The organism is Dryocola baronae, assembly GCF_051297175.1.
Lineage (GTDB): Bacteria > Pseudomonadota > Gammaproteobacteria > Enterobacterales > Enterobacteriaceae > Dryocola.
The window spans coordinates 4,396,464-4,624,207 of record NZ_JBINNY010000001.1; the positions used below are offsets into that span (position 1 = coordinate 4,396,464).

Here is a 227,744-nt window from a genome sequence, read left to right on the forward strand (position 1 = left end):
GCCAGCTCCTCAAGCGTAGCGCCGCGGGTCAAATAGCCGCCCCGCTCGTACAGCGAAGCCGGGAACGGAAAAGGCTTCGACCAGCCGAGGCCATAGCGCCGCCGGGCGCGGGCGTCGCCTATCAGCCAGGCGTAGGGCGCGTCCCCTGCGGGCGTGGCGTCCAGCAGCCCTTTGATAAAATCGTGGTAGGAATCGGCCTCGTTCACGAAGCGGTTGCCGTCGGCCCGCACCGCCAGAAACCCCGGCTTGGCGCGCTCGACGAGGTGCGGAAACGCAAGCCGGTTGCCCGCAGGCCCGGTCACCATCGACACCGGTGACCACGCCATCGGGTTGGCAAGATCTGCCGTAACCCGCCCGCCCGCGCTTTCCCCCAGCCGTATCCCCTCGCCCTGGTTCGCCGGCGGCGCGGCGGAAAAATGCCCGTAGCCGGATTTTGCGTGCGGCACCAGCGCGTCCAGCCGCTGCCTGTCATGCGGGAAACCGCCGCTCGCCAGGATCACCCCCCTGCGGGCGACGATGTCCTCCACGCCCAGATCGGTTTTGATCCGCGCCCCGCGGATCGTCCCGCCGTCCTCAAGCAGCCCGATGACCGGCGCGCTAAAGCGGATCTCCACGTTTAGATCGAGCGCCGATCGCAGCAGGCGGGCGATCAGCGCGTTGCCGTTTACCAGGTGCTGGCCGCGCCCGTAGCGCAGGCGATGATAGAAATGGCGCGAAAGGCGGCGCGTGGCGTAAAACGCCGAACGCGGGGAGCGCGTCGCGTTGAAGAAATGCCCCATGTCCGCGCCGCCCGCAATGCCCATTCCCGCCAGGCTTATCACCTCCAGCGGCGGGCGCAGCCTGGCAAGCCACGGCCCCAGCCGCCGCCCGTCATAGGGCTTTGCGGTAACCGAACGCCCGCCGGTTCTGCTCCCCGGCCCGTCGTGGAAATCGGGCATCCTGCTGCCCGAAAGAAACTCCACGGCGGTGTTCCTGCGGAAGAAATCCACCATTTCCGGGCCAAAGCGTAACAGGGCGCGCAGCCGGGCATCGGCGGGCTGTCCGGCCATTTCGTGTTGCAGATAGGCGAGCGGATCGGCCTCAGGCTCGACGATCCCCTCTTCGACCGCCAGCGGATTATGCGGCACCCACAGCCAGCCGCCGGACCAGGCGCTGGTGCCGCCCAGCACCGCCTCCTTCTCAACCAGCAGGACGCGAGCCCCGTGCCAGGCCGCGCTCACCGCCGCCGCCAGCCCGCCCGCGCCGCTGCCCATCACCAGCACGTCGTAATCGCGATGCTCACCCATCTTCGCGCCCCTACTGCAACGGTGAAAAATCGGTAGGACGCAGCAGCACGGACTCGAGGCGTTCCACCGCCGCCAGCTCGCGGTTTTTGCGCGAGAAGGTCAGCCAGCGCTCGTCCTGCGCCATACGCCCACGGCGCGCCAGGCGGTCGTCGAGGCTTTCATAGGCCCAGATATGAACCACCTGATTCACCACGCCGATTTCGGTAAAGAAGAAGCCGATCAGCTTGCCGAGATGCTCGGTCTGCACCGCGTAAGCATCGCTTTTGTACAGCGCCAGCCAGTCGGCCATTTTCAGCGGGTTGATGGTGTAGGTGCGTTTTTCGTAAATCATGATGAATCTCCTGTCAGTGGTTTTGGGATTTGAGGTGCGCCATGTGCGTGGCGGCAAGGTAGCCAAAGGTCAGCGCCGGGCCGAGGGTGATGCCGGGGCCGGGATAGGTGCCCGCCATCAGCGAGTTCATATCGTTGCCGACGGCATACAGCCCCGGAATGGCGGTGCCCTGCTCGTCCTGTACGTTGGCGTGTCGGTCGGTGACCAGCCCGCGAGAGGAGCCGAGATCGCCGGTGAAAAGTTTGATCGCGTAGAAAGGCGCTTTGCCCAGCGGCGCGTTGCAGGCGTTGGGAAGGTGTGCGGCGTCGCCCATCGCGCGGTTGTAGCTGTTGCCGCCTTTGCCAAACTCGCCGTCCACGCCTTCACGCGCATCGCGGTTGTAGCGCTGCACGGTTTCTTCGAGCGTCGCCGCATCCAGGCCGAGCCGCTGCGCAAGTTTGGCAAGCGTCGGCGCTTCAATCAGATACCCCGCCTTCACCAGCCCGCCGTTATTGACCGGGCTGGGCCGCGCAAGGCCAAGGCCGTAGCTGCTCATCGCTTTTGCATCGCAAAGCAGGTAGCACGGCGCGTTGTCCGGGCTTTGCTGCATGGCGCTGGCAAAGTGGTGATAGGAGTTGGATTCGTTTACAAAGCGCTTTGCACGCTGGTTGACGGCGATGACGCCGGGCTTGGCGCGGTCGGTCACCAGGTGCGGAAAGCGCTCCTCGCGCCCGTCGGCGTGGCGCAGCACGGAAACCGGTGCCCAGAAGAAATTCGAAGGCAAACCCGCCCCCTGCCGGGCGCTAAACGGCGCGGCGAGCCGGAACGCGCTGCCGTCGTTGGTCGCAGGCGACAGGGTGTAATGCTCGCGGGTCTGCGGGCGGAAGCGGGCCGCCATTTCGCCCGCCGCAAAACCGCCTGCGGCAAACACCACGCCCGAGCGGGCGCGCCAGGTTTGCTCCTGCCCTGCAATCACCGCCTTTACGCCCGCCGCGCGGCCATCTTCGCGAATCAGCGAGGTTACCGTGGCGCCGAGCCTGAGCTGCATCCCCTTGTCAAAGCACAGCTTCGCCATGCGCGCCACCAGCGCGTTGCCCATCACCAGCCGCGTGCCGCGCGGGTATTTCATACGGTCGCGCCCGTAGCGCAGCAGCTGGCGACAGCAGTGGCGGAATGAGGCAAACGAACGGCGCACGTCGAGGAAATGCTGGATATCGACGCGGTTGACCATCATGCCGCCGAACAGCAGCATGCCCTCCGGCGGCGAGCGTAGCGTACGGAAATTCTCTCCCAGCAGGCGTCCGTCGTATTCAACCACCTCAAGCGCGCGCCCGACGTCAACGCCGCCGGGTTCGTCCGGATAATAATCCGGCGACAGCGGCCGCAGGCTATAGCGCACCGCGCCCTGCTGCTCAAGAAACTGCATAGCCTCGCGCCCGCGATCGACAAACGCATCCACCAGATCGGCGCGGTAGTTTTCCAGGCCGACGATCGCCTTCAGATAGGTTTTGATGGCCTCGGGCGAGCCGCTTTTGCCCAGCGCGCGGGCCTGATCCGTATCGTTGATCCACACCGCGCCGCCGGAAATCGCCGAGGTGCCGCCATAAAATTCCGCCTTTTCAAGCATCAGCACGGAAAGCCCACGACACAGGGCGGTTGCCGCCGCCGCAAAGCCCGCCGCGCCGCTGCCGATCACAATCACATCAACGCTCTGCTCGCTCATGACGCCGCTCCCGCAGGCTGTAGCTCAGGCATTGCGCCGATGAACATTCCCATCTCGAACAGCTGGGCGTAGGCCATTTCCGGGCCGGTCTGAACGGCGCAGCCAAGCCTGTGGGCAAGCGTCAGGAACGGGGTGATCTCCGGCGCGGTCACCACGTCGGCGGCGAGAGCGGCGGGATTAAGCGAAGCGATCAGATCCTCGCAGAGAGGCAGAAGATCGAAACCGTTCATGCCCGCAGGCGTGGCGTTCACCACCAGATCGCGATCGTTTAGCGTTGCGGGGAGCGTGTCGAGATGAACCTCCGGGAAGTGGGTCGCCAGGCGATTGTGCAGCAGCTGCACCGACTGCGGCTCTCTGTCGTGCAGGGCAAGACGCGAAATTCCGGCCTCGCACAGCCCCCAGGCGATGGCGCTGCCCACGCCACCGCAGCCCACCACCAGCGCGGATCTCCCGGCGGCGTCAAAACCGTGCCTGCGCGCCGCGCGGATAAACCCGACGCCGTCCAGCATATCGCCGCTGAGCGTGCCGTCCGCCTCGCGGCGCACCACGTTTACCGCGTTGAGATGGCGGGCGCGGGGCGTCAGGGCGTCGAGCAATTCGGCCGCGCGCTGCTTGTGCGGCACCGTCACCACCACGCCGCTCAGGTTGTTCCAGCCGCGCAGGCTTTGCATAAACGCGCCGAGCCGTTCAGCGACGATATCCACCGGAATCATCACCCGGTTCATCTCATGCTCCGCGAAGTAGCGGTTGAAGTTCTCCGGCGACTTCACCTGGGCTATCGGCGTGCCGATTATCGCCACCACCTGCGTTGAACCCTTGACCATCCTGCACCCCTTATCGCAATAAGTTGTTAACGAAATGTTCGTGCAAAAGTATTTCAACGCCAGCGCCGCGCGACAACGCAGAATTTGAGCGATTCGCTTGTTAATCGCACGGACGCTGCGATAATCGCGCTATTCGGCCAATTTTGTTGCAGGAATGTGAAGGATGAAGGAAACGAGGGTGCATCAGCGCGACCTGATCGCCGGTTTGCAAAAAGGCCTGGCGCTTATCCAGCTGTTTTCTAAAGAAAATCCAAAACTGACGGTGCCGATGGTCGCCAAAATGAATGCCATGACGCAAAGCGCGGCGCGGCGCTTTCTGCTCACCCTGTGGCATGAAAACTACGTCGAAACGGACGGGCGCTATTACTGGCTGACCGCGCGCGTGCTGCGGCTGGGGCAGGCCTACGTCGACTCCGCGCAGTTCCCGCGCATGGTGCGCCCGATCGTGGAATACGTGGCGAGCCGCAGCCACGAACACGCCTCGGTCGGCGTGGCGGACGGCGAGGATCTGATATATATCGCCCGCAGCAAACACACGCCGCTAAACTCCACGTCGGTAAGGCTTGGCGAGCGCGTGCCGATCCACTGCACGGCGGGCGGCAGGCTGTGGCTCGCTTCATTAACGCCGCAGGAAGCCGAGGCATTCTTAAAAAAAGCGACTATTGAACCGCGCACGCCCTACACCGTGACGGATATCCCGCAATTGCTGGCAATCGTTGATAAAATTCGCGCCCAGGGCTACGCCACGGTGACCCAGGAGTTTGAGGTCGGCATGAACGTGCTGGCGGTGCCGCTGTCAGACCGACAGGGACAGTTCTGGGGCGCGCTCAGCCTGACCACCCACCAGTCCCGCGCCACGTTAGAAGAGCTTTGCCGCGATAATCTTGATTTAATGTACGAAGCCCAGGCCATGCTACGTACCTGATAACCCTAAGGAGCCCGCGTGGAAACCCACGAAATCTATCTGCCGGAACGTTTCGATGAGGCGAGCCTGAAAGAAAAGATCTTTTTTAGCGCCATTACCCTGTTCGCCGAATTTGGCCTCAACGGCGCGCGCATGGAGCAAATCGCCGAGAAGGCGGGCACCACCAAGCGCATGGTGGTGTATCACTTTAAGAGCAAAGAGCTGCTTTACGTGCAGGTGCTGGAATACGTCTACACGCAGATACGCGGCTCGGAACGCCAGCTAAATCTTGCCGACCGGCCGCCGGTTGAGGCGATGGTACAGCTCGTCGAATGGACGTTTGATTTCCACGCCACGCACCCGGACTTCATCCGTATTATCTGCATGGAAAACATGCAGCGCGGGCGCTTCGTAAAAGAATCCACCTACCTGCGCGAGATAAACCGCAGCGCGCTGGAGCTGCTCGAAGACATTCTGACGCGCGGCCAAGAAAAACAGCTGTTTAACCGCACGGTCAACGCTAAAGACGTCCACCGCCTGATCAGCAGCTTCAGCTTCTACCACGTCGCCAACAGCTATACCTTTTCCAACCTGTTCGAAGAGGGCGGCGACCCGGCGGAGCACACCGACCACTACCGCGAAATGGCGGTAAAAGTGGTGCTGCGCTATATCGGGCCTTAGTCCGGCGAGATACAGGCGTTAGGCGAGATACAGGCGCTGCTGCTTCCAGTATTCAATGCCGCCCAGAATGCCGTCCGCCCTGAGCCATGCCCTGGCAATCAGAATCTGCAAATGCGGTTCGTTCAGGGCGCTGACGATCTGCGCGCTTTCGGTGAGCAGCCGCACGATATAGGTGACGACATAATCCCCCGAATCCAGATGCCCCCTGTGCCGCTGCCGCTCTTTAAAAACGCTGTGGCTGCCTTTTGGCCAGCGCCGCCGCAGCGCGGTCAGTAAAATATCGACGTAGTTAAGGTTCGCAAGCACCAGGTCTGCGATGCGATCTTCTTCCCGCGCGGTGCTGCGTTCGATGAGATAAAAACCGGGAATAGCCGGGCCATGCGGAGTGTAGAAGCTCGGCGGGCTGTTTTCGTGGAACAGCAGATTCCACACCTCGCCAAATGAAAATACCTCATCATCACAAAAAAGGGCCGCCCGGCGGATGCCCTGTAGCGTCAGCCTCCCCTGCAGATAGAGCGGCAGACTGTCGCCCTCCAGCCGCATGAAAAACTTGAAAAATAATCCGCTGACGCCTTCACCCACACGACGCAGCGGTTTGCTGCGCCAGGCCCGCCATCGCTGCCAGCGTTCCGCGATGTCTAAAACACAGGAAAAAGCGTCGATTTGCTCATCCGGCGAGGGCCTGCGATGCCCCTTCAGGAACTGGGCCAGGTAGACCAAAAGCGCTCTGGCAGGCTTTCCCCTGGCACGGATCAGGCCGGTGCGGTTCACCTTTCTGGCCTCTTCGCGCGGCGTTTTGAGATAGCTCTGTACCCACAGCGCCCCGGCGATAAACCCGCGCGAGTAGTAAATCTCGGCTTCAAAAGGTGCCAGTAAATCGTCGTTCTCCAGCTCGCGCTTCAGGCAGCGCAACTGCTCCTCTGCGAGCTGCCCAAGACCGATGGAAGCGGCGAGCCGCGTGCCGGTGAGGTACTTTTCTTTCTCCGTTGGAACGTAATAATCCGCGATGGCGGTACGCCACCAGTCGGCGCTCTCCACCACGTTGGGCGATGCTTTGCGGGTAATGCCGAGCAGGGCCGTAAGCAGGATTGAGGTTGGCCCGTACTCGACCTTCATGCCGCCAAACGCGCCCTGCCAGTAAACTCGCGGCTCGCGGGTATCCCTGTCTTTCAACTGCCAAATCTCTTCCAGCACTTTTTCCCGATGGTCGATCCATACCAGCCGGGTATCGCGCTTGCCGTTCCAGCGCTCGCGTATCCAGTGGTTGATATCAAAATGGTCGGTGCCGCTATAGCCCGCGACGACCATTAAATCTGCCTGCTGCGTGACGCGCTCAAGCAGCGTTTTGAACACCTCCGGCAGCCCGTGCTCCAAATCGGCAAGCGTTGCCCCAAGCCCCACACAGCCGTGCTCAATCGTGCCGTGAACCTTGATGATGCCCCAGTCTTCGCCGTATTCGCGATGCAGGATATCGAAAGCTTTGGTTTCGGGGTCGATAACATGTACCGGGATTTGATGGTTACCGGCCTGCTCGATGCAGTTGTCAAAATTGGTGGTGATGCACCAGCCGCGCTGCTCTATCAGGTAATCGGCAATCAGCCGGTGGTTGGCGTTCGGCTGCCGCCCGGAAAAAATGCGCAGCACTTCACGCGCGGCGCCGCTGCGCTCTACGCCTTCGATAGCGGACGGCTCGAAGGCTTTATCCAGGACGTGCTCAAGGCGCGGCAGACTGCGGCCCATCCACGGCTCGCATTTGCCAAAAACGCTTTTGATTTCGGAGGCCGCGCGGTCGTCCAGCAGGTGATCGAGCAGCGCCTCGGTCAGCGCATAGCCGCCGGGCAGCCGCGTGGGTGCTTCTATGGAAATCCCTGCACCAACCATCAGCACAACTTTCCCAGGGCAGGGCCGTTCGGGCGTAAAGCCCTTCCAGCCAAACCACCAGTCGTCCATTTCCATCGCTTCCCCCCTCCGGGCTATCGTTGAATGATTATTAATGCCTTAATAACATTGGCAATTCAAACCACTAAAAATCGCACAATAATTTAACTTGCAATTAAATCGTGCACTACCTATATTCAAAGCATGAAGACGACACCGAAAACACCCAACGCGCTGCTGCTGGATAACCAGCTTTGCTTTGCGCTCTATTCCGCCAACCTGGCGGTGAACAAGCTCTACCGGCAGCTGCTGGCCCCGCTTGGGCTGACCTATCCGCAGTATCTGGTGATGCTGGTGTTGTGGGAAAAAGACGACGTGACGGTGTCGGAAATCGGCGAGCGCCTGTTTCTGGATTCGGCAACCCTGACGCCGCTGCTCAAGCGCCTTGAAGCCGCGGGCCTGCTGCTGCGCAGCCGCTCCCGCCAGGACGAGCGCCAGGTCGCCGTCACGCTGACCGACGAAGGTAAAGCGCTTCAGGCAAAAGCCACGGCCATCCCGGATTCGGTGCTTTGCGCCTCGGCGTGCAGCGTCGATACGCTGCTGGAATTAAAGAACCAGCTCGAAACGCTGCGTCAGAACCTCGGCCAATAATCACGCGCCATGCGTATTCGTACGGATGGCGTAACGGCAACAAATATATAGCACGCGATTTTATCGCATACACAATAAGTAAGATAAGGAACCTGCCATGTCTTTAGAAAAAGTTGTTTATACCGCAAAAGCCAAAGCAACCGGCGGCCGTGATGGCCGTGCAACCTCTTCCGACGGCGTGCTTGACGTGAAGCTGGGTGTGCCAAAAGAGATGGGCGGCGCGGGCGGTGAAGCCACCAACCCGGAACAGCTGTTCGCGGCGGGCTACTCCGCCTGCTTCCTCGGCGCGATGAAATTTGTCTCCGCCCGCGACAAAATCACTATGCCAAAAGACGCGTTTATCGAAGGCGAAGTGGGTATCGGCCCGTTGCCAACCGGCTTTGGTATCGAAGCGAAGCTGAACATCAACCTGCCGGGCATGGACGCGGCCGAAGCGAAAAAGCTGGTCGACGCGGCCCATATCGTTTGCCCGTATTCCAACGCCACGCGCGGCAACATTGATGTGACGCTGAATATCATCAATTAATCATTTTTGCCTGCACGAAAGAGGGGGAATCATTCCCCCTCTTTATCGATCGTTTTAAACGATCGATTCCCGCTTATTGATCTATACAAACAATTATCTTTTGTAGGGTTATCCCCGCTAAACTCCCGCTAAATCATCCGGTTAACGATCTCCCTTTTTAACGGTATCTCTTCATCCGTGGCGTTGCTACGCCCGTAGAAAAGTCCCGGAATCGGCACCGGCTTCTCTCCCGCAAGCAAAAGAAATTAACTATGCACAACGCCCCGCTGGCTTTGCCCTTTCTGTTGGTTATTGCGATTTATATTCGTGCAGGCCTGCGCGTGTCGCGGCCCCACAAGGTGCTGCACCAGACGCTGGTGCTGAGCGCGCTTTTGCTGACGCTCGGCCAGATTACCGGCCCGCTAATGCGTAACCTGCTGGCGCTGCCTTTACTTACGCTGGTGGCGCTGAACGTTACGCTGTCGCAGTTTGCCTGGCGGGAGTACCGCTCCATGTTTAGCTACGGCTTTGCGCTAAGCATTCTCGACACCACTCGCCGGGAGGCGCTGGGCATGCTGGGCGTTTTCCGGCGCTACGTGACGCGCTTCGCCGCGCTGCTTGCCGTCATGCTGCTGGCGGTTAACGTCACGCCGGTGCAGCAAGCGCCCTGGCCGATGTGGATGCTGCTGCTTTGCCTGGCGGCGCTGGGGATACAGGCGGCGGTTCACCACCTGCGTAAAAACAGCATCAGCAGCCCGTGGCAGCGCATTATTTCTGACCTGCCGGTGCACAACCTCAACCCGTTTTTGCAGGCTCTGCGGGACAAGCGCACGATTGCGGCGGTATCGCGCACCGTCCCTGATTACGCGTTAACGCTTACCGAAACCGGAATCGAAAATTACGTCGTGGTGATTGGCGAATCCGCCCGAGCGGGCAATATGAGCGTGTACGGCTATCCGCGCCCCACAACGCCGGAGCTTGAGGCGCGGCGGGACAGCCTGCTGCTCTTCACCCAGGCGATAAGCGCAACGCCGGTCACCGCCACGGCGATTCCGCTCGCGCTTACCGCCGCCACGCTCGCCAAACCTGACGTTCGCCGCTACGCGGATAACCTGGTCAACCTCGCCAACGGGGCGGGTTTCGAGACGCACTGGTACAGCCGTCAGGGCATGTACGGCGATTACAGCAACGCCATCACCGGCATCGCCATGAACGCCCACAGCCACCGCTGGCTGGACGACGGCTACGACGACGCGCTGCTGCCGCTGCTGGAGCAGGCGCTGCACCGGCCCGGAAAGAAACTCATCGTGCTGCATCTTTACGGCTGCCACGAACCGACGCATACACGCTACCCCGACGAACGGGCCTTTTTCCCCACCGACCGCGGCGATCCGGATGCCTGCTACGACAACGCCCTGCGCTTTACCGACAGCCTGACGGCCCGCGTGCTCACCCTGCTGGAAGCTTCCCGCGCCTCGCTGTTCTACTTTTCCGACCACGCCGTGGAGCGCGATCTCACCCGCCGCGTGGTCTATCAGCACGGCGGCGTTAAGCCCTCGCAGCAGGCGTTTCACGTGCCGATGTACCTGTGGTTTAGCCCTTTAGTCGATGAAGATGCCCGCCTGGCGGGACGTTACGACGCGCCCTGGAGCACCGTCGATAACTACGCGCTGATGTCGGCCTGGCTTGGCATCGCGCAAAACAACCGTCAGGCCGAGCCGCTGCGCGCCTATCTTGCGCGGCATGAAACGCGGCAGGTGCCGGTCGAAGTCATGGATACCACGGGGCGGGTCTACGCGTGGCACGAGCTGAAGGAGGCAAGGTGAAAATCGCGCTGGTGGTAATCGGTATCGTTGTTTTGTGGCTGTTGATAGGCCTTTTCTGGAACCGCCTGCACCCGGACGAAGAGGCCGAATCCGAAGAGTGCCCGTACGATTAAGAACACTCTTAATCCCGGCCTACCCGCCCGGCGCGTTATACTCCAGGCTGACTTCTCCTGCTAAGCAGGCTATCAAAAAGAGTATAACGAGATGAAAGCAAGCAATCGGATGGTATGCGCCCTCGCGTTAGCGACAACGGTTTTCGCTGGACAGGCAGCGGCGGCAAGCTGGCAGGATCAGCTGTCCAGCGCGGCAAACGAGCTGAGCAAAAGCAACACCGCGTCCACCAGCGGCACGCAGAGCGGCGGCCTTTCCCTCTCTTCGCTGACCGGCCTGCTTAACGGCGGCAACCAGGCGCTGAGTTCCAACAGCATGACCAACGCCGCGGGCGTGATGGAATACTGCGCGAAGAACAAGCTGGCCTCCGCCACCAGCACCGAAAACATCAAAAGCCAGCTGATGAACAAGCTCGGCCTACAGGACACCACTAAACCGGCCGACACCCCGGACTACAATCAGGGCCTGCTGGGCCTGCTCAACACCGGCAAAGGCCAGCAGCTGGATCTGAACACCATCGGCAGCTCGCCGCTGGCGGAAAAAGTGAAAACTAAAGCCTGTGATTTAGTGCTCAAGCAGGCGGCGAATTACATTTCCTGATTTGCCGTGGGATGTCGCGTGGCGCTGCGCTTACGCGACCTACGGCCAGGTAAGATGAAATGTAGGTTGGGTAAGCGCAGCGCCACCCAACATCAGGCTGCCCTACGGGCAGCCTTTTTATTTTTGCAGCGCGCAGCCGTAATCAAGGATCTCCCCGGCGCTGCCGAGATTGAGGTCCGCCACCTTGAGACGGTTAGCCAGCAGCACAAACTCGCCGTTCTCGGTGAGGGTCACCGCCAGGCCGTACTTCGCGATATCGTCGCCGTGCTGCTGCACGTAGTTATTCAGCAGGGTAAACGGGCTTTGCTTCTCGAAGGTTGCGGCGGGGATTTTCATCGCCAGATAGTCGTGGCCCTTAAGCGTAACGCCCAGCGGCTGCCAGCTGTCGCCGATAAGCCCGTCGCGCTGGCTAAGCGTTTGATAAACATCGGGGCGCAGGCAGGCAAGATGGATATGCAGCTGGTTCTGGGAACGCCCGTACCAGGAGTTGACCGCAAGGCCCAGATAGCGGTCATTAAGCGGCTTTTCCGCCATCTTCTTTAAGCGGTCGCGCTCGAGCCAGGCGTCATAAAGATAGTTCGGCGCGTCCGGCTTTTGAATCGCCGGGCTTTCGATGCCGGTGATTTCCTCGGTGGGCATCACCAGCGTGTGCAGCGGCCCTTTCGCATCTTTAAACACCACGAAATGCTTTTCCAGATTGACCTCTAAACAGGGCGCGGGATCGTGGCGCTGCTGCTGGTTCGGCACGCACTGTTCGCTGACAATCTTCCACAACGCGTCGCTGTTGGCGTGGATCTTCAGCAGCCAGGCGGCGGCGGCCACGATGATAACAACCAGCAGAATAGCAATGAGGCGGAGGGGTTTCTTCATGAAGGCTAACGTCCTTTGTTATCGATATTTTTATTCAGTGTAACTTTTTTTGCTGCAACGCTTTAGCAATCAGCTGAAAACAGGCTTCGATCTGCGGGGGAAACGCCTGCTGGCCGCTGCGCATCAGCGCGACGGTGCGGCTGAGCGACGGCTGCTGGAGATGAATCACCGTCAGCTCCTTGTCCTGCAAATGCGTGGTGTACAGCTCCGGCAAAATGGCGATGGCGAGGCGCGAGCGCGCGAGGCCATAGAGCGTTTCAATAAAATCGACCTGATAGCGCGCCGTGAGGTTCAGGCGCTGGCTTTCCGCCATTGCGGCCACCAGGCGGCTGATATTGCCTTTGGAAAACACGGCGATATCGCGGCGGGACAGGTGCCGCCACGGAACGTGGCTTGAGGCGCTCAGGGGGTCGTCGCGGTGCATGACCGCCACAAAGGGATCTTCCTGTAGCGGGTAGATCTCAAGCGTGGCGGGCACCGAGCTGTCCAGCGCGCCGATGCCAAAATCCAGCTGGCCGTTCTCAAGCTGGGCGATCAGCGAATCGTTGGTGCGATCGTGGAACTCGACGCGCAGGCGCGGAAAGCGCTCTGCCAGCAGGCGGGGAATATCCGCAAACAGCAGGCTGCCGACGGAAGGCACAAGGCCGATACGCAGCGTGCCCTCGCCGCCGTCCTGTACGATGCGCTGCATGTCATCAAACGAGCGCTGGGCGACGTACAGCACGCGCTCCGCGTGGGGCAAAATCGCCGCGCCCAGCTCGGTGAGCGTTACCGCCGAGGCGGTGCGGTTAACCAGCTTCCCCCCAAGCACCGACTCAATCTGGCGCAGCGCGCTGCTCAGCGCCGGCTGGCTAATCGCAAGGCGGTTTGCGGTATCGGTAAAATGGCGCAGCCGGGCCAGCGTCACAAAATACTGAATCTGTTTTAACGAGAGGGCGGGCAGTCGCTGCCAGGGTTCAGCCATGATGGTGTCAGGGTTCGCAAGGTAAACGTTTGCTATAGGATAAACGTTTCTTATGGGCCGATAAATTAAATCATCTGGGCAAATGTATGCCGCCTGCCTAGAGTAGCTTTCCCGTGTTCCTGCCGGACGGTAAAACCATGAACTCAACTGTATCCGCGAACCTGCGCCGCCGGGCGGTAAAGGCCGCGCTGGGCGAAGCGCCCTTTGACCTGCTGCTGACCCAAGCGAACCTGATTGATATGGCGACCGGCGAAATTCGCCTGGTCGACGTCGGCGTCGTCGGCTCGCTCATCGCCAGCGTCCACCCCTGCGGCATCCGCGCTGATGCCGCAGAAACGCACGATCTGGCGGGCGCGTATCTCAGCCCAGGGCTGATGGACACCCACGTTCACGTCGAAAGCTCCCACCTGCCCCCGGCCCGCTATGCGGAAATCGTCGTCGCCCAGGGCACCACCACGATTTTTTGGGACCCGCACGAGCTGGCGAACGTGCTGGGCGTGGCGGGCGTGCGCTATGCCGTGGAGGCAAGCCGTAATCTGCCGCTGCGCGTGATCTGCGCCGCGCCGTCGAGCGTGCCTTCCACGCCGGGGCTGGAAATGTCCGGTGCCGACTTTGCCGGTAAAGAGATGGAAACCATGCTCGCCTGGCCCGAGGTGGCGGGCGTCGCGGAAGTCATGGACATGCACGGCGTGCTGAACGGCAGCGAGCGCATGCTGGAGATCCTCAACGCCGGGCTGAACAGCGGCAAACTGATCGAAGGCCATGCGCGAGGCCTGAGCGGCGCGCAGCTGCAGGCGTATCTTGCCGCTGGCGTCACCTCGGATCACGAACTGACCTCCGGCGCCGATGCGCTGGAAAAACTCCGCGCCGGGCTGACGGTGGAAATCCGTGGCTCGCACCCGTACCTGCTGCCGGAAATCGTCGCGGCGCTTAACGGCCTGCCGCATCTCTCTTCCCAGGTCACGGTCTGCACCGACGACGTGCCGCCGGACATTCTGCTCGAAAAAGGCGGCATTATTGCCCTGCTGAACCTGCTGATTGAACACGGCATGAAGGCCACCGACGCGCTGCGCCTGGCGACGCTTAACGCCGCCATCCGCCTGCAGCGCGGCGATCTGGGGCTGGTCGCCGCCGGGCGCACGGCGGATCTGGTGGTCTTCGACTCGCTTGAGGTACTCCAGGCGAAAGCCGTTTACGTGGCGGGTAAACGCGTCGCGCTTAACGGCAAACTGCTTGAGCCGGTCGGCGCGCCGGATGTCCTGCCGCCGCGCGATACCGTTCGCCTTAAGCCGCTGTCGGCCAGCGACTTTGTGCTGAATGTGCCGGTCAGCCACGGCACCGCGACGCTGCGCCACATCAAGGGCGCGCGCTTCACGCAGTGGAACGAAACCACCGTCGACGTGCGCGACGGCAGGGTGCAGCTCCCGGACGGCTTTAGCCTGATTTGGGTGCAGCATCGCCACGGACGCCACGAGGCCACGCCGCAGCTCGCGCTGCTGGAAGGCTGGGGCGAACTGCGCGGCGCGATTGCCACCACCTACTCCCACGACTCCCACAATCTGGTGGTGCTGGGCCGCGATCCCGCCGACATGGCGCTGGCGGCGAACGCGCTGATTGCCAGCGGCGGCGGCATGGCGCTCAGCCAGCGCGGCGAGATCCTGGCCCACGTCGCGATGCCGATTGCGGGCATGCTTTCCGATTTACCCGCCGGGGAGCTTGCGCGGCAGTTCCGCGAGCTTCGCGAGCTGAGCAACAACGTCGCCGACTGGGAGCCGCCGTACCGCGTGTTCAAAGCGATTGAGGGCACCTGCCTCGCCTGCAACGCCGGGCCGCACCTCACCGACCTCGGCCTGACGGACGGCACCACGCGCCAGATTATCGACCCGCTCGTCGCCTGCCGGGAAACCCCGGCGGCGTAACCCAACACACAACGATGAGATAGCAAAGGAGAGCCACACAATGGCCGAAAACTCAGTTAGTCAGGCGGCGTCGGGCAGCTGGCTGGAGCGCCGCTTCCAGCTTCAGGCGCGGCAAAGCAGGGTAAAAACCGAATGTCTGGCGGGGATCACCGGCTTTCTTGCCGCCGCCTACCTGCTGGTGGTCATCCCCGGCCTGCTCGCCGTGGGCGGGATGGATAAAGGCGCGGCGACCACCGGCACGATTCTGGTGTTCGTCGCGGGCACCCTGCTGATGGCGTTTTACGGCAACCTGCCGTTTATCGTCGGCCCCGGCATCGGCGGCTCGGTGCTGGTGGGCGTGACGCTTGCGGGCAGCGAAGGCATCGGCTGGCAGATTGGCCTCGGCATCGCCTGCTGGTCGGGCATTCTCTTTTTCGCCCTGACGAGGCTTGGCCTGCGCGAGGTCGTCACCCGCTCGGTTCCGCAGTCGATCAAGCTTGGGCTAACGGCCTCCATCGGGCTGTTCGTTGCCGTGCTCGGCTTTCGCAACGCGGGCCTGGTGCTGGCGAACGCCAAAACGAACGCGCTGATGATGGGGGATTTCACCGCGCCCGGCGCGCTGGTGGCGCTGTGCGGGCTGTTCCTTGCCATCGCCCTTCAGGCGCGGCGCATTCCCGGCGCCATTCTGTGGGCGATTTTGTTCGCCACGCTGGTCGGCATTCCGTTTGGCGTCACCCATCTGCCCCACGGCTTTATCGCCATGCCGCACTCCCTTGCGCCGGTGTTCGGCCACGTGGATATGATTGGCGCGCTGAATATCGCCTTCCTGCCGTACCTGTTTGTGTTTTTCGCCTCGGAGTTTTTCTCCACCATGGGCACGACGCTTGCGGTAGGCGGCGAAGCGGGCCTGCTGGATGAACACGGCAATATGCCGCACATCAACCGTCCGTTTATGGTGGATTCCATCGCCGCAGCACTCGGGCCTTGGGTGGGCATTCCGGCGGCGACGGCGCTGATCGAATCTTCCGCCGCGGCGGAGGCCGGTGGCAAAACCGGGCTGACCGCGCTGGCGGCGGCAGTCATGTTCCTGCTGATGCTGCTGTTCACGCCGGTGGCGCTGATGATCCCAAAAGAGGCCACCGCCCCCGCGCTGATCCTTATCGGCCTGAATATGTTCAGCGGGCTGCGCAAGGTGGATTTAGGCAACTTCACCGACGGCCTGCCGGTATTGATGATGGTGATGATTACGCTGATTGCCAACAGCTTCGGCACCGGCATCGCGGGCGGCCTGCTGTTCTATATCATCATTAAGGTGATTGCCGGGAAGTGGCGCGAGATCCCGGTTGGGCTATATCTGCTGGCGATCCCGCTGGTATATTACTTTGCGACGCTTGTGCGGCATTGAGTAGCAGGACGCCCTCTCTTCCACGAGAGGGAGAGTCTGATGCCCGTGTATGAGTATGGAAAGAGAGGAAAAAAAACATGTATAAAATTCTCGTGACGGCGGGCATTTTTCTTTTAACGGGCTGTGTCGTCGCTGATATGGATTCAACTAACTATGCCTATTTCCCCTATGTGCAAACATTCCAGAAACCGGCAACCCTCGGACATACTGATGTTGAACAGCGTAGACAGGATCTTTACGCCTGCGGTGTAGACAGGAAATACCCGCTTGGCTCAAATGACGAGACCTGGCGAAGAAATACTGTCGTCAAGGGAGAGTCTGACACTCAGTTCGATGCGCGTGTATCAGGTGTTGAAAGCTGTATGAAGGATAAAGGATACGTCGTGCTCGATTGGGCTCAATGCGGCCCTCTTAAAAAACCGACTGGCCGGTGTAATTAAACTATTCAGGCATAAAGTCCCCCTTTCTATCGGTGGCTCCCTCCGCCCACATGTCATTAGGGATGCTGGATGGCGCTGACGCTTATCCAACTTACATAATGCTGGAGCGCCATTAAGGAACATAATGCCCTCACCCCGGCCCTCTCCCCCAGGAGAGGGAGAAAACCGAACGATCCCCTCTCTTGGGGGAGAGAGGGGGAAAAGCTACCGTAAAAATGCCTCCGTCAGCTTCACCCAATAGGTCGCACCGGTGGAAATGCACGCATCGTTAAACTGGTAGAGCGGGTGATGCACCGAATAGTCGTCTTTGCCCGTCGCGGTGCCCAGCCACAGGTAGCAGCCCGGCACTTCTTCGAGCATGAACGAGAAGTCTTCGCTGCCCATCATGCTTTTTACCTGCTGCGGGTCGGCTACCCTGTCCGCGCCGAACGCGTCGCGGGCGACCTGGAGCGCAAATTCCGTCTGCGCCGCATCGTTGATCGTCACCGGATAGCCGAAATCCACGTCTATCGTCGCCTTCACGCCGAAGCTTTCCGCCTGCGCGTGGACCAGCGTCTGCACGCGCTGCTTCACCGCTTCGCGCACCTCCGCCTTAAAGGTTCGCATGTTCAGCTTCAGCACCGCGCTGTGCGGGATGATGTTGTGGATGCTGCCGCTTTGCAGGCTGCCCACCGTTACCACCGCCGAATCCTGCGGATCGACGTTGCGCGACACGATAGTTTGCAGCGCCATGACGATCGCCGCCCCGGCGACGGTGGGATCGATACAGTGCTCCGGCATCGATCCGTGGCCGCCCTTGCCTTCAAGGGTGATGGTCATGCTGTCCGACGAGGCCATCAGCGCGCCGGGCTTGGTGACGATCTGCCCGGCGGGGATCAACGGGAAGTTATGCAGGCCGAACACGGCGTCGCACGGGAAAAGCGTAAACAGGCCATCGTCGATCATGCGTTTCGCCCCGCCGATCTTCTCCTCGGACGGCTGGAAGATCAGGTGCAGCGTGCCGCTAAACGGGCGATGCAGGGCCAGATAGCGCGCCGCCGACAGCAGAATAGCGCAGTGCCCGTCGTGGCCGCAGGCGTGCATTTTGCCATCGACCTTGCTCGCCCACGGCAGGCCGGTCTGCTCCTGCATCGGCAGCGCGTCCATATCGGCGCGAATGCCCAGACGTTTGCCGCCGCTGCCCACCTTCAGCGTGCCGACCACGCCGGTTCCGCCGAGGCCGCGATGCACCTCGTAGCCCCACTGCGTCAGCAGCTCGGCGATGCGGTCGCTGGTGCGGAACTCTTCAAATCCCAGCTCGGGATGCTGGTGGAAGTCGCGGCGGATGGCGATCATCTCTTCTTCGTGGTCGAGGATCTCTTTAATCAGCATAGGGTTTCCTTTTCGTGTTCTTAGTCTTCAGAGGAGGCGTTGGCGCGCTCGCGCCAGGCGATCAGCGCGGCCAGCGATACTGCCGAACAAAACATCAGATACCAGGCCGGGGCCATCGGCTGGTTGGTCACCTTCAGCAGCCAGGTGACGTTAAACTGGGCAAAGCCGCCGAACAGCGTAACGCCCACCGCATAAACCAGAGCCATACCGGAGGCGCGAACCGCTTTCGGGAAGGCTTCGAGGATCAGCAGGAAGAAGGCGACCGCGCTGACGTTCGCCAGAACCTGATCGACGGCAATCAGCGCAATCGTCACGCCCAGCGGCACGCCGTAAAGAATAGTGGCGAAGATCGGCCAGATCAGCACGAAGGATCCGATCGCGCAGGCGAGCAGGATCGGCCTGCGCTTTGGCAGGCGGTCGGCCAGCCTGCCGCCGAAAAACGGGATCAGCAGCGTGAGCAGGGCGGCGGTCAGGCTCACCCAGTAGGAGGTGCTGGCGGGCATGTGCAGCGTGTTGACCATATAGGCAGGCATGTAATAGATGATGATGTAAAAGGTGGTGGTGCTTTTCATCACCAGCAGGATGCCGAGCAGCAGCGCGCGGCGATGCTCGCGCCAGAGCGTCAGCGCGGGGCTGGCGCAGGCGGTGGCGGGCGTCGCGCTGTGGGTTTCCGGCAGCTGGCGGCGAATGTAGAGGCCAATCGGCATAATCGCCAGGCCGAGGATAAACGGCACGCGCCAGCCCCAGGCATACAGCTCCTGTTCGGTAAGGAAGTGGCTCAGCCCCGCGCCCATCGCCGCCCCCAGCAGCGCCGCCCCGCCCTGGCTCGTCATCTGCCAGCTCACGCGCACGCCGCGCCGTGAAGTGCCTCCGGCCTCCATCAGCCAGGTGGTGGCCGCACCGACCTCCCCACCGGCGGAAAAGCCCTGCAGCAGGCGGCCCGCAATCAGCACTATCGGGGCGAGGATGCCCGCCTGGGCGTAGGTGGGCGCGAAGGCCACCATCATTACGCCTAGCGACATGAGGCTCAGGATCAGCGTCATCGCCGCCTTGCGCCCGTGGCGGTCGGCGTAGTTGCCCAACACCAGGCTGCCCAGCGGGCGCATCACAAAGCCGACGCCGAAGGTCGCCACCGCCAGCAGCAGCGAGGTGTAGTCGTTGCTGGCCGGGAAGAACAGGTGGCCGATGATCACCGAAAAGAAGCTGTATACGGCAAAATCGTAGATTTCGAGGCCGTTGCCGAGGGTAACGGCAATCAGGGATTTAACGCTGGTACGATCCGCTTCAGGTACAGCAAGAGGAAGCGAGGCCGTGAGTTCGGCTTGCGCCGGGGCATAGCTGGCAGTCGGTTTCATGCTCACTTCCTTTTATGTTACACAGATGTGAATATTGAGCGATATATTCACTATTTGCATAAAAAAAGAACATCGCAATCATAAAAATTCGTTATGCCTTTGGTTATCAAATTTGTATTGTAAGAGAGCAAAATTTGCACCACGACGGTGACTCACGCGGCGAGCCAAAATGAAAATCAAATTAAATCAATTAGATATTTTGTTAGAGGTTGCCGCTCAGGGCAGCATCGGTAAAGCCGCGAAGGCGCTAAACCTGACCCAGCCGGCCATTTCGAAAACCATTCAGGAGATGGAGGCGGAAATCGGCATGCCGATTCTGCAACGCTCGTCACGCGGCGTGACCTTAAACGAGTATGGCCAGGTGCTGCTGCGCCACGCGCGCGATATCGACCGCTCGCTGCACCAGGCGCGTGACGAAATCGACCACCTGCTCGGCAAGGCCATGCGCCAGCTGCGCGTCGGCTTTACCGCCGCCGCCTCGTATGGGCCATTCACACAGACAATGATTCAGTACCAGGCGCGCTTCCCCGGCGTGAAGCTGGTTGCGATGGAAGGCCGCCCGCAGCAAATGCGCGACGCCCTCGAAAACCAGCGGCTGGATTTGGCGGTGATTACCGCCGCCAGCGGCACCAGCCTGTCGGGGATGTATTACGAGGTGCTGTATGCGCTCAGCAACACGGTCATTGCCGGGGAGCGGCACCCGATCACGCACACCACAACGCTGAAAAACCTGATGAGCTACCCGTGGCTCGACTGGGATGAACCGGGCGAGCATTCGATTCTGACGCAGGTTTTTCGCCGCTATAACCTGCCGCTGCCGGAAAATATCGTCCACTGTTCGTCGCCGTGGATCATGGCGCGCATGATGGAACAGGCGGATATGGTCAGCCTGTGGACCTCGGTGCGCCTGCGTTTTCCGGGCTATAACGTCAACCTGCGCCCGCTCGCGCTGCGCGAAGTGCTGCCCGCCACCAGCATTGGCATTTTGTGCCCTAATATTGGCCGCCTCTCCACCGCCGGGCACGCCTTTATGGAAATGCTAAGGATAAATTCACGCGACTGGCTACAGGATAGCGATGCCCTGGAAATGGTGGTGCGAGGTTAATAATTTTAATAAAAATAAGACCGCAAATAACAATTTCGATCTATTTTTGAGCAGCCAGGAAAGCACCTGGCGATAAGTCATCCGCGACGAGTTATGAATTAAGTCGGCAGATATTCATTAGCCGAAGGATTTTTACTATGCTCTTTTTACGGTTTATTTTACAAAGAGGGTTTTATGCTTACTGTTGCCATCAGGGAAAGAAACAGCCATTTCGCTCACGGGTTAAAAATTATTGTTGAGCGGATATGCAATCGCCGCCATGAGGCCTTCCATTTTTTAGCACCAGAGCATCACGACGTCGCTGATATGGTATTTATTTGTCTTGAAGATAACTGGGTAAGCGCCGACTGTTATAAAATCCCTCAAACCACAAAAGCCCAGCGCGTTATTCTTATCTGCCGCAGGCATGAACACGAAAAGCTGATGTTTCGCCCCTGCCTGTATATGCTGCCGGTCATTTATCGGGAGGATGAAGTCGAAGAGGTCACCCGTAAAATCGCCCATTGGTCCGAGCCAGCCCGACGCGGCAAGAACACCCGCGCCGTGCCAACAAGTGTCTGTAAGTATTGTACAACCCGCCATTTTTCGGTCACCGAACGCGAGCTGTTAAAACACATCGCCTGCGGCCATACGCTTTCCGACGCCGCCCACCTGATGAACATTGACGAAGACATGGCACGCGAGCACCGGCAGGCGATCATGAAAAAACTCAGCATCAATAATCAGCACGGCTTAATAAGATTTATAAGAGTTAATCTGCTTTTTTTACTTGAATAACTTCGCTACCACCGCCATTCCCGAACGACACCGCCATTTCTTATTTAAGAAGTTACGCCTTTTATATAATATCAACTATTAAGAAATTTCTTTAGCCAGCTTAAGCCGCGCCCAATATCCAGTTTCAGCCTTCGCTGCCAGAATAACCTGACACCGACATAATCAGAAACTGTGTTCCATTCAGTTTCTGATTAATCTCTCGCTATCATTACGCCGCCTGTCCTACGACATTCACCGTTAGCGAAAAAATGATGAAGACTTTTCATGTAACCGCTCCACTCTTTGACATACTGGCAATGGACAGGCAGCAATTTTTTATCCGCAAAGAGATACCTGACCGGTCAACCAGTGAGTGAGCATTTGCATTTAGCCGCGCGAAAAAAAAGGCCTCGGCGAATCAAGCACGATGGCCCCGTCTATCCGTGTGGCCTGGCGATTCCGACGATTTTTGACCGTCTGGAGGTTTTGCAACAGCAGATCCGCGCGGTCCGCCCGCAAAAGCCGGTGGAGATGCTGCTGGTCACCAACGACAGGTATCTTTCGCTGGCGCTCACCCAGTACCTTTTTAAGCGCACAAGAACGCTCATCTGCTCGACGCTGGAAGAGGTCGAGAGCTACTTTGAGCAGACGCCGCTTCCGCACGTGGTGATCGATCTTGATTGCATCGCCATCCCGATTATTCACGTGCTGGATACGATACGCGCATGGCACCGGGTGCGCCCCGACATAGCCTTTACCCTGCTTACCGCAAGCCGCAGCCCGGAGGCCTCATGCTTTATCGTCGCCGCGGCGACCTGCCGGGTCCTCGAACGGCGTCTTGAAATCGGGATTCTGTCATTTTTATTGATGCAACCACCTTGTTCCCCGTCACCGGCTCAGGCTAACTATACGCGGCAAAATGACGCCCTTTCCGCGCGGGAGTGGAACATTCTTATGGAGGTGGCAAAGGGCCATACGCTGAAGTCCATCGCCCAGTCATTAAAGAAGCCGTATCACTACGTGGTTTATACCCTAGGGCGGCTGTCGGCGAGGATTGGACTAAGCAGCAGGAAGGCGTTGATACATTTGTTACATGAATTATCTGTCACCTCCTCCGAGCGTAATAGCTAAGGCCGCTGACCGAGTTTCAGATGAAAGTTAGGAAATTACTTATTTTCAATATTAAAAATTTGTTAAATTAGATCATCACATTAACAGTTATAATAATTCCTGGATTGCGTTAAGCGCTTATCCTGCAACGCTTAAGCATGAAATTCGGCCGTTTTTCCCGCCCATAACCGTTAACAAACACCCTACAATCCAGAGTAAAAACTATTTTTAAATATTAAAATAAACTTTTAGACCAAATGTTTTCGTTAGTCTGGGAATATCCGCTATATCAAAAAACGCTTCTCGCGAGATTCAGAACTTAATAGGGCTTAAGCCGCCCTCTGATAACACCAGACTTTCTCTCATATAATATGAATGTATAATCACCCCAACTTATTAACCATTACTGACAGACATTTTTAACAATATTTAACGTACGAATTTTCATGACCCCTATAACTTTTTAGAATTAAAATCCCCACATGGAATCAGTAAATTTAATGGAGAAAACTACACGCCAATTGAAGAAGTCTACCGAATAACATTTCATAACTTTCGCTGCCATTGACTTTAGGTCAACGCGATGTTTTCCTCAAACAATCCGAGGCAAAAAAAATGAAACCTGCATCCGTAATTATTATGGACGAGCACCCTATTGTCCGCATGTCGATAGAAGTGCTGCTACAGAAAAATAAAGATATTAATGTCGTGCTAAAAACCGATGATGGCCGCCAGGTCATTGACTATATGCGCACTCATCCGGTCGATCTGGTGATCCTGGACATTGAGCTACCCGGCGTAGATGGCTTTACTTTGCTCAAAAGAATCAAAAGCATACAGGAAGACACTAAGATCCTGTTTCTCTCGTCAAAGTCGGAAAGATTTTACGCTGGCCGGGCCATTCAGGCCGGGGCGAACGGGTTTGTCAGTAAAAGAAAAGAGCAGGAAGACATCTACAACGCGGTGGAAATGCTGCTTTCGGGATACTCGTTTTTCCCGTCAGACACCCTGCATTTTATCAGCCAGCCTAACTCACGCAAAGGCGCAGTCGATGATATGCCGCTTTCGAACCGTGAGGTGACGGTATTACGCTATCTGGCGAACGGTTTATCAAATAAAGAAATTGCCGAACAGCTGCTGTTAAGCAACAAAACGATAAGCGCACATAAAGCAAATATATTCTCCAAGCTGCGCGTTTCATCTATCGTCGAGCTAATCGATTATGCTCGCGTCAAAGAATTATTATAAGAGCGCTCTCGGCGAGCCAAAATGAAAAAAACCGGTTGCTTTCACACCGGTTTTTTTTCATATGTTCAGAATCTTCTGATCTGGTCAGTAATAATTAATCATAAAGGTCGCATCCGCGTCGGCTTTACCGGGCTGCGGGTTATCCGCGATGGCGATGTAGTTGGCGTAGAAGCTCAGCGTCGCGTCGCCGTTGGCGTCCACCGCGACGTCCTGGCTCGCCTGGTCCAGCGGCAGCTGGGTTTTGTCTTTATCCCGCAGCTGAACCGCCACGTTGGTCGCGCTGCTGGCGTCGTTGAGCGCCAGCAGCGCCGGATTCCCCGCCACGTTCTTGCCCGAAAAGGTAATCGACGCCGATCCCGGCGGGCAGCCGTTCAGCTTCACCGTGAACGGGATGCTTTGCGTGGTGCTGCCGGCGGTGCGCAGCTGTTTGGTCGGCCAAGTGCCAAGCTGGACGGTTTTGTTGTCCTGCCCGGTTTCGACGTAGCAGGCGTAATCCACCACGGTGCCGTGCAGCTCAATGTTGATTTCCCCAAGCGGGGAGTCAGCGCTCGCCGGGCCTGCGGCCAGCGCCGCGAGCAGCGCGATGTGCCGAATTTTAGTCATAGTCCACCCGCAAATAGCCCCGCGCTAAGAACGGCCCTTCCGCCGGTTTTTTACCGGTGACGCTGACCGGCCAGGCGCGCACGCCGACCCGCGCCTGGGAAGCGTCGTCGAGCCGGAAGTTGATTTTGCTGGCAAGGTTATTCGGCGTCAGCGGCGCGCCGCTGCTGTCCGAAACGATAAAGCCGATGTCGCTGTTGTCGGAAACCATCATGTTGCCGGAGATTTTTTCCGCCTCCAGGCGCAGGGACAGATAGGCCTGCGCGTCGACGTTGGTGCATTTAATGCCAACGGTTTTGGTTAACGGCGACACGCCCGTTGGACGGTTGCCCGCCCCCGCCTGGCTGAACATTGCCGCACCGATGATCCCAAAATCAAACTCCACGATTTGGCCCGCGTTGATCTCGCAGGTTTGCGGCACCTCTACCTTGCCGCTGTAGCTGATGGTGTAGACCGGCGTGGTCAGCGGGTCGGTATTGCGCGTGGTGACGTAGACCGAGAACATCGTCTGTTTCGGGATCGGCACCATGTTAATGAAGCGGCGGGTGACCTTCAGGCGGAAGATGAGGTTGGAATCCCTGACGCCAAACGGCTTCTGCTTGGAAACGTTCGGGTGGCTGCCCATCTGGATGAAGTCGCGCGGCGGGTAAAACGCGCCCGCGTAGCTGTCGGTGATCTTCATGCCGCCGTTCAGATAATCATTTATTTTGAGGTATTTATAGCCGTCTATCGTTTCCTGAACGGGCAAGGTGGTGACGTAGCTGCGCATCGTAGTGTTGCCGCTGGTGCCCGCAGGACAGATCGCGTTGACGCCAACCCACTGCGACTTTTCCGCGAGCGTGACGATTTGCCCGACCTGGTTGTTGGAGCTGTTAAAGGTGTTCGACAGATCGTAGGAGATCTCCGTCGGCACGCCGGTTGAGTTGTAGCAAACCGTGGCAAACGCCGGGGTTGCGCAGGCCAGCAGCACGGCACCGGCCAGAGAGTTTTTCGCTTTCATCATGAGCTTCCTGAGTCGTGCCTTCGCTATGAGCAGGTGGCGGTCGCGACGACCACGGCCTGCTTCAGGCTTTCGTTTGGCAGCGTGTACGGGGCAAAACACTGGGAGCCTTTGCCGTCGCCCCACTGGATGAGCAGCTTGCCGTTGAGCGGCAGGCCGCTCAGGTAAATCTGCCCTTCGTCGCCAACCATGCTTGTCGCGCCGCTGGTTTCTTCACGCACCACCGCGCCAAACGGCACCGCGCGGTCGCCACGTTTGACGGTGATAATCGCCCGCACGCCGATGCGCGCGTTAAACGAGGCCCGCACCAGCGCGCCCTGCGTTGGCACCACGCTGCTGACGTTGTTTTCGATGTCGGTGTGGTTGTCCATGGTGTTGGTGTCCAGCGCGATGCGGTTGTAGCGGTAGACCGTGGCGTAAGGCATGACGGCGTAGCCGCGCCAGTCGGTTTTCACCCCGGTCTGGTTTTCAACGCTGACGCCGGACGCGCCCGGCGCTTTGATCAGCACGTTGGTGTCGCCCAGCGGCTGGCTGAAGGTTACGCCGTCGGCATGGCCCACGACGCCTCCGGAGGCCTGCCAGTTAAATTCATGCTGGTCGCGATCGTAGTTGTAGCCGAGGCCCAGCGTGCCGTAGGTCGCCTGCCAGTTGGCGCTCGCGCTGCCGCTGTAGCCGTTGGTGCTGGTGTGCCCCTGGGTGACGCTGTAGTTGAGGTTGCGCCCTTCGAGCAGCGTGCCGCCCACGCCGGTTTGGACGGTGTTTTTGCCGTCGGAGTTGCGGCTGGCGGCAAAGGTGGCGTAGGCGCGGTCGATGGCCCTGTCGCGCGAGTAGCCGTGGCCCAGCAGCGTGCTGAACGGCACGGAAAGGTTGAAGGCGACGATGCGATCGTTGTCCGCAAGCCCGACCGATTTGCTCCACGAGGCGGAAACCGAATAGCTGATGCCGCGCCAGCCGCTGGCGTAGCCCGCCTGATACCAGGTGTTGTCCTGGTCCGTTCCCCAGTAGGTTTGCTGGCTGCCGGAAACGTACAGCGAGCCGTAGTCGCCGAGCGACTGGGAGATGTTGACCTGGAAGCGCCCACGCTTGCTGTAGCGCAGGTTGTGGTAGCTCTGCGCCACCGGCACCTTGACGTGGCTGTCGTCCTCTTCCATTTCGTACTGGTAGCCTTCCATATTTTTGTAGGCCACCTCGTCGAGCGTGTAGAAACCGCGCGTGGAATAGCGGTAGCCGAGCAGCTGGAAGTTGGTGCCGTAGCCGCTCAGGGATTTGGCGTACAGGAAGCGCAGCGACTGACCGGTGTGCGAGCTGTCGTCGGCAAGCTTGCTGGAGGCGTGAGTGACATCCATGGAAACCGCGCCCCACTCGCCGAGGTTTTTACCCAGCCCAAGCGCCGCCGAGGTGTAGCGTTCCGCAAGCTGGGTGCCGCCGTAGGCGGTGTAGCCGTTTGGCAAACCGGCAATCAGCGTGCCCTGGGTAAAGAAGGGTTTCTCCTGCTGGCTGTTGCCGCTGCGGAAATCACCGGCCACGAGATCGTACTTAAACCGTCCTTCACGCTGTAGCAGCGGTACGGTGGAATACGGCACGGTGTACTGCTGCTGGCTGCCGTCTTTTTCTTCAAGCGTTACCTCAAGGTCACCGCTCGACGAGGTCGGGTTCAGGTCGCTAATCGCGAACGCGCCGGGCGAGACATAGCTCTGATAAATAACAAAGCCGTTCTGGCGAATGGTGATTTTGGCGTTGGTGCGGGCGATACCGCGCACCGTCGGCGCGTAGCCCTGCAGGCTGTCGGGGTACATGCTGTCCGAGGAGTAAAGGCGCGCGCCCCGGAAGCCCAGGCTGTCGAACACGTCGGAGCCGGTGTTGCTGTCGCCCATGACCAGCTCGCCCTTGAGCGGGACGATCGTGCGCTGCACGTAGGTGCTGATGTTTTTCCAGCTGTTGCTGCTGTAGCCGCTGCCGCTGGTGTAGCTCCACGCGCCGTTGTTGCGCAGCCGCCACGGGCCGTAATTCAGGCCGCTTTGCAGGCTGAGATAGTAGCTGTCGTCGTTGGAGCTGCGGTTACCGGTGAAGGAGTAGTTCAGCAGCGCCGCCGGGATGCCTTCGTCCCACTGGTCCGGCGGAATGTAGCCGCGCGCGCTGTTGAGCAGCGACGCCTGCGGCAGGCTGATGTCCAGACGCAGCCTGGCGAAATCAAAGGCCGTTTCCGAGCCAGGGATCGCCTCGGCCATCGGCACGCATTCACCGGCTTTATATTTCACCAGGTCAGGATAGGCGAGCATGTTCAGCCCGAGCCGCTTGAGCCACTCCACGTCTAAACAGGGCGTCAGGCCGCCGGAGCGGGCGCCTTCACCCGGCTCGCTTTTTGCCGCTTCGACAAACGGCAGATCTTCGGTGGCAATGAACTCATCGTTACGCCAGATATCCACGCGATATTCGCCCGGCGGCTGATGGCTGCCTTTTTCAAAACGCGACAGGTCCGCCACGGAGGCGGCATCCTCGGATAAAAAGGCGGGGTTGAAGTAGCTTTCCGCAGCACTTACCCCCGGCCAAAGCGCCGCCATCACCGTCGCCGCCAGAGGGGCGGCGTTGCGCGTAGGCTGCGTAAACGACTTTTTCATCATTTCCCTGCTTTCCTGATTGCGGCCTGCGGCATTACTTCATGACGCCAGCTTGCACCGGCGTGACCGCACCATAGTCATTTACGGTCTGGAAGGAGATTCGCCCGGATGCGCCCGCCGGTACGGCTACCTTCGCCTCGCTCTTCGGTGCGACCATGGTGTTCGGCAGCTTTTCGTTGCCGACGCTGAGATTGACCGTCGAGATGTAGTACGGCGACGGGTTATGCAGAATCAGATGGCCGCCGCTGCGTTCAAAGCGCAGCTGTTTCACCGCCTCTTCCGGCTGCATCTGGAGGTTTTTCGGACGCACGAACAGCTTGATGCGCGACAGAATGGCTATTTGCAGCACGTTGCTGCTATCAACAAGATTTTTGTCCACCGACGGAATGGCTTTGACGTTCATCCAGAAAATGGATTCGCGATCCGCAGGCAGCGGCTGGCCGACGTAAATAATGCGCAGCGTGTTTTCGCTTTTCGGCTCGCTGACGAACAGCGGCGGCGTGACGATAAAACTTTTGTCTTTTTGGCCGAGGTTGTTTTCCACCCACGAGTTCACCAGATAGCGCTCTTTCGTATCGCTATTGGTAATGGAAAGAGAGGTCTGCTTTGCGTCGGCGGGGTAAATCACGCGCGTTGCGCCAAGGCCGATGCCCCCTGCCGCCTGGGCGGAAAAAGCGGTAAATAGCAGGCATAGCACGGCGGTCACACCTGATTTAAAAAGAGTTTTCATCACGACAGTTACCATCAAAAGTGCGTTGTGAATAATTGCGGCTCAGGGATAAACCAGCGTGAACCAGACGTCTGTTTTCAGGTGTCCGGGGCTGAGGTCTTCAGTCACCGAACGGTAGCGGGCGGTAAAGCTCAGCGTCATTTCCTCGGTTTTTATCGGCGCGAAATAGCCCGGCAGGCTATTGGGAATGATGAGCTGTTGCTGGCTGTCAAAGAGGGCAAGCCCTACGCCGCTGCTGGCGTCATTGCCGTTTACGCTGGTCGCCGCGAGAAACACCTGCGGGTCTTCTACCGGGGTCGCGCCCTGAAAGGCGATACCCACATGTTCTGAAACTTCGCGAAGGCATCCGACAAGCCGGATAGCAAAAGGAATGCTGACGGGCGCATAGCTGCCCACGCCGCTAAACAGCGAACTGCGGTATTGGCCCATCTGCACGGTCATATCCTGACTTTCGCGCGCCACCGCGCACGCGCCGTTAACCAGCGTTCCCTGCATATGGACTTTGCCGCCGTCGATCACGACGACCTGCTTCGCCAGTACCGGACTTCCCGCAATCAGTATCAGGAGGAACAGGATTTTCCTTTTCATGCTCGCCTTCTCAGGATTAACGTGGAATCTGCCTCTTCCCTGAGGCATCGGTCGTCCTTGCGTCAGTCGATTACTCGTACTTCATGACGAAAGTAGCGTCAGCGTTTGCCTGACCCGCAGTTGCGGTAGCAGCCGTTGCTTTATAACGCGCGGTGAACGGCAGGGTGTTGGTGCCGTCGGTCAGGTTCTGCGCGGTAGAGAAGGTCGCGCCGTCTGGGGTCAGCACTTTAGACGCGCGGTCGAGGATTTCGATACCCACGCCTTTTGCAGTGGTGCTGTTACCGCCGGAGTTGACCGCCAGCAGAGTTGGGTCAGTCGCGTCAGCCTGGCCTGCGAAGGCAACGGCTGCGGTAGATGCAACGGTGCTGTCACAGTCGTTCAGAACGATAGTGAAAGGGATCTGCGCGGAGGTATCGCCCACTTTAGTGAAGGCAGCAGTACGGTACTGGCCCAGTTTTACGATCTGATCGGAAGACTTGGTGCTTACCGCACAGGCCGCGTTTACCAGGTCACCCTGGAAGTGCACGGTGCCGCCGTTAACGGTCACTGGAGTTGGGTCTTCCGCGTGAGCCGCGCCGCTCATCAGTACGATACCGGCAACCAGAGAAGAGGCAATTTTGCTGAATTTCATGAGTATTCCTTCAAGTATTAAACGCACATCCGGATAATGCTTCCTTCATTATTCCGTTTGAATCATCATCGGCCCGAAACAGACCCGTTGAATACTCCCCATTCCCTGCGGAGCTATTGAATGCATTTCCCAGTATTTATTAATTACGCCTCAGGGACGCACCCACCGGCCGATAAGGCAGACCAGCGCGCCGGTGTTTCCACGTAAAAAGGGTAATTAATTAAATATTAAAAGCGCCATGCGGCGACGGGAGATAAATTAAGCAAAATTTAGGTTAAGAGATAGACGCAAAATCTTTATATTTCCTAGGCGAAGGCTTATAGAAACCTAAGAAATCGCACAGCAGCGGACGGCCGCCAGGATATAAAAAACGGCTAACTCGTTATTTTTAAGGAAATAAAGCAGAATCCTGCAATCTAGGACGTTTGTTTGTTTTTTGTTAAACAATAACGATATTTGTTAATGTAGGAATAAACTCCCCTCTCCAGAAATCCGCGCGTTCGCTCAAGATTTTTCAAGGAAAAGGCTCCCAGAAAAGCGGTTAACGGTTCCTAAAATTCGCTAACAAATTTGGTCAATTTTTTGTACCTGCCACCTTCCCAAATCAATTTTCAGCTATTTGATTGACGATACAATAATGACGTAACGCAATCTTTCGGCCTTATTTAACACAAATAAAACATTTCCCAGCAAATAGTTAACATCAAACTTCCGCGAACTGACCATTTTTTGACTTTTCGTGCTGTCACTTTTTAGGCAATTACCAGCAGTTTTCTAGGAAAATTCCTGGAAGCAGGGGGTAAAAATCTTAACACTTCATCATTAACGTTCGCTCATCAAGGAATTGCCGAGCTTTTAACGGCGCTTTTTTGCTCATCTTCGCCCACACGGGCGGTCTGGCTGTCCTTAAGATTTTTCCATGAAATAGTGATTTGTTAATAATCAAAACAAAAGTTGTCACATTAGCCTGAGCTGAATAATATGGCCCCACAGCTTACAAGCAATAAAACACTTAAGGGTGTTCTGATAATATGGAACGCAGAATAACTGAAAAGCCGTTCTGCCTGAGTTGCCATTTTCATTGTGAGATAGATGACGAACCATCAATAAAAATGCGTAACTGCATGGAAAAACAATATTGCGTATGGCCTGCCGGAAATGAATATTTGAAAGCAGGAGTGATTAATTCACTTATTAATACACACTATAATTTTCTGAGCAGTGGGTTTATTTTTATTGATTTCTCACGCTACCACATCAAGCTTTTTCTCACGGATGCGTGGATCAGGCATCTGACCCGCTCAGGCCTGCGCCTGATCGTGATAGCGGACAAAACAATGGAGGCGTTGGCAGCATACTGGCATAACCATAGCCCCCAGATTGCAACGGTTATCTATGCCAATGACAGTCGGCAAATAATTGCTAAAAAGATAGAAAGTACGTTTTCAGGACGCCGTATTGATGATATTCGGCGGCGCAGGTTAACGCCTATCGAACTTAGCGTACTTAATTTATTACTTTCCGAAACCTCGATTACGGAAATCGCCGCGCGGTTAGATATTAGCGCCAAGCGCGCCTACAGCATCAAAGGCAGCATGCAGAAAAAAATGGGAGGCAGGTTAAATAGCATCATTTCAGGTTGAACGTAAATTTGATTTTTAATACGCAAAACTCCTGTAAAGGAAAACATCATTCTTTATTTTAAGGACATAACAATGAAAAAGTTAGTATTAGCTGGTTGTGCAGTAGCGGCGCTCGTTTCTTCCAACGCCATGGCCGACGTTACGGCTTCCGCAACCGCAAGCTGGGATGCAAACGCGACCAAAGACACCACCAGCGCGCTGGTTGTTACTCCGCTGAAATCGCTGAGCTTCCAGTACGCGGAAGGCATCGAAGCCTTCAACACGCAGAACGGCGCATTCGACATTACTATTCAGGGCCAGTCTGGCGCGACGGACTTCGCGCTGACCTCACAGGTGGTCAGCAATACGCTGTCCCGCAGCACTGACGCCTCAACCCTGGGCGTAGGCGTGGCGTGGAACGGTACCGCGCTGTCCAAAACGACCCCGACCACCATGATCGACACGGCGAACAGCGTTTCCGCAGGCCTCGACGCGCTGGCGGTTGCCACCGCCTACGCCGGCGCTGACCGCGTGAGCACCCAGGGTAACTTCACCTTCTCCGTGGATTCGGCTACCACCGACGGCACCACCGCCGCCGAGTTTAAAGATCTGACCGACGGCTACTGGAGCGGCGACGTGAAGGTTCAGTTCACCGCGGTGTGGACCGTTTAATTCCCCCCAAGATTTTGCAAAGCAATCTAAAGGAGGTCTTTGACCTCCTTAGATTGCTGACAAAGAAGGAAAAAGCGTGGTTTTTCCTTCTTTGTGGTTATCAGCCGAAAATCAATGAATTGATTTTCCTTGTTATTTGTTCGGTGACAAAGGTTCATATCGTGCGGGTATGAGGTTTGTCATCAGTCTCAGGAGGTCTTTGACCTCCTTTTAAGGACGCCCGATGAAATTACGCAGCCGCTTCTTTTTAATCAGCCTCATCGCCCCGTTTTATGCCCAGGCCATTAACGTCGGGGAAGTGACGTCGATGATGCCGCCGGACGCCTCGAGCCTCGCAAAGGAGATAGCCAACCCCACCGATACCGCGCGCTACGTCAGCGTGAACGTGGAGCGCATTTCTTCCCCCATGGCGGGCGGCGTAGTGATTCCGATGGAGAGCAAAGGCGAGCTGCTTTCTACCCCCGCGAGCCTGATTATGCCCGGCATGGCGCGCGAGAACTTCCGCTTCTTTTACAAAGGCCCGCAGGACGACAAAGAGCGCTATTACCGCCTCTCCTGGACGGACGAGCCGGTGACGGAATATGACGCAAGCCGGAGCGAGAAGCTGGGCCAGGCCACCACGTCCGCGGAAATCGGCACCATTCTGGTGGTCGCCCCGCGTAAAGAACGTTTTGATTTTAAGCGCCAGGGCGACACGGTAACCAATACCGGCAACGCCTCTTTCAGGGTGATTTCCTACGGTCCCTGCCGCGATAAAAGTAAAGATTTAGGTCAAGGCTGCCGCGAGCGTTATTACGTGATGCCCGGCGTCAGCGCCAAAATTAAATATACCGACCTCACGAATAAGAAAACCCGTATCGGCATCTGGCACGGCGCAGAATATATAAATGTGAATTAGAGAATAACTTATGGATAAGTTGGAATACGTTAAGGGAACATTTTTCGTCGGATTACTGTTAACCGCTCAACATGCATTTCCAGCCAGTCCGAACGCGCCCGTGCGGGTTAATAACTATGTCGTGCCTGCGGTATTTGCCAGCGCCCTGAGTCAGGGAATGACCGTGCCGGTATTTATACGCTACCAGGGCGACAGCAGCACCGACCGCAGCCGCCAGAAAATTGCCGACGCCGTGCTTTCCATCGCCGACGGCGAGTTTCAAATTAACCAGATATCCCTGAGCGACCTGCCCGAGCGCACCGAGCTGTCGCCGCAGATGAAAACGCTGCTTGCCTCGCTGAAAGAGCGGCGCTTTGGCGACGGCACCACGTTATTCCTTAATAAAGACGCCACGCTGTCTCTCGATACGCGCTCGTTTTACCTCGAGCTTGCCGTAAACCGGGAGGCGATGGCGGCGGCGATCCTGCCGCGCAGTTCGATGCTCGGCGACTCGTCGGCGGCGAACGTTTCCAACGTGCTCAACTACACCGTCGGCAGCTATTACAACCAGTACAACAATATGAACAGCGCCAGCAGCTTTATCACGCTGGATAACACGACGGCGCTGCGCGAGCACCACGTCAATCTCAACGGCTCGCTGTACGGCCTCGGCACCGGCGATCAAAACGGCGAGCTGTATCGCGCGATGTACGAACGTGATTTCCAGGGCCACCGCCTGGCGATGGGCATGGTGGATACCTGGAACCTACAGTCGATAGCCAGCATGAGCGCGCTGAACTCCAGCCGCATTTACGGCATGAGCTACGGCAACAAAAGCAGCACGCAAATCGAAGACAACACGCTTTCGCTGGTGCCGGTGACGGTATTTTTACCCGCCGCGGGCGAAGTACACGTTTCCCGCGACGGCAAGCTGCTCAGCATTCAAAACTTCTCGATGGGCAGCTACGAGGTGGATACCTCGCGCCTGCCGTTCGGGGTGTACAACGTTGACGTGCAGGTCATCGTCAACGGCCGGGTCGTTAGCTCGCGCAGCGCGCAAATCAATAAAACCTTCGCCCGGAAGTCGAGCGTCACCGGCAGCCTTTCCTGGCAGATGTTCGGCGGCATGTTGGAGTACAACAGGATGGACTATCGCCGCCATGAAAACGTCAGCTACGGGAAAACCAACACCTGGATTTCCGGCGTTGCGGCGGCCATCAGCCAGCCGTGGCTGTCGGGAGTTAACCTCAAATCGACGCTTTACGGCTTTGATAACAACGGGGTGAACGAAACCGAAGCCAACGTCGCCTTTAACGATACGCTGAGCGTTAACCAGCAGGTGCTGCTGGCGACCGACAGCAGCTGGCAAAGCATCAGCACGCTGAATCTTAACGTGCCGGGCGGCTATGGCTCGCTGTGGGGATCGCGCGAGTTCAGTTCGATCGGCAACCGCCTACCGATGCAAAAAGGGGATTTTTTCTCGCTGGGCGTGACCGCCAACCTCAATAAAATCACGCCGTGGCTCGGCACGCTTTCGGTAAGCAGAACGAATAATAAATACACCGGCAACACCTATACCAACGCCGACTACAGCCAGTCGCTGTTTGCAAACCGCTATGCGACGGTATCGCTGCGCACCGGCGTGCAGCGTTACGACTACGATAACCGCAACGGCCTGAGCGATAAGTACGTGAACCTGGATATTTCGCTGCCGCTCTCGACGTGGTTTAGCGCGGGCGTTTCCAGCGAAAGCGGCAATATGCTGGCTAACGCCACGCTGCGCAAAGGCTTCGACGATAGCGCGATTACCCAGGTGGGCGCGTCGGTGTCTAAACGCATTAAGAGCGGTGACGACAATAACCGCAGCCGGTCTGACGACTACGCGGCGAACGGCTATGTCGCCTACGACACGAAATATAACGCGGGCACCGTCGCCGTAACCCGTTCCTCCGACCACAGCTCCAACTTCAGCCTTAGCTCGCAGGGCAGCGTCGCCTGGACAAAGGACAACGTGGCGCTTGGCAAGGGCACGCAGCGATCCGGCGTGATGGTCAACACCAACTTCAGCGAGAAAGGGAAAATGATCGCCCAGATCAACGGGCGCAACTACCCGCTGACCGGCAAGAGCAACTACATCAGCCTGCCGCCCTACGCGCGCTACAAGGTGGAGCTGATGAACGACAAAAACGCCGAGGACAGCGTGGATATCGTCAGCGGGCGGAGCAGCAGCGTGGTGCTTTATCCCGGCAACGTCAGCGTGATTAACCCCGAGGTGAAGCAGCTCGTCACGGTGTTTGGCCGCCTGAAAACGCCGGCCGGCGGGATTTATGCCAACACGGCGATTCATAACCATATCGGCAAAACCAAAACCGACGAACGCGGCGAGTTCGCCATGGACGTCGATAAACGCTATCCGACGATCGCGCTGATCGACAGCCGGGGCGGCGTTTGCGAGGCGGATCTCGATCTGCACGACGCGCGCGGCGCGGTGTGGGTCGGCGATATTCAGTGCGAAGTGCAGGAACAGCTGGCCTCGCGTGCAGGAGAGGGAAATAATCATGTCTATTAACTGGAAGGCGCTGGCCTTCGGCGCGGTATGCCTGTTTGGCGCGGGTCACGCGCTCGCCGTGACGGCAACCAACAGCGGCTCGGGCAGCAATACCTATTTGTTTATCGATAACGGCGTCGATAACGAATACTTTATTACCCCCGGCTCGCTCGACCCACGCTTTTCCGGCGCGAATATCTGGACGCGCTATTCCACCAGCCAGCGCAGCCTGGCCTATATGGGTTTTGTCGGATGGGCGTACGCGAACCGCTATTTCGATATGTGGCTCACCGATTCCCCCATCAGCAGCCCGTTTGTCGGCATTCGCTGCATGACCAACGGCAGCACCTGCCCTTCGACCGGCTATATCGCGGCGGACATCACCGACGGCGAAGGCTTCTACCACGCGCGCTCCGGCAGCAGCGTGTATAACGGCAGCTACGGCTTCGCCTCGTTCGGCCCCGCCGCCTTCGAATACTTCCGCAACCAGTCCGTCGGGGCCAGCGATGCCTTTACGCTGAACATTTGCTACACCACCACCGACTACGACTACGCCTCCGGCGCGCGCTGCAAAGACCTGCCGAGCGGCGCAAACTGGCGCTACTACACCATGACGCTCACCAAGGTCGGCCATCTAAATTTACGCAGCACCGGCTCGCTGTCCGAAATCTGGATTGCCAGCGACGGCACGCCGAGCGTCAATAGCGGCAACGATCTGTGCCAGGTCGGCGTCGCCAACAATACCTCCGGCATGATCTGCAAGATGGTGTCCTATTCGCTTCAGCAGACCCAGCGCGTCACGGCCTCGCTGAATTTCAAAATGGTGGTGGACACGGCGGCGCTGGGCTTTACGCCTGCCGCAGCGGAAGTCATGTACAGCGGCGACGCCGCAAGCTGGACGCGCTACAGTTCGAGCACCACCTACACCAACGTCTTCACCCCCGGCGGCGAGTACGTTTACGTCTTCCTCTCCAACGCGTTCTTCAAAAAGGTGCTGACCTCCGGCAAAGATTTGACCAACAAAGACTCGCTGTTCACCTTCAACTTCGACAACGCGGTGACGCCCGAGTCCGGCTTCTATCAGTTCACCGCCTCCAGCCAGCTGAACATCATTCCTAAGGAATACGGCATCAGCATCGTTTCCACCGACGGCAGCTCGCGCCCGAGCAGCTCGGGCAAAATCGGCGACGAAAACCCGATTGAGTTTGAATACCGGGTGACGACGTCCGCCTCGCGCCAGGCCGACAGCATTACCGCCCAGGTCGTCGGCGACAGCACGACGCTTGCCGGGGTTCCGTACTGCCTGTTCACCTCCACCGACGGCGCGCTGAGCGTGCCTATTCCGGCGTACCTTTCGTATACCTCGCAGGCCGGGGCCGTGGTTAAAAAGCGCAATAGCTGCGGCGAAAGCCCGATAGAGATGACGGACGCCAACTGGGTGCAGACGGCGTGGAACGCGGCGGTGGACGACGGCTTTTTCTTTACCACCAACCTGAAGCTGCAGTTCCCGATGAACGATTCCCGCTCGCAGTTCACCACCAGCGGCGTGGACTGGATTGGCAACGTGAGCGCCAGCGGCGAGGTGAAGGTCACCGCGACCTGGATTGGCGTGGACAGATAAAGGAGCGACCGATGACGAAGAAAACGAGCTTTTGCTATGCGATGCTTTGCCTGCTGTCGAGCGTTCAGCCCGCGTCGGCCGCCTATTTTGATTCGCTGATTTATGACATGACGGCGGACCGGACGTTTATTTCTCGCCCGATGGTTAACGACACGGACCGCACCAACCTTTATACCCTGACCGCCTATAAAATCGACAGGCCGGGAAAAGGCGGCGAGAACCGCATCAGCGGCGGCGAAATGGAAGTGGTGTATACGCCGCTGAAATTTACCGTGCAGCCCGGCGGTAAAGAATATTTCAAACTGTTTTACCGCGGGCCGCAGGATAATATCGAGCGTTACTATCGCGTGATATTTAAAGAATCGCCGATACGGCTTTTCCCGTTCAAAAATCAGCAGCAGAATACGGATATTATTCCGGTTGTCGCCATGAGCACGCTGCTGGTTGTTCGCCCGCGAAAAACCAACCTGGCGTTTGAAGTCGATGAAAAGACCGGCGTGATACGCAATACGGGAAATACCTTTTTTCGCGTAATTATCCAGCAGGGCTGCAACGGTAATGACGAAAGCTCGCAACAATTTTATATGCTGCCCGGCGAGACCTGGCGCAATGCCAGCGCGCGTGCGAACAATAAAAAATTTATTGTCGCGCTGGGCCGTTATTACCCGGTAGGCAACGGCTGTTTTCCGGCAGCTTAGCCGGTAATTAATTCAGGCTCATTGGATAATTCAATGAGTGCTACAGACACAGCTTAAGCATGGGCAGCGTCATCATGCCGCCAAATTTCCTACGCAGCGACGCCGCGTGTTGGTAAACGTTTTTCACGCGGCTATCCAGCCTTTCGGCTATCTGCGTAAACGAATAGCCGCGCAGGCGCATGTTGAGCACGGTCATCTCGCGTGCGGTAACCGCGGGCATTTTTTTGGCATCGCACGCGCCGCCGTAGAGGATCTTTTTGGCCTTTTTTCTGAACCCCGCCCGCCCCTCATGCGGGATAAGAATGGCGCGGATCGCCTTCGAACGCCCGAACCAGTAATTCGCCAGCGGCAGCATATCCCTGTCGGCAATAAGCACCAGGCTCATTTCGGTTTTCACCAGAAATTTCAGCCATTCATCGTTGATAAAATAGAGAATATTGTTGAGTGAAAAATCGATAAAGACGACGCCTTCGGCGAGATAGCAGCGGTATTCTTTAAAAATGAGTTCGTTGATTGCCAGTTTGAAATAGTGATTTTTATCCGGCCAGACGGCGAGCCTGCTGTCATTACAAAAACGAATATTGATACGTTCGCTATAGTCAACCCGGCAACCCATTCCGCATCCCATGCAATTTAGCCTCCGATTAAAATTCGTGGCAGTCATTAATCCTCCCTGCTATTACTACATTTAAAACAAGATATTTAATAGCATGATACCCGTAAATATATCCTCGTGAAAACGCTGCACATAACTTTATGTTTATTTACTTTGCATAAGGCTGAGTGCTTATATTTACAGCAAAATGGTCATCACAAAGTTAAATTGATTTCGATCAATTAAAATTAGCGTTACGCGACTGATTAATATTGTTAACGTTCCGCCGCTAAGATTTATAATAAGCAGCGAAACTAATGCAGCTGAAATATTACCGAAATATTCGACAAATAAAAAATTAACCCTGTCCGGCGATAACGCATCCTATCCGCCATAAAGTTGCCAAAACGTTAAATTCGTCACACTGGCGGTGGTACACTGTGCGGCTTCTCGCAAAACGTATCAGGTAATAAAATGAGTGAACATATTGATGTACAAATCCAGCCGGGGGCCGTCACCCGCCCCAACTGGTCGGCGGTTTTTGCCGTGGCGTTTTGCGTCGCCTGCCTGATAACCGTTGAGTTTTTACCGGTGAGCCTGCTGACGCCGATGGCGCAGGAGCTGGGAATTTCCGAAGGGGTGGCGGGCCAGTCGGTGACCGTCACGGCGTTTGTCGCGATGTTCGCCAGCCTGTTTGTCACCACCGTTATCCGCTCGGCGGACAGGCGCTACGTGGTGTTCCTGTTTGCCATCCTGCTCACCCTTTCCTGCCTGCTGGTTTCCTTCGCGGAAAATTTCACGCTGCTGCTGCTGGGCCGCGCCTGCCTGGGCCTTGCGCTGGGCGGCTTCTGGGCGATGTCCGCGTCATTAACCATGCGACTGGTGCCTGCCAGAACGGTGCCAAAGGCGCTGTCGGTGATCTTTGGCGCGGTTTCGATTGCGCTGGTGATCGCCGCCCCGCTGGGCAGCTTCCTGGGGGGAATTATCGGCTGGCGCAACGTATTCAACGGCGCGGCGCTGATGGGCGTGGTGTGCATTATCTGGGTGTGGAAAGCGCTGCCGTCGCTGCCGGGGGAAACGACCCAGCATAAGCAAAACATGTTCGGGCTGCTGAAACGCCCCGGCGTGCTGGCCGGTATGGCGGCGATTTTTATGGCCTTCGCCGGGCAGTTCGCCTTCTTCACCTATATTCGCCCGGTTTATATGACCATGGCAGGCTTTGACGTGGATGGCCTGACGCTGGTCCTGCTGAGCTTCGGTATCGCAAGCTTTGTGGGCACGTCGCTTTCCGCCGTGTTCCTCAAGCGTTCGCTCAAACTCGCGCTAACCGTCGCCCCGCTGGTGCTGGCGCTGAGCGCGCTGGTTCTTGTGCTATGGGGATCGGATAAGATCGTGGCTTCGGCCATCGCCATTGTCTGGGGCTTCGCGTTCGCGCTGGTGCCGGTCGGCTGGTCAACGTGGATCACCCGCTCGCTTGCCGATCAGGCGGAAAAAGCGGGCTCTATTCAGGTCGCTGTGATTCAGCTCGCCAATACCTGCGGCGCGGCGGTAGGCGGTTACGCGCTGGATAATCTGGGGCTGCTCTCGCCGCTGGTGCTGTCCGGCAGCCTGATGCTGCTGACGGCGGCGCTGGTGGCGTTGAAGGTGCGGGTAAAGTAGGCCATGTCGGATGGCGCAGGCTTATCCGACCTACAAGTTAGAGTGTTTTTTGTAGGTTGGATAAGCGAAAGCGCCATCCAACACAAAAACCAGGACGGCGTTATTCGTGGGCTAGATAAGCCCCCCCTCCCTCAGGCCAAATACCTCTGAATCTCAACCAGAGAAATATAGAGGTTACGCCCAAAGTCAAATCAATTTATACAACGGAAAATCTTCAAATTTTTTTCAGCATGATTATTAAAAATCAATAGGTTAATCCTGATTGTTTCACTTCCAATGGTGGCAGTAATATGGTCCGTATACAGTAAAAACACTAAAGGATTTCCCCCTCAATATGGATGATAAACAGCCTAACGCGCGCTCTATATCCGCTGCACAAGAGCAGTCGATTAAAATTCTCGACTACTGGCACAAGATAGAATTTTTCGAATCTACCGATATCAGAGAGCTGGAGGACAATGCGCCAAGCGTGCTCAGACTCGAAGCTGAAGACCTTCTCGACCCCCTTAGCCTCCCCTGGATTACACCTGCGCGAATAAGTAGCGTTGTTAACGATTTCAGCCCAAAGAAGAAATACCGTTATACGGTTTATTTCGGCATCTTCGATCGCAGCGAAATATTTCAGCAGGCTGAGAAAATCTATCCTCACGCTGGCGAACATTCCGCAGAGCAAAATCAGGATCAGGGGCGGACATGTTCGATAAGGGTAAAACTAAATCCGCAGGGAGTAATCGACCCTACAAGCTTCGAGTTTTCCACGGTAACCTGGGCTTTGGGCAAGCTACAGGAAAATAAATTAGATGGAATTTCCATGGATGCCTACGAGGAGGCCACGGAACGTCTTAAGACCCGCTTTTACGAAATTATCGCTGCCGCAGAAAAGCTAAAGCAACAGCATCAGCTGCCTCTCTTTTTGACCACCTTCGAGATTATTGAATTTCTGAAATGCATGGAACGCTGGACCATTTTCAGCCCACAGACCCCAGTACCAGCCTTGTATGTCAGCGTGGCCGAAGATAAATCGGAGGATAAAAAACCCGACGCAACCTTTGATGCCGAGCGAATTTCGCTACAGCCTCTGGAAGCATTGCCCTCTATGCTAAACCAGCGACAAAAAATCACCGTCGGCGAGGGACAGAAAATAAGTCCGCAGGATGCGGAGGATGAGATAGCCATTCTGAACAGCTTCTATATTCGTGATATAGAGCGCGTGATGAAGGATATTAAAGATTCGGGCCTCAGCGAGCGCTCGGCTTTAGGCCGCTATTTGAGCGGAGACTGTGATAAAAAAGAAGACCTGCTGACCGCCGCTGGAAAACCACAGATCCTGGAAATGCTGCGCCTCGATAAATTACCGGCGGGCCGCTGGCCTTCTGATAAAGCACACAGCATGAGCCTGATGCAGCAGTTTGCTATCAATACGCTTGAAGAAACCCTGGCTCCCCGCGGGCTTTATTCTGTTAACGGCCCACCGGGTACGGGCAAAACCACCATGCTCAGGGATGTGATTGCCAATAATATCGTCAAACGCGCGCAGGTGCTGGCAACGCTATCTGAAGCAAGAGAAGCCTTTAGCGGCGAGTTAACCCTGCGGGGGAAAACTATTCACCGCCTTATCCCTTCCTTAACCGGCTACGAAATGGTGGTGGTTTCAAGCAATAACGCCGCGGTGGAAAATATTTCCCAGGAGTTGCCGCAGACCAAAAGCCTGGGAGCGGACTGGCAGGATATCGCCTACCTGAAACCAGTCGCTGAGAAACTGGCGGCAAAACACGCCAAACCACCACAGCACAACAGAGAAAAAGAGATTAAGTCCGTCATTACCCCATTGGCCCCTGAAGAGGCATGCTGGGGCCTCATCGCCAGCGCTTTAGGCAAGTACAAAAATCGCAGTCAGTTTGGGCAACGCATTTTTTATCATTCCATCACGCAATGTCTGGCTCCCCGGCCTGCAGACGGCTACAGGACTCTGGTTCCCGCCATTAATGAGCTGTCGGCGCTCTCTTTTGAAGACGCAAAGAGCGCTTTTATTACGGCCCGCGAAAATCTTGAGCGAATTCTTGAGGAGCTGGAAAAACTGCAAAATCTGGCGGATCGGGAAAAAGAGTGCAGGCTTCAGGAGAATAAGGCCCAGAATAAAAATCGTCGAAGTTTAAAGCTCACTGCCCGCATGGCGAAATGGCAGGAGAGAAAACCCCAATGGTGGTCGTTAAATATCCGGCAAAAATGCCGCCATCAGGCTATTTCTGACGGTTTTTCTCGGCGCGTTAATAGCGCAGAAGCCGAGTACCAGGTTGAGCACAATGCCTGGCAGGAGCTTCAGCATAAATTACTTCAGGTACGTCAGGAGTGCGCTGCCGTTGCGAAAAAATATCCGCAGGCCACCTTCCCTGCGGCCGCCGTCGATCTTGAAGAGCCAGCACTTCAACGTCACGCCTTTGGCCAGTGTCCGGAGCTGAACCAGGCCCGCAGCCAGCTCACCGTAAAAGCGCTGGAGCTTCATCAGGCCTGGCTGGCAAACGCTCATAAAGAGCTGAAACTCTACGACACCCTTTCAGCCATACCTGCGGCGGTAAATGGAAAGATAGCGGATAAAGAGGTGGCAAAGGCGGCGTGGCAACTGCTGTTTATGATTGTGCCCGTCGTCTCATCCACCTTTGCTTCTGTCGCGGTACAGTTCAAAAACTTCGCTAAAGAAGAGTTCGGCTGGCTATTCATTGATGAAGCAGGCCAGGCAAATCCCCAGCAGGCCGTCGGTGCCCTGTGGCGCGCAAAAAGAGCCGTCGCGGTTGGCGATCCTTTACAAATCGAACCGGTGTTTACCATTCCGCCCAATTTTGTTGAAACTATTGCGCAGGCAGAACTAGGCGCAGTATGGAAGGCGTGGTCGCCAGGCGCGCAGTCCGTACAAACTCTGGCCGACAGAGTGAACCCCTACGGCACCCGACAAATCGCCAAAGGCATCTGGCTGGGCAGCCCCCTTCGCGTTCACAGGCGCTGCGACGATCCTATGTTCACCCTTGCCAACGCCATTGCCTACAACAACAAAATGCTGCACGGTCGTGACAATATCAGCGACCAGGATGACTTTGTGTGGGGGGCGAGCTGCTGGTTTGATATACAAGGGGAGCGGGAAGGTAAACATTTTATTCCCGCACAGGCACGCCACGTTCTGCAAATGATCGAAGCCTATTACGAGCAGCATCAAAAATTGCCGGATGCCTACATTATTACCCCCTTCAAAGAGATAAAAAAATCGCTGAAATCCTTTTTGAAAAATCGCATGAAGAACGTATCCGGCCACGATAAATGGCTTAAGGAACGCATTGGAACCGTGCATACATTTCAGGGGAAAGAAGAGAAAAACGTTATTTTTGTGCTTGGCCTGTGCGCCGAAAGCCCGGGCGCGGCCGGTTGGGCGTCTGAAAAACCAAACCTGCTGAATGTTGCGGTTACCCGCGCGCAAAAACGGATTTATATCATCGGTAGCGCAGATATCTGGGGAGGCTGTCCCTATTTTGAGACTGCTTTCACCCTTCTGCCGCAGCGTATGGCCTGTGAATATGCATCGCGACAATACAGTCTTGTGAACGCGTAAAAGTACGGGAACCCATAGCCTAAAATGAGGGTAGCGTCGGATGGCGCAGGCTTATCCGACCTACAAACTTGCTGGCGCCATCCAACTGCTTTTCCTCAAATCATCCCCGATAAAAAGGCTTATCCCCAAGAATCGTTGCGCGGTGCATAACGCGCCGGGCCGGGAGGTAATCGGCGTTGGCGTAGTGCTGCGTCACGCGGTTGTCCCAGATGGCGATGTCGTTTTCCTGCCAGCGCCAGCGTACCTGGAATTCCGGTTTGGTGACGTGCGCGAACAGGAAGGCCAGCAGCGTATCGCTCTCTTTTTGCGATAGGTCGACAATGCGCGTGGTGAAACCTTCGTTGACGAACAGCGCCTGTCTGCCGCTGACCGGATGGGTGCGCACCACCGGGTGGTTGAGCGGCGGGTTGTTGGCGACCGCTTCATGCCAGCGCTGATGCTCGGCCTCGCTGCGGGTATGTTTGTATTCCGGGAACGACTTCCTGAAATCGTGCTCCGCTTCAAGGCCCGAAAGCAGACGTTTGAACGGCTCGGAGAGCGCTTCATAGGCCGCTATGCCGCTGGTCCACAACGTATCGCCCCCGGTTGCCGGAAGCTGTTTTGCTGCCAGAATGGCCCCGGCGGGCGGCGTGTCGATAAAGGTCACGTCGGTGTGCCAGTTGTCGTTATCCGGCGGGTTATCGTTGTGGGTATCCAACACGATGATTTCCTCGACGCCTTCCGCGTGCGGGTAAACCGGGTGGATATGCAGATCGCCAAAACGTAAAGCCAGCCCGCGCTGCTGCGCCGGGGTTACCGGCTGGTCGCGGAAGAACAGCACCTGGTGGCGAATCAGCGCGTGGTATAGCTGTTCGAACTGGTTGTCGCTCAGCCCGCGCGTTAAATCCACCCCGCTCACCAGCCCGCCGATGTACGGCCCCAGCGGTACAATATTCACTTTTTCACTCATTGCCCTTCTCCATGCCATGGGGTTAACCGGCGCTGCAAGGCGCGTAAACCCAGCTCTAAACAGAATGCGATAACGGCAATCACGCCGATGCCGGCGAGCACCACGTCGGTTGCCAGGAATTCACCGGCGGACTGCACCATAAAGCCCAGGCCGCGCGTGGCGGCGATAAGCTCCGCCGCGACGAGCGTTGACCAACCCACGCCAAGCCCGATGCGGAAACCGGTCAGGATTTCCGGCAGCGCGCCGGGCAGAATTACATGCCACACGACCTGAGCGCGGGATGCCCCAAGCGCGCGGGCCGCACGAATACGAACCTGCTGGGCGCTGCGCACGCCGGCCATCGTCGACATCGCCACCGGGGCGAAAATCGCGAGGTAAATCAGCAGGATTTTGGAGGTTTCACCGATGCCGAACCAGATCACCATCAGCGGCAGATAGGCCAGCGGCGGCACCGGGCGATAGAGTTCAATAAGCGGGTCGAGAATGCCGCGCACCGTCGGGCTTAGGCCCATGGCGATGCCGACCGGGATGCCGATCAGCACGGCGGCGGCAAGCGCGGTGAGAATGCGCAGCAGGCTGGCGGCGAGATGCTGCCACAGCGTCGCGTCCATAAAGCCTTCCGGCCCGGCGATGGTTATCAGCTTGCTCAGCACCTGCCCCGGCGGCGGCAGAAACAGCGGGCTAATCCACTGCTCGGCGGCAACCCACCACCACAGCAGCACGATCGTGGTGATGGTGGCGAGGCTTAGGGTTATCTGGCGCGAGAACGGCCAGCGCAGGGCCAGGCGGACACGGCGGGCTTTATCCTGAATCACGATGCTCATAAAAAGCCCTCACGTTGTTCGAACACGCGCTCGAGCACGTACTCGCGTTTGGCGATAAATTCGGGGTCGGATTTGATGCTGCGGCAGGGTTCGCCTGCGGCAAAGCGTCTGCCGAAGTCGAGCGGCAGGCGTTCCAGCACGCGGCCCGGCCCCGGCGAGAGCAGCACAAGTTCGGTGGCGAGGAACACCGCTTCTTCGATGTCGTGGGTGATAAGCAGCACCTGGCGGCGGCTTTCGTGCCACAGCTTCAGCAGCAGGGTTTGCATCTGCTCACGGGTGAAGGCGTCCAGCGCGCCGAAGGGTTCGTCTAACAGCAGCAGCTGCGGCTTCGTCGCCAGCGCCCGGGCAATGCCGACACGCTGCCGCTGCCCGCCGGAGAGCTGCCAGATGGCGCGTTTCGCCTTATCTTCCAGGCCGACTTTGCGCAGCATATCGAGCGCGATTTCTTCACGCTGCGGTTTGGGCTGACCAGCAAGCTGCAGGCCAAAGGCGACGTTATCCAGCACGGTTCGCCACGGCAGCAGCCCTTCATTTTGAAAGACCACGCCGCGCTCCGCGCCCGGCCCGGTCACCTGCTTGCCCGCCAGGGTAATCGAACCGGTATCATAAGGAACAAAGCCCGCTATCAGGTTCAGCAGCGTCGTTTTCCCGCAGCCGGACGGGCCGAGCACCACCATCAGCTCGCCTTCGTCCACCGTCAGGCTGATGTCGCTGAGGACCGTTTTGCCGCCGTAGTCGGCGCTCAGATGCGTCACCTGTAACATGGCTAACTCCTTACTGCGCCTGGGTTTTCACGAAGCGGTCGGTGACGAACTGGCTGTAGTCCGCGGCCACCGCCGGGACTTTGCCCTGCGCCTTGAGGAACTGCGCGGTGTCGACAATCGCTTTGTTGACCGGGCCGCTAAGCTGCTCGGTTTGCTGGCTGGCGGTGAGGTAGGTGTTGCCCTTCACCAGCCCCGGCACGTCGCCTTCCGGCACGCCGCTCAGGCGGGAGAGTTTGCTGAGGTTTTCAGGCTGCTTGAGCCATTCGTCGGGATTATCGATGTAGCCTTTCTGCGCGGCGAGCGCGCTTTTGGCGAAGGCGGCCACAACGTCAGGATGCTGCTGGGCAAAGTCTTTACGCACGACCCACACGTCAAGCGTTGGCGCGCCCCACTTGCCCACCTGCGCGGAATCGGTCAGCACGGTGCCGTCCTTTTCCAGCTCGTTTACCGCAGGCGCCCAGACATAGGCACCGTCAATGTCGCCGCGCTGCCAGGCCGCGATAATCGCCGGGGGCTGAAGGTTAAGGATTTGCACCTGGCCGGGCTTGATGCCCCAGTGTTTGAGCGCCGCCAGCAGGCTGTAATGGGTGGTCGAGATAAACGGAACGGCAATGCGCTTGCCAATCAGATCTTTAGGATCGGTAATGCCCTTTTTCACCACCAGCGCCTCGGAGTTGCCGAGCTGGGAGGCGAGCAGGAATACCTCAATCGGCACGTTTTGGCTTGCGGCAACGGCAAGCGGGCTGGAGCCGATATTACCGATCTGCACGTCGCCAGAAGCCAGCGCCCGCACCACGGATGCGCCGCTGTCGAACTTGCGCCATTCCACCTTCGCGCCGCTGTCTTTGGCAAAGGTGTTGTCGGCCTGCGCGACCTTGGCAGGCTCTGCGGATGTTTGATACGCCACGGTAACGTCCACCGCAAAGGCCGGTGCGGCGATGAGGGCAAGCGTTGCCAGCCAGAGGGAATGTCGTTTTGCTACCATGATGTCTGCTCCTGTTTCGATGATGGGAGCAGTATTTCCGGATGGCGGGATGACATAAAAGAATTAAAAATTATCGCTAATGCTTTTATGTCCTTAGATGAGATTTAGCTTTGGATAGTTGCAGGGTGGGATTGGGAAAATAACGCTTAACGTAGGTTTGATAAGCGCCAGCGCCATCAAACATTTCGGCGGGCGGCGACTCGCGCTCACCCGCTCTACAAGGCCGTTCTTCAGCTCAAATCAACATTCTTACTGCCGAAGAACCAGGTCACCACAAATCCCGCCAGATACGAGATTAGTATGCCCGCCACGTAAACCGCCATGCCGGCAAAAATCCCCTGGTGTGAGGTCATCAGCGGGATAGATACCAGGCCTGACGGGCCGAACACGGTGTTCAGGCCGACCGGCAGGCCGAGCCATGCGACGAGGCCAATAAAGAAGCCGCCCACGCCGCCGCCGATGCAGGCGGTGATAAACGGCTTCAGGCGCGGCAGCGTGACGCCATAAATCAGCGGCTCGCCAATGCCCAGCAGGCCGGGGAAGATCGCGCCTTTAATCTGGTTGCGCAGCGTCGAGCCTTTTGGCGAACGCGCGTACAGCGCCAGCGCCGCGCCCACCTGCCCCGCTCCGGCCATCGCAAGTATTGGGAACAGGGAGTTGAAGCCCTGGGCGTCCATCAGCGCGAAGTAGACCGGCACGAAGCCCTGATGGATGCCGAACACGACGGCAATCAGGAACAGCCCGGCGAGAATAGCGGTGCCGAACGGGTTGCCGTTGAGGTGCAAGAACAGCCAGGACATGCCTTTAAACAGCTCGCCGCCGAGGGGCATAATTGCCACGAAGGTCACCGCGCCGGTGATTAATAGCGTCACGGTCGAGGTGAGGATCATATCCAGATTATCCGGCACGATTTTGCGCACCTGACGTTCGATCCACGCGCCGAAAATACAGGCCAATAGCACGCCGATGATGTTGCCGCGCGGGTCGATGGACAGCCCGAAGAAGGTATCCATGCCCGCGTAATAGCCCACCGTCCCTTCCGGCACGTAGCGCAGAATAAACAGCGAGGCGATGATGGCCCCGTTAACGCCGGTGCCGCCAAACGCCTTCTGCGTGTTAAAGCCGATCAGTATGCTCAGGAAGGTGAACAGGCCAATGCTGAACACCTTCATATACGCGATGAGCTGCGTCAGCCATGCGGCGGGCGCAACCCCTTCCACGATAAGCGTTTGTTGCAGCAGCGTGGCTATCCCAAGCATCAGGCCCGCGGCGATAAAGCCCGGGATCAGCGGCGTAAAGATAGTGGCGAATTTGGTGAGAAAATTATGCACCGCGCTGTTCTGCTTCGCCTTCATCTGCTGCTTGTTCTGGTGGGCGAGCTTGCCGAGATCGGCATTTTCATCAGCCTGCGGCGCGGTGCGTTCACCGGCCCCCAGCATGGCGTTCATCAGCTCGCTGGCCGTTTGCGCCTTGCCTGGGCCAAGAATGATTTGCAGCTGATCGTCGCCGTTGACGACCCCCATCACGCCGGGGATCTTTTTTAGCTCCTCGTGATCCACGCGCTGGCGGTCTTTGAGCGTCAGGCGCAGGCGCGTCATGCAGTTGCCGCACACGAGGACATTTTCGCTCCCGCCGGTAAGGTGCAAAATCTGTTCGATGGTCGAGCCGGTGATTTTCGCCATGGTTAACTCGTTATCTCCTGGAGCGCCCTGCGGATAAAGCCCTGATGTTTGGCGAGCAGCGCGCTCGCCCGCTCGGCGGTTAGGCCGCTTAGCATCATCAGGATGGCGGTTTTGCAGTGACGGTTGCAGCCGTCAAGCGCCAGGGTGGCCTCTTCCGGCGAGCAGTCCGTTGCCTCTACCACGATGTTCACCTGTCGCTGAAGCAGCTTGGCGTTGGTCGCCTCCACGTCAACCATCAGGTTGCCGTAGACCTTGCCGCTGCGGATCATCGCACCGGTGGTGATCATATTCAGCACCAGCTTCTGCGCCGTGCCCGCCTTCATACGCGAGGAGCCGGTCACCACCTCCGCGCCGACGACCGGTTCGATGGCGATATCCGCCGCCTGGCTCATTTCGCTGTTCGGGTTGCAGGAGATGGCGGCCACGGTTGCGCCAACGCCTTTTGCATAGGCCATCGCGCCCAGCACGTACGGCGTACGCCCGCTGGCGGCGATGCCCACCAGCACGTCGCGGGAATTGAAATTAAGGTTACGCAGATCCTGCTCGCCCATTTCGCGGTTGTCTTCAGCGTTTTCAACCGCCTGCAGGATGGCAGGATGGCCGCCGGCAATTAGCCCGACCACCTGCTCACGCGGCGTGCCGTAGGTTGGCGGGCATTCACTCGCATCTAAAATGCCCAGACGCCCCGACGTGCCCGCGCCGCAGTAAATCAACCTGCCGCCGCAGGCGAATGCTTCCACAACCCGATCGACAACCTGCGCGATTTGCGGCAACGTGGCCTCCACCGCTACCGGCACCTTTTTATCTTCACGGTTGATCGTCGCGAGCATGTCAAGCGTAGGCAGGGTATCGATTTCCGCGCTGGCCGGGTTGCGGCTTTCGGTCGTCAGCTTGCTTAAATTAATCTTCATCAGTTTGTCCATCTGGTTGCCCGATCGGCATGGTAAGGAATTATTTATTCAATGGCTGTGATAATTATCACGAGAGAAGATTTTATACCAGAGGGCCGATGGGACAAGGGATGTAAAAGCATCGAGATTGTGGCTGATGTTTTGCGGCAGGCTCTACTGATGTCATAGCGCAGCGCTAAGCCTGCAAAAAGTGGAATAAATTATTACTACTGTTTGACGGTAAAGGGGTGAGGGCTTTATAGGGTAGCCTATGCCACCCCTTTCAAAGAGAACTTCAACGAAGGGAACTACACAACCGGGCATCAACCGAAGCACTTTCGTGGAAGTAGCTGGCCATCTGTTTTACCAGGGTGGAAAAGAACTGATTATTCAACGCGGTTTTATTATAAATCATATAAACAGGAAGCGGCGCTATAGTGTAATCCAGACTTAAGGTTTTAATATTAAAAGAATCCTTAAATTTTTCATAAAAACGCTGAGGGACGATTGCCAGCGAATCTGATGCTTCCACCATCGCGACTATTGTTAATAACGAAGGGCTGGAGAAATGATATTGTTTTTCACGTTGCAGATAAGCGTCCACGTTGAGTTTTTCAATAAGAACATTAGTGCTTTCAGTGTCAAGGAACACGTGTTTTTCTTGAGCCGATTGCTTAGGACTTAGAAAAGTATCTAATCTAGGATGATCCTTGCGACAAATAACTACCGGCTGCTCGGTGTAGATTTCCTGGCTCACACGGGAGTGACTTAGATGAGGATGCGCATCAAAAACAATATCTGTTTTCCGGAAAAGTAATGCTTCTTCGACTTCTGTTATTGAATTGTTATTACTAACATGAACAATTTCACAATCAGGCGCAATGCCGTCCAGTATATTTCGCATGACGTTAATCGTGAACATGGATGTATAAGGAGAAGCATTAACGATAAGACGTGTAGGTACTGATGAAAAGTAAACGTTTTGCAGCTTCGCCATCAGGTTATCGTAAGCTTCATAAATGCTTTCATGAATGCCCATCGCAACGCTGGTAGGCGCTAGATTCTTCCCATCACGAATAAATAGCGGGTCGTTATAGTAGTCCCGCAGGCGGCCTAACGCCTGGCTTACAGCGGAAGGAGTAATGCCCAACACATCGGCGGCTTTCGCGCCGCTTCGATGAATAAAGACGGCCTCAAACGTTGTTAACAGATTGAGATCAAAGCTCTTTATAGTTTTGAATCTGTCAACAAGCGCATTTTCTTTCATTGTAGAAAGCCTCTTGAGTTCGGATGAAATACCGAGCCCTGCATTCTCTTTTTTAATCATCAATAAGGCCTCTACGTTTGTTAACATCTACCGGATTAAAAATCCCCATAACCCATTGAAAAACAAAATAACAGCTCCGTTATCCTAAAGTTAATTATTAACAAGAGGGGTGAGGAAACAGACTATAGAATAATTGTCACTCAAATTTAACATCTGATATGCCAGTTCGAGTAAAATGTTATGAAAATTAGATAAAGTATCTCTAAAAACTGATAAAAAAACCCACTACCTATATGCTGCCATGATGAATACAGCGAATCCAATTAGATTTCAAATAAGTCCAGAAATATAACTATTATACATTAAGTTGATCTCTTTGTTACATTCTGTTAATGCAATCCTAAGAAAAACCTCAAACCTATTAGTCCACGTAATGCTTGAAATGATATTGCCCTTTTTTCATAAATATTACATCCATATTAAGTTAATTAAACTATGAATTAAGAAGATGGCATGGAGTATTACATCGAAGCTATGAATAATAGGTCCACGAGAGAAAACCTTAAGGATTCTCTTAAACCCCCTGATTCTCACTGATTGAGAATTATTGTTTCAAATAAAGGAATAACCATGAAAATGACTTCGTTCTTCAAAATGAGTGTACTGGCTGCCGGTATGGTTGCTGCAATGGGCGCAAATGCTGCTGACGGTAAACTGCAAGTTACTGGTACCGTCATTCAGGGTGCTTGTGCAGTTGATGCAAGCAGCACCACTGATGTTTCCTTCGACGAAATTCAAGGCACTACTTTTAACGCAGTAGGTGCGGTTTCTCAGAAAAAAGACATTACTTTGAATCTGACCGGTTGCCCAACTGCACAAACAGGTGTCATGTTTACTGCTGGCGGTGCTGTTCATGCTGACAATGACCAGCTGCTGGCAATTTCTTCCCCTTCAGTAACAGGCTTGGGTATCGCAATCTATAACAAGGGCGGCGAAATCATCCCAATGCGTTCTACTTCTGCTCCAGCAGCAATCGATCCAGACAGCGGTACTGCAACTATCAACCTGGAAGCGGCAGCAATGTCTACCGCTGCTGCGGTTACCGGTGGTGATTTCACCGCAACCTCTAGCTTCGTGCTGACATATAATTAATAACACCCCATTCTTGACGTGGTGAAAATTATTTCATCAGGTACATTAAATCTGGTTATAAAGGATTAAACCAATTATGAACATGAAAAAATTAAGTGCTGCTGTAGTTATTATGCTGGGTCTGGGTGTTTCTGCGGCGCAGGCAGACGATGGCTCTCTGAATTTCTCTGGTAAAGTTGTTAACGGTACTTGCTCTGTAGATGCTGGCTCAAGCGCTATCCCGGTTGCTTTTAACAGCATCCCAGCCGCTACTCTGGATGCCCTGGCTCAAGGCGAAACCACTACCTCACTGCAAAAACCTTTCTCTATTAAACTGACCGGTTGCACAGCAGGCGTTGTTGCTAACGTTATGTTTGACGGCCCAAATACCTCTGGCCGTGTACCTAATGCCTTTGCGACCCCAGCTAACTACGTTGGTGTGATCATCTCTGATGCTGGCACTGGTGCTGCTGTTACTCCTAAAACAGCTGTAGCGACGTCTAAAGCTATCGTTGCGGGCGACAACTCCCTCGACTATCTGCTGAGCCTGACTAAGACTGCAACTAAAAACCAAGATACCGGTGCTAACGGTGCTGGTGCAACTGTGACAGATATGGGTACCGAAATTAACTTCACTATGAGCTATCAGTAATTTTATAGCTAAGTAAAGTTTCGACATAAACATGGAACTGGCCGGATTAACTCCAGTCAGTTCCATTTTTTTATCTCTTTATTATCAAATTGAGGCGAAAAGTGTTTTCTTTAAAAAGCGTCATATCAAGTCTTTTAATTGTTATGGTTTCTAGCCCCTGTTTTGCTGGCCTTTCAGTAGGCGCAACAAGGGTGGTTTACGATGGAAGTATGAAAGAAGCCATGCTTTCCGTTAATAATACTGAAGATTCCAATGTTTATCTTATCCGTTCCTGGGTAAGTTCTGACAATAAAAATGACAAGCCACCCTTTATCGTTACGCCGCCGCTATTCCGTATTGAGCCTGGCCAGAATAATGATGTGCGCATTACGCAAACTTCGTCAAATCTGCCACAAGACAGAGAAACGGCCTATTGGTTGAATACGCTGGCTATTCCGCCAAAAACTGATACAAAAAACGCTCTGCAATTTTCGATTAATACGCGTATAAAGCTGTTCTACCGCCCAACAGCACTTAGTAATAAAGAAGCTGTAGCTAAAGCCTATCAGCAACTTACATTCTCGCGCGCATCTGGTGCTTTGACAGTAAATAACCCTACGCCTTATTACGTTAGTCTAACCAAAGTGACAATTAACGGAAAAGAACTGAAAGAAGGTTTAATGGTTGCACCAAAATCTTCTTCAAAAATTGAAAATGCACCCGCGGGTAACTCAATAACCTGGCAGGCTATTAATGATTTCGGTGGTCTGACAGAGAAGGCGAAGGCATCAATTTGAGGCAAAATGAGTTGCCAATATAATTTCTTATAAAAATGGAATGTAATTTTATTATGGAAAATAATAATATTAAAAATTATCAGATACAAAGTAACATAAGAAAAAAAGGTCTACATACGAAGAGTCATGCGGCCAGCAATAATGTTACTAGCTACTCTTTCTTATTGAAACCCTTATCATTTTTCATATTATTATCTCTGCCAAGTTTTGCACTTAACGCTGAAACTTTCAACGCTGATATGTTAAAAGCAGTGGGTGATGGTGCCGATCTGCAAAACGTTAATCTCGATTATTTTGCCGAAAAAGGCGGGCAGATGCCCGGTAACTATAAAGTGGATATCTACCTCAATAACCAACAGGTAGATACCCGCAGCATAGAGTTTGTTAGCCTTCCAGACGCACCGGGTAAACTTTATGGCGAGCTTACGCCTGCCGAATTAGCCGAGTATGGCGTTAAACTGGATGTCTTCCCGGAACTTAACGCAGCGGCAGCGGAAGCGAAGCTAACTAAACCGCTCAAGGCTTATGTTCCTGACGCGACGGAAAATCTCGATTTAAACCGCCGGCGCTACGATATTACCGTTCCACAGATCGGCGTTAACCTGCGTCCGCGTAATTCTGTTGACCCTAAGCGCTGGGATCACGGCATCCCTGCTTTTTTGCTCAACTATAGTTATTCAGGTTCTACCACCGACCATGACAATAGCGGCCAGTCGCAAAGTAACTACGTGAACCTGCGCAGCGGGGCGAACCTGGGTGCATGGCGTTTGCGTAATTACTCGACCTATAACCAGCAACATACCGATGGCGCGAACGGTGGAAGTGGCTCAAGTACAAGCAAATATCAGTCCATTAACACCTATTTACAGCGCGACGTGCGTTTCCTGCAGGGCGGGCAGCTGACCCTCGGCGAATACTCCACGCCATCAGACGTGTTTGACAGCATACAGTTTTCCGGGGCGCAGCTTGCTTCGGATAACCTGATGCTGCCGGATTCAATGAACCAGTTTGCGCCGACGGTGCGAGGCATTGCCAAGACCAATGCCCAAGTCAGCATCAAGCAAAACGGCTACGTCATTTATCAGACCAACGTCGCGCCAGGTCCCTTCGCCATAACTGACCTTTACCCTTCCGGTAACGGTGGTGAAATGGAAGTGACGGTGACGGAGTCTGACGGTACAAAATCATCTTTCCGTATTGCAAGTAGCTCGGTGCCCATCCTGCAACGAGAGGGACGCTATAAATATAATCTGGCACTGGGTGAATACCGCAGCGGCAACGACGACACAGAAACGCCGAAATTTATTCAGTTCTCAAATATTTACGGTCTTACTTCCCGCACCACAGTGTACGGCGGCGTCCAGTACGCGGATAACTACCGTTCCGGTGCGGTGGGTGTAGGTGTCGACCTCGGTTCCGTTGGTGCGGTGTCTTTTGATGCCACACAGGCAACCAGCGAATTTGACGGACCCATGGGCACGAAAAAGGGCCAGTCCTACCGCGCAATGTACGCCAAAAACTTTGACCAAACGGATACCAACCTGCAGATCGCAGGCTACCGTTATTCAACAAAAGGCTACTACGGCTTCCGCGACGTGCAGGATTACCAAAAAGAGACTGACAGCGATTTCGACAATTACAACCGCTCGCACAACCAGCGCAGTAAATTACAGCTTTCTATCAACCAAAGCCTGGGAAATTACGGCTCCATCTACTTCTCCGGCAGCCAGCAGGATTACTGGGGCGGCGACGGTAAAGAGAAATTGTTACAGCTGGGCTATAACACCAATCTTTACGGCATCACCTATGGCCTGAACTACAACTATTCGAAAAACCCAGGTATGACCGAAGCGGATCAAATTTTCGCCTTCAACATGTCTGTACCGCTGGATAAATTCATGGGGCCTGCGGGCACATGGGCCACTTACAGCATGAGCACCAAGCGCCACGGCTCTACCACCCAGCAGGCAGGAATCAGCGGTACGCTTTTGGAACAAAGAAACCTCAGCTATTCCGCGCAACAAGGCTATGAGGGCCAGGGCCATGGTGCTTCCGGCAACGCAAGCATGGACTATAAAGGCGGTTCAGGTGAAAGCAGCTTGGGTTATAGCTACGATCAGGATAGCCATCAGTGGAGCTATGGTTTACAAGGCGGCATATTGATCCATTCTGATGGCGTCACTCTTTCGCAGCCGTTGACTGACACCATTGCGCTAGTTAAAGCCCCGGGAGCTGGCGGCGTTAACTTACAAAACAACACCGGCGTTAACACTGACTGGCGCGGCTACGCGGTGGTGCCTTCCGTGCAGCCTTACCGTAAAAACACCGTCGGTCTGGATACCCAGAGCTTTGGGAACGATATCGATATGGACATTAACAGCCAAACTGTTATTCCAACCCGCGGTGCCGTGGTGCGCGCAGACTTCAAAACGCGCGTCGGCCAGCGCGCCCTTGTACAGCTGATGTTTATGGGTAAACCGGTACCGTTCGGCGCAACGGCAAGCCTGATTGACGACGAAAGTACCGTTACCGGCATTGTCAGTGACAACGGAGAAGTGTACCTGACCGGCCTGCCAGACAGCGGAACCATCAAGGTGAAATGGGGCGACAGCAGTTCTGAACAGTGCCAGGGCAGTTACTCCCTGATCCACAGCAATGCGAACGACGCTTCAGCGCTGATCAAACAAATTACGGCGCAGTGTCGGTAACGGCGGCGCGGAGACTACTGGCAATGAACAAATTAAAAATAAGTCTGTTATTGAGCATGGTAGGCGCGAGCTTGTTTTCAAGCCAGGCGCTGGCAGGCTGTAGTGTGGTAAAGGATTTAATAAATCAGTCCGTGCATTTTGGTGCAACCGTAGTGCAGCGTGATTTAACAGTTAATGGCGGTATTGCAAATAAAACCGTTCCAGCGGGGAATATCATTATAGCTGAAGGCTGTGATGACATAATACGCCAACGCGTTGCCGTTAACGTGGCAAGTTACCCGATGATGAGCGGCGGTATTTTTGCAACCGGTGTACAGGGCGTAGGGATGCGTATCAGGATCAATGACGTAGACTTAACGACTGCAACATCTTTCACTGAATATAGCGCTACAACCGGCGCTAATCTCACGCGATATAACCCTAAAATAGAAGTGACCCTGTTTAAAACCGGCACGATTGTTCCCGGCCCAATGAACCTCGGCAATTTTCTGACCGTTGCTAAATATAGCGGGACACAATTTGTCGATGCACTAAGTTACAATATTGCTTCAGGCGTGATCACCCAGTCATCCTGTGAACTTACCGGTGCCAGCGCTATTCCAGTCAATATGGGTGAGGTAAAGGGAAATGATTTTAACGGTAAAGGTTCCACGCTGAAGCCAGTAGAAATTAAGATTCCATTACAGTGTGATGCTGGCACGAGGGTCAATATCAACCTGGACGCAACCTCTTCGCAAGGTAACGGCATTATTGATTTAGCCAAAGGCGGCGCGGAAGGTGTCGGCATCCAGCTAAAAGTGAATGATACCCCAGCACTTTTCAATCGCAGGATATTTATAGCGGAAGCCACCGAGCAAGGGGCATTTAATATTCCACTAACGGCCGCTTATATACAAACCGATGACATCATTAGAAGTGGTAATGTGAGTGCCATTGCAAACTTCACTATAACCTACGAATAGAAATTTATTTTAGGTAAAAGGCCGGGATGGTTTAAACGTCCCGGTCTTTTTTATATCTGACTTATTCTCATGTTGGAAAGCTTAAAAGCCAGTGCTTGTGCAGGTTTTTAGAATCGCTATGCTTGCACGGTATCCAAAATGGGAGTGTGTGATGAAAATCCTCAAAAGCGGCATTCGTGACGTAAAAGCAGGCGAAAACGTAACGGTAGTCGAACCGGTAAATCTCTACGAGTGTACCCTGCACGACGGCGTATTTGTCGGTCCGTTTGTCGAAATCCAGCGCAACTGCATCATAGGCACAGGCACGCGCATTCAGTCACATTCCTTTCTCTGCGAAAAAATAACCATCGGCAAAAACTGCTTTATCGGCCACGGCGTAACCTTCGCCAACGATCTGTTTCACAGCGGCAAACCCGATGCAAACCCCGAGAACTGGATAAGCATCACGCTGGGCGACAACGTGGTCATCGGCAGCGGCAGCGCCATCCTGACGAAGTTTATCTGTAGCGGCACGGTGATAGGCGCCGGCAGCGTGGTGACGAAAGACATCGTAAAGCCGGGAATTTATGCAGGGAACCCGGCTCGCTGGCTGCGGGCGGTGGATTAGCCCTTCATTCGAGAAGTCTTCGCTTTAATCTGCCCTAAAAGCTGGGTCTTATCTTCTGCTGATAACTTAGTCCAGCAGAGCGTCAGTTCGGCCAGCTCGTCATCCACCATGTAGAAATAAGCCAGCGGCACTTCCAGCGCGGAAGCCAGCTGCTGGGCGATCTCTATATTGGCCTGGTGAACGCCCTTCTCGTAGCGATTAATTCGAGTGCTTGCCACGAACTCATCTATCCCGGCAAGAATGCCAAGGTTCTTTTGAGAAAGCCCTTTGGCAAGACGTGCAGCCTTGAGACGCTGGCAAAAAATATCTGGGTAATTTATAGAAGTATTCATCGCTACGATACTCGTAGCTTTAGAGCGTAGCAGATACTACGAGTTACGTAGTGTCGTAACAGACAGGCTTTAACTGGGGAGATTAGCGAATAATCTTTAAAAGCTCTTCTCTGATGTGTGATGACGATCGCCTAAAAGCTAATATCAGCTCGGCTAAATCATCTTCTTCTGCATAAAAGTAAGCGGTAGGAATATTTAATACAAACGCCAAACGATGCGCAGTTTTAATATCAACTTCATGAATTCCAAGCTCATAACGATTGATGCGAGTACTAGCAACAAATTCATCAATACCCGCTAAAATACCCAGACTCCTTTGCGATAACCCACATGCCTGGCGAGCAGCCTTAAGCCTTTTGCAGAAAATTTCACGGTAATTTGGTGTAGTTCGCATAACTACGATATTCGTAGTTATCTTCTTTTCACGATACTACGAATAACGTAGCATTGATTTTGTAGCAGTTTCATTTACAGGTAATCGTCAGGAGGGAATCATGACAAAGGGCTGGCACAAAGCGGACATCATCGCAGGATTACATAAGAGGGATACATCTCTGGCAGCGTTATTGCGAGAAGCTGTGCTGAGTTCTTCAACGCTCGCTAACGCACTTACACGCCCCTGGCCCAAAGGGGAGTTTCTGATCGCTGATGCGCTTGGGGTGCATCCGAGCGATATTTGGCCCGAGCGGTATTTTGGGGCTGATGGGGGGTTGGTGGATCGAAGCCGTTTGATGCGAAATCGTACTAAACGGGAAGTGGGTTAAAAGCGGTACGGCGATATTGGCATTAGGTTTAAAAAAGCTGCCTGTGGCAGCTTTGAATATGTTGATGGCCGGACTCATACAAAAATCAGACACCGCCAGCAGGCAAGAAGCCATAGCAGTAAAATACCACTATGGCGGCCGAGACAAGGACTAAGCAGGTATGAATGTTTTCTTGAGAGGAACCAAAAGCTTGGTCTCAATATCAACTTGCTCGTAGTTTTCGATAAGGGCTCTCACCAGATCATCCAATGTCCAAAGTGTCAAAGGTATCGTCGAGCGATCGGCCTCATAGCGAGCATCCTTACTAAAGCCTCCGGTACTTACATAGAGTCCGCGATCGTCTTTATGGCGGCCACCAATAAAGCTGCGTATCTGTTGGCTTCCCATCTGCTCTCTACGATGTTTCACCTCAACAATAATACGTGGATTTTCAAAACCGAATCCATCAGGTGAAGCAATGATGTCCTTACCCCGGTCGGCCCCCGCAGGTGAAACCTGCGTTTTATACCCCATGCTGCGTAGGACTCCGGCAACAAGATTTTGCATCTCATCCCAATCGAGAGAATTGATTCGATCTTTAATGCCCTCAAACGCCAACATTTCCATATCACGAAGCGGATCAGAAATAACTTCATCCTCATCCAGTGTAATGGAAACCTGAGGAACAGCATCGGCTGTAGGTTTCTTATCCTGTAGTAGCTCTTCTAATGCATATTCCGGAAGCTGGAAAACCGTAAGCGTGGAACCTAATGTATTTTTTGTTGCGGTAGACAACCTGTCACGGTCAATCTCTTCCCCGTTCCATTTGACCTGCCGGGCAATCCCCATTCCGTCTTCAATCCATTCTGGATGATACTGGAAGTCGGATATTACCTTTCCTAACAGGTAAGTACGGTTGGCAGGAGAATATGTGATGACCCAATCGCCCTTTTGAATCTCATTCACAAAACGCCATACTTGGGATGCACCAGAACGAGCAGTACCTAATTTGGTTAGCGGATCGGCTTCTCGATATAAGGCGAGTAGCTGAGCTCGGGATAGGCCCGGTTTAACCAAAGGTGCAAGCAAAGACCAACCAATACCTACAATTTGTTTATCGCGAAAATCCTCATAGAGCTTGCCGCCATCGCCGCGAATCATCCACATTTTATTGCCCATACCTGTCCCTTCAAGAATAAAATAAATTAAGGCGGATCATATGCTTGTTAGCTAAAGGCGTCAAAAATCTACACAATTATCCGCTGACATTTCCTGATAATTGGAGGTGGACCTCCTAAAGGTTCTTATGACACTGGCCGCGAACCTGAGTATCCATCAAGGTCATAATGCCGGATATCATTACCAGGTTATGCCAGATACTGCCATCTATATTGCGGGGGATAGCAGGCAAAGCTTTCTCCACCTTTTCTGTCAGCCAGCTATCGTGGCGATGTATAGCTTTCTTCACCCAATATCGCGTCGCCATGCTACCGATTACCGATGTTTATTGGGATACCGCATCAAGCTACTGGATGGGTTGCTCAACCTGTAAAATGCGCAATCACGACCACGGACTATATGTTGATTAATGTTAGAAAGGATAAGCTCGTTGTGTTCCGTTAGCACATCAGGTTCTGTTTGCATCTTGAAGTCTCCCCGCTGGCAAGGAGCTCTTATCAAACGTACAATCAAAAACCTAAAATAGCCCTTTACGAAAAAAATTGCTTTTAACAGGACTTATAGTGAATAAACAGCAACTTGCGGCAAAAATCTGGGAATCAGCCAACCAGATGCGTTCTAAAATTGAAGCCAATGAATACAAAGATTACATACTCGGCTTTATCTTCTACAAGTACCTAAGCGACCAGCTAGTGCAGTTTGTCACCAGACAGGGTATGACGCCCGAAGACATCAAAGCCCTCAATGAAGAAGACGCCGACACCGTTAAATTCGTGCAAGACAGCCTGGGCTACTTTATAGCCTACGATAATCTGTTTTCTACATGGATTGATCCAACATCCGAATTTGATGAGTCTAACGTGCGTGATGCGCTCTCCGCCTTTAGCCGTTTGATTTCGCCAACTTACAAAAAACTGTTCGATGGCATTTTTACCACCTTAGAAACAGGTTTGAGCAAACTGGGTGAAAGCGCAGGCAAACGCACTAAAGCCATTAGCGACTTACTGCACCTGATCAAAAGCATCCCGATGAATAGCAATCAAGGGTATGACGTACTGGGCTACATTTACGAATACCTGATTGAAAAATTTGCCGCGAACGCAGGTAAAAAAGCCGGTGAGTTTTACACGCCTCATGAAGTTTCGGTACTCATGTCGAACATCATCGCCCATGAGTTAAAACACAAAGATACCATCAAAATTTACGACCCTACTTCCGGCTCTGGTTCGTTGCTGATCAATATCGGTGAGGCGGTCGAGAAATACGCTAAAAATAAAGACAGCATCACCTATTTCGCCCAAGAGTTAAAAGCCAACACCTACAACCTAACCCGTATGAACCTCATCATGCGTGGTATCAAAGCCAGCAACATTAAAACCCGTAATGGCGATACCTTAGAAGACGATTGGCCGTATTTTGATGAAAGCGATCCACAAGGCTCTTACTACGCCTTGCATGTCGATGCTGTAGTTTCCAACCCGCCTTATTCACAAAACTGGGACCCCAGCTTTAAAGACAGCGATCCACGCTATTCACGTTTTGGCCTTGCACCTAAAACCAAAGCCGATTTTGCTTTTTTGCTGCACGATCTCTACCACCTAAAACCCGATGGCATTATGGCTATTGTGCTGCCCCATGGTGTCTTATTCCGTGGCGGTGAAGAAGGTGAAATTCGCAAGCAACTCATTGAGCAGAATCACATTGATATTGTTATCGGTTTACCGGCCAATATCTTTTTTGGCACCGGCATTCCCACGGTGATTTTAGTACTCAAGCAAAAACGCCAAAACACCGATGTATTGGTGGTCGATGCCTCCAAACACTTTATGAAAGAAGGCAAAAATAACAAACTGCAAGCCAGCGACATCAAGCGCATTACTGATGCGGTGATTAACCGCGAAAGTATCGACAAGTTCTCGCAACTGGTGAGCAAACAAACCCTGCGCGACAACGCTTACAACCTCAACATACCGCGCTATGTGGATTCCTCTGCACCAGCACCAAGCTGGGATTTACACGCCACCATGCTCGGCGGCATTCCCAACAGCGAAATTGCCGAGCTACACAATTTTTGGCAATCCTTCCCGCAATTGCACGGTGCCCTGTTTAAGCCAAAATCAGCCGCTTACAGTGAACTGGCCATTGCCAAAAAAGACGTTAACGCCTGCATTAGCACGCACCCGCAAGTGTTAGCGTTTATCAGTGCCTACAACCAAGCCTTCAATGGCTTTGATGACCAGCTACACGCCCAGCTAATACAAAACTGGAAAAGCGTACAGCGTAACCAACAAGAGGCGGCATTAAGTGCCGAGCTATTTGCTCGTTTAGCTCCGATTGCCTTAATCGACAAATATCAGGCTTTCCAATTTCTGAACAACCAATGGCAAACCATCAGCGCCGATTTAGAGATGATGCAAACCGAAGGCTTTGCCGCCACCAAACAAGTTGACCCTAATATTGTCATCAAGAAGAAAGACGGCAAAGACACCGAAGTACAAGACGGCTGGAAAGGTCACATACTGCCCTTTGATTTAGTGCAACAAACTTATTTGAGTCATGACTTAAAAGCTTTGGCAGATAAAGAAACACGCCTGGCAGAAATCGCTAGCGCGCTGGAAGAAATTTTAGAATCTCTGACCGAAGAAGAAAAAGAACAAGATACGGTAAAAGAGAGTAAAGACGGCTTTGCCAATGCCGAGTTAAGCAAAGCCGCCAAGGCCTTCATGAAAGAACAAAAAGACAGCAAAGTTAAATTCGCAGAAGAAAGCTATGAAGCCAAAGTCATTCGCGCAAGCAAATTAATCGATGAAGAAAAAGCCCTGAAAAAAACGGTTAAAGAGGCCGCCACTGCCCTGCACTTAAAAACCAAAACAACCATAGAAACCTTAATCGATGAGCAAGTGAACAACCTGCTGCACCTTAAATGGATTGCGCCATTAAGCACCGAACTGGCTGCTATGCCAAACGCCGTGATTAGCCAATTGACTAGCCAGGTGCAAGCCCTTGCTGATAAATACGCCGTCACTTACTCACAGGTGGCCAATGAGATAAAAACCACCGAGCAAGCACTGGCGGAAATGATGGGCGAGCTCACGGGTAATGAGTTTGATCTGCAAGGCTTGGCTGAACTCACCAACTTATTGAAGGGTGAATAAGATGAGTGTGGATAACAAGATGCCGGAGATTCGGTTTAAGGGGTTTAGTGAGGCGTGGGAGAAATACCCACTGGTCACATTTATAAGCACACTGGATGCTGGTGTAAGCGTAAACTCTGGTGATAGACCTGCTAACGAAAACGAGTTTGGTATTCTCAAAACAAGTTGTGTAACCAATGGATTTTTTGAACCGAACGAAAATAAGGTTGTATTTAAGACGGAAGAAATAAGTCGTTTAAAAGAACCAGTATTAGAAAATACAATCATCATTAGCAGAATGAATACTCCTGCATTAGTAGGAGCCAATGCATATATCAGCAAAAGCTACGCTAACTATTTCTTACCTGACAGACTTTGGGCTGCAAAACCATCGTCTATAGGTGACTTGAAATTCCTAGCCTACATATTGGGTTCAGATAAAGGACGACGAGCTCTATCGGATTTGGCCACAGGAACCTCAGGTTCAATGAAAAACATCTCAAAGCCAGCAGTCCTTGAATTAGAGTTTCGGACGCCGGCGAAAGAAAAAGAACAAATCCAAATCGGCAACTACTTCCAAAAACTAGATGTCCTGATCAACCAACACCAACAAAAGCATGACAAACTCAGCAGCATTAAAAAAGCCATGCTGGAAAAAATGTTTCCCAAAAAGGGCGAAGCCATCCCAGAAATTCGCTTTAAAGGGTTTAATGGGGAGTGGGTGGAACGCAGTTGGAGCGATACGGTTGATATTTCAACAAACATGGTAGATCCGAGAAACTGCCAGTATGGTGAGTTATTTCATGTCGGCCCAGGAAATATCGAATCTTTCACGGGAAGATTTTACAATAATGTATTGAAAGTAAAAGATAGCAATTTAATAAGCGGAAAATTCCATTTTAATAAGGGTGATATAATTTATGGAAAAATCAACCCCCAACTAGCAAAGTATGTTATCGCACCTTTTGAAGGGCTTGCTAGTGCAGATGCATATGTATTGAATACCAAAAATGGAGTAGTTCAAAACTATTTATTTGCAATTCTTCATACCGAAGACTTTTACAAATATACGGTTTCAGTTTCGTCGCGCACGGGCATGCCAAAGATAAATAGGGATGAACTGAATATTTATAGTTATATGGCGCCTTCTGAGTCAGAACAAACCCAAATCGGCAACTACTTCCAAAAGCTCGACGCATTGATCAATCAACACCAACAACAAGTCACCAAACTCAATAACATTAAGCAGGCCTGCTTAAGCAAAATGTTTGTCTAACAGGGAGCGCCATCATGATTACCTTTAAAACCGAAGCGCAATTTGAGCAGGCCTTTATTGAAGTACTGACCCATAAAGGCTGGGAAACAGAGATACTCAAAAACAAAACTGAAGCCGATTTGCTGCAAAATTGGGCAAACATTTTGTTTGAAAATAATCGCCAACGGGATCGCTTAAATGATGTGCCGTTAACCAATACGGAAATGCAGCAAATTATTGAGCAAATCAAAGAGCTTAAAACCCCGCTCAAGCTCAACGGCTTAATTAACGGTAAAACCGTGGCAATTAAGCGCGATAACCCAGCCGATACCTTGCATATGGGCAAAGAGGTCAGCTTAAAAATATACGATCGTCAGGAAATCGCCGCCGGCCAGAGCCGTTACCAAATTGTGCAACAGCCAAAATTTGAACGCGGAAGCCCTTTACGTAACGACCGACGCGGCGATGTGCTGTTACTGATCAACGGGATGCCGGTGATCCATGTAGAGTTGAAGCGCAGTGCTATTCCGGTTAGCCAGGCAGTAAACCAAATTGAAAAATACAGCAAAGAGGGTGTATTTAGCGGCTTGCTTTCGCTTATCCAGGTCTATGTGGCAATGGAACCAAATGAGACAAAATACTTTGCCAACCCCGGGCTAGACGGCAAGTTTAACCCGGACTATCAGTTTAACTGGGCCGATTTTAATAACGAGCCCATGAACCACTGGAAAGACATCGCCTCTACCTTGCTGTCTATCCCCATGGCACACCAGTTGATTGGCTTTTATACCGTTGCCGACGATACCGACGGCGTGCTGAAAGTCATGCGCAGCTATCAGTATTACGCCGCCAATGCGATATCTGACAAAGTCGCCAAAACCAACTGGCAACAACTGGGTAGCGCGGCCAATAACCCCGATCGCCTCGGGGGATATGTGTGGCATACCACGGGTTCGGGTAAAACCATGACCAGCTTTAAATCGGCACAGTTGATTGCGCAATCGAAAGACGCCGATAAAGTGATTTTTTTAATGGATAGGATTGAGCTGGGCACCCAGTCACTCGCGGAATACCGCAATTTTGCTGGTGATGGTGAAGACGTTCAAGCCACCGAAAATACGCACGTACTCATTACCAAACTAAAAAGCACCGCCCCCGCCGATACGTTAATTGTTAGCTCTATTCAAAAAATGAGTAATATTTTTGAAGCGGTAGACGATGAAGGTACGGCCACAAACTCTGCGGATATTGAAAAAATTCGCGCTAAGCGTTTGGTGTTTATTGTCGATGAGGCGCATCGCTCTACCTTTGGCGACATGCTGATTATTATTAAGCGTACCTTTCCGCGCGCCCTGTTTTTTGGCTTTACCGGTACACCAATTCAAGAAGAAAACGAAAAAAACGGCAATACCACCAGTACCGTATTTGGCAACGAGCTACACCGCTATAGCATTGCCGATGGCATACGCGATGGCAACGTACTTGGTTTTGACCCTTACAAAGTGCCCACCTTTAGAGACAGTGATCTAAGACAAGCGGTCGCGTTAGAGCAAGCCAAAGCCAACTCGGTGATGGAGGCCATGGATAACCCGGCCAAAAAGAAAAAGTTTAACCACTTTATGAAAGATGTACCTATGGCTGGCTATAAAGACGCCACAGGCAAGTACCACAAAGGCATTGAGGACTATGTGCCTAAAAGCCAATATTTAACTGATACCCACCAAGAAAAAGTCGTGAGTGACATCTTGGATAAATGGGATGTGCTCAGCCAAGGCAATAAATTTCACGCTATTTTGGCGACTAACAGCATTGCCGAAGCCATTGACTATTACCGCCGTTTAAAAGCCGCTAAACCTGAACTTAAAGTATCGACTTTGTTTGACCCAAATATTGATAACGACGGCAGTGGCGACCGTGGCCCCACCTTTAAAGGCGATGGCCTGGAAGAGATTATGGCCGACTATAACGCGCGTTATGGCCAGGATTTTGATTTTGCCCGCCATGCAGCCTTTAAAAAAGATTTAGCGGCACGCCTTGCCCATAAAAAGCCCTACGAGCGCATTCACACAGAGCCTTCAAAGCAATTAGATTTATTGATCGTGGTGGATCAAATGCTCACTGGCTTTGACTCTAAATGGCTTAATACCTTGTATTTAGACAAAGTGATTAAATACCAAAATATTATTCAAGCGTTCTCGCGCACCAATCGCTTGTTTGGCCCCGACAAACCCCACGGCATCATCCGTTATTATCGCTATCCACACACCATGGAGCAGCACATTAACGATGCGGTAAAACTCTATTCCGGCGATAGACCTATCGGCTTATTTGTTGATAGGTTAGAAAGCAATCTTAAAGCCATGAATGAATTAGTAGTGGAAATTACCGAGCTGTTTACCAGTACGGGTGTTGAGAACTTTGAAAAACTGCCAGACGATATAGAAGCCTGTGCTCAATTCGCCAAATTATTTAACACCTTTAGCCAGCACCTGGAAGCGGCTAAAGTACAAGGTTTGCATTGGGAACAGTCAGTCTATTCCTTTACTGAAAATGATATAGAACATGAGGTAACGCTGGACATAGACGAACAAACTTACCTGAGCCTGGTCCTGCGCTATAAAGAGTTAATAGCCAAAGGTGATAGCGATGGCGCAGGTGGCGGCGATGTGCCTTTTGATATCAGTGGTTATTTAACTGAAATAGATACTGGCAAAATTGATGCAGACTATATGAACAGCCGCTTTGATAAATATTTAAAAGAGCTGAACCAACATCAAGACTCGACGAGCATCGAAACCACATTAAATGAGCTGCATAAGTCATTTGCATCACTCACCCAAAGTGAGCAAAAGTACGCCAAGCTTTTCTTGCACGACTTGCAACGTGGCGATGCGCAGTTAGTTGAAGGCCATACTTTTAGAGACTACATCAACACCTACAAAGATAACGCTGAAAATGCGCAATTAAACGCGGTGGTTGATGCTCTTGCTTTAGATAAAGGGCTACTCATCGCATTAATGGCTGATAGTGTTAATGATAAGAATCTCAACGAGTTTGGTCGCTTCGACGCATTAAAAGATTCGGTAGATAAGGCAAAAGCCAAGATCTATTTTGAAAAACAAGACGGTGTAATCATACCTCCATTTAAATTGAATATACGCATAGATCAGTTTTTAAAGCAGTTTATCTTTGCACAAACGAATGATTTCCTAAGTGACAAAGATGTTGTTGGTGTCGTGATGTAAAGAAGACCCAACCCTGTACATTATTCTAAGTAACCTTAATCGAATTTATATAGGTGATCGCTCAAGCGGTCACCTAACACCATAATAAAATGCCTCATTGCCGCATAGTACATATTTTCAAAGCATCCTTAATCGTCAAGTAAATCCCTTACCGCATCAAGTAAATTTCTAATTATCAGTCTTTCTTTAAACGATTAACAAAATCTACCATGTCCGAGTGGTTTACCACGCGACCGTAATCCACATCTGCAAGACCAGCCAGGATGCTCTGGTGACACCGTTCTCTTTCAGCCATAAAATTGATCAACGACTCCTTAATAATCCAGCTCTTAGAACGATCCAATTCAATAGCGAGATTTTCTACGGCTATGGCTAGCTCAACTGGTATCTGTGCGCTGATAGTTTGCTTTTTAGTAAGCGGACCCATAGGGGCTACCTCGTTTAATAACATTTAATAATTTCTATTAAATTTAGCATAGCTATGCTTACAAAAACATCAGCCTCTTTTCACTGGCAACGCCATCGGATACTGCTTCCCCACAAGTTCCAGACAGTGCCAACTCCCATTCTGAAAATAGCGAATGGTGTATAGACGTCATCAAAAGTTGAGAGGGAAATCGCAAGAGGCCTCATATGGCGCGGATTTCAGGCACAAAAAAAGCCACCCGTAGGTAGCTTGATTTGCATATCGTTGGTGCCGAAGGCCGGACTCGAACCGGCACGTATTTCTACGGTTGATTTTGAATCAACTGCGTCTACCGATTTCGCCACTTCGGCACGAAGGGTATGCGGAAAACGTTGTGGATTATACCTGTCGCTCGCTACCTTGCAAGCTCCGCTCTGCGTAACTTGCGCTAACTGCTGAAAAATACAGCGCCTCACTCAATGTCCCTCTGACGCTGCTGCTCCGTTCTCTTACCGCGCCGCTTCACAAATTCACGAAATCTATTCCTGCGCCGTTTACATCACCTTTCATTTGTTATGTGATCCCGTTACGGGTTTTAGTAATTACCCCCCCTTCTGCTTTGCCAAATCTTAACCAGGAATCGTGTATGCGTTTTTACCAGGCCGACCCCACGCTTGAAAGCTACTGGCGCGGCGTCATCCTTTTTGGAAGCAACTTCGCAACTTACAAGTTTGCTCTGGCGCATGCGCTATACGACGTGGAGCGCCATAACGCGCTTATCCTGCTTGAGGATCTGGCGGTGCCGTTCAGCAGGCACATCTGCGAACACCTGAAGCAGGCACCCAAGCAAATCCTCAACGTGAAAAATCCCGGCAGGTTTCTTACCGCCTGCATGCAGTTCAATAACGGCGAGATATCCCCGGAGCAGCTCCGACAGATGACGGTGCGCTACGGGTTCTCGGTGGTGCTGGATAAGTTTCACAACGTGAAAGGCGGCGAAATCGAGAAGCGCTTTTACGTTAAGCAAGGCGGGGCGAGTAAAGCTATTTTTCTGACGGATGAGTTCTATCGGCTCGCTGAATCTGCTCAGTTTGATAACCTGGTTCACGAAACGGACGCGCGCTGGCGCCTGGTGGAAAAGGCGTGGGAGATGGCGCTGCCGCCGAAACTGCTGGACGTACATTACGACGAGAATCAGCAGGTGCTTTTTACGCAGCTTAAGAACGACAGAATCACGCTGACAAGCTGCCGCAACAGCCTGAATGGCTATCAGAAGGGCTACTGTTTTTACTGCAACGCGCCGATTAGCCTGCATTCCGGAGATGCGCAGCTTGCGGAAGTGGATCATTTTATCCCGCTGATGGCGCAAAAAGCCCTGCCGGGGATAAACCTGAACGGCGTCTGGAACCTGGTGCTGGCGTGCCGGGAGTGCAATCGCGGGCCGAACGGGAAGCACGCGCAGATCCCAAGCCTGGATCTGCTGGAGCGGCTTAACACGCGCAATGAGTATTTTATTAACAGTAAACTGCCGCTGCACGAGGCGATTAAAAACCAGACAGGCGGGCATGAGATCCTGCGTAGGCGCTTTTTAAACGCGCAGTGGAACGTCGCCGCCATCGGTACGCGCGTGCCCTGGAAACCTTCCACAAATGGGGAACTGATACTCTGATGTCGATTAATTACTATCAAACCTACGCCCGGACATTTTTCGATGGCACGGTCAATGTCGATATGACGACCCTTTACGAATCTTTCACCCGACACCTTGCGCCAGGCGCGCGGGTTTTGGACGTAGGCTGCGGTTCCGGGCGTGATGCAAAGGCATTTTCCGAGATGGGTTACCGGGTTGAAGCGTTCGATGCTTCCTCCGAAATGGTCGCGCTGGCGCGGCAGCATACCGGGCTTCCGGTACAGCAAATGACATTCGCGGACGTGAACGTCGAACAGCATTACGACGGCATCTGGTGCTGCGCCTCCCTGCTTCACGTGTCCGCGTCCGAGCTTCCCAAAGTGATGCAGAAACTCGCTCGTGCGCTTAAGTCCGGCGGCATCTGGTATGTGTCGTTTAAATACGGCGAAGGCGAGCGCGAAAAGGATGGCCGCAGGTTTACCGATATGAATGAGGCAGGTTTGCAGGCTTTGCTTGAGGCGACTCCAGGGATAGCATCAGTCTCGCTTTGGACGACGCAGGATAAGCGGCCAGGGCGCGATGAGGTGTGGTTGAATGCGGTGTTGAGAAAGGGATAGGTACGCCCTCCCCCCAATCCTCTCCCCCAGGAAAGGGAGTAGATCGAGGTTCCCACTGCAGTGCCCCCCCTCCATACCGCACATCCTGCAATCCCCCCTGACTCCCGTCATGCTCTACACTTCCTTGCTGAACCAACGCTAAGGAAATCACATGTCTAAGATAAAAAGTTACGCCGCCTCTAAGGCCGGTGCAGAACTTGAGCTTTACGAATTCGACGCGGGTGAACTGCTGCCAGAGGACGTTGAAATCAAGGTGGAATACTGCGGGATCTGCCACTCCGACCTGTCGATGATCGATAACGAATGGGGCGTGTCACAGTACCCGTTAGTGCCGGGCCACGAGGTGGTTGGGCGCGTGCATGCGCTCGGCAGCGCGGCGCAGGATAAAGGGCTGAAGGTTGGCCAGCGCGTGGGCATCGGCTGGACGGCGCGCAGCTGCGGGCACTGCGATGCGTGCATCAGCGGCAACCAGGTGAACTGTCAGGAAGGCAGCGTGGCGACGATCGCCAACCGCGGCGGCTTTGCCGATAAAATTCGTGCGGACTGGCAGTGGGTCATTCCACTACCGGACGCGATTGATATCGAAACCGCAGGCCCGCTGCTGTGCGGCGGTATCACGGTGTTTAAACCGCTGCTGATCCACAACGTGACGGCCACCAGCCGCGTGGGCGTTATCGGTATCGGCGGCCTTGGGCATATCGCCATCAAGCTGCTGCACGCCATGGGCTGCGAGGTGACGGCGTTCAGCTCCAATCCGGCAAAAGAGCAGGAGATCCTGAAAATGGGCGCGGATAAGGTGGTGAACAGCCGCGATCCGCAGGCGCTGACGGCGCTCGCCGGGCAGTTCGATCTCATCATTAATACCGTAAACGTCGATTTGGACTGGCTGCCGTACTTCGAAGCGTTGGCCTACGGCGGCAAGTTCCACACCGTCGGCGCGGTGATGAAGCCGTTCGCCGTTCCGGCTTTTAAGCTGATTTCAGGCGACCGCAGCGTTACCGGTTCCGCGACCGGCTCCCCGCACGAGCTGCGCACGCTGATGAAGCTGGCGGGCCGCGCGAAGGTTGCACCGCAGACCGAGCTGTTCCCGATGTCGAAAATCAACGAAGCTATCCAGCACGTGCGCGACGGCAAGGCCCGTTACCGCGTGGTGTTGAAGGCGGATTTTTGATGTTAAAAAGGCTCCTGTGAAGGAGCCTTAGATGTGAGTCGCGGATGGGATTGTCGGGTGGGATGTCGGATGGCGGCGTTGCCTTATCCGACCTACAACCCAGCTTTAACCAGTGCAGCAAACACCTCGGCAACGGCAACCGCGCCGGGGTCTTTTACCCCTTCCAGGCTATTGCTGTTGACGTAGGACGAGCGTCCCGCATTGGCTTTTTGCATTTTCGCCGTGGCCTCCGCACCTTCTGCTGCGGCTTTCGCTGCGGCCTTCAGGTCTTTATCACGCAGGGCTTCTAGCGCCGGCTGTAGGGCGTCGATGAGCGTTCTGTCGCCCAAATCCGCGCCGCCGTAGCGTTTCATCTGCTCCAGGCCAAACAGCAGAGACTCGGCCAGCGGCTGTTGCTCACCGATCTTCTGCCCTGCGGCGGTGAAGAAGATGGACATCAGCACGCCGCTTGAGCCGCCCATCACCGTTGCCAGGCGGTCGCCCACCAGCTCCAGCAGCGCGGCGGCATCGTTGAGCGGCAGCTTGCCGCCGTCGTTCAGCTCCGCAATATCCCGCGCGCCTTCGGCAAAGGTCGAACCGGTATCGCCATCGCCCACTTTGGCATCCAGCGCATTCAGGTGGTTTTCCTGCTCGATAAGCGTTTTCGCCACGCTTGCCACCACCGCCTTAACGGCAGCGTTATCGGACGGCGTGATTTCCACGTCGCGGCGCAGGACGCTGTGTTTTTGCGTCGGCATCACGTGGTGCTTCACCATCGGCAGCCAGCCTGCGGTTTCCACGTCGGCCTTCAACGCCTTCGTGAAGGTGTCGTTGAGGGCGATAACCGACAGCGAGAAGCCCTTCATGTCCAGCGCGCTCACCAGCGGCGCGGGGCCAATCAGGTATTCAAGCTGATCTTTAAGATCGGAGTGCGCCAGCTCTTTGGTCAGCAGCGCCATCTCAAGGGAGGACACGCCGCCCAGGTTGTTGATCAGCACCGCCAGCTTCGCCTCGTTGCCGGTTTTTTTACGCAGGTGTTCAACCAGCGTGGCGATAATCTCTTTGCTGTTCTGCGTGTCTACCGTGCTGGCACCCGGCTCACCGTGAATGCCCAGCCCCAGCTCGACGTGGCCGCCTTTGATGCGCCCTTCTTCATCGTCGTCTTCGCTGCCCGGCAGGTTGCAGGTCTGCATCGCCACGCCCATGCTCGCGATATTCTCGCAGGCCTGCTGCGCAAGGGCTTTAACGTCGCTCAGGGATTTGCCCTGCTCCGCGGCGAAGCCCGCAATTTTATGCACCAGAGCGGTACCGGCAATGCCGCGCGGCTGCTTATTGTCCGGCAGCGAGATGTCGTCGCCGACGATCACCATCTCGACCTTCAGGCCGTGCTTTTTGGCTTTCTCCGCCGCCAGGCCAAAGTTCAGTCGGTCGCCGGTGTAATTTTTGACTATCAGCAGGCAGCCGCGGTCGCCGGTGACCGCAACGATGGCGTTCAGCACGGCGTCCACGCTCGGCGAGGCGAACAGGTCACCGCACACGGCGGCGGTAAGCATGCCTTTACCCACAAAGCCCACGTGGGCCGGTTCGTGGCCGGAGCCGCCGCCGGAGATTATCGCGACTTTACTTTTGTCCCAGTCGTTGCGGACGACAACGCGGATGGCGGGGTCTATCTCGAGGCGCGTCAGGTTGCGGTAGCGGGAACTGATAATAACGCCTTCGATGGCGTCGTTGACCAGCTGTTTGCGGTCGTTAAAGAAGAATCTGGACATAGTTTCCTGATTTTTTGTAAGACGTATGAAAAGCATAGTCCCTCGTGCGAGAGATGCCGCAACCTTGGGAATATGCTGATGACGTTCTCTATGCGATTGCTATGCTTATGGAAATGTCGCCACAGGGAAACCATCATGACCGCGCCGCTGCTTATTGCCAGAACTATCGATAAAGAACTGCATTTACTGCCCAATATGGCTAACCGCCACGGGCTGATCACCGGCGCGACGGGCACGGGCAAGACCGTCACGCTGCAAAAGCTGGCGGAATCCTTCAGCGAAATCGGCGTTCCGGTGTTTATGGCGGACGTAAAAGGCGATTTAACCGGCGTGGCGGAAGAAGGCGCGGAGTCAGAAAGGCTGTCAGCAAGGCTTGCGAAAATCGGCGTCACGGACTGGTCGCCGCACGGCAATCCGGTGGTACTGTGGGATATCTTCGGCGAAAAGGGCCACCCGGTGCGGGCCACGGTGTCAGACCTTGGGCCGCTGCTGCTCGCCCGCCTGCTAAATCTAAACGATATCCAGTCCGGCGTACTGCAAATCATCTTCCGCATTGCTGATGACCAGGGCCTGCTGCTGTTGGATTTCAAAGACCTGCGCGCCGCCACGCAGTACATCGGCGACAACGCGAAGTCGTTCCAGAATCAGTACGGCAATATCAGCAGCGCGTCGGTGGGCGCTATCCAGCGCGGGCTGCTGCAGCTTGAGCAACAGGGCGCGGAGTACTTCTTCGGCGAGCCGATGCTCGACATCAAAGACTGGATGCGCACCGATGCGAACGGCAAAGGCGTCATTAATATCCTCTCGGCCGAAAAGCTCTACCAGATGCCGAAGCTGTACGCCGCAAGCCTGCTGTGGATGCTCTCCGAGGTGTACGAACAGCTCCCGGAAGCGGGCGATCTCGAAAAGCCCAAGCTCGTGTTCTTCTTTGACGAAGCGCACCTGCTGTTTAGCGATGCTCCGCAGGTGCTGCTGGATAAAATCGAACAGGTGATTCGGCTTATCCGCTCGAAAGGCGTCGGCGTTTATTTTGTCTCGCAGAACCCGTCGGATATCCCGGATACCGTGCTGGGGCAGCTCGGCAACCGCGTTCAGCACGCGCTTCGCGCCTTCACGCCGAAGGATCAAAAGGCGGTGAAAGCCGCAGCGCAGACCATGCGCGCCAACCCGGCGTTCGATACCGAAAAAGCGATTCAGGAGCTGGGCACCGGCGAGGCGCTGGTGTCCTTCCTCGACGAAAAAGGCAGTCCGACGGTGGTGGAACGCGCCATGGTGATTGCGCCCTGCTCGCGCATGGGGCCGGTCACGGAGGACGAGCGCAACGGCCTGCTGAACCACTCGCCGCTGTACGGCAAATACGATGAGGCGGTAGACCGCGAATCCGCCTATGAAAAGCTGCAAAAAGGCGTGCAGGCGGCGGGCGAGCAGCAGGACGCGCCGCCGGCAAAAGGCGGATCGGTCGCCGTGGACGACGGCATTCTTGGCGGGCTAAAGGACATTCTGTTCGGCACCACCGGGCCGCGCGGCGGCAAGAAGGACGGCGTGGTGCAAACCATGGCGAAGAGCGCGGCGCGGCAGGTGACTAACCAGATCGTTCGCGGCGTGCTGGGCAGTATTCTGGGCGGGCGTAAACGCTGAGAGATCCTCTCCCGTTAAGGGAGAGGAAAGAGCAAGACGTGGGGGTTCGCTATCAGAAGTAATATTTAAACCGTAAGCGGCCGCCGTAGCGGGCATCGTTGTTGCTGCCGCCGTTGTTCTTCGCGTCGGCATTCACCCACGAGGCGTAGGCACCGAGGTAAATATTGAAGTTCGGCATGCCCATCACGTTCGGGAACTGGTAGGACGAATGAACGGTGTGGATATCGTAGGTGCCCGGGTCGGTTATCCAGCAGTCGTTATCGCAGGTTCTGAACGCCGAGGCGTCGAAACGATCGATGTCGTTGTGCGCGTAGATATAGCCCAGCTCGAAGCGGCGCCACAGGGCGTTGATCCCGGCGGTGAAGTCGGTTTCGTCGGTGGCGTCCAGATAAGCGGTGTTCAGGTTAGCCACGATGCCGTCATCCGGATCGTTTTTCTGGCCGTTCCAGGTCATGGTCAGGCCGTAGCCCGTACGGTCAGACTGATCGACCCACTGCCCGTTTGCATCACGGAAGCCGTAGGCGTTGTTCACGACGTTGGTTTCCATCGCCGCCGCAACCGAGAAGGCGTCCTGCGACCAGGCGATCACCGGGCGCAGATAGGCGACGTTTTTGTCGTTTTTCAGCTCGCGCCCGTGGTAGGACTTATCAACAAACAGCGAACTGCCGTCTTCCAGCAGGGTATTAAGTTCGAAGTACCAGCTGTCGATATTCTTGCTCATCAGGAAGCTGCCGCCCGCGTCACTGCGCCCGCGCCCTTCTTTCATCATGTAGATGTAGCCGTAGCCGTCGTCGTAGAGGTCGTTTGCGGTGTTGCCGGAATACTCGACGAAGGTGTCCTGGTTGAGCGGGAACATGTCATAGGCTTCGAAGCGGCCAACTTTGATTTTCCAGTCATTTTCGTGACCAAAGAAGAATACCGCGTCATCAAGATTCATTGAGCCGGTCAGGTCTGCGAGGGGCTGCGCGGAGAAACCGGCAAAATTGCCGTTATCCATACGGCGATAGCCGTCAAAGCCTAACAGCAGACGGCCGTTAATATCCCAGCGCTCATTATTACCCGACGCCCAATCGTTATTGGCGCTATTACGTAATGAGGTTAAACCTGCGCTGCGGCTTGCGGCGTCCATATTAAATTCGACGTCGCCATATATTTTAAGATCGCCATAGCCGTTGAGCGTTAATTGTGGAGCGTTATTACTGGAAGGGTTATTTAATGGCTGTTCGCTTTTAACGATTACCGGCGCGGTTTGTGCAGGCATGGGCGCAGGGGTCGCCTTAAGCTGTTTGATTTCTGCTTCAGCGCTGGCGGCACGCTGTTCGGCCATCTGCAGACGCTGCTCTAGCTGGTTAAGCCGTTGCTCGAGCGCGCTTTCGCTGGTTTTTGCCATCGCTCCGGACGAGATTAAAGCCCCAATCAATAAGGCTAGTGAATTTATTTTTAAACTCATTTCATATCCTTATAAAGTTTATTATTTTCCATTAGGCACCAAGAAATATTTTCTTTGCGCTAAGGGGGCAAAGAAATAGATATTTCTAATTAACGGTATAGTTCTTCAGGTTAAATATACGAGGAGCAACATAACAACTTTGTATTCCATTGACAAAACGAAGTGATGATAATCCTTGCTGCGTCACAATCATCTATATTAACGCTCGAAAAATAGCTTTATCTATTTCTCGCAAAAATATTGAACCGGGAATATATATCGTTAACTTCTTTTATTTGTGTAAATACAGCGCTGAAAACGAAAAATCATAATAAATTTCGCCCATAGCCTTTTCTAAAGCCGGGCGGCGAAAAAGCAGTTCTTTGAATCCCGTCACAATCGCTCGATCTCGTTTTCCCATTCGGCGTTTATGTAGCTAAATTGTTAACTCATCCGACCACATAACTATTATAAATTTCTGGAAGAGACTATGAGCTATCCGTCGCTGTTCGCCCCGCTCGATCTGGGCTTCACCACCTTAAAAAACCGCGTGCTGATGGGTTCGATGCACACCGGGCTTGAAGAACACCCAAACGGCGCCGAGCGGCTGGCGGCGTTTTATGCCGAACGCGCGCGTCACGGCGTGGCGCTGATCGTCACCGGCGGCGTGGCTCCCTCGCCTTCGGGCGTCGGCGTGGAAAGCGGCGCGGTGTTGAACGATGCCAGCCAGCTTGCGCACCATCAGGTGGTGACCGATGCCGTGCATCGCGAAGGCGGCAAGATCGCCCTGCAAATTCTGCATACCGGGCGCTACAGCTACCAGCCCAACCCGGTTGCCCCGTCGGCCATTCAGGCACCGATCAACCGCTTCAAGCCCCACGCCTTAACGCACGGCGAGATCCTTGCGCTGATTGATGACTTCGCCAGCTGCGCAAGCCTCGCGCGGCAGGCCGGGTACGACGGCGTGGAGATCATGGGCTCGGAAGGCTATCTGATTAACCAGTTTTTAGCCGCGCGCACCAACCAGCGCGACGACGAATGGGGCGGCGACTACCCGCGTCGCATGCGCTTTGCCGTTGAGGTGGTACGCGCCGTGCGCGAGAAGGTCGGGCCGGACTTCATCATTATTTATCGCCTTTCGATGCTCGATCTGGTGGACGGCGGCGGCACGTTTGACGAAGCCGTGCAGCTGGCAAAAGCCATCGAAGGGGCTGGCGCAACGCTGATTAACACCGGCATCGGCTGGCACGAAGCGCGGATCCCGACCATCGCCACGCCCGTTCCGCGCGGTGCGTTCAGCTGGGTAACACGCAAGCTTAAAGGCCTGGTGTCGATCCCGCTGGTGACGACCAACCGCATCAACGATCCGCGAACCGCCGAGGAGATCCTGGCAAACGGCGACGCGGACATGGTGTCGATGGCGCGCCCGTTCCTCGCGGACGCGGAGCTGGTATCCAAGGCGCAGCAGGGCCGCGAAGACGAGATCAACACCTGCATCGGCTGCAACCAGGCGTGCCTGGACCAGATTTTCCTCGGCAAGGTGACGTCCTGCCTGGTGAACCCGCGCGCCTGTCACGAAACCAAAATGCCGATTGTCCCGGCTAAAACGACCAAAAACCTGGCGGTGGTTGGCGCGGGCCCGGCCGGTCTTGCGTTCGCGGTGAACGCCGCCGGGCGCGGGCATAAGGTCACCCTCTTCGACGCGGCGGCGGAAATCGGCGGGCAGTTTAATATCGCCAAGCAGATCCCCGGCAAGGAAGAGTTTTACGAAACGCTGCGCTATTACCGCCGCATGCTGGCGCTGACGGGCGTGGACGTTCGGCTAAATCAGCACGTAAATGCTCCAATGCTGCAGGCGTTCGACGAGGTGATCCTCGCCTGCGGCATTGAACCACGCATGCCGCTCATCGACGGGATTACGCATCCTAAGGTGCTGAGCTATATCGACGTGCTGCGCGACAAGGCTCCGGTTGGCGAGCGCGTGGCGATTATCGGCGCGGGCGGCATCGGCTTCGACGCGGCGATGTACCTCAGCCAGCAGGGCCAGTCCACCAGCCAGAATATCGCCGAGTTCTGCGTGGAATGGGGCATCGATACCAGCCTGCAACACGCGGGTGGGCTGCGCCCGGAAGGCGTTCACCTGACCAAAAGCCCGCGACAGATTGTTATGCTACAGCGTAAAACCAGCAAACCCGGCGAAGGCCTCGGCAAAACAACGGGCTGGATCCACCGCACTACGCTTCTGGCGCGCGGCGTGAAGATGCTGGCGGGCGTGGGCTACGAACGTATTGATGACGAAGGGCTGCACATTACGATTAGCGGCGAACCGCAGCTGCTGGCGGTGGATAACGTGATTATCTGCGCCGGGCAGGATCCTCGTCGCGAACTGGTCGAGCCGCTACGCGAGCTGGGTAAAACGTTGCATTTGATTGGCGGGGCGGACGTGGCGATGGAGCTGGATGCCCGGCGCGCGATTGCGCAGGGCACCCGTTTAGCGCTGGAGATTTAGCGGCGACGGCCTAGCTTCACGGCCTTGAGCACCACGAATTTGGTGTTCGAGGCGACCGTGTCGCAGTTGCCGAAGATTTTCTTCAGCTTGCGGAAGTAGTCCAGGTGGCGGTTTGCCACGATATACAGCGCGCCGTTGTTCACGAGGCAGCGGCGGGCATGGTGGAACATTTCCCACGCAACCTGGTCGGTCAGCGCGTGCTGCTGGTGGAACGGCGGGTTGCACAGAATAGTGTTGTAGCGGTACGGCTCCACGCCCGACAGCGCGTTGTTGATCATAAACTCGCAGCGGTCGAGGTTTTCCGGCATGTTGGTTTCAACGTTCAGGCGGCTTGAGGCCACCGCCATCGGCGATTCGTCCACAAACACCACCTGCGCTTCCGGGTTCTGGTCGAGCAGGTGCAGACCGACTACGCCGTTGCCGCAGCCCAGGTCCACAATTTCCCCTTCCAGACCCGTCGGCAGATTCTCGATAAAAAAGCGTGCGCCGATATCCAGACCGGTGCGGGAGAAGACGTTCGCGTGGTTGTGAATCGTCCACGGCGTGCCGTCCAGCTTCCAGCTCAGGGTTTCCGGGGCGTCTTTCAGATCCGGGTTGGTGAAGGTGCCATTAATCAGGCGCGCCTTTTTCCATGCCAGCGTGGTGGTGGTCGGGCCGAGGATCTTCTCGAACAGCTCAAGCGTGGAGTTATGAATATCGCGGGCTTTTGCGCCAGCGAGAATACGCGTTTCAGGCGTCACAACCTTGCGCAGGGCGCGCAGCTGCTGTTCGAGCAGTGCCAACGTTTTTGGAATTTTGATAAGCACGGTGCCCGGCGCCTGCGGATAAGGCGCGGTGCTGTCCAGGAACGTCACGTTAGATTCAATGATGTCGTTGTTGTTCAGGTTCTGGCGCGTCGCCAGTTCGCTGAGGTACGAATCGCTGATGCTGTATGGCTTGTGCTCGGCCAACACGGTGGCCAGCGTGCCAAAGGTGTCGTTAAAAATCAGGACCGGGCCGCTGATTTCGGTGTCGTCCAGCTGTTGCAGCAGATACTCATCCGCCGCTTCCCACGCCTGAAGCGGGTTGACGTCGTCCGTTTCCGGGAAACGTTTTAGTGTCAGTGAACGGAAACCGTTGTCTAATTGGCTCATCGGCCCTCCTGGATGGTAAAATTTCGGCGTTATCCCCGAATGGGGGCGAGAGTATACCCTTTTTTCCCTCAACCTGAGACAAGCATGAGCGAACTGATTTATTTAAGCGGCTATCCCGAGCATTTGCTTTCGCAGGTTCGCACGCTGATCGCCGAGCAGCGGCTTGGCGAAGTGCTGGAAAAGCGTTACCCGGACAGCCACAACGTCGCCACGGACAAGGCGCTTTACGCTTATACCCAGGATCTGAAAAGCCAATATCTGCGCAACGCGCCGCCGATCAATAAGGTCGCTTACGACAGCAAAATTCACGTTCTGAATAACGCGCTGGGCCTGCACACGGCGATTTCACGCGTGCAGGGCGGCAAGCTGAAGGCAAAAGCGGAGATCCGCGTGGCGACGGTGTTTAAATCCGCGCCCGAAGCCTTTCTGAGAATGATCGTGGTGCACGAGTTAGCGCACCTGAAAGAGAAAGATCACAACAAGGCGTTTTACTCGCTGTGCTGCCATATGGAGCCGCAGTATCATCAGTTTGAGTTTGATACGCGCCTGTGGCTCACGCAGCTGGCGTTAAAAGGTTCTGCTTAACGAATCGGTGGATGGCGCTAACGCTTATCCACCCTACGCGTCCTGCACGGGTGGGAGCTGAACGCGCCCGCCATTAACGATAAACCTCTTACCTGGACCCATTTATGATTCGATTTGCCGTGGTTGGAACTAACTGGATCACCCGACAGTTCGTCGATGCCGCCCACGAAAGTGGTCACTATAAGCTTACCGCCGTTTACTCCCGCACCCTCGAACAGGCGCAGGCTTTTGCCAACGATTATCCCGTTGAGCACCTGTTTACCGACCTCGACGCCATGGCGCAGAGCGATGCGATTGACGCAGTGTATATCGCAAGCCCGAACGCCCTGCACGCGCCGCAAAGTATCCTCTTCTTAAACCACAAGAAGCACGTGATCTGCGAGAAGCCGCTGGCCTCGAACATTCGCGAGGTCGAAGCCGCCATTGCCTGCGCGCGTGATAATCAGGTCGTGCTGTTCGAAGCGTTCAAAACCGCGAGCCTGCCGAACTTTATCGCCCTGCAGCAGGCGCTGCCAAAAATCGGCAAAGTCCGCAAGGCGCTGCTCAACTACTGCCAGTATTCCTCCCGCTATCAGCGCTACCTGGACGGCGAAAACCCGAACACCTTTAACCCGGCCTGGTCGAACGGCTCGATCATGGATATCGGTTTCTACACGCTGGCCACGGCCGTCGCGCTCTGGGGCGAGCCGCATTCCGTACACGCCACCGCGACGCTGCTGGAAAGCGGCGTCGATGCCCACGGTTCGGTGCAGATGAACTACGGCGAGTTCGACGTGAACCTGCTGCACTCCAAGGTGAGCGATTCGGTGATTCCGAGCGAAATTCAGGGTGAAGCGGGCTCGCTGGTCATCGAGAAGATTTCCGAGTGCCAGCGCATCACCTTCGTGCCGCGCGGCGGTAAGCCGCAGGATCTGTCACTGCCGCAGCACATCAATACTATGCTGTATGAAGCCGAAACCTTTGCTCGCCTGGTGGCAGACAACGAAGTGAATCATGCAGGGCTTGTCACGTCGCGTATTACCTCAACGCTTGCCACGGAAATACGTGCGCAGACGGGGGTGAAATTCCCGGCGGACGATGTGCCCGCGACCCTCACGGCGTAAAGCTGTGTAAAAGGCAGGTTACGAGATATTGACCGAAATGATATGTCGTAATATTTTGTTACCTGCAAAGGGGAGTAACTTCATTGCCGGTTAATCGTCATTACGGTGCGCAAGCACCCGGTTGCCGGGCAATGCGAATGGTTTTTTTCACTAAAATCCATTCCGCGTTGTAAGTGAGACCTTGCCGGAAGGCGAGATCCCTGTTGCAAGCGAAAGCGGCTGGCGTCTTCCGACGTTGGCCGTTTTTGTTTTTGAAGGAATCTCTTATGAATAGTGTTGGCACGCCGTTACTGTGGGGCGGCTTCGCCGTCGTCGTTGTCATCATGCTGGCAATCGACCTCCTGCTTCAGGGCCGTAAAGGCTCGCATACCATGTCGATGAAGCAGGCCGCCGCCTGGTCTCTGGTGTGGGTTACGCTTTCCCTGCTGTTTAACGCCGCCTTCTGGTGGTATCTCACCGGTACCTCCGGGCGCGAAGTGGCGGACACCCAGGCACTCGCCTTCCTCACCGGTTATCTGATTGAAAAAGCCCTGGCGGTGGATAACGTCTTCGTCTGGCTGATGCTGTTTAGCTATTTCTCGGTGCCTGCCGCCCTCCAGCGCCGCGTGCTGGTTTACGGCGTGCTGGGCGCGATTATCTTGCGTACGGTGATGATTTTCGCGGGCAGTTGGCTGATTACCCAGTTCGAATGGCTGCTGTACGTCTTCGGCGCGTTCCTGCTGTTCACCGGTATCAAGATGGCGCTGGCGAAAGAGGATGAAGGCGGTATCGGCGACAAGCCGCTGGTGCGCTGGCTGCGCGGCCATCTGCGCATGACGGATAAAATCGAAGGCGAGCATTTCTTCGTGCGCAAAAACGGCCTGCTGTTTGCCACGCCGCTGCTGCTGGTGCTGATTCTGGTGGAGCTGAGCGACGTGATTTTCGCGGTCGACAGCATTCCGGCTATCTTCGCGGTGACCACCGACCCGTTCATCGTGCTGACGTCTAACCTGTTCGCCATCCTCGGCCTGCGCGCCATGTACTTCCTGCTGGCCGGCGTGGCGGAACGCTTCTCGATGCTGAAGTACGGCCTGTCGGTGATCCTGGTGTTTATCGGCGTGAAGATGCTGATTGTTGATTTCTACCATATCCCGATTGCGATTTCGCTGGGCGTGGTGGGCGGTATTCTGGCGCTAACGCTGGTGATTAACGCCGTGGTGAACGCGCGTAACGATCGCAGGAAATTAGCGAAGTAATTGTGTCGGGTGGAGAAACGTAAGCGCCATCCGCCGAAAATGTCGGGTGGCGGCATTCGCCTTACCCGACCTACACGATCAACACAACCGTAGGGCGGATAAGCGGTAGCGCCATCCGCCGGAAATGTCGGGTGGCGGAATTCGTCTTACCCGACCTACACGATCAACACAACCGTAGGGCGGATAAGCGGTAGCGCCATCCGCCGAAAATGTCGGGTGGCGGCATTCGCCTTACCCGACCTACACGATCAACACAACCGCAGGGCGGATAAGCGGTAGCGCCATCCGCCGGAAATGTCGGGTGCCGGCATTCGCCTTACCCGACCTACACGATCAACACAACCGTAGGGCGGATAAGCGGTAGCGCCATCCGCCGGAAATGTCGGGTGGCGGCATTCGCCTTACCCGACCTACACGATCAACACAACCGCAGGGCGGATAAGCGCTAGCGCCATCCGCCGGAAATGTCGGGTGGCGGAATTCGTCTTACCCGACCTACACGATCAACACAACCGTAGGGCGGATAAGCGGTAGCGCCATCCGCCGAGAAAACAACGTCCTTCACTGCATCTGTCGACAATGTCACAACATTGTTAATGATCAGTTATAAAACCTGGATGTGAACGTAATATTTGGTTTTTAACGCTTCCTGGCCCCTGGCTTTTCCTTATACTCCACCGTGCAAACACATTTTCTTACATCCACACGGCAAAACGCCTCAGAGCGCAGATGTGGATTTGGACGACGGACATTACAGGAAGGTAACGCATGGCAAAACAATCCCCAGGACTTTTCGCAAAGCTCGCCCACGGCAGCCTGGTTAAACAAATTCTTATCGGCCTGGTGCTGGGCATCGCCCTCGCGCTGGTCTCAAAACCCGCCGCAATCGCCGCGGGCCTGTTGGGCACGCTATTCGTTGGCGCGCTGAAGGCCGTGGCACCGGTGCTGGTGCTGACGCTGGTCATGGCGTCGATCACCAACCACCAGCACGGGGCAAAAACCAATATCCGCCCGATTCTGGTGCTTTACGTCTTCGGCACCTTCGCCGCGGCGCTCACCGCCGTGGTGATAAGCTTCCTGTTCCCTTCAACGCTGCATCTCGCCACCGGCGCGACGGATATCACCCCGCCATCGGGCATCGTCGAGGTGATGCAGGGTCTGCTGATGAGCATTATCGCCAACCCAATCCACGCGCTGCTGAACGCCAACTACATCGGGATTCTGGTGTGGGCCGTCGGCCTCGGCTTTGCGCTGCGTCACGGCAGCGAAACCACCAAGAGCCTGATTAACGATCTGTCCACCGCCGTAACCTTTATCGTGAAGGTAGTGATTCGCTTTGCGCCGATCGGTATCTTTGGCCTGGTGGCCTCAACGCTTGCCACTACCGGCTTCTCCACGCTGTGGAGCTACGCGCAGCTGCTGCTGGTGCTGCTGGGCTGCATGTTCGGCGTGGCGCTGGTTATTAACCCGCTGCTGGTGTTTATCACCACGCGCCGTAACCCGTATCCGCTGGTGTTCGCCTGCCTGCGTGAAAGCGGCGTCACCGCGTTCTTCACCCGCAGCTCGGCGGCCAACATTCCGGTGAACATGGCGATGTGCGAGAAGATGAATCTCGACCGCGATACCTATTCCGTGTCCATTCCGCTGGGCGCGACCATTAACATGGCCGGTGCGGCGATTACCATTACGGTGCTGACGCTGGCGGCGGTGCATACGCTGGGCGTGCCGGTCGATATGCTGACGGCGGTGCTGCTGAGCGTGGTCGCGGCGCTGTGCGCCTGTGGGGCTTCCGGCGTGGCGGGCGGCTCGCTGCTGCTGATCCCGCTGGCCTGCGGCCTGTTTGGCATCCCGAACGAGATTGCCATGCAGGTGGTGGCGGTCGGCTTTATCATCGGCGTGCTGCAGGATTCCTGCGAGACGGCGCTCAACTCCTCTACCGACGTGCTGTTTACCGCAGCGGTTTGTCAGGCGGAGGACGCGCGTCTTGCCGACGACCAGCCTCTACGCTCGCGCGGTTAATCCTCCCCTTCTCCCCGCCGCTCCGGTGGGGAGATTTATTCCTGGCTTTGCACCTGCTTCTCCGCGCTAAACGGGTCAATCCCGCGTCGCTGCATGCGCCAGAAGCGAATGATATTCAGGCCGTTCATCACCAGGAAACTCCCTTCTATTAGCGTCCCGCCAATCGACCCCAACCAGAAGTTGTGCGTTACCCAGCAGGCCGTCGAACACCACATCACGCAGCGCGTCGTAAGCCCGGAGCAGCGAAACAGCGCCCAGGTGCTGGCGACGGTGCCCAGTATCGGCAGCAGTTCGATGAGATGATTGAATTTGGCAAGCCCGAAGCCAAGGGTCAGAGCGATAAACAGCGCCATCACCCACAGGCTGCGGGTGCGTAGGGAAATGACGGTGCGGATAGCGTTAAGCTCGGCGCTCATGCCCGCCGGGCTTGCGCCCATCAGAAAAAAGTGGATGCCGATGATGGCGCTGTAGGCCGCCAGCTGGAGCTTGAAGCGCCGCTCGTCGCGGTTGATGAAGGTGGTGATTCCGATCAGAAAGGCGAGTACACCGACGCCCTGGGCTACCCAATACGCGGATATCATCCGTGCCAGTCCTGTTGTCCAGGGTGGACGGGCGGCCACGCCCTCCACCAAAAATATCGGCGGGTGGCCTGATGCTTACCCGCCCTGCATGCCCGGCCTACAGCGTCACGCCGCTTTTGAAGATGGCCAGTTCGCGGAAGTCGTTGCGTTCGTTACAGGTTTTTTTGCCGTTGGCGATGTCAACGATAGTATCAATAAACTGGCTTAACAACGTTGGCATGTCGCTGCCGTGCAGCAGCTTTCCGGCGTCGAAGTCAATCCAGTGCGGCTTTTTGGTCGCCAGCTCGCTGTTGGTAGCGATTTTCACCGTTGGTACAAATCCGCCGTACGGCGTGCCGCGCCCGGTGCTGAACAGCACCATGTGGCAGCCCGCTCCGGCGAGCGCGCTGGTCGCGACCGCGTCGTTGCCCGGCGCGCTGAGCAGGTTCAGTCCCGGCGTTTTCAGCCGTTCGCCGTAGCGCAGCACGTCCACCACTTCGCTTTCCCCGGCCTTTTGCGTGCAGCCAAGGGATTTTTCCTCAAGCGTCGTGATGCCACCGGCTTTGTTACCCGGCGACGGGTTTTCGTAGATCGGCTGGTTGTGCGCGATAAAGTACTGTTTGAAGTCGTTGACCATGGTGACGGTCTTTTCAAAGGTGGATTCGTCACGGCAGTGGCTCATCAAAATACGTTCCGCGCCGAACATTTCAGGCACCTCGGTCAGCACCGTTGTGCCACCGTTCGCCACCATGTAGTCGGAGAAGCGGCCTAACATCGGGTTCGCGGTGATGCCGGACAGGCCGTCTGACCCGCCGCATTCCAGGCCGAATTTAAGCTCGCTGAGCTTGCCCGGCTGGCGCTTGTCGTGACGCATGACTTCATACAGCTGCTGTAGCTGTTCCAGCCCCGCTTCCACCTCGTCGTCCTGCTGCTGGCAGATCATAAAGTGGACGCGTTCCGCATCGTATTCGCCCAGCGTGTCGCGGAAGGCATTCACCTGGTTGTTTTCGCAGCCGAGGCCAATCACCAGCACCGCGCCCGCGTTCGGATGGCGCACCATGTTTTGCAGCATGGTTCGGGTATTTATGTGGTCATCGCCAAGCTGCGAACAGCCAAACTGATGGCCGAAGAGAAACACGCCGTCGATGTCTTCCGCGTCGTTATTCTGCTTAAGAAAACGATTCTGGATCTGGCGCGCGATGCCGTTGACGCAGCCCACCGTCGGCAGGATCCACAGCTCGTTACGCACGCCCACCGCGCCGTTGCTGCGGCGGTAAACGTTGACGTCGCGATCCGCCGCCTGTTGTGCAAGCGGCTGAAAATCGGGTTGATAGCGATACTCGTCCAGATCGCTCAGATTGGTGCGGGCATTGTGCGAGTGAATGTGTTCACCCGCCGCAATTGCCGCCAGCGCGTGGCCGATCGGCAGCCCGTACTTAATGATGTTCTCATCCTGAGCGATGGTGCACAGCGCAAACTTATGGCCGCGCACAACCGGCTGGCGCAGGGTAACTTCCACGCCTTCCACATTCACAACTTCGCCTTCTGCCAGGTCCACTAACGCGACGGCGACGTTGTCCTGCGAATGGATCTTGATGTATTGCATATCAACCTCGAGCCGGATCAGTTCAGTTCAATGCCGAAGTAATCACGGGCATTGTTAAAGCAGATGTTTCTCACCATTTCACCCAGCAGGTTTATGTCGGCTGGCGCTTCGCCCGCGGCGACCCAGCGGCCAATCATCTGGCAGAGAATGCGGCGGAAATATTCGTGACGCGTATAGGACAGGAAGCTGCGGCTGTCGGTCAGCATGCCGACGAAGCGGCTCAGCAGGCCAAGCTGCGCAAGCTGGGTCATCTGGCGTTCCATACCGTCTTTCTGATCGTTGAACCACCAGCCGGAGCCGAACTGCATTTTGCCCGGCATCCCTTCGCCCTGGAAGTTGCCGACCATGGTGCCGATCACTTCGTTATCACGCGGGTTCAGGCAGTAAAGAATGGTTTTTGGCAGCTCGTTGTTTTCGTTCTGCTTGCTCAGCAGGCGGGAGAGTTCGATGGCCATCGGGCGGTCGTTGATGGAGTCGAAGCCCACGTCTGCGCCCAGCAGTTTGAACTGGCGCTGGTTGTTATTGCGCAGCGCGCCGATGTGGTACTGCTGCACCCAGCCGCGACGGCTGTACTGCGCGCCCAGCCAGACCAGCACGGCGGTTTTGAACTGCGCGACTTCGTGCTCGCTCAGTTCGTTGCCGGACAGGCGGCTTGCCAGGATGCCGTCGAGCGTCGCTTCGTCAGCTTCGGCAAACAGCACGACGTCCAGCGCGTGGTCCGACACCTTACAGCCGTGCTCGGCGAAGTGGTCAAGACGTTTGTTCAGAGCAGACAGCAGATCGCTGAAGCGGCGAATGTCGGTATCGGAGACGTCCGCCAGCTTGCTCATGTAATCGGCAAAGGTCGGCTGTTCGATGTTGAAGGCTTTATCCGGACGCCAGCTTGGCAGCACTTTAATGTCGAAACCGTCTTCGGCCACCTGGCGGTGGTAGCGCAGGTCGTCGATCGGGTCGTCGGTGGTGCCGACCATTTTCACGTTCATCTGCTTCATGATGCCACGCGCGGTGAAGTCATCCTGCGCCAGCAGGTCGTTGCACTGGTTCCAGATTTCATCTGCGGTAGCGGGGGAAAGCAGCTTGCCGGTAATGCCGAACGGGCGGCGCAGCTCGAGGTGAGTCCAGTGATAGAGCGGGTTGCCGATGGTGTGCGGAACGGTCGCGGCCCAGGCATCGAACTTCTCGCGGTCGCTTGCGTCGCCGGTACACAGACGCTCGGCCACGCCGTTGGTGCGCATCGCACGCCACTTGTAGTGGTCGCCTTTTAACCAGATGTCATACAGGTTTTTGAAGCGGTAGTTTTCCGCAACCTGCTGCGGCGGTAAATGGCAGTGGTAGTCGAAAATCGGCTGATCTTTAGCGTAGTCGTGGAACAGACGGCGGGCGAATTCGGTATCGAGAAGAAAATCTTCAGTCATAAACGCGGTCATGTGTGTGATTCCTCTGTACGTAACAGTTCGATGCTTGCGCATAATGACGACAAAGTTATCACACCAATTTCCACAGACCGACTGAATTTTTGCGTGATTCATCACAAAAACCACACTTTTATTGTTAATACTCTGTATAAAAATCGCCATAAACCCGCGCCATTACTGGCCTTCAGGCCGCTAACCCCTAAGAGTGAGCTGAAAAACGCTTTTGTGATGTCACTCAACTTTTAAAGATGTATGACAAGTTATCTTGCAGCCGTCGCAATACCTCTTAAGGGATAGCAACAGACGCTGGCCTCACTAACAGCGCAAAAACGGTACGGACACCGGGAATTGCCAAAGGCATTTTTTTAACTGGCAAGATACGGGTCTTACCGGGCACTGCTCCCGGCATGAACCCCTCATAGAACTAACGCTCAGGCAAAAGCCTGACGTACAGCCAGCAGCATGGCTGTTTATAAGACGGGATGAGGTTCGAAATGCGAAAGATTAAAGGCTTACGCTGGTACATGATTGCGTTAGTAACGCTGGGCACCGTGCTGGGCTATCTTACTCGTAATACCGTGGCAGCCGCCGCGCCGACGCTGATGCAGGAGCTGAACATCTCCACTCAGCAATATTCCTATATTATCGCGGCCTATTCGGCCTGTTACACCATCATGCAGCCCGTTGCGGGCTACGTCCTTGATATTCTCGGCACCAAAATCGGCTATGCGTTCTTTGCTATCGCCTGGGCCATTTTCTGCGGCGCGACCGCGCTTGCGGGAAGCTGGGGCGGCCTGGCCGTGGCGCGTGGCGCGGTCGGTGCGGCGGAAGCGGCGATGATTCCTGCGGGCCTGAAGGCGAGCAGCGAGTGGTTCCCGGCGAAAGAACGTTCTATTGCCGTGGGCTACTTTAACGTCGGCTCTTCTATTGGTGCGATGATTGCGCCGCCGCTGGTGGTGTGGGCAATCCTGATGCACAGCTGGCAGATGGCGTTTGTGATTTCCGGCGTGCTGAGCTTCGCCTGGGCCCTCGCCTGGCTGTTCTTCTACAAGCACCCGCGCGACCAGAAAAAGTTAACCGAAGAAGAGCGTGAGTACATCATTGGCGGGCAGGAAGCCCATCACCAGACCAACAACAGCAAGAAGATGTCCGCCTGGCAGATCGTTCAGAACCGTCAGTTCTGGGGTATCGCCCTGCCGCGCTTCCTGGCAGAACCGGCCTGGGGGACGTTCAACGCCTGGATCCCGCTGTTTATGTTTAAAGTCTACGGCTTTAACCTAAAAGAGATCGCGATGTTTGCCTGGATGCCGATGCTGTTTGCCGACCTCGGCTGTATCCTCGGCGGCTATCTGCCACCGCTGTTCCAGCGCTGGTTTGGCGTGAACCTTATCGTGTCGCGCAAAATGGTGGTGACCATGGGCGCGGTGCTGATGATTGGGCCGGGAACTATCGGTCTGTTTACCAGCCCGTACGCGGCGATTGCCCTGCTGTGCGTCGGCGGCTTCGCTCACCAGGCGCTTTCCGGTGCGCTGATTACACTGTCTTCCGACGTCTTCGGCCGTAACGAAGTGGCAACCGCGAACGGCCTGACCGGCATGGCGGCGTGGACGGCAAGTACGCTGTTTGCCCTGGTGGTCGGCGCGCTCGCCGATACCCTTGGCTTCAGCCCGCTGTTTGCTGCGCTGGCGGTGTTTGACCTGCTCGGTGCCATCGTTATCTGGACGGTGCTTAAAAACAAACCGATCAGCGAGCTGGTCGATACGCCGAGTAGTAACGCTCCGGCGACCCAGTCTTAACGCTCCCCACTAAGCCGCCTTCCGGGCGGCTTTTCATTTCTGCGCATCCTTCTTCAAACTCCTTTTTTACACTTTCGGACGCCCGCGTCGCGGTGGAGCACAGATGAGAAAAGTGGTATAACAAATCAAGTCATCCCCGCAGTATCTCCCGGAGCCACGTATGGAAGTCATGGAACCTCGCCGCCTGTATCAGCAGCTGGCCGCAGAGCTAAAACACCGCATTGAAAACGGCGTATACCAGGTGGGCGAAAAGCTTCCGGCAGAGCGTTTTATTGCCGAAGAGAAGAACGTCAGCCGCACCGTGGTGCGCGAAGCGATCATCATGCTTGAGGTTGAAGGCTACGTGGAGGTGCGCAAGGGGTCGGGTATTCACGTCATGTCCAGCCAGGCAAAGCATACCAACCTGCCGGATGAGCGTTTTGAGTTCGCAAGCTTCGGGCCGTTTGAGCTGCTGCAGGCGCGTCAGCTTATCGAAAGCAATATCGCCGAGTTTGCAGCTACACAGGTGACGAAGCAGGATATCGTCAAGCTGATGGAAATCCAGGAGATGGCGCGTAACGAGCAGAGCTTCCGCGATTCAGAGTGGGATCTCCATTTCCATACGCAGGTTGCCCTCGCCACCCAGAACAGCGCCCTCGCCGCTATCGTGGAAAAGATGTGGAGCCAGCGTATTCACAACCCGTACTGGAAAAAGCTGCACGAGCACATCGATAAACGTACCGTTGATAACTGGTGCGACGACCACGACAGCATTCTTAAAGCGTTGATCCGTAAAGATTCTCATGCAGCCAAGCTGGCGATGTGGCAGCACCTCGAAAACACTAAGCAAATGCTGTTTAACGCCACCAGCGATGATTTTGAATTCAATGCCGATCGCTATCTCTTTGCTGAAAATCCGGTAGTTCACCTGGATACGGCGGCAAACGGTCAAAAATAGTCATTTTCCTGCCCGAGGGTAAGCAAACCAACCAATAGTGTCAGCGTTTGTAAATACCCTCGCCAGCCCCTCCCCCAGTAAGCAAAATCATTCATCAACAAAGCACAAATACTGTGACGCATTACTCATGCCTTTGTTACAATTAGATGCAATTTCACTGTCAGTGAGGGCCTTTATCCTCCACCCGTCTCCATCGCATACACAAGGATTTGTGGCGACAGGCTTAATCAGATAGTGACTAAGACGGCTTAATAAAAACCCTAACAGTGCCGTTATTCCTCTTTACCCGATTTAAACCGGCGACCTTAACGATGTGCCAGGAATAGTGAATGGAACTTTTGACGCAACTGCTTACCGCTCTCTGGAGCCAGGATTTTGAAACGCTCGCCAATCCGGGGATGATTGGCATGCTTTATTTCGTGTTATTCATGATTCTCTTTCTGGAAAATGGATTACTTCCAGCAGCCTTCCTCCCCGGCGACAGTCTTCTCGTTTTAGTGGGCGTACTTATTGCCAAAGGGGCAATGGGTTTCCCGGAAACCATCTTATTACTCACCGCCGCCGCAAGCCTCGGCTGCTGGTTGAGCTATATTCAAGGACGCTGGCTCGGCAATACGCGCACCGTGCAAAACTGGCTTTCGCACCTGCCGGCCCATTATCACCAGCGTGCGCACAGCCTTTTCCATAAGCACGGCCTGTCCGCACTGCTGCTCGGTAGATTCATTGCATTTGTTCGCACCCTGTTACCAACTATTGCGGGTTTATCGGGTCTGAGTAATGCGCGCTTCCAGTTCTTTAACTGGATGAGCGGTCTGCTTTGGGTGCTAATCCTGACCACTCTGGGATATTTGCTCGGCAAAACGCCGGTATTCCTGAAGTATGAAGATGCCTTGATGTCCTGCCTGATGCTGCTGCCGGTGGTGCTGCTGGTGTTTGGCCTGATCGGTTCGTTAATTGTGCTTTGGCGTAAGAAATACGGTAACCGCGGCTAGGGGATTACGATGAAATTAGAATTTAACCGTCGCCTGAAGGTGGCGCTGCTGGTCGGCGGTCTTGCCGTATGCGCGCTGCTTATCTGGTCCGGAATGCAAAGGACAGAGTCCACCTTGCAGATCCGCGCGAGCCACCAGGGTGTCAGCATGCCGGACGGTTTTTTGGTCTGGCATCACCTGGATGCTAACGGCATTCGCTTTAACAGTATTACCCCGGATAACGACGCGTTATTAATTAAGTTTGATTCCAGCGTGCAGAGCGAAGCCGCCAAAGCGGTGCTGTACAGAACGCTGCCCCACGGCTACGTCATCGCCCAGCAGGATGATGATAACAGCGCCACTACCTGGCTTTCACGCCTGCGTACTCAAGCCGACCGCATTGGCTAATCCCCCTCCAGAATTCTGAATTTGTAAACGGAAATTGGGTTTTTACCCAATTTCTGACTATGCTTGTGTTGGCATTAACCGCTACAAATCAGCGTCTTTATCGGAATAACTGGACTATGGGTGTGCAGCTTTGCGGCAATACACACATTCACAATGGAAGGTCACTATCATGAACTACCGTACCGTACTGGCTCTTGCCCTGTTATCACTGACCTCTGCTACGCAGGCGGCTTCGCTGTGCGGCGAAAAAGAGGCGGACATACAGCGTGAAATTGGCTATGCGGAAAAGCACAACAATCAGCACCGTATTGACGGGCTGAATAAAGCGCTTAAGGAAGTCCGCGCAAACTGCAGCGACAGCAGCCTGCGAGCTGATCACCAGAAAAAAATCACCAAACAAAAGGAAGAGATCGCTGAACGTAAAGCGGATCTTCAGGAAGCCCGCCAGAAAGGCGACGCTGACAAAATTACCAAGCGTGAACAAAAGCTATCTGAAGCAGAGCACGAGCTGAAAGCACTGGAAGCCCGTGATTACTAAAGTCTAAGGATTAACACCTCAAACACCTGGAGAGCACCATGTCAAAAGATACTACATCAGAACATTTGCGCGCTGAGTTGAAATCCCTGGCAGATACCCTTGAAGAGGTGCTGAGCGCATCGACGGATAAGTCTAAAAACGAGCTGGAAAAACTGCGCGGCAAAGCTGAAAAAGCGTTGAAAGAGAGCCGCCACCGCCTTGGCGAAACCAGCGACGTGATTGCCAAACAAACGCGTGAAGCGGCGTCAAAAGCGGATGATTACGTGCGTGAAAATCCATGGACCGGCGTCGGGATCGGGGCCGCGGTCGGCATCGTCATCGGCGTTCTGATGTCGCGTCGCTGATTATGGCTGATTCTCGTCAACCTCAAGGGCCGGGTAAAAGCGTCCTCGGTATCGGCCAGCGCCTGGTGACCATCATTGTCGGAATGGTGGAGACTCGTGTACGCCTCGCGGTGGTTGAACTGGAGGAAGAAAAGGCTCACATCGTCCAGCTGCTGTTGATGCTGGGGTTAACCATGCTGTTTGCTGCCTTTGGGCTGATGAGTCTGATGGTGCTGGTTATCTGGGCAATCGATCCGCAGTATCGTCTTAATGCGATGATTGCCACCACCGTCGTGCTGCTGGCGCTTGCGCTGATAGGCGGTATCTGGACGCTCACCAAATCTCGCAAATCCACGCTGCTGCGCCATACCCGCCGCGAGCTGGAAAATGATCGCGAGCTGCTGGAGGACGATAAGTCATGAGTGACCGGGAACGCGATAAGCGTAAGGCGTTGCTGCTAAGCCGCATCCAGCAGCAAAGGCTGGATCTCAGCGCGGGAAAACGCGACTGGCTGGAAGCAACCGGGGCTTACGATCGCGGCTGGATTACTCTGGTTAGCCTGCGCAGCTACGCGCTGATTGCAAGCAGCGTGCTGGCAATCTGGAGCGTTCGTCACCCCAGCATGCTGATGCGCTGGGGCAAGCGTGGCTTCGGTGCCTGGAGCGCCTGGCGGCTGATTCGCAACACGGTTCAGCAGCAAACGCACTAAACAACGTGCCGTCCTCAGGGGCGGCATTTTTTTTACCCCTCCGCTTGCTCAAGATATTTGAAGTAGATTGTCGATTATCCTTGCTAACAATCACCCACCGTCACGTTTAATATCCCCTCCATCGACAGCAACTGCCGGTAACTACCGGAAATTGCGAAGACAATCATCCCCGGGTTGATAGCGCCCTTAAAAGAATCGTTGGAGAGTAAAATGAAAAAATTAGATGATGCTGGTGTTCTGTTAGCACGTATCCTGATGCCAATCCTGTTTATCGTTGCAGGCTGGGGCAAAATTACGGGCTATGCCGGCACGCAACAATACATGGAAGCGATGGGCGTTCCTGGCTTCCTGCTCCCGTTGACCATTCTGCTTGAGTTCGGCGGCGGCCTGGCGATTCTGTTCGGCTTCCTGACCCGTACCACGGCAATCATTACCGCGGTGTTTACCCTGCTGACCGCATTCCTGTTCCACAGTGACTTCGCCCAGGGCCCGAACTCCATTATGTTCATGAAGAACTTCACCATCGCGGGTGGCTACCTGCTGCTGGCTATCTTCGGACCGGGCGCGTACAGCATCGACCGTCTGCTGAATAAAAAATGGTAAGCGTTCTATAATGAATTGTTATGTCGGATGGCGCTCATCCGTCATCCGAATGACACATCAAGCGGGGTTGTCCCCGCTTTTTGCACATCTTGAGGGGGAAACATGGGACAGCTCATCGACGGCGTCTGGCACGATAACTGGTACGACACCAAGTCCACCGGCGGGCGTTTTAAGCGTTCGGAATCCGCGTTCCGCAACTGGCTGACCGCCGATGGCGAGCCGGGGCCAACGGGCAAAGGCGGTTTTGCCGCCGAGAAAGGCCGTTACCACCTCTATGTTTCTCTTGCCTGCCCGTGGGCGCACCGCACGCTGATTATGCGCGCGCTCAAGGGGCTGGAATCCTTTATCTCCGTCTCGGTGGTGAATCCGCTGATGCTTGAGGACGGCTGGACGTTCGCCGATGACTTCCCGGACGCCACCGGCGACGGGCTTTATCAGCACGAATACCTTTATCAGCTCTATCTTCAGGCCGATCCGGACTACACCGGTCGCGTCACCGTACCCGTTCTTTGGGATAAGAAAACCCAGACCGTGGTCAGCAACGAGTCCGCGGAAATTATCCGCATGCTCAATACCGCGTTCGACGCGCAGGGCGCACGCGCCGGTGACTATTACCCTCCGCAGCTGCGCGGGCAGATCGACGAGCTGAACGGCTGGATTTATGACACCGTAAATAACGGCGTGTACAAAGCCGGATTTGCCACCACGCAGGAAGCCTACGACGAAGCGGTGGGCAAGCTCTTCGATTCGCTGGCGCGCCTGGAGCAGATTCTCGACAAGCACCGCTACCTTACCGGCAACGGCCTTACCGAAGCCGATATCCGCCTGTGGACGACGCTGGTGCGCTTCGACCCGGTTTACGTTACCCACTTCAAGTGCGATAAACACCGTATCAGCGATTACCCGAATCTTTATGGCTTCCTGCGCGACCTTTATCAGACGCCGGGCGTTGCGGAAACCGTTAACTTCGCGCACATCCGCAACCACTATTACCGCAGCCATAAAACCATCAACCCGACCGGAATTATTTCAGTTGGCCCCGCGCAGGATCTCGATGAGCCGCACGGGCGCGACGTGCGGTTTAGAAAAGGTTGATAAGATTCAGTGAGCTGAAGATTTACGTGTAATTCATTCGCGGCTATTCTTGGAAGAGATCGCTTAGAGATCAAGTGATTGACGACTACTCAAGGCAGGCCGCAAATGGATTGGTATTTCAAAGTTTTAAGAAATTATATTGGTTTTGGCGGACGCGCGCGCCGCAAAGAATATTGGATGTTTATCCTCGTCAACCTGGTGTTGACCGGCGTGCTATCCATTCTGGATAAAATGCTGGGCCTGCGCGTTGCGGGCGATGAAGGGATACTGACCACGGTTTACGGGCTGTTCGTGATGATTCCGTCCTGGGCGGTACAGTTCCGCCGCCTGCACGACACCGATCGTTCCGCCTGGTGGCTGCTGCTGGTGCTAATCCCAATCGTCGGCTGGCTGATCATTCTGGCGTTTAACTGCCAGAAAGGCACGCCGGGTGAGAACCGATTCGGCGCAGATCCTTTGGCCGTTGGCCCTAAAAGTATTGTCGAATAACACACTTCAACAGAATTTCCCCCTCACCCTAGCCCTCTCCCTCAGGGAGAGGGGATTTGATTGGAGTTCCCCCTCTCCTGGGGGAGAGGGCCGGGGAGAGGGCGTCCGGATTACTTCAAGAGCTTAGGAATTTCCCGCAGGCACCATGCCTTCGCTTCGCCCATGCTGTCACGCCGCCACGCCATAATAATGTCGATTTCGTTGGTGTATTCCGGGCTGACCACGCGTAAACGCCCTTCGGCAATGTCCTGCTCGACAAGCGGATACGGCATCGTCGCCACGCCCAAACCTGCCAGCAGCGCCAGGCGTTTATCTTCGATGGTGCTCACCGTCAGGCGCGGCTGCTTGTCTAATAGCTGCACCGTTAACACCGGGCGTTCGCGGGCGGTATCCGCTACCGCAATGCCGCGATACTTCACGCGGGTCACCTCCGACAGCGGCTCGGGTTCGCTGTGGATAGGATGGTCGGGCGCGGCGACATAAACGTTCATCAGGGTATAGAGCTTGCGCGAGTTAATTTCTGAAGACGAACGGAAGTGCATATCGGGCGCGATCACGATATCCGCCCTGCCCTGCTCCAGCCTTTCCCATGCGCCGGCCAGCACTTCGGTAATAATGGAAAGCTGGGTATCGGCTTTGTCCGCCAGCTTGTCGATCAGCGGGAACAGTTTCCCCGTGGGAACCAATGCTTCGGTAACGATGGTGAGATGGGTTTCCCAACCGCGCGCCAGGGCTTCGGCGTCCGTCGTCAGCTTGTCTGCGGCTTCGAGCAGCACGCGCCCGCGCTCGAGAAGCATGCGGCCTACGTTGGTGAATTTTGTTCGATGTCCAGAGCGGTCAAACAGCACCACGTCCAATTCTTCTTCTAATTTTTGCATGGTGTAGCTCAGGGCCGACGGAACGCGCCCCAGCTCGTCTGCCGCGGCGGCGAAGCTGCCACGGCGGTCTATTGCGTCCATGACCCGCAACGCCTCAAGCGTCAATGCTCTCTCTTTAGCCATCTCGTTCTCATTCAGGAAATTTGAACATACCGAGCAGATTAACTGGCTAACAATGCAGCGTCCAGACCTTTACCATGGGTTTAGTGTAAAAAGAGGTCAAGATATTATGATTACGCCAAGAAGTGCCAAACAATGCGGGAAAGCGGACTACGGGTGGCTGCAGGCGCGCTATACGTTTTCCTTTGGACATTATTTCGACCCGAAATTGCTGGGCTATGCCTCTTTGCGCGTACTCAACCAGGAAGTGCTTGCGCCAGGCGCGTCGTTCCAGCCGCGAACCTACCCGAAGGTGGATATCCTCAACCTGATTCTGGAAGGTGAAGCCGAATACCGCGACAGCGAAGGCAACCACGTGCAGGCCAGGGCCGGGGAAGCGCTGCTGCTTTCGACCCAGCAGGGCATCAGCTACAGCGAACATAACCTCAGCAAAGAGAAACCGCTGACCCGCATGCAGCTGTGGCTTGACGCCTGCCCGGAGCGTGAAAATGCCCTGGTGCAGAAAATCGAACTCGCCGACGTAGCCCAGCAGCTCATCGCCTCGCCGGACGGCAGCAAAGAGAGTTTGCAGCTGCGCCAGCAGGTTTGGATCCACCATATCGAGCTGGAAAAAGGCGAACAGCTGAGCTTCCAGCTGCACGGCCCGCGCGCCTATCTGCAGTCGATTCACGGCACCGTTCACGCGCAAACGCACACGGAAGAGAAGGAAGCCCTGACCTGCGGCGACGGCGCTTTTATCCGTGACGAGGCTAACATTACGCTGGTTGCAGATACCTCGCTGCGCGCATTGCTGATAGATTTACCGGTGTAAAGCCTGAATCACGCTGTTAAAACCGGGAGAAATCAGTGAGTAAGAAATCAACCGCCAGGAAAAATAGCCCAAAAGCAGTGCTATCCCCTCTGCCAGCGGTGGCCGTCAACACCGCGGCCACCGAGCTGAGCTACGACCAGATGTTAAGCGAGCTTGAAGCCATCGTTATCGAAGCGGACGTGCGGCTGGCGGAGGAAGAAGTCAGCCTGTAGGGATCTACCCCGGCATGACCGGGGTGAGTTTTTTAGGCGTTTTTGTTCGCCATGATTTCAATGATTTGCCGGTCGGTGTGCTGCATCGCATGGCTCGCCAGCGCGCAAAGATTGCTGATAGATTGCTCGACGTCATCGGCCACAATCCCTTCATTTCCCGTTACGCAGGTGTTGTCCAACGCCATCAGCACCGCTTTCCACGCAGCCGCCGCGCTTGTGGAAACTTTCATCGCGCAGCTGTTTGATGCGCCATCGCAAATCATGCCGCTAACGTCGCCGATCATGCTGCCGATCGCCATCGACAGTGTGCGATAGCTGCCGTCAATGAGCCATGCCATGCCTGCCGCCGCGCCCATGGCTGCGGTGGTCGCCGCGCACAGAGCGGATAACGCAGGAAGCTGATGGTGAATATAGATAGCCGTTAAGTGCGAGAGAATGAGCGCCCGCGCCAGCTTTTCACGATCGCAGCCGAGGTATTCCGCCACGACAACGACCGGCATCGTCGCCGTTATGCCCTGATTGCCAGAGCCGGAGTTGCTCATCGCGGGCAGGCAAGCCCCGCCCATGCGGGCATCGGACGCGCTTGAGGTACGAATCATAATGTCGGTTAGGAGATCCTTTGCCAGCAGGCCTCTACCCTGCTGGCGCAGAAGCGTGGAGCCGATATGCAAACCGTACTGTGCCCGTAGCCCTTCTCGCGACAGCTCGCCGTTGAGCAGCGCGGCATCGAGGATAAACGCTATCTTCTCAAGCGGAGCGCTCTGGGCAAATTCAACGATCTGTTCAAGGGTAAAGCTTTCCAGGCGGCACGCTGGCGCGGTTTCCTCCGTTTTAACGCCGCTGTCTGCGCTAAACAGCACGACGCCGTCCTTTTCAATTCTGGAAACCTGAGTGTGCCCGCCGGAAATAACGACGGTAGCCTTTCCATCGGCGGTAAAAACCGTCGCGCTGGCATAAAGAATATCGTCGCAAGGCTCCTGCATCGTCACTGAAACCCTGCCGCTCGCCAACAGCAGCTTGCCTGCGGCAATTGCTTTTACCGGCACCGATTTTAACACCTCAAGCCCGGCGAGCGGATCGCCCCCCAGCGCCCCTACCGCCGCCGCGATGGGCAGGCCTACCATCCCCGTTCCGGGAACGGTAACGCCCATGCCGTTTTTCATCAGGTTAGGCGAAACCTTTGCTTCGATTCGCTCCACGCTCCCCGCGAGATGCGATGCCGCCATCGCGCTGGCAAGCGCCAGGGATACCGGCTCGGTGCAGCCTACCGCAGGCTTCACGTTCATTTTTACGGCCCTGATGAGTTCTTCCCAGGCCGGGTTTAATTCAGAATTTGCCATTTTTTAGCCTTTACGCTTTATACAATACTGCAAACTACCGCTATCAGGAGAATGCAAGGAATGGAGAAATACACAGCAGCAGGCCGGTGATAATAATAATGACCAGGGATACGCCTTTATATTTGTGAAGCGCCGGGACTTTATAAACCAGCCATGCCGGGATCAGGCAGCCCACCATGCCAAATATGGGGCTACAGATAGAGGTAAAACTCAGCACCGGGGCGTTAAGCACGATCGCGCTCCAGGCGAGGAGGATGGCGAAGACCATAATGCCGCGCTGCACCAGCTTCTCATTAATTTTCTCAGCGGGCATTCTGCGGCGCAGAATATTAATAACGATGCCCTGCGTGGCTTCACGGAAGCCAAGATATACGCCAAAGAAAGCCGTCATTACCGCAAAGATATTCAGGATGACGCTGACCACCGTCACCCATGAACCGTTACCGCCGTTAATAAACTGGGCGGCAATTGCCAGCGCGGAAATGTTTTGCTCATAGGCTTTAACCGCTTCTTCGTGTCCCATCGCCAGAGTGAAGGAAACCGCATAAAAGAAGACGGTGACAAACAGAACGCCAAAAGCGATGTTCATGGCGCGCAGCGCCTTATAGCGGGCAACTTCCCGTGATTTTTCCCGTGACCGATAGGAGATAACCATCGGGCTTAGGGTTTGAATAAACAGAATAGAGGTCAGGGTGAAAGGCAGGGTTATAATCGCGTTTTTCACCAACAGCCCCATCGGCGGAAGCGACCCGGCATTGTATAAATGCCAAAGCCCAACCATCGATACGCCAAGCGCCGCAACGACCAGCAGCTTGGTCAGCACCATAAAGCTTGAGACTTTAAACAGCAGCTTTTCGCCGCGCGAGGAGATCGCCACCAGAATGCAGATGAGCGCCAGCCCATAAAAAGGATTTTCGGACAGCAGATCGTCGGTAACACCAAAGGTGTGCAGATAGGATGCGCTATCGTTGGTGATCGCCGTTGAATAAACAAACATCCAAATAACCAGCATCACAAAATAGAGCGCGCCTAATAATATTCCCCAGTTCTTTCCTAAATAACCGCTGATAACGCTGGGATAGTCTTTGCACTCCGGTGATTCCGCCAGAGTATTAATAAATAATCTCTGGAAGAGATACATGGCGGGATAGCCCACTATTGAGGAAAGCAAAAATACCCATAGCCCCATTAAGCCAACCTGCACCGGTAAAAATACGATCCCGGCACCGATTGCCATTCCGATACTCATAATGATCCAACCGACGTCGTTACCGTCGAATTTTATCGCCGCCTGCCATTCACTTTCTGTCATTCCCGCCCGGCCTGCCGCCGGACGTGAAATAGGTGCAACCGTTACCGTTTCCATATCAATACTCGCTCAGCTATGTAGGTTTAATTGTGATTTTTAAGTACAGAGTTTTCCGCGGCCGATGGCGATACCGAGGTTTATTATTTGCAGGTTCTTTTATGGCGGAAATGATAGCGCTTGGCCGGGAGAAAAAATTTGCAACCCGTGAGAGAGAGGCGGGGTTAAAGAGAAAATAATTCTCCATTAAGCGGGAAATATTAGTTTTGGTTTTCTTTTTCAGTTACAGAAGAGGAATAAATTATCAGGCGCTTTTTTGGATATTTATAACTGTATGTTTTTAAAAGAGATGCTAATCAATGCGGCGAATGGGATGTCTCGTTGCCCGATCAAACTGTGATGGCGCACTCGCTTGTGTGTTAATGAGTTGTGTTACTGGCGGCGGCAAAAAATGATCGGCTTCACACAAAGCGCGGCAGACAGCATAAAACACTAAAGATTGTAGGGATAAAGTAACAGCTCAGCATCTTACGCTGATAAAAAAACCGGGGGAGCCCCCGGTTTTCTTAAGAGAGGCTTACTCGCTGCCTTTCACACGCTCGATTTTCGCACCCAGCGCCTGAAGCTTGTCTTCAATGCGCTCGTAGCCGCGATCGATGTGGTAGATACGGTCAACGATGGTAGTGCCTTCAGCGATGCAGCCCGCCAGCACCAGGCTTGCGGAAGCTCGCAGGTCGGTCGCCATGACCTGCGCGCCGGAGAGTTTCTCAACGCCGTGGCAGATGACCGTATTGCTTTCGATTTCCGCGTGCGCGCCCATACGGATCAGCTCCGGCACGTGCATGAAGCGGTTTTCGAAAATGGTTTCAGTGATAACGCCGGTGCCTTCAGCCACCAGGTTTAGCAGGGTAAACTGCGCCTGCATGTCCGTTGGGAAGCCAGGATGCGGTGCGGTACGCACGGTGACGCCCTTCGGACGCTTGCCGTGCATGTCGAGGCTGATCCAGTCTTCGCCAACTTCGATATCAGCACCCGCTTCGCGCAGCTTGGCAAGAACCGCATCCAGCGTGTCCGGCTGCGCGTTACGGCACATGATTTTGCCGCGAGAGATGGCCGCTGCCACCAGGAAAGTCCCGGTTTCGATACGGTCTGGCAGCACGCGATAAACGCCGCCGCCCAGGCGCTTAACGCCTTCGATGGTGATGCGGTCGCTTCCTGCGCCGCTGATTTTGGCACCCAGCGTGTTCAGGAAGTTTGCGGTATCAACGATTTCTGGCTCACGCGCCGCGTTCTCGATGATGGTCGTGCCTTCCGCAAGCGTCGCCGCGCTCATGATGGTGACGGTAGCGCCAACGCTTACTTTATCCATCACGATGTGCGCGCCCTTCAGGCGACCATTTACGGAAGCTTTAACGTAGCCTTCTTCCAGTTTGATTTCCGCACCCAGCTGCTCCAGGCCGGTAATGTGCAGGTCAACCGGACGCGCGCCGATAGCGCAGCCGCCCGGTAAAGAAACCTGACCCTGACCAAAACGCGCCACCAGCGGGCCAAGCGCCCAGATGGATGCGCGCATGGTTTTCACCAGGTCGTACGGCGCGCAGAAGATATTCACTTCGCTTGCGTCAATCCACACCGAGCCATTGCGTTCTACTTTGGTACCCAGCTGGCTGAGCAGCTTCATCGTGGTATCGATGTCTTTCAGTTTTGGAACGTTCTGGATCTCAACCGGCTCTTCTGCCAACAGGGCAGCGAACAGGATCGGCAGCGCGGCATTTTTTGCCCCGGAGATCGTGACTTCACCGCTTAGCTGGGTCGGACCCTGCACACGAAATTTATCCATTGCAACAGCTCTCTTTTAAATTCAACTCGTTACAACACGCGCCCGGCGTGCTGCTCAAAAACCATTTAGCTTGCGATCGCGATCCCACTCTTGCGGGGTATACGTCTTGATCGATACGGCGTGAATGCGGTTATCGGCGATGAACTCCATCAGCGGCGCATAAACCGTTTGCTGCTTTTTCACGCGACTTAACTCGCCGAACAGCTCACCCACCGCAATCACCTGAAAGTGGCTACCGTCGCCGGAAACGTGGACTTCCTGGAGGGGCAGTGCGTTCATCAGCACTGTCTGAATTTCATGATTTTCCATGGGATATATATTCGTCGGTTATTGAATTAGCCACACATCTTAGAGGAAAGTGGCGTCGGCTTAAATAAGCAAAAAGCCCCCGATCTCAAGAGATCGGGGGCATGAACAGTAACGCTATGAAAACACTAGCTTGCAAAGGCAGGTAACAGGCCGTCTGGCAGGTTATAAAGTTTGACCAGCGTTTGCAGTTTGTCGCTCGCGCCCCGCAGGGCTACTTCGCTGCCCTGCTTTCTGGCAAGCGCGACCAGGTGAATAATCAGCGCAAGACCGGCGGTGTCCACGCGCGTCAACCCTGCCAGGTCAACGATCTGAGCGCCGCTCATGGCTGCCACGCGCTCCTGCCACAGAGGCTGGACGGTATCGCCGTCCAGTTCACCGGCCAGAGTCAGCACGTTACCGTCGCGTTTCCAACTCAGCTCTTCCATTACTTTTTGTTGTCCAGAGTAATCGGCTGACGAGAAATGGACTGCAGCTGCGCGGTCAGGCCGTCGATGCCTTTGGTACGCAGGATATCGCTCCACTCGTTTTGCTTGGTGGTGATCATGCTGACGCCTTCGGCGATCATGTCGTAAGCCTGCCAGTTACCGGTCTGGCTGTTTTTACGCCACTGGAAGTCCAGACGTACCGGCGGGCGGCCGTTTGGATCGACGATGGTCACACGGATAGCCACGATATCTGCATTGCCGAGCGGCTGTTCCGGCGCAATCTGGTAGGTCTGGCCGTTGTACATTGCCAGCGCCTGGCCGTAAGCCTGCTTCAGATACTCTTCAAAGGCTTTGAAGTAGGCATCACGCTGTGCCGGGGTCGCCTCTTTATAGTAGCGGCCCAGCACCAGCGCACCGGCGTATTTTACCTGTACGTACGGCAGCAGTTCCTGGCCGACGATATCGCGCAGGTAGTTTGGATTCTGACGAATTTTAGGCTGTTCGTTTTTCAGACGGTCGAAGGTTTTCTGTGCCGCTTCGCCCATCTGTTTGTAAGGATTGGTCTGGTCTGCTGCCATCGCCAGAGGCGCAATCACCAGCATGGCGATCATCACGAGACGTTTAAACATAATAATATCCTCTTTAATTAGTTCGTCGTGCCAGGCTGCGGCGCTGCTTCATTATTCTGCTCTGGCGCCGGGTGGGAATCGTCGGAACCCTGATTATCGCCATTGCCGCTCTTATACAAGAACTGGCCGATCAGGTCTTCGAGCACCAGCGCGGATTTCGTATCCTGAATGGTGCCACCGTCCTTAAGGATAGACGAGCCCAGCTCCGGGTCGTCAAAACCAAGATTCATCGCAAGATATTGTTCGCCCAGCAGGCCGGAGGTGCGAATAGCGAGCGAGCTGGTATCCGGAATGTGGTCGTAGCGCTTTTCGATTTCCATCGTGACGCGCGGCAGGTAGGTTTTCTCATCAAGCGAGATATCGTCCACGCGGCCAATGACCACGCCGCCCAGGCGAACCGGGGAGCTGATTTTCAAGCCACCGATGTTATCGAAGGTGGCGTACACGCGGTAGGTAGGCTCGCTGCGCAGCGAGGTGACGTTGGCCACTTTCAAACACAGGAAGATGATTGCCACCAGCGCAACCAGCATGAACGCCCCAACCCAAATTTCAAATTTCTTTGTTTGCATGAACTCAATTCCCAAACATCAGTGCGGTGAGCACAAAATCAAGACCAAGAACGGCCAGCGAAGCGTGCACAACGGTACGTGTCGTTGCCCGGCTAATCCCTGCGGACGTCGGAATAGCATCGTAACCATTGAATAACGCAATCCACGTTACTGTAATGGCGAACACCACGCTCTTAATGACACAGTTTACTAAATCGAGACGCCAGTTAACGGCATTCTGCATGGCAGACCAGAAGAAGCCAGCGTCAATGCCTTTCCAGTTCACGCCGACCAGCGCACCGCCCCAAATACCGACGGCCACGAAAATCAGCGTCAGCAGCGGCAGTGAGATAACCCCGGCCCAGAAGCGCGGTGAAACGACGCGCCTGAGCGGGTCGACGGCCATCATTTCCATGCTGGAAAGCTGTTCGGTCGCGCGCATCAGGCCGATTTCGGCAGTCAGCGCTGAACCGGCGCGGCCGGCAAACAGCAGCGCCGCAACCACCGGGCCAAGTTCACGCAGCAGAGAAAGCGCGACCAGCATGCCAAGGCTTGATTCCGCGCTGTAGGTGGTCAGCACCAGGTAACCCTGCAGGCCAAGCACCATGCCGATAAACAGCCCGGACACCATGATAATAATCATCGACAGCACGCCGACATTATAAAGCTGGCGCACCAGCAGCGGCGCGTGCTTGCGGAATTCCGGTTTACCGACCAGCGCGTTAAAGAGCATCAACCCGGCACGACCAAACGAGGCGCAGGTTTTTAAGCCGCGTCGCCCGAACGATGCCAGTGCGTTAAAGAGCATGATCCACTAACTCCCTGTTTCTGATAAGAGATCGGTTTGGTAGTCCGATGCGGGGTAGCGGAATGGCACGGGGCCATCCGCGATACCGTCGAGGAACTGGCGCACGCGCGGATCGTGGTTTTCACGCAGCGCTTCAGGGCTGCCCTCCGCCACGATGTGCCGATCCGCTGCAATATAAGCATAGTCAGCGATGCTCAGCACCTCGGGCACGTCGTGGGAGACAACGATACAGGTCACCCCTAACGCGTCGTTCAGTTCGGAGATAAGCTTCACCAGCACGCCCATGGTGATTGGGTCCTGGCCAACAAACGGCTCATCGAACATGATGAGATCGGGTTCGAGGGCAATAGCGCGAGCCAGCGCCGCGCGGCGTGCCATACCGCCTGACAGTTCAGAAGGCATGAGCTTTGCTGCACCGCGCAGGCCAACCGCTTCAAGCTTCATCATCACGGTGCTGTGCAGCAGCGGCTCCGGCAGGCGGCGATGTTCGCGCAGCGGATAGGCGACGTTTTCAAAGACGTTGAGATCGGTAAAAAGAGCCCCTGACTGGAAGAGCATGCTCATGCGTTTGCGCACGGTAAACAGGCGCGAACGCGACATGGCAGGAACGTTTTCGCCATCAAACAGAATTTCACCGCTATCTGGCTGGATCTGACCGCCAATCAGGCGAAGCAGCGTGGTCTTCCCTATCCCGGAAGGCCCCATTATGGCAGTGATCTTGCCTCGCGGTACGGTCAGAGAGATATTGTCGAAAATGCGCCGATCGCCCCGGGAAAAACTCACCCCACGGATGTCGACCAGATTCGTCTCTTCCTGGCTCATCATCCTTCCTTTTAAAGAGTCTGTTGATTCAGCATGGTTAAATCGCAGCGGAAACCCATCATTTTTACAGAATATTACCTGCTGCACTTAGCGAAAGCTGGCATTTGTTTTACTTTTCGGACGCATAAAGTCAGAATTAAGCACGATTGCCACCCCCTTCAGATCTGTACGCAAGCCGGGATTTACCAGGCCAGGACCGGCGATTATACCTTAATAAAGGATTTTGCATGCTGTTAGCTACGGCTCTGTTAATTATCGGTTTGCTGCTTGTGGTCTACGGTGCCGACCGCCTGGTGTTTGCCGCTTCTATACTCTGCCGCAATTTTGGGATCCCGCCGTTAATTATCGGTATGACCGTGGTAAGTATCGGCACATCTTTGCCAGAGATGATAGTCGCAGGCTCCGCCGCGCTGCACGGGCAGCTGGATTTAGCCGTCGGTACCGCGCTGGGATCCAATATCACCAACATCATGTTAATTCTTGGGCTTGCGGCGCTTTTACACCCATTTACCGTGAATTCCGATATCCTACGTCGTGAATTGCCCCTAATGTTACTCTTTAGCATCGCTGCGGGACTTTTCCTGTTCGACAGCAGTCTCAGCCGTATTGGCGGCATATTGCTGATTGCGATGGCCGTGTTGTACCTGCTGTTTATCGTCAAGATTGCGCTTCTGGCCGAGCGCCAGGGCCACGACAGCCTGACGCGCGAGCAGGTCGCGGAATTACCCCGCGACGGCAGCCGTTCGGTGGCGTTTCTTTGGCTCGCCGTGGCGCTGATTATTCTGCCCATGGCAACACGCATGGTTATCGACAACGCCACGGTTCTGGCGAACTTTTTCGGCGTAAGCCAGCTGGTTATCGGCCTGACGATAATTTCCGTCGGCACCAGCCTTCCGGAACTGGCGACTACCATAGCCGGTGCCCGTAAGGGCGAAGATGACATTGCCATCGGTAATATTATTGGCTCGAACATTTTTAATATCGCGTTTGTGCTGGGCATTCCAGCGCTGATCGCTCCGGGCGATATTGACCCGCTGGCCTTCGCCCGTGACTACTGGGTGATGTTGGCGGTAAGTGCCATTTTCGCCGTGCTTTGCTGGCGCAAGCCTCGCTCTATCGGCAAGGCGGCGGGCGCTCTGTTAACATGTGGTTTCTTGGTATGGATCGTGGTGCTGTGGTTTGTGGCATCACCAGTCGTGGGATAAAGGGGAAACGGAACTATGTCACAGATAGATTTACAGCCGGGTTTTGACTTTCAACAGGCAGGCAAGGACGTGCTGAACATTGAACGTGAAGGCCTGGCGCAGCTCGATCAATACATTAATGCCGACTTTTCCGAGGCATGTGAAAAGATTTTCTACTGCCCCGGCAAAGTGGTGGTTATGGGAATGGGGAAATCAGGCCATATCGGTAAGAAAATGGCGGCAACCTTCGCCAGTACCGGCACGCCTGCTTTCTTTGTTCATCCTGGCGAAGCGAGCCACGGCGATTTAGGCATGGTCACCGCGCAGGACGTGGTGATTGCGATTTCCAACTCCGGTGAATCCAACGAAATTCTGGCGCTGATCCCCGTTCTTAAACGCCTTCAGGTGCCGCTGATTTGCATGACCGGCCGCCCGGAAAGCGCGATGGGCCGCGCCGCTGATATCCATCTGTGCATCAAAGTCCCGCAGGAAGCCTGCCCGCTGGGCCTTGCGCCAACCACCAGCACCACGGCGACGCTGGTCATGGGCGATGCGCTGGCGGTTGCCCTGCTGAAAGCCCGCGGCTTTACCCAAGAAGATTTCGCACTTTCCCATCCGGGCGGTGCGCTGGGTCGTAAACTGTTATTACGCGTTAACGACATCATGCACACCGGCGATGAAATCCCTCACGTCAGCAAAGAGGCTTCTTTACGCGACGCGCTGCTGGAAATTACCCGTAAAAATATGGGTATGACGGTGATTTGCGATGACCTGATGAAAATCCAGGGTATCTTCACCGATGGCGACCTGCGCCGCGTCTTCGATATGGGCGTTGATTTACACACGCTTAATATCGCGGATGTGATGACCGCAGGCGGCATTCGCGTCCGTCCGGGTACGCTGGCAGTTGATGCCTTAAACCTGATGCAGTCCCGCCATATTACTTCAGTACTGGTTGCCGATGGCGACCAACTGCTCGGTGTGGTACATATGCACGACATGCTGCGCGCAGGCGTGGTTTAACAAAGGATTAGACTTAATGAGTAACCATGAAGCGTCACTCGATACCTGTTATGGGCCGGTGAGTGCTCGCGTGATGGAGCGGGCGGCCAACGTACGCCTGCTTATTCTGGATGTCGACGGCGTGATGTCTGACGGCCTTATCTACATGGGCAACAGCGGCGAAGAGCTGAAGGCCTTTAATGTGCGAGATGGCTACGGCATTCGCTGCGCCCTCACCTCCGGAATCGAAGTCGCTATTATTACCGGTCGCAAAGCCAAGCTGCTTGAAGACCGCTGCGAGACGTTGGGGATTACCCATCTTTATCAGGGCCAATCCGACAAGCTGCTGGCTTTTCGCGATCTGTTGGATAAACTCGCCGTCGCGCCGGAACAGGTGGCCTATATCGGTGATGACCTCATCGACTGGCCGGTGATGGCACAGGTTGGCGTGAGCGTTGCCGTTGCCGACGCCCATCCACTGCTGACGCCGCGCGCGGATTACGTCACACGAATCAACGGTGGGCGCGGAGCGGTACGCGAAGTCTGCGATCTTTTACTCCTTGCGCAGGGGAAGCTTGATGAGGCCAAAGGGCTATCCATATGAGTAAAACAAGGCGTTGGTTTATCATCCTGCTGGCACTGATAGCGCTCGTGCTGATCGGCATTAATCTGGCCGACCAGGATGCCGTGTCGCCCACGACCGTGAACGCTAACGAGCCAACCTATAAAAGCGAACACTCCACCACCGTGGTTTATAACCCTGAAGGGGCGCTGAACTACCGGTTAGTCGCGGAACACGTTGAATATTTCTCAGATACGGCCATTTCCTGGTTCACCAACCCGATAATGACGCAGTACGATGAAAATAAAGTAGCGACCTGGTCATTACGCTCAGATCGCGCCAAACTGACTAATGACCGAATGCTGTATCTGTACGGGAACGTTGTTCTCACGGCGCTGACGCCCGATTCGCAGCTACGCAAAATTACCACAGACAATGCGCAGGTTAACTTGATCACTCAGGATGTTGCGTCTGATGATTTGGTGACGCTGTACGGTACCAGCTTTAACTCCAGCGGCCTGAAAATGCGCGGTAATTTGCGCAGCAAGAACGCCGAGCTGATTGAAAAGGTTAGAACATCCTATGAAATCCAGAATAAACAAACTCAGCCGTAATTTAGTACTGACCAGTACGCTTTTGGCCGCCAGCTTTTCGGCCTTCGCGCTGACCGGTGATACCGATCAGCCGATTCATATTGAATCAGATCAGCAGTCGCTGGATATGCAAAGCAACATCGTTACCTTTACCGGCAACGTGGTCGTCACGCAGGGCAGTATCAAGATCAACGCCGATAAGGTTGTGGTCACGCGTCCGGGCGGCGAGCAGGGCAAAGAAGTGATCGATGGTTACGGTAATCCGGCCACCTTCTATCAGATGCAGGACAGCGGCAAGCCGGTAAAAGGCCACGCTTCCAAGATGCACTATGAGCTGCAAAACGACTTTGTGGTGTTAACCGGGGACGCGTTCCTGGAACAGCTCGACAGCAATATCAAAGGCGACAAGATTACCTATCTGGTCAAAGAACAGAAAATGCAGGCGTTTAGCGAAAAAGGTAAGCGCGTAACCACGATTCTGGTGCCTTCACAATTGCAGAATAAAGACGGCAAGGCGGCACCCGCTCCAGCACCGAAAAAGAGTAACTAATTCGTTATGGCAACTTTAATCGCGAAGAACCTCGCCAAGGCTTATAAAGGCCGCCGCGTGGTGGAAGACGTAAGTCTGACCGTTAAATCCGGCGAAATTGTCGGCCTGCTCGGCCCGAACGGCGCGGGTAAGACCACGACGTTTTATATGGTTGTGGGCATCGTCTCGCGCGATGCGGGCAATATCATTATCGATGATGAAGATATCTCCATGCTGCCGCTGCACGCGCGCGCGCGCCGTGGCATCGGCTATTTGCCGCAGGAAGCTTCCATTTTCCGCCGTCTGAGCGTGTTTGATAACCTGATGGCCGTGCTGCAAATCCGTGACGATCTCACGCCCGAGCAGCGCGACGACCGCGCAAACGAGCTGATGGAAGAGTTCCACATCGAGCATTTGCGTAACAACCTCGGCCAGTCGCTGTCCGGTGGTGAACGCCGTCGCGTGGAAATCGCTCGCGCTTTAGCGGCGAATCCAAAATTTATTCTGCTCGATGAACCTTTTGCGGGCGTTGACCCCATTTCGGTCATCGACATCAAGCGAATTATCGAACACCTGCGCGACAGCGGGCTCGGTGTGCTGATTACTGACCATAACGTACGTGAAACCCTCGCGGTTTGTGAACGCGCTTATATCGTCAGCCAGGGCCACCTAATCGCCCACGGCGCGCCAGCAGAAATTCTGGAAGATGAGCACGTTAAGCGCGTCTATCTGGGCGAAGAGTTCAGACTCTGATAGGGTAGGAAGAATTAAACTGTAGATCTGAGGATACCCGCTCTGAATATGAAGCAAGGTTTGCAGCTTAGGCTTAGCCAACAGCTTGCTATGACTCCCCAGCTGCAACAGGCCATCCGCCTGCTGCAGCTGTCGACGTTGGAGTTACAGCAGGAACTTCAGCAAGCGCTGGAAAGTAACCCACTGCTTGAGCAAACCGACCTGCATGAAGAAATCGACTCCCTCGAAGCGCGCGAAGAAGAAGCGGCGCTGGACACCCGTGAGGCTCTGGAACAAAAAGAGATGCCTGACGAACTCCCGCTGGACGCGAGCTGGGACGAAATCTACACCGCAGGAACCCCTTCCGGCACCGGCACCGACTACATCGACGACGAGCTGCCTGTTTATCAGGGCGAAACCACCCAGTCGCTTCAGGATTACCTGATGTGGCAAGTAGATCTCACTCCTTTTACCGAAACCGACATTGCTATCGCCACGTCCATCGTCGACGCCGTTGACGAAACGGGCTACCTCACCGTACCGCTGGAAGACATTCTGGAAAGCATGGGCAACGACGAGGTCAGCCTTGATGAGATCGAGGCGGTGCTTAAGCGCATTCAGCGTTTCGACCCGGTTGGCGTCGCCGCGCGCGATCTGCGCGACTGCCTGCTGATTCAGCTATCCCAATACGCGAAAGAAACGCCGTGGCTGAGCGAAGCCCGTCTTATCGTAAGCGAGCATCTGGATCTGCTGGCAAACCACGATTTCCGCAGCCTGATGCGCGTCACCCGCCTCAAAGAAGAAGTGCTGAAAGAGGCGATGTGTCTGATTCAATCTCTGGATCCGCGCCCCGGCCAGTCCATCCAAACCGGCGAACCCGAATACGTAATCCCGGACGTGCTGGTCCGTAAAGCACAGGGAAAATGGACCGTGGAGCTCAATTCAGATAGCATTCCACGCCTGAAAATAAACCAGCAGTATGCCGCGCTCGGCACCAGCAGCAGAAGCGACAGCGATTCGCAGTACATCCGCAGCAATCTGCAGGATGCGAAATGGCTGATCAAAAGCCTGGAAAGCCGTAACGATACGCTGCTGCGCGTCAGCCGTTGTATCGTCGAGCAGCAGCAAGGTTTTTTTGAGCACGGCGAAGAACACATGAAGCCGATGGTGCTGGCCGATATCGCGCAGGCGGTGGAAATGCACGAGTCCACCATATCGCGCGTAACGACGCAGAAATATCTGCACAGCCCGCGAGGCATTTTTGAACTGAAGTATTTCTTCTCGAGTCACGTGAATACCGAAGGCGGTGGCGAAGCCTCCTCCACGGCGATTCGCGCGCTGGTGAAGAAGTTAATTGCTGCGGAAAACCCCGCGAAACCTCTTAGCGACAGCAAGTTAACGACTATGCTGTCAGATCAGGGGATCATGGTGGCACGCCGCACTGTTGCGAAGTATCGAGAGTCTTTATCCATACCACCGTCAAACCAGCGTAAGCAGCTGGTGTGACCCAACTGATAAGGAAGACACTATGCAGCTCAACATTACAGGACAAAATGTCGAAATCACCGACGCGTTACGCGATTTTGTGAATGCGAAATTTGCCAAACTGGAGCAGTACTTCGAACGCATTAATCAGGTCTACATTGTGTTAAAAGTGGAAAAAGTCACCCACCTTGCAGATGCGACGCTGCACGTGAACGGGGGTGAGCTGCATGCCAGTGCCGAAGGGCAGGACATGTACGCGGCCATTGATGGCCTGATCGATAAACTGGCTCGCCAGTTAACTAAACATAAAGATAAACTAAAACAACATTGATAATCCGGGTGTCTGTTTACGCCTCGACGGCTCGTTGTCCCAAGGTCAACGGGCCGTTAGCTTAACAGGGTGCTCAGGTGAACTTATGATGAACAACGATTCCGTTCTACAACTTAGTCATGTCCTTAACCAGGAATGTACCCGAAGTGGTGTCCACTGCCAGAGCAAGAAACGCGCTTTGGAAATCATCAGCGAACTGGCTGCAAAACAGCTCGGTCTACCGCCGCAGGTCGTGTTTGAAGCGGTGCTGACACGCGAACGCATGGGGAGTACCGGCATCGGCAATGGTATCGCCATTCCTCACGGGAAACTTGAAGAGGATACCCTGCGCGCCGTGGGGGTGTTCATCCAGCTGGAGACGCCAATCGCCTTTGATGCAATTGATAACCAGCCGGTCGACCTGCTGTTTGCCCTGCTGGTGCCAGCGGATCAGACCAAGACGCATCTGCACACCTTGTCACTGGTGGCTAAACGCCTGGCGGACAAAACCATTTGCCGCCGCCTGCGGGCTGCACTTAGCGACGAAGAGCTTTATCAGATCATTACCGATACCGAAAACGGTAGTGAAAGTGAATAATCTGGCCGCGGTATCGTCTATGCCGCAGCTTGAGAAGTCGGGGGAGTAAAGACATGGTGCTGATGATTGTCAGCGGCCGCTCTGGTTCAGGGAAGTCTGTAGCCTTGCGTGCACTGGAAGATATGGGGTTCTACTGCGTGGATAACCTGCCAGTAGTGCTACTGCCGGAACTGGCAAAAACCCTCGCGGAACGGCAAATCTCGGCGGCGGTCAGCATCGACGTGCGCAACATGCCGGAAAACCCGGAGATTTTCGAGCAGGCGATGACCAATCTGCCTGATACGTTTTCCCCGCAGCTCCTGTTCCTCGACGCGGACCGCAACACGTTGATCCGCCGCTACAGCGACACCCGCCGTTTACACCCGCTTTCAAGCAAGAACCTGTCGCTGGAAAGCGCCATCGATGAAGAAAGCGATCTGCTCGAACCGCTGAAGTCGCGCGCGGATTTGATCATCGACACCTCAGAAATGTCGGTGCACGAGCTGGCTGAAATGCTGCGTACCCGCCTGCTGGGCAAACGCGAACGCGAGCTGACGATGGTCTTTGAATCCTTCGGCTTCAAGCACGGTATTCCCATCGATGCCGATTACGTGTTTGACGTACGCTTCCTGCCGAACCCGCACTGGGACCCGAAACTGCGTCCGATGACCGGTTTGGATCGCCCGGTCGCCGCGTTCCTCGACCGCCACACGGAAGTGCACAATTTTATTTACCAGACGCGCAGCTATCTTGAGCTATGGTTACCGATGCTGGAAACCAACAACCGCAGCTACCTGACCGTAGCCATCGGCTGTACCGGCGGTAAGCACCGTTCGGTTTACATCGCCGAGCAGTTGGCCGACTACTTCCGCTCGCGCGGCAAGAACGTTCAGTCTCGTCACCGTACGCTGGAAAAACGCAAAACATGACCGTAAAACATACCGTTGAGATCACCAATAAGCTGGGCATGCACGCGCGCCCGGCCATGAAGCTCTTTGAGCTGGTGCAGAGTTTTGATGCAGAAGTGATGCTGCGGAATGAAGCGGGAACCGAGGCGGAAGCCAGCAGCGTCATCGCGCTGCTGATGCTCGATTCTGCCAAGGGCGGGCAAATCGAAATCGAAGTGACCGGCCCGCAGGAAGAGCAGGCGCTGGCAGCGGTTATCGCGCTGTTCAACGCCGGGTTCGACGAAGACTAATCTATTTTAAATCGTGCTGCGCCAGGAAAGGCTCCCCGCCCAGCTGGCGCATCTGCCGCAAAATCCACTGCTGACGCTGACGCACGTAGCCTGACGGCGCGTTCGCTTTAAAACGGATCGGGTTAGGCAGCACGGCGGCAAGCATGGCCGCTTCCGAAGCACTCAGCCGGCTGGCGGGCTTGTGGAAATAACGCTGCGCGGCGGCTTCCACCCCGAAAGTCCCTTCCCCGAATTCCGCGATATTGAGATAAACCGTCAGAATGCGGCGCTTGCTCCACACCATTTCCATGCCCACCGTTAGCCCCGCCTCCAGACCTTTGCGTATCCAGCTTCTTCCATCCCACAGAAACAGGTTTTTCGCCGTTTGCTGCGATATCGTCGACGCCCCGCGCACGCGCTTTTCGTTACGCTCGTTATGCGAAATGGCCTTCTCGATAGAATCCATGTCAAAGCCCCAGTGTTCGGGGAATTTCTGGTCTTCGGCCGCAATCACCGCAAGCGGCATCCACGGCGAGATCTCGTCCATGCTCACCCAGTCCGAATGCGCTACGTAGCCGAAATCTCCGCTGAGCCAGGCGCTAAGCTGGCGCTCCGCCATGACGGCTGAGAAGGGAACCGGTAAAAAGCTAAAGAGGAGGATGCCCGCAACCCACAGCCCGGCGACGGCCAGCACGGCCCGCAACACCCAGCGCTTGAAGAATGTCCCGAGCGCAAAACGCCCTTTCCTCATGCGCTAAGGTCCAGTACGCGCGCCACTAGCTTTTCGATACCCGCCGCGGCTTCATCAATGCGCGTCGCCAGCATGTAGGCCGGTGTGGTGACGACCTTGTGCTCTTCATCGACCACGATATCATCCACCGGGCAAGGTACGTGCTCGGCGCCCATCACTTCGAGCATTTCCGCGAGGTCGATATCGGTGCCGATAGTCAGGCGCACCGGCATAGCCAAAATTTTAGGCAGCATGGCCGGGGCAATGCACATGAAGCCCAGCGGCTTGCCCTGCGCGTGCAGGTCGCAAGCCAGCCGACGCAGATCGCTATCAACAAGGCAGTCGATACCGCTGGCGGCAAAGCTGCTGAGGTTTTTCGCCGCGCCGAAGCCGCCGGGAACAATCAGCGCATCCAGCTCATTTGCATTGGCCTCCGCAAGAGGCGTTATCGCGCCACGGGTAATTCTCGCGGCTTCGACCAGAACGTTTCGCCCTTCGCCCGTTGCGTCATTTGTCAGGTGATTGATTACGTCTGCTTGAGTTTTATCGGGTGCAAAGCAGACGGCTTCAGCGCCAGAACGCGCAATCGCCAGCAGCGTAATTACCGCCTCGTGAATCTCGCTGCCGTCGTAGACGCCGCAGCCGCTGAGCACCACGCCAACCTTCTTCATATGGCCTTTCCTTTTCCGTCCGGCGACCATAATTATCAGTTATGGTAATTAGGCCGCTATGGTTCACACATTTTACTGATTCACGTAACAAACTTTTTAGGATTTGCTATCTTAATTGCTGAGCAGCCCGCGATTTGCCGGTTGTGCCTTTTAACGCCCAATAATTAATAATCGGCGCAACCCTAATTTTCCCTGGTGTTGGCGCAGTATTCGCGCACCCCGGTTTATCCGGGGTCATTTTTTAGGGGCGTTTGCCACCCAGGCTTTCAGCACATCAACATCGTGCTGCCATTCCTGCTTCAGCTCTTCGATCCATTCACCAACATTATCTGACCAGGCTGGAAGATCCGGCGACTGAATCTGCTGGGCAACCTGCTGTAAATGACGCAGGCCAACCGAGCCCGCCGCGCCTTTAATTTTATGCCCTTCTTCCACCACGCCTTTGTTATCGCGGGCAGTCATATTTGATTCAAGAATGCTAATGTATCCCGGCATCATTTTTTCAAACATCGCCAGCCCATCGGTAATCAGTTTCGGACCGACTAATTCCATGTACTGCTCGAGCATCGGTATATCGAGTAACGCTTGCTGTTTATCGCTATCAACTTGGGTCATTACGGATTCCTTCTCGGTGTCAGACTGTTGGTTATCCCAGAATTTCTGGATCACGGCCATCAGCGCCGGTACGGCAAGCGGCTTGCTCAGTACGTCATCCATTCCTGCATCCAGATACTCTTTTTTGTCTTTCAGCACGTTCGCCGTCAACGCCACCAGCGGCGGGAGATCTTCCTTGGCGAAGCGAACGTTCAGCTCGCGGGAAATATCCAGCCCGGTCATGTCCGGCAGCTGGATATCCAGCAGCACCAGGTCGTACTCGCCCGGCGTGAATTTTTCCAGCGCCTCTTTGCCCGTCATGGCAACGTCTACACTATTGCCCAGCTTCTCAAGCACCGAGCGGGCGACGATCACGTTCAGCTCGATATCTTCCACCAGCAGCACGTGCAGCGCAGGCAGCGGCATATCGTCATCGTCCAGCGTATCTTCCACCTCATCGGCCACGCGCGGCGCTTTTATAGTGAGGGTGAAAAGCGAGCCTTCGCCCGGGCTGCTGCTGACGGTGATATCCCCGCCCATGCTTTTCGCCAGGCGACGGGAAACCGCAAGCCCGATGCCGGTACCGGTAGCCGGTTTACCGCCGTTGATATCCTTCACCTGATAATACATGGCGAAGATTTTGTCCTGCTCGTTCTGCGGAATGCCAATACCGGAATCCTGCACTTCGAAGCGCAGCGTCTCTTCGTCCTCACAGCGCACGCGCACCGAAACCTGCCCGCCCTTCGGCGTAAACTTCACGGCGTTGCTGATCAGATTCCAGAGGATCTGGCGCAGGCGCGTGCCGTCCGTCACCACCTTGTGCGGCAGCGGCAGCGTCGGATCCATAATAAACGTCAGCCCCTTCTGCTGCGCCTGCAGCCCGGAGAGGTTTTCAAGGTCGGCCAGGAAGCCGGTGAAATCAACCTGCTGGTTATCCAGCTGAACCTTGTGCCGTTCAAGCTTATCCATGTCGATAATATCGTTGAAGATATTGCCGAGGGTGATGGCGGAAACGTGGATGGTTTTCAGGTAGTTGGTCTGCTCGGCGTTCAGCTCGGTATCCAGCAGGATACGGCTCAGGCCGACGATGCCGTTAAGCGGCGTACGCAGCTCGTGGCTGATGGTAGAGATAAAGGTGGTCTTGTCCCGGCTGGCGCGCTCCAGCGCATCCTGATAGCGCTTACGCTCCGTGATATCGCGCCCAAAGCCCATCAGGCCGTGGCGCTTGCCCACGCGGTCATAATAGGGAACCTTACGAATTTCGAAGCACGCTTTGCGCCCGTCAGGATAGTCCAGCCACTGTTCGTAGGTCAGAGAAACGTTGTGGCGGAAGACCTTTTCATCGGTTTCGATAACCTTTTGCGCCGCCTCCGGCGAGTAGACATCCTGCGGCTTCAGGTTAACCAGCTGCTTCTCGCTTTTGCCGGTCAGCAGCTCCATCGCGCGGTTGCAGCCGGAGAATTCTTTATCTTCATTGCGATAGAAAACGAGGTCCGGCGAGGCGTCGAGGAACGAACGCAGGAATGAAGACTGCTGCTCGAGGCGAATCTGCGTTTCCTCACGCTCCTGCATCTCTACCTTGAGCTGCTCCAGCATGGTCTGGCGTTCGTCTTCCGCCTTAACACGGTCGGCGATTTCCTGATTCAGCTGGGCGATATTGTCCTTGAGCTGCACGTTCAGCTTGAGATCGCGCTCGCGCATCTCTTCGAGCTTATCGACAAGCTTCGACAGCCGCTGGCGCGACTCCTCAAGCTGCTCAACCACGACCGAAAGGAAATAGACCGCCCAGGGCGTAATCAGCAGGCCAAAGAAGATGGAACGCACCACATCGATGCTCTCGACTTCGCCGCGCAGCAGCATGGTGACCGCCATCTGCACGAAGATGGCGAGCACCACCAGCGCCGAGGCCAGCAGGAGCGAGAAGCGCACGAGCCCGAGCTTCACCATTAAATCAACGTAATACTGCGCCAGTAACCGGATTTGCTTCATGGAACGTTTCCTTCGCCAACAATCCGCTAAATATACCGCAAAAAGGCGTAACGCTCAGGAATTACGAGATAAGAGTGGGATCCCACGGGGTGCCAAGCGCCGATCCCTGCGGGCCGTGCTCGAGCAAATACCTGTCGATTTCGACCATGCCGGTCCAGCGGTTTTCGCACCACAGCGGGGCCAGCAGCGTAGGGCGGCGGGCGCTGGCGGAGATGCGATGGTAGACGACATCAAGCGGCGTGTGGCGAATCATCTCCCCCGCCGTCACCGTATATTCTTCCAGCTCAATGCCCTGTAGCCGCCCGGCCTGCCAGCTTTTTGCCATGGTGCTGCCCGCAACGATATGCAGCGGATGAAGCTTGATGCCGTCCACGCCGGTCTCAACAACTTTCTCCAGCGTTTCCATGCAGTGCGTCTGCCCTTCTCCCGGCAGGCCGACGATAAGGTGGCTGCACACCCGCAGGCCACGCTCGCGGGCGCGGCGGGTGGTTTCCTGATAGCAGGCAAAGTCGTGGCCGCGGTTGATGCGGTGCAGGGTTTTGTCGTGCGCGGTTTGCAGGCCCAGCTCCAGCCAGACCTCGTAGCCCCGCTCGTGATATTCGCTGAGCAAATCCAGCACGCTGTCCGGCACGCAGTCGGGCCGCGTGCCCACGCACAGGCCGACGATATTCGCCTGGCCGATAGCCTGCTGGTACATGGAGCGCAGCACCTGAACCTCTGCCCAGGTGCTGGTGTAGGCCTGGAAGTAAGCAAGATAGTGCTGGGCGCGGTTAACCTGCTTCGCCTGGTGCGCGAGCTGTTCGGCAATCGAGTTATGCTGCTGCGCTTCGTCAGCAAAGGAGGCGACGTTGCAAAACGTACAGCCGCCGCGGCCGATGGTGCCGTCGCGGTTGGGGCAGCTAAAACCGCCGTGCAGCGTGAGTTTATGGACTTTATGCCCGTGGCGGCGAGTAAGATCCCCACCAAACATATTGACTAATTTCTGTAACTGCATAATCTGATGGGCCGGCCCGAAAAAGGGGCTTAGCCTGCCATTTTCTGCGTTAATCGGCGATGACCTGGATCAATCGCTCTGGCGCAGCTTTATCTATTGCATAATCAAGCAAAATAAGTGCAACACTATTCACCCAGCAATGCCATTACATTTGCTTATATACACGTCGATTATTGAAAGAATATGACGGCTGGTGAAAAACAGTGTCATGCTGCACGCCAACGACGGATAGCAGCACAACGTGCTGGCAATATCAGCATAGTCAGCATGGTCTGGACTTTTGCTGGCTTGCAGACAGTGAGAGAGATCACATAACCCGCCTCGTTCCCCGGCCATGCAATCAGCCCCAAAAAGACAAAATAACCTTTATCATCAGCCAGTTAATCACCTCTTAGCACAATTACGTATAAATAAGAATGCCATTTGACCTGTCCCAGCTTTCCCGATAACTTGGAAATCCGCTGGAAGCTTTCTGGATGGGTTCTGTGCCCATCATATTTATGCAGTAATTTAGATTCCCTCTAAAGCAAGTCCTCAACACTTGTGACACCGGATGCGTTGGACATGAAGAGGGCGACACGCGAGGTAAGCGTAGATGCGCAAACCCCGTCGCCATGCCCTTGCTGCGCCCACGCGCAAACGGTATCGGGAATCACGTAGAGCCTGGGGAGGTTCACTGATATGTTGTACGATAAATCCCTTGAGAAGGATAACTGTGGTTTCGGCCTGATCGCCCACATAGAAGGCGAACCTAGCCACAAGGTAGTGCGTACCGCTATTCACGCACTGGCCCGAATGCAGCACCGTGGTGCAATACTCGCCGATGGCAAAACCGGCGACGGTTGCGGCCTGCTATTACAAAAGCCCGACCGTTTCTTCCGCATCGTTGCCGAAGAGCGCGGCTGGCGTTTGGCTAAAAACTATGCCGTAGGCATGATTTTCTTAAGCAAGGACCCCGTTCTTGCCGAAGCAAGCCGCCGTATTGTTGAAGAAGAGCTACAGAACGAAACCCTGTCGATCGTTGGCTGGCGCGAAGTGCCGACCAACGAAGACGTGCTCGGTGAAATCGCCCTCTCCTCCAAGCCTCGCATCGAACAAATTTTTGTTAATGCACCTGCCGGCTGGCGCCCGCGCGATATGGAACGTCGCCTGTTTATCGCCCGTCGCCGCATTGAAAAACGCATCCAGGATGATAAAGACTTCTACGTTTGTAGCCTGTCAAACCTGGTTAACATCTATAAAGGTCTGTGTATGCCGGCGGATTTGCCGCGCTTTTACCTGGACCTGGCGGACCTGCGTCTGGAATCGGCCATTTGCCTGTTCCACCAGCGCTTCTCCACCAACACCGTGCCGCGCTGGCCGCTGGCACAGCCGTTCCGCTACCTGGCCCATAACGGTGAGATCAACACCATCACCGGTAACCGCCAGTGGGCGCGCGCGCGTACCTACAAATTCCAGACCCCGCTGATCCCCGATCTGCACGATGCTGCGCCATTCGTTAACGAAACCGGCTCGGACTCCAGCTCGATGGATAACATGCTTGAACTGCTGTTAGCGGGCGGCATGGACATCGTGCGCGCCATGCGCCTGCTTGTTCCGCCAGCCTGGCAGAACAACCCGAACATGGACCCGGAGCTGCGCGCGTTCTTCGACTTTAACTCCATGCACATGGAGCCGTGGGACGGCCCGGCCGGTATCGTTATGTCCGACGGGCGTTTCGCCGCCTGTAACCTTGACCGTAACGGCCTGCGCCCTGCCCGCTACGTCATCACCAAAGACAAGCTCATTACCTGCGCCTCAGAAGTCGGCATCTGGGACTACCAGCCGGACGAAGTGGTGGAAAAAGGCCGCGTAGGCCCGGGCGAGCTTATGGTTATCGACACCCGCGTGGGCCGCATCCTTCACTCCGCGGAAACCGATGACGACTTAAAGAGCCGCCACCCTTATAAAGAGTGGATGGAAAACAACGTCCGTCGCCTGGTGCCGTTTGAAGACCTGCCGGACGAAGAAGTGGGCACGCGCGAACTGGATGACGATACGCTCGCCAGCTTCCAGAAGCAGTTTAACTACAGCAGCGAAGAGCTGGATTCCATCCTGCGCGTGCTGGGCGAAAACGGCCAGGAAGCGGTTGGCTCGATGGGCGACGATACGCCGTTTGCCGTGCTTTCCAGCCAGCCTCGTATTATCTACGACTACTTCCGCCAGCAGTTTGCGCAGGTGACCAACCCGCCTATCGATCCGCTGCGTGAAGCCCACGTAATGTCGCTTGCCACCAGCATCGGCCGCGAAATGAACGTCTTCTGCGAAGCGGAAGGCCAGGCGCACCGCCTGAGCTTCAAATCGCCGATCCTGCTGTGGTCTGATTTCCAGCAGCTTACGCAGCTCGAAGAGCAGCATTACCGCGCCGACACGCTGGACATCACCTACGACGTCACCACCCAATCGCTGCACGAAACCGTCAGCGCCCTGTGCGACGAGGCCGAGCGCATGGTGCGCAGCGGCACCGTTCTGCTGGTGCTGTCTGACCGCAACATTGCCAAAAACCGCCTGCCGGTTCCGGCCCCGATGGCGGTCGGTGCGATCCAGACTCGCCTCGTTGAGAAGAGCCTACGCTGCGACGCCAACATCATCGTTGAAACCGCCTCCGCCCGCGACCCGCACCACTTCGCCGTGCTGCTGGGCTTTGGCGCAACGGCAATTTACCCGTACCTCGCCTACGAATCGCTGGCAAGGCTGGTCGATACCGGCGCTATCGACAAAAACTACCGCAGCGTGATGCAGAACTACCGCAACGGCATCAACAAAGGGCTGTACAAGATCATGTCCAAAATGGGCATCTCGACTATCGCCTCCTACCGCTGCTCAAAGCTGTTCGAAGCAGTCGGCCTGCATAAAGAAGTCTCCGAACTGTGCTTCCAGGGCGTGGTCAGCCGCATCGGCGGTGCGGGCTTTAACGACTTCCAGCAGGATTTGCTGAACCTTTCCAAGCGCGCGTGGCTGGTCCGCAAGCCGCTGGATCAGGGTGGCCAGCTGAAGTTCGTCCACGGCGGCGAATATCACGCCTACAACCCGGACGTGGTGCAGACGCTGCAAAAAGCCGTGAACAGCGGCGAGTACAAAGATTATCAAGAGTACGCGAAGCTTGTGAACGAACGCCCGGTGGCAACGCTGCGCGATATGCTGGCGCTGAATCCGCAGGGTGAAAGCGTACGCATTGAAGACGTTGAGCCAGCCGCCGAGCTGTACAAACGCTTCGACACCGCCGCCATGTCCATCGGCGCGTTAAGCCCGGAAGCGCACGAATCCTTAGCTGAAGCGATGAACAGCATCGGCGGGAACTCCAACTCCGGCGAAGGCGGCGAAGACCCGGCGCGCTACGGCACCAACAAAGTGTCGCGCATCAAGCAGGTCGCTTCCGGCCGCTTCGGCGTGACGCCAGCCTACCTGGTCAACGCCGACGTTATTCAGATTAAAGTGGCCCAGGGCGCGAAACCTGGCGAAGGCGGTCAGCTGCCCGGCGATAAAGTTACGCCATACATCGCCAAGCTGCGCTATTCCGTGCCGGGCGTGACGCTGATTTCACCTCCGCCACATCACGATATCTATTCGATTGAAGACCTGGCACAGCTGATTTTCGACCTGAAACAGGTTAACCCGAAGGCGATGATTTCCGTGAAGCTGGTTTCCGAACCGGGCGTCGGCACCATCGCCACCGGCGTGGCAAAAGCCTATGCGGACCTGATTACTATCGCGGGCTACGACGGCGGCACGGGCGCAAGCCCGCTCTCTTCCGTGAAGTACGCGGGCTGTCCGTGGGAGCTGGGCCTTGTGGAAACACAGCAGGCGCTGGTCGCTAACGGCTTACGCCATAAGATCCGCCTGCAGGTTGATGGCGGCCTGAAAACCGGCCTCGACATCATCAAAGCGGCGATCCTCGGCGCTGAAAGCTTCGGCTTCGGTACCGGCCCGATGGTGGCACTGGGCTGCAAATACCTGCGTATTTGCCACCTCAACAACTGCGCGACGGGCGTTGCAACCCAGGACGAAAAGCTGCGTAAGAACCACTATCACGGCCTGCCGTTCAAAGTGACCAACTACTTTGAGTTTATCGCGCGCGAAACGCGTGAGCTGATGGCGCAGCTGGGCGTAAAGCGCCTGGTGGATCTGATTGGCCGCACCGACCTGCTCAAAGAGCTGGACGGCTTCACCGCCAAGCAGCAAAACCTCGACCTGTCGAACCTGCTGAAAACGGCGGAGCCAATGCCGGGCAAAGCGGTTTACTGCACCGAGCACAACCCGCCGTTTGATAAAGGCGATCTGAACGCGCAGCTGCTGGCTCAGGCTAAGCAGTACGTGGACGACAAGCAGAGCAAAACGTTCTGGTTTGATATCCGCAACACCGACCGTTCGGTAGGGGCGATGCTTTCTGGCTATATCGCGCAGCACAACGGCGACCAGGGGCTGGCGGCAGATCCAATCAAAGCGCACTTTAGCGGAACCGCGGGCCAGAGCTTCGGCGTGTGGAACGCGGGCGGCGTTGAGCTGCACCTGACCGGCGATGCCAACGACTACGTGGGCAAAGGCATGGCGGGCGGCCTGATCTCCCTGCGTCCTCCGGTAGGCTCAGCCTTCCGCAGCCATGAAGCGACGATCATCGGCAACACCTGCCTGTACGGCGCAACCGGCGGCAAGCTTTACGCCGCAGGCCGCGCGGGCGAACGTTTCGCGGTGCGTAACTCCGGTGCTATCACCGTGGTTGAAGGCATTGGCGATAACGGCTGTGAATACATGACCGGCGGCATCGTCTGCGTCATCGGCAAAACCGGCGTCAACTTCGGCGCGGGCATGACCGGCGGCTTCGCCTACGTGCTCGACGAAGACGGCGATTTCCGTAAGCGCGTTAACCCTGAGCTTGTTGAGCTGCTCAGCGTTGAAGATCTGGCGATCCACGAAGAGCACCTGCGCGGCATGATTACCGAGCACGTGCAGCTGACGGGCTCCCAGCGCGGCGAAGAGATCCTGGCGAACTGGCCAACCTTCGCGGCGAAATTCACGCTGGTTAAACCGAAGTCCAGTGATGTCAAAGCATTGTTGGGTCACCGTAGTCGTTCCGCAGCCGAGCTGCGGGTGCAGGCGCAGTAAGAGGTCACGATGAGTCAAAACGTATATCAATTTATCGACTTACAGCGCGTTGATCCGCCAAAGAAACCGCTCAAGATCCGTAAGATCGAATTTGTAGAAATTTATGAGCCGTTCTCGGAAGGCCAGGCCAAAGCACAGGCAGACCGCTGCCTGTCCTGCGGCAACCCGTACTGCGAATGGAAATGCCCGGTTCATAACTACATTCCTAACTGGCTGAAGCTTGCCAACGAAGGGCGCATTATCGAAGCGGCTGAATTGTCTCACCAGACGAACAGCCTGCCAGAAGTGTGCGGCCGCGTTTGCCCGCAGGACCGCCTGTGTGAAGGCTCCTGCACGCTGAACGACGAGTTTGGCGCGGTCACCATCGGCAACATCGAGCGCTATATCAACGATAAAGCGATCGAGATGGGCTGGAAGCCGGATCTGACCGGCGTGAAGCAAACCGGCAAACGCGTGGCGATTATCGGCGCGGGCCCGGCGGGCCTGGCCTGTGCGGACGTGCTGGCGCGCAACGGGGTGAAGGCGGTGGTTTATGACCGCCATCCGGAAATCGGCGGCCTGCTGACCTTCGGTATTCCGGCGTTCAAGCTGGAAAAAGAAGTGATGACCAAACGCCGCGAAATCTTCAGCGGCATGGGTATCGAATTCAAACTCAATACCGAAGTGGGCCGCGACGTCCACATCGACGACCTGCTGAGCGAGTTTGACTCCGTGTTCCTGGGCGTGGGCACCTATCAGTCCATGCGCGGCGGTTTAGAGAATGAAGATGCGCCAGGCGTGTTCGACGCGCTGCCGTTCCTCATCGCCAATACCAAGCAGATCATGGGCTTCGGGGATTCTGCCGAAGAGCCGTACGTGAATATGGAAGGTAAACGCGTGGTGGTGCTGGGCGGCGGTGATACCGCGATGGACTGCGTGCGCACTTCCGTTCGCCAGGGCGCAACGCACGTTATCTGTGCCTATCGCCGTGACGAGGAGAACATGCCGGGCTCACGCCGCGAGGTTAAAAACGCGCGTGAAGAAGGCGTGGAATTCCAGTTCAACGTGCAGCCGCTGGGCGTGGAGATTAACGCAAACGGTAAGGTATCAGGCGTGAAGTTTGCCCGTACCGAACTGGGCGCGCCGGATGCCAACGGCCGCCGTCGCCCGGAAATCGTCGCCGGTTCCGAGCACGTGGTGCCTGCCGATGCGGTGGTGATGGCGTTTGGCTTCCGTCCGCACAGCATGCAGTGGCTTGAGAAGCACAGCGTCGAGCTGGACAGCCAGGGCCGCATTATCGCCCCGGAAGGCAGCGAGAACGCGTTCCAGACCAGCAACCCGAAAATCTTCGCCGGTGGCGATGCGGTGCGCGGATCCGACCTTGTGGTGACGGCGATTGCCGAAGGCCGCAAGGCGGCAGACGGGATTTTGAATTTCCTCGAGGTGTAGTTTGTGTCGGGTGGCGCATTATTAACCAGCCGACAAACCTCGTAAAAACGTAGGGTGGATAAGCGTAAGCGCCATCCACCAACTTTGTTAAAAAGCCCGGAAGTAATCCTCCGGGCTTTTTTTATCCCTCAAGCACGCTGCGGTGCACCTTTATCACCACTTTCTTAATCTCCTCCGACTCGTCCACTACGCACCCCGGCCTGTGGGGCTCAAGCGGCATAAACACGGCGAACTGGCCCGGGCGCAGCGTGAGCGTTTGTTCCGCTCCTATGCGGCTACACAGCTGGTAGTCCTCTTCGACGTGTAACTCTTCACAGCCTCGCGCGCTTTCATACAGGCCATAAAAAATCCGCTCGCTGCCCTTTAGCAGCACCTGAATATCGATGTACTCGCGATGCTGCTCGGCTTTTTTCTCTTCGGCCGGCCGGGTGGCGAACTCCATTACGTTCATAAACATCGTTTCGCCCTGTAGCGGATAGCTTCCCGGCGCCTTGTGCTGCGGATTTTCCGCCAGCGCCAGGCGAATGGCTTTGATCAATGCCGCGGGCAATCCTGCGGACTCAGGGTAGAGGCTCTCTCCGATAATCATGATATGACTTCCTGTGCTAAAAGCGCGGCCCCGAGGAGGCCGGCATTGTGTTGATGGCGAGCAGCGAGCAGCGGAACGCGATAGATTGCAGGCTCCTCTTGAAGACAGGTGCGAACCGCATCGAGATACCCTTCGCTCAGGCCGACACTGCCGCCGATAACGACGCGCTGGCAGTCGGTTGTTGCCTTCACATCGGCAATCAGCCTCGCCAGCACCTGGGCCGAGCGCTGCTTTAACGCGGTGGCCTGTGCATGTCCCCGCGCCGCGAGGGAAAAGATCGATTTGGCATCTTTTCCTGCCAAATCACCCGTTGCCCCAGCCGCGATGCCGCGCCCGGAGGCGATTGCCTCTACGCAGCCTGTGCGCCCGCAGCCGCAGCGCGGCCCGTTTGGGTCGGCAAGCGTATGGCCGAGGTGGCCCGCAAGCCCGCCCGCGCCCGGCAGCAGCCTGCCGCCGCTGATGATGCCGCCCCCGACGCCCGTTGAAACCGTTAGAAAGACCATCTCTTCGATATCTTCCCGCAGTGAACGATACTCCGCCCAGGCCGCAGCCTGTGCATCGTTCACCGCGATGCAGGGCAATCGGGCCAGGCGCGCCACCGTTTCAACCAGCGGGAAGCGGGCAAGGCCGCCGAGATTTTCCGGGTTAATGGCGTTAAGCACGCCATTTTGAATGATTCCCGTGGAGGCGATCGCCACACGCTGCGCCCCCGCTACCAGCGGAGCGATCAGTTCTGCAAGGCTCGCCTCGAGCGCGTCTGGCGTTTTGCTGGCAGGCGTGGGTAGCTCACGCCTTGCGATAATATTCTGCTGACCGTCTACCCGCGCGGCGGCGAGTTTAGTGCCGCCGAGGTCGATAGCTAACGTGCTCATTTCACCACCTTGTGAACCAGAGCCGCTTTACGGGCTGGCTGCCGCGCACCGCTAAACGGCCTGCCGTCTACGGCATCATGGGTGCGAACGGCCTGCGGATGTATCCAGCGCTGGATGCGCGACGGCATATCAAGGCCGATAAGCAGGATCACCACAAAGGTCAGGCTGAACGACAGCGAGGCCAGCGCGGTGCCTAAATCAAGGCGTTGGGCGATGGTCGCGCCGATGACCGGTGCAAGCGCCCCGCCGAGCGCGCCGACGTTATAGGTGAAGCCCAGGCCTGCCGCGCGCTGTTCGGTATCGAAATATCCCCCGATAAGCTTGGGCAGAATGCCGGATATCCCCTGGCCGAGCATCTGCTGGAAGAACAGCAGCAGGCCCAGCACCCAGATGTTTCCGCCGCCAATGGCGAACACCGGAATTATCAGCAGCTGCGAAACCAGCAGGCTGCAAACGTAGGCTTTTCGCGTGCCCAGCCAGTCGCCGAGGAAGCCGCCCACGCAGCAGCCAACCGCCGCGCCGAAGCCGCTAAAGAACAGCACGTGGGCAACCGTCGCGGGATCGTAGAGCAGTTCAGTTTTCAGATAAGTGGGCAGCAGCGCCTGAATCGGCCAGGAGTAGAGGAAGGCGAAGAACACCACCACCATCAGCGTGACGCCCGTCGGCCAGCGCTTGCCGCTGCTTTGCACCATAAAGCTGATGAAAACCCCGGCACAGATAAGCCCCAGTACGGCAATCAGCGCCGCGTTGCCCAGATTGCCCGCGAAGCAGAAGTAGAGCGCGGCCGCAACCACGCCGGTCAGGGCGATGTTAAGGATTCTGTGTTCACCGCGATAAAGAATATCAACCATGGTTTTAACCGGTTTTTTATCGGCAAACTTCTCGTGCCAGTCTTCCGCCTCGGGGATATTTTTCCGCAGCCACAGGGCGAAGATAATCGGCAGAATGCCGATGAAAAACAGGGCGCGCCAGCCCCACACCGGGACCACAACGCTGTAGACCTGAGCGGCCAGCACGGCGCCAACGGAGAAGCCGGAGATTAAAAAACCGCTCGCTTTGTTGCGCAGGTGCTTTGGCCAGCTTTCGATAACGTAGGTCGCGCTGGAGCCGTATTCCCCCGCCATCCCCATGCCGATCACCAGGCGGGCGATAAACATTGTCGTAAAGCCAGGCGCAAAGCCGCAGGCCAGGGTGCCCACGGAGAACAGGACGATGCTGGTGATCATCGCAAGCTTGCGCCCGTAGCGGTCGCCCATCGCGCCAAGCACCAGGCCGCCAAACCAGCGGGAGATAAACGCCGCCGAGATAAGGCTCGCGGCCTGTACGGTGGTCAGGCCAAATTCACTTTGTATTTCGGTAAGGACTAACGCTATCAGGACAAAATCAAAACCATCCAGCAAGTAGCCGATCCAGGCGGCGGAAAAGGCCTTCCACTGCGGCTTTGTTAAATGGCGATACCACGGGATCTGTTGGGTAGTGTTATTCATAAAGCACTCCCGGCGCGGAGGGGAAATCCGCCCTTTGGTTAAGTCTGATTAGGGGTGAGAGATGCCGGTTGCCCGGCATCGTTTATCAGAAGGTTGCGCGTTCAGCCTGCAGTTCAGCCGCCAGCGCTTTCAGCTCAGGCAGGTACTGCTCGTCCACGGGCGCGAAAGGCTTGCGACACAGCGGCACGGCGACGATATCCATATAGTGCAGCAGCGTTTTCAGCCCACGGAAGACGCCGACTTTAATCAGCAGATCGATAACTTTGTTGCACTCGCTTTGCAGCCGCATGGCGCGCTGTACATCGCCTTCCTGCACCGCACGCCTGATGGCCAGATAACGCCAGCCCATAACGTTGTAAGTGCTGCCAATGCCGCCGTCTGCGCCAGCCATCAGCCCGGAGGCAAAGATCTCGTCGTAGCCGTTGTAGAGCACCAGATCGGGATGCGCGCGGCGGATCTTTTCCATCTCGTAGAGATCGCCGGAGGTTTGCTTCAGCGCGCCAACGCCCGGCAGGCCGATAAGCGTTCCGATTTGCTCGAGCGTCAGCCTGACGCCGCTCAGCGCAGGAATGTTGTAGACCACCATCGGCAGACCGCCGGAGGCGTCAATGACCGCGCGATAGTGGTCGCAGTGTTCGTTAAAGCTGAAAGGATAGTAGAAAGGCGTGACGGCGGAGACGGCGTCAAAACCGTAGCGGTGCGCCGCGCCTGCCAGCGTCTGGCTTTCCTGGGTGCTGATTGCGCCGACGTGGGCAATCAGCGTCACCTTCCCTTTTGCCTCTTCGGCGACGATTTCCAATACCTGCTCGCGCTCTTTTGCGTTCTGCAGGAACGCCTCCCCCGTCGAACCACCGACGTAAAGACCGTCTACGCCCTGCTCAACGTTGAAACGCACCAGGCGGCGCAGGCTATCGACGTCGATCTGCTGCTGCTGGTTGAAAGGGGTAAGCAGTGCGGGCATCACGCCCCGGAGATTGTGTTTCATAAACGCCTCTTTATTGTCTGGTTTTTAAACATAAAGATATACCTTTATACCTGTTATACCAGATCGAAAAGTAAACACCACATTCTCGGATCGTCAGGATGTGATCCTGTTCATATGAAATTATTATGGGTGTTCGGGCGTTGCCGTAAAACTTGTGATGAAGAACAGCTAACGGCGCTACTTCTTATCTCCGCGCCTGCGTGGGGAAGCGTAGTAAGCAGCAAAGACGCTTTTTAGGTGGGCCTTTAGCGCGGCGTCGGCCGCATCGGGATCGCGTGCCTGAATCGCTTTGAAGATCGCAATATGCTGCTGATAGCTGACGTTGTTATGCGCGTACAGCTCTTCCTGAGGAACGGAAGGACGGGCCGCGATCAGCCAGTCCAGCAGCGCAATGTGTACGGCCATAAATATGGGGTTTGCCGGGATTTCTGCCAGTTCGCGGTGGAATTCGATATCGGATCTGATAAACAGATCGTTGTCGTCCAGCGCCTGGCTGTTCATTTCCAGCGCCTGCCCAAGACGCGCGATTTGTTCTTCGGTGGCAAATTCCGCCGCGTAGCGAACCAGGCTGGACTCGAAAAACATCCTCAGCTGTTCGAAATGGGCGATACCGCCGGGACGGGCGAGAAAGTCTTTCGCAACGCCGGACAGCTCGCCAATGATCGTATCTGCCGAAGGGCGTGAAACGCGGGCGCGTTCGCCGTTGCTTATCTGCACCAGGCCTTTACGCTTAAGGGCGGCCAGCGCTTCGCGAACGGAGGGACGACCGACGTTGAAGAAGGCCATCAGCTCGCGCTCGGAGGGCAGCTGTTCGCCTTCGCCAAACTCACGGCGGCGAATCATCTGCTCTAGCTCTTCTTCCACCATTTCTGAGAGCTTTTTACGCGCGAGCGGGCGACGGCGCATCGCTTGTCCGATGGTTTCAGTCGTCTGTGCTGGCTGGTCGTCAAATTTGCTCATAGCGTCAGAATAAGGCCGTTTAGGTGGGAGTGAGTAAGAAATATGCTTTTAAATCATAACACAGCAAACCCGGACTTACGAAGCGAGCGGCCTGGCGGGATTGCGGCAATAAAAAAGCCAGTCATCAGACTGGCTTTCGGGATTACTTCACTACGCGCAGAGCCGGGCGGCCGCCGCGCGGAGGAGGATCGTCGTCCGGGCTGTTGTCGTCTTCATCGTGATCCGGGCGATCGCCATCAATCACCTGCATCACCGTTTCCGACTCGGCTGGAGCATGCTCGTCATCGTTATGACTTGTGACTTCATCGTCATAGCTGGCTTCCGGCTCGAACATGGTGCCAGCACCATTTTCACGCGCGTAGATTGCCAGTACCGCCGCCATAGGAACGTAAACCTGGCGCGGAACACCGCCGAAGCGAGCGTTAAAAGTCACTTCTTTGTTGGCCAGCTCCAGGTTGCCTACAGCACGCGGTGCGATATTCAGAACAATTTGCCCGTCGCGCGCATATTCCATTGGGACATGCACGCCTGGCAATGTCACATCCACAACCAGGTGCGGCGTGAGCTGGTTATCCAATAGCCACTCGTAAAAAGCACGGAGCAGATAGGGACGACGCGGTGACAATTGCGACATATCCATCAATTAACCTCGGGTCTGAAGACGCATTTCGCGCTCAGGTTCGGTCAAAGAGGCGAGGAAGGAATCACGCTCGAATACGCGAGTCATGTAGCCTTTCATCTCTTTAGAACCTGCGCCAGTCAGCTCGATACCCATCTGCGGCAAACGCCACAGCAGCGGTGCCAGATAGCAGTCAACCAGGCTGAACTCGTCGCTCAGGAAGAATGGCTTCTGGGTAAAGACCGGTGCAATCGCCAGCAGCTCTTCACGCAGCTGCTTACGCGCCGTTTCGGCTTCCTGTGCTGAACCGTTCATTACGGTGTTCATCAGGGTGTACCAGTCTTTTTCGATACGTTGCATGTACAGACGGCTTTCACCACGTGCCACAGGGTAAACCGGCATCAGCGGTGGGTGCGGGAAACGCTCATCAAGATATTCCATGATGATGCGGGATTCCCACAGGGTCAGTTCGCGGTCAACCAGGGTCGGTACGCTGTGATTTGGGTTGAGGTCAATCAGATCCTGAGGCAGGTTATCCGTTTCCACATGCTCAATTTCAACGCTAACACCCTTTTCAGCCAGCACGATACGTACCTGATGGCTATAGATGTCAGTAGGACCGGAAAACAGCGTCATCACCGAACGTTTGTTGGCAGCGACAGCCATGAAAACCTCCAAGTTTATTCAGAATAATTACTGCTAATAGCCGCAAGCGGCGACTAACCTGACTGTTTATTACCCAACTCACTCGGACTACCATCAGACGCCAGAAAACAAGGCGAAAACAGACTGATGCCGACATTTGGGCAGAAAATTGGTTGATAGTTTACCAGATTTTACTGGTTTTGTGGGGAACGCATCCAGAATTTGCGAGAAAGATGATAAGAATCAAGTAGTTAAAAGCAATAATATAAATTTCAGACATAAAAAAACCCGGTACAAGACCGGGTTTTTTGCCAATTGCCTTTCTGCGTAAGCAGAGAACAATTAACGTTTGGAGAACTGAGGACGACGACGTGCTTTACGCAGGCCGACTTTCTTACGTTCAACTTCACGAGCATCACGAGTAACGAAGCCAGCTTTACGCAGTTCGCCACGCAGGGACTCGTCGTACTCCATCAGAGCGCGGGTGATACCGTGACGGATCGCACCAGCCTGACCAGAAGTACCACCACCTTTCACGGTGATGTACAGATCGAATTTCTCAACCATATCAACCAGTTCCAGCGGCTGACGAACTACCATGCGGGCAGTTTCACGACCGAAGTACTGTTCCAGAGAACGTTGGTTGATAACGATTTTGCCGCTGCCCGGTTTGATAAACACACGAGCTGCGGAACTTTTGCGGCGACCAGTGCCGTAGTATTGATTTTCAGCCATTGCCATTAATCCCGATTAAATGTCCAGAACTTGCGGTTGCTGCGCCGCGTGGTTGTGCTCGGTGCCCGCGTAAACTTTCAGTTTACGGAACATAGCACGACCCAGAGGGCCTTTCGGCAGCATGCCTTTAACCGCGATTTCAATCACACGCTCAGGACGGCGGGCAATCATCTCTTCAAAGGTCGCTTGTTTGATACCACCGATGTGGCCGGTGTGATGGTAATACACTTTGTCAGTACGCTTGTTGCCGGTTACAGCAACTTTTTCTGCGTTCAGAACGATGATGTAATCACCAGTATCAACGTGCGGAGTGTATTCCGCTTTGTGCTTACCGCGCAGACGGCGAGCCAATTCAGTAGCCAGGCGACCTAAGGTCTTGCCGTCAGCGTCAACAACGAACCAGTCGCGCTGTACGGTTTCTGGTTTAGCTGTAAAAGTTTTCATTAAAAGCTTACCCAATATATAGTTACACGTTGGTGAACACCCAAACGTTTAAAATCAGTTGAGGTTCACGCGACATTGTCCAGCAAACCTACCCCTTCGAATAGCCTATGCCGGCACGACAAAAGTTTTGGGAAAAAAACTTTGGTTGTAACGTGGGGTCGCAAGATTATAGAGAAGTCGTTCCCAAAGATCGACCTTAATTTGCCTTTCCAATGACATATCGGCTTTTACGGCATATGCGACAGGCGCAAATACTCTTCGCTTTGCATTTCCTGCAGGCGCGACAGACAGCGCTGGAACTCAAACTTAAGCCTTTCCCCTTGATAGATATCGAATAATTCCGCTTGGGCAGAAACCACCAGCTTCACGTGGCGCTCATAAAACTCATCCACCAGCGCAATAAATCGGCGGGCCTCGTTTTCGGTTGTGACGGTCATTACGGGGACGTTGTACAGCATCACAGTGTGGAAAAGCCGCGATAAGGCGATGTAATCGTGCTGGCTACGCGCGTCAACGCACAGCGTTTTGTAATCCACCGCCAGCGTTTGATTGGCCGTGCCCAGCGTGGCCAGCGGGCGATGGTTGATTTCAAGCACCGGTTCGCCTTCACGGGGCGTGCCCGCAAGCGCGGCGTATAAGCGCTCCATTTGCTGTGCCGTTGCGTCATCCAGTGGCGAAAGCCATAGATGCGCCTGAGTCAACGTCCGCAGCCGGTAATCAATGCCCGCATCCACGTTCATCACGTCACAGTGGCGTTTGATTGCATCGATCGCGGGCATGAAGCGCGGACGCTGCAGGCCGTTGCGATAAAGCTCGTCCGGCGGAATGTTAGACGTTGCGACGAGGGTGATGCCGCGCGCAAACAGCGCTTTCATTAATGTACCGAGCAGCATGGCATCGGTGATATCCGAAACGAAGAATTCGTCAAAGCACAGGATATCTGTTTCGGCCTTAAAACCATCGGCGACGATTTCCAGCGGGTCGGTATGCCCCTGAAGCTGTGTCAGCTCTTCGTGAACGCGGAGCATAAAACGGTGGAAATGCAGCCGCAGCTTGCGCTCGCCAGGTAAACTCTGAAAGAACATGTCCATCAGCCAGGTTTTCCCGCGCCCCACCCCTCCCCACATATATAATCCACGAACGGGTTCGGCATCCGTTGCCGCCGGGCGTTTACCCAACAGTTTGCCAAATTTCGCCATCAAACCACCGCCGGAAGCCGTTACAGTACTTTTATTTGTAAGCTCCTGATAAATGGCTTCGAGGCGCGTAACGGCCTCGCGCTGGACGTCGTCGGGTTGGTAGCTGCCCTGGGCGAGAGCCTGCTGGTAGCGCGATGTAGGGGAGAGATTTTGCATGGTATTATGGTATTCCCTTAGAAATCGTATTGCCGTTTACTGTTGTTCTTAAAGCACGGATGTCGAAAAAAAGGTCGTTCTACCCTAAGCGATGCCGCGTCAGGATTCCACTTCTCTTAGGTTAGCGGTTATAGTGGCTACATTACCCTACGGATTCACAAGATAACGGGAGAAGTACATGACCTGGGAATATGCGCTAATTGGGTTAGTTGTCGGAATTATTGTTGGTGCCGTTGGCATGCGTTTCGGCAACCGCAAGCTTCGCCAACAGCAGGCTTTGCAGTACGAGCTTGAGAAAAACAAGGCCGAGTTGGAAGAGTACCGCGAAGAGCTCGTTAGCCACTTTGCACGTAGTGCAGAGCTGCTCGACAATATGGCGGATGACTATCGCCAGCTTTATCAGCACATGGCGAAAAGCTCCAGCAGCCTGCTGCCAGAAATGTCAGCGGAGGCCAATCCGTTCCGCAACCGTCTGGCTGAATCCGAAGCCAGCAACGATCAGGCGCCGGTGCAAATGCCGCGCGACTATTCGGAAGGGGCGTCCGGCCTGCTGCGTACCGAGCGCGCAAAACGCGATTAATCACAGTTGTAAGATATTTTTCCCGGGGCACGCGTTTCGTGCCCCAAATCTCCTCCCGGCACAGCTATCATTTAATAGTCTTATCTCTTCCAATAACAACATTGTTACCCGGTTGATATTTCAATAACATCGGAGTGTTATCCGGTTTTCCTTTTTCCAGGTCACGAGAGCAAGCCATCAATGAAGAAACCAATAAGATTGTTGAGTGCGATAGCGTTAAGTGTCGGGTTAGCTCTGGGCGCAGCACCGTTTGCCGCCGCATCGTTGCCTGCGCAGGTTCCCGGCCAGGCCGCGTTACCAAGCCTTGCGCCGATGCTGGAAAAAGTCCTGCCCGCCGTGGTAAGCGTTCAGGTTGAAGGCACGGCCGCCGCCCCGACGCAGAAAATCCCGGAAGAATTAAAGAAATATTTTGGCGACGATCAGCCTCCCGCCGAAGCCCAGCCGTTTGAAGGCCTGGGGTCAGGCGTAATCATCGACGCGGCGAAAGGTTATGTCCTGACGAACAACCACGTAATCAGCCACGCCGAGAAAATCAGCGTCCAGCTGAACGACGGGCGCGAGTTTGACGCAAAACTGATCGGCGGCGATGACCAGAGCGATATCGCCCTTATCCAGCTGCAAAATGCCACCGGGCTTACGCAAATCGCCGTGGCGGATTCAGACAAGCTGCGCGTAGGCGACTTCGCCGTGGCGGTAGGCAACCCGTTCGGGCTCGGCCAGACGGCCACATCGGGTATCGTTTCCGCTCTGGGCCGCAGCGGCCTGAACCTTGAAGGGCTTGAAAACTTCATTCAGACGGATGCCTCAATCAACCGGGGTAACTCCGGCGGTGCGCTGCTAAACCTTAACGGCGAGCTTATCGGTATCAATACCGCGATTCTGGCACCGAGCGGCGGCAGCGTGGGCATTGGTTTTGCTATTCCCAGCAATATGGCGCAGACGCTGGCAAAACAGCTGATGCAGTTTGGCGAAATCAAACGCGGCCTCCTTGGTATCAAGGGCATGGAGATGAGTGCCGATATCGCTAAGGCCTTTAACCTGGGCACCCAGCGTGGTGCCTTCGTCAGCGAAGTGCTGCCGCAGTCCGGCTCGGCTAAAGCGGGCATCAAAGCGGGTGATGTCATCACCACGCTGAACGGTAAAACGCTTAACAGCTTTGCGGAACTGCGCGCCAAAATCGCCACCACGGAGCCGGGCACGGTGGTCAAGCTTGGCCTGCTGCGCGACGGCAAACCGCTGGAAGTCAGCGTAACGCTTGATAAAAGTACCGCTTCGTCGGCTAACGCTGAACTGATTATCCCGGCGCTGCAGGGGGCATCGCTGAGCGATGGGCAGCTGAAAGACGGTGCGAAAGGCGTGAAGCTCGATAGCGTTGAAAAAGGCACGCCGGCCGCGCAGATTGGCCTGCACAAAGACGACGTGATCATCGGTATTAACCGCGACCGCGTCCATACCATTGCGGAAATGCGCAAAATATTGGAAAGCAAACCTGCGGTCATTGCGCTGCACGTGGTGCGCGGTGAAGACAGCCTTTATTTGCTGTTGCGTTAAATTGGTCAGTTATCGGACATCGCGAGTGCGGTGTCCGATTAACTCATGCTATTCTGCGTTCGATTTCTCACAGATTAATTTAAACCCATGTTTCTAAAGATTTTACGATCGGTAGCGATCGGCCTGATTGTGGCGGCTATTCTGTTGTTTTCCCTGCCTTCACTGCGTCAGAAAATCGCGCCGCTTGCGCCTTCAAAGTTCGACAGTGCCGACGAAACGCCGCTGAGCTATAACAGCGCGGTGCGCCGTGCCGCGCCTGCCGTGGTAAACGTCTATAACCGCAGCGTGGGAAGCAACGCCCAGAACCAGTTGCAAATTAAAACCCTCGGCTCCGGGGTGATCATGGACGAACGCGGCTACATCATCACCAACAAACATGTCATTAACGATGCCGAGCAGATTATCGTTGCCCTGCAGGACGGCCGCGTGTTTGAGGCGCTGCTGGTGGGCTCCGACAGCCTGACCGATCTGGCGGTGTTAAAGATTAACGCTACCGGCCTGCCGCTTATTCCTATTAACAGCAAGCGCCAGCCGCACATCGGCGATGTAGTAATGGCTATCGGCAACCCCTACAACCTTGGACAAACCATCACGCAGGGGATTATCAGCGCAACCGGACGTATTGGCCTCAGCCCATCTGGCCGCCAGTCTTTCCTGCAAACCGATGCCTCCATCAACCATGGTAACTCCGGCGGCGCGCTGGTGAACTCGCTGGGCGAGCTGATGGGTATCAACACCTTATCCTTCGATAAGAGCAACGACGGCGAGACGCCTGAAGGTATCGGCTTTGCGATCCCAACGCAGCTGGCGACCAAAATCATGGATAAACTTATCCGCGACGGGCGCGTCATCCGCGGCTATATCGGCATCGGCGGTCGTGAAATCACTCCGCTTCACGGCCCGGCAACCGGCATCGATCAGATCCAGGGGATCATCGTCAATGAAGTGTCACCGGACGGCCCAGCGGCGCAGGCGGGTATTCAGGTCAACGACGTGATCGTGTCCGTGAATAACAAACCTGCGATCTCGGCGATTGAAACCATGGATCAGGTGGCTGAAATCCGCCCTGGCTCAATCATTCCGGTTGAAGTCATGCGTGAGGATAAAAAGCTCACGATGCAGGTTACGATTCAGGAATACCCGGCGGGGAACTGATTTTCAGGCATAAAAAAACCGGAACGATTGTTCCGGTTTTTTTCATCTATCAGATATCACTTATTAACGAATTCTTCACCAAGCGTGATGTCTTTCTTCAACGTATCCAGCATGCCTTCCAACGCCTGATGCTCAAACGCGCTCAGTTTGCCGTAGGATTTGTGCTCGGCGATACCGTTTTTACCCAGCAGCAGCGGCTGAGAGAAGAAGCGAGCGTGCTGACCGTCGCCTTCTACATAGGCGCATTCAACAACGTTGCTCTCGCCCTGAAGGGCGCGTACCAGTGACAGACCGAAACGTGCAGCGGCCTGGCCCATAGACAGGGTCGCTGACCCGCCGCCGGCCTTCGCTTCAACCACTTCAGTACCCGCGTTCTGGATACGTTTGGTCAGGTCAGCAACTTCCTGCTCGGTGAAGCTAACGCCCGGGATCTGGGACAGCAGCGGCAGAATGGTCACGCCAGAGTGGCCGCCGATAACCGGCACTTCGATATCAGTAGGCTGTTTGCCTTTGAGTTCCGCAACAAAGGTGTTGGAGCGGATGATGTCCAGCGTGGTCACGCCAAACAGTTTGTTCTTATCGTAAACGCCCGCTTTTTTCAGCACTTCAGCAGCGATAGCCACCGTGGTGTTCACCGGGTTAGTGATGATACCAATACAGGCTTTTGGACAGGTTTTAGCGATCTGTTGAACCAGGTTTTTCACGATCCCTGCGTTGACGTTGAACAGGTCGGAACGGTCCATACCCGGTTTACGCGCAACGCCTGCGGAGATCAGCACAACGTCCGCACCCACGAGGGCTGGGGTTGCGTCTTCACCGCTGAAACCTTTGATTTTCACATCTGTAGGGATATGACTAAGGTCAACCGCTACCCCTGGGGTAACTGGCGCAATGTCATACAGAGAGAGTTCTGAACCTGAAGGCAGTTGGGTCTTGAGTAGAAGGGCAAGCGCCTGGCCGATACCGCCTGCCGCGCCGAGGACTGCAACTTTCATCCTAAACTCCTTATTATGGTTAGCAAAAACGTGCCGTAACTCCATAGGGTGGCGACCATAATCCAGAGATGGGGTAATTACAATATTCCCGCCCTCAGATTGCGATATTACGCATTCATCGCGCGTTACTTCTGCATTTACTCGCCGGGTGGAAACGACGCCTGAGCGCCCGGTCACGACCTGATGTTGTCACATCAACAGGGCGTTACATTACACCTTAGGCGCGCATCAAAACAACATCATTTTGATAACATTTGGTTTACTTAATGGCTTATTTGCGAGTCGTGACACAGGCATGTTTCTCGATAACGAAATTTGATAAAATTCGTCTCTTTCATAACATTATTTCAGGCTTCAATCCCGCCAGTTATGCCCCTTAGCATTTGAGTTGCAGGACAAAAACACGAGGTGTTTTTGAACAGCTAAAAGCTGGCCCCGCAGGGGCGAGGCTGCTGCCGATTAACGCGACAAGGGAACTCATCCCCGGGAGCTTACTAAAGTAAGTGACTGGGGTGAGAGAGTGCAGTCAACACCCCTGCAGCTCAAAGGATATGGGCATATTGCATAAAAATTCATTTAAATGCATAATAATGTTATCCGTTTACCTTCATACAGGTGACTTATGCGTAACTCTTCAAAACAAGAAGAATTAATTAAAGCCTTTAAATCCCTTTTAAAAGAAGAGAAATTTAGCTCGCAGGGCGAAATCGTTCACGCCTTGCAGAACGACGGCTTCGAGAACATCAACCAATCTAAAGTCTCACGTATGCTGACCAAGTTCGGCGCGGTACGCACCCGCAATGCGAAAATGGAGATGGTCTACTGTCTGCCCGCAGAGCTTGGCGTGCCAACGACTTCCAGCCCGCTGAAGAATCTGGTGCTGGATATCGACTACAACGATGCGGTCGTTGTGATTCATACAAGCCCGGGCGCAGCGCAGCTGATTGCCCGCCTGCTCGACTCGCTTGGTAAAGCAGAGGGTATTTTGGGAACCATCGCAGGCGATGACACTATCTTTACCACGCCAGCCAACGACTTCACGGTTAAAGAACTGTACGAAGCGATTCTGGTGCTGTTCGAGCAAGAACTTTAATCTGCATTATTACCCGTCATTCCTGGGGCGGGTAACTCTCCTTCGCACGCCCGCCTCATCCTCAAAAAACCGCTCTGCTTCTCTTAAGCAGGGGTAAAAGCGGTCTTTTTCTATTTACGACGTCAATTGTTCTGTCTCAACCGCACAAATAATCAAAGATTTCTATCCATATGATTTTGCTTATATTTAACAAAAAATTAGCAATAAATGACCATTTTTAATAACCAAATGTAATAAAAAATTATTCTATAAACGTAAAGTTTCATTGTGAACTGTTAGCAGGGTATTAATTTTTCCCGTTACTAGTGTATACTTGATTTTGTGATGAGGGTCACGAAACGATGACCCAAACAAAAGAATACGACGAGGTAAAAATTATGAACATGAAAAACACATTAGTAGCTGCAAGCCTGCTCTCCATGCTGTCATTCGGCGCTTTTGCCGCAACGTCCATCAACGCTGACCAGGCGCAAAACCGCGAAGCAGTGGGCACCGTTTCCGTGAGCGGAATCGGTAGTTCACCAATGGATATGCACCAGAAACTGGAGCAGAAAGCCGCAGATCAGGGCGCTTCTTCTTACCGCATCATTGAAGCGCGTAGCGGTGACCAGTGGCACGCAACTGCTGAGCTGTATAAATAACAGCCCGAAACATACGTATTAGTAATAGATAGCAAAATTACCCAGCTCGACGGCCCCAAGAACAAAAATCGCTATTTAGCCCTTCCGGCCGTTGGGAAAATCATTCAGGAGTCGACATTATGAAAACCAAATTAACCATCGCAGCCCTTAGCCTTTTCTCCGTTATCTCTTTTGGCGCTAACGCAGCAGCGCAGCAGATTACCAACGAGCAGGCACAGGGGATGCAATCAATGGGCAGCATCTCCGTAAGCCAGGTGGGCAGCGCACCTATGGATATGCGTCATGAGTTATCGCAGAAAGCGACACAGGAAGGTGCTTCAGCCTATCGCATTACCGAAGCGCGTACCGGCGATTCCTGGCATGCTACCGCTGAGCTGTATAAATAAACCCTCGTCGTCACGTCCGACGACTTTGCCCCCGCTCGCGGGGGCTTTTTTATAGCTGCTATCCTCGAACGTTAAAGCGCAGCTGCCCTTCCAGCTCTTCTTCCGCCTCATCAAACAGCAGAATCAGCGCGCCATAGCGCCGCCTGAGCATCTCCGGCAGGTGAATAAACTCAATCTCCGCCGGGAGCGGAAACTCTTCACCCACCACGACGTCCCATAGGCTATCCAGATCGTGCACCCGCTTTTTGTCGAGGGAAAACTGTTGGGTAAAGTGGCGATAGAATCCCGACTGATCCTCTATCTGACTAAAATCAAAAGTGTACTTCTTCATCTTCTGCCACTCCCGCCAGAGCAAACCGCAACGCTGTTGATTTACAGGCCACCGATATGCAGCGTTTTGACTTCCAGAAACTCATCCAGCCCCAGCACGGAGCCTTCGCGGCCGAGCCCGGACTCTTTCACCCCGCCAAACGGCGCAAGCTCGGTTGATACCGCGCATTCGTTAATACCGATCATGCCGCTTTCAAGCGCCTGAGAAACGCGGAACACGCGCTGCAAATTCTGAGTATAGAAGTAAGCGGCCAGACCGAATGGCGTATTGTTTGCGCGCTCAACGGCCTCTTCTTCCGTTTTGAAGCGGAAACAGGCGGCGAGCGGGCCGAAAGTTTCTTCCTGCGCCAGTTTCATATCGTCATTCGCGTCGATGATGACGGTAGGCTGCCAGAAATTGCCGCCGAGCTCGTGGCTCTTACCGCCCACCAGCGCTTTGCCGCCTTTGGCAACGGCGTCCTCGACGTGCTCACGGACTTTATCTACGGCAGATTTTTCGATAAGCGGCCCGACAACGACGCCTTCATCCATGCCGTTCCCCACCTTCAGCGCTTTGACCGCTTCCGCCAGCTTGTTGACGAACTGGTCGTAAACCCCCTCCTGAATGAAGAAGCGGTTAACGCTCACGCACACCTGGCCCGCGTTGCGGAATTTGTTGGCGATTGCGCCTTTAACGGCGGCATCAATGTCGGCGTCGTCAAAAACGATATACGGAGCGTTGCCGCCCAGCTCCATTGAAACCTTTTTCATGGTTTCTGCGGCGTTGCGCACCAGCGTTTTACCGACGGCGGTGGAGCCGGTGAAGGATATTTTGCGCACCTCGTGGCTGGCCATGATAGCGTCGCTAATTTCCTGCGTATTTCCCGCAACCGCGTTGAGCACACCGTCCGGTATGCCAGCCTGTTTTGCCAGCGTCAGCAATGCAAAGGCCGATAAGGGGGTATTGTTGGCAGGCTTAATAACGCCGGTACAGCCCGCGGCAAGCGCCGGGCCGAGCTTGCGGGTCAGCATCGCCATCGGGAAGTTCCACGGGGTAATGGCCGCCACCACGCCCACAGGCTCCCGCGTTGCGAAAATGCGCGAGCCCGCTTTCGCTGGCGGAATGACTTCGCCGTTGGCTCGCTTAGCCTGCTCGGCAAACCACTGGATAAAGCTCGCCGCGTAGTCGACTTCTCCTTCCGCTTCCTTAAGCGGCTTGCCCTGTTCGGCGGTCATCAAACGTCCGAGCCAGCTTTTGTTTTCAACGATCAGCTCATACCAGCGATAAAGTAGGGCGGAACGTTCTTTGGCGGTTTTTGCGCGCCACGCGGGGAAAGCCTTAGCGGCAGCGGCAATCGCCTCTTCCGTTTCTTTCTTTCCTGCCTTTGCGACCTTTGCTATCACTTCGCCCGTGGCGGGATTCAGCACGTCAAAGGTGCTGTCGGACTTATGCCATTCGCCGTTAATCAGATAGCCGGTGTTAAAGAGCTCGCTTTGTTGGAGTTCTGCTGCAGACATAGTGCTCTCCTTATTAAAGGGATGTAAACGCTATAAATAAGGTTAGCACATCATAACGGCTGCGAATTTGAAACGCTCATATTGTCAAAACGCGCCCGGAGGCGCGTTGATAAAATGTTATTGAGGGAATGTTAGAATTTCAGATCCATCATATAACTCCAATATTTATTGTCGCCTTTATTGGTTGGGAAATAACCATAACCACCAGTCGAATCCACGCTATTCAGTGAAAAAATTTCCGTATCACCATTATAAGGATTCAAATAAATATACATGTCACCCAATTTACCCGTCTTATCCTTGCCACTCCAATGTTTATAAAGATCTAACATTTTAGCATTGCCCGCTGCACGAGACTTATTCGTACCAAGATAGGTCCACCAGGTATTATTTTTCTTCGTTATCGGGAAATACCAATAGCGTAGGTCCCCACCAAGTCGAGTTAGCTTAAAGTATTCAGTTTCATGATTGTAAGGGTTACTGTATTCAAAAATGCTATTAATTTCAGCTTTTCTGTCATTGCCACCCCATTTAAATTTCTGCTGAGTGAAAAGTTGCGCGCCAGGATAGATGGATTGAATCCATTTAGCGTATTTAGCAAGGGCGACGCCTTCGGTAATATCACTGTTTTCCCATGAAATGGGTCCACGCGTGGTAGCAATAATCATCTTCATACCGTTATGATCCTGCCACCATGCACTTCCACTGTCCATTCTGTCTGGACGTGCCCATAAATCTGTTTCGCCAGAAGGCTCAAACGTTGTCATGAGTAAATTGTTTTCTGTACTGACCTCTGTAATTTTACTCATTCCCCACGCACGGCGCGGTAGAGGCCTTGGGACATAGTTACCGCTTACGTCCCTGCCTACGCCCCAAAATCCATATCCTGCGAATTCAACATTCTTATTTAAGACATTATTATTATCATAAATAACAGGTTGAACCCCTGCTTTATTATTACTGTCTACCATAGATTTAATAGTAGGAATTTTAACTAAAGCAATATCCGAACCACCGCTGCCTGTTTCCAGCCGCTCCTGTGGAATGTAGACGTAACTCTCTCCCTCAGCCCAGGTGACTGAACCTGTAGGCGTGTTGGTACTAAAGCTTTCTCCAATCGGTCTGGTGCTTTCCCAGTTACCATAGCAGTGAGCAGCAGTCAGTACCCATGTATAATCTTCACTCTCACCTAGCCAGGTTCCAGTACAGCCTACGGTTGTGACCATCCCAACTAAATGAAAAGGCTGCTGGTAGGTGGCCTGACGTAAAGGCTCATAACCCTTCGTTAAGGTGTCCTGCATGCGATTAATATCGCCGCCGTTTTTAATAAACACCTGTTCGTTAATCACCACGGCTTGTGCAGCAGTAGTAATAATTCCCGCCAGCGCAAAAACCAGCTTTATATTCATTCTAAACCTCCATGTTGACAAATAAATAAGGCTGATGAATGTCTTCATCAGCCTTAATTCTACGTTTAAATTACAGCGCGTGTCTTGAGTTTTAAATATGGATTCCCTGAATTAATTTTTATCGATTAGGCATCTATCAATGTGTGCTGATATTTATGCAGCATATCCGCCAGCCTTTTTACCGGTTCGGTCACCTGTAACGGCGCATCCCAAACCTTTAATTTTTCCTGATAAATCTCAAGTTCGCCCAGCAGCTGTTTATAGTAGCGTCGCCGCTTATCGTCGCTGGAGGCCGATGTCACCCGGTCTGCGGTGTTGCGCAGCTGGCGGTGAAAGGCAGATAAATCAGCATTTACCGGAATTGGCGCATCGCGCAGGCGCTGGTGAGCAATAATCAGCGTCAGCGCCAGGCGGTAGCGATCGATATCACCTGGGAACATGCTTAGCAGCAGTTGAAGCTGCCTGTACAACGCCGGAAGGTGATTCTCTTTGCGACGATTCTTATTCGTCGTCAGCGCCGAAACCGCCGCCGAAACGAACTGGTTAAGCAGCGTGCGCCCGGTGCGTTCCTGCGTATTATCGCGAATCAGCAAAATCACCATCATCGCCAGGAAGCAGCCGACGATTTGACCCAGCGCGCTGTCCAGGAAGGAGCTGAAGTGGAAGGTCATCGGGTTATCAAGCACGATAACGTTAATCGTCCCGGCCAGCGCGCCCATTGAGCCGAGCCGCCGTTTTTGCACCTCAATACCAATAAAGAAGCCCAGCAGCGCAAGGCTGATACACAGCAGCAGCATGCTTTGCTGCGTTGACGGAATGATGACCAGGAAATAAAGCGCGCCCAGCGGCAGCGCCACCAGCATCCCGTAGAGGAAGTCGAGCGAAACCATGCGCGGATTGGGCAAACGCATCGCAAGGGAGGTGACGACGGCGATCATCACCATCGCCCCGCTGCCCGACGTCCAGCCGGTCCACAGCCAGAAAAGGCTGCCCAGCAGGCAGGAAATGGTGGTGCGCCAGAAGTTGATCATCGCGTGGTGGCGCTCGGCGGACTGCACGTTAATGACCACTTCGTCAGTCAGTATCTCTTCTTCAACCGCGTTGATTCGGGTGTTGGTAATCACGCCCCGTTTTAACAGCTGGAAGCGGGTAGCCGCACCAACCCACGAGCTAATAGTGATTGGCGTGTTCTTTTCGCCGGTTGAAGAGATAAAACGTCTTAGCATTTTCAGCTGTTTGTGAACGTCTGCCGCCGTTTCTACCGGCATCTCGAACAGCATTCTGAATTCCGGCGTGACGAATTCCGGGCGCGTATTTTGAATCAGGAAGGTTTCGCAGGCCTGGGTGATTAACGTGAACGACAGCGAGTTAATCGCCTTAAGACGGCGGTTGGCCTGGCCCCAGCGCGCGGACTCGATCTTCAGATTACTGCGCATTCCCTCAAGCGCCGTGGTGCGGCGCACCATGCCGCTCCAGGATTTATCCACCTCTTCTTTGTCGCCGTGCGCGATGCACAGCTGCATCAGGCGATAATGGTCCACCAGCAGATTATCCAGCTCGCGGTCAATTTCCTGTTTGATGGAGCGCGGGGAAAACAGCAGGTCAGCAAGGATCGCACAGACGATACCAATGACAATTTCACTGCAGCGCTCAACGGCAAACTGCGGCGTGGTGACCGGGTTCATCTGGATGGTGACGACGATAATTAGCGCAGTGTAGCCGGAAAGACCCCAGGCGTAGGAGTTTTCGACTTTCACCAGTGAAGAGATCCAGGTACAGAAGCCCGCCCAGATACAGCACACCAGCAGCATCACGACCGGTGCGCGAATCATCGAGGTGATGATCACCAGCGCCGCCACGCAGCCGATAAACGTACCGATGATGCGCAGCATGCCGCGATAGCGAATGGCACCTGAATACGGCTCGCCGCCTGCGGCAAACGCCGGGCCAGCGGCCACAATCGCGGCGGTTAAAACCGCCCAGCGAGGCGTTTCCAGCTGAAAGTGGAAGCCGACAAACAGCGCCAGCACGATGGCAAACGCCAGCTTGAATGCAAAGCGCAGATGCAGTCGGGAAATAGAATACATAGTCGCCTGGCTTATCCAAACTCACGCAGACGATGCATGAATTTCATAAATACGGAGTCATGCTCGGTGTCGCGGTCTTTTGCTCCGGTCACGACGACGGTAGCCGTAGTACCCGCCGGGTAGAGGTTCCCCTGCTGTTCGTCCAGATGAATGCGGACCGGCACGCGCTGTGCCAGGCGCACCCACTCAAGGTTGGAATCTACCGTCGCCATCCCTTTCGCATCGCTGGTACTGCTGGCGTTCGTTACGCCAGCGGAGATGCTGTCCACGGTACCGCGCAACACGCGGTTGCTGCCCAGCGGGGTGATTTGCACACGATAGCCCGGGCGAATGCCCTCAAGCTTGGTTTCTTCCATGTAGGCAAGGATGTAGAACGTATGCTGCTTCACCAGCGCAACGACCGGCGAGCCGCGGGTAATAAATTCGCCGCCATGAACGTTGAGGTTAGTCACCCAGCCGTCGGCCGGGGCGCGAACAACGGTACGCTCGAGGTCGAGTTTCGCCAGATCGCGCGTTGCCTCAGCTTTCGCCAGCTGATGCAGCACGGTTTGCAGCAGGTTGTTTGACTGGTCGATCTCTTCGCGCGACATCGCCTGCACGCCAAGGGTATTTCGGCGCCCAGCCTCACGGCGTTTTTCACTCGCCAATGCCTGATAGTAGGCCACGTCGGCCTGCGCTTCTTCCAGCGCCTTTTGATAGCGCGGCTGGTCGATGGTGAACAGCACCTGGCCTTTCTTAACCAGCTGGTTGTCATGCACCTCAACGGCGGTAATCAGCCCGGAAACGTCAGGCGCGATAGCGACGACATCGGCGGTAAAGCGCGCGTCACGCGTCCACGGCGACTCGGTGTAAAACACCCAGGCGCGAAAGATTGCGATAAAGGCCAGCAGCACAAGAATCAGCGTGATGGCGGTACGGGTCATTTTTCTTGTCAGTGTTTTCACATCAACCTCAAACGAACAGCTGCGAGATGAGATAGAACAGGCAGCAGTAAAGCGCTGTATTGAATAATGCCGGATGCCAGACAAAGTCATAGATCCCCGTCGGGGTCAGCAGGCGGCGCACCAGCCAGAAAGCGGCCAGCGAAATAATCAGCTCAAAGAATATCGGTGGAAAGGAAAGACCGAATACCACGATAACCGGAAATAAACTCATGTTAACCTTGTTAGGATAGTGCAGGTGACACAGTCCCTGGACAGTTATCCGCGACTTAAAGTTGCCGGGAACGGCAGGCGAGAGCGCGGTGTAGGCTGTGCTAATAATAATATATTAACGTAACTGTTACCCTGTTATCTATAATATGTGATCTAAATCACTTTTAACTCAGAGTGAACAATGGAAAGACTTAAACGCATGTCGGTTTTTGCCAAAGTCGTCGATTTGGGCTCTTTTACCGCCGCTGCCAGGCAACTACAGATGAGCGTATCGTCCATCAGCCAGACGGTTTCTAAGCTTGAAGATGAACTGCAGGTAAAGCTGTTAAACCGCAGCACCCGTAGCATTGGCCTCACCGAAGCGGGCAAGATTTACTACCTCGGCTGTCGCAAGATGTTGCATGAAGCTCAGGAAGTCCATGAACAACTTTACGCGTTTAACAACACGCCTATCGGCACCCTGCGCATCGGCAGTTCTTCAACCATGGCACAGAATGTCCTCGCCAACATGACGGCGGAGATGCTCAAAGAGTACCCGGGGCTGACGGTAAATTTGGTTACCGGCATCCCCGCCCCGGATTTAATCGCCGATGGCCTGGACCTGGTGATCCGCGTCGGCGCGCTCCAGGATTCCAGCCTGTTCTCCAAACGGCTTGGGTCGATGCCGATGGTGATTTGCGCCTCGAAAAGCTATCTCCAGCAAAACGGCATACCGGAAAAACCGGCGGATCTGGCGAACCATTCGTGGCTGGAATACAGCGTCCGCCCGGACAACGAATTCGAGCTGATCGCCCCGGAAGGTATCTCCACGCGCATGATCCCGCAGGGGCGGTTTGTGACCAACGACCCGATGACCCTCTCCCGCTGGCTGAAGGTCGGGGCAGGCATCGCCTACGTGCCGCTGATGTGGGTGATCGACGAGATCAACAGCGGCGAGCTGGAGATCCTGTTCCCGCGCTATCAGTCCGATCCACGCCCGGTGTACGCGCTGTACACCGAAAAGGACAAGCTGCCGCTAAAGGTGCAGGTGTGTATTAACTATCTGACGGAGTATTTCGTGAAGGTGGCCCAGCTGTATCAGGGCGTGCGGGAAAGAAACGGGCGGGGAAAAGAAAAATAGCCGGGCGTTATCCGGCTATTTTTTGGTGGATGGCGCATTCGCTTATCCACCCTACGAATAGAATCAGCCCCCCCCGGATGTAGGTCGGGTAAGGCGTACGCCGCCACCCGACAATCCGAACTTTAAGCGGTGCCGCCAACCGTCAGGTTATCGACTTTCAGCGTAGGCTGCCCAACGCCAACCGGCAGGCTCTGGCCTTCTTTGCCGCAGACGCCAACGCCGTTATCCAGCGCCAGGTCGTTTCCGACCATTGAAATCTGCTGCATGGTTTCGATGCCGGAGCCGATAAGCGTTGCCCCTTTCACCGGCTTAGTCACCTTGCCCTTCTCGATCAGATAGGCTTCGGAAGTGGAGAACACGAATTTGCCCGAGGTGATATCCACCTGGCCGCCGCCGAAGTTTGGCGCGTAGATGCCGTACTCAACGGATTCGATGATCTCCTGCGGAGTCGACTTGCCCGCCAGCATATAGGTGTTGGTCATGCGCGGCATCGGCAAATGCGCGTAGGACTCGCGGCGACCGTTGCCGGTAGGCGCAACGCCCATCAGGCGCGCGTTCAGCTTGTCCTGCATATAGCCTTTCAGGATGCCATTTTCGATCAGCACGTTGTACTGGCCCGGCACGCCTTCATCGTCGATGGCCACGGAGCCACGGCGGTTCGCCATGGTGCCGTCATCAACAACGGTGCATAGCTCAGAGGCAACGAGCTGGCCCATCTGGCCGCTGAATACCGACGTGCCGCGACGGTTGAAATCGCCTTCCAGACCGTGGCCCACCGCTTCGTGCAGCAGTACGCCAGGCCAGCCCGCGCCGAGCACCACCGGGAACATACCCGCAGGTGCCGCAACGGCAGACAGGGTGATCAGCGCCATACGCACGGCTTCTTTTGCCCACGCATCGGCACGCACTTCACCGTCGATAGTTTCAAGGAAGTAGTCATAGCCAAAACGACCGCCGCCGCCGCTGGAGCCGCGCTCGCGCTTGCCGTCCTCTTCGACCTGGACGCTGACGGACAGACGCACCAGCGGGCGAACGTCCGCCGCAAGCGTACCGTCGGTAGCGGCCACCAGAATAAGTTCATACACGCCGGTCAGGCTGGCGGTAACTTCCTGCACGCGCGGGTCCGCAGCGCGCGCTACGCTGTCCACACGTTTCAGGATGTCGAGTTTCTCTTCGCGGGTCATGCTTTGCAGCGGATCGGCGCTGGTGTACAGCGCGCTGTGCTGCACCGCGCCAAGCGTGCGCGAACTGCCATCGCCTTGTTCACGCACGATGCTGCGCGCCGCGTGGGAGCTTTGCTCAAGCGCCAGCAGGCTGATTTGGTCGGCATAGGCAAAGCCGGTTTTCTCGCCGCTAACCGCGCGAACGCCTACGCCCTGATCGATGTTGTAAGAACCATCTTTAATAATGCGGTCTTCTAAAACCCAGGATTCGTGATAACTGGACTGGAAATAGAGATCCCCATAGTCGAGCCGACGCTCGGACAGCTGCCCGAGAATGGAAAACAGATCTTGATGGGTTAAGCCATTCGCAGACAGCAACTGCTCACTTACCAGGTTCAGACTCATCGTTTCGCTACTCTTATTACAGACCATTTCGAGGTGCCCTAAATAGTTCAAGTCTGAGGAAGGCGGCAAGCTCGTGAGTCCCCCGGAACATACAAAATATGTAACCGGGGTGAACGAGCGCAGCCAACGCGCCAGAGGCTTGAAATATGACGGGCATATCTATTGAGCTTGCGGCAATTAATTGCCCGCGTCAAATCACTTAGCTTCCTTGACGCGCGGCTGGCGCAGCACTTCGTTGATTTGTGGTTTGTCGATTGGCCCGGTGATGTGGTAGCGCAGCACGGAGATTTTACTCCACAGCGGCCCAAGCACCTTGCTGGCGGCAAACACGGCGGCACCGACAATCGGGTTCACCGCGAAGGCGGCGGCCACGCCGACCGTTGCGGAGATTTCCGGCGCAACTACGGCTTCCATATTGAGCTGGCGGCGGACGAGATCCACGGAGCCTTTCATCGCAATGTCGGCTTCAAGGCCGTCCACCAGCGTGTCATCGGTATGCAGAACGCCATCCTTGATCCACGCCGTGCTGCGAATGGAGTCGAAATAGAAACCGTCGCCGAAGGTATCGCTGAAGTCGAAACGCAGCTTGCGCATCAGGGCATCAAAGCTGACAAGGCGCAGCAGCTGCCCGGCATGGCCGGTGCCAAGATCGGCGATTTGCCCTTTGCCCAGGCGGGCATGCAGGATGCCGTTAAGCGTTTTCTCTTCCGGCTTCCACGGCACGGCGCGCCAGTGCAGATCGTAATCGACATCGAACGACGAGCCCTGAATAGGCGTTTTAACGCCAAAGAAGTTGGTCGCGGCATCCAGCTTTTTACCCTTCAGCTTGCCCTTCAGCGAGGTGCGCATGTCCGCCGGGCTGTTAACCCATTCCCCGTCTGCCGTCAGGCGGGCAAATCCGGTATCGATCAGGCCGTTATTGAGCTTGAGGGTATGGCCTTTGATAGCCATATCAGCATCGATGCGGCCATATTTTTGGCCCCACAGCCAGCATTCGGCGCAGCGCAGCTGCACGTCGGGCCAGTCGCGGAAGCTAATCGCGTCATTGTCAGCCAAAGGCGATTTGCCGCTGGCTGGCGTATCGGAATTCACCACGCTCCAGACCGGGTTGAAATAAAGGTACTTGATTGCCGCCTGCCACGGCGCGTTATCGCGCATGTTCAGCGTGGCGTTGATTTCGCGGCCCTGGGCGTCAACCTGCGTGCCGGTTGGCGTCGCTCGCGACACCAGGCTGAGGTTGTTCCACTGCTGTCCGCCAAGCGTTAACGCAGGCGTTCTGAGCGTAATATTCGACGGGAGCGCCGCCGACTGGCTAACGCCGGAGGTTGCGCTCCCGCTAAACAGCGCTAACCACTGCGCGCCATCCATCGCGGGCAGATCCAGCTCCAGCCCCGGCTGCTCGGGTAAAGGAGGAACGGTATGACTGTCCGTCGCCCAGATAGCACGGTCGAGCGTCAGCTTTTTATTTAGCAGCCAGCGGCTGGAGAATCGGCTGGAGTCCCCGGCGCTGCCGGTCAGATTAAAGCCTTTGAGATCGCCTTTTACCGCCACTTTCACCGGCAGCGGCTTGCCCGCAGCTTTGTCGACCGGCGCAGGTAAGTGACTGCTTACATTCTTCAGGTCCGCGTCCAGATCTACCTTGTAGGTCGGGCTACCACGGTAAGGCAGCGTGATGCCCACCACGCCTTTCCACGCCGCGCTGCCTTTCAGCGCCTTGTTGATCTGTTCTGGCAGCACGCCCGTTTTGTCCGGCTGCCAGTCGCCGTTGAGATTGACGCCTATCTGGTAGTCTTTCTCACCGGTTTTGGTATTAAAATCAATATTTACCGGCTGGTTAAACCAGGTGGCGCGCAGCGGCTCACTTTGCAAATCGCCGTTCACGAAGCTGAACTTCCCGCTCAGGTTATGCAGCGTGCTGGAAAGGGGTTTGATCAGCAGCGTGTTGTTATTCAGCACCACGTCGCCTTTCGCCGTGGTCATTTCACCATCCAGCGGGATATCAAGATGTAAGCGAGCATTCACATCGCCGCCAATCTGGAGTTCATCGAGGGCTGCGGCCAGGGAATCATCCAGCGGCGTGTCTTTGAAGTACGGCCCGACGGCGCTGCCAGGCCCGCTAATGTCGGAATCAATCAGCAGCTTCTCTTTGGAATAATCCGGGATGATGGCGGTGAGATTGCGGGCGGTCACGCCGCCGAGCTTCACCTCGTCGGATTTCATCCACAGGCCGTCGTTAATAAAGTCGAGCTGTATGTCGAGGTTCTCGAGCGCGGGCCAGTCCGGCTGGAAGGCAAACTTCGCGTTACGCAGCGGTACGAATACCTCGAACTGCCCTTCGTTGTGCTTGTAGGGGAAAAGGTGCGGGTTGCCGCCGTAGACCAGCGTGGCATCTTGAGCCTGGCCGCCCTGAATCGCGCCGCTCAGGTAATCCACCAGCGCTTTGCCCATCAGGTTTTCTGGGAAGTAACGCCAAGCATCCGCGCCGTTGCTGGTGTTGATACCGGCCAGAATGCTTAACCAGGGATCGCCTTTTTCGGGCTGGTAGTAGCGGAAATCGCCGCGCGCCCAGACCGAACGGGCTTTGACATCAAGGTCTTTTCCGTCCAGCTGAAAGCCTGCCGCGTTGTTCTGCCACTCAAGCGTGGCAACGCCGCGTTCAATTTCCAGCGGGGCGCGGAACACCGTCTCATACGGCATCTTTGCATCTGTGACCTGCGCCGTAAGCTGACCGTGCTCAACGCTACCGGTAACCGAACCCGAGAAGTGCTCGGTGCCCGGCAGCATCTTCCACTGGTTCCAGCTAAGGTCCTTCCAGCGCGCCTGCATGCGCGTTTTTTCCGTTTGCTGCAGCGGGATATCTACCGCCAGCACGTCGATATGGCCTTTTGGCTTCAGGGTATTCCAGATTTCATTCAGGTTCGGTGAAATTTTGGCGGTCATTGGAATCAGGCCGTTGAAGCTTTCCAGCTCCATGTTCGTTGCGCGAACGCGCAGTTCGTCGCTGCGCTGGCTTTGTTTGCCACCAACGTCCTGAGGCCCTATCCATGCGAGCGTCAGGGAGCCTTTCGGCCAGGTTTGGTCATCAAGCGTGATATTGGTGGACGGAATCGCCAGATTCCAGCCCGTCGCCGAGCGGTCCACGTGCGCCATCAGGTTATCGACGGACAGGTGATGCGTGGTTTGGTCGCCCTTCCAGCTGCTGCCGCCTTTCTTAAGCCAGATGTTGCCACCCGCGATGTCGCCCGCCTTGACGTCCATCCAGGCTTCAAGGCTGAATTCGGCGCTTTGCAGGTCGATGTTGTCCTGCATCCAGCGGCCAAGCCACGGCTTAACGTCGACGTTATCCGCCTGCAGCCACACCTTGCCGGTATTGAGAAGGCCGTTGTCGTCGCGCAGATCCATCCTGACGTTTGCCACGCCGTGCTGCCCGTTAAAGCTCGACAGGCTTACCTGCCCTTCGGCGCGGTGGCGGTCTTTGGCGTTAACCCAGGTCAGTTGGGGAATGGCGAGTTCGGCGCGCTGGCCGGAGAGCGTCAGGAAGCTAAGCGAGCTGTCGCGCAGATCGAAATGATCGAACTGGCGCAGGAAGAGATCGTTGATTTTACCGGTTTCGAGCTTACCGTCGCTGCCGTTCTGGCTCAGCGGGGTGTTGGTGCGCATGTGAAGCTGGTAGAAGGTGAGATCGCGGAACTGCCAGCGGGCGTGCAGCAGGCTTTGCCAAACGTCCAGCGCCAGGGTGACGCGTTTGATGCTGAGCTCACCGCCGTCTTTCAGGCCCGCTTTGATATCGCGAACGTCAAGCGTGGGGCCGAAATTCTGCCAGCTTGCCTGAATCTGGCTGGCGTCCACCGGCGTGCCGGTCATCGACTCAATCTTGTCGAGCAGCGCCGGGCGCCAGGCATCCAGATGCGGCAAAACGAGCCGCAGGCCGCTCACCAGCAGTGCGACGATAACAATCAGCGTTGCGCCTGTGAGCAGCAGAATGCCGGGCAGTCGCCTCACATATCTCTCCTTGTCTGCCTTACGGCAAGGTCACCCTAAAAAGTACAACCCGCGTAACGGGTTACATCATGACGACGTCAAACTGCTCCTGATTATAGAGCGGTTCGATCTGTACTTTTACCTGCTTGCCGACAAAGATTTCTACCTCTGCCAGCGCGTGAGATTCTTCGCTTTTCAGCGCTTCGCCAACCGCCGGGGAGGCGTAAACCAGGAAGCGGTCTGAATCATAGGCGTGATGAACGCGCACGATTTCGCGCATGATTTCATAGCACACCGTTTCGACGGTTTTGACCGTGCCGCGCCCGTGGCACGTTGGACAACCTGCGCATAGCACGTGCTCCACGCTTTCGCGGGTGCGCTTGCGCGTCATCTCAACGAGGCCCAGCTGCGAGAAACCGTTGACGCTGGTTTTTACGCGGTCTTTGCTGAGCGCCTGCTCCAGCGAGTGCAGCACGCGGCGGCGGTGGTCTTCATTACTCATATCGATAAAGTCGATGATGATAATGCCGCCAAGATTACGCAGTCGAAGCTGGCGGGCGATGGCCTGCGTAGCTTCGATGTTGGTGTTGAAAATAGTATCGTCGAGGTTGCGATGGCCGACAAACGCGCCGGTGTTTATATCGACGGTGGTCATGGCTTCGGTTTGATCGATAACCAGATAGCCGCCGGATTTCAGCTCAACCTTGCGCTCCAGCGCACGCTGGATTTCATTTTCGACGTCGAACAGGTCGAAGATCGGCTGACGGCCGCTGTAGTGTTCGATTTTGCTGTTCATCTCCGGCATATATTCGGCGGTGAAGTCCAGCAGCATTTCGTAGGTCAGACGCGAGTCGACGCGAATTCTGTCGAGCGCCGCATCGGCAAAATCACGCAGCACGCGCTGCGCAAGCGCCAGTTCGCCGTACAGCTGGCAGCGGGTTTTGTTACGCTTTTTGCGTTCGCTGACCTTCGTCCACACGCGTTTCAGGTAGGCGGCATCGGAAGACAAATCTTCTTCACACACGCCTTCCGCCGCGGTACGAATGATAAACCCGCCCTGCTCGTCGCAGTAGGCGTTGACCACGCGTTTTAAACGTTCGCGCTCTTCTTCGCTTTCGATACGCTGGGAAACCCCAACGTGCGAAGCGCCGGGCATAAATACCAGGTAGCGCGACGGCAGAGTAATATCCGTTGTCAGACGAGCGCCTTTGGTGCCCAGCGGATCTTTCACCACCTGCACCATCAGGTCCTGGCCCTGACGAACCAGCTCGGAGATGTCGCGCACCGTGAAGTTCTTACGCTCTTCCCCGGCAACGCATTCGGTATGAGGCATGATGTCAGAGGCGTGAAGAAACGCTGCCTTATCAAGGCCAATATCTACAAATGCCGCCTGCATCCCCGGTAGCACCCGGCTAACACGACCTTTGTAGATATTCCCTACGATCCCCCGGCGCGCTTCGCGCTCGATGTGGATCTCCTGCAGTATTCCGCCGTCAATATAGGCTACCCGCGTCTCTGAAGGGGTAACATTGACCAGTAATTCAGCCGTCATCTTTTCCTCGTCCATCACGCAGCGCGTGAAAATTACTCAGTAATTCATACGTTTCTACCAGCGGCAATCCGACAACGGCGTGATAACTGCCGTTTATCTTCCTGACGAAGCAGCCACCAAGGCCCTGAATACCGTATGCCCCTGCTTTATCCATCGGTTCACCGCTGGCGACGTAAGCGGCGATATCCTGTTCTGATAAGCTTCGGAAAGTCACTTCTGTCACCACGAGGCAGTCGAGCACCGTCTGGCTATCGGCCAGCGCAACGGCGGTCATGACCTGATGCTGATGACCAGACAGTAATCGTAGCATCTCATGCGCATGTTGTTGATCGCGCGGCTTTTCCAAAACTTCACCATTGTAGATAACAATAGTGTCTGCCCCTAACACCGGTAAATCCTGCGGCGCCTGCGCCACGCCCGCCTGAGCTTTGTCTCGTGCCAGGCGGCGAACGTACTGTTCAGCGCTTTCATGTGCCAGACGCTTCTCTTCTACGTCTGTCACTATGCGTTCAAAAGACACGCCGAGCTGGGTGAGAAGTTCCTGGCGGCGTGGAGAACCGGAGGCAAGGTATAAAGCTGTCATGATGAATCCTACTGCACGGCAAATTGTTGACGAATTTTTCGCATCAACAGGAAAATCCACGGCCAAAGCACGCCGTTGACCACGCTACTCCAGAACACTTCCGGTCGGAAGGAGACGTTGATCACCAAAAACTCTGACCAGAAAACAATGACATCGGTTAGCAGTGACAAAAGCATCACCACCAGCGCCTGCTGCCAGAGCGCAAGGTTACGGAACAGCTGGAATTTAAGTGCGGCCAGGTAGGCGACGATACTCAGTGACAGGGCGCGAACGCCCAGCGTGGAGCCACTTATCAGATCCAGTATGGCACCCATCACAAAACCCGTGCCGACATTTACGCGATGCGGAAGCGCCAGGATCCAGTAAAGCAGAATCAGTAATACCCAGTCCGGACGATAGACTTTTAAATCGTCCGGCCAGGGCATGACCTGCAAGAGCAGAGCGACCAGAAATGACAGCCAGATAACCCAACGGCCCTGGCTACGATAACTCCCCACTACTGCCCTCCCTGGGTGACGGTGGCAGGCGCTGGGCTTGCCGCCGCGGGCACATGCGGCATACCTGTCGCCGGTGGCGGAACAGGCGCTGGCGGCCCGACGGAATCAGCCGAAGGCAGAACTTGCGGCATCATCTGCATCAAACGTTCGTTAGCCACGCGATGAACTTCTTCCGGCGGCATCGGCGTCTGACCTTCGCGGTCCGCGCCCCACAGCAGCAGCAGATAGCGCAGGCGCTGTAGGCCAGCCGTTGGACGAGCCTGAATCACGGTATAGGCGCGCTGGGTGTCCAGCTTCACGGAGGAAACGACGCCCACCGGGTAGCCTTCCGGGAAACGACCGCCCAGACCGGACGTCACCAGCACGTCGCCGACACGGATATCCGTATTGGCAGGCAGATGTTCCAGCTGCAGATCGTCTGTGCAGCCGTTACCGGCCGCAATCACGCGGATGTCGTTACGCAGCACCTGAATCGGCAGCGCATGGGTTGCATCACAAATCAGCAGCACGCGGCTGGTGAGTTTCGCGACGGCAACAACCTGACCGACGACGCCTTTGTCACTGATGACCGGCTGGCCTTCGTAAACACCGTTTACGCTGCCTTTATCAATGACAACCTGGTCGCTGTAGGGATCGTTTACGGTAGAGATGACCTGCGTCACCATCTTCTGCTCATCCTGTCGCAGCGGGGAGCCAAGCAGTTCACGCAGGCGTGCGTTTTCCTGTCGGTACTGGCCCAACATCAGCAGTTCGCTGTTTTTCAGGATCAGTTCCTGACGTAACGCACGGTTTTCAAGTTCCAACTGGTCACGGGAAGCGAGCGTTTGCGACACGCTATCAAGCAATTCACGGGGACCATTTGAGACAAAATAGAAAGGACTGACGGCAGTATCCATGTACGTTCGAATCTGGCTGAACGTACCGAGGCGGCTGTCGGCGATAATGACACCAATCGCCACCAGCAACGCCAGGATCAGGCGAAACTGCAGCGACGGGCCACGGCTAAAAATGGGCTTCATAGGCTATGCGTATTCCCAGGCCAACAAGAAGGGGAAGCCGATGACTCCCCCTTACCTGCGGCTGATTACTCTTCGCTGAACAAGTCGCCGCCGTGCATGTCGATCATTTCCAGTGCCTTGCCACCGCCACGGGCCACGCAAGTCAATGGATCTTCTGCAACCACTACAGGAATACCGGTTTCTTCCATCAGCAGACGGTCGAGGTTACGCAACAGTGCGCCACCGCCGGTCAATACCATACCGCGCTCGGAGATGTCGGAAGCCAGTTCTGGCGGGCATTGTTCCAGTGCAACCATCACCGCGCTGACGATACCGGTCAGCGGCTCCTGCAGGGCTTCGAGGATTTCGTTGGAGTTCAGAGTGAAGCCACGCGGCACACCTTCAGCCAGGTTACGGCCACGAACTTCGATCTCACGAACTTCATCGCCAGGATAGGCAGAACCGATTTCGTGCTTGATACGTTCGGCAGTTGCTTCACCAATCAGGGAGCCGTAGTTACGACGCACATAATTAATGATGGCTTCATCGAAGCGGTCACCGCCGATACGAACAGAAGAGGAATAAACCACGCCGTTCAGGGAGATAACGGCAACTTCGGTAGTACCACCACCGATATCCACAACCATAGAACCGGTTGCTTCAGAAACGGGCAGGCCTGCACCGATGGCCGCAGCCATTGGCTCTTCAATCAGGAACACTTCACGAGCACCAGCACCCTGGGCGGATTCACGAATAGCACGACGTTCAACCTGCGTTGCGCCAACCGGCACACAAACCAGCACGCGCGGGCTTGGGCGCATGAAGCTGTTGCTGTGAACCTGCTTGATGAAGTGTTGCAGCATTTTTTCAGTCACGAAAAAGTCAGCGATAACGCCGTCTTTCATTGGACGAATAGCCGCGATGTTGCCAGGCGTACGGCCCAGCATCTGTTTTGCGTCATGACCGACGGCAGCAACGCTTTTCGGTGAACCGGCACGATCCTGGCGAATGGCCACGACGGAGGGCTCATTCAGTACGATGCCTTGTCCTTTTACATAAATCAGGGTATTCGCGGTACCCAGGTCAATGGACAGGTCATTGGAAAACATGCCACGAAATTTTTTCAACATACTAAGGGATAATCCTGAAAGCTGGGGCGGAAACAAAATCCGCTTACTTTACCAACCACACATTGCAGCGACAAGGCGCAAAAAATGTTCTGCAACGGTGAAAATTTGTGCAGTTTGCTTTACCTGTCTCACCTACAAACCTTTGTTCCCAAACCGCCTGGTAAGTGAACAAACGCGGTAGATTTAACGAACAGGGCAATGCAGCAAACCCATACATTGCATGCTGCGACATTCTGACCGGCAGACGCACGCGCCCCCTTGAGATGCAGCGCGCGTTATTCTACGTGAAATATTAATAAACGGCAGGTTAAACCGAGTATCTTTGAGAATATTTTTTCACGTTGCTATCCAGAGGTGCGGAGGCGGCAAAGAAATCACCCTGAGCGCCGCTTACCCCTTTTTCGACCAGCGTCTGCCATTCGCCACGCTTCCTTACGCCGGTAGCAAATACCTGAGTTTGCGTCCCGTTACAGGCCTCAACGAGGCTCTGTACAAACAGCTGATTTTCGGTTCGCTTCTCAATATTGTGCACCAGCCCCGGATGCAGCTTGATCAGCTCAACATCCAGATCCTTGATATATGTTGTACTAACAACGGTTAAGCCAGCCTGAACGATAGCTACCCGCACGCCCAAAGCCTGTACCAACCGTATAACCGGCTGCAACCGGCTGATGTGTTGACAAACATCCGCCTCCGCAAGTTCAAAAATAATTCGTTTTCGCAGCGATTTTTCACACTGCATTAACGTATCCCGCAGCCAGCGCTGGAAAGGGACGCGAATCAGTGCGTCAACGGTTACCTGAACGGCCAGTGTTTCCTCTGGCCAGAAGCGGAGAAGAGGCAGCGTTCGCGTCAGGACCTGGCGGTCGTACTGCTCAGACAGGCCGAACTGTTTCACCATCGGCATATATTCCGCCGACAGCACCTCCTGTTCACCATCAAAGATGCGGCACAGGATCTCTCGATGATGGGTATAACCATCGCGCATAACGGCAGGCTTTTGATAGAAGCGCGGGCCGCCACGCTGTAGCGCCTGTTCAATCAGCGTACGCCACTTAACGTTTCCGCGCCCCTTTTCCGGCAATTTATCGTCATATACCGACCAGCTGTTGGTTCCCTGCAAGGAGGCGTTGCGGGTGGCGACTTCCACATCTTCCATCACCTGCTCTTTCGTCTGCCCGCTTCGCCAGGCGCAAATACCGATATGCAGCATATCGTTATGGTCGACCATGCGGGTGGCTGGCAGGGTATCGACGGCCTTCAAAAGCTGGCTTGCGATGCTGTCGGCTTCTTTTAAGGTGCGATGCGGTAGCAGAACGGCGAAGTCGCTGCGGAAATAGCGGGCCAGCAGCGCGCCGGGATAGCGCATCACAAACGTCGACAACATATTGATAAGCGTAAAGAGATACTCTTCTACGGCCGCCCGGCCCCAGGTATCGTGCAGGGTGTCAAAATCAGGCAGGCGAATCATCATCACCACGCCGTGCGCCCCAACCTGTTCATGATCTTCCAGCAGCATTGCCAGCTGGTTGTCAAAGAACATGCGGTTATTCAGGCCGGTTTTCGCGTCCTGAGCGGCGAAGGCGCGGATCAGGGTATCCATTCTGCTGCGCTGTTCGCTGACGTTGTGCAAATCAGAAAGCAGCAGGTCGAGGGCGCTGCTCGCCCTGGTCGGCCATTCAAGAACCGACCCCCGAACCTGCGCCCCGCGCTCACCGTTAAGAATTCGCGTTGCGCGACTTTCAAGCAGCTCTTCGCCGGCAAGCTGCTTTTTGACCCAGCGAACGGCAAAAAACAGCACCACCAGCATTATCCCAATGGCGATGGTCAGCGGTACGGTGGTGAAAATGGAGTTGTAGTAGTTGGCGACCGGATCGCGGAATGTCAGGCTGACAAACATTCCCGGGTGCTTCATTAGCTCGACAGTGACGCTTCTAAAGCCAAGCTGTGCGCCACCGCCCGGGGTATAAGCCTGCTTGAGCGTGTGGGCGTAAACCTCTTTGTCACCCATGCGCAGACGGATTTCGGTGATATCGACCGGAACCATGACTTCATTGAGGCGGGTAAGTAAAAGCTGGGGAGAAGAGGTGACTAATTCATTATCAATGATGGTAGCGACCGCGAGCACTCGCTGGTTCACTTTGTCATGTGCGGCGTTAAAAAAACTCAGCGAACAGCCTATGAGCGTCACGAAAATCGCAAGCCCCGTTAGTAAGGTCATGAAAGCTGAAAGTTTCGTCGTTAATCGCATCCTTGTGTTAACTCCGTATGATGAAAAATGCCGCCTGTAGCCGGGCCAGGATTGACGCGGCATTACATAGCAAAAGGCAATGCCAGGCAAATACCCACAGTCAAAATATCGCCATTTATTGCGGCAAACGGGTATTCCGCGCCAATTAGCGAGTATAGACCCCAGCATTCGTTTGCCAATGTAAAGGCAGGCGGGTCAGCGGAGCGGCGGGTCAAATTTCAATTTTCTGTGACATATTCGCCGGGAAGCGACTTCTCCGTCATGCTTAGTTAAAAGCCCTGCTGGAGATAGTCATGAAGAAGGTCACTGCCCTCACCGAAGCGGACGTTACGCCGGAATCCGTTTTTATGCTCAAGCGTCGTCAGGTTCTTAAAGCCCTGGGTATTAGCGCTGCGGCGCTGAGCCTTCCGCGCACGGCTGAGGCCGATATTCTTTCGTGGTTTAAAGGTAACGATCGACCGCCTGCGCCAGCCGGAAAGGCGCTGGACTTCAACAAGCCCGCGCAGTGGCAGGCCAAGCTTGCCATGACGCCGGAGGATAAGGTCACCGGATACAATAACTTCTACGAGTTTGGTCTGGACAAAGCCGACCCGGCTGCGAACGCGGGCAGCCTGAAAACCGATCCCTGGCAGGTGAAAATCAGCGGTGAAGTGGCAAAGCCGATGACGCTCGATCTGGATGATTTATACAAACGCTTCCCGCTCGAAGAACGCATTTATCGCATGCGCTGCGTAGAAGCGTGGTCGATGGTGGTGCCGTGGATTGGCTTCCCGCTCAGCAAGCTTTTAGCGCTCGTGGAACCAAACAGCAGCGCCAAATACGTCGCTTTTGAAACGCTCTACGATCCGGAGCAGATGCCAGGCCAAAAAGACCGGTTTATCGGCGGCGGTTTGAAATATCCCTACGTTGAAGGGCTGCGCCTTGATGAAGCGATGCACCCACTGACGATGCTGACCGTCGGCGTCTACGGCAAAGCGCTGCCGCCGCAGAACGGCGCACCGATTCGCCTGACCGTACCGTGGAAATATGGCTTCAAGGGCATTAAGTCGATAGTCAGCATTAAGCTGGTGCGCGAACTGCCGCCCACAACCTGGAATATGGCCGCGCCCGACGAATACGGTTTTTATGCCAACGTGAACCCGCACGTCGATCATCCGCGCTGGTCGCAGGCATCGGAAAGGTTTATCGGCGCAGGCGGCGTGCTGGAGGTGAAACGTCAGCCAACGCTGCTGTTTAACGGCTATGCCGATCAGGTGGCGTCGCTGTATCGCGGCTTGAATTTAAAGGAGAACTTCTGAGTGCGATTAACGGCGAAGCAAATCACATGGCTTAAGGTGGTGCTGCATCTTGCCGCCTTTCTACCTTTTATATGGCTGGTGTACGCCGCAAGCCAGGGGCTGTTTAGCGCCGATCCGGCGAAAGATATTCAGCATTTTACCGGCAGGATGGCCCTGAAGCTGCTGCTCGCGACGCTGCTTATCACTCCGCTTGCCCGCTATGCTAAACAACCGCTGCTGATCCGCACCCGGCGGCTGCTTGGCGTATGGTGTTTTGCCTGGGCTACGCTGCATCTTGTCAGCTATTCCCTGCTTGAGTTAGGGATAAGCAATCTTGGCCTGCTTGGGCAGGAGCTGGTAACGCGCCCTTATCTGATGCTGGGGATTATCAGTTGGGTGATTCTGCTTGCATTAGCCGTGACCTCGACCCAGCGCGCACAGCGTAAATTAGGTTCACGCTGGCAAAAATTGCACAACTTCGTCTATCTGGTCGCCATCCTTGCCCCTATTCATTATCTTTGGTCGGTGAAGATTATCTCCCCTCAGCCCTTGCTTTATGCATTGGGTGCCGTCATTCTCCTCGCCCTGCGTTACAAGAAGTTCCGCCAGTGGTGGCGCTAATTATAAAAGTGCGCCCCGCTTTGCAAAATACGCCCGCCAACGGGCGTTGAACGCCATATGGGTTGATCATCTTCCCTGATAAGACCAGTATTTAGCTGCCAAATGCTACGAAATCGTTATAATGTGCGACTTTGGTTTTTCCAGAGGGGCAATTTTAGGCTCTGAAGGTGACAACCGAGCAACTTAGGTATATTTTGTTAAATGCCTACAAATTGCGGGAGATGGCAGCACGATGTCGGGTAAATTTCACATTTTGCTTTTGAACGGTCCTAATCTGAACATGCTGGGAACACGCGAACCGGACAAGTACGGTAGCCAAACCCTGGAACAGATTGTTAACACGCTTGAGAACGAAGCGAAAACCCTCAATGTGTCGCTCAGCCACCTGCAATCGAATGCGGAATATGCGCTAATCGACCGAATTCATCAGGCTAAAGACAACGTGGACTTTATCCTAATCAATCCGGCCGCGTTTACGCATACAAGCGTTGCGCTGCGTGATGCCCTGCTGGCGGTGAGTATCCCGTTTATCGAGATCCACCTGAGCAATGTGCACGCACGTGAACCGTTCCGCCATCATTCATATCTTTCTGATAAAGCTGTCGGTGTGATCTGCGGTTTAGGCGCTGACGGTTATTCATATGCACTACAGACGGCGGTAAAACGCCTGTCACAATCCATCTAAACAAGAGTACGGAACCCACTCATGGATATTCGTAAGATTAAAAAACTGATCGAGCTGGTTGAAGAATCAGGCATCTCCGAACTGGAAATTTCTGAAGGCGAAGAATCTGTTCGCATCAGCCGTAGCGCGCCAAACGCGGGCTATCCGATGATGCAACAGGCTTACGCTGCACCAATGTACCAGCCGCAGCCGCAACCAGGCCTGTCCAACGCTGTTGCTCCTGCCACCACCCCGGCAATGGAAGCGCCAGCGGCTGCTGAAGTCAGTGGTCACATCGTACGTTCCCCGATGGTCGGTACTTTCTACCGCACCCCAAGCCCGGATGCGAAAGCGTTTGTTGAAGTTGGCCAGAAAGTTAACGTTGGCGACACCCTGTGCATCGTTGAAGCAATGAAAATGATGAACCAGATCGAAGCTGACAAAGCCGGTGTGGTGAAAGCCATTCTGGTTGAAAACGGCCAACCGGTAGAATATGACGAGCCGCTGGTCGTCATCGAGTAACGAGGCGAACATGCTGGATAAAATTGTTATCGCTAACCGTGGTGAGATCGCTCTGCGTATTCTTCGTGCCTGTAAAGAACTGGGCATCAAGACCGTCGCTGTGCACTCAAGCGCGGACCGCGACTTAAAACACGTATTACTGGCGGATGAAACGGTCTGTATCGGCCCGGCTCCTTCCGTAAAAAGCTATCTGAATATCCCGGCAATTATCTCTGCCGCCGAAATTACCGGCGCAGTAGCGATTCACCCGGGCTACGGCTTCCTGTCTGAAAACGCCAACTTTGCCGAGCAGGTTGAGCGTTCAGGCTTTATCTTCATTGGCCCGCGTGCCGAAACTATCCGCCTGATGGGCGATAAAGTTTCCGCAATCAACGCGATGAAGAAAGCTGGCGTACCTTGCGTACCAGGTTCTGACGGCCCACTCGACGGCGATATGGATAAAAACCGTGCCCATGCCAAGCGCATCGGTTATCCGGTTATTATCAAAGCGTCCGGCGGCGGCGGCGGTCGCGGTATGCGCGTAGTTCGTAGCGATGCCGAGCTTGAGCAATCCATTAATATGACCCGTGCGGAAGCAAAAGCTGCTTTCAACAACGACATGGTCTATATGGAGAAGTACCTCGAAAACCCACGCCATATCGAAATTCAGGTACTGGCTGACGGTCAGGGTAAAGCCATCTATCTGGCAGAACGCGACTGTTCCATGCAGCGTCGTCACCAGAAAGTCGTCGAAGAAGCGCCAGCGCCGGGCATCACGCCGGAACTGCGTAAGTTCATCGGCGAGCGCTGCGCGAAAGCCTGTGTCGATATCAACTATCGCGGCGCGGGCACCTTCGAGTTCCTGTTCGAGAACGGTGAGTTCTACTTCATTGAAATGAACACCCGTATTCAGGTTGAGCACCCGGTAACAGAAATGATCACCGGCGTTGACCTGATCAAAGAACAGCTGCGCATTGCTGCGGGTCAGCCGCTGTCAATCAAGCAAGAAGAAGTGATCGTCAAAGGCCATGCGGTGGAATGCCGTATTAACGCCGAAGACCCGAACACCTTCCTGCCAAGCCCTGGCAAAATCACCCGCTTCCATGCGCCCGGTGGTTTTGGTGTGCGCTGGGAATCACATATTTACGCCGGCTACACCGTACCGCCGTATTATGATTCCATGATTGGCAAATTGATTTGCTACGGCGAAACCCGTGAAGTGGCGATCTCCCGTATGAAGAACGCGCTGGCGGAACTGATCATCGACGGCATCAAAACCAACGTTGATTTGCAGACCCGTATCATGAACGACGAACACTTCCAGCACGGTGGGACTAACATCCACTATCTGGAGAAAAAGCTCGGTCTTCAGGACTAAGTTTTTCCGTTACGTCGCTTAATAAGGCCGGGGAAACCCGGCCTTTTTCTTTTTTGATCCCCCGCCCGATTTGATGCGTTACAATCGCCGCTTTCCGCGAACTCAAGGGATAATAATGGACACGCGTTTTGTTCAGGCCAATAAAGAAGCGCGCTGGGCGCTGTGGCTTACCCTGGCCTATCTTGCAGCTTGGTTAGTGGCTGCTTACTTACCTGGCGACGAAATTGGCCCCACCGGCCTGCCGCACTGGTTCGAGATGGCCTGTCTGCTGGTTCCTCTGGTCTTTATCGTGCTGTGCTGGGCGATGGTGAAGTTTATCTTCCGCGACATTTCCCTGGAGGATGACCATGCAGCTTGAAGTTATCGCCGTCCTGGTTATTTACCTGTTTGTCGTTTTCGGCCTTTCCGTTTATGCAATGCGTAAGCGCAGCACCGGCACGTTCCTGAGCGAGTATTTCCTTGGCAGTCGTTCTATGGGCGGGTTCGTTTTGGCCATGACCCTGACGGCAACGTACATCAGCGCCAGCTCGTTTATCGGCGGCCCCGGCGCGGCGTATAAATACGGGCTCGGCTGGGTGCTGCTGGCGATGATCCAAATCCCAACTATTTGGCTTTCGCTGGGGATACTTGGTAAGAAATTCGCGATTCTTGCTCGCCGCTATAACGCCATTACGCTCAACGACATGCTGCAGGCCCGCTATCAAAACCGTGCGGTCGTCTGGATTGCAAGCGTTAGCCTGCTGGTCGCCTTTGTCGGGGCAATCGCCGTGCAGTTTATTGGCGGTGCGCGCCTGCTGGAAACCGCTGCGGGCATAAAGTATGAGAACGGTTTGCTGATCTTCGGCATTACCATCGCTTTGTATACCGCCTTTGGCGGCTTTCGCGCCAGCGTGCTCAACGACACGATGCAGGGTATGGTGATGCTTATCGGCACCATCGTGCTGCTAGTGGGCGTCGTTCATGCGGCTGGCGGCCTGCATAGCGCGGTGGACAAACTTCAACAGATCGACCCGCAGCTGGTGAGCCCGCAAGGCGCGGAGGGATTCCTCACGCCGACATTTATGGCTTCATTTTGGGTGCTGGTGTGCTTTGGCGTCATCGGTCTGCCTCATACGGCCGTGCGCTGTATTTCTTACAAAGACAGCAAGGCCGTACATCGCGGAATTATTATCGGCACCGTTGTGGTGGCAATCCTGATGCTGGGCATGCACCTTGCCGGGGCGCTTGGGCGCGCCGTTTTACCTCATCTTACGGTGCCGGACCAGGTCATCCCCACGCTGATGATGCAGGTGCTTCCACCGTGGGCTGCCGGTCTTTTTCTTGCTGCGCCAATGGCCGCCATCATGTCAAACGTAAACGCCCATTTGCTGCAGGCATCGGCTACGATCGTCAAAGATCTTTGGTTAAGCGCCAATCCAACAAAGGTTCACAGGGAACAGCGCCTGAAACGCATTTCAACCATCACCACGCTGGTGTTGGGCGTACTAATGATGCTGGCCGCCTGGCGCCCGCCCGAGATGATTATCTGGTTAAACCTGCTGGCTTTCGGCGGTCTTGAAGCCGTGTTCCTTTGGCCGTTAGTTCTTGGCCTGTATTGGGAAAAAGCCAATGCGGCAGGTGCGCTGAGCGGAATGATAGTCGGCGGCGTTCTTTACGCCGTGCTGGCGAGCTTTAGCATTCAGCTGCTCGGTTTCCACCCGATCGTTCCTTCACTATTATTAAGTTTGCTGGCCTTCATCATCGGCAACCGCTTTGGCCATACGGTGCCGGAGCCAGCGCTTGTTTCAACTACTGATAAATAAAGAGTTTCGCCATGCCATGGATTCAACTGAAGATTAATACCACCGGCGCCAACGCTGAAGAGCTAGGCGATGCCCTGATTGAAAGCGGATCGGTATCCGTGACGTTTCAGGACACGCACGACACGCCGGTATTTGAACCCCTGCCGGGTGAAACTCGTCTGTGGGGCGATACCAATGTGACCGGCCTGTTTGACGCCGAAGCCGACATGAAAGAAGTCGTCGCCATCCTCGAAAATCATCCGCTGCTGGGTGAGGGCTTCCACCACAAGATTGAACAGCTGGAAGACAAAGACTGGGAGCGCGAGTGGATGGATAACTTCCACCCGATGCGCTTCGGCAAACGTCTGTGGATCTGCCCGAGCTGGCGCGACGTGCCGGATGCGACGGCGGTTAACGTTATGCTCGATCCGGGCCTTGCTTTCGGTACGGGCACGCACCCGACGACGTCATTGTGTCTGGAATGGTTAGATGGGCTCGACCTGGAAGGCAAAACCGTTATCGACTTCGGCTGTGGCTCGGGCATTCTTGCCATTGCTGCGCTGAAGCTGGGCGCGGCTAAAGCTATCGGTATCGATATCGACCCGCAGGCGATTCAGGCCAGCCGCGATAATGCCCAGCGTAACGGCGTATCCGAGCGCCTCGAGCTTTATCTGCCGAAAGACCAGCCTGAGGCAATGAGCGCCGATGTGGTGGTCGCGAATATCCTTGCTGGCCCGTTACGCGAGCTTGCACCGCTTATTAGCGTGCTGCCTGTTCAGGGCGGCTTGCTGGGGCTGTCTGGCATACTGGCAAGCCAGGCGGAGAGCGTTTGTGAAGCCTATGCGGACAAATTCACGCTCGATCCGGTCGCTGAAAAAGAAGAATGGTGCCGCATCACCGGCATCAAGCAGCGATAATTTTCGCGCTATTACGCGGCCTTCGGGCCGCGTTAGTTATTACAATCTCCCCTATCTCCGCCATTTTTTGCCTCTCTTCCCCGTGAATTTGAATTTATAATATATCGCCTTAATCTATTGATTAAGAGAATAATATTTCAAAAACACAATCAGGGAATGAATATATGAAAACTACACTACGCGCCGTGGCGCTGCTCACTATGGGCATGCTGCCCGCTTTTGCTATGGCTTCTCACTGGAGCTATGAAGGTGAGGGTTCCCCAGAGCACTGGGGCGAAATGAGCGCTGAAAACCAGCTGTGCAAAAAGGGTATGAACCAGTCGCCGATTGATATCAAAGAAACGCTGAACGCGCACATCAACCCCCTCAAAGCCAGCTATATCGATTCCCCCCTCAATATTACCAACAACGGCCATACCGTTCAGGCAGGTTTTGCTGACGGTGCGAAAGACGTTGTGATGATTGACGGCGTGGTCTTCCAGCTCCAGCAGATGCACTTCCACGCACCGAGCGAAAATACCCTTCATGGCAAACATTACGCGATGGAAATGCACATGGTGCATAAGAACGCCGAGGGCGATGTAGCCGTCGTTGCCGTAATGTTTGATACCGGGGCTGCTAATAGCGAGCTGTCGAAACTTTGGGGTGCAATGCCGGGCAAGGTGGATGAAACCAAAGCGCTGAGCCAAAAAATTGATATCAACAAGCTGCTGCCAAAAGATTTGTCTCACTACCGCTTCAGCGGCTCCCTGACTACGCCTCCGTGTACAGAGGGCGTGCGCTGGCTGGTGATGAAGCATCCGCTGACCCTTTCTGAATCCCAACTGAAACAATTCACGGAAGTTATGCATCACAACAACAACCGTCCGGTTCAGCCTTTACATGGCCGCGTCGTTGTAGAGTAAATCTCTCAGAAGCGGGGCGAAAGCTCCGCTTTTACGATGTTTTATCCGCAAAAAATGACCGCACTTCTCCGCAACATAATGTGACATTCCTCGCATAAAAACGTTGAAAAAGGTGAAGAAAGCAGCAGTTTATAGTGCGGCACGGCGCTAAATTGCGGTTAATTGCTACTGTTTTTCAGTTAATTTGAACCGATTGAAAATTAATCAACTCATCTTAACATTATGAAATTAAAAACAAATATTTCCAAGGTCTTATACGGCTTAATGATTCATTGATCTGCGACAGCGGATTGCTCAAAGTTTGTCCTTTCATCTCGGGTAAAAAATGCGTAATATACGCCGCCTTGCAGGTACAGTATGGTCATTTCTTAACTCATGCGCATCGGACACCACCAGCTCAGAAATCGCCTTATTGCAGCACCGATGGCTGGCATCACTGACAGACCATTCAGGACGCTGTGTTACGAGATGGGAGCAGGTTTAACCGTTTCCGAGATGATGTCTTCAAACCCAGAAGTTTGGGCGAGCGACAAATCCCGCTTACGGATGGTGCATGTCGATGAACCAGGTATCCGCACCGTGCAAATTGCCGGAAGCGATCCTGAAGAAATGGCAGAAGCCGCACGCATTAACGTGGCTAATGGCGCTCAGATTATTGATATCAATATGGGGTGCCCGGCCAAGAAAGTGAATCGCAAACTGGCAGGTTCAGCCCTTCTGCAGTACCCGAGTCTGGTGAAGTCTATCGTGACGACGGTGGTGAAGGCAGTGGACGTTCCTGTGACGTTAAAGATTCGCACTGGTTGGGACACGGCGCACCGTAACTGTGTAGAGATTGCCCAACTGGCTGAAGAGTGTGGCATTCAGGCCCTGACAATTCATGGACGCACCCGCGCCTGTTTATTCCAGGGAGACGCTGAGTACGACAGTATTCGGGCAGTTAAGCAGAAAGTTTCCATTCCGATTATCGCGAATGGTGACATTACTGACCCGCTTAAAGCCAGAGCTGTGCTCGACTATACAGGGGCTGATGCTCTGATGATAGGACGTGCAGCTCAGGGAAGACCCTGGATCTTTCGGGAAATCCAGCACTATCTGGACACTGGAGAGTTGCTTCCGCCCTTGCCTCTGGCAGAGGTGAAGAACTTACTTTGTGCACACATTCGGGAACTCCATGACTTTTATGGTCAGGTAAAGGGATACCGAATTGCGCGCAAACACGTTTCCTGGTATCTCCAGGAACACGCTCCGGATGACCAGTTTCGGCGCACATTCAACGCCATTGAAGATGCAGGCGAACAGCTTGCGGCGTTGGAGGCATACTTCGAAAATTTTGCGTAAACAGAAATAAAGAGCTGACAGAACTATGTTCGAACAACGCGTAAATTCTGACGTACTGACCGTTTCTACCGTTAACTCTCAGGACCAGGTTACCCAAAAACCCCTGCGTGACTCCGTGAAACAGGCACTGAAGAACTATTTTGCTCAACTGAATGGTCAAGATGTTAACGATCTGTATGAGCTGGTACTGGCTGAAGTAGAGCAGCCATTGTTGGACATGGTGATGCAATACACCCGTGGCAACCAAACCCGTGCTGCCCTGATGATGGGCATCAACCGTGGTACGCTGCGCAAAAAATTGAAAAAATACGGCATGAACTGATACTAATCAGTTAGTGTTGTTTAGAAAGGCGCTCTTCGGCATGGGGAAGCGCCTTTTTTATCATCCGAATCCTGGCTTTTGATCCTTATTTTCTCCACAATTTTGCGCCCGGGTTTTGTTTCCTCCACTTTGTTTACATTCCACATGAATTGACATTATTCCCTCCTCCTTACGGGGTGATGGCGGTGATAAAATCAGCGCATTCACACCGAGGTGGCATTTGTGAAGACTCAGTGCCCGTACCGCGCACCAGTGAGAGTTATCCCTGCCTCGGGGATCGAGTCAATGAGGTTTAAATATGAAAAAGTTAATTGCCGCAGCGCTACTTTCAACGCTTCTGGCGGGTTGTGCGACCAACTCACCTTGTGTACCGGTTTATGACGATCAGGGTCGTCTGGTGCATACCAATACCTGTATGAAAGGCACCACTCAGGATAACTGGGAAACCGCGGGCGCCATCGCCGGCGGCGCGGCAGCTCTTGCTGGACTGACGCTGGGTATCGTTGCTTTAACGAAATAAAGCTAAATATGTGAGCCAGAAAAGCGCGACTAACCTCGCGCTTTTTTTGTTTTGCATTATTTAAGTGCAGATTTTGTCAATGAGAGAAAAGCTCCCTGCCCCCGAACCGATTTGGTTAACGGGCAAACGTGAAACAAATCACTCAGTTCTCACCAACTCCCTTTCATTGCATGCCGCTTCGTGATTATTCTCACATCCCCGCCGTATCGCTACCCCCGCTACTATTAACGCCTGAAACTACTTCTTTTTACATGATCTAATCCTGAAACTTTTTTGCTCTGAAATGTGGCGCAGGTTTCAGTTTTGCACCGCTGCGGGGCGTTGAGCGCACCTTTTCCTGTCTACACTCAGCTTATTGCGGCAAGCGTACACGCAATACGCATGCTGCAATTCTGGCACTCCCTTTGCTTAACAGAGACTGGCAGATGCCACAGACAGGTAACGGCGCCTCCCGGACGCCAAAAATATAACGATAATTTCGCCACACAGGATGCATTATGAAAAAGATGACGATCGCCACTCTGGTTGCAGCCGGTTCGTTGTTGGGCCTGGCAAACCAGGCGCATGCTGGAACCTCGCTTGATGCAGTGAAAAAGAAAGGCTTTGTGCAATGCGGTATCAGTGACGGCCTGCCGGGTTTTTCCTACGCGGACGCGAGCGGTAAATTTACTGGTATAGATGTGGACGTTTGCCGTGGCGTCGCCGCAGCTGTGTTCGGAGATGCCACAAAAGTTAAGTACACCCCGCTCACCGCCAAAGAACGTTTTACCGCACTGCAGTCTGGCGAGGTCGACATCCTTTCTCGTAATACAACCTGGACCTCCTCGCGCGATGCGGGCATGGGCATGATTTTCACCGGCGTCACCTATTACGACGGCATCGGCTTCCTGACGCATAACAAAGCGGGCCTGAAGAGCGCGAAAGAGCTGGATGGCGCAACGGTTTGTATTCAGGCAGGTACGGATACCGAGCTGAACGTCGCGGATTACTTTAAAGCGAACAATATGAAGTACACACCGGTGACGTTCGACCGTTCCGATGAATCTGCCAAGGCGCTGGAATCAGGACGCTGCGATACCCTCGCCTCCGACCAGTCGCAGCTCTACGCCCTGCGCATCAAGTTGAGCAACCCGGGCGAGTGGATCGTTCTGCCAGAGGTTATTTCTAAAGAGCCTCTAGGGCCGGTCGTACGCCGTGGCGATGAAGACTGGTTCGCCATCGTACGCTGGACGCTGTTCGCCATGCTGAACGCTGAAGAAATGGGCGTAGATTCTAAAAACGTCGACCAGATGGCCGCTAACCCTACCACACCTGATATGGCGCACCTGCTAGGCAAAGAGGGCGACTTCGGTAAGGATCTGAAGCTCGACAACAAATGGGCATATAACATCGTTAAGCAGGTCGGTAACTACGCTGAAATCTTTGAAAATAACGTTGGGGCCAACAGTCCGCTGAAAATCAAACGTGGACAGAACAACCTGTGGAACAAAGGTGGCATCCAGTACGCTCCGCCAGTTCGCTAAGCGAAACGTCAGGTATGGGCACCGCTGCGGCGGTGTCCATGGATTGAGTTTATGTTACTGAGGTTTGCTTATGCTCCAACGCCGCCCAACCGTAAAAGGAGAGCTCTCCTTTTCTAATCCCGCGGTTCGTGCCTGGCTGTACCAGATTGTCGCCGTTGCTATCGTCGTTGGCATTGCGGCTTACCTGATACACAACACCGTCACCAACCTTAATAATCGTGGCATTACCTCAGGTTTTGCGTTTCTTGACCGTGCTGCCGGGTTTGGCATCGTGCAGCACCTTATAGATTACGAGCAGGGCGATACCTATGGCCGCGTGTTCGTCGTCGGGCTATTGAACACGCTTTTGGTATCCGCGTTATGCATCGTGTTTGCATCTATCATCGGCTTCTTTCTCGGACTCGCACGTTTGTCTGAAAACTGGCTGCTACGCAAGCTCTCGACCATCTATATTGAGACATTCCGCAATATCCCGCCGCTGCTGCAAATATTCTTCTGGTATTTTGCCGTACTGCGCAATTTGCCAGGGCCGCGCCAGGCGGTGAATGCCTTTGACCTGCTTTTTCTCAGTAACCGCGGGCTTTATATTCCTTCACCTATTATGGGCGAAGGGGCGCTGGCTTTTGTCGCAGCTATCGCTATCGCAGTGCTCATTTCTATAGGCCTGTTTCGCTACAACAAGCTGCATCAAATCAAAACCGGCCAGCTCAGGCGCACGTGGCCAGCCGCGCTTGGCCTGCTGATTTTGTTACCCGTACTGGCGCATTTGATATTTGGGGCGGCACTGCATTGGGACGTACCTGCTCTGCGGGGGTTTAACTTCCGGGGTGGCATGGTGCTCATCCCGGAACTCGCGGCACTCACGCTGGCGCTGTCGGTATACACCTCGGCATTTATCGCCGAGATCATCCGCTCCGGCATTCAGTCGGTGCCTTATGGCCAGCATGAGGCGGCGCGATCTCTCGCGCTACCGCATACGGTGACGTTACGTCAGGTCATTATTCCGCAGGCCATGCGCGTCATCATTCCACCGCTGACCAGCCAGTATCTCAACATCGTGAAGAACTCATCGCTGGCGGCGGCAATTGGCTATCCGGATATGGTGTCGCTGTTTGCCGGTACGGTGCTGAACCAAACCGGGCAGGCTATCGAAACCATTGCCATCACCATGTCGGTTTACCTGATTATCAGTCTGACTATTTCTCTGCTGATGAATATCTATAACCGCCGCATCGCCCTGGTTGAGCGCTAAGGATCCATGATGACGAAAGCACTACTATCACATCAGGCGCCCCCGAAGGCCGTTCGATCCGGGCCGGTACAGTGGGCGCGTAAAAACCTGTTTTCGAGCTGGTCGAATAGCCTGCTCACCCTTTTCTGCTTCTGGGCGATCTGGGAACTGGTTCCCCCACTGCTTAACTGGGCAATTTTTCAGGCTAACTGGTTCGGGGAAACGCGTGCCGACTGTACTAAAGAAGGTGCGTGCTGGGTCTTTATTCACGCGCGCTTCGGGCAGTTCATGTACGGCCTTTACCCGCACGATCAGCGTTGGCGCATCAATCTTGCATTGGTTATCGGGCTACTCTCTATTGTGCCCATGTTCTGGAACGCCATGCCGCGCCGCGGGCGATACATTGCCGTATGGGCCGTCGTATATCCGCTGATTGTCTGGTGGCTAATGTATGGGGGTGTTCTGGGGCTGGATCGCGTGGAAACCCGGCAGTGGGGTGGGCTGACGCTGACGCTTATCATCGCTTCGGTAGGGATTGCGGGCGCTCTGCCGCTCGGAATATTACTCGCGCTGGGCCGCCGTTCCCGCATGCCGGTCGTCAGGATTCTATCAGTCGTTTTTATCGAATTCTGGCGCGGCGTGCCGTTAATTACCGTGCTGTTTATGTCATCGGTGATGCTGCCGCTTTTTCTGTCAGAAGGAACCAGCATCGATAAGCTGATACGAGCGCTGGTTGGGGTGATCCTCTTCCAGTCAGCCTATGTTGCGGAGGTTGTAAGAGGCGGCCTGCAGGCTCTACCAAAAGGCCAATACGAAGCGGCAGAATCCTTAGCTTTAGGCTACTGGAAAACGCAGGGGCTGGTGATTTTACCCCAGGCATTAAAAATGGTGATCCCGGGCCTGGTCAACACGATCATCGCATTGTTTAAGGATACAAGCCTTGTGATCATCATCGGCCTGTTCGATCTGTTTAGCAGCGTTCAGCAGGCAACGGTCGATCCCGCATGGCTCGGAATGTCTACCGAAGGTTATGTCTTTGCCGCCCTGATCTACTGGGCTTTTTGTTTCAGCATGTCGCGCTATAGCCAGCATCTGGAAAAGCGCTTTAACACCGGGCGATCACCGCACTGAGGATAAAAATGAACCCAATCACTTTGCAACCTGCCGACGCGATGATCTCGCTTGAGAACGTCAATAAATGGTTCGGGCAGTTTCACGTGCTAAAGGATATCAATTTAAAGGTTAAGCAAGGCGAACGTATCGTACTCTGCGGGCCGTCGGGTTCGGGAAAGTCGACCACGATCCGCTGCATCAACCATCTCGAAGAGCATCAAAAAGGCCGTATTATTGTTGATGGAACAGAGCTGAATGATGATTTGCGCAATATAGAAAAAGTGCGCACGGAGGTAGGAATGGTATTTCAACACTTCAACCTTTTTCCTCATCTTACGGTGCTGCAAAACTGCACTTTGGCACCGATTTGGGTAAAAAAGATGCCCAGGAAAGAGGCCGAAGAGCTTGGGATGCATTACCTGGAACGCGTTCGTATCGCTGAGCATGCTCATAAATTCCCTGGCCAAATCTCCGGCGGGCAGCAGCAGCGCGTGGCAATTGCCCGTTCGCTGTGCATGAAACCAAAAATCATGCTCTTTGATGAGCCCACTTCCGCACTCGACCCGGAGATGGTCAAAGAAGTGCTGGATACCATGATTGGTCTGGCCCAGTCGGGTATGACGATGCTGTGTGTGACACACGAAATGGGTTTTGCCAGAACGGTTGCCGACAGGGTGATCTTTATGGATCGCGGGGAGATTGTAGAACAGGCACCGCCCGATGAATTCTTTGCTCATCCAAAGTCAGAACGTACCCGAGCGTTTCTTTCGCAGGTTATTCATTGATATGAAAAGACCGCCGATGCGGTCTTTTCTTCAATGCAAAACAAAAAGGCCATCCTTTCGGATGGCCTTGATGCTTTATTTGAAGCCTGGCAGTTCCCTACTCTCGCATGGGGAGACCCCACACTACCATCGGCGCTACGGCGTTTCACTTCTGAGTTCGGCATGGGGTCAGGTGGGACCACCGCGCTAGTGCCGCCAGGCAAATTCTTTACTAAATCGCCGAACTTTAACCTAAAAACTGGTGCTGATACCCAGAGTCGAACTGGGGACCTCACCCTTACCAAGGGTGCGCTCTACCAACTGAGCCATATCAGCACGCTAATTCTTTAACAGCCTGCTTAAAGAGCAAACCGTTTAAATTGAAGCCTGGCAGTTCCCTACTCTCGCATGGGGAGACCCCACACTACCATCGGCGCTACGGCGTTTCACTTCTGAGTTCGGCATGGGGTCAGGTGGGACCACCGCGCTAGTGCCGCCAGGCATATTCTGTCTATCAACCGTTACGTTGTCCACGTAACCATTGATTTAATCTCGGACCAGCTGAAAATTATATCGTCTCTCTCACCAAAACACCTTCGGTGTTGTAAGGTTAAGCCTCACGGATCATTAGTACTGGTTAGCTCAACGTATCGCTACGCTTACACACCCAGCCTATCAACGTCGTAGTCTTCAACGTTCCTTCAGGACTCTCAGGGAGTCAGGGAGAATTCATCTCGGGGCAAGTTTCGCGCTTAGATGCTTTCAGCGCTTATCTCTTCCGCATTTAGCTACCGGGCAATGCCATTGGCATGACAACCCGAACACCAGTGATGCGTCCACTCCGGTCCTCTCGTACTAGGAGCAGCCCCCCTCAATTCTCCAGCGCCCACGGCAGATAGGGACCGAACTGTCTCACGACGTTCTAAACCCAGCTCGCGTACCACTTTAAATGGCGAACAGCCATACCCTTGGGACCTACTTCAGCCCCAGGATGTGATGAGCCGACATCGAGGTGCCAAACACCGCCGTCGATATGAACTCTTGGGCGGTATCAGCCTGTTATCCCCGGAGTACCTTTTATCCGTTGAGCGATGGCCCTTCCATTCAGAACCACCGGATCACTAAGACCTGCTTTCGCACCTGCTCGAGCCGTCACTCTCGCAGTCAAGCTAGCTTATGCCTTTGCACTAACCTCACGATGTCCGACCGTGATTAGCTAACCTTCGTGCTCCTCCGTTACGCTTTAGGAGGAGACCGCCCCAGTCAAACTACCCACCAGACACTGTCCGCAACCCGGATAACGGGTCTACGTTAGAACACCAGCCATTAAAGGGTGGTATTTCAAGGTTGGCTCCACGCAGACTGGCGTCCACGCTTCAAAGCCTCCCACCTATCCTACACATCAAGGACCAGTGTTCAGTGTCAAGCTATAGTAAAGGTTCACGGGGTCTTTCCGTCTTGCCGCGGGTACACTGCATCTTCACAGCGAGTTCAATTTCACTGAGTCTCGGGTGGAGACAGCCTGGCCATCATTACGCCATTCGTGCAGGTCGGAACTTACCCGACAAGGAATTTCGCTACCTTAGGACCGTTATAGTTACGGCCGCCGTTTACCGGGGCTTCGATCAAGAGCTTCGCCTTGCGGCTGACCCCATCAATTAACCTTCCGGCACCGGGCAGGCGTCACACCGTATACGTCCACTTTCGTGTTTGCACAGTGCTGTGTTTTTAATAAACAGTTGCAGCCAGCTGGTATCTTCGACTGCCTTCAGCTCCACGAGTAAATCGCTTCACCTAACGACAGCGTGCCTTCTCCCGAAGTTACGGCACCATTTTGCCTAGTTCCTTCACCCGAGTTCTCTCAAGCGCCTTGGTATTCTCTACCTGACCACCTGTGTCGGTTTGGGGTACGATTTGATGTTACCTGATGCTTAGAGGCTTTTCCTGGAAGCAGGGCATTTGTTACTTCAGCACCGTAGTGCCTCGTCATCACACCTCAGCGTTTAATAAGAGTCCGGATTTACCTAAACTCTCCGCCTACATGCTTAAACCGGGACAACCGTCGCCCGGCTAACATAGCCTTCTCCGTCCCCCCTTCGCAGTAACACCGAGTACAGGAATATTAACCTGTTTCCCATCGACTACGCCTTTCGGCCTCGCCTTAGGGGTCGACTCACCCTGCCCCGATTAACGTTGGACAGGAACCCTTGGTCTTCCGGCGAGCGGGCTTTTCACCCGCTTTATCGTTACTTATGTCAGCATTCGCACTTCTGATACCTCCAGCAAACCTCACAGTTCACCTTCGACGGCTTACAGAACGCTCCCCTACCCAACAACACATAGTGTCGCTGCCGCAGCTTCGGTGCATGGTTTAGCCCCGTTACATCTTCCGCGCAGGCCGACTCGACCAGTGAGCTATTACGCTTTCTTTAAATGATGGCTGCTTCTAAGCCAACATCCTGGCTGTCTGTGCCTTCCCACATCGTTTCCCACTTAACCATGACTTTGGGACCTTAGCTGGCGGTCTGGGTTGTTTCCCTCTTCACGACGGACGTTAGCACCCGCCGTGTGTCTCCCGTGATAACATTCTTCGGTATTCGTAGTTTGCATCGGGTTGGTAAGCCGGGATGGCCCCCTAGCCGAAACAGTGCTCTACCCCCGAAGATGAGTTCACGAGGCGCTACCTAAATAGCTTTCGGGGAGAACCAGCTATCTCCCGGTTTGATTGGCCTTTCACCCCCAGCCACAAGTCATCCGCTAATTTTTCAACATTAGTCGGTTCGGTCCTCCAGTTAGTGTTACCCAACCTTCAACCTGCCCATGGCTAGATCACCGGGTTTCGGGTCTATACCCTGCAACTTAACGCCCAGTTAAGACTCGGTTTCCCTGCGGCTCCCCTATACGGTTAACCTTGCTACAGAATATAAGTCGCTGACCCATTATACAAAAGGTACGCAGTCACCCCATAAATGAGGCTCCCACTGCTTGTACGTACACGGTTTCAGGTTCTGTTTCACTCCCCTCGCCGGGGTTCTTTTCGCCTTTCCCTCACGGTACTGGTTCACTATCGGTCAGTCAGGAGTATTTAGCCTTGGAGGATGGTCCCCCCATATTCAGACAGGATACCACGTGTCCCGCCCTACTCTTCGAACTCACAGAATATGCATTTTAGTGTACGGGAGTATCACCCTGTACCCTGCGACTTTCCAGACGCTTCCACTAACACACAAACTGATTCAGGTTCTGGGCTGCTCCCCGTTCGCTCGCCGCTACTGGGGGAATCTCGGTTGATTTCTTTTCCTCGGGGTACTTAGATGTTTCAGTTCCCCCGGTTCGCTTCGTTAAGTTATGTATTGGCTTAACGATAGTGTGACGAATCACACTGGGTTTCCCCATTCGGAAATCGCCGGTTATAACGGTTCATATCACCTTACCGACGCTTATCGCAGATTAGCACGTCCTTCATCGCCTCTGACTGCCAGGGCATCCACCGTGTACGCTTAGTCGCTTAACCTCACAACCCGAAGGTGTCTCGTAAGACACAATCGACGTTGTGAAAATTTGAGAGACTCGAACATATCGTATTCCCATTCCTTATTACGGAGGAATGAGACGACATGTCGTTTCAATTTTCAGCTTGTTCCGGATTTTTAAAGAGCAAATACTTCGCAGTACACCGCTGTACGGTACACTCGGAAGTATTGTGTGAGCGTGAAATGATGGTGGAGCTAAGCGGGATCGAACCGCTGACCTCCTGCGTGCAAGGCAGGCGCTCTCCCAGCTGAGCTATAGCCCCATCGATTTCGTAAAACCTTATGTTACCTTAACTTCTTTACAGGCAAGGCGCGTCACCGCGAAGCATACTTGAGTATGTGAGCGGGGGCGCAACACAGCATGGAGAGAAGTTTGGTAGGCCTGAGTGGACTTGAACCACCGACCTCACCCTTATCAGGGGTGCGCTCTAACCACCTGAGCTACAAGCCTATAAGGTTTTACTGCTCGTTTTCTATCAGACAATCTGTGTGAGCACTACGCGGGTTGTATCTATTAGGTAAGGAGGTGATCCAACCGCAGGTTCCCCTACGGTTACCTTGTTACGACTTCACCCCAGTCATGAATCACAAAGTGGTAAGCGCCCTCCCGAAGGTTAAGCTACCTACTTCTTTTGCAACCCACTCCCATGGTGTGACGGGCGGTGTGTACAAGGCCCGGGAACGTATTCACCGTGGCATTCTGATCCACGATTACTAGCGATTCCGACTTCACGGAGTCGAGTTGCAGACTCCGATCCGGACTACGACGCACTTTATGAGGTCCGCTTGCTCTCGCGAGGTCGCTTCTCTTTGTATGCGCCATTGTAGCACGTGTGTAGCCCTACTCGTAAGGGCCATGATGACTTGACGTCATCCCCACCTTCCTCCAGTTTATCACTGGCAGTCTCCTTTGAGTTCCCGGCCGAACCGCTGGCAACAAAGGATAAGGGTTGCGCTCGTTGCGGGACTTAACCCAACATTTCACAACACGAGCTGACGACAGCCATGCAGCACCTGTCTCACAGTTCCCGAAGGCACTAAGGTATCTCTACCGAATTCTGTGGATGTCAAGAGTAGGTAAGGTTCTTCGCGTTGCATCGAATTAAACCACATGCTCCACCGCTTGTGCGGGCCCCCGTCAATTCATTTGAGTTTTAACCTTGCGGCCGTACTCCCCAGGCGGTCGACTTAACGCGTTAGCTCCGGAAGCCACTCCTCAAGGGAACAACCTCCAAGTCGACATCGTTTACGGCGTGGACTACCAGGGTATCTAATCCTGTTTGCTCCCCACGCTTTCGCACCTGAGCGTCAGTCTTTGTCCAGGGGGCCGCCTTCGCCACCGGTATTCCTCCAGATCTCTACGCATTTCACCGCTACACCTGGAATTCTACCCCCCTCTACAAGACTCAAGCTTGCCAGTTTCAAATGCAGTTCCCAGGTTGAGCCCGGGGATTTCACATCTGACTTAACAAACCGCCTGCGTGCGCTTTACGCCCAGTAATTCCGATTAACGCTTGCACCCTCCGTATTACCGCGGCTGCTGGCACGGAGTTAGCCGGTGCTTCTTCTGCGAGTAACGTCAATCACTGTGGTTATTAACCACAATGCCTTCCTCCTCGCTGAAAGTACTTTACAACCCGAAGGCCTTCTTCATACACGCGGCATGGCTGCATCAGGCTTGCGCCCATTGTGCAATATTCCCCACTGCTGCCTCCCGTAGGAGTCTGGACCGTGTCTCAGTTCCAGTGTGGCTGGTCATCCTCTCAGACCAGCTAGGGATCGTCGCCTAGGTGAGCCATTACCCCACCTACTAGCTAATCCCATCTGGGCACATCTGATGGCAAGAGGCCCGAAGGTCCCCCTCTTTGGTCTTGCGACGTTATGCGGTATTAGCTACCGTTTCCAGTAGTTATCCCCCTCCATCAGGCAGTTTCCCAGACATTACTCACCCGTCCGCCGCTCGCCGGCAAAGTAGCAAGCTACTTTCCGCTGCCGCTCGACTTGCATGTGTTAGGCCTGCCGCCAGCGTTCAATCTGAGCCATGATCAAACTCTTCAATTAAAAGCTTGATTTGCTTCAACTCGTGAAGCGGTGCTCAAAAATTAACTTTCGTAATAATTCAACTAAATGAATTACTGCTTGGTCACTCTTCAAGACTTGATATTTTTTTGTACCCGAAGGTACTGAGATATCAATCCTGCGAGTGCCCACACAGATTGTCTGATAAATTGTTAAAGAGCAGTGAGTTAGCCGCTTTCGCCGGGTAACTCGAGGTGGCGTATATTACGCTTTCCTCTTTCAGAGTCAAGTCTAAATTTCAGAACTTTTTCTCTTTATCGACCCGGCTGTTTGTGTGAAGTGATTCACATCCGCCGTGTCGATGGAGGCGCATTATAGGGATCCCGTTTTTTTGCACAAGCATTTTTTCGATCTTTTCTCTCAAACGTTTAGTTTTCAGCCTTTTCGATGAGATCTTGCCCGATCCGCCCCCTTTGTCATGGTTTCCCTGCTTGCTAATGGTTAAAAAAGCAGCCAAAGTTTATCTATCAAATGAATTTCCTGAGGTTGTTATGTCCGCTGTATTACGTTCATTCCAGAAAATATCCCCAAAAGTAGGTCAACGAGTGATGCTGGATCCTTCTAGTGTAGTGATTGGCGATGTGCGTCTATCCGATGATGTCAGTATCTGGCCTTTAGTTGCGATACGCGGCGACGTTAACTATGTGCAGATCGGGGCGCGAACGAATATCCAGGATGGCAGCGTCCTGCATGTCACGCACAAGTCTTCTTATAATCCGGAAGGTAACCCGCTTATCGTTGGCGAGGACGTTACCGTTGGGCACAAAGTTATGCTCCACGGCTGCACGATCGGAAATCGGGTTCTGGTCGGGATGGGATCGATTCTGCTGGATGGTGTAGTAATAGAAGATGACGTAATGATCGGCGCCGGTAGCCTGGTTCCACAGAACAAGCGTTTAGAAAGCGGCTTCTTATACCTGGGTAGCCCGGTGAAGCAGATTCGGCCATTAAAAGAGGCGGAGCTAGAAGGGCTGAGATACTCGGCAAACAACTATGTGCGTTGGAAAAACGAATATCTTGCTCAGGATAACCAATACCATCCCTGATGGTCTTCTTGTTCATCAAGGATCAGCGTTTGCGCTTCTTCTTCCAGGTCCCAGCGGTGCGTTCGAAACATACCAAGCCACCCCTGAGGACTGTCGCCGCCGTAACGGCTGGCGACAGTTTCACCTGAAATGGCGCAGGTCACATGGAAACCATTCACCAACGCCGGGAAACAGATGGCGCTCAGCCGATCGTCCCAGGTTTCGCGATCGGGAAACTGAATCGCCTGGTTCACTTCGCCATTTCCTGTTTCAGCTTTTCAATTACAGGGGTAATTTCTGGCAGCACCCCGTGCCAGAGCAGAAACGCGTGTGCCGCCTGGCCCACCAGCATCCCCAACCCGTCCGCATAATTTTGCACACCGTGCTGCGTGCTCCATGCAAGGAAAGAGGTCAGCCCCTTCTGATAGAACATGTCATAGCAACTGACGTGATGGGAAAGCAGAGATGCAGGAATGGCTGGAATACCGCCGTCAACGCCGCTGGATGTCGCATTAATAATTAAATCGAACTCATGCCCATCCAGATTATGCTGCTCCACGGCCTGTACGCTTCCGGTATGGCTGAACAGTTTGGCAAGCTCTTCGGCCCGCCCAAAAGTGCGGTTAGTAATTGTCACCGCGCAGTCCAGAGAGAGCAAAGGCAATAAAACGCCGCGCGCAGCCCCACCAGCCCCCAGCAGGAGAATACGATATCCGGGTTTAATCAGGGATAGACGTTCCAGATCGCTTAGTAAACCTATGCCATCCGTGTTATCCCCAAGAAGACGCCCGTCATCCAAACGCTTTAACGTATTAACCGCGCCAGCCAGCGCGGCACGTTCGGTCAGCTCGTCAGAACGGGCAAATGCCTGCTCTTTGAAAGGCATTGTGATGTTCGCCCCTTTGCCACCAGCCTTGAAGAATATTTCCAGCGTTTCGACGAAGGCATCCATTGGTGCAAGAATGCGGCCATAGGGATGTTCAATATTCCGCTGTTCGGCAAACAGCTTATGTATCTGCGGCGATTTGCTATGTTGAATCGGGTTACCGAAGACGGCGAAGGTTTCCATTGTTTACCCCTGACGGAAGAGTTCGCCGGTTAGGGCGTCACGAATTTCAGAAGGATTCTGGCGGCCGCCGGTTTCGCCACGCAGCACCGGGAAAGCATCGCCAAATTGTTCCAGCACTTCCTGAGCTGTACGGCACGGCGGCAGCCCGGAAAGGTTAGCGCTGGTTGATACCAGCGGTTTACCAAATTCCAGACAAAGCGCTTTTACCAACGGATGATCCGTAACTCTTACAGCCAGAGAATCAAATCGCCCGGTCAGCCAGCGAGGCGTCGAAGACAAAGCAGGAAAGACAAAGGTTACCGGGCCTGGCCAGCGCGAGAAAACAGCTTCACGCTGGGCTGCGGATAATGCCTCTTCGTCTATATAGGGTTGTAGCTGTTCAAAATTTGCGGCAATCAGGATTAAACCTTTATCTACCGGACGTTGTTTTAATTCGAGCAAACGGGAAACCGCCAGCTCGCTATCTGGATCGCAACCGACGCCAAAGACGGCTTCAGTTGGATAGGCGATGACATTTTTATTTTTCAGAGCAGCTACGATTTCCGCGAGCGGCCCCTGTTGCAGGCTATTGTTCACAATCTTATTCCGCCGAAACCGGCTTTCCACATTGTTTACTGGCACACTGGCATTTAACGCCCTGAGCCGTTTTCTTTTCGATTAATAACGGATACTGGCACGCGGGACAAATGCCCGCGATAGGCTTGAAGTTGATGACAAACTGGCAATCGGGGTAGCGATCGCAAGACCAGAAGGTTTTGCCGTAGCGCGATCGACGTTGAACCAGTTGGCCTTGCTGGCACTGCGGGCAGGTTATCGCCGTCTCGTCTGGCTTATCAATGACTTCGGTATGCCCGCATTCCGGGTAATTGCTGCAGCCGATGAACATCCCAAACCGCCCTTGGCGCAGCACGAGCGTGGCCTGGCATTCAGGACAATGCTGACCTTCCAGTACTTTAACGATATGCCCATCCGACTGGCCTTTTAATGGCCGCACATAATCGCATTCCGGATAATGAGAACAGCCCAGGAAAGGACCATTTTTACCGGAACGAATGACTAACTCTGCCCCACATTGGGGGCAGGGTTCATTTTTAGGCACCGTGAAGAGTGCTGATCTGGTCATAACATCTCATGCCGCACAAAATTTTAATGCAGCATACCTTCATTTACTTCGAAGAGTAATTCTTCCATCTGTTGATATGCGTTTTCACAGCCCGGGATATTGAACAGCACCATTAACACCACCCACTTTAAGTCTTCCAACTCAAATTCGGCCGTGTCGAGCGCCAACACGCGTTCAATCACCATTTCTCGGGTTTCGAGGTTCAACACCTGAATCTGCTCAAGGAAGAGTAAAAATCCCCGGCAGCTGGCATCCAGACGCAGGCTTTCTTCTTCCGTGTAGATGCGCATGGAGAGTGGGTCGGCGGCTAATTGCATCGGCTCGGTGAGCCCTTCCTGATAATCAGCCAGCTTTTCGAGCCATACCAACGCGTTATAAATGTCTTCGCGATCAAAACCGGCATCGGTGAGATCGCGCGTCAATTTATCTTGATCAACGCGCATTTCCGCTTCGTTATGGATGTAGGTTTCAAATAAGTACATTAGTACGTCGAACATGGCATGCCCTCCTCAATCGGACATAGCCGCCGGGTACAGCTGCGATCCATCCTGCTAACTCCAGTTCGAGCAGTTGGGCTACCGTCTCTGGCACAGGTTGGCCGGCACGTTCAGCGACGACGTCAACAGGTGTAACCTCATCTCCTACGTTAGCCAACAGCTCAGGAAATGGCAATGTGTGTTCCCCTTCATCGCGTGAATATATTAGGGTTTTGTGCGGTGACGGAAGCCACTGCAATTCACTTTCCAGGTACTCGAGAATGTCTAACGGATGGCTGACGAGCATGGCACCTTGTTTAATCAGCCAATGCGGGCCTTCGCTGCCCGGGCTGCCAACCGGCCCCGGCAGCGCGAAGACTTCCCTTCCCTGTTCGAGGGCGTATCTGGCGCTAACCAACGAACCGCTTCTTTCTGACGCCTCGACAACAAATACAGCTCTACTCAAGCCGCTAATAATACGATTGCGGCGAGGGAAGTTGCTCGGCCATGGCGTGGTGGCTAATGGGAATTCAGAAACAAGCGTACCGCCATTATCCAAAATGTTGTGCGCTAGCTGCTTATGGCGCTTAGGGTAGATATCCCCCAGACCATTTCCCAGTACGGCAACGGTTTTACCGTGAACATGCAAAGCCGCCCGGTGAGCGACGGCGTCAATGCCTAACGCAAGGCCGCTGGTTATCGTCAGGCCTGCCGTAGCTAAAGGTTCACAAAACATGCGACACCACCTTTCGCCATACAGGGAAAGGTTACGGCTACCGACCACGGCGAGCTGATTGCTGGAGAGAAGTTCAATATCCCCGGCGACGAACAGCGCCGCAGGAAAGCAGTCTATCGCCCGAAGCTGTTCCGGATAACTTGGGTTGAGTGCGGTAAGAAGGCGTTGACTTGGCTCTTCAAGCCATGCGTATGTCGCATCCAGTTCCCGTTCACTAACGGCTGAAAACTGTTTTATCTGGCGAGTGGACATCCCTGCATTTGCCAGCGCCGCGGGGCTGCAATCGGAATGAGTTTCCAGTAAATGCGCTATTTCCAGCAGCTTATCGCCACTCAGGCTGTTAACCGCCATCAGGCGTAACCAAATCTCCGTTGGTAGCACAGTTTCCCCTTGCCATAAGCTATTAAAGCAATCCTTGCGATTGGTCACTGATGCTGTCAATCAAGGGGGGTTTTGTCTAGAATAGAGAGAATAATCCTTTCATCAATTGAACACAGCTCTGGATAAATATGTCAGTTTTGCAGGTATTACATTTTCCGGACGAGCGCCTTCGCACTGTGGCGGCTCCGGTCAAAGAGGTGAATGCTGAGATTCAGCGTATTGTCGACGATATGTTCGAGACAATGTACGCCGAAGAGGGCATCGGCCTTGCGGCAACACAGGTCGATATTCATCAGCGCATTATTGTGATTGATGTTTCTGAAAACCGCGATGAACGCCTGGTATTAATCAATCCTGAACTGCTCGAAAAAAGCGGTGAAACCGGTATTGAGGAAGGCTGCCTTTCTATTCCCGAGCAGCGTGCTCTGGTCCCGCGTGCAGAAACAGTAAAAATCCGCGCGCTCGACCGTGACGGCAAATCCTATGAACTGGAAGCAGACGGTCTTCTGGCTATCTGTATTCAGCACGAGATGGATCACCTGGTCGGCAAACTGTTTGTCGATTACCTCTCGCCGATGAAGCGCCAGCGCATTCGTCAGAAACTGGAAAAAATGGCTCGTCTAAACAAGAGCGCTTAATCCATCACAAAAGGGAATAATGTGTCTGATTCTTTGCGTATTATTTTCGCTGGTACCCCCGACTTTGCAGCGCGTCATCTTGACGCGCTGTTGTCATCTGAGCATCAGGTAGTTGGCGTTTTTACACAGCCGGATCGCCCTGCAGGACGCGGCAAGAAACTGATGCCGAGCCCGGTTAAAATGCTGGCCTGCGAAAAAGAAATCCCTGTTTTTCAACCTGCGTCTTTACGCCCAGCGGAAAATCAGCAGCTGATTGCGGATTTAAATGCAGATGTAATGGTTGTTGTGGCCTATGGCCTGATCTTGCCAAAAACCGTGCTTGATATGCCACGCCTCGGCTGCATTAACGTGCATGGTTCACTGCTGCCGCGCTGGCGTGGCGCCGCGCCTATTCAGCGTTCTTTATGGGCGGGCGACGCGAAAACCGGCGTGACTATCATGCAAATGGACGTCGGCCTGGATACTGGCGATATGCTATACAAGCTTGCTTGTGATATCAGGCCGGAAGATACCAGCGCGACGCTCTACGACAAGCTTGCTGACTTAGGCCCACAAGGCCTACTTGAAACATTGAGCCAGCTGGCATCAGGCTCGGTTAGCCCAGAAGTTCAGGACGAAACGCTGGTCACCTACGCAGAAAAGCTTAGCAAAGAAGAGGCTCGCATTGACTGGTCGCTTTCTGCCGTGCAGCTCGAGCGCTGTATCCGCGCTTTTAACCCGTGGCCAATGAGCTGGTTAGAGATTGACGGGCAGCCGGTCAAAGTCTGGCGCGCCTCTGCTATCGAAAAGCAAACCAGCGCGGCTCCAGGGACAATCCTTGACGCTAACAAGCAGGGTATCCAAGTGGCAACCGCTGACGGCATTTTGAATCTTGAAGAGCTTCAGCCGGCGGGCAAAAAAGCGATGAAAGCGCAGGATCTGCTGAACTCTCGTCGCGAATGGTTTGAACCAGGCGCATTGCTCGCCTGACTAAATAAATATTATACGCCCAGGTTTTGCCTGGGCATTTTTGTTTTTAAGCGCCGGAAAACAGAGCGTGGCTATGAAAAAATCTCTTAATCTTCGCAGTCTGGCAGCCCAGACCATTGAACAGGTTGTTGAAAAAGGGCAGTCATTGAGTAATGTACTGCCGCCAGTGCAGCAAAAAGTCTCTGATAAAGACAAAGCGCTACTGCAAGAGCTATGCTTTGGCGTGTTACGCACGCTGCCGCAGCTCGAGTGGCTGGTAGGTAAGCTAATGTCCCGCCCGATGACCGGTAAACAGCGCACCATCCACTACCTGATCATGGTAGGTTTTTATCAGCTGCTTTATACACGCATTCCCGCTCACGCCGCGCTAGCCGAAACCGTTGAAGGTGCTGTTGCAATCAAGCGTCAGAATTTAAAGGGGTTAATCAACGGGGTTTTGCGCCAGTTCCAGCGTCAGCAGGAAGAGCTGATGGCTGAAGCAGCGAATCATCAAAGCCGCTTCCTTCACCCGTCATGGCTGATTCAACGCATCAAGAAAGCCTACCCAAGCCAATGGCAAAGCATTATCGAAGCAAATAACCTGCGTCCTCCGATGTGGCTGCGCGTTAATCGTCAGCATCATTCGCGTGATGAATGGCTCAAGCTGCTTCAAGAGGCTGGCCTTGAGGGGCAGCCGCACGAGCGCTATCCCGATGCCGTCCGTCTTGGTACGCCAGCGTCGGTTCATGTATTACCTGGTTTTGAGCAAGGCTGGGTTACCGTGCAGGATGCCTCCGCTCAGGGTTGCGTCGATCTGCTTGATCCCAAGGATGGCGAATCGATCCTGGATTTATGCGCAGCGCCAGGCGGTAAAACCACCCATATTCTCGAAGCCGCGCCGGGGGCCAGGGTCATGGCCGTGGACGTTGACCCGCAGCGCCTTAAGCGCGTACACGAAAACCTGGAGCGCCTTGGTATGCAGGCAGAAGTTAAACAGGGCGATGGACGCTTCCCTGCGCAGTGGTGCGGCACGCAGCAGTTCGATCGTATTCTGCTTGATGCTCCCTGTTCAGCTACGGGCGTAATCCGCCGCCATCCAGATATAAAATGGCTGCGTCGCGATAGAGATATAGCCGAGCTGGCAGAACTGCAAAAAGAGATTCTGGAAGCTATCTGGCAGCATCTAAAAACGGGTGGCACGCTGCTGTATGCAACCTGTTCGATCCTGCCGGAGGAGAATAGCCAGCAGGTCAGCGCTTTCCTTGCACGGCACCCTGAAGCAAAGCTTGTGGAAACCGGCACGTCAGAACAGCCTGGCATTCAGAATTTGCCTGCGGAGCATGAAGGCGACGGCTTCTTTTACGCTAAGCTTATTAAAAACTGACTCACGCTTCACTGAGTCGTTAGTTGCATCATCAATGAAGCTATAAACAATGAAAATAATCATTCTGGGTGCCGGCCAGGTCGGCGGCACTCTGGCAGAAAACCTGGTCGGCGAAAACAATGACATTACCGTTGTGGATACCAATCAGGATCGCCTGCGCAGCCTGCAGGACAAGTTTGATCTTCGTGTCGTTCAGGGCCACGGCTCGCATCCACGTGTGCTGCGTGAAGCCGGGGCAGATGATGCCGACATGCTCGTCGCGGTTACCAGCTCTGATGAAACGAATATGATTGCCTGCCAGGTAGCCTATTCCCTGTTTAATACGCCTAACCGCATTGCGCGCATCCGTGCGCCAGATTATGTACGTGATGCTGAACGTCTGTTTAATGCGGAAGCCGTGCCTATCGATCATCTCATCGCGCCAGAACAGTTGGTTATCGATAACATCTATCGCCTTATTGAGTATCCTGGTGCGCTGCAGGTCGTTAACTTTGCGGAAGGAAAGGTAAGTCTCGCAGTAGTGAAGGCCTACTACGGTGGGCCACTCGTGGGAAATGCTCTTTCGACGATGCGGGAGCATATGCCACATATTGAGACGCGAGTTGCCGCCATTTTCCGCCATGACCACCCTATCCGCCCGCAGGGTTCAACCATTGTTGAAGCCGGTGACGAAGTTTTTTTCATTGCCGCGTCCCAAAATATTCGCGCTGTGATGAGTGAACTTCAACGACTTGAAAAGCCTTATAAGCGAATCATGTTGGTTGGCGGTGGTAACATCGGCGCGGGGCTGGCACAGCGCCTGGAAAAAGATTACAGCGTTAAGCTTATAGAACGCGATCCACAGCGCGCGGCTGAATTAGCGGAAATGCTGCAGAATACTATCGTTTTCTACGGTGATGCATCCGATCAGGAGCTGCTGGCGGAAGAGCATATCGAACAGGTCGATTTGTTTATTGCAGTCACTAATGACGACGAAGCGAATATCATGTCCGCGATGCTCGCGAAACGGATGGGTGCCAAGAAAGTCATGGTGCTAATACAGCGCCGCGCCTATGTAGACCTCGTTCAGGGCAGCGTCATTGACATCGCTATTTCACCACAGCAGGCGACAATATCAGCCCTGCTAGGTCACGTGCGTAAAGCCGATATAGTGGGTGTTTCGTCTTTACGTCGAGGCGTTGCGGAGGCCATCGAGGCCGTTGCTCATGGAGATGAGAGTACATCAAGGGTTGTCGGACGTGTGATCGACGAGATTAAACTCCCGCCTGGCACCATTATTGGCGCGGTAGTCCGTGGAAACGATGTCATGATAGCTAATGACAATCTCAGAATTGAGCAAGGCGATCACGTTATTATGTTCCTGACAGATAAGAAGTTTGTTAGCGACGTTGAACGTCTTTTCCAGCCAAGTCCGTTCTTCCTTTAATCACATCTGGGCAGAGAGTTGTTCTGCCCATTTCACCTTCACAATCAAAAAACCTTCTTATATTTAAGGAATTGGGCCGCAATTCTTATTTCACCGTGTAATGGAAATCGAGTCAGCATTTGTTAGACTTATTAACGTCAGCCAGTACAAGGAGAGAAAAATGAGCATGTTGAAAGAATTCCGCGAGTTCGCGATGCGCGGGAATGTTGTTGATTTGGCAGTGGGTGTGATCATTGGTGCCGCTTTCGGGAAAATAGTCTCTTCACTTGTTGCGGATATTATTATGCCGCCGCTCGGGTTGTTGATTGGTGGCGTTGATTTTAAACAATTTGCTCTTACGTTAAGACCGGCAGTCGGAGATATTCCCGCTGTGGTAATGCATTACGGCGTGTTCATTCAGAACATTTTTGATTTCCTGATCGTTGCCTTTGCTATCTTTATGGCAATTAAAGTGATCAATAAGCTGAACCGTAAGAAAAAAGAAGAACCGGCGGCACCGCCTGCGCCATCTAAAGAAGAAGTTTTGCTGAGTGAAATTCGCGATCTGCTTAAACAACAGAATGAAAGAATTTAATACTGCTCGATAAAAAGTGGAAGGCCAGTGGTAAAAAAGCAGACTGCTTGTTTGCCACTGGCCTCCCAGTTACCCCGTTTGCCATGTTTTACATTACGTTGATAGCTGCCTTTCCCTTTCTTGTTTTTCTCAACCCTTTGACGAAACAACGGGTCGTGCAACAAAGCTTCAATAGCATTATCTTTTATAATGCCTTTCTTGTGCTGATACTGACTCATAAAAAACTCCAGTTGGTTAAAATAACGGCGAGATTTTATTCCTGTACCTTACCGTGTGCAATAATTATTTGGTGCTGCTCGCTCCCTGCTCTAGCGCCTCCAGTATCGAACAAAAAACACTACTATGTGCGCTGCCACAGCAGGCATCATTTAATCGCTGTAGCGAGCGACGCATATGTTCCAGTTCAACAATTTTTGACTCGACTTCTTTCAAACGGCATTGGACGATACCTTTGGATTCCTGGCAGGTGTGATGCTCAGGATCGACGCGGATCGAAAGCAGCTCACGTATTGTTTCCAGCGTAAAACCAAGCTGCTTAGCATAACGAATAAATTTAAGCCTTTGCAGATCCTTTTCACTGTACAAGCGAAATCCCCCCTCCGTTCGGACTTCATGATCCATCATCTGCTGCTTTTCATAGTAGCGAATGGTATCTGGAGTCACATCCGCCAGCCGGGCCAGCTCACCAATACGGTACATACTTAATCCTCATCAAATTTGTGAAGCAAACTTTCTGCATATTCACCGTGCAGAAAGTCAGTATTAACTCCAGCCTGACGCAACTTGAGTTCAAGAAGAGTAAGTTTTTTACTGATTGCCTGATAGTCCGGATGCTGCTGATTAATGGACTTTAGAAGATCGCTTAATTCAATCGCATCTTTACGCTGCTGTAATTCAGGTGGCAAACAACCCGCATTCTTTAAGAGTCGATAAGACACTCGCAGTTCAGCGGGGATGTGTGAGTCATCATCCAACTCTAGCGGCAAGCCGGAACCATGCAGGTTATCCAGGTCGCCTTTTTTCAAGGCTTCGGCAATATGAAGCTCAGCCCACTGATCGAGTAACCACATAACTTATTTTGATAGAGTGAGATTAAAGAAGGATACGACGGATAGGTGCAGGAGGGAAATCACAGATATAAAAAAACCGGGCAAGCCCGGTTTTTCTACGTTACTACAGATTACTCTGCAGCAGCTTCTGTTTGAGACTCGGCGCGATCAACCAGCTCGATGTAAGCCATCGGAGCATTGTCACCAGCACGGAAGCCACACTTAAGAATACGAGTGTAACCACCAGTACGGCTCGCAAAACGCGGACCCAGTTCATTAAACAGTTTTGCCACGATCTCGTTATCACGAGTACGGGCGAATGCCAGACGACGATTAGCAACGCTATCAGTCTTGGCAAGAGTAATCAGCGGCTCAACTACGCGACGCAGCTCTTTCGCTTTAGGCAGGGTCGTCTTGATGATCTCATGACGAACCAGTGAACCTGCCATGTTGCGGAACATAGCCTGGCGATGGCTGCTGTTGCGGTTCAGTTGACGACCACTCTTACGATGGCGCATGACCTTATCCTTCTCAGTAAAACCTTAACCTGTGATCCGGTTACTCGTCAGCGATGCTTGCCGGTGGCCAGTTTTCCAGGCGCATGCCCAGAGACAGTCCACGGGAAGCCAGCACGTCTTTAATCTCAGTAAGAGATTTTTTACCAAGGTTAGGCGTTTTGAGCAGCTCAACCTCGGTACGCTGTACCAGATCACCGATATAGTGGATAGCTTCTGCCTTAAGGCAGTTAGCAGAGCGGACAGTCAATTCCAGATCGTCAACAGGGCGCAGCAAGATCGGATCGAATTCTGGTTTCTCTTCTTTCACTTCCGGCTGACGTACATCACGTAAGTCAACGAAAGCTTCAAGTTGTTCAGCCAGAATGGTTGCCGCACGACGAATCGCCTCTTCAGGATCGATTGTGCCGTTGGTTTCCATTTCGATGACCAGCTTGTCCAGGTCGGTACGCTGCTCAACACGAGCTGCTTCAACATTGTAGGCAATACGCTCTACAGGGCTGTAGCAGGCGTCGACCAGCAGACGGCCGATTGGGCGCTCATCTTCTTCCGAATGAATTCGGGCAGAGGCCGGCACATAACCGCGACCGCGCTGAACTTTGATACGCATACTAATAGATGCGTTCTCATCGGTCAGGTGGCAGATCACATGCTGCGGCTTGACGATTTCGACATCACCATCATGGGTGATATCGGCTGCAGTCACAGGGCCAATGCCAGATTTATTCAGGGTAAGAATAACTTCATCTTTACCTTGAACTCTCACCGCCAGCCCTTTCAGGTTGAGCAGGATCTCCAGGATATCTTCCTGAACGCCTTCTTTGGTGCTGTACTCATGTAGTACACCATCAATCTCAACCTCAGTCACCGCGCAACCCGGCATAGACGAAAGCAGAATACGGCGCAGTGCGTTACCAAGAGTATGGCCAAAGCCACGCTCTAAAGGCTCAAGGGTCACCTTGGCGTGCGTCGAACTCACTTGCTCGATATCTACCAGGCGCGGTTTTAGAAACTCTGTCACAGAACCCTGCATTGTGTCCTCTCTTTGGTACTAAGCTTTACTTGGAGTAAAGCTCGACGATCAGGTGTTCGTTAATGTCCGCGGACAGATCAGTACGCTCAGGCTTACGCTTGAACACACCTTCCATCTTAGCAGCATCAACTTCCAGCCAGGTTGGCTTTTCACGCTGTTCAGCCAGCTCCAGAGCGGCCTTCACGCGAGATTGCTTTTTGGCTTTCTCACGGATGCTGACTACGTCATTCGGAGTTACCTGATAAGAAGCGATGTTAACAACGCGACCGTTTACCATAACTGACTTGTGGCTAACCAGCTGACGTGCTTCTGCACGAGTAGCGCCAAAGCCCATACGATAAACAACGTTGTCCAGACGACCTTCCAGCAGAGCCAACAGGTTTTCACCGGTGTTGCCTTTCAGACGAGCTGCTTCTTTATAGTAGTTACGGAACTGACGCTCCAGCACACCGTAGATACGGCGAACTTTTTGCTTTTCACGCAACTGCACACCATAGTCAGACAGACGCGGTTTACGCGCACCGTGCTGGCCAGGAGCTTGTTCAATTTTACACTTGGTATCGATCGCGCGAACGCCAGACTTAAGGAATAAGTCGGTGCCCTCACGACGGCTCAGCTTGAGCTTAGGACCCAAATATCTTGCCATTTTCTTTCTCCAACAAACCTAAAAAAACGGGCGTTATACGCGGCGTTTTTTCGGCGGACGACAACCGTTGTGAGGGATCGGAGTCACATCAGTAATATTAGTGATGCGGAAACCAGCGGCGTTCAGAGCACGAATAGTAGATTCGCGACCTGGACCCGGTCCCTTAACCATAACTTCCAGGTTCTTGATACCGTATTCTTTCACGGCTTCTGCGCAACGCTCTGCTGCAACCTGAGCTGCGAACGGAGTTGATTTGCGAGAACCACGGAAACCGGAACCACCGGCAGTTGCCCAACCCAAAGCGTTACCCTGACGATCAGTAATAGTAACGATTGTGTTGTTGAAAGAAGCATGGACATGAGCCACGCCGTCAGAGACTTGTTTTCTTACACGCTTACGTGCACGAACTGGTGCCTTTGCCATTATTCAATCACCCCGATTATTTCTTGATCGGTTTGCGCGGACCCTTACGGGTACGGGCGTTGGTCTTGGTACGCTGACCGCGTACTGGAAGACCACGACGATGACGCAAACCGCGATAGCAACCAAGGTCCATCAGACGCTTGATGCTCATGCTCACTTCACGGCGCAGATCACCTTCAACGACAAATTTGGCAACTTCGTCACGCAGCGTGTCGATTTGTTCTTCAGACAGCTCACTGATCTTAACATCTTCAGCGATACCCGCAGAGGCACAGATGGCCTTGGAGCGAGTCTTGCCGACACCGTAAATCGAAGTCAATGCGATTACGGCATGTTTCTGATCAGGAATGTTAATGCCTGCTATACGGGCCACTATGCACTCCTACTATTTTGATTATGCGCTCCATACCGAAAAGCCCGTTTTCAGGATACTCAAATGGAAACGCATAGACATACAAAAGATTGGCTGGCTAATCTAGCCAGCTCAACCCAACTTTGCAAGAAAAATATGCGAGATAATCAGCCTTGACGCTGTTTATGCTTCGGCTCGGCGCTGCAAATCACGCGAATAACACCGTCACGCTTAACGATTTTGCAGTTACGACATAATTTCTTGACGGAAGCACGAACTTTCATTTTTACTCTCCGTAACTTCTCAAGCGACGATTAACGGCCGTAGCCTTTCAGGTTCGCTTTCTTCAATGCAGACTCGTACTGACTTGACATCATTAGAGTTTGCACTTGAGCCATAAAGTCCATGATGACAACGACGACAATAAGCAGTGAGGTCCCACCGAAGTAGAACGGCACTTTCATCGCATCACGCATGAACTCCGGGATTAGGCAGATAAAGGTAATGTAAAGCGCACCAACCAAAGTCAGGCGGGTCATTACTTTATCAATATACTTCGCCGTTTGTTCTCCCGGACGAATTCCTGGTACAAATGCACCGGACTTCTTCAGGTTATCTGCTGTTTCACGCGGGTTGAAAACCAACGCCGTATAGAAGAAACAGAAGAAGATGATTGCAGACGCATAGAGTAACACATAAAGCGGTTGCCCAGGCTGCAAATACAGCGAAATTGTTGTCAGCCAGTTCCAACCGGTACCGCCCCCGAACCAAGACGCAATGGTCGCAGGGAACAGAATAATACTGGAAGCAAAGATCGCCGGGATAACCCCTGCCATGTTCACTTTCAGCGGTAAATGCGTGCTCTGCGCAGCATAGACACGACGACCCTGTTGACGTTTTGCGTAGTTAACCACAATGCGGCGCTGGCCACGCTCAACAAAAACAACGAAGAAGGTCACTGCGAATACTAATACTGCAACCAACAGCAACAGGAGGAAGTGCAGGTCGCCTTGCCGCGCTTGCTCGATGGTATGGCCAATGGCCGGCGGTAAACCCGCAACGATACCAGCGAAGATTATGATTGAAATACCGTTGCCGATACCACGTTCAGTAATCTGTTCGCCAAGCCACATCAGGAACATAGTCCCAGTGACTAGACTCACAACAGCGGTGAAATAGAATGCAAAGCTTGGGTTTAACACCAAGCCTTGCATACCAGGCATATTCGGTAAACCGGTAGCAATACCGATTGATTGGAATATTGCCAACACCAGAGTGCCGTAACGAGTGTACTGGCTGATCTTACGACGACCAGACTCCCCTTCTTTCTTCAACTCTGCTAACGCTGGATGAACCACCGTCAGCAGTTGGATAATAATCGATGCCGAAATATACGGCATGATACCCAATGCAAAGATTGAAGCACGGCTGAGGGCACCACCAGAGAACATGTTAAACATTTCAATGATAGTGCCTCGCTGTTGTTCAAGCAGTTTGGCAAGTACAGCGGCATCAATACCAGGGATCGGAATAAAAGAGCCAATGCGGAACACAATCAGCGCACCGATAACAAACATCAGTCTGCGTTTCAGCTCGCCAAGCCCACCTTTAGCACTTTGAAAATCTAATCCCGGTTGCTTTGCCATCTGCTACTTATTCCTCGATTTTACCGCCAGCAGCTTCGATAGCAGCACGAGCGCCTTTGGTGACACGCAGGCCGCTAACAGTTACCGGACGAGAAACCTCGCCAGACAGGATCACTTTCGCGAACTCAATCTGAATACCGATAATGTTTGCTGCTTTCAGCGTGTTCAGGTCAACTACGTCGCCTTCAACTTTCGCCAGATCAGACAGACGAATCTCTGCAGTGATCATTGCTTTGCGAGAGGTGAAACCGAATTTCGGCAGACGACGGTACAACGGCATCTGACCACCTTCGAACCCACGACGTACGCCACCGCCAGAACGAGAGTTCTGACCTTTGTGACCACGACCGCCGGTTTTGCCGAGGCCAGAACCGATACCACGACCCAGACGCTTGGAAGCGTGCTTAGACCCTTCGGCCGGAGACAGAGTATTTAAACGCATCTCTTACTCCTCAACTTTAACCATGTAGGAAACCGCGTTGACCATACCACGTACAGCAGGAGTATCCTCGCGCTCTACGGTGTGGCCAATACGACGCAGACCCAGGCCAAGCAGCGTTGCCTTATGCTTAGGCAGACGGCCGATCGCACTGCGGGTTTGTGTAATTTTAATAGTCTTTGCCATGGTCAATTACCCCAGAATTTCTTCAACGGATTTACCACGCTTGGCAGCGACCATTTCCGGAGATTTCATATTCGCCAGGCCATCAATAGTTGCACGAACCACGTTGATCGGGTTGGTGGAACCATATGCTTTAGCCAGAACGTTATGAACTCCAGCGACTTCCAGAACGGCGCGCATTGCACCACCGGCGATGATACCGGTACCTTCGGAAGCCGGCTGCATGAACACACGAGAACCTGTGTGCACACCTTTAACAGGGTGCTGCAGGGTGCCGTGGTTCAGCGCGACGTTAATCATGTTGCGACGGGCTTTTTCCATCGCTTTCTGGATCGCTGCTGGAACTTCACGCGCTTTACCGTAACCAAAACCAATGCGACCGTTACCATCACCTACCACTGTCAGAGCAGTGAAGGAGAAAATACGACCACCTTTAACGGTTTTAGATACGCGATTTACCGCGATCAGCTTTTCCTGCAGTTCGCCAGCTTGTTTTTCGATGTGAGCCATCTTACACCTCTACCTTAGAACTGAAGGCCAGCATCACGGGCAGCATCTGCCAGTGCCTGGACACGACCATGATATTGGAAACCAGCACGGTCAAAAGCAACTACAGTGATGCCTTTTTCCAGCGCGCGCTCTGCAACAGCTTTACCCACAGCTGCAGCGGCGTCTTTGTTTCCAGTGTACTTCAGTTGCTCAGCGATAGCTTTCTCTACAGTAGATGCAGCTACCAGGACTTCTGAACCGTTCGGTGCGATAACCTGTGCGTAAATGTGACGCGGGGTACGATGTACCACCAGACGAGTCGCACCCAGTTCTTTAAGCTTGTGACGTGCGCGGGTCGCACGACGGATACGAGCAGATTTCTTATCCATAGTGTTACCTTACTTCTTCTTAGCCTCTTTGGTACGCACGACTTCGTCGGCGTAACGAACACCCTTGCCTTTATATGGCTCAGGACGACGGTAGGCACGCAGGTCAGCAGCTACTTGGCCGATCATCTGTTTATCAGCGCCTTTCAGCACGATTTCAGTTTGAGTCGGACATTCAGCAGTGATACCCGCCGGCAGCTGATGCTCAACAGGATGAGAGAAGCCCAGGGCTAAATTCACCACATCGCCTTTAACTGCTGCACGATAACCTACACCAACCAGCTGCAGCTTCTTAGTGAAGCCTTCGGTAACACCGACAACCATTGCATTCAACAACGCACGAGTGGTACCCGCTTGGGCCCACGCGTTTGCAAAGCCTTCGCGTGGAGCGAAAGTCAGAGCATTTTCAGCGTGTTTAACTTCAACAGCATCGTTGATAGTACGAGTCAGCTCGCCGTTCTTACCTTTGATCGAAATAACCTGACCGTTGAGTTTTACCTCTACGCCAGCAGGAATAACGACCGGTGCTTTAGCAACACGAGACATTTTATTCCTCCAATTAGGCTACGTAGCAGATAATTTCGCCACCAAGACCAGCTTGGCGCGCTGCACGATCAGTCATAACACCTTTAGAGGTAGAAACGACAGCAATACCCATACCGGCCATAACTTTAGGCAGCTCATCTTTTTTCTTATAGATGCGCAGACCTGGGCGGCTGACTCGCTGAATGCTCTCTACCACAGCCTTGCCCTGGAAATACTTAAGAGTAAGTTCCAGTTCAGGCTTAGTGTCGCCTTCAATTTTAAAATCTTCGATATAGCCTTCTTCTTTCAGCACGTTGGCAATTGCCAATTTCAGCTTGGAGGAAGGCATGGTGACCGCAACTTTATTCGCGGCTTGACCGTTACGGATACGGGTCAGCATATCCGCGATCGGATCTTGCATGCTCATCTGTCTTTACTCCCGTGATTCAATTGGTGACAATTACCAGCTAGCCTTCTTAAGACCCGGAATTTCACCGCGCATAGCGGCTTCACGGACCTTAATACGGCTCAACCCGAACTTCCGCAGGAAAGCGTGCGGACGACCAGTTTGACGGCAGCGGTTACGCTGACGAGACGGGCTGGAATCACGCGGCAGGGACTGCAGCTTAAGAACTGCATCCCAACGTTCTTCGTCGGATGAGTTCACACCAGAGATAATAGCTTTCAATTCCTCGCGTTTAGCGCGGTACTTGTCAGCCAGTTTTACGCGAACGACTTCGCGTGCTTTCATGGATTGCTTAGCCATTAGTAACCCTACCTTACTTGCGGAATGGGAAGTTAAAGGCAGCCAGCAGAGCACGGCCTTCATCATCAGATTTCGCAGTAGTGGTAATGGTAATATCCAAACCACGAACGCGATCGACTTTGTCATAGTCGATTTCTGGGAAGATGATCTGCTCACGGACACCCATGCTGTAGTTACCACGGCCATCGAATGACTTAGCGGACAAGCCACGGAAGTCACGGATACGCGGTACAGCAATGGAGATCAGGCGCTCAAGAAACTCCCACATGCGTTCGCCACGCAGAGTTACTTTACAGCCGATCGGATAGCCCTGACGGATTTTGAAGCCTGCAACAGATTTGCGTGCTTTGGTGATCAACGGCTTTTGACCGGAGATTGCTGTCAGATCAGCTGCTGCATTATCCAGCAGTTTCTTGTCAGCGATCGCTTCACCAACACCCATATTCAGGGTGATCTTCTCGACCCGAGGGACTTGCATGACAGAATTGTAGCTAAACTCAGTCATGAGTTTTTTAACTACTTCGTCTTTGTAGTAATCATGCAGTTTCGCCATCGTACTACTCCAAATTACTTGATAGTTTCGCTGTTAGACTTGAAGAAACGGACTTTTTTACCGTCTTCGAATCTAAAGCCTACACGGTCAGCCTTGCCGGTTGCCGCATTGAAGAGTGCAACGTTAGAAACTTGAATTGCAGCTTCTTTTTCAACGATGCCACCTGGTTGGTTCAGGGCCGGAACCGGCTTCTGATGTTTCTTAACCAGGTTGATACCTTCAACGACGAGCTTGCCGGAAGACAAGACATTCTTAACTTTACCGCGTTTACCTTTATCTTTACCGGTTAACACGATAACTTCGTCATCACGACGGATTTTCGCTGCCATGATTCGCTCCTTAGAGTACTTCTGGTGCCAGAGAGATAATTTTCATGAACTTCTCATTACGCAGTTCACGAGTTACCGGCCCAAAAATACGCGTGCCGATTGGCTGCTCGCTGTTATTGTTTAAAATAACGCATGCATTACCATCGAAGCGAATGACAGAACCGTCCGGGCGACGAACACCCTTCTTGGTGCGCACCACTACCGCTTTCAGGACATCGCCTTTCTTCACCTTACCGCGAGGAATTGCTTCCTTGATGGTAATTTTGATGATGTCGCCGACGCCTGCGTAGCGACGGTGCGAGCCACCCAGAACCTTGATACACATTACGCGACGCGCGCCGGAGTTGTCGGCCACGGTCAGCATAGTCTGTTCTTGGATCATTTCAGTGCTCCGCTAATGTCAACTACTACTTCGGGACCTGGAATTCAGGTCGTTAAAAAGCCCCATAAACGAGGGCGCGGCATTATAACACCGGTTCCTGAATATGGGTAGAAAAAATAAACGGCCCACTACTGAGCCGTTTATTAGTTTGAGAAGGCTTACTGTATTACAGAACCGCTTTCTCTACAACGCGAACCAGCGTCCAGGACTTAGTCTTGGACAGTGGACGGCATTCGCGGATTTCAACCACGTCACCGATACCACATTCGTTGTTCTCGTCATGTACGTGCAGTTTGGTCGTACGCTTGATGAATTTACCGTAGATTGGGTGTTTCACAAAACGTTCGATGGCAACAACAATGGATTTCTCCATTTTATCGCTGACAACGCGACCTTGCAGAGTACGGATTTTATCGGTCATTACGCACCCGCCTTCTGAGTCAATAAAGTCTTAACACGTGCAACATCACGACGCACTTGCTTAAGCAGGTGAGTCTGTTGCAGCTGGCCACTGGCAGCTTGCATGCGCAGGTTGAACTGCTCGCGCAGCAGGTTCAGCAGCTCGGTGTTCAGCTCTTCAACGCTCTTTTCACGCAGCTCTTTTGCTTTCATTACATCACCGTCTTAGTTACAAAGGTGGTTTTGATCGGCAGTTTCGCTGCTGCCAGCTTGAATGCTTCACGGGCCAGCTCTTCAGGTACACCGTCCATTTCATACAGGACTTTACCTGGCTGAATCAAGGCAACCCAATACTCCACGTTACCTTTACCTTTACCCATACGCACTTCAAGCGGCTTTTCGGTGATCGGTTTGTCCGGGAATACACGGATCCAGATCTTACCCTGACGCTTAACTGCACGGGTCATTGCACGACGTGCTGCTTCGATCTGACGTGCAGTCAGACGACCACGGCCAACAGCTTTCAGACCGAAAGTGCCGAAGCTAACATCCGTACCGGCAGCCAGACCACGGTTGCGGCCTTTGTGCACTTTACGGAATTTTGTACGCTTTGGTTGTAACATCAGCGACTCTCCTTACTTACGGCCTTTACGCTGCTGCTTTTTAGGTTGAGCAGCCGGTTTTTCCGGTTGTTCAACAGCAGCCATCCCACCCAGGATCTCACCTTTGAAGATCCACACTTTAACGCCGATTACACCATAAGTGGTGTGCGCTTCAGAGGTGTTGTAGTCGATGTCAGCACGCAGAGTGTGCAACGGCACGCGACCTTCACGGTACCATTCGGTACGTGCGATCTCGGCGCCGCCCAGACGGCCGCTAACTTCAACTTTGATACCTTTCGCGCCCAGACGCATTGCGTTCTGAACAGCACGCTTCATAGCACGACGGAACATAACACGACGTTCCAGCTGAGAAGTGATGCTGTCAGCAACCAATTTTGCGTCCAGTTCAGGCTTACGTACTTCGGCGATATTGATCTGTGCAGGAACGCCAGCGATATCCGCTACGACCTTGCGCAGTTTTTCTACGTCTTCGCCTTTCTTACCGATCACGATGCCAGGGCGAGCAGTGTGAATAGTCACACGGATGCTCTTAGCTGGACGCTCGATAACGATACGAGATACAGACGCCTTCGCCAGTTCCTTAGTCAGGTACTGACGAACTTTAAAATCGCTGTCCAGGTTGTCAGCGAATTCTTTGGTGTTCGCAAACCAAGTAGAGTTCCATGGTTTTACAATACCTAGGCGAATACCATTAGGATGTACTTTCTGACCCATTGCTAGTCTCCAGAGTCTCAGCGATCGGACACAACCACAGTAATGTGGCTGGTGCGCTTCAGGATGCGATCTGCACGACCTTTTGCACGCGGCATAATGCGCTTCATGCTAGGGCCTTCGTCTACGAAGATTTTCGCGACTTTCAGATCGTCAATGTCAGCGCCATCGTTGTGTTCAGCGTTAGCAATGGCAGATTCCAGAACTTTCTTGACCAATACAGCCGCTTTCTTGTTGGTGTAGGTCAAAATGTCCAGTGCCTGCGACACTTTCTTACCGCGAATAAGGTCAGCAACAAGGCGAACCTTCTGAGCAGAAGAACGAGCGTGGCGATGTTGAGCTAAAGTTTCCATCTCTTCCTCCTACTTATTTCTTCTTGGCTTTTTTATCAGCAGCGTGACCGCGATAAGTACGTGTCGGTGCAAATTCACCCAGTTTGTGACCGACCATTTCGTCGGAAACAAATACCGGAACATGCTGACGACCATTATGGACAGCGATGGTCAAACCGATCATGTTTGGAAAGATCGTTGAACGACGGGACCAAGTGCGCAGGGGCTTCTTGTCACCGCTTTCCACCGCTTTCTCTACCTTCTTCAGCAAGTGCAGGTCAATAAAAGGACCTTTCTTGAGAGAACGTGGCATGGCTTATCCTCTAAAATTATTTGCTACGGCGACGTACGATGAATTTATCAGTACGCTTGTTGCTGCGGGTCTTCTTACCTTTGGTCTGAACGCCCCACGGAGTTACCGGGTGCTTACCAAAGTTACGACCTTCACCACCACCATGTGGGTGATCTACTGGGTTCATCGCAGTACCGCGAACGGTAGGACGAACACCACGCCAGCGAGCAGCACCCGCTTTACCCAGAACGCGCAGCATATGCTCAGCATTGCCAACTTCGCCCAGTGTTGCGCGGCAGTCAGCTTCGACTTTACGCATTTCACCAGAACGCAGACGCAGGGTAACGTAAGCACCATCACGTGCAACGATCTGCACATAGGTACCAGCGGAACGTGCCAGCTGACCGCCTTTACCAGGTTTCATTTCTACGTTATGAACAGTAGAACCAACCGGGATGTTGCGCATCGGCAGGGTGTTACCAGCTTTGATTGCAGCATCAACGCCAGATTGAATCTGGTCGCCAGCTTTCAGGCCTTTAGGGGCCAGGATGTAACGGCGTTCGCCATCTTTGTACAGAACCAGTGCGATGTTCGCAGAACGGTTCGGATCGTACTCAAGACGCTCAACAATTGCCGGGATACCGTCTTTGTTGCGTTTGAAGTCAACAATACGATAAGCCTGCTTGTGACCACCACCAATGTGACGAGTGGTGATACGGCCATTGTTGTTACGGCCACCGGATTTGCTGTTTTTTTCAACCAGCGGAGCAAAAGGTTTGCCCTTATGCAGCTCAGGGTTGACCACTTTAACAACGTGGCGACGACCCGGAGATGTCGGTTTACATTTAACAACTGCCATTGTCTTTCTCCTCCGACTTACTCAGCGCCGCCGACGAAGTCCAGATTCTGGCCTTCCTTCAGGGTGACGTAAGCTTTTTTCCAGTCGCTACGACGACCAATACGCTGTCCGTGACGTTTAGTTTTCCCTTTAACTACCAGGGTGTTAACGTCTTTAACTTCAACTTCGAACAGTTTCTCAACAGCAGCAACGATCTCTGCTTTGGTCGCGTCTTTTGCAACTTTGAGAACGATGGTATTGGTTTTTTCCATCGCCATGGATGCTTTTTCAGATACGTGCGGCGCGCGCAGTACTTTCAGCAGACGTTCTTCACGGATCATGCCAGCATCTCCTCAACTTGCTTAACTGCTTCCGCAGTCATAACGACTTTGTCGAAGGCGATCAGGCTAACCGGGTCGATAGCTGCTACATCGCGCACGTCAACCTTATGCAGGTTACGCGCAGCCAGGAACAGATTCTCATCCAGTTCGCCGGTGATGATCAGCACATCTTCCAGAGCCATGTCTTTCAGTTTCTGAGCCAGCAGCTTAGTTTTAGGCGCTTCAACAGAGAACTGTTCGACAACGATCAGACGGTCTTGACGTACCAGTTCGGACAGGATGCTTTTCAGCGCGCCGCGGTACATCTTTTTGTTTACTTTTTGACTGTGGTCCTGCGGACGAGCAGCGAAGGTCACGCCACCGGAACGCCAGATCGGGCTCTTGATAGAACCTGAACGCGCACGGCCGGTACCTTTCTGGCGCCACGGTTTTTTACCGGAACCAGTTACTTCAGCACGGGTCTTCTGAGCACGAGTACCTTGACGGGCACCAGCTGCATAAGCAACTACAACCTGATGTACCAGCGCTTCGTTGAAATCACGACCGAAGGTAGTTTCGGAAACAGTCAGCGCGCTTTGCGCGTCTTTCAATACTAATTCCATTGCTATCCCCTTACGCCTTCACAGCTGGTTTAACGATCAGGTCGCTACCGGTTGCACCCGGAACAGCACCTTTCACCAGCAGCAGGTTGCGCTCAGCGTCAACGCGTACTACGTCCAGGCTCTGAACGGTTACACGTTCGTTACCCAGTTGGCCTGCCATTTTCTTGCCTTTGAACACTTTGCCCGGAGTCTGGTTCTGACCGATAGAACCCGGTACGCGGTGAGACAAGGAGTTACCGTGAGTTGCGTCCTGGGTACGGAAGTTCCAGCGCTTAACGGTACCTGCGAAACCTTTACCTTTAGAGGTGCCAGTTACGTCAACTTTTTTAACTTCAGCAAACAGCTCAACGCTAATGTCCTGACCTACGGTGAACTCTTCGCCTTCAGCAAGACGGAATTCCCACAGACCACGGCCAGCTTCAACGCCAGCTTTAGCAAAGTGACCAGCTTCCGGCTTGGTTACACGGTTTGCTTTTTTAGCACCAGTGGTCACCTGAACAGCACGGTAGCCGTCGTTAGCCAAGTCTTTAACCTGAGTAACACGGTTTGCTTCTACTTCGATAACGGTTACTGGGATAGAGACACCATCTTCAGTGAAGATACGGGTCATACCCACTTTTTTACCGACTAAACCAATCATTGTTTCAACCTCTCAATCGTCAATGACCTGATTAACCCAGGCTGATCTGCACGTCTACACCGGCAGCCAGATCCAGACGCATCAGAGCATCAACGGTTTTCTCAGTTGGCTCAACGATGTCAACCAGACGCTTGTGAGTGCGGATTTCGTACTGATCACGCGCGTCTTTGTTGACGTGCGGGGAGATCAGAACAGTAAAGCGCTCTTTGCGGGTCGGCAGCGGGATCGGACCACGGACTTGCGCACCAGTGCGCTTAGCAGTCTCGACGATTTCCGCAGTTGATTGATCGATCAGACGATGATCAAACGCTTTAAGGCGGATACGGATTCTTTGGCTCTGCATGAGACCATAGCTCCAATTATTTTATAGACGAAAAAAATTACTACTCGCACCCATTACGATTGATGGGAGAGTGTAATCGTTCATACATAGCCCCCCTGTTGGGGACATTGTTGGCAGCAACTTCGCTACCGGTTCATATCGAACCAGCCATCGATTAAGACAGGCCCGCGCATTATACGCACTGGGCGTAACTATGCAAGCTGGTCGGACTAAAAATTAGCCTGCTATACCACAATAAAAACTAAGGCTCTTTCGACGCCGCCTCTTTTTGCATTTCTTCCAACGCTTGCGACACTCGTAATTTGAGGGAATCGTAGTCCTGAGAGTCACTAACTGACTGATTATTCGAGATAGGCTCCAATTTCGGCGCATTTTCAATGTCAAATTGAGGGTCGACCGGTAAAACAGGGACTTCGTTAGCTGGCAGTGGCCTTTTTTTAAAAATATAGTGGATATCGGAAACAACATAGTCAGGAGCCGGGACTGCGGTCACTGTAGAAGGCTCTTCCTTTACGAAATGGATGTTCCAGCCTGTATGCCCATAATAGCCCAGCAAGAGTGCCAGTCCCCCCCAAGCGCCCCAACATAGGAGGTTGGAGCAGCGATACAAATATTCCCACCCTGTCGTTTTGATTCGCCGTGGCTGCCCATCGCTAAGACTTGCTGTATATGCCGCAAAAATTCTCAACATCTCATTTGTCTCCTTTGACTGAAGGCTGCTCGACTAACAATCGCGGAGCTTCACCGCTGCCTTGCCAAAGACGCGTTAATGTTGTTTTGCCTACCTTGCCATCTGCGTTAAGGCCATTTTTATTCTGAAACATCGTGATCTTTTCTTTAAGGAGAGGAGTCCACTGGCCTGAAGGCGTTCCAGTCAGCATCAAGCTTTTATTAAGCATCGCCTCGAGCCAGGTTATCGACTCAGGGGAGCTTTTACTGCTTAAGCCCGTACTGCCATCCGGAGCAGGTTTCCAGAAGGCGGTGAACTCACCTTTCCAATATTTCTCGAACCAGGCTTTGTTAACTGTCCAGGTTGTATCATTGATCAGGAGGTCTACGTCTTGCTCCCCTACTCTAATTACAACCGCGAACAGGATATTATTTTCGAAATGGAGCTCTGCAAGCCAGGGAAGCTGCTGTTCAACCAATGCGGATAATGATGCCGTGCCCTTGGTACAGCTAAGCCATGTTTTGAATCCTTCAGCGCAACCCACAGCCTCCTGCGTTGAGACTTCGTAGCCCCAGACATTAAATAATCTTGCCAGCCCCTCCCTCTCAGTCATCCTCTGCTCTTCTAATACGGGAGGAGTATCCGCTTGTGCAGTGACAACAACCTTTTTCTCCATCCAGGCCGGAACGGGTAATTGCCATGGCACCTTGTTTTGTAGAAGCCAGCCCAAAGCGCAGCCTATGAGCAGATAGAGACATAAGAACATTATCGATAGGCGGTTAATGCTTCTGCGTCCAACCACGGATTGCACGGCCATTTTTTGCTGCCGACCGTTAAGCGAAGTACTCTGCTCTGCTAGGCGAATTTGATTTGCCTGTTCAAGAATACGTTTTGCAAAACGCAGATTGCCCTTCGAGGCGAGTTGAAGTCTATAAAGGAAAGAAGTATCCAATTGCGGCCCTTCGGCGCCTTCAGATATTTGTAACTTTGAAGCAAATTCGCGGTAGTCACATTTTTTTAGTTTGGGCATCTCAACACTGGTAACGCTGGACTTTCTTATCACATAGTTTTTTTGCAAAAAATCCTTGCCTACCAGCAGCAATGCATGGCCTCGACGATGAGCACTGAATTGATTCCACGTAGCGAACAGATCGCCCAATCGGTGAGAAATTAGCTGCGCATCGTCAATAACGATAAGCGTAGGCTGATTCATGCTCATGGCTTCTGGCAGTTGATCGCTTATAAATGTATTGAGAGTGAGAGGCTGCTGACTCTGTGAAGGGTGAACATTGATCAGCAAGGGTTCATCGTTGGGCCTACGTATTGCGGTGTACAGCTGTGCTTCCCCCCCACATAACTGGCTTAACGCATTAACGATAGTTGACTTACCCGAACCTTCTATTCCAGTAAGAACGCAAGTTTGGCCTTTTCCTAATTCATATTGTAGGAACTCCAATATCAAGGCATTACAAGACAACATCTCTTCTGAGATATCTATTGATTTACTGAATATTAAATTCATTTAATTACACCATAAATATCATGCAATTCATTCACAACATGAATATATAAGAGCCATTTGCTGAATGCTATTAAGGTTATTTCCCGCCGTTAAAATTCAACTTGCTGGGCGTTCGGATTAGTCATACTATGCAATTAATTCCGCCAGGACAATCTTTCACTGTTTCATTCCAGAGCATTAAGCATCGTGTCTAATCTAATAATGTTAGCCAATGGCATTACAAAAAAACTCGTTTCCTACCAGAGTTTACTGATAATTTCACTGGTGACATTTGGTTTATCCATTAATGAATTTGCGATCTTCGAGCTGCAAAATACGCATCCCTTTGGCAGGGAACAGCTTAATGAGCCCGCGAAAGATAAACCAGCCTCGGGAACAAAAGAGGCTTTCCACTTTGCTCTGCCGCACACGAATTCTGCGGTTACAGCCTCTGCCTCGCCACGGCCCGCATCATTGCCATCGCTTACCATCAATGGGATTCTCGCCAGTTCTCATCCCAGCCAGTCTATTGTCATTATTTCCTCGCCGGATGGCCAGCGTACTTACAAAGAGGGTGAGCTGTTGTCTGGATCATCTCAATATAGAATAAAGACAATTAATCCCAATTCTATTGTGGTTATTGACAGTGCATCACAGACTCAAGAAATTGAATTCTTAAAGGATCACGTTGTCCGCCAACCTGGCACGCATGAATCGGCTACACAGCATGACAACAGCATTGCGAAAACAGCCTCGCTTGCAGACTACATAACAGCAAACCCTATTTATAAAAAAGGCACCCTCAAAGGGTTACGCCTCAACCCCGGGAAAGATGAAAAGCTCTTTTCTGCATGGGGACTTGCACGTGGTGATGTGGCAGTAAAAATAAACAACTTCATTTTATCTAATGACACGCAACTTCAGAATGCATTAGCAGACTTATCTTTCTTAAGAAGTGCACAATTGACCATTATTAGAAATGAACAATCACATTTAATTAATATCAACCTGGACACTTCCGCTAATCACACGGATGAAAGCAAGTGAAACATAAATTCAAATTATTAGCATTCACACTTATCCCTTCCCTCTTTATTACCACAGGGAATGTGCATGCTGCAGATTACAGCGCTAACTTTAAAGATGCTGATATTAAAGAATTTGTTGATACCGTTAGCAAAAACTTGGGTAAAACTATCCTTATCGATCCGTCAGTACAGGGAACGATTTCGGTTCGCAGCTACGATATTTTCAGCGATGCGGAATATTACCAATTCTTCCTCAGCGTGCTTGATATTTACGGCTACTCCATCGTCACGCTGGATAATGGCTTGCTGAAGGTTGTCCGTTCAGCCGCTTTGAAAACGGCACCCGGCGCCCTGGCCGATGCGGCACGTCCCGGTATCGGTGATGAAATCGTCACACGCGTGATATCGCTAAAACACGTCCCCGTGCGTGAATTAGCGCCCTTACTACGCCAAATGATCGATGGTGGTAGCGTAGGCAACGTTGTGCATTATGACCCGTCCAACGTACTGTTGCTCACCGGCAAAGCCTCAACGGTTAGTCGCCTGATAGAAGTCGTTAAACGCGTTGATGTTATGGGTACGCAGGACAGACAAATCATTCCGTTGAAATTCGCCTCGGCCGTCGACCTTGCCGAAGTGCTCAACAATATGGTGCGTGAAGAATCAAAGGAGCAACCGTCACAATTATTGCTACCGAAGATTGTCGCCGATAAACGCACCAATGCGCTCATCGTCAGCGGCCCTGAGAATGTTCGGGCGCGTATTGTCGCGCTGGTTCAAAAGCTAGATAACGATCGCATCAATCAAGGCAATACGCGCGTGTTTTACCTCAAATATGCAAAGGCAAACAAGCTTGCGGAAGTATTAACCGGCGTATCCGCGAAGCTGACCGAGGGAAAAGAGAGCGCTCCGCAGGCAGCGACCACCGGCAGCAACGACAAGCTATCCATTACCGCGGATGAGCAAACCAACTCTCTGGTGATTACCGCCGACCAGGACATCATGCAGCAGTTGGAAAATGTAATCGCTAAGCTTGATATTCGTCGCGCTCAGGTGCTGGTCGAAGCGATTATTGTTGAAGTGCAGGATGGTAATGGTCTCAATCTTGGCGTGCAGTGGGCAAACAACAATGTTGGCGGAACACAGTTCACCAGCACGGGTTTACCGATATTCAATGCCGCGCAGGGCGTTCAGCAGTATAAAAAAGACGGCGGCATGACCAGCGACAACCCAATATATAAAACCTTGGGTTCTTTCAACGGGCTCGCTGCCGGGTTCTTTGAAGGGGACTGGAGCGTATTGCTCACCGCTCTGGCAACTAACAGCAAAAACGATATTCTTGCCACACCGAGCATCGTGACGCTGGATAATAAAGAAGCCGCGTTCAACGTCGGTCAGGATGTCCCTGTCCTGTCAGGCTCGCAAACAACGTCTGGCGACAACGTCTTCAACACCGTTGAGCGCAAAACCATCGGTACCAAGCTGAAAGTCACCCCACAGATAAACGAGGGGGATTCCGTGCTGATGGAAATCGAGCAGGAAGTTTCCAGCGTCGACAGCTCAAGCGCTTCGTCAAGCCTTGGCCCGACCTTCAATACTCGTACTATCCAAAATGCCGTGTTGGTTAAAAGCGGTGAAACGGTCGTTCTGGGCGGCCTTATTGACGACACGACCAAAGAGCAGGTTTCCAAAGTCCCTTTGCTGGGCGATATCCCGCTTCTTGGGCAGCTATTCCGTTACACCTCAACGGACAGCGCCAAACGTAACCTGATGGTCTTTATCCGTCCTACCATCATTCGGGATGACGACCTCTATCGCTCAATTTCTAAAGAGAAATATACGCACTTCAAAGCGCTGCAACAGCAGCGTGTAGACGGCGCAACTAAAGGGCTTATCAAAGCGGATACCCACCAACTTCTTGAAGAGGACACCTTCGACAAGTCCTCCAGTTCGCTCCCCGCAGCTAACGAACCCGTTAGCAGCAAACCGCGTAATCCGTTTCGTGGGTAATAGCCATGAATGAAAGCTGGAACGAGCAAAATACAGCGCCGACATCGGCGCTTGGCTACTCTCAGGCGCGTAAGCTTGGCATTGCGATCGATAACGATGAGCTTATCTACCGGAAAAACGTCACGCTGGAGGTCCTTCTTGAGGCACGCCGCGTCGCGCCACACTGCACACATTTTACGGTGCTGGATGAGCAACTATTTGACGAAAGAATTGCTGTCTTATTCCAACAGAACGCGGTGGGTTCTCAGCAAATTGCCCAGGATATTCATCAGGACATCGATCTCCTTTCATTAACCGAAGATATCCCGGACAACGAGGATCTGCTGTCTGATGACAACAGCGCCCCGGTGATTCGCCTCATCAACGCCATTCTTGGCGAGGCGGTAAAAGAGGGCGCATCGGATATCCACATTGAAACCTTCGAAAAACGTCTGAATATTCGATTTCGGGTGGATGGCGTTCTGCGGCCCATTCTGCAGCCGAGTAAAAAGCTGGCGCCCTTACTGCTTTCGCGTATCAAAGTCATGGCCAAGCTCGACATTGCCGAGAAGCGTCTGCCGCAGGACGGCCGTATCTCCCTACGCTTTGGGCAGCGGCAGATCGATGTCCGTGTTTCTACCCTGCCCTCTCAGCACGGAGAGCGCGCCGTACTGCGTCTTCTGGATAAAAATAGCCTTCGTCTGTCACTGGATAAGCTCAACATGTCTTCTGCCGATAACCAGCAGATGGCGCATCTTATTCAGCAGCCGCACGGCATTATCCTGGTAACTGGCCCGACAGGTTCGGGGAAAAGTACCACTCTGTATGCCGTTCTGTCGGCTCTCAACAGCCACGAGCGCAACATCCTGACGGTAGAAGATCCCATCGAGTACGAGCTTGAAGGAATTGGGCAAACCCAGGTCAATACCAGAGTCGATATGTCGTTCGCGCGCGGCTTACGCGCCATTCTGCGCCAGGACCCGGATGTGGTGATGGTCGGCGAGATACGCGATAACGAAACGGCGCAGATTGCAGTGCAGGCATCCCTGACCGGGCACCTGGTGCTTTCAACACTCCACACCAACAGCGCAAGCGGTGCCGTAACGCGCCTGCGTGACATGGGCATTGAGCCTTTCCTGCTTTCCTCATCTTTATTAGGCGTCATTGCCCAGCGGCTGGTACGCCGTCTGTGCCCGGACTGCAAACAGCAGGTAGAACCCGATGCGCAACAGCGGGCAATTTTTGCTTCAACAGGAAACGTTCCGGCCCTGCTGCCAAAAGCCGTAGGTTGCCCCGCGTGCCGGCAGAGCGGTTTTAAAGGCAGGCTTGCGATCCACGAAATCATGGTGATTAGCAAAGATATCCGCCGTGCGATCCACCAAAACGATAACGAACAGGCAATTGAAATTTTATTGCGCCAGCAAAGCCACAGCCTGCTGGAAAATGGTCTGCTGAAAGTAGCAGCTGGCGAGACGACATTAGAAGAAGTTATGCGTGTAACCGCCCAGAACGTCGTCACAGAGGAAGCGGAACCATGATTTTCAACTGGCAAGCGCAGAATAATAAGGGTGAACTGATCCGCGGCCAGATTGATGCCGCCACTCCCCGTGATGCCCGCCAGCAGCTGAGGGATAAGGGCTTAATCCCCCTCGCACTCGAAGAGAAGAAAGCCTCTGCTTTCCAACGCTCGCCGGGTACGCGGATTAAGATAAAAAGCGCCGATCTGGCGTTGTTTACCCGCCAGCTTGCAACGCTCACTACCGCCGCATTACCCCTTGAAGAGGCTTTGGCCGTCATAGCAAAGCAGAACAAAGGTAAGCGGATTGGACAGGTCGTAGAGGCGATTCGTGAACAGGTCATTTCCGGCCATACGCTTGCCGATGCGCTTGCGGCCTGGCCGCGCGTGTTTGACAGCATTTATCGCACGCTGGTGAAGGCGGGTGAAAAAGGCGGGCTGCTTGGGCCGGTGCTGGAAAAACTCGCCGACTATAACGAACTGCGCGAACAGCTCAGAGCGAAGCTCACTCAAGCACTCATCTACCCAACCATGCTGACGCTGGTCGCAATTGGCGTGGTGACTATTTTGCTCACCACCGTGGTTCCCAAGGTCGTTGAGCAATTTATCCATATGAAGCAACAGCTGCCGCTCACAACGCGAAGCCTGCTCGCCATCAGCGATGCGTTAAGAAACTATGGCCCCTGGTTCCTCGCTGCGGTTTTTGCTGTCAGCGTGGCATTCCATTTTTGGTTACGCCCTACCGCAAACCGCTTCCGATTCCATCAAAAGCTTTTAAGCGTCATTTTGTGCGGCAACCTCATTCGTGCCGTCAACAGCGCGCGCTATTTGAGAACGCTGAGCATTCTGGAATCCAGCGGCGTGCCGCTACTTGACGGTATGAACGTGTCGCTAGAAGGCATTAACAACCTTGCGGTACGCGAAGCGCTTAAAGAAGCGAGCAATAAGGTGCAGCAGGGTAACTCCTTCCACGCAGCACTTGAGCAAACCGACCTTTTTCCTCCCATGATGCTTTACATGATTGCCTCCGGGGAAAAGAGCGGGCAGCTCAGCTCGCTCATGGCGCGCGCCGCCGATAACCAGGATACGCAACTGCAGAACAGGATCGCCTTTGTGCTGGCGCTTTTTGAGCCTGCGCTGATTATCTCCATGGCCTGTATCGTGCTGTTTATCGTCGCCTCCGTTATGCAACCCATCCTGCAACTCAACACTTTGATCAGTTAAGGAAGATATCTATGAAACATAGCCAGAAAAGCAAACAAAAGGGTTTTACCCTATTAGAACTGATGGTCGTTATCGTCATCCTCGGCGTGCTGGCTAGCCTCATCGTGCCAAACCTGATGGGCAACAAAGAGAAGGCAGACCGCCAAAAAGCCGTGAGCGATATCGTCGCGCTGGAAAACGCGCTCGACATGTACAAGCTGGATAACCATCGCTACCCAACCACAAGCCAGGGCCTGAATGCGCTTATAGAAAAACCGACTACTAACCCGCTGCCGGCTAACTACAACGAATCAGGCTATATCAAGCGTTTGCCTACCGATCCGTGGGGTAATGACTATCTGTTAGTCAGTCCGGGCGAGCATGGCGCCTTCGATCTCTCTGCAAGCGGCCCGGACGGTGAAGCTGGCACGGCTGACGACATCAATAACTGGGAATTGGGTAAAGCTAAAAAATAATGCGTAAGGGAAATGCTAAGGGTTTTACGCTGCTCGAAGTGATGCTGGTGCTGGTCGTCATTGCGGTTGGATCGATGCTCATCATGCCTTCCTGGCGGAGCGAAGACAAAACGGCGCTTCAGGAAGGCGAACGCATTAAGGCCCAGATAGAGTATCTTTCGGACAGAGCTGCCATGGAGGGCAGGCCTTTCGCATTTTCCGTCGCCACTGACGGCTGGCAGCTGCTAAGCCTTAAATCCGATCCCCAGGATGAGGACAAGCTGTCCTGGGCTCCCTTTAGCATGACTTCATCGCTAAGTATGGCAAGCCGCTGGCCGGAAGACTGGCATATTAAACTCGCCCCGCAAGGGATGGTCAGGCTTGCGCGCAGCCTGCAACCGCAGATTTACATTCTGCCTGACGGGCAAATTACACCCTTCACGCTAAGCGTCATCGACCGCAATACCAGAAAACCACTCTTTACCCTCACCTCGATGGGGACCCTCCCCCTTCGCATCGTCGGAGGAGCGAAATGACCCGTTCTGCTCAAAAGGGATTCACCCTGCTGGAAGTCCTGCTGGCGCTGGTTATCTTTGCCGGGGCGTCGCTGGCCCTTATCAGTAGCCTCAACGGCCAAATGCAGGCCAGCAGTCAAATTCAGGAGCTGACGATGGGTGGCTGGGTCGCTGACAACTATTTAGCGGAACAGCAGCTAAATCCCGTTAGCGAAGACGGTAGCACCAAGGGCAAAACCGAGATGGCGGGCAGAAGTTGGTCATGGGAAAGCAAAGTTAGCCACCGGGACGAGCTAGCGGTGGAGACCATCACCATAACGCTTGAAAACGGGCAGAAGAAAACGTTAGAACGGCTTTCACCTGCCCAGACCGAGATCGAAAAATGAGCCAGACGACGGATAAACAAGGAGGGTTTACCTTACTTGAAGTCTTACTGGCTATGGCCATTTTTGCGGCGCTGAGCCTGATGGCCTACCAGTTGCTCTCGCTCACCCTTGAAACGCACCAGCGCACTAGGGCGGCAAATGAACAATTTGCCGCACTACAGCGAACGGTTAACTGGATGGGTAATGATTTTCATCAGATAGTGGCCCGCAAATCCCGAAATATGACCGCCATCCTTCAGACGGATCCCAACAGCATCGCCTTCACCACCCAGACCTGGGAAAATGATTTCGGTAACTGTTGCGTACCCTCGCTGCAAAGCGTTACGTGGTATCTGAAAGACGGCACCCTGCACCGTACGGTGATGAACGGCCCTGACGGGCTTCAGACACAGCTTGATATTGCTCTACTGAGCAAAGTCCAGAACCTGCGGGTGCGCTATTACGAAGCCGGCTGGCAGGATGCGGCTCCTCTCGACACGCTGCCTAAAGCGCTTGAAATAACGATTGATGTCGTCGGGTTTGGGGAAATCAGGCGCGTTTATATCCTTCCCGCCCCCTGGCCGGTGCCCGAAACAGAGCAGACTGACGGCAAGCAGCAAAACGACGGCACGACTACCCAATCTGCAGGAGATGGCGTATGAACCTGCGGCATAAGGGGGTTGCACTGGTTGTGGTCATGATGCTGATCGCTATCATGGCCGCGCTGGCAGCGGAAATGACGGTAGGCTTCCGCATCAATCTTCGTCGTACCGATTACCAGCAGATGCAACAGCAGCATTGGTGGTATTTGAATCTCGCCGAGACAAAAGCCCTCGACGTTCTTAAACAGGATTTACTCGATAACCCAAAGACCCTTACGCTAAAACAGTACTGGGCGCAAAAAGCAGAATTGCCGCTTGAAGGGGATAAAAAGGTACGCTGGCAGCTTTACGATGGGCAGGCGTGTTTCAACGTCAACGCTCTGGCGAGCCTGCCTGCCGACTCTCTGGAAAAAAGGCCGATGATTGCCGAAGTTTTCGAAACGCTGATCAAGCTTGCCGGCAACGAAACCGGCAGAGCCGAAGCGATTACCGACTCCATCGCCGATTATATTGATGCTGATAATAAGCCGCGCCGCTTCGGTGCCGAAGATGAGTTCTATCGTACGGCGCAGCCGCCGAGAATGACGGCAAACCAGCGCCTTTTTGCGATATCCGAACTAAAACAGGTAAACGGTATCACGCCAAAAATTTATCAGGCGTTGGCTTCACAGGTCTGCGCGCTGCCGAGCGACTCCCTGCAAATCAATATTAATACCCTAACGGAAAAACAGGCACCTTTGCTCTCGGCGTTATTCCTCGAAAAGCTTTCGGTTGAAGATGCGGCAGGCATATTAGCGAAAAGGCCGACTACAGGCTGGTCTACCGTCGAAGCTTTTATGCAGCAGGTCGAGAAAGCATTTCCGGTTAAGGCGGATGAAACCGCGGGCATCAAAGCCATGCTCTCTACCAACAGCCAATTTTTTAACCTTGAAAGCAGAGTCACGGAAAATGAACAGGCTAGCGCTCTACAGAGCAGAATTTACTTCGACTCCAGGACTTCAGAAGCCGTCATATATTCACGCCGCTTTGTCATGGCAAGTGAATAGTCAAAGGATATGAATATGACACAATCATTGGTTATTCGCCCTCTGAGCAAAAATCTCTATCCGCTCGAATGGTATCTGCCAGATGCTGGCGTAGTAGAAAAACACATCCTGGAAGACGCCGGGGGAAATGAACCTACTGCAAAAGAAAATACCTGCCTGTTGGTTTCGCCTGCGCGACTGATTTTCCGTGAGCTAACGCTGCCCGCCGGACAAAAAAAAATAACTCAAAAGCTCATCGGCTGGCTCGCCGAGGAAACCACAACCGGCGACGGGGAAAGTTTTCACTGGACGGTTATCGCGCAGGAGGACAATCAGCTTCATGTGGTTGGCATGGAAAAAAACCTTTTGCTGCAGTACCTGGCCAGCGCCCAAGCCGCAGGATTCAACGTTACGGCAATTAAGCCCGACGGCCACAATCTGCCATGGCATGAAGCCAGTTGGACAGCACAAAAACAGGGTGAATACTGGCTGATGCGCAATGCGAGGTACCAGCTTTGCGAGCTTGACGAACGCTGGTTTCGACAGCTGCTGATTTCACATGCGCCGGGCATAATTTATTGCGACACGCCTGTTCCTGTCGCGTCGACGGAAACCGAGGTTCGCTCCATGCCGATGGATGCTCAGCAACCCCACTTCGAAATCAATATGCTGCACGGTGAATTTATTGCAAAGCCGATGACGAAACCCGCGCCCCTCTGGCTACGTAAGACCGCAATAGGGTGCTGTATTGGCGCGCTGGCGTGTGTACTGCTGGTTAAAGGGATTATATTTTGGCAGCTCAGCAGCCAGACAAGCGATCTGAAAATGGCGATGCAAAATCGCTATCAGCAATTTTTCCCGCAGGAAAAAAGGCATAACAACTTCAAATTCTATTTTGATCAGCAGGTTAAGCACTATCGCCCCGATGCGCTAACGCAGTTAAAGCGTATTGAGGACTATCTGACTCCATTACCCGACATTCAAATCAACCTTTTCGACTATCGCCAACAGGATGGCGCACTGAAGCTACAGGTAACCTCTGCCGATTATCAGCAGGTAGCTCAGCTTGCAGAACCCTTGCAGCTTCAGGTGAGCCCTAATCCGCAAAGTGAAGGAAGCTACAGTATTTCCGGGGAGATGAAATGATGAAGAGCTGGTGGCAGAACAAAAATCCCCGCGAGCAGTTGCTCATAAAAATCATGCTGGCAGCAGTGCTGGTGGCCGTTTATTGGTATGGCGCTGTCGTCCCGCTTAATGACGCCATCGAGAAACAGGGCAGAGAAAACCATACTCTTTCGCGAAATCTGAAGGCCATGGACAGTTCAGCGCAGAATATTGGCTTAACCAAAGCAAAAAAACGCACCGTTTCTGTTGATAAGGTTATCAACGAATCAGCGCAGCGCGCAGGACTGAATATCCAGCTTCAGCCTTCAGAGCAGGCCTGGACTGTCTCTCTGACAGAAACCGAATTATCCCCTTTTATCGCCTGGCTCGAAGACCTGAAAAATAATGAGGGGATCTATCCTGCCGATTTAAAGTTAACGGCTCAAGCCAACAACCGGGTGAAGGTTGAGAAGCTGGTGTTAAAGCAGGCGGGTTTCAGTGACTGATCTCAATACCTATTGGCTCATTTGGATGCTGCTGGCTGGCCTGTTGACGGGTAGCTTTATGAACGTGGTTATCTGCCGCCTGCCGGTGATGATCGCCCAGGAAACAGATGATAATGCCGCAGATTACAACCTGCTCGTCCCACGATCCCATTGCCCCTGCTGCAAACGGACCATAAGCTGGTATGACAATATTCCGTTATTGAGCTGGCTGCGTTTAAAAGGCCGGTGCCGACATTGCCAGACAGAAATCCCCTGGCTTTATCCGGCGGTGGAAGTGGGATGTGCGATTGGTTTCCTTGCTATTGCAGGGGTATTTCCACCCGGACAGCTTGCGGCAGGCGTCGCGCTTTTCTTCTGGTTTTCGATGGCAATGAGCATCATCGACTTACGCACCCTGCTGTTGCCCGACAAACTTACGCTGTCTCTGCTATGGCTTGGGCTGCTGTTCAATACGTTTACGCAATTCACCCCGGTCACCGATGCGATCCTGGGTGCCGTTGCAGGGTATCTCAGCCTCTGGTGCGTCTTTTGGGGATTCAAACTGATCACGGGGCGTGAAGGTCTGGGCTACGGGGACTTTAAACTACTGGCGGCCGTAGGCGCGTGGTGCGGCTGGCAAAATCTCCCGCTCGTTCTGCTGCTTGCGTCACTGCTGGGTCTGGTTTATTCGCTGGCTATCATCGTTCTATCTCGCAGAAAGCGAATTGAACAAGCAATTGCGTTTGGCCCATGGTTGGCGCTGGCTGGCTGGGGGATGTTCGTGTGGCAGGCTTGGCTAACGGTGAATTAAGAGAGGCAGATCGCCTCTCTTAAAGGTCGATCAATGTCATGACGCTTCTTCACGTATCTGCGACTGAATGTAGTTCTGCAAACCAATCTTGGAAATCAGATCGAGTTCGGTCTCAAGCCAGTCAATATGGTGTTCTTCCTCCACCAGGATTTGGATCATCATATCGCGACTAGCGTAATCGTGGATGGTATCTGCATAGGCTATCGCCTCACGCAGATCTTTCGCCCCTTCAAGTTCAAGATTAAGATCGGATTGCAGCATCTCTTCGACATCTTCGCCAATGTGAAGCTTGCCCAGGTCCTGCAGGTTAGGAATACCCTCAAGAAATAAAATACGTTCGATATACTTATCGGCGTGCTTCATTTCATCGATGGATTCGTGGTACTCAACATTGTTGAGGCGCATCAAGCCCCAGTTCTTGAACATTCTCGCATGGAGAAAATACTGATTTATCGCGACAAGCTCATTTCCCAATAATTTATTGAGATAATTTATTATCTTAATATCACCTTTCATTTTAACTCCCTCCGCTTCCACTACATGAAGCGTAGATGTAGCACGGAGTAAGTCAAAAAAAAGTGACGGGCTTAAGCGATCTCTTTGAATTCCGGGATCTGCAGCAGTTCTTCCTGCATGATCTCACGCGCGGCGCGAATGCACTTTCCGCATTGGTTTCCAACGGGAATAAACTTGCGGAGCTGCTGAAAGGATTGTGGCTGAAACTGGCGCACTGCCTGACGAATTTTTTTATCACTTACACCGTTACACAAGCAAACGTACATATGCACTCCCGTTCAAAATCTGCGCAAAGTGTAAATGAGAATAGTTATGATTACAATAGCACAAGCATGTCAGACGCACTTCTCAGCGGTTAAAAAATGTAAAAAAAAAGAGCGCCTGAGCGCTCTTTTTTAATTTAAAGATATCAGCGATTAAGCGATAACTTTAGCAACAACACCAGCGCCTACAGTACGGCCGCCTTCGCGGATTGCGAAACGCAGACCGTCGTCCATTGCGATTGGGTGGATCAGGGTAACAACCATTTTGATGTTGTCGCCCGGCATTACCATCTCAACGCCTTCTGGCAGTTCGATGGTACCAGTCACGTCAGTTGTACGGAAGTAGAACTGTGGACGGTAGCCTTTGAAGAACGGAGTATGACGGCCGCCTTCGTCTTTGGACAGGATATAAACTTCAGATTCGAACTTGGTGTGTGGCTTGATAGAGCCTGGCTTAGCCAGTACCTGACCACGTTCGATTTCTTCACGTTTGATACCACGCAGCAGAACACCAACGTTCTCACCAGCACGGCCTTCGTCCAGCAGTTTGCGGAACATTTCAACGCCGGTACAGGTAGATTTCGCAGTATCTTTGATACCAACGATTTCAACTTCTTCACCAACTTTAACGATACCGCGCTCTACACGACCGGTAACAACAGTACCACGGCCGGAGATGGAGAATACGTCTTCGATTGGCAGCAGGAACGGCTTGTCGATAGCACGCTCTGGTTCTGGGATGTAAGAATCCAGGTAGCCAGCCAGTTCAACAATCTTAGCTTCCCACTCAGCTTCGCCTTCCAGCGCTTTCAGAGCAGAACCGCGAACGATTGGAGTGTCGTCGCCCGGGAAATCGTACTGAGACAGAAGTTCACGAACTTCCATTTCTACCAGTTCCAGCAGCTCTTCGTCATCAACCATGTCGCATTTGTTCAGGAACACGATGATGAAAGGAACGCCTACCTGACGACCCAGCAGGATGTGCTCACGGGTCTGTGGCATAGGGCCATCAGTCGCAGCAACAACCAGGATAGCGCCGTCCATCTGAGCAGCACCGGTGATCATGTTTTTAACGTAGTCGGCGTGCCCTGGGCAGTCAACGTGCGCGTAGTGACGAGTCGGGGTGTCATATTCAACGTGGGAAGTGTTGATGGTGATACCACGAGCTTTTTCTTCTGGCGCGTTATCGATCTGGTCGAATGCACGTGCAGAACCGCCGTAGGTTTTAGCCAGAACGGTGGTGATTGCAGCTGTCAGGGTAGTTTTACCATGGTCAACGTGGCCGATTGTGCCGACGTTAACGTGCGGTTTTGTACGTTCAAATTTTTCTTTAGACACGGCTATATTCCTTACTGTTGTGCTCTCCTCTTAAGGAGAGCACGGGATCATTGTTTTAAAAGCCTTGGCTTATTTACCACGGGCTTCGATTACGGCCTGAGCAACGTTGTTCGGCGCATCATCATACTTCAGGAATTCCATGGAGTAAGATGCACGACCTTTGGTCAGAGAACGCAATTGAGTTGCGTATCCGAACATTTCTGACAACGGAACTTCAGCATGAATCTGAACACCAGTAGCGTTAGATTCCTGACCTTTCAGCTGACCACGACGACGGCTAAGGTCACCGATAACATCACCGGTGTTCTCTTCCGGAGTTTCAACTTCAACCTTCATGATAGGCTCAAGCAGAACTGGTTTCGCTTTCTTAAAGCCATCTTTAAAGGCAATAGAAGCGGCCAGTTTAAACGCCAGCTCGGAGGAGTCAACGTCGTGGTAAGAACCGAAGTGCAGACGCACACCGAGGTCTACTACCGGGTAACCTGCCAGAGGACCAGACTTAAGCTGCTCCTGGATGCCTTTATCAACAGCAGGGATGTATTCACCAGGAATTACACCACCTTTAATGTCGTTGATGAACTCGTAACCTTTCGGATTTGAGCCCGGCTCCAATGGGTACATGTCGATAACAACATGACCGTACTGACCACGACCACCAGACTGCTTGGCGTGTTTACCTTCAACATCGGTAACTTTCGCACGAATCGCTTCACGGTAAGCAACCTGAGGTTTACCCACGTTTGCTTCAACGTTGAATTCACGTTTCATACGGTCAACGATGATATCGAGGTGCAGTTCACCCATACCAGCGATGATGGTCTGGTTAGACTCTTCATCAGTCCATACGCGGAATGATGGATCTTCTTTAGCCAGACGGCCCAGAGCCAGACCCATTTTTTCTTGGTCAGCTTTGGTTTTCGGCTCAACGGCGATGGAGATAACCGGTTCAGGGAATTCCATACGCTCCAGAATGATAACGTTGTCTGGATCACACATAGTGTCACCAGTAGTCACGTCTTTCAGACCGATTGCCGCAGCAATGTCACCTGCACGAACTTCTTTGATTTCTTCACGCTTGTTAGCGTGCATCTGTACGATACGGCCCAGACGCTCACGAGCAGACTTAACCGGGTTGTACACGGTGTCACCGGAGTTAACAACGCCTGAGTATACGCGGAAGAAGGTCAGGTTACCCACGAATGGGTCGGTAGCAATTTTGAACGCCAGCGCAGCAAACGGCTCGTTGTCATCGGAGTGACGAACAGCCGGAGTGTCTTTACCATCGTCCAGAATACCGTTAATCGCAGTAACGTCAGTCGGTGCTGGCAGATATTCAATAACTGCATCCAGCATCGCCTGAACACCTTTGTTCTTAAATGCAGAACCACAGGTAACCAGGATGATTTCGTTGTTCAGAACGCGCTTACGCAGAGATGCTTTGATCTCTTCTTCAGTCAGTTCTTCACCACCGAAGAATTTCTCCATCAGCTCATCAGAGCCTTCAGCTGCTGCTTCAACCAGTTTCTGGCGCCATTCTTCAGCCAGTTCCTGCATATCAGCTGGGATATCTTCGTAAACGAAGGTAACGCCTGCATCTGCATCGTTCCAGTTGATGGCTTTCATCTTGATCAGGTCAACAACGCCGGTAAATTTCTCTTCAGCGCCGATAGCCAGCTGCAGAGGAACCGGAGTTGCGCCCAGACGAGTTTCAATCTGGCCTACAACTTTCAGGAAGTTAGCACCCATGCGGTCCATTTTGTTAACGAACGCGATGCGTGGAACTTTATATTTGTTAGCCTGACGCCATACGGTCTCAGACTGTGGCTGAACACCACCGACTGCGCAGTAAACCATTACCGCACCGTCGAGCACACGCATGGAACGTTCAACTTCAATGGTGAAGTCAACGTGCCCTGGGGTGTCGATGATGTTTACGCGGTGTGGTTCGAACTGACCAGCCATACCAGACCAGAAAGCGGTAGTCGCTGCGGAGGTGATGGTAATACCACGCTCCTGCTCCTGAGCCATCCAGTCCATGGTAGCCGCGCCGTCATGAACTTCACCGATTTTGTGGTTTACACCGGTGTAGAACAGAATACGTTCGGTAGTAGTGGTTTTACCGGCGTCGATGTGTGCACTGATACCAATGTTACGGTAGCGTGCAATGGGTGTTGTACGAGCCATTTGATTCCTCTATATCCTGGGACGTTCAATTTAAGTAACCCAAAGCGGGCAGCTTTTTTGAAGCGCCCGCCTGGTGACTAACACTACCTTGGAAAGATTACCAGCGGTAGTGAGCGAACGCCTTGTTGGCTTCAGCCATACGGTGAACGTCTTCACGTTTCTTAACTGCAGTACCTTTGTTCTCTGCAGCATCAGAAAGTTCGTTCGCCAGGCGAAGAGCCATGGATTTATCACCGCGTTTACGAGCAGCTTCTACGATCCAACGCATTGCCAGGGCATTACGACGAACCGGACGTACTTCAACTGGAACCTGATAAGTAGAACCACCTACACGGCGGGACTTAACTTCGACAGTCGGACGAACGTTGTCCAGAGCGACTTCGAAAGCTTCCAGTTCGTTTTTACCAGAACGCTGAGCCAGGGTCTCCAGCGCGGTATAGACGATAGCTTCTGCAGTAGATTTTTTACCATCTACCATCAGGATGTTTACAAATTTGGCCAGCAGTTCTGATCCGAACTTAGGATCCGGCAGAATTTTACGTTGACCAATGACGCGACGACGTGGCATGGGAATACTCCGTTGTTAATTCAGGGTTGTCCAAAACTCTATTGAGTTTGACATTTAGTTAAAACGTTTGGCCTTACTTAACGGAGAACCATTAAGCCTTAGGACGCTTCACGCCGTACTTAGAACGAGATTGCTTACGGTCTTTAACGCCGGAGCAGTCAAGTGCACCACGAACGGTGTGGTAACGAACACCTGGCAAGTCTTTTACACGACCACCACGGATCAGGATCACGGAGTGTTCCTGCAGGTTGTGACCTTCACCACCGATGTAGGAGGTAACTTCAAAACCGTTAGTCAAACGCACACGGCATACTTTACGCAGTGCGGAGTTTGGTTTCTTAGGAGTGGTAGTATATACACGAGTACATACACCACGTTTCTGCGGGCAGGCTTCCAGCGCAGGCACGTTGCTTTTTGCAACTTTGCGAGCGCGTGGTTTGCGAACCAGCTGGTTAACTGTTGCCATTAAATAGCTCCTGGTTTTAGCTTTTGCTTCGTAAACACGTAATAAAACGACCTCATATAATATGAGGACGCAGAATTTTAGGGCTGAGCCGAAAAGGTGTCAAGAAATATACAGCGATCCTGGATTACCAGGTTATCTGCCGGTCGTGTTTAACCGTCAATCTGACGACATCATTATAGCTGACGGCGTCGATTTTGGATGAAATTTGAGCAGCCAAGCCGCGTGCTTCGAGATCTTCTCGCAGAGCGCTGATAGATATGGGGGCAACCAACAGCAAATCAAGGTAACGCGACCCTTTTAATGCGGCAACCACACCGTCTTGCAGTAACAGCAAATCATCACCCGCCTTAACGCAGCGCAAAAGTGCAGCAAGGTCAGTGTGAAAAGGTGATTTGCTCAGAATATGCAGCATTTATGCCTCAGAAAGTTAGAACAACATCAAACTGATGCAGCGTTTCCCGTAGCGTGTCAGGGTCCATGAGTTTAACGTCCACAACCCAGCCGCTGTTTTCATCAAGCCCGCGCTCGCGCGCCGACTCGGTGCAAAGGTAGCATTGTTCGATATCGTAAAGCGGCAGGACGCGAAACGTCGCGATGTAATCCCGCGCGAGGATTTTGTCGGGCTGCTGGCCCGGTAAAATCTGAAAAACGCCATCGCCCACGAAAAACACGCCAATATCTTCCGACAGTGCGGAAGTCGCGAGCAACGCATCAAGTCCTTCACGCCCGGCGGAAGAGCCATGCGGAGCAGATTTAAAGACAAACGCCACGCGCTTCATCAGAATTGCACCATTCTTTCGCAGGTCAGCGCAGCTTCAGCAAGCGCACCTAGCCCACTTAGTGTAAAGCCTGCCTGAAGGTTGCTTGAGCTAAGCGCGTGCTGTTTGGCTTCGACTTCATCCACCACGCCACGACGCAGCGCCGCGGCCACACAAATGTGCAGCTCAACGCCATGCTGGTCGTGAAGCTGCTGCCATGCTCTTACCACATCGACTTCGTCATTGGCGGGCATGGTGAGGGCATTCGCGTTCAAAACGCCCTCGCGATAGAAAAAGACGCTGCTCAAGGTATGTCCTTCGGCGATCACCGCTCGGGCAAACTGCAGCGCGCTGCTTGCCTGCTGCGTTCCATAGGCCGGGCCGGTCACCATCATGGCAAAACGCATTTACCTTTCCTGCCCCAGGAAATCACCGTTTTTGAACTGGCGGATATAGAGATAAACCGTGTGTTTCGAGATATTTAAACGGTCGGCGACCTGGTTGATAGCGTCTTTGATATCAAAAATCCCTTTCTCGTACAGATTGAGGACAATCTGACGATTCTTGGCGTTGTTGGAAACGTTACGGTCCGCGTTCACTTCTTCGATAGTGAACTCCAACGTCTGCGTAACCAAATCTTCCACCGAGGACGCAAAGTTCACGGACGAAGGCACTTCCTGGGTCTCAGGCGGCGTAAAGGTCGCCATAATTTGCGAGAAAGGCACATCGAGATTCATGTTGATGCACAGCAGCCCAATGACGCGCTGGTCGCGATTACGAATGGCAATTGTCACGGATTTCATCAGCACGCCGCTTTTCGCGCGGGTGAAATAGCACTTAGATACGCTGCTGTCGGCCCCGGTCATATCGTGGAGCATTCGAAGCGCTAGATCGGTAATCGGTGAGCCAATTTTTCGCCCGGTATGTTCACCGTTCGCGATGCGGATCGCTGAACACTTTAAATCCTGAAGGGAATGCAGAACGATTTCGCAATGGGAACCAATCAGCATCGCTAGCCCATCAACGACCGCCTCATAAGATTTTAATATTTCGAAGTCGGTTTGTTCAAAGGGACGCTGGTCCAGCAGGTCAAGCTCGCTGGTTTCGTTGGTTAAAAGCGAATTGGACATTTAAAAATACCACCCTCTACAGAGAGCCTGTCGCGCTTTAGTGGTGTCAGGGCAGACTCAAACTCAATTGAAACGCTGGCCGCTAAGGTAATACACCGTAAGACCCCCTTTCCAGTCTTTATTATTATATCCCGCTACAAATAAAAAACCGCCGCCCCTGAGGACGGCGGTTAATCACTGATTACTTGCCTTTGGCAGCGTCGTCAGCTTTAGCATCTGGCGCGGCTTCGGCTGCCTGCGCGTCTGCTTTAGGATCGGCCTTTGGTGCTGGCTTAACGTCCAGCAGCTCTACTTCAAAGACCAGCGTGGAGTTTGCCGGAATACCCGGAACGCCAGTTTTGCCATAGGCCAGGTCTGGTGGGATGACCAGCTTGATTTTGCCGCCTTTCTGGACATTTTTCAGACCTTCGGTCCAGCCTGGGATAACACCGTCAAGACGGAAGGAAAGCGGTTCGCCACGGGTGTAAGAGTTATCGAACTCTTTACCGTCGATCAGCGTGCCTTTGTAGTTCACAACAACGGTATCGCTGTCT

229 protein-coding genes, 4 tRNA genes and 4 rRNA genes (2 of these 237 cut by a window edge) are annotated in these 227,744 nt (G+C 54.1%); 107 read left to right on the forward strand and 130 right to left on the reverse strand.

From position 1 onward, the window contains the following. The 4 genes in view from ACSPHG_RS20760 to ACSPHG_RS20775 are tightly spaced (at most 13 nt apart) and all read right to left on the reverse strand, a layout consistent with a single transcriptional unit that may run on beyond the window. Positions 1-1,286: the 5' portion of an FAD-dependent oxidoreductase gene (locus tag ACSPHG_RS20760; protein ID WP_435955376.1), read on the reverse strand. 403 nt of this gene lie to the left of the window's left edge; only the first 1,286 of its 1,689 coding nucleotides appear in the window; it begins with the start codon at positions 1,284-1,286; the stop codon falls past the left edge of the window. A 10-nt stretch (positions 1,287-1,296) separates the two neighbouring features. Beyond that, positions 1,297-1,617, reverse strand: coding sequence for an NIPSNAP family protein (locus ACSPHG_RS20765; RefSeq protein ID WP_435955377.1), 321 nt, complete (start codon positions 1,615-1,617; stop codon positions 1,297-1,299). A gap of 13 nt (positions 1,618-1,630) precedes the next feature. After that, complete coding sequence (locus ACSPHG_RS20770; protein WP_435955378.1) at positions 1,631-3,319, reverse strand: FAD-dependent oxidoreductase; 1,689 nt, start codon at positions 3,317-3,319, stop codon at positions 1,631-1,633. Beyond that, positions 3,316-4,143: a shikimate dehydrogenase family protein gene (locus ACSPHG_RS20775; protein WP_435955379.1), complete on the reverse strand. Its 828-nt coding sequence runs from the start codon at positions 4,141-4,143 to the stop codon at positions 3,316-3,318. The genes ACSPHG_RS20770 and ACSPHG_RS20775 overlap by 4 nt, the downstream gene beginning before the upstream one ends. Before the next feature lie 163 nt (positions 4,144-4,306). On the opposite strand from ACSPHG_RS20775, the gene ACSPHG_RS20780 reads away from it, so the two are divergent. Beyond that, positions 4,307-5,068 carry an IclR family transcriptional regulator domain-containing protein gene (locus tag ACSPHG_RS20780; protein ID WP_435955380.1) on the forward strand — a complete coding sequence of 254 codons (762 nt, stop codon included), beginning with the start codon at positions 4,307-4,309 and terminating at the stop codon, positions 5,066-5,068. Between the two features lie 18 nt (positions 5,069-5,086). Then, entirely contained in the window at positions 5,087-5,728 is a 642-nt protein-coding gene (locus ACSPHG_RS20785; RefSeq protein WP_435955381.1) for a TetR/AcrR family transcriptional regulator, read from the forward strand. Between the two features lie 18 nt (positions 5,729-5,746). Here ACSPHG_RS20785 and ACSPHG_RS20790 read toward each other — a convergent pair whose 3' ends face one another. After that, a complete protein-coding gene (locus tag ACSPHG_RS20790) occupies positions 5,747-7,684 on the reverse strand; it encodes an SIR2 family protein (RefSeq protein ID WP_435955382.1) in 1,938 nt (645 codons plus the stop codon). 126 nt (positions 7,685-7,810) lie between these two features. Between ACSPHG_RS20790 and ACSPHG_RS20795 the strand changes: the two genes are divergently transcribed. The 4 genes from ACSPHG_RS20795 (at position 7,811) to ACSPHG_RS20810 (ending at position 11,299) form a co-directional block, all read left to right on the forward strand. Then, entirely contained in the window at positions 7,811-8,257 is a 447-nt protein-coding gene (locus ACSPHG_RS20795; protein WP_435955383.1) for a MarR family winged helix-turn-helix transcriptional regulator, read from the forward strand. A gap of 97 nt (positions 8,258-8,354) precedes the next feature. Further along, positions 8,355-8,783: an organic hydroperoxide resistance protein gene (locus ACSPHG_RS20800; protein WP_435955384.1), complete on the forward strand. Its 429-nt coding sequence runs from the start codon at positions 8,355-8,357 to the stop codon at positions 8,781-8,783. Between the two features lie 251 nt (positions 8,784-9,034). Then, the gene (locus ACSPHG_RS20805; RefSeq protein WP_435955385.1) at positions 9,035-10,588 is read left to right on the forward strand and encodes a phosphoethanolamine transferase; all 1,554 of its coding nucleotides are present in this window, start codon (positions 9,035-9,037) and stop codon (positions 10,586-10,588) included. A 204-nt stretch (positions 10,589-10,792) separates the two neighbouring features. Next, the gene (locus ACSPHG_RS20810; protein ID WP_435955386.1) at positions 10,793-11,299 is read left to right on the forward strand and encodes a YjjA family protein; all 507 of its coding nucleotides are present in this window, start codon (positions 10,793-10,795) and stop codon (positions 11,297-11,299) included. A gap of 117 nt (positions 11,300-11,416) precedes the next feature. Here the strand turns inward: ACSPHG_RS20810 and ACSPHG_RS20815 are convergent, their stop codons facing one another. Next, positions 11,417-12,169, reverse strand: coding sequence for a CDP-diacylglycerol diphosphatase (locus tag ACSPHG_RS20815; RefSeq protein WP_435955389.1), 753 nt, complete (start codon positions 12,167-12,169; stop codon positions 11,417-11,419). A gap of 34 nt (positions 12,170-12,203) precedes the next feature. After that, complete coding sequence (locus ACSPHG_RS20820; protein WP_435956072.1) at positions 12,204-13,136, reverse strand: LysR family transcriptional regulator; 933 nt, start codon at positions 13,134-13,136, stop codon at positions 12,204-12,206. Positions 13,137-13,270: 134 nt separating this feature from the next. On the opposite strand from ACSPHG_RS20820, the gene ACSPHG_RS20825 reads away from it, so the two are divergent. The 3 genes from ACSPHG_RS20825 (at position 13,271) to ACSPHG_RS20835 (ending at position 16,876) form a co-directional block, all read left to right on the forward strand. Continuing rightward, on the forward strand, positions 13,271-15,052 hold the full coding sequence (locus ACSPHG_RS20825; protein WP_435955390.1) for an adenine deaminase: 1,782 nt from the start codon (positions 13,271-13,273) through the stop codon (positions 15,050-15,052). A 40-nt stretch (positions 15,053-15,092) separates the two neighbouring features. Beyond that, a complete protein-coding gene (locus tag ACSPHG_RS20830; protein WP_435955392.1) occupies positions 15,093-16,436 on the forward strand; it encodes an NCS2 family permease in 1,344 nt (447 codons plus the stop codon). Between the two features lie 77 nt (positions 16,437-16,513). Continuing rightward, entirely contained in the window at positions 16,514-16,876 is a 363-nt protein-coding gene (locus ACSPHG_RS20835; protein ID WP_435955393.1) for a hypothetical protein, read from the forward strand. A 204-nt stretch (positions 16,877-17,080) separates the two neighbouring features. Here ACSPHG_RS20835 and ACSPHG_RS20840 read toward each other — a convergent pair whose 3' ends face one another. Together ACSPHG_RS20840 and ACSPHG_RS20845 are read right to left on the reverse strand one after the other, a co-directional pair. Beyond that, on the reverse strand, positions 17,081-18,247 hold the full coding sequence (locus ACSPHG_RS20840; RefSeq protein WP_435955394.1) for a M20 aminoacylase family protein: 1,167 nt from the start codon (positions 18,245-18,247) through the stop codon (positions 17,081-17,083). 20 nt (positions 18,248-18,267) lie between these two features. After that, entirely contained in the window at positions 18,268-19,602 is a 1,335-nt protein-coding gene (locus ACSPHG_RS20845; protein ID WP_435955396.1) for an MFS transporter, read from the reverse strand. A gap of 169 nt (positions 19,603-19,771) precedes the next feature. On the opposite strand from ACSPHG_RS20845, the gene ACSPHG_RS20850 reads away from it, so the two are divergent. The 4 genes from ACSPHG_RS20850 (at position 19,772) to fimZ (ending at position 23,821) form a co-directional block, all read left to right on the forward strand. Further along, a complete protein-coding gene (locus ACSPHG_RS20850; protein WP_435955397.1) occupies positions 19,772-20,707 on the forward strand; it encodes a LysR family transcriptional regulator in 936 nt (311 codons plus the stop codon). Between the two features lie 174 nt (positions 20,708-20,881). Further along, positions 20,882-21,484 carry a fimbria biosynthesis transcriptional regulator FimW gene (gene fimW / locus ACSPHG_RS20855; RefSeq protein WP_435955399.1) on the forward strand — a complete coding sequence of 201 codons (603 nt, stop codon included), beginning with the start codon at positions 20,882-20,884 and terminating at the stop codon, positions 21,482-21,484. A 348-nt stretch (positions 21,485-21,832) separates the two neighbouring features. Then, on the forward strand, positions 21,833-22,594 hold the full coding sequence (locus ACSPHG_RS20860; protein ID WP_435955400.1) for a helix-turn-helix transcriptional regulator: 762 nt from the start codon (positions 21,833-21,835) through the stop codon (positions 22,592-22,594). A gap of 594 nt (positions 22,595-23,188) precedes the next feature. Continuing rightward, a complete protein-coding gene (fimZ, locus tag ACSPHG_RS20865) occupies positions 23,189-23,821 on the forward strand; it encodes a fimbria biosynthesis transcriptional regulator FimZ (RefSeq protein ID WP_435955401.1) in 633 nt (210 codons plus the stop codon). Between the two features lie 84 nt (positions 23,822-23,905). Here the strand turns inward: fimZ and sfmF are convergent, their stop codons facing one another. The 6 genes from sfmF to fimA form a co-directional block, all read right to left on the reverse strand. Continuing rightward, positions 23,906-24,424, reverse strand: coding sequence for a fimbria assembly protein (gene sfmF, locus ACSPHG_RS20870; protein WP_435955402.1), 519 nt, complete (start codon positions 24,422-24,424; stop codon positions 23,906-23,908). Next, entirely contained in the window at positions 24,417-25,421 is a 1,005-nt protein-coding gene (fimH, locus tag ACSPHG_RS20875; protein ID WP_435955403.1) for a type 1 fimbria D-mannose specific adhesin FimH, read from the reverse strand. The genes sfmF and fimH overlap by 8 nt, the downstream gene beginning before the upstream one ends. A 26-nt stretch (positions 25,422-25,447) precedes the next feature. Beyond that, positions 25,448-28,042 carry a fimbrial biogenesis usher protein gene (locus ACSPHG_RS20880; RefSeq protein WP_435955405.1) on the reverse strand — a complete coding sequence of 865 codons (2,595 nt, stop codon included), beginning with the start codon at positions 28,040-28,042 and terminating at the stop codon, positions 25,448-25,450. 31 nt (positions 28,043-28,073) lie between these two features. After that, positions 28,074-28,769 (reverse strand): type 1 fimbria chaperone FimC, encoded by a 696-nt coding sequence (gene fimC, locus ACSPHG_RS20885; RefSeq protein WP_435955406.1) that lies wholly within the window; start codon positions 28,767-28,769, stop codon positions 28,074-28,076. Between the two features lie 42 nt (positions 28,770-28,811). Further along, positions 28,812-29,357 (reverse strand): type 1 fimbrial protein subunit FimI, encoded by a 546-nt coding sequence (gene fimI, locus ACSPHG_RS20890; protein WP_435955407.1) that lies wholly within the window; start codon positions 29,355-29,357, stop codon positions 28,812-28,814. Between the two features lie 70 nt (positions 29,358-29,427). After that, positions 29,428-29,988, reverse strand: a complete 561-nt coding sequence (gene fimA, locus ACSPHG_RS20895; protein WP_435955408.1) for a type 1 fimbrial major subunit FimA — start codon at positions 29,986-29,988, stop codon at positions 29,428-29,430. 1,031 nt (positions 29,989-31,019) lie between these two features. On the opposite strand from fimA, the gene ACSPHG_RS20900 reads away from it, so the two are divergent. The 6 genes from ACSPHG_RS20900 to ACSPHG_RS20925 all read left to right on the forward strand — a co-directional run bounded on the left by ACSPHG_RS20900 (position 31,020) and on the right by ACSPHG_RS20925 (position 38,026). Continuing rightward, positions 31,020-31,631 (forward strand): helix-turn-helix transcriptional regulator, encoded by a 612-nt coding sequence (locus tag ACSPHG_RS20900; RefSeq protein WP_494516573.1) that lies wholly within the window; start codon positions 31,020-31,022, stop codon positions 31,629-31,631. Positions 31,632-31,703: 72 nt separating this feature from the next. Continuing rightward, on the forward strand, positions 31,704-32,282 hold the full coding sequence (ecpA, locus tag ACSPHG_RS20905) for a common pilus major fimbrillin subunit EcpA (RefSeq protein WP_435955410.1): 579 nt from the start codon (positions 31,704-31,706) through the stop codon (positions 32,280-32,282). 223 nt (positions 32,283-32,505) lie between these two features. Then, positions 32,506-33,180 (forward strand): EcpB family pilus assembly chaperone, encoded by a 675-nt coding sequence (locus ACSPHG_RS20910; protein WP_435955411.1) that lies wholly within the window; start codon positions 32,506-32,508, stop codon positions 33,178-33,180. Between the two features lie 10 nt (positions 33,181-33,190). Continuing rightward, positions 33,191-35,728, forward strand: coding sequence for a TcfC E-set like domain-containing protein (locus ACSPHG_RS20915; RefSeq protein WP_435955412.1), 2,538 nt, complete (start codon positions 33,191-33,193; stop codon positions 35,726-35,728). Then, positions 35,718-37,328, forward strand: coding sequence for a fimbrial adhesin EcpD family protein (locus ACSPHG_RS20920; RefSeq protein WP_435955413.1), 1,611 nt, complete (start codon positions 35,718-35,720; stop codon positions 37,326-37,328). The genes ACSPHG_RS20915 and ACSPHG_RS20920 overlap by 11 nt, the downstream gene beginning before the upstream one ends. Positions 37,329-37,339: 11 nt before the next feature. After that, complete coding sequence (locus ACSPHG_RS20925; protein WP_435955414.1) at positions 37,340-38,026, forward strand: fimbrial biogenesis chaperone; 687 nt, start codon at positions 37,340-37,342, stop codon at positions 38,024-38,026. Positions 38,027-38,066: 40 nt separating this feature from the next. Here ACSPHG_RS20925 and ACSPHG_RS20930 read toward each other — a convergent pair whose 3' ends face one another. Continuing rightward, on the reverse strand, positions 38,067-38,690 hold the full coding sequence (locus ACSPHG_RS20930) for a helix-turn-helix transcriptional regulator (RefSeq protein WP_494516574.1): 624 nt from the start codon (positions 38,688-38,690) through the stop codon (positions 38,067-38,069). Positions 38,691-39,095: 405 nt separating this feature from the next. Here ACSPHG_RS20930 and nepI point away from each other — a divergent pair, with 405 nt between their 5' ends. After that, complete coding sequence (gene nepI / locus ACSPHG_RS20935; RefSeq protein ID WP_435955416.1) at positions 39,096-40,280, forward strand: purine ribonucleoside efflux pump NepI; 1,185 nt, start codon at positions 39,096-39,098, stop codon at positions 40,278-40,280. A 334-nt stretch (positions 40,281-40,614) separates the two neighbouring features. Beyond that, complete coding sequence (locus ACSPHG_RS20940) at positions 40,615-43,878, forward strand: DEAD/DEAH box helicase (RefSeq protein WP_435955417.1); 3,264 nt, start codon at positions 40,615-40,617, stop codon at positions 43,876-43,878. Positions 43,879-43,978: 100 nt separating this feature from the next. On the opposite strand, the gene tauD is transcribed toward ACSPHG_RS20940, so the two are convergent. From tauD to ACSPHG_RS20975, 7 genes are all read right to left on the reverse strand, one after another. Next, entirely contained in the window at positions 43,979-44,827 is an 849-nt protein-coding gene (gene tauD / locus ACSPHG_RS20945) for a taurine dioxygenase (RefSeq protein WP_435955418.1), read from the reverse strand. Continuing rightward, positions 44,824-45,651: a taurine ABC transporter permease TauC gene (tauC, locus tag ACSPHG_RS20950; protein WP_435955419.1), complete on the reverse strand. Its 828-nt coding sequence runs from the start codon at positions 45,649-45,651 to the stop codon at positions 44,824-44,826. The genes tauD and tauC overlap by 4 nt, the downstream gene beginning before the upstream one ends. Beyond that, the gene (gene tauB / locus ACSPHG_RS20955; protein WP_435955420.1) at positions 45,648-46,415 is read right to left on the reverse strand and encodes a taurine ABC transporter ATP-binding subunit; all 768 of its coding nucleotides are present in this window, start codon (positions 46,413-46,415) and stop codon (positions 45,648-45,650) included. Before tauB ends, tauC begins: the two co-directional genes overlap by 4 nt. A gap of 10 nt (positions 46,416-46,425) precedes the next feature. Next, positions 46,426-47,400, reverse strand: coding sequence for a taurine ABC transporter substrate-binding protein (gene tauA / locus ACSPHG_RS20960; RefSeq protein WP_435955422.1), 975 nt, complete (start codon positions 47,398-47,400; stop codon positions 46,426-46,428). A gap of 230 nt (positions 47,401-47,630) precedes the next feature. Beyond that, positions 47,631-49,082, reverse strand: a complete 1,452-nt coding sequence (gene murP, locus ACSPHG_RS20965) for a PTS N-acetylmuramic acid transporter subunit IIBC (protein ID WP_435955423.1) — start codon at positions 49,080-49,082, stop codon at positions 47,631-47,633. A gap of 2 nt (positions 49,083-49,084) precedes the next feature. Then, positions 49,085-49,993 carry an N-acetylmuramic acid 6-phosphate etherase gene (gene murQ / locus ACSPHG_RS20970; protein ID WP_435955424.1) on the reverse strand — a complete coding sequence of 303 codons (909 nt, stop codon included), beginning with the start codon at positions 49,991-49,993 and terminating at the stop codon, positions 49,085-49,087. A 274-nt stretch (positions 49,994-50,267) separates the two neighbouring features. Next, positions 50,268-51,299, reverse strand: a complete 1,032-nt coding sequence (locus ACSPHG_RS20975) for a LysR family transcriptional regulator (protein ID WP_435955425.1) — start codon at positions 51,297-51,299, stop codon at positions 50,268-50,270. Between the two features lie 570 nt (positions 51,300-51,869). Here ACSPHG_RS20975 and ACSPHG_RS20980 point away from each other — a divergent pair. The 6 genes from ACSPHG_RS20980 (at position 51,870) to ACSPHG_RS21005 (ending at position 58,075) form a co-directional block, all read left to right on the forward strand. Continuing rightward, positions 51,870-52,391 (forward strand): fimbrial protein, encoded by a 522-nt coding sequence (locus ACSPHG_RS20980; RefSeq protein WP_435955426.1) that lies wholly within the window; start codon positions 51,870-51,872, stop codon positions 52,389-52,391. Between the two features lie 76 nt (positions 52,392-52,467). Next, positions 52,468-53,022 (forward strand): fimbrial protein, encoded by a 555-nt coding sequence (locus ACSPHG_RS20985; RefSeq protein WP_435955427.1) that lies wholly within the window; start codon positions 52,468-52,470, stop codon positions 53,020-53,022. 101 nt (positions 53,023-53,123) lie between these two features. Continuing rightward, the gene (locus tag ACSPHG_RS20990; protein WP_435955429.1) at positions 53,124-53,798 is read left to right on the forward strand and encodes a fimbrial biogenesis chaperone; all 675 of its coding nucleotides are present in this window, start codon (positions 53,124-53,126) and stop codon (positions 53,796-53,798) included. Between the two features lie 53 nt (positions 53,799-53,851). After that, a complete protein-coding gene (locus ACSPHG_RS20995; RefSeq protein WP_435955430.1) occupies positions 53,852-56,506 on the forward strand; it encodes a fimbria/pilus outer membrane usher protein in 2,655 nt (884 codons plus the stop codon). A 23-nt stretch (positions 56,507-56,529) separates the two neighbouring features. Beyond that, positions 56,530-57,468 (forward strand): fimbrial protein, encoded by a 939-nt coding sequence (locus tag ACSPHG_RS21000; RefSeq protein ID WP_435955432.1) that lies wholly within the window; start codon positions 56,530-56,532, stop codon positions 57,466-57,468. A gap of 151 nt (positions 57,469-57,619) precedes the next feature. Continuing rightward, on the forward strand, positions 57,620-58,075 hold the full coding sequence (locus tag ACSPHG_RS21005) for an acyltransferase (RefSeq protein ID WP_435955433.1): 456 nt from the start codon (positions 57,620-57,622) through the stop codon (positions 58,073-58,075). Here ACSPHG_RS21005 and ACSPHG_RS21010 read toward each other — a convergent pair. Together ACSPHG_RS21010 and ACSPHG_RS21015 are read right to left on the reverse strand one after the other, a co-directional pair. After that, positions 58,072-58,407: a helix-turn-helix domain-containing protein gene (locus tag ACSPHG_RS21010; protein ID WP_435955435.1), complete on the reverse strand. Its 336-nt coding sequence runs from the start codon at positions 58,405-58,407 to the stop codon at positions 58,072-58,074. The genes ACSPHG_RS21005 and ACSPHG_RS21010 overlap by 4 nt on opposite strands. Positions 58,408-58,489: 82 nt before the next feature. Then, positions 58,490-58,801: a helix-turn-helix domain-containing protein gene (locus ACSPHG_RS21015; RefSeq protein ID WP_435955437.1), complete on the reverse strand. Its 312-nt coding sequence runs from the start codon at positions 58,799-58,801 to the stop codon at positions 58,490-58,492. Between the two features lie 100 nt (positions 58,802-58,901). Between ACSPHG_RS21015 and ACSPHG_RS21020 the strand changes: the two genes are divergently transcribed. Continuing rightward, positions 58,902-59,171 carry a helix-turn-helix domain-containing protein gene (locus ACSPHG_RS21020; RefSeq protein ID WP_435955439.1) on the forward strand — a complete coding sequence of 90 codons (270 nt, stop codon included), beginning with the start codon at positions 58,902-58,904 and terminating at the stop codon, positions 59,169-59,171. A 150-nt stretch (positions 59,172-59,321) separates the two neighbouring features. On the opposite strand, the gene ACSPHG_RS21025 is transcribed toward ACSPHG_RS21020, so the two are convergent. Next, a complete protein-coding gene (locus ACSPHG_RS21025; protein WP_494516577.1) occupies positions 59,322-60,311 on the reverse strand; it encodes a restriction endonuclease in 990 nt (329 codons plus the stop codon). A gap of 581 nt (positions 60,312-60,892) precedes the next feature. Between ACSPHG_RS21025 and ACSPHG_RS21030 the strand changes: the two genes are divergently transcribed. From ACSPHG_RS21030 to ACSPHG_RS21040, 3 genes are read left to right on the forward strand one after another with little or no spacing between them, the layout of a single operon-like run. After that, positions 60,893-63,484, forward strand: coding sequence for a type I restriction-modification system subunit M (locus tag ACSPHG_RS21030; RefSeq protein ID WP_435955441.1), 2,592 nt, complete (start codon positions 60,893-60,895; stop codon positions 63,482-63,484). Between the two features lies 1 nt (position 63,485). Continuing rightward, complete coding sequence (locus ACSPHG_RS21035; protein ID WP_435955442.1) at positions 63,486-64,739, forward strand: restriction endonuclease subunit S; 1,254 nt, start codon at positions 63,486-63,488, stop codon at positions 64,737-64,739. Between the two features lie 14 nt (positions 64,740-64,753). Next, on the forward strand, positions 64,754-67,963 hold the full coding sequence (locus tag ACSPHG_RS21040) for a type I restriction endonuclease subunit R, EcoR124 family (protein WP_435955444.1): 3,210 nt from the start codon (positions 64,754-64,756) through the stop codon (positions 67,961-67,963). Between the two features lie 175 nt (positions 67,964-68,138). Here the strand turns inward: ACSPHG_RS21040 and ACSPHG_RS21045 are convergent, their stop codons facing one another. Both ACSPHG_RS21045 and ACSPHG_RS21050 read right to left on the reverse strand, forming a co-directional pair. After that, positions 68,139-68,390, reverse strand: a complete 252-nt coding sequence (locus ACSPHG_RS21045) for a CopG family ribbon-helix-helix protein (RefSeq protein WP_435955445.1) — start codon at positions 68,388-68,390, stop codon at positions 68,139-68,141. A 265-nt stretch (positions 68,391-68,655) separates the two neighbouring features. After that, a tRNA-Leu gene (locus tag ACSPHG_RS21050) sits at positions 68,656-68,740 on the reverse strand. 275 nt (positions 68,741-69,015) lie between these two features. Here ACSPHG_RS21050 and ACSPHG_RS21055 point away from each other — a divergent pair. The 3 genes from ACSPHG_RS21055 to ahr all read left to right on the forward strand — a co-directional run bounded on the left by ACSPHG_RS21055 (position 69,016) and on the right by ahr (position 71,787). After that, a complete protein-coding gene (locus tag ACSPHG_RS21055; protein WP_435955446.1) occupies positions 69,016-70,038 on the forward strand; it encodes an HNH endonuclease family protein in 1,023 nt (340 codons plus the stop codon). Then, positions 70,038-70,616, forward strand: a complete 579-nt coding sequence (locus ACSPHG_RS21060) for a class I SAM-dependent methyltransferase (RefSeq protein WP_435955447.1) — start codon at positions 70,038-70,040, stop codon at positions 70,614-70,616. Before ACSPHG_RS21055 ends, ACSPHG_RS21060 begins: the two co-directional genes overlap by 1 nt. Positions 70,617-70,767: 151 nt before the next feature. After that, the gene (ahr, locus tag ACSPHG_RS21065) at positions 70,768-71,787 is read left to right on the forward strand and encodes an NADPH-dependent aldehyde reductase Ahr (RefSeq protein WP_435955448.1); all 1,020 of its coding nucleotides are present in this window, start codon (positions 70,768-70,770) and stop codon (positions 71,785-71,787) included. Positions 71,788-71,879: 92 nt separating this feature from the next. Here the strand turns inward: ahr and ACSPHG_RS21070 are convergent, their stop codons facing one another. Next, complete coding sequence (locus ACSPHG_RS21070; RefSeq protein WP_435955449.1) at positions 71,880-73,535, reverse strand: dihydroxyacetone kinase subunit DhaK; 1,656 nt, start codon at positions 73,533-73,535, stop codon at positions 71,880-71,882. A 135-nt stretch (positions 73,536-73,670) separates the two neighbouring features. On the opposite strand from ACSPHG_RS21070, the gene ACSPHG_RS21075 reads away from it, so the two are divergent. Beyond that, positions 73,671-75,173: a helicase HerA-like C-terminal domain-containing protein gene (locus ACSPHG_RS21075; RefSeq protein WP_435955450.1), complete on the forward strand. Its 1,503-nt coding sequence runs from the start codon at positions 73,671-73,673 to the stop codon at positions 75,171-75,173. 52 nt (positions 75,174-75,225) lie between these two features. Here the strand turns inward: ACSPHG_RS21075 and ACSPHG_RS21080 are convergent, their stop codons facing one another. Continuing rightward, positions 75,226-76,623, reverse strand: coding sequence for a carbohydrate porin (locus ACSPHG_RS21080; RefSeq protein ID WP_435955451.1), 1,398 nt, complete (start codon positions 76,621-76,623; stop codon positions 75,226-75,228). Positions 76,624-77,092: 469 nt separating this feature from the next. Between ACSPHG_RS21080 and ACSPHG_RS21085 the strand changes: the two genes are divergently transcribed. Continuing rightward, positions 77,093-79,111 (forward strand): oxidoreductase, encoded by a 2,019-nt coding sequence (locus tag ACSPHG_RS21085; RefSeq protein ID WP_435955452.1) that lies wholly within the window; start codon positions 77,093-77,095, stop codon positions 79,109-79,111. Here ACSPHG_RS21085 and rlmG read toward each other — a convergent pair. Next, positions 79,108-80,244: a 23S rRNA (guanine(1835)-N(2))-methyltransferase RlmG gene (gene rlmG, locus ACSPHG_RS21090; protein ID WP_435955453.1), complete on the reverse strand. Its 1,137-nt coding sequence runs from the start codon at positions 80,242-80,244 to the stop codon at positions 79,108-79,110. The two genes, ACSPHG_RS21085 and rlmG, sit on opposite strands and share 4 nt — an antisense overlap. Before the next feature lie 84 nt (positions 80,245-80,328). Between rlmG and ACSPHG_RS21095 the strand changes: the two genes are divergently transcribed. From ACSPHG_RS21095 to sstT, 4 genes are all read left to right on the forward strand, one after another. Further along, the gene (locus tag ACSPHG_RS21095; RefSeq protein ID WP_435955454.1) at positions 80,329-80,829 is read left to right on the forward strand and encodes a M48 metallopeptidase family protein; all 501 of its coding nucleotides are present in this window, start codon (positions 80,329-80,331) and stop codon (positions 80,827-80,829) included. Between the two features lie 104 nt (positions 80,830-80,933). After that, positions 80,934-81,932, forward strand: coding sequence for a Gfo/Idh/MocA family protein (locus tag ACSPHG_RS21100; protein WP_435955455.1), 999 nt, complete (start codon positions 80,934-80,936; stop codon positions 81,930-81,932). Positions 81,933-82,198: 266 nt separating this feature from the next. Beyond that, entirely contained in the window at positions 82,199-83,167 is a 969-nt protein-coding gene (locus ACSPHG_RS21105) for a TerC family protein (protein WP_435955456.1), read from the forward strand. A gap of 768 nt (positions 83,168-83,935) precedes the next feature. Next, on the forward strand, positions 83,936-85,186 hold the full coding sequence (gene sstT / locus ACSPHG_RS21110; RefSeq protein ID WP_435955457.1) for a serine/threonine transporter SstT: 1,251 nt from the start codon (positions 83,936-83,938) through the stop codon (positions 85,184-85,186). 35 nt (positions 85,187-85,221) lie between these two features. Here sstT and ACSPHG_RS21115 read toward each other — a convergent pair whose 3' ends face one another. From ACSPHG_RS21115 to uxaC, 3 genes are all read right to left on the reverse strand, one after another. After that, a complete protein-coding gene (locus ACSPHG_RS21115) occupies positions 85,222-85,764 on the reverse strand; it encodes a YgjV family protein (protein ID WP_435956073.1) in 543 nt (180 codons plus the stop codon). 100 nt (positions 85,765-85,864) lie between these two features. Next, positions 85,865-87,352: a UxaA family hydrolase gene (locus ACSPHG_RS21120; protein ID WP_435955459.1), complete on the reverse strand. Its 1,488-nt coding sequence runs from the start codon at positions 87,350-87,352 to the stop codon at positions 85,865-85,867. A gap of 17 nt (positions 87,353-87,369) precedes the next feature. Beyond that, a complete protein-coding gene (uxaC, locus tag ACSPHG_RS21125; RefSeq protein ID WP_435955461.1) occupies positions 87,370-88,779 on the reverse strand; it encodes a glucuronate isomerase in 1,410 nt (469 codons plus the stop codon). Between the two features lie 482 nt (positions 88,780-89,261). Here uxaC and ACSPHG_RS21130 point away from each other — a divergent pair, with 482 nt between their 5' ends. From ACSPHG_RS21130 to ACSPHG_RS21180, 11 genes are all read left to right on the forward strand, one after another. Next, on the forward strand, positions 89,262-90,563 hold the full coding sequence (locus tag ACSPHG_RS21130) for an MFS transporter (protein WP_435955462.1): 1,302 nt from the start codon (positions 89,262-89,264) through the stop codon (positions 90,561-90,563). 160 nt (positions 90,564-90,723) lie between these two features. Then, complete coding sequence (gene exuR, locus ACSPHG_RS21135; RefSeq protein ID WP_435955464.1) at positions 90,724-91,500, forward strand: transcriptional regulator ExuR; 777 nt, start codon at positions 90,724-90,726, stop codon at positions 91,498-91,500. A 329-nt stretch (positions 91,501-91,829) separates the two neighbouring features. After that, complete coding sequence (yqjA, locus tag ACSPHG_RS21140) at positions 91,830-92,492, forward strand: DedA family general envelope maintenance protein YqjA (RefSeq protein WP_435955465.1); 663 nt, start codon at positions 91,830-91,832, stop codon at positions 92,490-92,492. Between the two features lie 9 nt (positions 92,493-92,501). Continuing rightward, positions 92,502-92,879 (forward strand): EnvZ/OmpR regulon moderator MzrA, encoded by a 378-nt coding sequence (gene mzrA / locus ACSPHG_RS21145; protein ID WP_435955466.1) that lies wholly within the window; start codon positions 92,502-92,504, stop codon positions 92,877-92,879. A gap of 169 nt (positions 92,880-93,048) precedes the next feature. Next, entirely contained in the window at positions 93,049-93,417 is a 369-nt protein-coding gene (locus tag ACSPHG_RS21150; RefSeq protein ID WP_435955467.1) for a DUF1090 domain-containing protein, read from the forward strand. A gap of 38 nt (positions 93,418-93,455) precedes the next feature. Continuing rightward, positions 93,456-93,761, forward strand: coding sequence for an ElaB/YgaM/YqjD family protein (locus ACSPHG_RS21155; RefSeq protein ID WP_435955468.1), 306 nt, complete (start codon positions 93,456-93,458; stop codon positions 93,759-93,761). A gap of 2 nt (positions 93,762-93,763) precedes the next feature. Beyond that, complete coding sequence (locus ACSPHG_RS21160) at positions 93,764-94,162, forward strand: phage holin family protein (RefSeq protein WP_435955469.1); 399 nt, start codon at positions 93,764-93,766, stop codon at positions 94,160-94,162. After that, positions 94,159-94,449 carry a YqjK-like family protein gene (locus ACSPHG_RS21165; RefSeq protein ID WP_435955470.1) on the forward strand — a complete coding sequence of 97 codons (291 nt, stop codon included), beginning with the start codon at positions 94,159-94,161 and terminating at the stop codon, positions 94,447-94,449. The genes ACSPHG_RS21160 and ACSPHG_RS21165 overlap by 4 nt, the downstream gene beginning before the upstream one ends. Before the next feature lie 210 nt (positions 94,450-94,659). Then, positions 94,660-95,052 carry a DoxX family protein gene (locus tag ACSPHG_RS21170; protein ID WP_435955471.1) on the forward strand — a complete coding sequence of 131 codons (393 nt, stop codon included), beginning with the start codon at positions 94,660-94,662 and terminating at the stop codon, positions 95,050-95,052. 102 nt (positions 95,053-95,154) lie between these two features. Beyond that, entirely contained in the window at positions 95,155-96,147 is a 993-nt protein-coding gene (locus ACSPHG_RS21175) for a glutathione S-transferase family protein (protein WP_435955472.1), read from the forward strand. Between the two features lie 105 nt (positions 96,148-96,252). Further along, positions 96,253-96,636: a DUF805 domain-containing protein gene (locus tag ACSPHG_RS21180; protein WP_435955473.1), complete on the forward strand. Its 384-nt coding sequence runs from the start codon at positions 96,253-96,255 to the stop codon at positions 96,634-96,636. A gap of 110 nt (positions 96,637-96,746) precedes the next feature. Here the strand turns inward: ACSPHG_RS21180 and yhaJ are convergent, their stop codons facing one another. Then, positions 96,747-97,637 (reverse strand): DNA-binding transcriptional regulator YhaJ, encoded by an 891-nt coding sequence (yhaJ, locus tag ACSPHG_RS21185; RefSeq protein WP_435955474.1) that lies wholly within the window; start codon positions 97,635-97,637, stop codon positions 96,747-96,749. A 106-nt stretch (positions 97,638-97,743) separates the two neighbouring features. On the opposite strand from yhaJ, the gene ACSPHG_RS21190 reads away from it, so the two are divergent. Together ACSPHG_RS21190 and ACSPHG_RS21195 are read left to right on the forward strand one after the other, a co-directional pair. Further along, a complete protein-coding gene (locus ACSPHG_RS21190) occupies positions 97,744-98,445 on the forward strand; it encodes a pirin family protein (RefSeq protein ID WP_435955475.1) in 702 nt (233 codons plus the stop codon). Positions 98,446-98,480: 35 nt separating this feature from the next. Then, complete coding sequence (locus ACSPHG_RS21195) at positions 98,481-98,657, forward strand: protein YhaL (protein WP_435955476.1); 177 nt, start codon at positions 98,481-98,483, stop codon at positions 98,655-98,657. A gap of 32 nt (positions 98,658-98,689) precedes the next feature. Here the strand turns inward: ACSPHG_RS21195 and ACSPHG_RS21200 are convergent, their stop codons facing one another. The 9 genes from ACSPHG_RS21200 to mlaF all read right to left on the reverse strand — a co-directional run bounded on the left by ACSPHG_RS21200 (position 98,690) and on the right by mlaF (position 106,684). Then, positions 98,690-99,997 carry an L-cysteine desulfidase family protein gene (locus tag ACSPHG_RS21200; RefSeq protein WP_435955477.1) on the reverse strand — a complete coding sequence of 436 codons (1,308 nt, stop codon included), beginning with the start codon at positions 99,995-99,997 and terminating at the stop codon, positions 98,690-98,692. A 43-nt stretch (positions 99,998-100,040) separates the two neighbouring features. After that, positions 100,041-101,363, reverse strand: coding sequence for an SLC5/6 family protein (locus tag ACSPHG_RS21205; RefSeq protein ID WP_435955478.1), 1,323 nt, complete (start codon positions 101,361-101,363; stop codon positions 100,041-100,043). A gap of 517 nt (positions 101,364-101,880) precedes the next feature. Continuing rightward, on the reverse strand, positions 101,881-103,143 hold the full coding sequence (gene murA, locus ACSPHG_RS21210; protein WP_435955479.1) for a UDP-N-acetylglucosamine 1-carboxyvinyltransferase: 1,263 nt from the start codon (positions 103,141-103,143) through the stop codon (positions 101,881-101,883). A 54-nt stretch (positions 103,144-103,197) separates the two neighbouring features. Continuing rightward, the gene (gene ibaG / locus ACSPHG_RS21215; RefSeq protein ID WP_121266380.1) at positions 103,198-103,452 is read right to left on the reverse strand and encodes a BolA family iron metabolism protein IbaG; all 255 of its coding nucleotides are present in this window, start codon (positions 103,450-103,452) and stop codon (positions 103,198-103,200) included. Between the two features lie 125 nt (positions 103,453-103,577). After that, entirely contained in the window at positions 103,578-103,877 is a 300-nt protein-coding gene (gene mlaB / locus ACSPHG_RS21220; protein WP_435955481.1) for a lipid asymmetry maintenance protein MlaB, read from the reverse strand. Then, positions 103,877-104,506 carry a phospholipid-binding protein MlaC gene (gene mlaC / locus ACSPHG_RS21225; protein ID WP_435955482.1) on the reverse strand — a complete coding sequence of 210 codons (630 nt, stop codon included), beginning with the start codon at positions 104,504-104,506 and terminating at the stop codon, positions 103,877-103,879. Before mlaC ends, mlaB begins: the two co-directional genes overlap by 1 nt. 17 nt (positions 104,507-104,523) lie before the next feature. Continuing rightward, positions 104,524-105,075 carry an outer membrane lipid asymmetry maintenance protein MlaD gene (mlaD, locus tag ACSPHG_RS21230; RefSeq protein ID WP_435955483.1) on the reverse strand — a complete coding sequence of 184 codons (552 nt, stop codon included), beginning with the start codon at positions 105,073-105,075 and terminating at the stop codon, positions 104,524-104,526. A 4-nt stretch (positions 105,076-105,079) separates the two neighbouring features. Beyond that, positions 105,080-105,862 carry a lipid asymmetry maintenance ABC transporter permease subunit MlaE gene (mlaE, locus tag ACSPHG_RS21235; RefSeq protein ID WP_435955484.1) on the reverse strand — a complete coding sequence of 261 codons (783 nt, stop codon included), beginning with the start codon at positions 105,860-105,862 and terminating at the stop codon, positions 105,080-105,082. 6 nt (positions 105,863-105,868) lie between these two features. Beyond that, on the reverse strand, positions 105,869-106,684 hold the full coding sequence (mlaF, locus tag ACSPHG_RS21240; RefSeq protein ID WP_435955485.1) for a phospholipid ABC transporter ATP-binding protein MlaF: 816 nt from the start codon (positions 106,682-106,684) through the stop codon (positions 105,869-105,871). Between the two features lie 227 nt (positions 106,685-106,911). Between mlaF and ACSPHG_RS21245 the strand changes: the two genes are divergently transcribed. The 11 genes from ACSPHG_RS21245 to npr all read left to right on the forward strand — a co-directional run bounded on the left by ACSPHG_RS21245 (position 106,912) and on the right by npr (position 114,856). After that, positions 106,912-107,889, forward strand: coding sequence for a calcium/sodium antiporter (locus ACSPHG_RS21245; RefSeq protein WP_435955486.1), 978 nt, complete (start codon positions 106,912-106,914; stop codon positions 107,887-107,889). Positions 107,890-107,904: 15 nt separating this feature from the next. Further along, complete coding sequence (gene kdsD, locus ACSPHG_RS21250; RefSeq protein ID WP_435955487.1) at positions 107,905-108,891, forward strand: arabinose-5-phosphate isomerase KdsD; 987 nt, start codon at positions 107,905-107,907, stop codon at positions 108,889-108,891. Positions 108,892-108,907: 16 nt separating this feature from the next. Then, positions 108,908-109,474 carry a 3-deoxy-manno-octulosonate-8-phosphatase KdsC gene (gene kdsC / locus ACSPHG_RS21255; RefSeq protein WP_435955488.1) on the forward strand — a complete coding sequence of 189 codons (567 nt, stop codon included), beginning with the start codon at positions 108,908-108,910 and terminating at the stop codon, positions 109,472-109,474. Beyond that, on the forward strand, positions 109,471-110,046 hold the full coding sequence (gene lptC, locus ACSPHG_RS21260) for an LPS export ABC transporter periplasmic protein LptC (protein WP_435955489.1): 576 nt from the start codon (positions 109,471-109,473) through the stop codon (positions 110,044-110,046). The genes kdsC and lptC overlap by 4 nt, the downstream gene beginning before the upstream one ends. Further along, positions 110,015-110,575 carry a lipopolysaccharide ABC transporter substrate-binding protein LptA gene (gene lptA, locus ACSPHG_RS21265; protein WP_435955490.1) on the forward strand — a complete coding sequence of 187 codons (561 nt, stop codon included), beginning with the start codon at positions 110,015-110,017 and terminating at the stop codon, positions 110,573-110,575. Before lptC ends, lptA begins: the two co-directional genes overlap by 32 nt. A gap of 6 nt (positions 110,576-110,581) precedes the next feature. Further along, positions 110,582-111,307, forward strand: a complete 726-nt coding sequence (gene lptB, locus ACSPHG_RS21270) for an LPS export ABC transporter ATP-binding protein (protein ID WP_435955491.1) — start codon at positions 110,582-110,584, stop codon at positions 111,305-111,307. 48 nt (positions 111,308-111,355) lie between these two features. Beyond that, positions 111,356-112,792 (forward strand): RNA polymerase factor sigma-54, encoded by a 1,437-nt coding sequence (gene rpoN, locus ACSPHG_RS21275; protein ID WP_435955492.1) that lies wholly within the window; start codon positions 111,356-111,358, stop codon positions 112,790-112,792. 22 nt (positions 112,793-112,814) lie between these two features. After that, positions 112,815-113,102, forward strand: coding sequence for a ribosome hibernation promoting factor (gene hpf, locus ACSPHG_RS21280; RefSeq protein ID WP_121266403.1), 288 nt, complete (start codon positions 112,815-112,817; stop codon positions 113,100-113,102). A gap of 85 nt (positions 113,103-113,187) precedes the next feature. Further along, positions 113,188-113,679, forward strand: a complete 492-nt coding sequence (ptsN, locus tag ACSPHG_RS21285) for a PTS IIA-like nitrogen regulatory protein PtsN (RefSeq protein WP_435955493.1) — start codon at positions 113,188-113,190, stop codon at positions 113,677-113,679. A 53-nt stretch (positions 113,680-113,732) separates the two neighbouring features. Next, complete coding sequence (rapZ, locus tag ACSPHG_RS21290) at positions 113,733-114,587, forward strand: RNase adapter RapZ (RefSeq protein WP_271128024.1); 855 nt, start codon at positions 113,733-113,735, stop codon at positions 114,585-114,587. Then, positions 114,584-114,856: a PTS phosphocarrier protein NPr gene (gene npr / locus ACSPHG_RS21295; protein WP_167614575.1), complete on the forward strand. Its 273-nt coding sequence runs from the start codon at positions 114,584-114,586 to the stop codon at positions 114,854-114,856. Before rapZ ends, npr begins: the two co-directional genes overlap by 4 nt. A 1-nt stretch (position 114,857) precedes the next feature. Here npr and mtgA read toward each other — a convergent pair whose 3' ends face one another. The 4 genes from mtgA to mnmL all read right to left on the reverse strand — a co-directional run bounded on the left by mtgA (position 114,858) and on the right by mnmL (position 119,813). After that, positions 114,858-115,586 carry a monofunctional biosynthetic peptidoglycan transglycosylase gene (gene mtgA, locus ACSPHG_RS21300; protein WP_435955494.1) on the reverse strand — a complete coding sequence of 243 codons (729 nt, stop codon included), beginning with the start codon at positions 115,584-115,586 and terminating at the stop codon, positions 114,858-114,860. Continuing rightward, positions 115,583-116,236: an isoprenoid biosynthesis glyoxalase ElbB gene (gene elbB / locus ACSPHG_RS21305; protein ID WP_435955495.1), complete on the reverse strand. Its 654-nt coding sequence runs from the start codon at positions 116,234-116,236 to the stop codon at positions 115,583-115,585. The genes mtgA and elbB overlap by 4 nt, the downstream gene beginning before the upstream one ends. Before the next feature lie 234 nt (positions 116,237-116,470). Then, positions 116,471-118,819 carry an aerobic respiration two-component sensor histidine kinase ArcB gene (gene arcB, locus ACSPHG_RS21310; RefSeq protein WP_435955497.1) on the reverse strand — a complete coding sequence of 783 codons (2,349 nt, stop codon included), beginning with the start codon at positions 118,817-118,819 and terminating at the stop codon, positions 116,471-116,473. A 61-nt stretch (positions 118,820-118,880) separates the two neighbouring features. Next, on the reverse strand, positions 118,881-119,813 hold the full coding sequence (gene mnmL, locus ACSPHG_RS21315) for a tRNA modification radical SAM protein MnmL/YtqA (RefSeq protein ID WP_435955498.1): 933 nt from the start codon (positions 119,811-119,813) through the stop codon (positions 118,881-118,883). A gap of 681 nt (positions 119,814-120,494) precedes the next feature. On the opposite strand from mnmL, the gene gltB reads away from it, so the two are divergent. Both gltB and ACSPHG_RS21325 read left to right on the forward strand, forming a co-directional pair. Further along, positions 120,495-124,955: a glutamate synthase large subunit gene (gene gltB / locus ACSPHG_RS21320; protein ID WP_435955499.1), complete on the forward strand. Its 4,461-nt coding sequence runs from the start codon at positions 120,495-120,497 to the stop codon at positions 124,953-124,955. Between the two features lie 9 nt (positions 124,956-124,964). Further along, positions 124,965-126,383, forward strand: a complete 1,419-nt coding sequence (locus ACSPHG_RS21325; protein ID WP_435955500.1) for a glutamate synthase small subunit — start codon at positions 124,965-124,967, stop codon at positions 126,381-126,383. Positions 126,384-126,504: 121 nt separating this feature from the next. On the opposite strand, the gene nanQ is transcribed toward ACSPHG_RS21325, so the two are convergent. The 10 genes from nanQ to zapE form a co-directional block, all read right to left on the reverse strand. Further along, positions 126,505-126,972: an N-acetylneuraminate anomerase gene (nanQ, locus tag ACSPHG_RS21330; protein WP_435955501.1), complete on the reverse strand. Its 468-nt coding sequence runs from the start codon at positions 126,970-126,972 to the stop codon at positions 126,505-126,507. Continuing rightward, entirely contained in the window at positions 126,969-127,844 is an 876-nt protein-coding gene (nanK, locus tag ACSPHG_RS21335; protein WP_435955502.1) for an N-acetylmannosamine kinase, read from the reverse strand. Before nanK ends, nanQ begins: the two co-directional genes overlap by 4 nt. Then, complete coding sequence (locus ACSPHG_RS21340; RefSeq protein ID WP_435955503.1) at positions 127,841-129,331, reverse strand: MFS transporter; 1,491 nt, start codon at positions 129,329-129,331, stop codon at positions 127,841-127,843. Before ACSPHG_RS21340 ends, nanK begins: the two co-directional genes overlap by 4 nt. Before the next feature lie 85 nt (positions 129,332-129,416). Beyond that, the gene (gene nanA / locus ACSPHG_RS21345) at positions 129,417-130,316 is read right to left on the reverse strand and encodes an N-acetylneuraminate lyase (protein WP_435955504.1); all 900 of its coding nucleotides are present in this window, start codon (positions 130,314-130,316) and stop codon (positions 129,417-129,419) included. 177 nt (positions 130,317-130,493) lie between these two features. Next, positions 130,494-131,276, reverse strand: a complete 783-nt coding sequence (locus tag ACSPHG_RS21350; protein WP_435955505.1) for a transcriptional regulator NanR — start codon at positions 131,274-131,276, stop codon at positions 130,494-130,496. A gap of 142 nt (positions 131,277-131,418) precedes the next feature. Further along, positions 131,419-131,916: a ClpXP protease specificity-enhancing factor gene (sspB, locus tag ACSPHG_RS21355; RefSeq protein WP_435955506.1), complete on the reverse strand. Its 498-nt coding sequence runs from the start codon at positions 131,914-131,916 to the stop codon at positions 131,419-131,421. A 3-nt stretch (positions 131,917-131,919) separates the two neighbouring features. Beyond that, positions 131,920-132,561: a stringent starvation protein SspA gene (sspA, locus tag ACSPHG_RS21360; protein ID WP_435955508.1), complete on the reverse strand. Its 642-nt coding sequence runs from the start codon at positions 132,559-132,561 to the stop codon at positions 131,920-131,922. Positions 132,562-132,882: 321 nt separating this feature from the next. After that, the gene (gene rpsI, locus ACSPHG_RS21365; protein WP_064543072.1) at positions 132,883-133,275 is read right to left on the reverse strand and encodes a 30S ribosomal protein S9; all 393 of its coding nucleotides are present in this window, start codon (positions 133,273-133,275) and stop codon (positions 132,883-132,885) included. Between the two features lie 15 nt (positions 133,276-133,290). Beyond that, positions 133,291-133,719: a 50S ribosomal protein L13 gene (rplM, locus tag ACSPHG_RS21370; protein ID WP_034459800.1), complete on the reverse strand. Its 429-nt coding sequence runs from the start codon at positions 133,717-133,719 to the stop codon at positions 133,291-133,293. Between the two features lie 227 nt (positions 133,720-133,946). After that, entirely contained in the window at positions 133,947-135,074 is a 1,128-nt protein-coding gene (zapE, locus tag ACSPHG_RS21375) for a cell division protein ZapE (protein WP_435955509.1), read from the reverse strand. Between the two features lie 178 nt (positions 135,075-135,252). Between zapE and zapG the strand changes: the two genes are divergently transcribed. From zapG to degS, 3 genes are all read left to right on the forward strand, one after another. Further along, the gene (gene zapG / locus ACSPHG_RS21380; RefSeq protein ID WP_435955510.1) at positions 135,253-135,654 is read left to right on the forward strand and encodes a Z-ring associated protein ZapG; all 402 of its coding nucleotides are present in this window, start codon (positions 135,253-135,255) and stop codon (positions 135,652-135,654) included. Positions 135,655-135,834: 180 nt separating this feature from the next. After that, complete coding sequence (degQ, locus tag ACSPHG_RS21385) at positions 135,835-137,205, forward strand: serine endoprotease DegQ (RefSeq protein ID WP_435955511.1); 1,371 nt, start codon at positions 135,835-135,837, stop codon at positions 137,203-137,205. Between the two features lie 87 nt (positions 137,206-137,292). Continuing rightward, a complete protein-coding gene (degS, locus tag ACSPHG_RS21390; protein WP_435955512.1) occupies positions 137,293-138,360 on the forward strand; it encodes an outer membrane-stress sensor serine endopeptidase DegS in 1,068 nt (355 codons plus the stop codon). A gap of 56 nt (positions 138,361-138,416) precedes the next feature. Here degS and mdh read toward each other — a convergent pair whose 3' ends face one another. Next, entirely contained in the window at positions 138,417-139,355 is a 939-nt protein-coding gene (gene mdh / locus ACSPHG_RS21395; RefSeq protein WP_435955513.1) for a malate dehydrogenase, read from the reverse strand. 622 nt (positions 139,356-139,977) lie between these two features. Here mdh and argR point away from each other — a divergent pair. The 3 genes from argR to yhcN (ACSPHG_RS21410) all read left to right on the forward strand — a co-directional run bounded on the left by argR (position 139,978) and on the right by yhcN (ACSPHG_RS21410) (position 141,475). After that, positions 139,978-140,448, forward strand: coding sequence for a transcriptional regulator ArgR (argR, locus tag ACSPHG_RS21400; protein WP_435955515.1), 471 nt, complete (start codon positions 139,978-139,980; stop codon positions 140,446-140,448). Between the two features lie 377 nt (positions 140,449-140,825). Then, positions 140,826-141,089: a peroxide/acid stress response protein YhcN gene (yhcN, locus tag ACSPHG_RS21405; RefSeq protein ID WP_435956074.1), complete on the forward strand. Its 264-nt coding sequence runs from the start codon at positions 140,826-140,828 to the stop codon at positions 141,087-141,089. A gap of 119 nt (positions 141,090-141,208) precedes the next feature. Continuing rightward, positions 141,209-141,475, forward strand: a complete 267-nt coding sequence (gene yhcN, locus ACSPHG_RS21410) for a peroxide/acid stress response protein YhcN (protein ID WP_435955517.1) — start codon at positions 141,209-141,211, stop codon at positions 141,473-141,475. A 58-nt stretch (positions 141,476-141,533) separates the two neighbouring features. On the opposite strand, the gene ACSPHG_RS21415 is transcribed toward yhcN (ACSPHG_RS21410), so the two are convergent. The 6 genes from ACSPHG_RS21415 to aaeX all read right to left on the reverse strand — a co-directional run bounded on the left by ACSPHG_RS21415 (position 141,534) and on the right by aaeX (position 147,953). Next, positions 141,534-141,806: a barstar family protein gene (locus ACSPHG_RS21415; protein ID WP_435955518.1), complete on the reverse strand. Its 273-nt coding sequence runs from the start codon at positions 141,804-141,806 to the stop codon at positions 141,534-141,536. A 41-nt stretch (positions 141,807-141,847) separates the two neighbouring features. Next, a complete protein-coding gene (locus tag ACSPHG_RS21420) occupies positions 141,848-143,302 on the reverse strand; it encodes an NAD-dependent succinate-semialdehyde dehydrogenase (RefSeq protein WP_435955519.1) in 1,455 nt (484 codons plus the stop codon). A 131-nt stretch (positions 143,303-143,433) separates the two neighbouring features. After that, positions 143,434-144,711, reverse strand: coding sequence for a trypsin-like serine protease (locus ACSPHG_RS21425; RefSeq protein WP_435955520.1), 1,278 nt, complete (start codon positions 144,709-144,711; stop codon positions 143,434-143,436). Positions 144,712-144,836: 125 nt separating this feature from the next. Next, positions 144,837-146,798, reverse strand: a complete 1,962-nt coding sequence (gene aaeB, locus ACSPHG_RS21430) for a p-hydroxybenzoic acid efflux pump subunit AaeB (protein WP_435955521.1) — start codon at positions 146,796-146,798, stop codon at positions 144,837-144,839. An 11-nt stretch (positions 146,799-146,809) separates the two neighbouring features. Beyond that, on the reverse strand, positions 146,810-147,742 hold the full coding sequence (gene aaeA, locus ACSPHG_RS21435) for a p-hydroxybenzoic acid efflux pump subunit AaeA (protein WP_435955522.1): 933 nt from the start codon (positions 147,740-147,742) through the stop codon (positions 146,810-146,812). 7 nt (positions 147,743-147,749) lie between these two features. Further along, positions 147,750-147,953, reverse strand: a complete 204-nt coding sequence (gene aaeX / locus ACSPHG_RS21440; RefSeq protein WP_435955523.1) for a p-hydroxybenzoic acid efflux pump operon protein AaeX — start codon at positions 147,951-147,953, stop codon at positions 147,750-147,752. Between the two features lie 180 nt (positions 147,954-148,133). Between aaeX and aaeR the strand changes: the two genes are divergently transcribed. Then, a complete protein-coding gene (gene aaeR / locus ACSPHG_RS21445; protein WP_435955524.1) occupies positions 148,134-149,072 on the forward strand; it encodes an HTH-type transcriptional activator AaeR in 939 nt (312 codons plus the stop codon). Positions 149,073-149,194: 122 nt separating this feature from the next. Here aaeR and tldD read toward each other — a convergent pair whose 3' ends face one another. The 8 genes from tldD to csrD form a co-directional block, all read right to left on the reverse strand. Beyond that, on the reverse strand, positions 149,195-150,640 hold the full coding sequence (gene tldD, locus ACSPHG_RS21450) for a metalloprotease TldD (RefSeq protein WP_435955525.1): 1,446 nt from the start codon (positions 150,638-150,640) through the stop codon (positions 149,195-149,197). Between the two features lie 195 nt (positions 150,641-150,835). After that, positions 150,836-154,642 (reverse strand): AsmA2 domain-containing protein YhdP, encoded by a 3,807-nt coding sequence (yhdP, locus tag ACSPHG_RS21455; protein WP_435955526.1) that lies wholly within the window; start codon positions 154,640-154,642, stop codon positions 150,836-150,838. 61 nt (positions 154,643-154,703) lie between these two features. After that, complete coding sequence (gene rng, locus ACSPHG_RS21460; protein ID WP_435955527.1) at positions 154,704-156,173, reverse strand: ribonuclease G; 1,470 nt, start codon at positions 156,171-156,173, stop codon at positions 154,704-154,706. Further along, a complete protein-coding gene (locus tag ACSPHG_RS21465; protein ID WP_435955529.1) occupies positions 156,163-156,756 on the reverse strand; it encodes a Maf family protein in 594 nt (197 codons plus the stop codon). Before ACSPHG_RS21465 ends, rng begins: the two co-directional genes overlap by 11 nt. A gap of 8 nt (positions 156,757-156,764) precedes the next feature. After that, a complete protein-coding gene (gene mreD, locus ACSPHG_RS21470; RefSeq protein WP_435955530.1) occupies positions 156,765-157,253 on the reverse strand; it encodes a rod shape-determining protein MreD in 489 nt (162 codons plus the stop codon). Then, positions 157,253-158,272, reverse strand: coding sequence for a rod shape-determining protein MreC (gene mreC / locus ACSPHG_RS21475; RefSeq protein ID WP_435955531.1), 1,020 nt, complete (start codon positions 158,270-158,272; stop codon positions 157,253-157,255). Before mreC ends, mreD begins: the two co-directional genes overlap by 1 nt. Positions 158,273-158,337: 65 nt before the next feature. Next, a complete protein-coding gene (mreB, locus tag ACSPHG_RS21480) occupies positions 158,338-159,381 on the reverse strand; it encodes a rod shape-determining protein MreB (protein WP_000913396.1) in 1,044 nt (347 codons plus the stop codon). Between the two features lie 307 nt (positions 159,382-159,688). Then, entirely contained in the window at positions 159,689-161,632 is a 1,944-nt protein-coding gene (csrD, locus tag ACSPHG_RS21485; protein WP_435955532.1) for an RNase E specificity factor CsrD, read from the reverse strand. Positions 161,633-161,925: 293 nt separating this feature from the next. Between csrD and msrP the strand changes: the two genes are divergently transcribed. The 16 genes from msrP (at position 161,926) to ACSPHG_RS21565 (ending at position 176,511) form a co-directional block, all read left to right on the forward strand. Beyond that, entirely contained in the window at positions 161,926-162,930 is a 1,005-nt protein-coding gene (gene msrP / locus ACSPHG_RS21490) for a protein-methionine-sulfoxide reductase catalytic subunit MsrP (RefSeq protein ID WP_435955534.1), read from the forward strand. Further along, positions 162,931-163,530 carry a protein-methionine-sulfoxide reductase heme-binding subunit MsrQ gene (gene msrQ / locus ACSPHG_RS21495; protein WP_435955536.1) on the forward strand — a complete coding sequence of 200 codons (600 nt, stop codon included), beginning with the start codon at positions 162,931-162,933 and terminating at the stop codon, positions 163,528-163,530. Between the two features lie 232 nt (positions 163,531-163,762). Next, positions 163,763-164,215, forward strand: a complete 453-nt coding sequence (gene aroQ, locus ACSPHG_RS21500; protein ID WP_435955538.1) for a type II 3-dehydroquinate dehydratase — start codon at positions 163,763-163,765, stop codon at positions 164,213-164,215. Between the two features lie 21 nt (positions 164,216-164,236). Continuing rightward, positions 164,237-164,716: an acetyl-CoA carboxylase biotin carboxyl carrier protein gene (accB, locus tag ACSPHG_RS21505; RefSeq protein ID WP_435955539.1), complete on the forward strand. Its 480-nt coding sequence runs from the start codon at positions 164,237-164,239 to the stop codon at positions 164,714-164,716. Between the two features lie 10 nt (positions 164,717-164,726). Beyond that, positions 164,727-166,073, forward strand: coding sequence for an acetyl-CoA carboxylase biotin carboxylase subunit (accC, locus tag ACSPHG_RS21510; RefSeq protein ID WP_435955540.1), 1,347 nt, complete (start codon positions 164,727-164,729; stop codon positions 166,071-166,073). 115 nt (positions 166,074-166,188) lie between these two features. Beyond that, positions 166,189-166,431 carry a YhdT family protein gene (locus tag ACSPHG_RS21515; RefSeq protein WP_435955541.1) on the forward strand — a complete coding sequence of 81 codons (243 nt, stop codon included), beginning with the start codon at positions 166,189-166,191 and terminating at the stop codon, positions 166,429-166,431. Beyond that, complete coding sequence (gene panF, locus ACSPHG_RS21520; RefSeq protein WP_435955542.1) at positions 166,421-167,875, forward strand: sodium/pantothenate symporter; 1,455 nt, start codon at positions 166,421-166,423, stop codon at positions 167,873-167,875. Before ACSPHG_RS21515 ends, panF begins: the two co-directional genes overlap by 11 nt. A gap of 11 nt (positions 167,876-167,886) precedes the next feature. After that, entirely contained in the window at positions 167,887-168,771 is an 885-nt protein-coding gene (gene prmA / locus ACSPHG_RS21525; RefSeq protein ID WP_435955543.1) for a 50S ribosomal protein L11 methyltransferase, read from the forward strand. 164 nt (positions 168,772-168,935) lie between these two features. Continuing rightward, positions 168,936-169,676: a carbonic anhydrase gene (locus ACSPHG_RS21530; RefSeq protein ID WP_435955544.1), complete on the forward strand. Its 741-nt coding sequence runs from the start codon at positions 168,936-168,938 to the stop codon at positions 169,674-169,676. A gap of 375 nt (positions 169,677-170,051) precedes the next feature. Then, positions 170,052-171,017, forward strand: a complete 966-nt coding sequence (dusB, locus tag ACSPHG_RS21535; protein WP_435955545.1) for a tRNA dihydrouridine synthase DusB — start codon at positions 170,052-170,054, stop codon at positions 171,015-171,017. A gap of 25 nt (positions 171,018-171,042) precedes the next feature. Next, the gene (gene fis / locus ACSPHG_RS21540) at positions 171,043-171,339 is read left to right on the forward strand and encodes a DNA-binding transcriptional regulator Fis (RefSeq protein ID WP_000462905.1); all 297 of its coding nucleotides are present in this window, start codon (positions 171,043-171,045) and stop codon (positions 171,337-171,339) included. A 298-nt stretch (positions 171,340-171,637) separates the two neighbouring features. Continuing rightward, entirely contained in the window at positions 171,638-171,859 is a 222-nt protein-coding gene (locus ACSPHG_RS21545) for a hypothetical protein (RefSeq protein ID WP_202306212.1), read from the forward strand. A 497-nt stretch (positions 171,860-172,356) separates the two neighbouring features. Next, the gene (locus ACSPHG_RS21550) at positions 172,357-173,382 is read left to right on the forward strand and encodes an amino acid ABC transporter substrate-binding protein (protein ID WP_435955546.1); all 1,026 of its coding nucleotides are present in this window, start codon (positions 172,357-172,359) and stop codon (positions 173,380-173,382) included. Positions 173,383-173,452: 70 nt separating this feature from the next. Beyond that, a complete protein-coding gene (locus ACSPHG_RS21555) occupies positions 173,453-174,634 on the forward strand; it encodes an amino acid ABC transporter permease (protein ID WP_435955547.1) in 1,182 nt (393 codons plus the stop codon). A gap of 9 nt (positions 174,635-174,643) precedes the next feature. Beyond that, positions 174,644-175,744: an amino acid ABC transporter permease gene (locus ACSPHG_RS21560; RefSeq protein ID WP_435955548.1), complete on the forward strand. Its 1,101-nt coding sequence runs from the start codon at positions 174,644-174,646 to the stop codon at positions 175,742-175,744. Between the two features lie 8 nt (positions 175,745-175,752). Continuing rightward, entirely contained in the window at positions 175,753-176,511 is a 759-nt protein-coding gene (locus ACSPHG_RS21565) for an amino acid ABC transporter ATP-binding protein (RefSeq protein WP_435955549.1), read from the forward strand. An 84-nt stretch (positions 176,512-176,595) separates the two neighbouring features. Here the strand turns inward: ACSPHG_RS21565 and rrf (ACSPHG_RS21570) are convergent. From rrf (ACSPHG_RS21570) to ACSPHG_RS21600, 7 genes are all read right to left on the reverse strand, one after another. Next, positions 176,596-176,711 (reverse strand): 5S ribosomal RNA (rrf, locus tag ACSPHG_RS21570). Between the two features lie 39 nt (positions 176,712-176,750). Further along, positions 176,751-176,826: transfer RNA gene (locus ACSPHG_RS21575), tRNA-Thr, on the reverse strand. Positions 176,827-176,875: 49 nt separating this feature from the next. Then, positions 176,876-176,991 (reverse strand): 5S ribosomal RNA (gene rrf, locus ACSPHG_RS21580). A gap of 105 nt (positions 176,992-177,096) precedes the next feature. After that, positions 177,097-180,004 (reverse strand): 23S ribosomal RNA (locus ACSPHG_RS21585). Positions 180,005-180,210: 206 nt separating this feature from the next. After that, positions 180,211-180,286, reverse strand: a tRNA-Ala gene (locus ACSPHG_RS21590). Between the two features lie 111 nt (positions 180,287-180,397). Further along, positions 180,398-180,474 (reverse strand) — tRNA-Ile (locus ACSPHG_RS21595). Between the two features lie 68 nt (positions 180,475-180,542). Next, positions 180,543-182,084: ribosomal RNA gene (locus ACSPHG_RS21600) — 16S ribosomal RNA — on the reverse strand. The 16S, 23S and 5S rRNA genes sit together here with 3 tRNA genes alongside, the layout of an rRNA operon. A 509-nt stretch (positions 182,085-182,593) precedes the next feature. Between ACSPHG_RS21600 and ACSPHG_RS21605 the strand changes: the two genes are divergently transcribed. Continuing rightward, the gene (locus ACSPHG_RS21605; RefSeq protein WP_435956075.1) at positions 182,594-183,148 is read left to right on the forward strand and encodes a gamma carbonic anhydrase family protein; all 555 of its coding nucleotides are present in this window, start codon (positions 182,594-182,596) and stop codon (positions 183,146-183,148) included. On the opposite strand, the gene ACSPHG_RS21610 is transcribed toward ACSPHG_RS21605, so the two are convergent. From ACSPHG_RS21610 to dprA, 6 genes are read right to left on the reverse strand one after another with little or no spacing between them, the layout of a single operon-like run. After that, a complete protein-coding gene (locus tag ACSPHG_RS21610) occupies positions 183,124-183,381 on the reverse strand; it encodes a DUF1488 family protein (RefSeq protein WP_435955550.1) in 258 nt (85 codons plus the stop codon). The genes ACSPHG_RS21605 and ACSPHG_RS21610 overlap by 25 nt on opposite strands. Next, entirely contained in the window at positions 183,378-184,196 is an 819-nt protein-coding gene (aroE, locus tag ACSPHG_RS21615) for a shikimate dehydrogenase (RefSeq protein WP_435955551.1), read from the reverse strand. The genes ACSPHG_RS21610 and aroE overlap by 4 nt, the downstream gene beginning before the upstream one ends. A 3-nt stretch (positions 184,197-184,199) precedes the next feature. Further along, a complete protein-coding gene (gene tsaC, locus ACSPHG_RS21620) occupies positions 184,200-184,772 on the reverse strand; it encodes an L-threonylcarbamoyladenylate synthase type 1 TsaC (RefSeq protein ID WP_435955552.1) in 573 nt (190 codons plus the stop codon). Positions 184,773-184,776: 4 nt separating this feature from the next. Next, entirely contained in the window at positions 184,777-185,319 is a 543-nt protein-coding gene (locus tag ACSPHG_RS21625; RefSeq protein WP_435955553.1) for a DNA topoisomerase family protein, read from the reverse strand. Between the two features lie 23 nt (positions 185,320-185,342). Next, positions 185,343-185,816, reverse strand: a complete 474-nt coding sequence (gene smg / locus ACSPHG_RS21630; protein ID WP_435946993.1) for a DUF494 family protein Smg — start codon at positions 185,814-185,816, stop codon at positions 185,343-185,345. Beyond that, positions 185,788-186,912 carry a DNA-protecting protein DprA gene (dprA, locus tag ACSPHG_RS21635; protein ID WP_435955554.1) on the reverse strand — a complete coding sequence of 375 codons (1,125 nt, stop codon included), beginning with the start codon at positions 186,910-186,912 and terminating at the stop codon, positions 185,788-185,790. The genes smg and dprA overlap by 29 nt, the downstream gene beginning before the upstream one ends. Positions 186,913-187,040: 128 nt before the next feature. Here dprA and def point away from each other — a divergent pair, with 128 nt between their 5' ends. The 5 genes from def (at position 187,041) to mscL (ending at position 191,882) form a co-directional block, all read left to right on the forward strand. After that, complete coding sequence (gene def, locus ACSPHG_RS21640; protein ID WP_435955555.1) at positions 187,041-187,550, forward strand: peptide deformylase; 510 nt, start codon at positions 187,041-187,043, stop codon at positions 187,548-187,550. 21 nt (positions 187,551-187,571) lie between these two features. Then, entirely contained in the window at positions 187,572-188,519 is a 948-nt protein-coding gene (fmt, locus tag ACSPHG_RS21645) for a methionyl-tRNA formyltransferase (RefSeq protein WP_435955556.1), read from the forward strand. A 73-nt stretch (positions 188,520-188,592) separates the two neighbouring features. After that, the gene (gene rsmB / locus ACSPHG_RS21650; protein WP_435955557.1) at positions 188,593-189,882 is read left to right on the forward strand and encodes a 16S rRNA (cytosine(967)-C(5))-methyltransferase RsmB; all 1,290 of its coding nucleotides are present in this window, start codon (positions 188,593-188,595) and stop codon (positions 189,880-189,882) included. A gap of 49 nt (positions 189,883-189,931) precedes the next feature. Further along, entirely contained in the window at positions 189,932-191,308 is a 1,377-nt protein-coding gene (trkA, locus tag ACSPHG_RS21655; protein ID WP_435955558.1) for a Trk system potassium transporter TrkA, read from the forward strand. 160 nt (positions 191,309-191,468) lie between these two features. Further along, the gene (mscL, locus tag ACSPHG_RS21660) at positions 191,469-191,882 is read left to right on the forward strand and encodes a large-conductance mechanosensitive channel protein MscL (protein ID WP_435955559.1); all 414 of its coding nucleotides are present in this window, start codon (positions 191,469-191,471) and stop codon (positions 191,880-191,882) included. Here mscL and ACSPHG_RS21665 read toward each other — a convergent pair. The 33 genes from ACSPHG_RS21665 to ACSPHG_RS21825 all read right to left on the reverse strand — a co-directional run bounded on the left by ACSPHG_RS21665 (position 191,879) and on the right by ACSPHG_RS21825 (position 208,911). Next, positions 191,879-192,100, reverse strand: a complete 222-nt coding sequence (locus ACSPHG_RS21665) for an alternative ribosome-rescue factor A (protein WP_435955560.1) — start codon at positions 192,098-192,100, stop codon at positions 191,879-191,881. The genes mscL and ACSPHG_RS21665 overlap by 4 nt on opposite strands. A 64-nt stretch (positions 192,101-192,164) precedes the next feature. Continuing rightward, positions 192,165-192,581: a Zn(2+)-responsive transcriptional regulator gene (gene zntR, locus ACSPHG_RS21670; protein ID WP_435955561.1), complete on the reverse strand. Its 417-nt coding sequence runs from the start codon at positions 192,579-192,581 to the stop codon at positions 192,165-192,167. A gap of 2 nt (positions 192,582-192,583) precedes the next feature. Further along, positions 192,584-192,952, reverse strand: a complete 369-nt coding sequence (locus ACSPHG_RS21675; protein ID WP_435955562.1) for a DnaJ family domain-containing protein — start codon at positions 192,950-192,952, stop codon at positions 192,584-192,586. Positions 192,953-193,062: 110 nt separating this feature from the next. Then, a complete protein-coding gene (rplQ, locus tag ACSPHG_RS21680; protein ID WP_039898879.1) occupies positions 193,063-193,449 on the reverse strand; it encodes a 50S ribosomal protein L17 in 387 nt (128 codons plus the stop codon). Positions 193,450-193,489: 40 nt separating this feature from the next. Next, positions 193,490-194,479 carry a DNA-directed RNA polymerase subunit alpha gene (locus ACSPHG_RS21685; RefSeq protein ID WP_002438685.1) on the reverse strand — a complete coding sequence of 330 codons (990 nt, stop codon included), beginning with the start codon at positions 194,477-194,479 and terminating at the stop codon, positions 193,490-193,492. Between the two features lie 25 nt (positions 194,480-194,504). Next, on the reverse strand, positions 194,505-195,125 hold the full coding sequence (gene rpsD, locus ACSPHG_RS21690; RefSeq protein WP_202308084.1) for a 30S ribosomal protein S4: 621 nt from the start codon (positions 195,123-195,125) through the stop codon (positions 194,505-194,507). Between the two features lie 33 nt (positions 195,126-195,158). Beyond that, on the reverse strand, positions 195,159-195,548 hold the full coding sequence (gene rpsK / locus ACSPHG_RS21695) for a 30S ribosomal protein S11 (protein WP_004138423.1): 390 nt from the start codon (positions 195,546-195,548) through the stop codon (positions 195,159-195,161). A 16-nt stretch (positions 195,549-195,564) separates the two neighbouring features. After that, positions 195,565-195,921, reverse strand: coding sequence for a 30S ribosomal protein S13 (gene rpsM / locus ACSPHG_RS21700; RefSeq protein WP_121264456.1), 357 nt, complete (start codon positions 195,919-195,921; stop codon positions 195,565-195,567). A 146-nt stretch (positions 195,922-196,067) separates the two neighbouring features. Further along, the gene (gene rpmJ, locus ACSPHG_RS21705; protein WP_000868187.1) at positions 196,068-196,184 is read right to left on the reverse strand and encodes a 50S ribosomal protein L36; all 117 of its coding nucleotides are present in this window, start codon (positions 196,182-196,184) and stop codon (positions 196,068-196,070) included. Positions 196,185-196,214: 30 nt separating this feature from the next. After that, positions 196,215-197,546, reverse strand: coding sequence for a preprotein translocase subunit SecY (gene secY, locus ACSPHG_RS21710; RefSeq protein ID WP_121264453.1), 1,332 nt, complete (start codon positions 197,544-197,546; stop codon positions 196,215-196,217). A gap of 7 nt (positions 197,547-197,553) precedes the next feature. Then, positions 197,554-197,988 (reverse strand): 50S ribosomal protein L15, encoded by a 435-nt coding sequence (rplO, locus tag ACSPHG_RS21715; RefSeq protein WP_167614996.1) that lies wholly within the window; start codon positions 197,986-197,988, stop codon positions 197,554-197,556. A 3-nt stretch (positions 197,989-197,991) separates the two neighbouring features. Then, entirely contained in the window at positions 197,992-198,171 is a 180-nt protein-coding gene (gene rpmD / locus ACSPHG_RS21720; RefSeq protein ID WP_004846568.1) for a 50S ribosomal protein L30, read from the reverse strand. 6 nt (positions 198,172-198,177) lie between these two features. Continuing rightward, complete coding sequence (rpsE, locus tag ACSPHG_RS21725; RefSeq protein WP_121264447.1) at positions 198,178-198,678, reverse strand: 30S ribosomal protein S5; 501 nt, start codon at positions 198,676-198,678, stop codon at positions 198,178-198,180. Between the two features lie 14 nt (positions 198,679-198,692). After that, positions 198,693-199,046 carry a 50S ribosomal protein L18 gene (gene rplR / locus ACSPHG_RS21730; protein ID WP_435955563.1) on the reverse strand — a complete coding sequence of 118 codons (354 nt, stop codon included), beginning with the start codon at positions 199,044-199,046 and terminating at the stop codon, positions 198,693-198,695. A gap of 9 nt (positions 199,047-199,055) precedes the next feature. Continuing rightward, on the reverse strand, positions 199,056-199,589 hold the full coding sequence (gene rplF, locus ACSPHG_RS21735) for a 50S ribosomal protein L6 (protein WP_435955564.1): 534 nt from the start codon (positions 199,587-199,589) through the stop codon (positions 199,056-199,058). Between the two features lie 13 nt (positions 199,590-199,602). Then, on the reverse strand, positions 199,603-199,995 hold the full coding sequence (gene rpsH / locus ACSPHG_RS21740; protein WP_121264439.1) for a 30S ribosomal protein S8: 393 nt from the start codon (positions 199,993-199,995) through the stop codon (positions 199,603-199,605). A gap of 33 nt (positions 199,996-200,028) precedes the next feature. Then, on the reverse strand, positions 200,029-200,334 hold the full coding sequence (gene rpsN / locus ACSPHG_RS21745; RefSeq protein WP_121264437.1) for a 30S ribosomal protein S14: 306 nt from the start codon (positions 200,332-200,334) through the stop codon (positions 200,029-200,031). 13 nt (positions 200,335-200,347) lie between these two features. Next, the gene (gene rplE / locus ACSPHG_RS21750; protein ID WP_435955565.1) at positions 200,348-200,887 is read right to left on the reverse strand and encodes a 50S ribosomal protein L5; all 540 of its coding nucleotides are present in this window, start codon (positions 200,885-200,887) and stop codon (positions 200,348-200,350) included. A 14-nt stretch (positions 200,888-200,901) separates the two neighbouring features. Then, positions 200,902-201,216 (reverse strand): 50S ribosomal protein L24, encoded by a 315-nt coding sequence (rplX, locus tag ACSPHG_RS21755; RefSeq protein WP_435955566.1) that lies wholly within the window; start codon positions 201,214-201,216, stop codon positions 200,902-200,904. A gap of 10 nt (positions 201,217-201,226) precedes the next feature. Further along, positions 201,227-201,598: a 50S ribosomal protein L14 gene (gene rplN, locus ACSPHG_RS21760; RefSeq protein ID WP_008457164.1), complete on the reverse strand. Its 372-nt coding sequence runs from the start codon at positions 201,596-201,598 to the stop codon at positions 201,227-201,229. Between the two features lie 166 nt (positions 201,599-201,764). Then, complete coding sequence (gene rpsQ / locus ACSPHG_RS21765) at positions 201,765-202,019, reverse strand: 30S ribosomal protein S17 (RefSeq protein ID WP_000130100.1); 255 nt, start codon at positions 202,017-202,019, stop codon at positions 201,765-201,767. After that, the gene (rpmC, locus tag ACSPHG_RS21770; protein ID WP_008457158.1) at positions 202,019-202,210 is read right to left on the reverse strand and encodes a 50S ribosomal protein L29; all 192 of its coding nucleotides are present in this window, start codon (positions 202,208-202,210) and stop codon (positions 202,019-202,021) included. The genes rpsQ and rpmC overlap by 1 nt, the downstream gene beginning before the upstream one ends. After that, entirely contained in the window at positions 202,210-202,620 is a 411-nt protein-coding gene (gene rplP, locus ACSPHG_RS21775) for a 50S ribosomal protein L16 (protein WP_008927134.1), read from the reverse strand. Before rplP ends, rpmC begins: the two co-directional genes overlap by 1 nt. A gap of 12 nt (positions 202,621-202,632) precedes the next feature. Beyond that, complete coding sequence (gene rpsC / locus ACSPHG_RS21780; protein WP_000529945.1) at positions 202,633-203,334, reverse strand: 30S ribosomal protein S3; 702 nt, start codon at positions 203,332-203,334, stop codon at positions 202,633-202,635. Positions 203,335-203,351: 17 nt separating this feature from the next. Beyond that, positions 203,352-203,684: a 50S ribosomal protein L22 gene (gene rplV, locus ACSPHG_RS21785; protein ID WP_002919773.1), complete on the reverse strand. Its 333-nt coding sequence runs from the start codon at positions 203,682-203,684 to the stop codon at positions 203,352-203,354. Positions 203,685-203,697: 13 nt separating this feature from the next. After that, a complete protein-coding gene (gene rpsS, locus ACSPHG_RS21790; protein WP_001138115.1) occupies positions 203,698-203,976 on the reverse strand; it encodes a 30S ribosomal protein S19 in 279 nt (92 codons plus the stop codon). Positions 203,977-203,992: 16 nt separating this feature from the next. Then, on the reverse strand, positions 203,993-204,814 hold the full coding sequence (gene rplB, locus ACSPHG_RS21795) for a 50S ribosomal protein L2 (protein WP_042312092.1): 822 nt from the start codon (positions 204,812-204,814) through the stop codon (positions 203,993-203,995). A 17-nt stretch (positions 204,815-204,831) separates the two neighbouring features. Continuing rightward, positions 204,832-205,134 carry a 50S ribosomal protein L23 gene (rplW, locus tag ACSPHG_RS21800; RefSeq protein ID WP_367594784.1) on the reverse strand — a complete coding sequence of 101 codons (303 nt, stop codon included), beginning with the start codon at positions 205,132-205,134 and terminating at the stop codon, positions 204,832-204,834. Then, on the reverse strand, positions 205,131-205,736 hold the full coding sequence (gene rplD, locus ACSPHG_RS21805) for a 50S ribosomal protein L4 (protein ID WP_271124232.1): 606 nt from the start codon (positions 205,734-205,736) through the stop codon (positions 205,131-205,133). Before rplD ends, rplW begins: the two co-directional genes overlap by 4 nt. A gap of 10 nt (positions 205,737-205,746) precedes the next feature. Then, positions 205,747-206,376, reverse strand: coding sequence for a 50S ribosomal protein L3 (rplC, locus tag ACSPHG_RS21810; protein ID WP_016538466.1), 630 nt, complete (start codon positions 206,374-206,376; stop codon positions 205,747-205,749). A gap of 31 nt (positions 206,377-206,407) precedes the next feature. Beyond that, entirely contained in the window at positions 206,408-206,719 is a 312-nt protein-coding gene (gene rpsJ, locus ACSPHG_RS21815; RefSeq protein WP_034461784.1) for a 30S ribosomal protein S10, read from the reverse strand. Positions 206,720-206,960: 241 nt separating this feature from the next. After that, entirely contained in the window at positions 206,961-207,410 is a 450-nt protein-coding gene (locus ACSPHG_RS21820; RefSeq protein WP_435955567.1) for a type II secretion system protein GspB, cryptic system variant, read from the reverse strand. Position 207,411: 1 nt separating this feature from the next. Beyond that, positions 207,412-208,911 carry a peptidoglycan-binding domain-containing protein gene (locus ACSPHG_RS21825; RefSeq protein WP_435955568.1) on the reverse strand — a complete coding sequence of 500 codons (1,500 nt, stop codon included), beginning with the start codon at positions 208,909-208,911 and terminating at the stop codon, positions 207,412-207,414. Between the two features lie 186 nt (positions 208,912-209,097). On the opposite strand from ACSPHG_RS21825, the gene gspC reads away from it, so the two are divergent. From gspC to ACSPHG_RS21885, 12 genes are read left to right on the forward strand one after another with little or no spacing between them, the layout of a single operon-like run. Then, the gene (gspC, locus tag ACSPHG_RS21830; RefSeq protein WP_435955569.1) at positions 209,098-209,937 is read left to right on the forward strand and encodes a type II secretion system protein GspC; all 840 of its coding nucleotides are present in this window, start codon (positions 209,098-209,100) and stop codon (positions 209,935-209,937) included. Then, the gene (gene gspD, locus ACSPHG_RS21835) at positions 209,934-211,928 is read left to right on the forward strand and encodes a type II secretion system secretin GspD (RefSeq protein WP_435955570.1); all 1,995 of its coding nucleotides are present in this window, start codon (positions 209,934-209,936) and stop codon (positions 211,926-211,928) included. The genes gspC and gspD overlap by 4 nt, the downstream gene beginning before the upstream one ends. Positions 211,929-211,933: 5 nt before the next feature. After that, a complete protein-coding gene (gspE, locus tag ACSPHG_RS21840) occupies positions 211,934-213,445 on the forward strand; it encodes a type II secretion system ATPase GspE (RefSeq protein ID WP_435955571.1) in 1,512 nt (503 codons plus the stop codon). Then, a complete protein-coding gene (gene gspF / locus ACSPHG_RS21845; RefSeq protein WP_435955572.1) occupies positions 213,442-214,647 on the forward strand; it encodes a type II secretion system inner membrane protein GspF in 1,206 nt (401 codons plus the stop codon). Before gspE ends, gspF begins: the two co-directional genes overlap by 4 nt. An 11-nt stretch (positions 214,648-214,658) precedes the next feature. After that, a complete protein-coding gene (gspG, locus tag ACSPHG_RS21850; protein ID WP_435955573.1) occupies positions 214,659-215,102 on the forward strand; it encodes a type II secretion system major pseudopilin GspG in 444 nt (147 codons plus the stop codon). Next, the gene (gene gspH / locus ACSPHG_RS21855; RefSeq protein ID WP_435955574.1) at positions 215,102-215,617 is read left to right on the forward strand and encodes a type II secretion system minor pseudopilin GspH; all 516 of its coding nucleotides are present in this window, start codon (positions 215,102-215,104) and stop codon (positions 215,615-215,617) included. The genes gspG and gspH overlap by 1 nt, the downstream gene beginning before the upstream one ends. Next, on the forward strand, positions 215,614-215,982 hold the full coding sequence (gspI, locus tag ACSPHG_RS21860) for a type II secretion system minor pseudopilin GspI (protein WP_435955575.1): 369 nt from the start codon (positions 215,614-215,616) through the stop codon (positions 215,980-215,982). Before gspH ends, gspI begins: the two co-directional genes overlap by 4 nt. Next, positions 215,979-216,623: a type II secretion system minor pseudopilin GspJ gene (gene gspJ / locus ACSPHG_RS21865; RefSeq protein ID WP_435955576.1), complete on the forward strand. Its 645-nt coding sequence runs from the start codon at positions 215,979-215,981 to the stop codon at positions 216,621-216,623. Before gspI ends, gspJ begins: the two co-directional genes overlap by 4 nt. After that, positions 216,620-217,609, forward strand: coding sequence for a type II secretion system minor pseudopilin GspK (gene gspK, locus ACSPHG_RS21870; protein ID WP_435955577.1), 990 nt, complete (start codon positions 216,620-216,622; stop codon positions 217,607-217,609). The genes gspJ and gspK overlap by 4 nt, the downstream gene beginning before the upstream one ends. Before the next feature lie 15 nt (positions 217,610-217,624). Further along, positions 217,625-218,734 carry a type II secretion system protein GspL gene (gspL, locus tag ACSPHG_RS21875; RefSeq protein ID WP_435955578.1) on the forward strand — a complete coding sequence of 370 codons (1,110 nt, stop codon included), beginning with the start codon at positions 217,625-217,627 and terminating at the stop codon, positions 218,732-218,734. Continuing rightward, complete coding sequence (locus tag ACSPHG_RS21880; RefSeq protein WP_435955579.1) at positions 218,731-219,198, forward strand: type II secretion system protein M; 468 nt, start codon at positions 218,731-218,733, stop codon at positions 219,196-219,198. Before gspL ends, ACSPHG_RS21880 begins: the two co-directional genes overlap by 4 nt. 25 nt (positions 219,199-219,223) lie before the next feature. Then, entirely contained in the window at positions 219,224-219,988 is a 765-nt protein-coding gene (locus tag ACSPHG_RS21885) for a prepilin peptidase (RefSeq protein WP_435956076.1), read from the forward strand. Positions 219,989-220,024: 36 nt separating this feature from the next. Here ACSPHG_RS21885 and bfr read toward each other — a convergent pair whose 3' ends face one another. The 11 genes from bfr to fkpA all read right to left on the reverse strand — a co-directional run. After that, positions 220,025-220,504, reverse strand: coding sequence for a bacterioferritin (bfr, locus tag ACSPHG_RS21890; RefSeq protein ID WP_435955580.1), 480 nt, complete (start codon positions 220,502-220,504; stop codon positions 220,025-220,027). A gap of 71 nt (positions 220,505-220,575) precedes the next feature. Continuing rightward, positions 220,576-220,770, reverse strand: coding sequence for a bacterioferritin-associated ferredoxin (bfd, locus tag ACSPHG_RS21895; RefSeq protein ID WP_167615012.1), 195 nt, complete (start codon positions 220,768-220,770; stop codon positions 220,576-220,578). Positions 220,771-220,920: 150 nt separating this feature from the next. Further along, positions 220,921-222,105, reverse strand: coding sequence for an elongation factor Tu (gene tuf, locus ACSPHG_RS21900; protein ID WP_435955581.1), 1,185 nt, complete (start codon positions 222,103-222,105; stop codon positions 220,921-220,923). Between the two features lie 69 nt (positions 222,106-222,174). Next, positions 222,175-224,289 carry an elongation factor G gene (gene fusA, locus ACSPHG_RS21905; protein ID WP_435955582.1) on the reverse strand — a complete coding sequence of 705 codons (2,115 nt, stop codon included), beginning with the start codon at positions 224,287-224,289 and terminating at the stop codon, positions 222,175-222,177. Between the two features lie 97 nt (positions 224,290-224,386). Continuing rightward, positions 224,387-224,857: a 30S ribosomal protein S7 gene (gene rpsG, locus ACSPHG_RS21910; protein WP_017803037.1), complete on the reverse strand. Its 471-nt coding sequence runs from the start codon at positions 224,855-224,857 to the stop codon at positions 224,387-224,389. Positions 224,858-224,948: 91 nt separating this feature from the next. Continuing rightward, positions 224,949-225,323, reverse strand: coding sequence for a 30S ribosomal protein S12 (rpsL, locus tag ACSPHG_RS21915; RefSeq protein WP_003023654.1), 375 nt, complete (start codon positions 225,321-225,323; stop codon positions 224,949-224,951). 124 nt (positions 225,324-225,447) lie between these two features. Continuing rightward, a complete protein-coding gene (gene tusB, locus ACSPHG_RS21920) occupies positions 225,448-225,735 on the reverse strand; it encodes a sulfurtransferase complex subunit TusB (protein WP_435955583.1) in 288 nt (95 codons plus the stop codon). A gap of 7 nt (positions 225,736-225,742) precedes the next feature. Next, on the reverse strand, positions 225,743-226,102 hold the full coding sequence (gene tusC, locus ACSPHG_RS21925; RefSeq protein ID WP_435955584.1) for a sulfurtransferase complex subunit TusC: 360 nt from the start codon (positions 226,100-226,102) through the stop codon (positions 225,743-225,745). Beyond that, a complete protein-coding gene (gene tusD / locus ACSPHG_RS21930; RefSeq protein WP_435955585.1) occupies positions 226,102-226,488 on the reverse strand; it encodes a sulfurtransferase complex subunit TusD in 387 nt (128 codons plus the stop codon). The genes tusC and tusD overlap by 1 nt, the downstream gene beginning before the upstream one ends. Continuing rightward, entirely contained in the window at positions 226,489-227,211 is a 723-nt protein-coding gene (locus tag ACSPHG_RS21935) for a helix-turn-helix transcriptional regulator (RefSeq protein WP_435955586.1), read from the reverse strand. It abuts the gene before it with no gap. Positions 227,212-227,392: 181 nt separating this feature from the next. Further along, positions 227,393-227,744: the end of an FKBP-type peptidyl-prolyl cis-trans isomerase gene (gene fkpA, locus ACSPHG_RS21940; protein WP_435955587.1), read on the reverse strand. 494 nt of this gene lie beyond the right edge of the window; only the last 352 of its 846 coding nucleotides appear in the window; its start codon lies beyond the right edge, outside the window — the gene reads right to left on this strand; the stop codon is at positions 227,393-227,395.

Bases quoted from the DNA above. Each gene is read 5' to 3' on its own strand.
- zapG (WP_435955510.1), top strand. From the start codon at position 135,253: ATGACCTGGGAATATGCGCTAATTGGGTTAGTTGTCGGAATTATTGTT.
- dusB (WP_435955545.1), top strand. From the start codon at position 170,052: ATGCGCATCGGACACCACCAGCTCAGAAATCGCCTTATTGCAGCACCG.
- rpsD (WP_202308084.1), bottom strand. From the start codon at position 195,125: ATGGCAAGATATTTGGGTCCTAAGCTCAAGCTGAGCCGTCGTGAGGGC.
- ACSPHG_RS20770 (WP_435955378.1), bottom strand. From the start codon at position 3,319: ATGAGCGAGCAGAGCGTTGATGTGATTGTGATCGGCAGCGGCGCGGCG.
- tusB (WP_435955583.1), bottom strand. From the start codon at position 225,735: ATGCTGCATATTCTGAGCAAATCACCTTTTCACACTGACCTTGCTGCA.
- ACSPHG_RS20840 (WP_435955394.1), bottom strand. From the start codon at position 18,247: ATGCTGATTAAAGAGATCCTCGACCACGAAGAAGAGATGATCGCCATC.
- rplM (WP_034459800.1), bottom strand. From the start codon at position 133,719: ATGAAAACTTTTACAGCTAAACCAGAAACCGTACAGCGCGACTGGTTC.
- ACSPHG_RS21180 (WP_435955473.1), top strand. From the start codon at position 96,253: ATGGATTGGTATTTCAAAGTTTTAAGAAATTATATTGGTTTTGGCGGA.
- yhaJ (WP_435955474.1), bottom strand. From the start codon at position 97,637: ATGGCTAAAGAGAGAGCATTGACGCTTGAGGCGTTGCGGGTCATGGAC.
- ACSPHG_RS21465 (WP_435955529.1), bottom strand. From the start codon at position 156,756: ATGACAGCTTTATACCTTGCCTCCGGTTCTCCACGCCGCCAGGAACTT.
- ACSPHG_RS20830 (WP_435955392.1), top strand. From the start codon at position 15,093: ATGGCCGAAAACTCAGTTAGTCAGGCGGCGTCGGGCAGCTGGCTGGAG.
- mlaB (WP_435955481.1), bottom strand. From the start codon at position 103,877: ATGGAAGAGCTGAGTTGGAAACGCGACGGTAACGTGCTGACTCTGGCC.
- ACSPHG_RS21560 (WP_435955548.1), top strand. From the start codon at position 174,644: ATGACGAAAGCACTACTATCACATCAGGCGCCCCCGAAGGCCGTTCGA.
- fis (WP_000462905.1), top strand. From the start codon at position 171,043: ATGTTCGAACAACGCGTAAATTCTGACGTACTGACCGTTTCTACCGTT.
- gltB (WP_435955499.1), top strand. From the start codon at position 120,495: ATGTTGTACGATAAATCCCTTGAGAAGGATAACTGTGGTTTCGGCCTG.
- mlaE (WP_435955484.1), bottom strand. From the start codon at position 105,862: ATGCTCTTTAACGCACTGGCATCGTTCGGGCGACGCGGCTTAAAAACC.
- mlaD (WP_435955483.1), bottom strand. From the start codon at position 105,075: ATGCAAACAAAGAAATTTGAAATTTGGGTTGGGGCGTTCATGCTGGTT.
- hpf (WP_121266403.1), top strand. From the start codon at position 112,815: ATGCAGCTCAACATTACAGGACAAAATGTCGAAATCACCGACGCGTTA.
- ACSPHG_RS21515 (WP_435955541.1), top strand. From the start codon at position 166,189: ATGGACACGCGTTTTGTTCAGGCCAATAAAGAAGCGCGCTGGGCGCTG.
- ACSPHG_RS20815 (WP_435955389.1), bottom strand. From the start codon at position 12,169: ATGAAGAAACCCCTCCGCCTCATTGCTATTCTGCTGGTTGTTATCATC.
- ACSPHG_RS21035 (WP_435955442.1), top strand. From the start codon at position 63,486: ATGAGTGTGGATAACAAGATGCCGGAGATTCGGTTTAAGGGGTTTAGT.
- rplV (WP_002919773.1), bottom strand. From the start codon at position 203,684: ATGGAAACTTTAGCTCAACATCGCCACGCTCGTTCTTCTGCTCAGAAG.
- ibaG (WP_121266380.1), bottom strand. From the start codon at position 103,452: ATGGAAAATCATGAAATTCAGACAGTGCTGATGAACGCACTGCCCCTC.
- msrP (WP_435955534.1), top strand. From the start codon at position 161,926: ATGAAGAAGGTCACTGCCCTCACCGAAGCGGACGTTACGCCGGAATCC.
- mdh (WP_435955513.1), bottom strand. From the start codon at position 139,355: ATGAAAGTTGCAGTCCTCGGCGCGGCAGGCGGTATCGGCCAGGCGCTT.
- ACSPHG_RS21935 (WP_435955586.1), bottom strand. From the start codon at position 227,211: ATGTCCAATTCGCTTTTAACCAACGAAACCAGCGAGCTTGACCTGCTG.
- aaeX (WP_435955523.1), bottom strand. From the start codon at position 147,953: ATGAGTTTATTTCCGGTTATCGTGGTATTCGGTCTTTCCTTTCCACCG.
- sspB (WP_435955506.1), bottom strand. From the start codon at position 131,916: ATGGATATGTCGCAATTGTCACCGCGTCGTCCCTATCTGCTCCGTGCT.
- aroQ (WP_435955538.1), top strand. From the start codon at position 163,763: ATGTCGGGTAAATTTCACATTTTGCTTTTGAACGGTCCTAATCTGAAC.
- degS (WP_435955512.1), top strand. From the start codon at position 137,293: ATGTTTCTAAAGATTTTACGATCGGTAGCGATCGGCCTGATTGTGGCG.
- ACSPHG_RS20995 (WP_435955430.1), top strand. From the start codon at position 53,852: ATGGAAAATAATAATATTAAAAATTATCAGATACAAAGTAACATAAGA.
- rsmB (WP_435955557.1), top strand. From the start codon at position 188,593: ATGAAAAAATCTCTTAATCTTCGCAGTCTGGCAGCCCAGACCATTGAA.
- ptsN (WP_435955493.1), top strand. From the start codon at position 113,188: ATGATGAACAACGATTCCGTTCTACAACTTAGTCATGTCCTTAACCAG.
- mzrA (WP_435955466.1), top strand. From the start codon at position 92,502: ATGAAATTAGAATTTAACCGTCGCCTGAAGGTGGCGCTGCTGGTCGGC.
- rplN (WP_008457164.1), bottom strand. From the start codon at position 201,598: ATGATCCAAGAACAGACTATGCTGACCGTGGCCGACAACTCCGGCGCG.
- ACSPHG_RS21165 (WP_435955470.1), top strand. From the start codon at position 94,159: ATGAGTGACCGGGAACGCGATAAGCGTAAGGCGTTGCTGCTAAGCCGC.
- ACSPHG_RS21565 (WP_435955549.1), top strand. From the start codon at position 175,753: ATGAACCCAATCACTTTGCAACCTGCCGACGCGATGATCTCGCTTGAG.
- murA (WP_435955479.1), bottom strand. From the start codon at position 103,143: ATGGATAAATTTCGTGTGCAGGGTCCGACCCAGCTAAGCGGTGAAGTC.
- ACSPHG_RS21205 (WP_435955478.1), bottom strand. From the start codon at position 101,363: ATGGAAACGGTAACGGTTGCACCTATTTCACGTCCGGCGGCAGGCCGG.
- fimA (WP_435955408.1), bottom strand. From the start codon at position 29,988: ATGAAATTCAGCAAAATTGCCTCTTCTCTGGTTGCCGGTATCGTACTG.
- ACSPHG_RS21420 (WP_435955519.1), bottom strand. From the start codon at position 143,302: ATGTCTGCAGCAGAACTCCAACAAAGCGAGCTCTTTAACACCGGCTAT.
- ACSPHG_RS20810 (WP_435955386.1), top strand. From the start codon at position 10,793: ATGAAAGCAAGCAATCGGATGGTATGCGCCCTCGCGTTAGCGACAACG.
- tusD (WP_435955585.1), bottom strand. From the start codon at position 226,488: ATGCGTTTTGCCATGATGGTGACCGGCCCGGCCTATGGAACGCAGCAG.
- degQ (WP_435955511.1), top strand. From the start codon at position 135,835: ATGAAGAAACCAATAAGATTGTTGAGTGCGATAGCGTTAAGTGTCGGG.
- exuR (WP_435955464.1), top strand. From the start codon at position 90,724: ATGGAAGTCATGGAACCTCGCCGCCTGTATCAGCAGCTGGCCGCAGAG.
- rplD (WP_271124232.1), bottom strand. From the start codon at position 205,736: ATGGAATTAGTATTGAAAGACGCGCAAAGCGCGCTGACTGTTTCCGAA.
- tauB (WP_435955420.1), bottom strand. From the start codon at position 46,415: ATGTTACAGGTGACGCATCTGAGCGCCGACTACGGCGGCAAAACGGTC.
- gspJ (WP_435955576.1), top strand. From the start codon at position 215,979: ATGAGCCAGACGACGGATAAACAAGGAGGGTTTACCTTACTTGAAGTC.
- ACSPHG_RS21120 (WP_435955459.1), bottom strand. From the start codon at position 87,352: ATGCAATACATCAAGATCCATTCGCAGGACAACGTCGCCGTCGCGTTA.
- npr (WP_167614575.1), top strand. From the start codon at position 114,584: ATGACCGTAAAACATACCGTTGAGATCACCAATAAGCTGGGCATGCAC.
- rplP (WP_008927134.1), bottom strand. From the start codon at position 202,620: ATGTTACAACCAAAGCGTACAAAATTCCGTAAAGTGCACAAAGGCCGC.
- mnmL (WP_435955498.1), bottom strand. From the start codon at position 119,813: ATGCAGTTACAGAAATTAGTCAATATGTTTGGTGGGGATCTTACTCGC.
- ACSPHG_RS21880 (WP_435955579.1), top strand. From the start codon at position 218,731: ATGATGAAGAGCTGGTGGCAGAACAAAAATCCCCGCGAGCAGTTGCTC.
- rpsK (WP_004138423.1), bottom strand. From the start codon at position 195,548: ATGGCAAAGGCACCAGTTCGTGCACGTAAGCGTGTAAGAAAACAAGTC.
- yhcN (WP_435956074.1), top strand. From the start codon at position 140,826: ATGAACATGAAAAACACATTAGTAGCTGCAAGCCTGCTCTCCATGCTG.
- ecpA (WP_435955410.1), top strand. From the start codon at position 31,704: ATGAAAAAGTTAGTATTAGCTGGTTGTGCAGTAGCGGCGCTCGTTTCT.
- yqjA (WP_435955465.1), top strand. From the start codon at position 91,830: ATGGAACTTTTGACGCAACTGCTTACCGCTCTCTGGAGCCAGGATTTT.
- rpsL (WP_003023654.1), bottom strand. From the start codon at position 225,323: ATGGCAACAGTTAACCAGCTGGTTCGCAAACCACGCGCTCGCAAAGTT.
- tauC (WP_435955419.1), bottom strand. From the start codon at position 45,651: ATGAGCATCGTGATTCAGGATAAAGCCCGCCGTGTCCGCCTGGCCCTG.
- ACSPHG_RS21190 (WP_435955475.1), top strand. From the start codon at position 97,744: ATGATTACGCCAAGAAGTGCCAAACAATGCGGGAAAGCGGACTACGGG.
- ACSPHG_RS20910 (WP_435955411.1), top strand. From the start codon at position 32,506: ATGAAATTACGCAGCCGCTTCTTTTTAATCAGCCTCATCGCCCCGTTT.
- ACSPHG_RS21605 (WP_435956075.1), top strand. From the start codon at position 182,594: ATGTCCGCTGTATTACGTTCATTCCAGAAAATATCCCCAAAAGTAGGT.
- ACSPHG_RS20825 (WP_435955390.1), top strand. From the start codon at position 13,271: ATGAACTCAACTGTATCCGCGAACCTGCGCCGCCGGGCGGTAAAGGCC.
- ACSPHG_RS20980 (WP_435955426.1), top strand. From the start codon at position 51,870: ATGAAAATGACTTCGTTCTTCAAAATGAGTGTACTGGCTGCCGGTATG.
- ACSPHG_RS20850 (WP_435955397.1), top strand. From the start codon at position 19,772: ATGAAAATCAAATTAAATCAATTAGATATTTTGTTAGAGGTTGCCGCT.
- rpsI (WP_064543072.1), bottom strand. From the start codon at position 133,275: ATGGCTGAAAATCAATACTACGGCACTGGTCGCCGCAAAAGTTCCGCA.
- ACSPHG_RS21075 (WP_435955450.1), top strand. From the start codon at position 73,671: ATGACCGCGCCGCTGCTTATTGCCAGAACTATCGATAAAGAACTGCAT.
- lptC (WP_435955489.1), top strand. From the start codon at position 109,471: ATGAGTAAAACAAGGCGTTGGTTTATCATCCTGCTGGCACTGATAGCG.
- secY (WP_121264453.1), bottom strand. From the start codon at position 197,546: ATGGCAAAGCAACCGGGATTAGATTTTCAAAGTGCTAAAGGTGGGCTT.
- gspL (WP_435955578.1), top strand. From the start codon at position 217,625: ATGACACAATCATTGGTTATTCGCCCTCTGAGCAAAAATCTCTATCCG.
- ACSPHG_RS21415 (WP_435955518.1), bottom strand. From the start codon at position 141,806: ATGAAGAAGTACACTTTTGATTTTAGTCAGATAGAGGATCAGTCGGGA.
- ACSPHG_RS20790 (WP_435955382.1), bottom strand. From the start codon at position 7,684: ATGGAAATGGACGACTGGTGGTTTGGCTGGAAGGGCTTTACGCCCGAA.
- ACSPHG_RS21000 (WP_435955432.1), top strand. From the start codon at position 56,530: ATGAACAAATTAAAAATAAGTCTGTTATTGAGCATGGTAGGCGCGAGC.
- fusA (WP_435955582.1), bottom strand. From the start codon at position 224,289: ATGGCTCGTACAACACCCATTGCACGCTACCGTAACATTGGTATCAGT.
- rpsJ (WP_034461784.1), bottom strand. From the start codon at position 206,719: ATGCAGAGCCAAAGAATCCGTATCCGCCTTAAAGCGTTTGATCATCGT.
- mscL (WP_435955559.1), top strand. From the start codon at position 191,469: ATGAGCATGTTGAAAGAATTCCGCGAGTTCGCGATGCGCGGGAATGTT.
- ACSPHG_RS20975 (WP_435955425.1), bottom strand. From the start codon at position 51,299: ATGATTAAAAAAGAGAATGCAGGGCTCGGTATTTCATCCGAACTCAAG.
- sstT (WP_435955457.1), top strand. From the start codon at position 83,936: ATGGCAAAACAATCCCCAGGACTTTTCGCAAAGCTCGCCCACGGCAGC.
- fimI (WP_435955407.1), bottom strand. From the start codon at position 29,357: ATGAAAAGGAAAATCCTGTTCCTCCTGATACTGATTGCGGGAAGTCCG.
- ACSPHG_RS20940 (WP_435955417.1), top strand. From the start codon at position 40,615: ATGGATGATAAACAGCCTAACGCGCGCTCTATATCCGCTGCACAAGAG.
- ACSPHG_RS21175 (WP_435955472.1), top strand. From the start codon at position 95,155: ATGGGACAGCTCATCGACGGCGTCTGGCACGATAACTGGTACGACACC.
- ahr (WP_435955448.1), top strand. From the start codon at position 70,768: ATGTCTAAGATAAAAAGTTACGCCGCCTCTAAGGCCGGTGCAGAACTT.
- ACSPHG_RS21625 (WP_435955553.1), bottom strand. From the start codon at position 185,319: ATGACCAGATCAGCACTCTTCACGGTGCCTAAAAATGAACCCTGCCCC.
- fimC (WP_435955406.1), bottom strand. From the start codon at position 28,769: ATGAAAACTCTTTTTAAATCAGGTGTGACCGCCGTGCTATGCCTGCTA.
- rpsQ (WP_000130100.1), bottom strand. From the start codon at position 202,019: ATGACCGATAAAATCCGTACTCTGCAAGGTCGCGTTGTCAGCGATAAA.
- elbB (WP_435955495.1), bottom strand. From the start codon at position 116,236: ATGAAGAAGGTTGGCGTGGTGCTCAGCGGCTGCGGCGTCTACGACGGC.
- ACSPHG_RS21020 (WP_435955439.1), top strand. From the start codon at position 58,902: ATGACAAAGGGCTGGCACAAAGCGGACATCATCGCAGGATTACATAAG.
- mreB (WP_000913396.1), bottom strand. From the start codon at position 159,381: ATGTTGAAAAAATTTCGTGGCATGTTTTCCAATGACCTGTCCATTGAC.
- ACSPHG_RS20930 (WP_494516574.1), bottom strand. From the start codon at position 38,690: ATGACTGCCACGAATTTTAATCGGAGGCTAAATTGCATGGGATGCGGA.
- rpsC (WP_000529945.1), bottom strand. From the start codon at position 203,334: ATGGGTCAGAAAGTACATCCTAATGGTATTCGCCTAGGTATTGTAAAA.
- ACSPHG_RS20800 (WP_435955384.1), top strand. From the start codon at position 8,355: ATGTCTTTAGAAAAAGTTGTTTATACCGCAAAAGCCAAAGCAACCGGC.
- fimH (WP_435955403.1), bottom strand. From the start codon at position 25,421: ATGAAAGCGAAAAACTCTCTGGCCGGTGCCGTGCTGCTGGCCTGCGCA.
- mlaF (WP_435955485.1), bottom strand. From the start codon at position 106,684: ATGAGCCAGGAAGAGACGAATCTGGTCGACATCCGTGGGGTGAGTTTT.
- rpsG (WP_017803037.1), bottom strand. From the start codon at position 224,857: ATGCCACGTCGTCGCGTCATTGGTCAACGTAAAATTCTGCCGGATCCT.
- csrD (WP_435955532.1), bottom strand. From the start codon at position 161,632: ATGCGATTAACGACGAAACTTTCAGCTTTCATGACCTTACTAACGGGG.
- ACSPHG_RS20880 (WP_435955405.1), bottom strand. From the start codon at position 28,042: ATGATGAAAAAGTCGTTTACGCAGCCTACGCGCAACGCCGCCCCTCTG.
- ACSPHG_RS21675 (WP_435955562.1), bottom strand. From the start codon at position 192,952: ATGTGGTTACTCGATCAGTGGGCTGAGCTTCATATTGCCGAAGCCTTG.
- accC (WP_435955540.1), top strand. From the start codon at position 164,727: ATGCTGGATAAAATTGTTATCGCTAACCGTGGTGAGATCGCTCTGCGT.
- nepI (WP_435955416.1), top strand. From the start codon at position 39,096: ATGAGTGAACATATTGATGTACAAATCCAGCCGGGGGCCGTCACCCGC.
- gspK (WP_435955577.1), top strand. From the start codon at position 216,620: ATGAACCTGCGGCATAAGGGGGTTGCACTGGTTGTGGTCATGATGCTG.
- aaeB (WP_435955521.1), bottom strand. From the start codon at position 146,798: ATGTATTCTATTTCCCGACTGCATCTGCGCTTTGCATTCAAGCTGGCG.
- ACSPHG_RS21545 (WP_202306212.1), top strand. From the start codon at position 171,638: ATGAAAAAGTTAATTGCCGCAGCGCTACTTTCAACGCTTCTGGCGGGT.
- prmA (WP_435955543.1), top strand. From the start codon at position 167,887: ATGCCATGGATTCAACTGAAGATTAATACCACCGGCGCCAACGCTGAA.
- rpsH (WP_121264439.1), bottom strand. From the start codon at position 199,995: ATGAGCATGCAAGATCCGATCGCGGATATGCTGACCCGTATCCGTAAC.
- kdsD (WP_435955487.1), top strand. From the start codon at position 107,905: ATGTCACAGATAGATTTACAGCCGGGTTTTGACTTTCAACAGGCAGGC.
- nanQ (WP_435955501.1), bottom strand. From the start codon at position 126,972: ATGATTATCGGAGAGAGCCTCTACCCTGAGTCCGCAGGATTGCCCGCG.
- ACSPHG_RS21085 (WP_435955452.1), top strand. From the start codon at position 77,093: ATGAGCTATCCGTCGCTGTTCGCCCCGCTCGATCTGGGCTTCACCACC.
- fimZ (WP_435955401.1), top strand. From the start codon at position 23,189: ATGAAACCTGCATCCGTAATTATTATGGACGAGCACCCTATTGTCCGC.
- nanK (WP_435955502.1), bottom strand. From the start codon at position 127,844: ATGAGCACGTTAGCTATCGACCTCGGCGGCACTAAACTCGCCGCCGCG.
- rplE (WP_435955565.1), bottom strand. From the start codon at position 200,887: ATGGCGAAACTGCATGATTACTACAAAGACGAAGTAGTTAAAAAACTC.
- lptB (WP_435955491.1), top strand. From the start codon at position 110,582: ATGGCAACTTTAATCGCGAAGAACCTCGCCAAGGCTTATAAAGGCCGC.
- ACSPHG_RS21340 (WP_435955503.1), bottom strand. From the start codon at position 129,331: ATGAATAACACTACCCAACAGATCCCGTGGTATCGCCATTTAACAAAG.
- rpmJ (WP_000868187.1), bottom strand. From the start codon at position 196,184: ATGAAAGTTCGTGCTTCCGTCAAGAAATTATGTCGTAACTGCAAAATC.
- ACSPHG_RS20835 (WP_435955393.1), top strand. From the start codon at position 16,514: ATGTATAAAATTCTCGTGACGGCGGGCATTTTTCTTTTAACGGGCTGT.
- rplQ (WP_039898879.1), bottom strand. From the start codon at position 193,449: ATGCGCCATCGTAAGAGTGGTCGTCAACTGAACCGCAACAGCAGCCAT.
- rpsN (WP_121264437.1), bottom strand. From the start codon at position 200,334: ATGGCTAAGCAATCCATGAAAGCACGCGAAGTCGTTCGCGTAAAACTG.
- nanA (WP_435955504.1), bottom strand. From the start codon at position 130,316: ATGAAACACAATCTCCGGGGCGTGATGCCCGCACTGCTTACCCCTTTC.
- ACSPHG_RS21060 (WP_435955447.1), top strand. From the start codon at position 70,038: ATGTCGATTAATTACTATCAAACCTACGCCCGGACATTTTTCGATGGC.
- ACSPHG_RS20775 (WP_435955379.1), bottom strand. From the start codon at position 4,143: ATGGTCAAGGGTTCAACGCAGGTGGTGGCGATAATCGGCACGCCGATA.
- ACSPHG_RS20765 (WP_435955377.1), bottom strand. From the start codon at position 1,617: ATGATTTACGAAAAACGCACCTACACCATCAACCCGCTGAAAATGGCC.
- ACSPHG_RS21200 (WP_435955477.1), bottom strand. From the start codon at position 99,997: ATGGCAAATTCTGAATTAAACCCGGCCTGGGAAGAACTCATCAGGGCC.
- ACSPHG_RS21100 (WP_435955455.1), top strand. From the start codon at position 80,934: ATGATTCGATTTGCCGTGGTTGGAACTAACTGGATCACCCGACAGTTC.
- aaeR (WP_435955524.1), top strand. From the start codon at position 148,134: ATGGAAAGACTTAAACGCATGTCGGTTTTTGCCAAAGTCGTCGATTTG.
- ACSPHG_RS21820 (WP_435955567.1), bottom strand. From the start codon at position 207,410: ATGTTGAGAATTTTTGCGGCATATACAGCAAGTCTTAGCGATGGGCAG.
- ACSPHG_RS20780 (WP_435955380.1), top strand. From the start codon at position 4,307: ATGAAGGAAACGAGGGTGCATCAGCGCGACCTGATCGCCGGTTTGCAA.
- bfr (WP_435955580.1), bottom strand. From the start codon at position 220,504: ATGAAAGGTGATATTAAGATAATAAATTATCTCAATAAATTATTGGGA.
- ACSPHG_RS20915 (WP_435955412.1), top strand. From the start codon at position 33,191: ATGGATAAGTTGGAATACGTTAAGGGAACATTTTTCGTCGGATTACTG.
- kdsC (WP_435955488.1), top strand. From the start codon at position 108,908: ATGAGTAACCATGAAGCGTCACTCGATACCTGTTATGGGCCGGTGAGT.
- ACSPHG_RS20805 (WP_435955385.1), top strand. From the start codon at position 9,035: ATGCACAACGCCCCGCTGGCTTTGCCCTTTCTGTTGGTTATTGCGATT.
- zapE (WP_435955509.1), bottom strand. From the start codon at position 135,074: ATGCAAAATCTCTCCCCTACATCGCGCTACCAGCAGGCTCTCGCCCAG.
- ACSPHG_RS21040 (WP_435955444.1), top strand. From the start codon at position 64,754: ATGATTACCTTTAAAACCGAAGCGCAATTTGAGCAGGCCTTTATTGAA.
- ACSPHG_RS21130 (WP_435955462.1), top strand. From the start codon at position 89,262: ATGCGAAAGATTAAAGGCTTACGCTGGTACATGATTGCGTTAGTAACG.
- ACSPHG_RS21665 (WP_435955560.1), bottom strand. From the start codon at position 192,100: ATGAGTCAGTATCAGCACAAGAAAGGCATTATAAAAGATAATGCTATT.
- ACSPHG_RS21325 (WP_435955500.1), top strand. From the start codon at position 124,965: ATGAGTCAAAACGTATATCAATTTATCGACTTACAGCGCGTTGATCCG.
- bfd (WP_167615012.1), bottom strand. From the start codon at position 220,770: ATGTACGTTTGCTTGTGTAACGGTGTAAGTGATAAAAAAATTCGTCAG.
- mtgA (WP_435955494.1), bottom strand. From the start codon at position 115,586: ATGAGGAAAGGGCGTTTTGCGCTCGGGACATTCTTCAAGCGCTGGGTG.
- gspH (WP_435955574.1), top strand. From the start codon at position 215,102: ATGCGTAAGGGAAATGCTAAGGGTTTTACGCTGCTCGAAGTGATGCTG.
- ACSPHG_RS21010 (WP_435955435.1), bottom strand. From the start codon at position 58,407: ATGAATACTTCTATAAATTACCCAGATATTTTTTGCCAGCGTCTCAAG.
- ACSPHG_RS20985 (WP_435955427.1), top strand. From the start codon at position 52,468: ATGAACATGAAAAAATTAAGTGCTGCTGTAGTTATTATGCTGGGTCTG.
- ACSPHG_RS21045 (WP_435955445.1), bottom strand. From the start codon at position 68,390: ATGGGTCCGCTTACTAAAAAGCAAACTATCAGCGCACAGATACCAGTT.
- def (WP_435955555.1), top strand. From the start codon at position 187,041: ATGTCAGTTTTGCAGGTATTACATTTTCCGGACGAGCGCCTTCGCACT.
- ACSPHG_RS21015 (WP_435955437.1), bottom strand. From the start codon at position 58,801: ATGCGAACTACACCAAATTACCGTGAAATTTTCTGCAAAAGGCTTAAG.
- murQ (WP_435955424.1), bottom strand. From the start codon at position 49,993: ATGAAGATTAATTTAAGCAAGCTGACGACCGAAAGCCGCAACCCGGCC.
- smg (WP_435946993.1), bottom strand. From the start codon at position 185,816: ATGTTCGACGTACTAATGTACTTATTTGAAACCTACATCCATAACGAA.
- rplR (WP_435955563.1), bottom strand. From the start codon at position 199,046: ATGGATAAGAAATCTGCTCGTATCCGTCGTGCGACCCGCGCACGTCAC.
- ACSPHG_RS21425 (WP_435955520.1), bottom strand. From the start codon at position 144,711: ATGAATATAAAGCTGGTTTTTGCGCTGGCGGGAATTATTACTACTGCT.
- tauA (WP_435955422.1), bottom strand. From the start codon at position 47,400: ATGGTAGCAAAACGACATTCCCTCTGGCTGGCAACGCTTGCCCTCATC.
- rapZ (WP_271128024.1), top strand. From the start codon at position 113,733: ATGGTGCTGATGATTGTCAGCGGCCGCTCTGGTTCAGGGAAGTCTGTA.
- ACSPHG_RS21555 (WP_435955547.1), top strand. From the start codon at position 173,453: ATGCTCCAACGCCGCCCAACCGTAAAAGGAGAGCTCTCCTTTTCTAAT.
- tusC (WP_435955584.1), bottom strand. From the start codon at position 226,102: ATGAAGCGCGTGGCGTTTGTCTTTAAATCTGCTCCGCATGGCTCTTCC.
- mreC (WP_435955531.1), bottom strand. From the start codon at position 158,272: ATGAAGCCCATTTTTAGCCGTGGCCCGTCGCTGCAGTTTCGCCTGATC.
- ACSPHG_RS21885 (WP_435956076.1), top strand. From the start codon at position 219,224: ATGCTGCTGGCTGGCCTGTTGACGGGTAGCTTTATGAACGTGGTTATC.
- fimW (WP_435955399.1), top strand. From the start codon at position 20,882: ATGCTTACTGTTGCCATCAGGGAAAGAAACAGCCATTTCGCTCACGGG.
- ACSPHG_RS20900 (WP_494516573.1), top strand. From the start codon at position 31,020: ATGGAACGCAGAATAACTGAAAAGCCGTTCTGCCTGAGTTGCCATTTT.
- arcB (WP_435955497.1), bottom strand. From the start codon at position 118,819: ATGAAGCAAATCCGGTTACTGGCGCAGTATTACGTTGATTTAATGGTG.
- ACSPHG_RS21550 (WP_435955546.1), top strand. From the start codon at position 172,357: ATGAAAAAGATGACGATCGCCACTCTGGTTGCAGCCGGTTCGTTGTTG.
- argR (WP_435955515.1), top strand. From the start codon at position 139,978: ATGCGTAACTCTTCAAAACAAGAAGAATTAATTAAAGCCTTTAAATCC.
- gspF (WP_435955572.1), top strand. From the start codon at position 213,442: ATGATTTTCAACTGGCAAGCGCAGAATAATAAGGGTGAACTGATCCGC.
- ACSPHG_RS21245 (WP_435955486.1), top strand. From the start codon at position 106,912: ATGCTGTTAGCTACGGCTCTGTTAATTATCGGTTTGCTGCTTGTGGTC.
- accB (WP_435955539.1), top strand. From the start codon at position 164,237: ATGGATATTCGTAAGATTAAAAAACTGATCGAGCTGGTTGAAGAATCA.
- rpsE (WP_121264447.1), bottom strand. From the start codon at position 198,678: ATGGCTCACATCGAAAAACAAGCTGGCGAACTGCAGGAAAAGCTGATC.
- ACSPHG_RS20920 (WP_435955413.1), top strand. From the start codon at position 35,718: ATGTCTATTAACTGGAAGGCGCTGGCCTTCGGCGCGGTATGCCTGTTT.
- rplB (WP_042312092.1), bottom strand. From the start codon at position 204,814: ATGGCAGTTGTTAAATGTAAACCGACATCTCCGGGTCGTCGCCACGTT.
- rplX (WP_435955566.1), bottom strand. From the start codon at position 201,216: ATGGCAGCGAAAATCCGTCGTGATGACGAAGTTATCGTGTTAACCGGT.
- sspA (WP_435955508.1), bottom strand. From the start codon at position 132,561: ATGGCTGTCGCTGCCAACAAACGTTCGGTGATGACGCTGTTTTCCGGT.
- rplC (WP_016538466.1), bottom strand. From the start codon at position 206,376: ATGATTGGTTTAGTCGGTAAAAAAGTGGGTATGACCCGTATCTTCACT.
- ACSPHG_RS21685 (WP_002438685.1), bottom strand. From the start codon at position 194,479: ATGCAGGGTTCTGTGACAGAGTTTCTAAAACCGCGCCTGGTAGATATC.
- lptA (WP_435955490.1), top strand. From the start codon at position 110,015: ATGAAATCCAGAATAAACAAACTCAGCCGTAATTTAGTACTGACCAGT.
- rplO (WP_167614996.1), bottom strand. From the start codon at position 197,988: ATGCGTTTAAATACTCTGTCTCCGGCCGAAGGGTCTAAGCACGCTTCC.
- rpmD (WP_004846568.1), bottom strand. From the start codon at position 198,171: ATGGCAAAGACTATTAAAATTACACAAACCCGCAGTGCGATCGGCCGT.
- rpsS (WP_001138115.1), bottom strand. From the start codon at position 203,976: ATGCCACGTTCTCTCAAGAAAGGTCCTTTTATTGACCTGCACTTGCTG.
- ACSPHG_RS21170 (WP_435955471.1), top strand. From the start codon at position 94,660: ATGAAAAAATTAGATGATGCTGGTGTTCTGTTAGCACGTATCCTGATG.
- zntR (WP_435955561.1), bottom strand. From the start codon at position 192,581: ATGTACCGTATTGGTGAGCTGGCCCGGCTGGCGGATGTGACTCCAGAT.
- ACSPHG_RS21160 (WP_435955469.1), top strand. From the start codon at position 93,764: ATGGCTGATTCTCGTCAACCTCAAGGGCCGGGTAAAAGCGTCCTCGGT.
- ACSPHG_RS21350 (WP_435955505.1), bottom strand. From the start codon at position 131,276: ATGAGCAAATTTGACGACCAGCCAGCACAGACGACTGAAACCATCGGA.
- gspG (WP_435955573.1), top strand. From the start codon at position 214,659: ATGAAACATAGCCAGAAAAGCAAACAAAAGGGTTTTACCCTATTAGAA.
- ACSPHG_RS21095 (WP_435955454.1), top strand. From the start codon at position 80,329: ATGAGCGAACTGATTTATTTAAGCGGCTATCCCGAGCATTTGCTTTCG.
- uxaC (WP_435955461.1), bottom strand. From the start codon at position 88,779: ATGACCGCGTTTATGACTGAAGATTTTCTTCTCGATACCGAATTCGCC.
- rng (WP_435955527.1), bottom strand. From the start codon at position 156,173: ATGACGGCTGAATTACTGGTCAATGTTACCCCTTCAGAGACGCGGGTA.
- ACSPHG_RS20845 (WP_435955396.1), bottom strand. From the start codon at position 19,602: ATGAAACCGACTGCCAGCTATGCCCCGGCGCAAGCCGAACTCACGGCC.
- ACSPHG_RS21070 (WP_435955449.1), bottom strand. From the start codon at position 73,535: ATGTCCAGATTCTTCTTTAACGACCGCAAACAGCTGGTCAACGACGCC.
- gspE (WP_435955571.1), top strand. From the start codon at position 211,934: ATGAATGAAAGCTGGAACGAGCAAAATACAGCGCCGACATCGGCGCTT.
- tauD (WP_435955418.1), bottom strand. From the start codon at position 44,827: ATGAGTGAAAAAGTGAATATTGTACCGCTGGGGCCGTACATCGGCGGG.
- rplW (WP_367594784.1), bottom strand. From the start codon at position 205,134: ATGATCCGTGAAGAACGTCTGCTGAAAGTACTGCGCGCGCCGCACGTA.
- rpoN (WP_435955492.1), top strand. From the start codon at position 111,356: ATGAAGCAAGGTTTGCAGCTTAGGCTTAGCCAACAGCTTGCTATGACT.
- ACSPHG_RS20925 (WP_435955414.1), top strand. From the start codon at position 37,340: ATGACGAAGAAAACGAGCTTTTGCTATGCGATGCTTTGCCTGCTGTCG.
- ACSPHG_RS21155 (WP_435955468.1), top strand. From the start codon at position 93,456: ATGTCAAAAGATACTACATCAGAACATTTGCGCGCTGAGTTGAAATCC.
- yhcN (WP_435955517.1), top strand. From the start codon at position 141,209: ATGAAAACCAAATTAACCATCGCAGCCCTTAGCCTTTTCTCCGTTATC.
- aroE (WP_435955551.1), bottom strand. From the start codon at position 184,196: ATGGAAACCTTCGCCGTCTTCGGTAACCCGATTCAACATAGCAAATCG.
- rplF (WP_435955564.1), bottom strand. From the start codon at position 199,589: ATGTCTCGTGTTGCTAAAGCACCGGTCGTTATTCCTGCTGGCGTAGAG.
- ACSPHG_RS21055 (WP_435955446.1), top strand. From the start codon at position 69,016: ATGCGTTTTTACCAGGCCGACCCCACGCTTGAAAGCTACTGGCGCGGC.
- ACSPHG_RS21080 (WP_435955451.1), bottom strand. From the start codon at position 76,623: ATGAGTTTAAAAATAAATTCACTAGCCTTATTGATTGGGGCTTTAATC.
- sfmF (WP_435955402.1), bottom strand. From the start codon at position 24,424: ATGACTAAAATTCGGCACATCGCGCTGCTCGCGGCGCTGGCCGCAGGC.
- ACSPHG_RS20795 (WP_435955383.1), top strand. From the start codon at position 7,811: ATGAAGACGACACCGAAAACACCCAACGCGCTGCTGCTGGATAACCAG.
- ACSPHG_RS21025 (WP_494516577.1), bottom strand. From the start codon at position 60,311: ATGATTCGCGGCGATGGCGGCAAGCTCTATGAGGATTTTCGCGATAAA.
- ACSPHG_RS21005 (WP_435955433.1), top strand. From the start codon at position 57,620: ATGAAAATCCTCAAAAGCGGCATTCGTGACGTAAAAGCAGGCGAAAAC.
- trkA (WP_435955558.1), top strand. From the start codon at position 189,932: ATGAAAATAATCATTCTGGGTGCCGGCCAGGTCGGCGGCACTCTGGCA.
- tldD (WP_435955525.1), bottom strand. From the start codon at position 150,640: ATGAGTCTGAACCTGGTAAGTGAGCAGTTGCTGTCTGCGAATGGCTTA.
- gspI (WP_435955575.1), top strand. From the start codon at position 215,614: ATGACCCGTTCTGCTCAAAAGGGATTCACCCTGCTGGAAGTCCTGCTG.
- panF (WP_435955542.1), top strand. From the start codon at position 166,421: ATGCAGCTTGAAGTTATCGCCGTCCTGGTTATTTACCTGTTTGTCGTT.
- ACSPHG_RS21825 (WP_435955568.1), bottom strand. From the start codon at position 208,911: ATGAATTTAATATTCAGTAAATCAATAGATATCTCAGAAGAGATGTTG.
- mlaC (WP_435955482.1), bottom strand. From the start codon at position 104,506: ATGTTTAAACGTCTCGTGATGATCGCCATGCTGGTGATTGCGCCTCTG.
- ACSPHG_RS21530 (WP_435955544.1), top strand. From the start codon at position 168,936: ATGAAAACTACACTACGCGCCGTGGCGCTGCTCACTATGGGCATGCTG.
- murP (WP_435955423.1), bottom strand. From the start codon at position 49,082: ATGGCGAAAATCACCGGCTCGACCATCGAACAGATTTTGCACCTTACC.
- rpmC (WP_008457158.1), bottom strand. From the start codon at position 202,210: ATGAAAGCAAAAGAGCTGCGTGAAAAGAGCGTTGAAGAGCTGAACACC.
- ACSPHG_RS21105 (WP_435955456.1), top strand. From the start codon at position 82,199: ATGAATAGTGTTGGCACGCCGTTACTGTGGGGCGGCTTCGCCGTCGTC.
- ACSPHG_RS21150 (WP_435955467.1), top strand. From the start codon at position 93,049: ATGAACTACCGTACCGTACTGGCTCTTGCCCTGTTATCACTGACCTCT.
- rlmG (WP_435955453.1), bottom strand. From the start codon at position 80,244: ATGAGCCAATTAGACAACGGTTTCCGTTCACTGACACTAAAACGTTTC.